Here is a 184,227-nt window from a genome sequence, read left to right on the forward strand (position 1 = left end):
TGTGGATTTAACCGGTGCCAAAGACCCGGCGAAACGCCAGATCCCGTTGCTGAAAACACTGCTGGCGGGTGTGAGCGTGCCGGTACAGATCGGCGGCGGGATCCGCACTGAGGAAGATGTTGCCGCCCTGCTTGATGCCGGTGCCGCCCGTGTGGTGGTCGGCTCCACGGCGATCAAATCCCCGGAAGAAGTAAAACGCTGGTTTGCCCGTTGGGGGGCAGAACGCATCGTGCTGGCGCTGGATGTGCGCATCGGTGCAGACGGTAAAAAACGGGTTGCGGTCAGCGGCTGGCAGGAAGATTCAGAGCAGACCATCGAAGACGTAATCCGCGATTTCGCCTCTGCCGGGCTGCGCCACGTATTATGTACCGATATCTCGAAAGACGGTACGCTGGCGGGATCCAATGTGGCGCTTTATCAGGAAATCAGTGCCGCGTTCCCGGAGATTGCTTTTCAGGCATCCGGGGGTATCGGCGGGCTGAGTGATATCGCCCCGCTGCCTGCTACCGGTGTGGCGGGCGTGATCGTCGGACGGGCACTGCTCGACGGCAAAATGACATTACCGGAGGCTATCGCATGCTGGCAAAACGTATAATTCCCTGCCTGGACGTCCGTGACGGACAGGTGGTTAAAGGGGTTCAGTTCCGTAATCACGAAATCATCGGCGACATCGTTCCCCTCGCCCGCCGCTATGCCGAAGAAGGTGCGGATGAGCTGGTATTCTATGATATCACCGCCTCCTCTGATGGCCGTGTGGTGGATAAAAGCTGGGTTGCCAAAGTAGCGGAAGTGATTGATATTCCGTTCTGTGTGGCAGGCGGGATCCGCAGTACCGAAGACGCTGCCGCGATCCTCAGTTTCGGAGCGGATAAAATCTCCGTAAACTCCCCGGCGCTGAGTGATCCGTCACTTATCTCCCGGCTGGCTGACCGCTTCGGCGTGCAGTGCATTGTCGTCGGGATCGATACCTGGCACGATGCGGAAAGCGGAAACTATCAGGTCTATCAGTTTACCGGTGATGAAAAACGCACCATCGCCACCTCCCGTAATACCCTCGATTGGGTGCAGGAAGTGCAGCAGCGCGGTGCCGGGGAGATAGTCCTGAATATGATGAACCAGGACGGTGTGCGCAACGGCTACGACCTGGAGCAGTTGAAAAAAGTGCGTGAGGTGTGTCAGGTGCCGCTGATTGCCTCAGGCGGTGCCGGTCATCCGGATCACTTCCGCGATGCATTTTTACAGGCCGGTGTGGACGGTGCGCTTGCCGCCTCTGTCTTCCACAAACAAATTATTAATATCGGCGACCTGAAACGCGGACTTGCCCGCGACGGGATCGTTGTCAGAATACAGGAGTAACACACGATGCTCACGGAACAGGAAATCGCACAACTGGACTGGCAGAAAACCGGCGGTCTGCTGCCGGTTATTGTACAGAACGCCGTCTCCGGTGATGTGCTGATGCTGGGCTACATGAACCGCGACGCACTGGACAAAACGATCAGCGAAAAACGCGTGACGTTTTATTCCCGCACAAAACAGCGGTTGTGGACCAAAGGGGAATCGTCCGGGCATTTCCTTAATCTGGAAGACCTGTTTAAAGATTGCGACAACGACACGCTGCTCGCGCTGGTCACCCCGATCGGCCCGACCTGTCATCAGGGTACCAACAGCTGTTTTGCTCCGGCACAGACGGCCCAGGGTTTCCTGTATGAACTGGAATCTGTCATAAAATCCCGCAAAACGGCGGATCCTGACAGCTCTTACACGGCCAAACTTTATGCCGCCGGGACCAAACGGATTGCGCAGAAAGTGGGCGAAGAAGGTGTGGAAACCGCACTGGCCGCCACTGTCCGCGATAAAGCGGAGCTGACGTCAGAATCCGCAGATCTGCTCTATCACCTGCTGGTACTGCTCCAGGATGCGGATCTGGATCTGGCCGCTGTTATTGAAAAACTGCGCTCCCGTCACCGTTAATCCGAAAGCCCGGGAAATCCCTTTTTGTCCGCTGTTTTTGTTGCCGTAACCTTCTATAATAGGCAGGATACTGGCAACAAATGCAGAGACTGTGAGTGAAATGAACCCGATATTTGAGAAACTGACCGCCCGGCTGGATGAACATAATGCCCGCTACCGCGTGGTGCATCATGCCTCCGCAGGGAAAACGGAAGAGGTCGCCAGAGTGCGCGGCACACACCACGGTCAGGGCGCCAAAGCACTGGTTTGTCATATCAAGGGAAACGGTATCCGTCAGTATGTCCTTGCGGTTCTGCCTTCTGATCAGCAGGCGGATTTACAGGCACTGGCAAAAAAAACCGGCGGCACCCGTGCCTCTCTCGCCAGTCCGGCAGAGACAGCCGAACTGACACAGTGTGTTTTCGGTGCTATCCCCCCGTTTAGTTTCCATCCTGATCTCCGTCTTGTTGCTGACCCGATGTTATTTGAGCGTTTCAGTGAACTGGCCTTTAATGCCGGCAGCCTGGAGTGCTCCATTATTCTGAACACAAAGGACTATCAGCGGATTGCCGATCCTGAAACAGTATCGTTTGTCCGCCGTGAACTCTGATTTTTGCTTGGGAAGGCGCTTATGCAGGACGAACTTTTAGACTCTCTTTATTATCTGCTGTTACTCAGCCTGCTGCTGTATCTGTCGCGCCACCGCTGGCGCCGCTGGTTCAAAACACAGAAATCCCGCAGGCGTTTTGTCTCCTCGCCGGAGGAAGATGAGCAATCCCTGCGGCAGCAGTTGAGTGCGCCGTATCTCAACGGCAGCCAGTTTCATAAAACCGACCACTTTTTTGCGGTCAGCGCCCTGCTTCGCGAAGTCCTGATGCATTATGAGGAAAAGCAGATCCGGCTGAATGACAGTCTGTTTACCCGGGAAGACAGTTATGAGTTTACCTGTCTCGGTACTCCGCTGCCTGCACCTGAAACCGCCACCCTGGCAGAGCGGATGGCACTGCGGGATGATTTTCAGTATACCGCCGCTGAGCGGCTCAACCGCTACTGCATTACCTCTCCGGCCGGAAAACCACTGAATCAGCAAATCGGTCTGTGGATTGATATGCTCCAGTCCCTGCTGGATACCGAGCTGGTGCTGTTGCTGGAAGAGAACAACCAGAAGGACCGGGATTGCCCGTCACTGCAGTTATCCGCTGAGCAGGTTCACCACTGGCTCGATGAAATCAACGATACCATGACACAAACCGCCTCACGGGTTCTGCAGGCACATACCCGCAGCAGTGTTGTGATGTAAAAAAGACCCGCACAATGTGCGGGTCTTTGGGTTTTTTCTCTCTGTTACTGTCAGTGCAGCGCCAGTTTCAGCGCCTCTTCTTTCAGATCCAGCTCCTGCACCAGCCGCGTGTAAGTGTGCTCACTGATATTCTTACTCTTGCGCAGCTGTTTGAGGGCATCACGCTCCGCCTGAAGCGCTGTCAGTGACATCCGTCGTTCCATGCGGATTACATTGTGCCAGTCAAACCCGGCGGTCTGGTCATCACTGTTACTGTCAAGATGACGGCCGTAGATCTCCAGCAAGTGAGTCCCCACTTCTGTGCGCAGTGTCATTTCATCAATATCTTCCAGCGGCTCCGCCATCTGCACCCGCAGATTACTCATTGCGGCTTCATTCAGGGTGAAACGGGCATTCAGCTCTTCATTATCATGCGGTAAGTCCGTATTCAGCCCTCTGGTCAGCACCGGCAGTGCAACCGCCGCAATCACCAGTGAAAACAGAATCACCCCCATGGCGAGAAAGATAGCCAGATCCCGGTGCGGGAACGGTGAGCCATCATTCATCAGCATCGGCAGTGTCAGGATACCGGCGAGGGTAATCGCCCCGCGCACACCGGCGGTTGCCATAATCGCCATCAGACGCAGATGCGGCATATCAGACTGCTTACCTTTGCGGCGCTGACGGAAAACCGTCAGTGTCATGGCAATCCATACCCAGGCAAAACGCAGCACCGCCAGGCCAAAGGTGATAATCACTACGTACAGCAGCAGCACCCACGGTGCGGAAGCCCCGGCATCTGCCGCCACCTGCGGCACTGAGCGCCACATACCCGGTAACTGTTCACCCAGCAGAATAAAGATCATCCCGTTCAGCGCGACCTGCACGGTGTCCCAGACCGCCTTGCTCTGCATGCGGGTGGCAGACTGCATACGGCCGACAATACGCTCATAGTGCATGGCGATACCGGCCGCCACTGCGGCCAGGATCCCGGACACACCCAGGTGCTCTGCCGCCAGATAAGAGACAAACGGGATCAGCAGGCTGATCATAATCTGAATCGCCGGGTCCTCTCCGGTGCGCTGCACCAGGAACTGGTTTACCTTCCCGATGAACATGGCAATCAGCAGGCCAACCATAATCCCGCCCAGCGCCACCACCATAAACTTCCCGGCAGCCGACGGCAGAGAAAACGTCCCGGTCAGTGCCGCACCTACCGCAAAACTGAAGCACACCAGGCCGCTGGCATCATTAAAGAGAGATTCCCCTTCCAGAATATGGGCCATACGGGACGGCAGCGGCGCATTGACGGTCATTGCCGCCACAGACACCGGGTCTGTCGGTGACAAAATCGCCGCCAGTGCAAAAGCAACCGCCAGAGAAACCGCCGGGATCAGCCAGTGGATAAACAACCCCATGCCGACGACGGTGAAAAACACCAGGCCGATGGCCAGCGAGAAAATCGGTTTGATATCACTGAACAGCGCTTCTTTCGGGATCCGCCAGCCATCCAGAAACAGCAACGGCGGAATAAAGAGGAACAGGAACAGATGCGGCTCAAACGCCACATCAAAACCGAAGAGTGATAGCCCCGCACCAATGGCAATCTGAATAAAAGGCAGCGGAATTTTGTCCCCCAGCAGACGGGAGATAAACACACTGGCAATCACGGCCAGCAGAAAAACAAGGATCAGTGTTACAACAGACATAGGCGGTTTTTTATCCTTACAGAAATCTGATACATAACCATAATTCAGGATTTGCAGGGTATATAATTAAAGGTAAAAATAAAGCAGATAAATCAGTATTTGTAAAATTATTGTGTATCAAAATCTGAATATCCCGCTGTCAGCCGCAAGGATCAGAAAAGCAGGGAGACAGCAGATCATTAATACTGCTCCGGAAATATGAACAAGCTGCCGATATTAATCATCATCTATAACCATAACGGATATCTTAAATGAAAAAAATACTACTGGCCGGTATGATTGCCGTCTGCTCTGCCTCTGCCTATGCTGTTCCTGATACCTGGTCAATGGGGGCTGCTCAGGGATTTACTGAATACAGTATCAGTAACGGAGCCGGCAATGCCGTCATTATCGCCTGTAACGAAGGTGCGGGGGAAGGCTACGACAACAGCGTGTCTGTTTACAGTAATGACCAGAGCCTTGACGGTGACATCTCTTTCCTGATTGATGATGAAGCCTATTATATTCCTGAAAACACGACGACCCGCAGTGGTGCTAATGCCTGGGTCAGTTTCACCTCAGCCATTACCCGGGCATCTGAATTTGAAGTGTATGTGAATAACAAACCGGCCGGGAAGTTTAAACCCCGCGCCAAAAACAGCCAGAAAATCTTTAGTGATTTTGAATGTGCCCCGGTTGAATAACCTGCACGATATGTGGTAACGCCGCCGTTTCCGGCGGCGTTATTATTTAACAGTTAATCGTCACTGTCTTCCGGATTCTCCGGCAGAGTGATTTTTACACGGTTAATACGGTGATTCTGAATTTCCAGCGGCTCAAACAGGCAGCCATCAATGTTAATCTGCTCACCGACTTTCGGCAGACGCTGCAAATGCTCCATCAGCAGACCTGCCACCGTTTCATACTCGCGTTTTTCATCGAGTGTCAGCGGAATATAGTTGATTAAATCCTCCAGCGGCATAAAGCCGTTGGTGATCCAGCTGTTATCATCCGTAAACTGAATGTCATGGCGGGCATCATTCTCAACACCACTGACCGGCAGATTACCGGCGATGGTTTCCATCACATCTGTCAGTGTCACCACCCCTTCAACATAGCCGAACTCATCGGCCACAAAGGCAAAGTGTGTCTGCGCCTGGCGGAACTGCTCCAGCGCTTTCAGTAATGACAGCTGTTCAGGGAAGACCAGCGGCTGTTTGATCAGTGCATGCAGATCCAGCGTGTCCTGTTGTAAACGCTGGTGCAGCAGGTCGATCACATGCACCACACCCAGCAGTTCATCATCATCCGCCGAGCCTTTGATTACCACACGGGTGTGCGGATTTTTAATCAGCAGCGCCGCGATTTCATCACTGGTGGCATCAATCCGCAGCATCTCCACATCATGACGCGAAGTCATAATGCTGTTGACGTTACGCTGCGACAGTCCCAGCACGCGGACAATCATCTGCCGCTCTTCCGGGTCAAAAATTTCCTGATTATCCGAAATCAGATCCGCCGTGCGGTTATCCAGCTCTGAAGATTCGCGCTTGCCGCTCAGAATACGCAGTACCGCTTCCGCCGTACGCTGGCGCAGAGAGTTTTTACCGCGCAGGAATTTACGGCGGTTAAACATTGCCACCTGATTGAGCATCTCAATCATGATGGAGAAACCGATCGCCGCGTAGAGGTAACCTTTCGGAATGTGATAGCCGAACCCTTCCGCCACCAGGCTGAAACCGATCATCAGCAGGAAGCTGAGACACAGGATAACAATGGTCGGGTGCTCATTGACAAAGCGGGTCAGCGGACGGCTGCCCCAGATCATCAGCAGCATGGCAATAATCACCGCTGTGACCATCACACCGATGTGATCCACCATCCCGACTGCCGTGATCACCGAGTCCAGCGAGAAGACGGCGTCCAGCACAATAATCTGTGCCACCACCGCCCAGAATTTTGAGGTTTTCCGCTGCTGCCCGTCGTTATGCTCACCGCCTTCCAGCCGTTCGTTCAGCTCCATTGTGGCTTTAAACAGCAGGAACAGCCCCCCGATCAGCATAATTAAGTCACGCGCACTGAACGGATGGCCGAACATCGTAAACATCGGTTTGGTCAGCGTGATAAGCCAGGAGAGGCTGAACAACAGAATAATACGCATGACCAGCGCACACAGCAGGCCGGTTATACGGGCTTTGTCACGCAGTGCAGGAGGAAGTTTATCGGCAAGAATGGCAATGAAAACAAGGTTATCAATACCAAGAACAATTTCGAGTACGATTAATGTAGCCAGGCCGGCCCAAATCGACGGATCAGCGATCCATTCCATACGGTTAGTTTTACCTTTTATTCACACAGCTTATGCTGCATCCGGAATAATGCGGATTGTGCGGCCAAATAGCAATAAAAAATTCCGCACTTTGCCGCTGTTCCTGTTGTGCGCTATGACGATACCGTTTGCATCAATCGCTACCACGCAGCCTTTACATGCGTTAAACTGTGACGAAATTAACAGTCAGCTAACGAAATCGTCGTTAGTCACGGGTCAATTCCTGAAGGAGTCTTCATGTCCAAACAACAAATTGGTGTTGTCGGTATGGCCGTTATGGGCCGTAACCTCGCACTGAATATCGAAAGCCGCGGTTATTCTGTTTCTGTTTTTAACCGCTCTTCAGATAAAACCGATGAAGTGATTGCTGAAAACCCGGGAAAAAAACTGGTTCCCAGCTACAGCATTGAAGAGTTTGTTGACTCCCTGGAAAAACCCCGCCGTATTCTGCTGATGGTCAAAGCCGGTGAAGCCACCGATAAAACCATCGCATCCCTCACCCCGCATCTCGATAAAGGCGACATTCTGATCGACGGCGGTAACACCTTCTTTCAGGACACCATCCGCCGTAACAAAGAGCTGTCCGCACAGGGTTTTAACTTTATCGGCACCGGCGTTTCCGGTGGTGAGGAAGGCGCACTGAAAGGGCCGTCCATTATGCCGGGCGGACAAAAAGAAGCTTACGAACTGGTTGCTCCGATCCTGAAACAGATCGCGGCACAGGCCGAAGGCGAGCCGTGTGTGACCTATATCGGTGCTGACGGTGCCGGTCATTATGTCAAAATGGTGCACAACGGTATCGAATACGGCGATATGCAGCTGATTGCGGAAGCTTACTCCGTTATGAAAAATGCCCTCGGCATCAGCAATGATGAACTGGCTTCAGTTTTCAGCGAGTGGAACAACGGCGAACTGAGCAGCTACCTGATTGACATCACAAAAGATATCTTCCGCAAGAAAGATGAAGACGGCAACTATCTGGTGGATGTGATCCTTGATGAAGCCGCCAACAAAGGTACCGGTAAATGGACCAGCCAGAGCGCACTCGACCTCGGCGTGCCGCTGACACTGATCACCGAATCCGTATTTGCCCGTTATATCTCATTCCTGAAAGACCAGCGCGTTGCGGCCTCCAAAGTACTGAAAGGACCGAAAGCAGCTGCATTCAGCGGTGATAAAGCAGAGTTTATTGAAAAAGTCCGCCGTGCTCTGTATCTGGGTAAAATTGTCTCTTATGCACAGGGCTTCTCACAGCTGCGCGTTGCCTCTGATGAGTACAACTGGGATCTGAACTACGGCGAAATCGCGAAAATTTTCCGCGCCGGTTGTATTATCCGTGCCCAGTTCCTGCAGAAAATCACTGACGCATATGCGGAAAACCCGGCACTGGCTAACCTGCTGCTGGCTCCTTACTTCACACAGATTGCCGATGAATATCAGCAGGCGCTGCGTGATGTGGTCTGCTACGGCGTTCAGCACGGTATCCCGACACCGACCTTCTCTGCCGCTATCGCCTATTATGACAGCTACCGCAGCGCGGTACTGCCGGCGAACCTGATCCAGGCACAGCGTGACTATTTCGGTGCACATACTTATAAACGTACTGATAAAGACGGCGTGTTCCACACCGAATGGCTGGAAAATAATTAATTCCTGCTGCTATCCGCACCAGTCAGAGCCGGGATAATTATCCCGGCTTTTTCCTGTTTACAGCCCGCCAGCCCCTCAAATAGACTTAATCAAATCAAATTATCCGCAAAATAATAATGAATAACATAAATCCCTGGGGTGATGTGGTTCTGCCTTCACGGCCGGAGTACCGGCTCTCAGCTATGCTGCTCACCTTTTTCCTCGCCCTGCTCAATACCGGCGTTTATATCTGGCAGGTGAATTATGCTTCGCCGCTGGCAGACCAGGTCTACAATATGCTGCTGGCAGGCGGCAGTGTGTATCAGTTCTCACTGACCGGTGACTGGTGGCGCTATGCAACCAGTACCCTGCTTCATTCCGACCCGCTGCATCTGGGCATCAACGTCATTGCCCTCCTGGTGTTCGGCATTAACTGTGAAGCACTGACCGGAAAAGTACGGATGCTGTTTATCTATCTGTTCACCGGTATCGCTGCGTCCTTTACCAGCGCACTCTGGCAGGCTGCTCAGAACGATATGTTTCCGCTGTCCGGTATTTCTGTGATTGTCGGTGTCGGGGCATCCGGCGCCATTATGGGGCTTGCCGGTGCCACCGTGATGTATCTTATCCGGGCCCGGAAAGATCCGTCCGTGTCTGTGGCAGACAGCCTGCGTTATAAAAACCTGCTGATCACCATGATTGTCCTGATTGTGCTGTCGGTACTCAGTGCGGTGCCGGATGATGAGGAGCCGGTGACGGATAATGTGGCCCATTTCAGCGGGCTGATTTGCGGTGCTGTTCTGGGATGGCTGTATTCCGCGGTCTCCGGTGTCCGTAACCGCAAAATGGATCGCCGTTCATGGCTGATTTCCGCCGCCGCAACCGGTCTGCTTATCCTGCTGCTGTTCACCTGCTCTTCAAGCCGTGAACAACAATTGCTCTTTGAGCGGAAAAGGATTCTGGAAGATATCGCGGTTCAGACTGATGCACTACCATCCGGACAGAAAAACAATTAAATGATTGATTCCGGTCACATTAATCAGTGACGTAAACCGCTATGGTGATTAAACGATTAATGACAGAAGCAGGTGATGATATGGATTATTGGTTTGTATCGTACAAAGTGCGTGCCCGTAACGGAGACACTTTACAGGGACATCAGATCACAGAAACCGAAGCCGGTGTGTCACCCCGGGATGCATTAGAACAAGCTACTCAGAAAATTGCCGACGAGTCTCAGGCTGACCTGCGTTCAGTCCGTATTCTTGCCTTTAACCGTGTGTAATTAACGCCCCTTACAGAATGAAAACCCCGTCAGATACGGGGTTTTTTTATATCATCAGACCGCCACTCTTTCGATATTGACCTTATCACCCGCAGCCAGCCGCCCGAGCGCGGTTTTCAGCAGGGTATCGGTGAAAAGATAAAACCCGACATGGCTGTTATCAATCGCTGCGACAGTCAGGCAGCAGCCGTTATACGACACGGAATCACCAATCGCCAGCCCCGTTAATAATTCCTCCGGAAACTGCACAATATGAATCAGATGATCATTGTTTTCTTCAATTTTTAAAATCAGCGCCGTGCCCTGCACCACACCGGTAAAAATCTTATCCAAAGCCAACCTCACACTTTCCGTACTGATACAAAAAAGCCGCAGCGGATAACCGGTGCGGCCCGTGTCGTTTTACAGTGTTACCGGCACCAGGAACTCAGTGGCGACAATCACCACCAGCAGGCCGACAAGCACCGGAACGGATGTCCGTTTCACCACTTCAAACGGTGAAATTTTCGCCATACCGGCAACCGCCACCACCACACCGGAAACCGGTGACATGGTACGGCCGAGGTTGGATGCCTGTAACATCGGGATCACCAGGTACGCCGGGTTGATACCCATCTGCTGTGCCAGGCGCGGGATCAGCTCCACAAACGCATAGAACGGCGCATTACCGGAACCGGTGGTCATCGCCGCCAGCATGGTAATAATCACCAGAGCAATCATCATGATGATAGCACCGGAACCGAAAGACTGCGCCAGGCTGATCAGACCGGAGATAAAGCCGACAGTGCTCAGACCCTGAGCAAACACACCGGCCGCAACCAGCAGCATAACCACGGTTGCAAAGGCATCCGCCATACCACGGTAGCAGACATCCAGCCCGGCATAGACTTTTTTGCCGTCAAAACCACGGACGAATTCAATGATGGCAGACAAAATAATACAGCCGACAATAATCGTGATGATGTGTAATTCAGGCAGCACGATATGGCTCAGGAAACCGATGCTGAACGGCTTACCATCAAACAGCAGTACGCCGATGATCGGCATAAACGGCAGAATGGCATAGAATTTTGGCGCATTGGTGGTGATTTCTTTGACGTCCAGGATCTCAGATTTGATATCTTCTTTACGATCAAGGAAACGCTGCCAGAAATAGTGAGCAATCGCCATAGAGACAATCGCCACGATAGAAATCGGCAGAGTCAGGCTGAACGCAAACTCTTTCAGCGGGATCATAGAGGCTTCAGCCGCAATCACCACGTCACCGGAGGTCGGTGCCAGGATAATTGCCGCCGGAGAGGCGCAGATAGCTGCCGCCGCACCACGGCTGATCCCCACGTTCACCATCACCGGGAACAGGGTTGCCATCAGTAACACACCGAGACCGGTGGCGGAGGAAACCGCCAGAGACATCAGACAGGCAATAAAGTAGGCCACAATCATCAGCAGGTACGGGGAGTTCACGACCTGTAACGGTTTGGAGACCATTTTGATGACCACGTCATTGGCACCGATGTGAGTCATATAAGCCGCAAAGCCGCACAGTACCATGATCATCATACCGAGGTCGCCGCCGCGGTTCATCAGCAGGTACTTCACATACTCAATAATGTTTGTCGGTCCCCAGCCGGTGGAGGTGGCGGCGGACGGCAGGATGTTTTTCCCCATGATGACACTGATGATCAGAAGCAGTAAGCCCCCGACCATCAGCACCCCTGTGGCTGAATACCCTTTAATAATATAGCGCCCGACGCCGACGGCGACGACAGCACCAATAAGAAGATCTAACATTTCTGCTCCTGTCTGGTATTTTTATTTATAAAAATGATTAATGCACTCTGCCGAAAACCGGGAACAGATTAAATGATATGCGTCAATGAACCTTGGTTATTGCCCGTATCATTTAAGTATTCCGGCCTCCGGCATTAAAAAAGCAGTGACAATATAAATTATCGTCACTGCTCTGTTTGTATAAATCGTCCGCGAATTTATAACCGGTTAAGCAAGGATTCCACAGCTTTGAGATCCCCCCCGGTTTTTTCGTTCAGCAGCTCTCCGGCCGCCTGTTTTACCCGCTGCTGTATCTGATTACGCAACAGGGTTTCCACTTCGAACTTATACTGAATATTATCCCAGTTACCGAACAGCACCACCGGAATACGGACAGACTGCAGCCAGGTCACCAGATCATTGGTTTTTCCCCAGCCTTTCAGGATCTGAACCCCCAGGTTCACATTCAGATTCTGTTTCACCAGATTTGTCCGGCCGCTGCCGGTGATATTAAAGGCATCGGATACCGCCAGAATTTTACTGATTTTCACTTCACCGTTATTCAGGGTACCGATAGCTTCCAGTTTTTTCGCTTCGGTCATAGTATCCATCGATTCCGGCTGTGCCACTTTATCTGTCGCCTGGGAGAGCGACTGCTGGATAAGATACGGAATATTCAGGCCGAGCAGCTTAACATCGGTGATGGTCAGTGCCACATCACCACGCCAGTTGTTTAATACCGCGTCCTGGTCATAACCGGTACCACGCAGATCGCCGTCAAAACTCAGGCGTCCGGTGAATTTTTCCGGCATTTTAAACGCCGCCAGCAACGGTTTAACATCAATATTCTGTAACAGCGGTTTAATACGAAGTTGCGCCGGAACTTTTTCGGAATAAATCGTCATCGGCAGAGAGAAACGGCCGCCGAATACGTTGCCGGTCATTTTGGAGATTTCCGTGATGCTGCCCCGGTTCTCTGCTTTTACCGTCAGCTGGCCGATTTCCATTCCCTGGTAAATCAGGGAATCCACATTCAGCGCCAGCGTGGCATTGAAGTGGTTCATAAAGGTCAGATCATATTTATCCGCATCACTGCCGGTGGTGACCACTGCCGGTTTGGTGGCAACCGGGGTTTTTTCCCCGTTTTCTGCATGTACGGCACGCTCATAACCGAGCAGGTTATCCAGATTCAGTTTTGAGGAGGTCAGCTGAATATCATAACGCGGAGTTTCACCGAGTGCCGCTTCCACTGTGCCGCTTAGCTGACTTTCGTTAGCGCTCAGTTTCAGATTTTCCAGGATCAGGGACTGCGGTGCCTGACCGACCGCTTCGTGCCAGGTATAGGTGGTCGTGCCGTTACCGTTGATGCCGTTGGCATACAGACCGGCACCGGACAGGCGGTAATTCAGACGGTTAATATTGCCGCTGACCTGCACCGGGTACTGAGAAAGATCAATATCAGAACTCAGGCTGAAAGAGAGCTCCTGCTGATTGCGCAGAATATTACTGTTCAGCGCTATCACATAGCGTTCAGGGGTATTACGCTCAAGAGAGAAGTTAATATCGCGCATGTTGATCTGCGAACCGTCTTCTGTCTGCCAGACCAGCAGGCTGTTGGCGATACGGATGCGATCGACATCAAACGACCATTTGTTTTCCTGTTCGACAGGCACCGGACGGGCTTTCTGATTACCGGGGGCAACAGGGGCGCTTTTCTTCTCTTTTGATTCGGTTTCAGGCAGGATTTTCAGCAGTGCGCCGTCAAGCATCACTTCACGGACCGATAACTGATGGGACAGCAGCGGCCAGAGTTCAACGTCGAGGCGCATATTTTCGGCAGTTACCACCGGTTCGGCGGCATCGGGGGCAGTCAGGGACATTTTACCGGTGATGATGCTCAGTTTCGGCCAGACATGCCAGCGCATATCATCTTTCATCACCAGCTCGTAACCGGTGTCTTCCTTCACCTTGTTAACGATATAGTCGCGGAAATCATTCGGGTTCACCAGCAGGATTAAGGCCGCGAGGCCCGCCGCTATCACGACAAGCAGAATAATCAGCGTGGTGAAAAATCGTTTCATAATCCCTGTTCCTTTCCCATTCTCTGTTGAACCCGCTGGCGGACAGTGCTGTCCGCCGTTTAATCTTCGCTGATACGGCTGCCTACAGCTCCCTGCTGATTTTTGTATTTTGCATCGCTGCGGCGGTTATACGGCCGGTCAGCGGAGCCGGATAACGGCTCAAAACTCAGGGCACCGATCACCATTCCCGGCCGCAGTGCCAAGGGTAACTTACCTGAGTTGTAGAATTCCAGTACGATTTGCCCGTGCCAGCCCGGATCGATCCGGTGTGCGGTCACGTGGACCATCAGCCCGAGGCGTGCCAGTGATGAACGCCCGTCCAGCCAGCCGACCAGGTTATCCGGCAGTGTGACAGATTCCAGTGTCACTGCCAGTGCCAGTTCACCCGGATGCAGGTAGAACACTTCATCTTCAGTCAGGGTGATTTCATCACTCATGACATTTTCCAGCGCCGCATTCACTTCTTCTTTCGGGCCGCTGAGATCAATATACGCGGCGGTATGGCCCCGGAAAACCCGGAACTGATGCCCGAGGCGGACATCCGCAGTCGCCCCGTTGATCCGCTCAACCGGCGGACGCGGGGAGATGGTCAGTCTGCCGTCATCGAGCCACTGAATAATGTCACGGTCACAAAGTCGCATGGTATCATCCTTATAAAACTCAGCGTTTATCACCGGCGGATAAACGCGGGTTAATCGTTGTCGGCGGCTTAATCGCAGAACTGACTGATTTTGGCTTTCAGAATATCAATCGCCACGCGGTTTTTACCGCCCCGCGGCACTATGATATCAGCATATTGTTTTGTTGGTTCAATAAATTGCAGGTACATCGGACGGACGGTTTTATTGTACTGTGCAATCACCGAATCCAGTGTGCGTCCGCGCTCATTCACATCACGGCGGATGCGGCGCATCAGGCAGATATCCAGCGGGGTGTCGACGAAAATGGAGAAGTCCATCTGCTCGCGCAGACGTTTGTCTGTCAGCAGCAGGATGCCCTCAAGAATAATCACCCGTTTCGGGCTGAACAGAACCGATTCCGGTTTGCGGGTATGCCCGGTGTAATCATATTGCGGTAACTGAATCGCCTTACCGGATTTCAGTGTTTTCAGGTGCTGTAACAGCAGTTCGTGATCCATAGAGCCCGGATGGTCATAGTTGACCTTGATGCGCTCTTCCATCGGCACATCGCTCTGATCTTTGTAGTAGCAGTCTTCCGGAATCACACCGATATTGTGATCGCCCACCTGAGCACGTAACTCGTGATAAAGCGTGTTGGCAATCAGACTTTTTCCTGACGCGGATGCGCCGGTGATGCCGATGATAGTGCACTGCTGCTGTGCTGTGTCAGCCATAATTGAAATAACCCGGTTTGAAAATAGGAGAGAAAAAAACCGAAACGGTCTGCTGCGGCCTCTTTTAATGCTTATCCGGCCGTGAGTAACAAAACGTGTCCGCCCGGCGCTGAATTATAGGGAGTAACGGCGTGAGATTCCAGCATAATCGGGCATCCGGCCTCATTATTTCGGGGTAACCGCTCTTATGGCCACCCGAAAAAAAGACCGGCACATCACTGCACCGGTCTTTTTTACTTTCCGGACGTGCCGGAGCAGAAATAAATCCCGCTTATACAGCGCGGAAAGCGATCTCTGTCGGGATTTTATCCCCTTCCCAGAACATTTCTGCCGTCACATTGACGGCGATCTCACGGTAGATATCCGCAAATTCGCCGTCCGGGTCACGCATCACCGTCGGCTGGCCGCGATCGAGGTCTTCACGCAGCGAAATATGCAGCGGCACCTGTCCCAGCAGTTTGGTGTGATAACGTTCCGCCAGTTTCTCCGCCCCGCCGGTGCCGAAAATCGGCTCGACATGGCCGCAGTTACTGCAGATGTGCGCACTCATGTTCTCCACAATCCCCAGAACCGGCACGTTCACTTTCTTGAACATGACGATACCTTTCATGGCATCCACCAGCGCGATATCCTGCGGAGTGGTTACCACCACCGCCCCGGTAACCGGGATGTTCTGTGAGAGGGTCAGCTGGATATCACCGGTACCCGGCGGCATATCGATAACCAGATAGTCCAGATCCGGCCACAGGGTATCCTGTAACATCTGCATCAGGGCTTTACTGGCCATCGGGCCGCGCCAGACCATGGCGTTATCATCTGTCACCAGATAACCGATAGAGTTGGAGGCCAGGCCGTAAGCCATAATCGGGGCCATATGCTGGCCGTCCGGTGAGGTCGGGCGCTCTTTGGTGGTGCCCAGCATGTTCGGGATGGACGGGCCGTAAATATCCGCATCGAGGATACCGACTTTCGCCCCTTCCGCCGCCAGCGCCAGCGCAAGGTTAACCGCAGTGCTGGATTTACCCACACCGCCTTTGCCGGAGCTGACCGCCAGAATATTGCGGACACCGTTAATGCCCGGCAGATCATTGGCCCGGCGCAGTGTTGCGATATCATGACGCAGTTTCCAGTCCACCGCCGCCGCACCGGTCACTTTGCGTAATTCTTTGGTTTTTGCTTCAATCAGTGCTTCAAACGGGCGCTTCCAGACAAACGGCATCACCAGCTCAACATGCAGCACATCATCCAGCATCGCGCAGTGATTCAGCGCTTTGATGGCAATCAGGTTGCGTTTGAGTGTCGGATGTTCAAATGTCGCCAGTACCTGTGCGACCTGGTCGTTCAGCAATTCAGGGTTCATCTCCCCGGGGGATTTCGCATTCATCCCGGCTCCTTAGATTTATCGTTTTTATTGCCTGTAACTATCGGCTTCAATGATAGCAGAAGCCAACTGATTAATTTAGTCATTCCGCGCAAACCCGCACAAAACAAATCCCCTGCAATGAGAAGGGTTATCGCCGGATGTTCACGGCTGAAAAAAGTCCGGAAAACCACACACAAAGCCGGATTACTGCTGGCAGGGGTGGACGGGATCGGTTAACATCAAAGACCCTTTATTATTTGAGGAAGTGAAATACTCTATGTCTCAGATCGCTAATAAAATTTTGGTAACCTGTGCGTTACCATATGCAAACGGTTCAATCCATCTCGGTCATATGCTGGAACATATCCAGGCTGATATTTGGGTCCGTTTTCAGCGAATGCGCGGCAAAGAGGTTCACTTCATCTGCGCCGACGATGCTCACGGCACCCCTATTATGCTCAAGGCACAACAGCAGGGGATCTCTCCTGAAGATATGATCGCCAACATGAGCGTCGAGCATCAGAAAGACTTTGCTGATTTCGCCATCAGCTTTGATAACTACCACTCCACGCACAGCGAGGAGAACCGGGTGTTATCCGAGAACATCTATCTGGCACTGAAAAAGAACGGCCATATTGAAACCCGGACCATTTCCCAGCTGTATGATCCGGAAAAAGGCATGTTCCTGCCGGACCGCTTTGTGAAAGGTACCTGCCCGAAATGTAAAGCGGAAGACCAGTACGGCGACAACTGCGAAGTGTGCAGCGCGACCTACAGCCCGACCGAGCTGATTAACCCGCGCTCCGTGGTTTCCGGTGCCACACCGGTGCTGCGTGAAAGTGAGCATTACTTCTTTGATCTGCCTGCATTTGCTGACATGTTACAGGCATGGACCCGCAGCGGCGCGCTCCAGGAGCAGGTTGCCAACAAAATGCAGGAGTGGTTTGATTCCGGCCTGCAGCAGTGGGATATCAGCCGTGATGCACCGTATTTCGGCTTTGAGATCCCGGACGCACCGGGCAAATACTTCTATGTCTGGCTGGATGCGCCAATCGGCTACATGGGGTCATTCAAAAACCTGTGTGATAAACGCGGTAATCTCGATTTTAACGAGTTCTGGAAGAAAGATTCTGACGCGGATCTGTACCACTTTATCGGTAAAGATATTGTGTACTTCCACAGCCTGTTCTGGCCTGCCATGCTGGAAGGCAGCGGTTACCGCAAGCCGACCAACCTGTTTGTCCACGGCTATGTGACGGTCAACGGTGCGAAGATGTCCAAATCACGCGGCACCTTTATCCAGGCCCGCACCTATCTGAATCACCTGAATGCGGACAGCCTGCGCTATTACTACGCGGCGAAACTCTCTTCACGTATTGATGATATTGACCTCAACCTGGAAGATTTCGTTCAGCGTGTTAACAGTGACATCGTTAACAAAGTGGTCAACCTGGCATCCCGTACCGCCGGATTTATCAAAAAACGCTTTAACGGCCGCCTGAGTGCAACCCTGGCTGAACCTGAGTTATATCAGCAGTTTGTTGATGCTGAAAAAACCATCAGCGAAGAGTACACCAGCCGTGAATTCGGCAAAGCTATCCGCGAAATCATGGCGCTGGCTGATGTCGCCAACCGTTATATTGATGAGAAAGCACCGTGGGTGGTGGCGAAACAGGAAGGTAAAGATGATGAGCTGCACGCCATCTGCACCATGGGTATCAACCTGTTCCGCGCACTGATGACCTATCTGAAACCGGTGATGCCGGAACTGGCGGCCCGCAGTGAAGCATTCCTTAATCAGGAACTGACACTGGACGGCATTGCCAAACCGCTGCTGGATCACCAGATCGCAGACTTCAAAGCCCTGTTCAGCCGTATTGAAATGGCGAAAGTGGAAGAGATGATTGAAGCCTCCAAAGAGGATATCAAAGCCATGTCCGCCAAACCGGTCAGCGGCCCGCTGGCAGATGATCCGATTGCGGACACCATCAGCTTTGATGATTTTGCCAAAGTCGATATGCGTATTGCACAGATCATGTCTGCCGATTTCGTGGACGGCTCTGACAAACTGCTGAAACTGGTACTGGATCTCGGCGGCGAAACCCGTCAGGTCTTCTCCGGCATCCGACAGGCGTATCCGGACCCGAAAGCGCTGGAAGGCCGCCTGACAGTGATGGTCGCCAACCTCGCACCACGCAAAATGCGTTTCGGGATCTCTGAAGGTATGGTCATGGCCGCAGGCCCGGGCGGAAACGAGATTTTCCTGCTCAGCCCGGATTCCGGTGCGCAGCCGGGTCAGCAGGTGAAGTAAGTTCTTCTCTGTACAATAAACTGAAAAAAACCTGCGCTCCGGTGCAGGTTTTTTTATGTGATCTATGGCACAAATAAAAAGTTAATTGTATGATGAATGAGTTCATCCAAGAAGGAACATTATCATGAAACCAAAACAGATAGCGGAAACCGGCTGGCGCTATCTCCGGGCATTTCTGATCCTATATCTGTGCCTGTTTGCCGGCAATATTATCGCGGTATTACTGCCGTTTTCCGTCCCGGGTAGCATCGTAGGCATGCTGCTGCTTTTTGTGCTGCTCGCACTGCAGATTGTTCCGGCGCACTGGGTTCAGCCCGGCTGCACCTTATTAATGAAAAACATGACGATGTTATTTCTGCCGATCGGTATCGGTGTGATGAACTATTACGATACCCTCAGCGCCCAGCTGCTGCCGATCCTCGTCGCCTGTGTCGTCAGTACCTTTATCGCCATGTGTGCTGTGGCGCTGAGTTCTGAATTTATTCACCGCCGCCATGTTCCGGTTCCTGAACAACAGGAAGCCGATGCCGTTGCCGCCGCAGAACACACTGAACAACAAGAGAAACGCAAATGTTAACGCATATCTGGTGGTCGCTCCCGCTTACCATCGGCGTCTATTTTCTCGCCAGAGCTATCTATATCAAATTTAAGCTGCCGGTATTAAACCCGCTGCTGATATCCATCGTAATTATCATTCCGCTGCTGATATTCACCGGAACTTCATACAACCACTATTTTGAGGGCAGCCGTATCCTCAACGATCTGCTGCAACCCGCCGTGGTGGCGCTGGCGTTCCCGCTGTATGAGCAGTTGCATCAGATCCGCGCACAGTGGAAATCCATCATCACCATCTGCTTTGCCGGGAGTGTGATTGCCATGGTCACCGGTACCGCTATTGCTTTTATGATGGGCGCGACACCGGAAATTGCCGCCTCTATCCTGCCGAAGTCAGTCACCACCCCGATAGCGATCGCGGTGTCCAATTCTATCGGCGGCGTGGCGGCAATCAGTGCCGTGTGTGTGATTTTCGTCGGGATCCTCGGTGCGATTTTCGGCCATACCCTGTTCAGACGCCTGCGGGTCACCACCAAAGCCTCACGCGGCCTGGCAATGGGTACGGCTTCTCACGCCCTCGGCACTGCCCGCTGCGCGGAAGAGGATTATGTGGAAGGTGCTTACAGCTCACTAGCATTAATGACCTGCGGGATTATTACTTCTCTGATGGCGCCGTTTATCTTCCCGGTGCTGCTGGCATTATTCGGTTGACCTGAAAATTTGAGTTCCATCTCGCAAATTCAACATTTGTTTCATTCGTTTCATAATGAACGTGATAAAAATCACGTTCATTATGTATGACTACCCGCTAGAATGATCTCATTGATAATGGAGGTCATTTTATGCAAAACCGCTTTCATGCAGCCCTGAACACGCTCCCTTCCCCGTTACAGACCCAGCTGACGGACATTGTTTGTGCTGATACTTTCCCGGGATACTTATCTGCCAAACAGGTCACTGCACTCTGCAACGCCGCAGGTACTGATGAGGATGCACTCGCGCTGGCTATGCTGCCGCTGGCCGCAGCCTGTGCCGTGACGCCGGTGTCCCGGTTTAATGTCGGCGCAGTTGCACACGGACTGAGCGGTAACCTCTATTTCGGTGCCAATATGGAATTCTGCCATGTGCCGTTACAACAGACAGTGCATGCAGAACAGAGCGCGATCACCCACGCCTGGCTGCGCGGCGAGGAAGGTTTGCGCAAAGTCACCGTCAATTACACACCGTGCGGCCACTGCCGTCAGTTTATGAATGAACTGAACAGCGGCACGGACCTGTTGATTCAGTTACCGGAACTGGCTGCCATGCCGCTGAAAACCCTGCTGCCGCATGCTTTCGGGCCGGTGGATCTGGGCATTAAAACCCGGTTATTTGACCAGGTGCATCACGGTTATCATTTCCTCGCCACCAATGCGGTGGTCGGAAAAGCGCTCGAGGCAGCCAACCGCAGCCATGCGCCGTATTCTCATTCCCACAGCGGTGTGGCTCTTCAGGACAGCCGCGGACGCATCTACAGCGGTGCGTATATTGAAAATGCCGCCTTTAACCCGGGACTGCCGCCGCTGCAGGCTGCGCTGATCTTTATGAATATGGCCGGCGGCGACCTGCACGACATCCACCGTGCCGTGCTGGTGGAAGGCAGTAACGCCATGCTGTCACAGTGGGAAAGTACCTCTGCCACACTGAGCGCTCTGGGGTGTCAGGATATCGCCCTGTTCAGCTATTAATTCTGTCTTCGCTGAGGCTGATACCCATCTGTCCCGGGTATCAGCCTTTACGTGATTATTAAATATAAATCTATCCCGCCTCTCACTTTCACACATCGGCATCACTAATTCCGTAACAATTACTGTACATATTTTTCAGATAACTTAGGATCAGTGTGTCCTGTCTTAAAAATGTCAATTGGCAAAGAGTAGTCATACATGGAACTGGAATACGAAAGCAAACGTGCATTATATATCCCGTATGCGGGCCCTATCCTGTTAGAATTTCCGCTGCTGAATAAGGGAAGCGCCTTCACCGAAGAAGAGCGCAGTAATTTCAACCTCCACGGCCTGCTGCCTGAAGCAGTGGAGACCATCGAAGAGCAGACTGAACGCGCCTATCGTCAGTATTCTGATTTTAAAAATGATACTGACAAACATATCTACCTGCGTAACATTCAGGATACGAATGAAACGTTGTTCTACCGTCTGCTCAATGCTCACCTCAAAGAAATGATGCCTATCATTTACACCCCGACCGTCGGGGCGGCCTGTGAGCATTTCTCGGACAGCTATCGTCGTGCGCGCGGGCTGTTTATCTCTTATCCGAACCGCGCTTACATTGATGACATGCTGCAGAATGCCACCAAGCAGAATGTAAAAGTCATCGTGGTAACCGACGGAGAGCGGATCCTCGGTCTGGGTGACCAGGGGATCGGCGGGATGGGGATCCCGATTGGTAAACTCTCTCTGTATACCGCCTGCGGCGGCATCAGCCCGGCGTATACCCTGCCTATCGTGCTGGATGTCGGTACCAATAACCAGCAGCGCCTGAATGACCCGCTCTATATGGGCTGGCGTCACCCGCGTATCACCGGCGAAGAGTATGATGAATTTGTTGATGAATTTATCAATGCGGTTAAGCGCCGCTGGCCGGATGTGCTGTTACAGTTTGAAGATTTCGCCCAGAAAAACGCGATGCCGCTGCTGGAACGCTACCGCGATCAGCTCTGCTGCTTCAATGATGATATTCAGGGTACCGCGTCAGTCACTCTCGGCAGCCTGATTGCCGCCAGCCGTGCCGCAGGCGGACAGCTGAAAGACCAGACTGTTGCCTTCCTGGGTGCCGGTTCAGCCGGATGTGGTATCGCCGAGCAGATTATCGCGCAGATGAAGTCTGAAGGCCTGAGTGAAGAACAGGCGCGTGCCCGTATCTTTATGGTGGACAGATTCGGCCTGCTGACGGACAAACTGCCGAACCTGCTGAATTTCCAGAGCAAACTGATCACCAAAAGTGACATTATTGCAGACTGGGATGTGCAGAATGATGCAATTTCACTGGAAGATGTGGTCCGTAACGCGAAGCCGACTGTGCTTATCGGGGTTTCCGGTCAGCCGGGGCTGTTTACGGAAGAGATTATCCGTGAAATGCACAAAAACTGTGCGCGTCCGGTCGTCATGCCGCTGTCCAACCCGACCTCCCGTGTGGAAGCCCGTCCGGAAGATATTATCGCCTGGACAGACGGTCATGCACTGGTTGCGACCGGCAGCCCGTTTAATCCGGTGATTTATAAAGATAAAACCTATCCTATCTCCCAGTGCAACAACTCCTTTATTTTCCCGGGGATTGGGCTGGGTGTGCTGGCCGCCGGTGCCAGACGTGTGACTGACGGCATGATGATGGCAGCAAGCCGCGCACTGGCGGAATGCTCACCGATGGTTGTTAACGGCGAAGGCTCACTGCTGCCGGATATCGAGGACATCAAAAAAGTCTCCCGTATCATCGCCAAACAGGTTGCCAAAGAAGCACAGATCCAGGGTGTTGCGACTGTGACCTCTGACGGTGCTCTCGATGAAGCTATCGAACGCAACTTCTGGCATCCGGAATATCGTGTTTACCGCCGGACATCTTTCTGACGAATAACCGGTATTCTGCCGCTGAAAACCCGCACTTGTGCGGGTTTTATTCTTTTTTTCACCCTTGCCAGCCTTTCCCCGCTCAAGTAATCTTAACCTTATGGTAACGATATAGTGATAAAGGTCTCAGTAATAATGGGAAAAGCCCGGATATGGAAACGGATCATTCTGTGGATGCTGACAGGTATTATTCTGGCAGCAGCAGCGGCTATTGCGGCAGATCGCTGGATTAGCTGGAAAACCGCGCCTTATATCTATGAAAATATTAATGACCTGCCGCCGAGTGAAGTCGGCATGGTACTCGGTACGGCTAAGTACTATAAAAACGGGACAATTAACCAATATTACCGGTATCGTATTCAGGGTGCCGTGAATGCATATAACAGCGGCAAGGTGAAGTATCTGCTGCTGAGCGGCGATAATGCCCAGCACAGTTACAATGAGCCCAGCACGATGCGCAAGGATCTGGTGAATGCCGGGATCCCGGCCAGTAAAATTGTGCTCGATTTTGCCGGGTTCCGTACACTGGATTCCGTGGTGCGGACCCGTAAAGTCTTTGATACCAATGGCTTTACGATTATCACCCAGCGCTTCCATTGTGAACGGGCGCTGTATATCGCGATGGAAAAAGGCATTGAGGCGCGCTGTTACGCGGTTTCCTCCCCGAAGAATATGTTTACTGTCCGGGCGCGGGAAGTGGTTGCCCGGCTGGGCGCACTGGCTGATTTATATATTCTCAACCGCGAGCCGCGTTTCCTCGGCCCGCAGGAATCGATTCCGGCACCACAAACGTTACCGGAGAATGTGCCGTCATATCCGGCAGTGACACCGGAAGAGCTGAATGTGCTTTATCCTGTGACACCGGAAAAACCGGCGGATACCACACAACCGGCACCCGCCGCGCAATAATCCGGTTTCAGCGGGCAGCCAGCTTATTGGCGGCCTGCCGCCATAACCACTCCACCGGCCCCTGAGAAAAATAACGCAGCCACAGGGTTGAGAACATGATGTTGATCAGCCACATCAGCGGCACAAATGCCAGCAGTGTCAGGCGATCAAACTGACAGAAATAACCGAAGTACTCAAACAGTATCACCCCGCACACCGATTGCAGCAGATAACTGCTCAGTGCGGTACGCCCGACCCGTTGCAGACAGGCGGCAACGGGTTTCAGCTGCGGCTGCAAACCATAGAACAGTGCGATAAGCCCGGTGGTCTGCACCGGCTGTAAAATATCCGCCAGCGGATAACCGACAGTGCCCATCCAGAAGACACTCCAGTCGTTCAGGTATTCCAGCCACATTACAACCGCCTGCAGCAGCAGTGACGGAAGAAGCAGCCACACCGCCAGCCGCCGGTAATGAGACAGAGGATATGCCCCTTTCAGCCAGCCGTTTTTCATCAGTGTTGCGCCCAGCAGCATCATTGCCAGTAACTGCCAGCCATACTGAACCACCATCATCATCAGCATGCCGCTGATGGTACTGATTCTGTCCAGCATGCCGGCAATACCACCGGTGTTGGCGATCAGTACTTCATAATCCAGCATTTCCTGCGACGGCTGCCAGTACAGCAGTTTCAGCTCACCGCCTTCCGATAACAGGAAAAACAGTAAAAACAATCCGGTCAGGATCAGCACCGGCACCAACTTCAGCCACCAGCGGGAGGAAACATTATGGATGATCCGGCAGGCGGCAACGCCGGTCAGGCTGTACATCAGCAGAATATCCCCGTTCCAGAGCAGAGCGGTATGCAGCAGCCCGATGACCCCAAGCACCAGTAACCGCGCCATATTCCAGGGCTGGCTGTAACGGCTGAGCATCATCAGAGTGGCACCGAACAGCAGTGCAAACATGCCGAGGAATTTCCCCTGAACCAGTACACTCAGTACCGCCCAGGTGGCGATATCTGTTGCAGACGCCGCCGGGGTGTACAGCGGGTTCAGGTATGCCGCAGACGGCAGCGCAAATCCGCCGATGTTCAGAATAAAAATACCGAGGATGGCCAGCCCCCGCACCATATCGAGGACATCAATACGGGCAGAGGCAGATGTGACTGAGGTATTCATCCGTTAAATATGACGGGCCGCGCGCAGGAATTCCTGGCGGGTATTCTGGCTGGATTTAAATAACCCGCCCAGTGAAGTGGTGGTGGTGGTACTGGTTGCATCACGGATACCGCGCGCTTTGACACAATAATGCACCGCATCAATGGATACCGCCACATTGGTGGTGCCGAGCAGTGTTTGCAGTGCCAGCAGAATTTGCTGTGTCAGTCGTTCCTGTACCTGCGGGCGCTGGGCAAAGAACTGCACAATGCGGTTAATTTTCGACAGCCCGATAACGGTATCTTTCGGGATATACGCGACAGTGGCTTTACCGTCGATAGTGACAAAGTGGTGTTCACAGGTGCTGGTCAGCGTGATATCACGGACCGTCACCATTTCATCCACTTTCATTTTATTTTCAATCAGGGTGATTTTCGGGAAATTGTGATAATCCAGTCCTGAAAAAATTTCATCCACATACATCTTCGCAATACGTTTCGGGGTATCTGCCAGACTGTCGTCGCTCAGGTCAAGATTGAGCAGCTTCATAATTTCTGTCATATGCGCCTCAATCTGAACCTTGCGGGTTTCCGGCGGCAGTGTCTGCTCCCGCAATGGTGTCTCCAGCCCGCGTGCGATGAGCGCGGCGTGGACAAGTTCTGCTTCCCGGCTTAATGATGACATACCTTCTCCGACTATTTTTCAGGTGACTCCCGGTGCTGTGTTGCACCCGTCGGCCGGTCAATACCCGCCGCACTGCTATTTTAGAGCAATACGCCGTTTTGTTAATCCATTTTGTGGTTTTGGTGATGAAAAGTTTGCACCGGAAATCCCTGTTAATAATACGGATATCAGCCGGAACGGAAGCAGGTAAAACATTTACCGGAAAAATACCGGATAACGGATATGTTATATAACCTCATAACGGGTACGGGAGGCATCCCGATAGTCAGCAAAAATAATCTCTTCGCGGCCACCGGTAATATCAGACATAATCACCGCAGTAATATCAAATGCAATACCGGCAAAAACGGTTCCGGCAGCGATAATCCCGGCACCTGAAACAGATAATAATTGTTCCTGATTTAGTTCTTTCATAATTAACCTCTCAATTATTCAAATATAAAGTACAGTATCTTTTTTATCAGGACATAGAATCCCACATAAATAACAGGGATGAGAAAAACATCAGTCATCACATTGTCCGGTCTGACAATGCGCAATGACGAGTGCGTTACTGCCAGAGATGTCAGTATCATGCTGATACTCATGGACCACAATCGTATATCTTTCAGATCATTGATTGCCTTCTGAAGAAAATTGTTCTTTCTCATCGGGAATAACTGCCCTGTTATATTTTAGAATAATGACTTTATGTCCTGAAAATTAAATAAAGCATAAACAGGCTAAGTTATAAAACCATTTTTTTAATTATCTATTTTTTATTTTTAATGAATAATAAAGATAACAGGATTAATAAATAATAACCCTGTTATCACTGAGATAATTATTCTTTTATATCGCTGCGATCACGGAAAACCAGCAAACCACCGATAATCAGTGCTGCAAAGGCCACCCACAGCGCCGGTTCCAGTTTACCGGTAAAATACGCGGAGACAGAAGATACCAGCGGGCCGCCAAGCTGCCCGACCGCATACCAGGTAGTCAGCAATCCGGCCATATAGCGGCCGTGCTCCGGAGCCAGTTCGCGTCCGCACTGGAATGCCAGCTGTACCGCAGCCATCAGGCCGCCGCCAACCAGAAATGCACTGACCGCCAGGCCACTGATCCCAGGCATGACTTCCGCCGCCAGAATACCCGCTGCCTGTGCCCAGAGAGTGATTGCCAGCCGCAGCTGCGGCGTGAAAAAACGCCGCGCGGCAATCGCAGCAACGATACCGGCCACGGCGGCGATCCCGAATACCGGCCAGACAAACTGAGCAAACAGACTGCCGGGGAAACGCGCCGCCGCCATCTGTGATAAAAACGTGGCAGGCAGAATATAGCCGAATCCGGCCAGCGCATAGCTCCACAATAAACGGCGGATTTTTGGTGTCATCAGCGGTTTACTGTGCGGGGAATTGCTGCTGCTCAGCTCCCCCGGGCGCGGCAGATAGCGGCTGACATACAGACTGAATACCAGTGCCGCAGCACCATAGATCCACCAGCCCTGCGAGGCGGTCAGTGATAAGCCCTGAATGCCGATAGCTGCCAGTCCGCACAGCAGAATTCCGGTGCCGGTGCCGCCGTAAACCGCGACACTCAGTGCCGGACGGTTGAGTTTTGCCAGTGCGTCATTGGTCCAGGCGGCTGCTAACACCAGTGTCCAGCCGCTCGCCCAGCCGATAAAAAAGCGCGCGATACTGTGCAGCACCGCCCCGGAAATCACCGCTGACAGCAGTGTGATAATCACCGCGCCCCATAAACCGGTCCACAGCCGCAGCTCAATACCGCGTTTTGCCCGCATGGCATCAAAGGATCCGGCCAGATAGCCGAGGTAGTTCCAGGCAGCCACAATACCGGCGGTTGTCAGGTCAAGCTGGTGCTCGTCAATCATCAGCGGCACCTGTGGGGTAAAAGCAAAGCGCCCTATTCCCATGGCCACCACCAGCGCAAGAAAACCACTGACTGCAATATGAAGCGCCGTTGTCTGACGGGCGGAGTGAGATGTCGTCATATGAAATGCAATGTGTTAATAATTTGTAAATTCGTTATACCAAAAGAAGCCTTTAAAATGCAATAATGACTTCCGGAATCAGATCTGTTGCTCACGCTTTTGTGCCACATCATTCAACTTGTGCTGTAAGTCTGCCATAATGCCCTTCTCTTTATTATCCGTTTTATCTGCGCCCAGCAGGCGCCGGGAGTGAAACAGCATCATGGCTAATCCGACAGAAAGTTACACCTCTTCGTTAATCTCTTTACAGGAAGCACTGGATAAGCTGCTCGCGACCCCGGCCGCGATCACCGGTACTGAAACGATCGCGCTGACGGATGCCGCCGGGCGGATCACTGCCTCCCCTGTTATTTCGCCTATCAATGTACCGCCATTTGATAATTCCGCAATGGATGGTTACGGCCTGCGCCTGTCCGGTTGGGACGGAAAAACCCCGCTGCCGGTTGCCGGTCGCGCACTGGCGGGTGTGCCGTTTAAAGGTGAATTACCGGCCGGACAATGTGTCCGTATTATGACCGGCGCACCGATACCAGCGGGTGTGGATACCGTGGTAATGCAGGAAGAAGCGGAAGTGTCGGATGCCGGGATTACCTTTACCGCCGGAATTACCGCCGGGCAGAATATCCGCCGTGTTGGTGAGGATATTGCGCAGCACAGTGAAGTTTTACCGGCAGGCACCAAACTGGCCGCCGCCCAGCTGCCGCTGATTGCCTCCCTCGGTCTGGCAGAGCTGTCCGTGGTGCGCAAACTGAAAGTCGCGGTGTTCTCCACCGGTGATGAATTGCAGGCTGTCGGCCAGCCGCTGGGTGACGGACAGATTTATGATACCAACCGCTTTGCGGTTCGTCTGATGCTGGAAAAACTCGGCTGTGATGTGATTGATCTCGGCGTGATTCCGGATAATCCGGACATTCTGCGCACTACCTTTGAGAAAGCAGATGCACTGGCTGATCTGGTGATCAGCAGCGGCGGCGTGTCTGTCGGCGAAGCGGATTACACCAAACAGATTCTTGATGAGATCGGCAAAATTAATTTCTGGAAACTGGCGATTAAACCGGGCAAGCCGTTTGCTTTCGGTAAACTGAATAACGCCTGGTTCTGCGGTCTGCCGGGTAACCCGGTCTCCACCACCGTTACCTTTTATGAGCTGGTGCAGCCGCTGATCACCCGCCTGTCCGGTTTCAGCCAGTGGCAGCCGCCAATGCGGTTTAAAGCCGTCACCACCACGCCACTGAAAAAATCCGCCGGTCGTCTGGATTTCCAGCGCGGTATTGCCGGGGTGAATGAATCCGGTCAGATGGTGGTAAAAACCACCGGCGACCAGGGCTCGCATATTTTCAGTTCATTCAGCCTCGCCAACTGCTTTATTGTGCTGGAGCGTGAGCGCGGTGCGGTTGCCGCCGGTGAAACTGTTGAAATCGAGTTTTTTAACCATTTACTGAAGAATGACTGATGGCGACTGAACCCGGACATATTGAGCTCAGTGATGAGGAAGCACTGCGTTATAACCGGCAGATCGTACTGCGCGGCTTTGATTTTGATGGTCAGGAAGCGCTGAAAGCCGGGCGTGTGCTGATCACCGGCCTCGGCGGACTCGGGTGTGCGGCAGCGCAGTATCTGGCGGCAGCGGGTGTGGGGCATCTCACGCTGCTGGATTTTGATACGGTGTCGCTCTCCAATCTTCAGCGTCAGATCCTGCATACCGATGCCCGCATCGGGATGGCAAAAACTGAATCCGCCGCGATAGCACTGAAAACCGTTAATCCGCATTGCCGGACTGAAACTGTCACCAAACAACTGAATGATGATGAGCTTACCGCTCTGATTCAGTCTCATCATGTGGTGCTGGACTGCACCGATAATGTCGCCGTTCGCGAACAGCTGAACCGGGCGTGTCATCAGATGAAGATCCCGCTGGTGTCCGGTGCCGCTATCCGTATGGAAGGACAGATTTCTGTCTTTACCTGGCAGGAGGGGGAACCCTGTTACCGCTGCCTGAGCCGGTTATTCGGGGAAAACAGTCTGACTTGTGTGGAAGCGGGTGTGATGGCACCGCTGGTCGGCACCATCGGCACCCTGGAGGCGATGGAGTGTATCAAACTGCTCACCGGCTACGGGCAGGTGAGCAGCGGAAAAGTGGTGCTGTTTGATGCGATGCGCATGCAGTTCCGCACCATTAACCTTAAGCCTGATCCTCAGTGCGAGGTGTGCGGCTGTAACGGATAGTCTCCGGTTTATCCAGATGGATCTGTGTGACGGCAGGCTGTGTTTCTGCTATCACACGGCCGTCACGGACAGAGTAACGCACCGGCACCTGACGGCGGACAGCATCAAACCCGTTTTCCGCCGGCAGGATCAGCAGGCTGGCGCGTTTGCCTTCCGCCACGCCGTAATCCTGTAAGTTCAGGGTACGCGCACTGTATTCCGTAATCAGTTTCAGCCCGTCATTAATCTGACCATATCCCATCAGCTGACAGACATGCAGCCCCATATGCAGCACCTGGAGCATATTGGCGGTGCCCAGCGGATACCACGGGTCAAACACGTCATCATGACCGAAGCAGACATTAATATCCGCCGCCAGCATCTCTTTGACACGGGTGATACCGCGGCGCTTCGGATAAGTATCAAAACGCCCCTGTAAGTGAATATTCACCAGCGGGTTCGCCACAAAGTTAATGCCGGACATTTTCAGCAGACGGAACAGGCGGGAAGTGTAAGCGCCGTTATAAGAGTGCATCGCCGTGGTGTGGCTGGCGGTGACACGCGCGCCCATTCCCTCGCGGTGTGCCAGCGCGGCAACGGTTTCCACGAAACGGGACTGTTCATCATCGATTTCATCACAATGCACGTCGATCAGACGATCATATTTCTGAGCCAGCGCAAAGGTTTTGTGCAGGGATTCCACGCCGTATTCGCGGGTAAACTCAAAGTGCGGGATAGCCCCCGCCACATCCGCCCCCAGGCGCAGTGCTTCTTCCAGCAGTGCTTCACCGTCCGGATAGGACATGATCCCTTCCTGCGGGAACGCAACAATCTGTAAATCCACCCACGGCGCGACTTCCTGTTTCACTTCCAGCATCGCTTTCAGTGCGGTCAGGGTGGCATCGGAGACATCAACGTGGGTGCGGACATGCTGGATGCCGTTGGCAATCTGCCATTTCAGGGTCTGCCAGGCACGGGTTTTCACATCATCGTGCGTCAGCAGCGCTTTGCGTTCCGCCCAGCGTTCAATCCCTTCAAATAAGGTACCGGACTGGTTCCACGCCGGTTCCCCGGCAGTCTGGGTGGTATCGAGGTGAATATGCGGCTCGACGAACGGCGCGGTGACCAGGCCGCCTTCGGCGTCCAGGCTCTCCGGCAGTACTTCACCCTCCGGCTGCGGTACAATCGCGGTAATGCGCTGATTATCGATGTCGATACGCCACAGGCCAGCACGATCCGGCAGACGGGCATTAAAAATATGTTTTACGGTTTGATTAAGCACGGGTCATCTCCGGGTTGGTGGTACGACGACGGTTAAGTAACGGATTGAGGACAGCATAGCTTAACGCCCCGCCGAGAACTGCGTTCACCGGCACAATCCCCGGCAGCCAGTGCCCGGCAATCACACCTGCCGCCACGGCCAGCAGCGCGCTGACATTCACATCGCGCATTTTGCTGCGGTCAAACGTTTCATAACGGTGACGGTACATCAGGTAATCGGCAATAATAATGCCCCCGATTGGCGGGATAGCGGCGGATAAGAAGGTCAGCCAGCCGACAAAATTATTGTAGAGCCACAGAGCGCACAGTGTGCCGATAAGCCCGTTGACGATAGATAAGGTTTTGCTGGAAAGCCCGGTGATATTGGCAAACCCCAGACCGGATGCATAAAGCGCGTTATCATTGGTGGTCCAGATATTCAGACCGAGAACGATAATCGCCGGTAATAACAGCCCCTGAGCAATCATCACATCAGAGATATCCGCCATACCCAGCGATGCGGCTCCGGCGGCACCGAAGATAAACATCAGTGAGTTACCGAGGAAGAAGGCGATAATCGCCACCAGCACCGCAATTTTCGGTTTGCGGCCGAAGCGGACAAAATCGGCCGTCAGCGTACCGGCACTGACAAACGAACCGACCACCATGGCGAGCGCCAGATTAAAATCAATCGGCTGTGCCGGGATCACATCGCGCAATGCACTCATGCCGCCCATACCGGTTACCGCGAGGTAAACCGAGTAACTGCCGAGAATGGCAATCGCCGGAACCGCAATCACGGACAGTACGGTCAGCGCAGAGATACCGAAGAAAACGGTAATGGTCATCAGCACCCCGGAGATACCGATCAGCCAGTTGATATCCCAGCCCGTTGCTTTGCCGACCGGAATCGCAAACATGGCCACACCGACACCGAACCAGCCGACCTGTGTGCCGCCGAGTAAGAATGAAGGGAGCCAGGAGCCTTTAATACCGAAGGAGTAACGCGCGAGAAGATGGGTTGTTAAGCCGGTTTTGGAACCAATGAAACCAAGAAAAGCGGTGTAGACACCAAGAAGAAGATTACCGATAAGAACTGCGAGGAAGAAATCATTAAAACTGAGACCGGTACCGAGAGCACCTCCGGTCCACATACTGGCGGAAAAGAAGGTCAAACCCAGCATTACAAAGGTTAATGCCAGCCCGCCTTTCCGCGCGGATATGGGCACAGGCCCATGACTGTAATTTTTATCCCCGGACACAATTGCCTCCTGTTGCTTTTCTCAGGCCAAAAAAATCTGACGAATTCTATAGCCGCAAAAAACAAAAGCAAACGATTTCGTTCACACTTTAAGAGAATTAACGCATCATTAATATCCCGGTAAAAAAATATTCTGACCAAACGAACAGGACGAAAATACGGAGAAATCGTTCCGGATTACCGTACCCGTTATTGTCAGACGGAGAGGCCACACCTGTTATCATGATATGAACATGAAGTGATTAAAATACGCTTCCCCCTGCCCGGAAATACGAAAAATTACATACAAATCAAATCATTAATATTTTAATTATTTCCTACCGCAGTAAGTGATGATAAACATTGCATGCCTGCCGGGAAATAACACCCGACCTCAGAAAATAATATTCTTCTCCCGGGAGCTCTTTTATTTCCACGGATATTCCGCCGGGGATATTGTTATTTTTTATATTTTCTTTCTGACACGAGATTACTTTATCTTTATTTATCGGTTACCCGCCGTTTTACGGCGATGAAAAGCAACAGCCCGGGACTTATCCGCCCCCTCCCGCTTCAAAAATCCCCGGGTTATTCTCTTTATGCGGCCGGATAACGAATTACGTTATGTCACGTAATGTATTGCCGGTAACACCGGCTTATTACTTAAAACAGCTATCACAATGAATTTACTTAAAAATATACCAGTCTATGTTGTTTTCGGTATGCCTGATAATAAGCCGGAAAAGCACGACCGGTAAGGATGGTTTATCCTTATTATTATCCTGTTCAACTTCTGTTGCCAAATACAGATAACTCATATATTGTACGCCGCCTGCATTTACCCCAGCGTGTGGTGATGGCCCGTTTATCACTGACGTTTCAGTAAAGTGCGCACGATGCAGACGCAAGGTGCGAGGTTTATTGAAAATAAATGCAGACTGACCGTCATCCGCTGACGGCCGGAGATATATATTGTGCCCGGATGCGATATCCGCGGCATGTTTCAGGCTATTGGGAAGGGCTGTAAAAATGCAACAGAATACTGTGCAGATGAAACGCGTCTTAAATACCCCCGCGTTGGTTTTCTTCGGGCTCGCCTATATGGTGCCCCTTGGTATCTTCACAACTTACGGACAGGTTACCGTCCTCAGTGAAGGTCATTTACCGGTTGCTTATATTATTACTCTGACAGCCGTCCTGTTTACCGCACTCAGCTATTGTAAAATGACCAGCACACTGCCGCTGGCCGGCTCTGCGTATTCCTATGTCCAGAAAATCTTCGGCGGGAATACCGGATTTCTGGTCGGCTGGGCGCAATTGCTGGATTATCTGTTTCTGCCGATTATCAACTATATCGCCATCGGTATTTTTGTGCATGAAGCCCTGCCGTCGGTGCCGATGGAGCTGATAATCGTCTCCACTATTGTGATTGTCTCTGTGCTGAATATTCTCGGGATCAAACTGGTCACCTCGATGAATATGCTGATCATTGTGATGCAGCTGATATTTATCGCGCTGTTCCTGTATCTCAGCTTCAGTTCTGCGTTCACACTGGATAAAGAGGCGCTGCTCGCCCCGCTGACGGTGATGTCTGATCAGGTGTCCGGGCTGTTTGCCGGTGCGGCGGTTCTGTGTCTCGCGTTCCTCGGGTTTGATGCCATCTCCACCATGGCGGAAGAGACCAAAGACGCCAAACGGGCGCTGCCGAAAGCAATCCTCTATACCGTGTTTATTGCCGGGACATTATTTATCATTATCTCTTACGCCGCACACCTGAGCTATCCGGCGTGGCGTGATTTCCTGCCGAACACCGATATCGCCAGTATTCAGGTGATGGAAAAAGTCGGCGGTGCACTGATGGCATCCTCCTTTATTACCGCCTATGTGATCGGCGTGTTTGCCTCCGCGATGACATCCCAGGCCAGTATTGTGCGGATTTTTTATGCCATGGGCCGTGAAGGAGTGCTGCCGCGCTCTGTGTTTGCCCGTCTGCATGCCAGATTCAACACTCCGGTACTGTCGATCCTGTTTGTCGCCCTCGCCTCACTGATGGCGCTGGTGCTCTCCCTGAGCCTGGTGGCGTCCATGATAAGCTTCGGCGCACTGATTGCGTTTACCTTTGTAAATCTGTGTGTTATCAAACACTTTATTATTGACCGGAAAGAACCGCTGACGGCTGCCGTGATCCTGCGCTGTCTGGTGGTACCGGCGATCGGGGTGCTGCTGACCCTGTGGCTGTGGACCAGCCTGGATGCGCAGGCACTGACTGTCGGTCTGATCTGGCTGGGGATCGGTGTGGTATACCTCGGTGTGATCACCCGCTTCTTTACCCGCCGTCCGCCGTCAATCACGGAAGAAGAAACTCACTTAATTATCAATTAACTCTGTTGATGAGGATTGGAGAGCATAATGAAAATGACTGCCGCTGATATTATTTATCACAACGGTTATATCTATACTGCGGATGCGGAAAACCGCGTCGCCGGGGCCATCGCCATTGCTGACGGCCGTATTCTTGCCTGTGGTGATAATGATGACATGGCAGCATTCCGTGGTGAGCATACACAGTTTATCGATCTCGACGGCAAAATGATGATGCCGGGGATTATTGATGGTCATATGCACCCGTTCTGGGGCGGTATTCAGCTGTTCGGCTGCCATCTGAATTATGAATCCCTGACCATTGATGAGATCCTCGCCCGTGTACAGGCGCATCTGGATAATGATCCGCGCACCGGCGAAAACGACTGGCTGAAAGTGACCGCCTGGCTGCGTCAGGGCATGTTACCGGCCGGTATTGATATGTACCGCGAAGATATGGACAAGCTCAATACCCGCCGCCCTGTCGTGCTGTTCTCCAATGACTGCCATACCCTGCTTGCCAACAGCCGTGCGCTGGAGCTGTTCGGCATCACCAGAGAAACCCCGGCACCGAGTGACGGTAAAATCGGCAAACACGCCAATGGTGAACTGAACGGAATTCTTGAGGATGCCCCAGCGATGCGTGCGGCAGACAGTATTCCCTCCATTCAGGCTGACCGCGCGGTGGATGTCGCCCGTCTGGTGCAGAAAGTCCTCAACGAACAGGGCGTCACCATGGTCATGGATGCCCGTGTGGCGGAATTACAGCTGGATGCGTTCCGTGCATTACAGGAGCAGGGTGAACTGACACTGCGTGTGCAGGCTGCCCGTGAAATCACGCCGGATGATGCGCCGGATGTGGCATCCGTGCCGCAGGCCGTGCAAAACGCCGTTGCCTTTGCGGAGCGCTATCATCAGCCTGAATGGGGCCCGGAACCGGGCATCGCGGTAAAAAACATTAAAATGTTTGTTGATGGTGTGCTTCAGTTCCCGACCATGACCGCCTCCCTGCTGAAACCGTACCGCATCAATCACGGCACCCCGGCACAACCGGACTGGCGTGAGACAGAAAATTACGGTGATCTCTATTTCACTTCAGAGGTGATCGATGCCCTGCTCGAACGTATCGCAGCTGCCGGGTACGATCCGCATCTGCATACTGTCGGTGAAGGTGCGGTTGATATGGTGCTCAACGGCATCGAAAAAATGCGGGCTGCACATCCGGGCAAAGATATCCGTCCGGGACTGGCTCACAATGAGCTGGTGGATGCCAAAGATTACGCACGTTTCGCCAGACTCGGCACCATTGCCTGCCTCTCCTTCCAGTGGGCGGCACCGACTGCGGAACTGGCGGAATTCACCCGCAATATGATCGGTGAAACCCGTTTTCAGCAGCTGGAGCCTATCGGTAAGTTTATTGATGCCGGTGCGGTCGTTGCGTTCGGCAGTGACTGGCCGATTGATGATTTTGATGAATGGTATGACCTGAAAGTGGCTGCCACCCGCCGTGGTCATCCGGTCAACGGCCAGCCGGCACCGCGTCTGGACACCGACCGTGACCTGACTGTCACGGAAGTGCTGCGTGCCGCCACGATTGATTCGGCTTATGCCCAGCACCGGGAAGATATTCTCGGCTCCCTGGAGCCGGGTAAACTGGCAGATATGATCGTGCTGGATCGCAATGTATTTCAGATCCCTGCGGATGATATTGCCAATGTGAAAGTGCTGCGCACCATTGTCGGCGGTAAAACCGTTCATCTGACCAACTGACGGTAATCCGCTGTCTGATAAACCAAAACCTCATCCTCCGATGAGGTTTTTTTATCTCAGTGCTTAATCGCCAGTGTGTGGATCACCGGCTGATAACCTTCACGCTCATATAAACGTATGGCACCGGTATTTTCCGGCAGCACCGACAACTCCAGATGCGTATGGCCCTGTGCCTTTGACCAGGTTTTAACAGAATCCAGTAATTTTTTACCGGTGCCCTGTCCGCGTACCGCCGGATCAACCACAATATCAAAGATATAACCGAAACGACGCGGCACCACACAGGTATAAGGTGAGGTATCCTGCGTCTGCGCAAAGGCGAACCCGGCAATATGCCCTTCCGTTTCCGCCACCAGCAGACAGAATTTTTCATCCGTCACGGCGTTTTCGATAAATCCGCGATCCTGCTCCGCCGGACGCCAGCGGTCGGGCTGATATTCCGCCATCAGAACAAATAACTGCTGATAAAGCTCAGCAATGCGATCAATGTCATTCAGTGTTGCGGGGCGGATTATCATGGTGTTCTCCGGTTAATCGTAGGTTTTGACCGCCGGCGCCTCATAATCACGGAAACGGCGGATAAGCGCGTTACCGTCAGTTTCGACTATCGCCATATGGCGGTATTTTTCCTGCATAAACTGCTCATCGGCCATTTTGCTGATCAGCGACAGCAGCGGGTCATAATAATTATTGATATTCATCAGCCCGACCGGCTTCTGATGCAACCCGATCTGGCTCCAGGTGAAAACCTCGGCAAACTCTTCCAGGGTACCGAAGCCGCCCGGCAGTGCGACAAAGCCGTCCGCCAGTTCAATCATTTTACTTTTGCGTTCATGCATGGTGCTGACGCGGTGAAGCTCAGTCAGGTTTTTATGGGCAATCTCCCGCCCTTCCAGCAATGCCGGGATCACGCCGATGGCCTTCCCGCCTTCGCGGAGTACGGTATCCGCCACCGTCCCCATGATCCCCACACTGGCACCACCGTAAACCAGGGTAATTCCCTGCTCAACCAGAATCCGGGCAAATTTCACGGCCTCAAGGCGGTAAATCTCTGATGCACCTGCAGCTGATCCGCAATAGACTGTTATTCGTTTAATATCCCGCATATCTGCCCTGTCCTTATCGTGATGAAATGAAAATCCGGCAGTCAGTATACGCAAGCGGTCTGAAGATAGCACTCGTCAGATTTTGCTATATTACCCGGCAATCTCTGTCCGGGGATTAATATCCTCTTAAATCAGTAATTGCTATCCGTCAGCAGCCCCGCTAAGATTGCAGGACGAGTTCTGCCTTTTGCATGCAATTCAACATAACTAATTGTCTCACCGCATTTTTATTGCTCCCGAGGTTCTTCATGTCCGCGTCTCCCCGCCAGCAAAATGGTTCTCCGTGGTTACCGATCGGCTTATTGCTGTTGTCGATGATCTCTATTCAGAGCGGTGCCTCACTGGCGAAAACCCTGTTCCCGGTTATTGGTGCCCCGGGTGTGACCGCCCTGCGATTACTGCTGGGTACAGCGATTCTGCTGGTGATTTTTAAACCCTGGCGGCTGCGTTTTACCCGTGAGTCTTTGCTGCCGATACTGGGATACGGCCTCTCGCTCGGAGCGATGAACTATCTGTTCTATCTGGCGCTGTCCACCATTCCGCTCGGGATTGCAGTCGCCCTGGAGTTTACCGGGCCGCTGGCGGTTGCTATGTTCGGGGCACGGAAAATAACGGATTATCTCTGGATTATTCTGGTGATCGCCGGTCTGGCCTTCCTGCTGCCGCTCGGTGAGCAGATCGGACAGATTAACCAGCTGGATCCCATGGGGATGTTATATGCCCTGGGTGCCGGGGCGGGCTGGGCACTCTATATTATCTTCGGCCAGCGGGCCGGACGCTTTTACGGCGCAGCCACGGTTTCCGTCGGCTCACTTATCGCCGCACTGATTTTTTTCCCGGTAGGGGCTTATCACAGTGATCTCAGTGTGATGTTCAGCTGGGCGGTACTGCCGGTCGGGGTGGCAGTGGCTATCTTATCAACGGCCTTCCCGTACTCGCTGGAGATGGTGGCACTGACCCGCCTGCCGACACGGACATTCGGCATACTGATGAGTCTTGAACCGGTGATTGGCGCAATGGTGGGTATTATCTTCCTGAGCGAGCATCTGTTATTCACACAATGGCTGGCGCTGAGCTGCATCGTCATCGCCTCCATGGGCGCGGCACTGACCATCAAACCAAAGTCAAAAATCAAAGCTGTTGAGTAATCACCCGCCATACTGAAACCGGCCTCGTGCCGGTTTACCTATCGATTCTATAGATTTAATCGAATTTAACTATCATCTGCGCTGCCCTATAGTAACCCCATCGAAACAAAGATGTTTAACGGAATAAATAAGGGGAACAATAATGAGCACCGCGAAATTAGTGAAAACCACAGCTTCTCACTTAGTGTACACCCGTAACGATGTCACTGATGATATTAAGCAGGAAACCATTGATGAACTGAATCATCAGGTTCTGCAGTTTATCGACCTGTCGCTGATGACCAAACAGGCGCACTGGAATCTGCGCGGCCGTAATTTCATTGCTGTACATGAAATGCTGGACGGCTTCCGTGACAGCCTGAACAGCCACCTGGATACCTTTGCCGAACGCGCTGTTCAGCTCGGCGGTGTGGCACTCGGTACTTCACAGGCTGTCAGTAAAGCCTCTGCTTTACCGGCTTATCCGACCGATATCCACACCGTGCAGGATCACCTGAAAGCACTGGCCGACCGTTATGCCATCGTCGCCAATGATATCCGCCGTGCCGTCAGCCGCGTTGAGGATGAGAATACCGCAGATATGTTTACTGCCGCCTCCCGCGACCTCGACCAGTATCTGTGGTTCATTGAAGCCAATATCGAATAATCGTCAGAAATACGGCACCGCAGCCGGCGGGTTACGGTGCTGAAATAAACATCTCATGTGTGAGTATGTGTCGCAGACAATAAAAACAGTAAGACCTAGTGAGTCAATCCTACCCTTTATACCGCCTCCGGGCGGTTTTTTTTTGCCTGCTGATTTCGTTCAAAGCGAAGAGATTTTTCTGTTATACAGAAAAACCATCCCGTTGGTTTTCCTGATAACGAGTCCGTTATCATAATGCCTGCCTTTTTCAAAAAAACACAATTAATTGATTTTATTTAAAAATTATCACAATGGTATGTTTTGATATTTTGGATTGTGGAATTTTCACCATCAGAAGCCGTGTAAAAACACGGTTTTTTTGGAAAATCTAAAACCCAAAAGGAAATTTACGATGAGTGGCGGAGACGGTAATGGTTATAACAGCGGAGCTCATGATACCGGTGGTAATATCAACGGCGGACCGACCGGTATCGGTGGTAACGGCAGTTCAACAAGTGGTGGCGCAGGTTCCGGCAGTGGTTGGGGAACAACACAACTACCGGACGGAAGAAATATTCATCATTATGACCCGGATAAATTTGGTAGTCGCCGTGATAGCAATAGTGCCAATAATGGCTATACAGATTTGAATACCCCCCCCCTGAATCTCTGAATTATATTGATATACCGGGAGCACCGAAAACAGTCTATGTTTCCGCAGATACTATCGGATTAACGTTCAGCTCTGCTCTGTCGGCATATTACGCCTCACTAAATGAGGCTCAGCTTGCTGCATTAAAAGCATTCTTAACGACTTCCGCAGTTATTGCAGGCCGGATTCTGGGAATTCCGGGATTATTCTATCCCTCTCAGATAGCACCTGACCCGAAAGTGAATATTTACGTTAAAGACTTCGATATTGATAATCCCTACAATGCTGTCATGCTACCTGCCGGAGTGGTAACTTCTGTTCCGCCGGAAGATATCCCCGAAAAGACAAATGTTCCGGCCAGCGTGATTGCACAGGCAGTGATTGATGAGCTGACTGAAACCCGGCCTGTCGCCATCACAGCGATAAACCCCACTCAGGTACCGGTTGTTAAAGCACAAAAGACAAACAAGCCGAATGTATACACCGCTCAGGTGATACCCGGCATGAAACCAATACGAATCAGTGTGAATGATACCGGGCCGGTAAAACCAAACACAGCTCCACGGAGACTGAATACCACACCGGAGATAAAACAATACCTGCCGGCGCCGGAAAAAAAAGAAAACGTTTCACATCATGCAATTATCGACTTTGGTGATGACCATGCTCCGGTTTATATTTCTGTAACAAAACAGGTAAAACCGGAAGAAGCGAAAAAACAGGCTGAACAGGCTAAAAAAGAACGTGCGGCTTTGTATCCGTTGGAAGCTGCACAGGAGCAACTGGATGTTGCGAACAGCGATCTGGCAAAAACTGCTTCTGACCTGAAAACAGCGCAGAAAAATTATGATGCGGTAAAAAATACGGATGTAAGCAAACTAAGAAATGAACTGACAAAAGCTCAAAAAGGGTTTGCGTATTTTGAAGCCAGTAATGCCACCAACGAAGCTGGTGCATATAAAGCACAGATGGGGTACATCGAAGACACTATCCAAAAATACACTCAGGCAAAAGATGCACTGGCAATAGCTGTTGAAAACAGAAAAAATACGGAAGGCAGGAAAAAAGCTGCCGAGGATAAGGTTAAAGAAGAGAAAGACAAAAAAGGAAAAACGCCTGAACTCAAATTTGATGAAAAAATTAAAGATCAGATGAATGGCCGGGGCTGGACCGAACAAGATGCCAAAGATACGGTAGCAAAAGGTCCGAAAGGGAAATCTTTTGATAAACGTAGTCCGAAAAAAACACCGCCTGATCACCTTGGGCGTAATGATACGGCTACTGTATACGGTAAACAAGGTGAATATGTTGTAGTTAACGATCGCACAGGGGAAGTAGTTCAGGTCAGTGATAAGACAGATCCTCAATGGATCGATGACTCACGAATTCAATGGGAGGGGAAATAATGGAAAAAAAATTATTTGATCACGGTGTACTATATAACAAAGGTGAGGATTTCTTTAAATTAAAAGGGAATGCTTCAATGAAATTATCACCAAAAGCAGCAATTGAGGTTTGCCAGGAAGCTGCTAAACGAAATTTATGGATTTCAGGTATAGATGGAGGCCACTGGTTTAATCCCGGTTTCAGACCTGATGGTGATGTATCGTGGACATATAATAAACCCAATGACTATAAATCAAAGCTTACTGAAAATAATAAGCTGGCAATTGAGAATATCAAAGATGATGAAGCAGCTGGGTATACCGCATTCCTGGTGACAATAAGTGACCTGAAATAACCTCGATCATCAGAGATGAAATGAATATGCCCCCCGTTACTTATGCATGAGCAGCGGGGGACGTGCACAATAACTGAGAGTGTGTGTTCGTCATATTATTATTCACAGAGGAGAATCAACATGGAACTGAAAAACAATATCAGTAATTATATGCAAAATAACTTTTTGAATTTGTTACAAGTGATTTGTAACGCGGAAGATCCCGGAGATGATACCATGTCAACAAATCAGTAAGATTGATACCTGCTTTACCGTATTTTGTATAAACAATTCCAATGAATCTATACCTTCATATTATCAATAATTCCCACCTTACTCCGTAATAAACAAAACCAAGAAAACATACGTATTTCAAAAATAAAAAAAAACGCATAAAATTAAATGAAATAAAGGAAATACGTTAATACGTAATCATGGCAGGTTATTATCTCAGTAATAATACCTGCCTGTGTATTCCTTCGTGCAAAGCGGGGAAACAAAATGAAATCATATCTGTTATTTATCGGGTGTTTTATCAGTGCCTTTGCATTCGCAGATGGTATAAGTACGAACAGCACCCGGTATATTTATCCGGAAGATGCAAAAGATATTACTGTCAGGGTTAATAATGAATCTGCCTCACCGGTATTTGTACAATACTGGCTTGATTCAGGGGATTCAGAAACACTGCCCGCGAAACTGCCGGCCACGCCGTTTGAGCTGACCCCGCCTGTTTCACGCATCAATCCCGGAGCAGAGCAGATTTTACGTATACGGCTGACAGATAAAAACAGTATGCCGTCAGACAGAGAAAGCCTGTGGTGGCTGAATGTTCTTGATATTCCGCCGGTCAGTGAAACATCATCGCTGAAGGAAAAAAACTCAGGACAACTGGCCGTCCGTTCCCGGTTTAAAGTCTTTTACCGCCCTGCCGGATTAAGTGACAGAAACACTGCCACACAGCAGGTGTCATTTCAGTCCGGCAGTCATTCAATACGGGTCAATAATACATCGCCGTACCACATTACCATTACGGAAATCACCCTGGCGGATAAAAAACAAATACTGCATAAATCCTTTATGCTGCAACCGAAAAGCAGTTCGGAAATAGCGGTAAAAAGAGCGGTTAAACGCGGTGACCATCTGACTGTCAGTAATATCAATGATCAGGGCGGCAACGTGACCTTTACCGCCACAGCAGAATAACGCTCACCCGTTTAATTATTTTTCCGGTTCAATATCCGGCCGCACAATCGGAAAGACCGGTAATGCATTAAGCAGCCTGCTGCCGTACCGTTTGGTCAACAGGCGCTGGTCATAAATCACCACATCCCCGTGACACTGGTGACTGCGGATCAGCCGTCCGACCTGCTGGATCAGGGTGAATGAGGCTCCCGGCAGGCTCTGGATTTCAAACGGGTAGCGGTTCAGGGATTTCAGCCAGTCGTTTTCCGTGATAATCACCGGGTTGGTGACCGGCGGGAACGCGATTTTGTGAATATGCACCTGAGTCAGGTAATCCCCTTTCAGATCAAGACCCTCGGCAAAAGAATGCAGGCCGATCAGTACACTGTTCTGCCCGTCCCGGATCCGCTGACAATGGGTTTCCACCAGCCGGTAACGGGGCTGATCCCCCTGCACCAGCAGTTGCAGACGTAAATCCGTCACATGGGTGAGAAACAGATCCATTGCCCGCTGGCTGTTAAACAGCACCAGCATGCCGCGGTGTTCACCGGACGCCAGCTGGGAGCGGAAATAACACGCCATTTCCCCGATATGCGCGGCTTCATCCGCCGGTGTCGGTTCATAGTGCATTTTCGGGATCACCAGCCGCCCCTGACGGCAGTGATCAAACGGGGAATCGAGTGCTACAAAACGGTCATCGGCCTTTTCACTCAGCCCGGTCATTTCCTGTAACCGGCTGAAACTGTTGAGTGAACGCAGGGTTGCCGAGGTCACCACAATATTCGGCACATTGCGCCATAACAGGTGGCCGAGCTGTTCGCTGACACGGATCCCCGCGCAGTGGAACCAGAGGTGAGACTGATTTTTTTCATAGCGGCGGCTGAGCCATTTTGAGACCGGTGCGTGAGAGATTTCCGACAGTGCCGCCAGACGCCACAGTTTAGCGCTGTTTTCCAGTGCACCGAGGAACTTTCCGGCGGTGAGGATGGCGCGGTGCAGACGGACAATATCCTGTTTTGCCGTCTGTTCGTTCAGATCACTGAGTATCCCCTCCACCATGCTGTGCAGGGCATCCGTCTGTTTTGACAACTGCTGAGCCGCCGCCGTCAGTGGCTCCGGCAGTTCCCCGAGCGGAAACAGATAGTGCGGATCCGCCGCCTGCTCCGGCAGCAGCGCCTGTGTGTACATCGCCACATCGCGGTACACATCTGACATCGCGTCCAGGTGTTTCTGCAGACGGGCGCTGTCCGCCAGTTTCGGCGGTTTTACCGGGCGGAACTGTTGCAGATACTGGGTGACAAAGCGGGAAAGGTTATCCAGCTGCGCCTGAAGGGATACCAGGGTGATATCCCCTTCCACTTCCAGGGAATCACGGGCCACATCAGCGATATGGTGCCCTTCATCCAGCACCAGCAGCAATTTTTTGCTTTCCGGCAGAACCGATTCATTTTCCATTGCCGCCATCACCAGCGCGTGGTTGGCGACCACCACATCCACACTTTCAATTTCACGCCGCGCGAGGAAAAACGGGCAGCGCGAGTAATACTGACAGTTACGGCCGAGACAGCTGAGTTTGTCAGTGCTGATTTTGCGCCACAGGCTGTCCGGAATAGAGGTTTTATGGTGATCGCGCAGGCCGTCCCAGCCGAAAGAGGTAAAATCATTCTGCAGCTTGCGCACCGTGTCGCGTTCAGAGGCCGTTGCCACATCCGCTTTATCTTCGAGCAGCAGCATCAGGTCGATCTGTTCCCCTTCCGCCGCACCAATCACCGCCATATTGCGCGGACACACATAACGCCCGCGCCCGAATGCACCGGTAAAACGCAGATCAGGGATAATTTTTGCCAGCAGCGGCAGATCCTTGCTGTAGATCTGATCCTGCAACGCGACATTGGCGGTGCTGATCACCAGCAGCTTTTGCTGTTCCCGCGCGACCGCAATGCCCGGGATCAGATAAGAGAGGGTTTTTCCCACCCCGGTCGGGGCTTCAATCACCAGATGCCGCCCTTCATCGCCCGCCATCGTCCGGGCAACTTCCGCAATCATTTCCCGCTGCGGAGCGCGCGGGACAAAGCCGTCAATCTGCTCCGGCAGGGCTTTGTACCAGGCGCTGATTTGTTGTTTGACGGTGGCGGAAAGGGGCATCTGAAAAACCTATGGATAAATAAACAGGGCGCTATTGTTTCACACTACAGAAAAAAAATCAGCATGTCCGGGCCGTTACCGCTCATTTTCTGCATACGGTTGCTTCAATAGTTTGTTACAATTAATCAACATAGCCCCCGGATTTGTCCGGAAGACAGGCTCCATCAGATAAGACCAGAATACATCTATGAAGAAATTATTGATTATTTTTATTTTTGCCTTCGGCTCCCTCGGCGGCGTTTTTCTTGCCGGAATGAATATGTATAATCGTTCGGTTGCCCCTGAGACTCCATCCACGGCGCAGGAAACGACCACCGGAGAAGCCCGGTAGCACTCTGCGTCCTGCTAACGAGGTTAATTGCGATGTACCGAGACTATTTTGTGACAGCAGACTGGCTGCACACGCACCTGAATGACGACAATCTTGTTGTGCTCGATGTCAGCAAAGCGCCACCCGGTCAGCCAGCAAATTGCCATCAGTTATGGCTTGAGCGCCATATTCCGGGCGCACACTATTTTGATCTGGATAAAGTCGCTGATCTCTCCTCGCCGCTGCCGCATATGCTGCCGTCACCGGAGGTGTTCGCACAGGCTGCCGGTGAATTCGGGATCGATAATGACACCATGGTGATTATTTATGATCAGGGTAACCTGTTCTCCGCCCCGCGCGCCTGGTGGACACTGAAAACCTTCGGTGTGAAAAATCTGCGTATTTTACAGGGCGGACTGAATGCCTGGGCCGGTGCCGGTTATACCACCGAAAGCGGCGATATCCCGCTGCCACAGGCGAAAACCTTTGTGCCGGAATTTCAGCGTCATAATGCGGTGAATAAAGATGATGTGCTGCTGGCGATTACGGACCCGGAAATTCAGATTGTCGATGCCCGTTCTGCCGATCGTTTTCAGGCGCTGGCACCGGATCCGCGTCCCGGCGTGCGTTCAGGCCATATTCCCGGCAGTTGCAATGTGCCGTGGAATACCCTGGTGGAAAACGGGATCTTCAAATCCCCGACGCAGATTCAGCAGATATTCCGTGATGCGGGTGTGGATTTAAGCAAATACCTGGTGGTGTCCTGCGGTTCCGGTATGACAGCCGCCATACTGCTGCTGGCGCTGACACTCACCGGCCATCAGAATGTCCGTCTGTATGACGGTTCCTGGGCGGAATGGGGCGGCTCAGACACCCTGCCGATTGAACCATAAAAAAATGCCGGAGCGCGTCAGCTGCTCCGGCATTTTTTAAATCTGTTATGCGGCTGTCAGCCCGCAAACTTCCCGGCGAGAAACAGCACCACCATCGCACCGATCACCGCTACCACAAAGCTGCCGAAATTAAACCCGTCGACACGCCCCTTGCCGAAGAAAACACTGATATATCCCCCGACAACAGCACCAACAACACCCAGTACAATCGTCATAATAATGCCGATACTATAGGTTCCGGGCATAATCCATTTCGCCAGCACACCGGCGATCAGGCCAAAAATAATCCAGGACAGAAAATTCATCAGTACCTCCTGCTGTATTAACGGGTTAAGAAAAAATCCGGCTCACCTGTCAATTAAAGTGCGATATGGCAAAAAAAGCAAATTTTATGCGCCCTGAGCCCGAGCAATCGCCTGTGCAATCGAGGCAGAATCTTTCAGCGGGCGGATCACGGCAAAAAGTTCATCCGCTTCCTGCGGATAGGCTTTATGCAGATAGCTGAACCACTGTTTGATACGCGCCACATGGTACAGCCCGGTATCACCCTGCTTTTCCAGCTGCGTGTAGCGGTACAGTAATGCCACCACTTCCGGCCACGGCATAAAGGGCGCGTTATATTTAACCACACAGCTCAGGTTCGGCACATTGAGCGCTCCGCGCCCGAGCATCACCGCATCACAGCCGGTCACGGCCAGGCATTGCTGCGCACTCTGCCAGTCACGGACTTCGCCGTTGGCAATCACCGGAATGGAGAGCCGCTGACGGATAGCTGCGATCGCCGGCCAGTCAATCAGATCCGCGCGATAGCCTGCTTCTTTGGTGCGCCCGTGCACCGTGATCTCGGTTGCCCCGCCCTGTGCCACCGCATCGGCGATTTCAAACTGGTGCGCATTGCTGCTCCAGCCGAGCCGCACTTTCACCGATACCGGCAGATGCACCGGTACCGCTTCACGGATAGCTTTGGTGCCCTGATAAATCAGTTCCGGGTCTTTAAGAAGGGTCGCCCCGCCGCCACTGCCGTTCACTGTTTTGGACGGGCAGCCGCAGTTGAGATCCACCCCGTGCGAGCCGAGTTCAGCCGCCCGCGCGGCATTTTCTGCCAGCCATTGCGGGAACTGTCCCAGCAGTTGGATCCTCACCGGCGTGCCGGATTCGGTCAGACCGCCGTTTTCCAGCTCCGGACAGAGACGGAAAAACAGTTTCTCCGGCAGCAGCATATCCACCACACGGACAAACTCGGTGATACAGAGATCATAATCATTCACCGCCGTCAGCAGATGACGGACGAGAGGGTCTAAGACCCCCTGCATCGGTGCTAAAAGAACACGCATGAGCCGGTTCCGTTATTTGCCCCGGTTACCCCACGGGCTGCCGGAGTCGCTGTTGCCGGAACGCGGTTTGTGCTGACGCGGACGCGGCGGACGTTTGTCACCGCCACCGCTGTTACCGCGGCCTTCGGCGCTGCGACCCTGTCCGCCCTGACGTCCGCCGCCGGAACGGCCGTTGCCGCCGCGACCCTGCTTCGCTTTCTGGATAGGTTCGGCTTTGATGGACGGATCCGGATCGTAACCCGGTTCAGCCATCCGCTCGATTTGCTTTTTCAGCAGTTTTTCAATGTCACGTAATAAGTCATGCTCATCGACACATACCAGTGATAATGCCAGGCCGGTAGCCTCCGCACGCCCGGTACGGCCGATACGGTGGACATAATCTTCCGCCACATTCGGCAGTTCATAGTTCACCACATACGGCAGCTGCTCGATATCCAGACCGCGTGCCGCGATATCCGTCGCAACCAGTGCGCGGATAGCGCCGCTTTTGAAATCCGCCAGTGCACGGGTACGTGCGCCCTGGGATTTATTACCGTGGATAGCCGCCGCTTTGATGCCGCTGTCGTTAAGGAATTCCGCCAGACGATTGGCACCGTGTTTGGTGCGGGTGAAAATCAGCACCTGCTCCCAGTTATCACGGCCAATCAGGTGCGCCAGCAGTTCTGCTTTGCGTTTTTTATCCACCAGATGAACAAACTGTGTGACCTGCTGTGAGGCACTGTTGCGCGGGGAAACTTCCACCGTCACCGGATTATTCAGAATGGTATTCGCCAGCGATTTGATACCATTGGAGAATGTCGCGGAAAACAGTAAATTCTGGCGCTTCACCGGTAATTTTTTGATAACACGGCGGATATCATGGATAAAGCCCATATCCAGCATGCGGTCAGCTTCATCCAGCACCAGAATTTCGACTTTGGATAAATCCACCGCATTCTGATGTTCCAGATCCAGCAGACGGCCCGGAGTGGCAATCAGGATATCCACGCCGCCGCGCAGTTTCATCATCTGCGGGTTGATGCTCACTCCGCCGAAGACCACCAGTGAACGGGTGCGCAGATGGCGGCTGTACTCGCGGACGTTTTCACCGATCTGAGCGGCAAGTTCGCGGGTCGGGGACAAAATCAGCGCGCGAACCGGACGCCCGCCGCCTTTGCGCGGATTATCCTGTAAATATTGCAGGATAGGTAAGGTAAAACCGGCGGTTTTTCCGGTACCGGTTTGTGCGCTGGCTAATAAGTCATGTCCGGCAAGAACCTGCGGAATGGCCTGCATCTGAATCGGGGTCGGCTGTTCGTAGCCCATCTCTGCGACGGCCTTCTGAATTTCCGGGCATAATGGTAATGATGAAAAACTCATGAATTGTTAAGACTCCGCCCCGGTCTGTTGTCTGCGGGGCCTGCTGATAATTGAATGTCGAAAATTAATCCGTCACTCCGGAAGAAATATCGATAAAATACGTCTGTGATCAATCCGTTGCTTACTGCTCATTTACAACAGATACTGATGAGCATACAGTTAATCATATGATTGATCTCTCGTTTATGCCGACACACCCATAAGGATATACGCCATGTCAGTCAATACGACTAATACGCCGCGAGGCGAACAAGCCAAACTCGCTTTACTGGAAGCCGCTATTGAGATTTTCGGACTGAACGGCCCAAATAGTGCCACTACTCGCCAGATTGCACAACGTGCGGATCAAAATATCGCAGCTATTGCTTATTATTTCGGCTCAAAAGACGGGTTGTATCTGGCCGTTGCACAGCATATTGCCGACATTATCCGTGATGAATTCCGTCCTGTCATTGAAGAAATTGATCTGTTTCTGGAAAACGGCGCTGACGAACGGGATGAAAGCCGCTGTCTGCAACTGATTGAGCTGAGTTTTCTTGCCTACAATGAGCTGGTGCTGAAGAAAAGTAATATTAATATCAGCCGGATTATGTCGCGCGAGCAGTTAATTCCGACCAAAGCTTACACGCTTATCCACGAACAGGCGCTGTCTGCGATTTTTACCCGCCAGGCCAGATTAGTTGCCCGTTATACCGGGCTGCCGGACGGACATATCAATACGCTGATCCATACACACGCTCTGATGGGTGAGATTTTATCTTTCCGTCTGGCACGGGAAAACCTGTTGCGCCAGACCGGCTGGGATAATATCGGCCCGAAAGAGTATGACATGATCAATGATGTGCTGCGGGAACATATCCGGCTGCTGCTCAGCGGATTAAAACAGCATTACCGCAACTGATACACCACTGTCTCTGATAACTCACCAGGAATCAATTCATGAAGCCAATGAAAAAAACCGGGATATTTATCATTATTCTGATCCTGCTGGCCGGTGCCGGCGGATGGTACTGGTGGGAGTCACGCCCGTCGGGGCCTGCTCTGCTGTACGGTAATGTGGATATCCGGACGGTAAATCTTGGTTTTCGTGTCGGCGGCAAACTGCAATCCCTGAATGCGGATGAAGGGGCAGCGGTTCAGCCCGGTGAGCTGCTCGGTATGCTGGATGATACACCGTACCGTCACGCCCTGCTGAAAGCGGAAGGGGTACGGGACAGCGCACAGGCGGCATTACTGATGATGGAAACCGGCTACCGGCCGGAAGAAATCGCGCAGGCAAAAGCCGATGTTGCCCGTAATACGGCAGCGGCGGAATTTGCCCGTCAGTTTTATCAGCGCCAGGCCGGGCTGATGAAAAGCCGTGCCATCTCCGCCAATGATCTGGAAAATGCCCGCAATCAGCGCAATCAGGCTGATGCGGCACTGAAAGCCTCACAGGACAAACTGAACCAGCTGGAAAACGGTTACCGCAAAGAAGAGATTGCCGAAGCACGCGGACAGCTGAAACAGGCCGAAGCCGCCGTGGAGCAGGCGCAGCTTGACCTGGCGGATACCCGTCTGACCGCACCGGCAGAAGGCACTATTCTGACCCGCGCCATCGAGCCCGGCACGATTCTGCCGGCTGGCAGCACCGTATTCACCCTGACACTGACCAATCCGGTGTGGGTACGGGCGTATGTCAGCGAAAGCGAGCTGGGACAGGCACAGCCCGGCCGTAAAGTATTACTGGAAACCGACAGCCGCCCGGGCAAACCGTATCACGGGCATGTCGGATTTGTCTCCCCGACTGCCGAGTTTACCCCGAAATCCGTTGAAACTCCGGCACTGCGGACAGATCTGGTCTACCGTCTGCGCATTGTGGTGACGGATGCCGACCCGCTGCTGCGTCAGGGGATGCCGGTCACCATCCGCTTTGATAATGAAGAGCCGCAGCCGTAAGGAGAGACGATGTCAGACATCACTATCTCCCTCAGTGCCGTCGAAAAATGCTTTCCCGGCCTTGATAATCCGGCGGTTAACCGGCTGACCACCACTATCCGGGGCGGCGGTGTCACCGGGCTTGCCGGACCGGATGGTGCCGGGAAAACCACCCTCATCCGTATGCTGGCCGGGTTACTGAAACCGGACAGCGGGGAGATCCGCGTGGCCGGGTTTGATCCGATTGAAGACAGTGTGGCTTTGCGCGCACAGCTCGGTTATATGCCGCAGAAATTCGGGCTGTATGAAGATCTGTCCGTGATGGAAAACCTCCGTTTATATGCCGAACTGCGCGGTCTGCCGCACCATGAACAGCAGGCTGTTTTTGACCGCCTGCTGACCTTTACTGACCTGACCCGTTTTACCGGCCGCATGGCGGGCAAACTCTCCGGCGGCATGAAACAGAAGCTCGGGCTGGCCTGCACATTGCTCGGGCAGCCGCAGGTGCTGCTGCTTGATGAACCGGGTGTGGGGGTCGATCCTATCGCCCGCCGCGAACTGTGGCGTATGGTGCACTCTCTCGCCGATGACGGCATGCTGATCCTCTGGAGTACCTCTTATCTGGATGAGGCAGAACAGTGCCGCGATGTGCTGCTGCTCAATCAGGGAAAAGTCATTTATGAGGGCAAACCGGCACATCTGACAGAAACGATGGAAGGCCGCTCTTTCCTGCTCTCCGCAGCCCCCGGTGAACGCCGCCGCATCTTACAGGAGGCATTGATTCAGCCACAGGTGTCTGATGGTGTTATTCAGGGACGTTATGTCCGGCTGATTGTAAAACCACAGGCCGATACCCGCACCCTGCTCAGCGCGCTGAAATGCCCGGATGCAGAGCTGCTGCCCGCTAAGCCTCGTTTTGAGGATGCATTTATTGATCTGCTCGGCGGCGGTCCTTCCCACCGCTCACAGCTGGCGCAGATTATGCCGCAGATCCCGGCGGCACCGGATGAGACCGTGATTGAAGCCGTCAGCCTGACCAAAAAATTCGGTGATTTTGCCGCGACCGATCATGTGGATTTTCAGGTCAAACGCGGGGAGATTTTCGGCCTGCTCGGCCCGAACGGTGCGGGCAAATCCACCACCTTTAAGATGATGTGCGGCCTGATGATCCCGAGCAGCGGCCGCGCTCTGGTGCTGGGGCTGGATCTGAAAACCAGCTCAGCCAAAGCCCGCAGCCGCCTGGGTTATATGGCGCAGAAGTTTTCCCTCTACGGCAATCTGACGGTCGCCCAGAACCTGAAATTTTTCTCCGGCGCTTACGGGCTGCGCGGCAAAGCGCAGCAGCAGAAAATCGATGATATGGTAAATGCTTTTAATTTCATCCCGATCCTGCGCCAGACCACCGAAGATTTGCCGCTCGGTTTCAAACAGCGGCTGGCGCTGGCCTGTGCCCTGATGCATGAACCGGATATTCTTTTCCTCGACGAACCCACCTCCGGAGTTGACCCGCTCACCCGCCGTGAATTCTGGTTGCATATTAACGGCATGGTGGATAAAGGTGTGACAGTGATGGTGACCACTCACTTTATGGATGAGGCGGAATATTGTGACCGCATCGGGCTGGTCTACCACGGCAAAATCATTGCTGCCGGTACCCCTGATGAACTGAAGGCCTCGGTGGCTGATGACACCCATCCGGACCCGTCAATGGAAGATGCCTTTATCGGGCTGGTCGAGGAGTATGACAAAGAAAGCGCACAGGAGGCTGCATCATGAGCACACCTTCCGGTTTTTCATGGCGCCGTCTGCGGGCGCTGTGCATCAAAGAGAGCAAACAGATTGTCCGCGACCCGTCGAGTGCCCTGATCGCAATTGTGATCCCGCTGATTCTGTTATTTATTTTCGGTTACGGCATCAATCTGGATTCATCAAAACTGCGCCTCGGGATTCTGGTGAATCAGCAGAGCGAACCGGCGCGGGAGCTGATCAACACCTTTACCGGCTCTCCGTTTATTGATGCCACCCTCAGTGATAACCGCCGTGAATTAATTGATAAACTCCAGGCGGGGCATATCCGCGGTATTGTGGTGATCCCGGCGGATTTGGACAAACGTCTGGCCCGTCAGGGCGATATCGCACAAATTCAGGTGATTACGGACGGCAGCGAGCCCAATACCGCCAACTTTGTGCAGGGCTATGCCAGCGGTATCTGGCAGATCTGGCAGCAGCAGCGGGCACAGGATCGGGGGATCAGCAGTGAACCGCCTATTGATGTCCGGTTGCGCTACTGGTTTAACCCGGCGGCCATCAGCCAGCATTTTATTATTCCGGGGGCTATCAGCATCATTATTACCGTGGTCGGCGCTATTCTGACCTCACTGGTGGTGGCGCGGGAATGGGAACGCGGCACCATGGAAGCCCTGCTCTCAACGCAGGTGACCAAAACGGAACTGCTGCTCTCCAAACTGCTGCCGTATCAGGTGCTCGGCAGTTTTGTCATGGTATTGTGTATGGTGGTGACCGTATATGTGCTGGATGTGCCGTACCACGGCTCGCTGTGGCTTCTGGCCCTCGTGACCTCCCTCTATCTCGCTACCGCGCTTGGTATGGGATTGCTGATTTCCACCGTGACCCGCAATCAGTTTAACGCCGCCATGATTTCACTGAATGCGGCGTTTCTGCCTGCGATTATGCTGTCCGGCTTTGTGTTTGAAATTGACAGTATGCCGGTGGCGATACAGGTGGTGACGTATGTGATCCCGGCGCGCTACTTTGTGGAAAGCCTGCAGACACTGTTCCTGGCGGGTAATATTATGCCGGTGATTATCAGTAATCTGGTGTTGCTGATCCTGTCAGCGCTTGTGTTTATCGGCCTGACCGCCCTGAAAACCCGCCGCCGGCTTGATTAAGGAGACTGCCATGTTTCACCGGATACTCACCTTAATTATCAAAGAGCTGCAATTACTTCTCCGCGAGCGGCAGACCCGTACGATCCTTATCGTACCGGTGTTATTCCAGATGATTTTGTTCCCGCTGGCGGCAACGCTGGAAGTTACCAACGCGACTATCGCGATTTACGATGAGGACAAAGGCCCCGCATCCATTGAACTGACTCAGCAGTTTGCCAAAGCCAGTGCGTTTTCTGATGTGCTGCTGATCCAGAACCGGCATGATGTACAGGATGTGATTGATAACCGCAAAGCCCTGCTGCTGGTGCATTTCCCGCAGAACTTCAGTGCTCAGCTCGCCGCACAGAAACCGGCACAGCTGCAAATCCTGCTCGACGGACGGAATTCCAACAGTGCGCAGATTGCCGCCAATTATGTTCAGCAAATCACCGCGCATTACCAGCAGGAGCGGATGCCGCAGGCGGTCACCAGTGAGCTGGTGGTGCGCAACTGGTATAACCCGAATCTGGATTACAAATGGTTTATCGTGCCGTCGCTGGTGGCGCTGATCACCACCATCGGCGTGATGATTGTCACCTCTCTCTCTGTTGCCCGTGAGCGGGAACAGGGTACGCTGGATCAGTTGCTGGTTTCGCCGCTGACCACCGGTGAAATCTTTGTTGGTAAGGCAGTTCCGGCACTGATAGTGGCCACGGTCCAGGCCAGTATTGTGCTGGTGATCGGCATTTTCGCTTACCGCATCCCCTTCTCCGGTTCACTGATCCTGTTTTATTTCACCATGATGGTGTACGGTTTGTCGCTGGTCGGGTTCGGTCTGTTAATCTCCGCACTCTCCGCCACCCAGCAGCAGGCCTTTATCGGCGTGTTTGTCTTTATGATGCCTGCCGTGCTGCTGTCCGGTTATATTGCCCCGGTGGAGAATATGCCGGTCTGGCTGCAACATATCACCTGGATCAATCCTATCCGTCATTTCAATGAAATCACCAAACAGATTTACCTCAAAGATGCGGATTTCAGTGTTATCCGCCAGAGCCTCTGGCCTCTGCTGGTGATCGCCGTGACCACCGGTTCGGCTGCCTATGCGTTGTTCCGGCGCAAGATTGCGTAAATCAGAACGCAAAAAGGCCGGTTTTCACCGGCCTTTTATTGTTACATCCTGCGCTGTCTGTGATTAGCGGCGGTCGCCCAGCAGGCGCAGCAGCATCAGGAACAGGTTGATGAAGTCCAGGTACAGCGACAGCGCACCCACAATCGCATAGCGGCGCATGGTGTCTTTGTTGTTGCTGTCAATCTGTTCACCCAGCTCACGCAGTTTCTGAGTGTCATACGCGGTCAGACCGGCAAACACAATCACACCGATATAGGTGATGATCAGTGTCATACCTTCGCTTTTCAGCCAGATATTAACCAGTGACGCGATGATAATACCAATCAGCCCCATAAACAGGAAGTTACCCATCCCGGACAGGCTGCGCTTGGTGGTGTAGCCGTAGATACTCAGCGCACCGAACATCCCTGCCGTGATAAAGAAGGTGCTGACGATAGATGCATCTGTATACACGATAAAGATACTGGAGAGCGTCAGCCCTGTCAGTGCGGAATAGAGCATAAACAGCCCGGTCGCCATGGACGCGCTCAGGCGCTCAACCATGCCGGAGATAACCCAGACCAGTGCCAGCTGAGCAATAATCAGCCCGAAGAAGGTGATTTTGCTGGAGAAAACAAAGCTCATAATCGCCATGGAGTTAGACGAATACCAGGCGACGAAGGCAGTCAGCAGCAGGCCGCACGCCATCCAGCCGTAAACCTGGGCCATATAAGCCTGAATACCGGAGCCCGCCTGTGAAACTATCGAGCCGTTAGAACGAGGAAATCGGTCCATGATGGATAACCCTTTCATCTGTATCAAATTGTTTATCGGATGATAAACGACCAAGGACTATAGATTATCACATAAAAAGGGTGTTGCCAGCAGGCAAACTGTCAGGAATTCTCCCCTTTTCTTTACAAACAGAGAATATTTTTAACCTGATGTACAGCCGCCGGAAAAAATCCGGCGATCAGGGGGTTATCAGCGGTAAATTACCAGCGATCTGCGGCTTTCTGGTCGCTTTCTCTGGCATCCACCCAGCGGGTGCCGCCTTCCGGCAATGTCTCTTTTTTCCAGAACGGCGCGCGGGTTTTTAAGTAATCCATCAGAAATTCAGCCGCTTCAAATGCCATGCCGCGATGGGCAGCACTGACACCGACAAACACAATCTCATCATTCGGGTATAAACTGCCGACCCTGTGGATCAGCGTCACCCGCTGTAATTCCCAGCGCTCACGTGCCTGTGTGACAATATCCGCCAGTGCTTTTTCGGTCATGCCCGGGTAGTGCTCCAGCGACAGAGCCGCCACATTATCACCGAGGTTATGATTACGGACTTTGCCGGTAAAGGTGACCACCGCGCCGTCATCCGCGCAACCGGCCAGCCACTGATATTCCTCACCGACACTGAAATTGTCCGTCTGAACAGCAATCCGGGTATTATTCATGACTCAGCCTCCGGTAACCGGCGGGAAGAATGCGACCTCGTCGCCGTCTGTCAGCGGGTGCGACAGCGGCACAAAAGACTGATTCACCGCACACAGCAGTTTGCCGGATTCCAGCGCCAGCGCCCAGCGCTCACCGCGCTCACATAACGCGGCCCGTAAATCTTCCGCTGTGGCGTAATCATACGGCAGAGAAAGCTCATCGGTATTCACCAGCTCGCGCACCTGCGCGAAAAACAGTACCTTAATCATGCGTCCGCCTTAAAATGTCCTGATTTCCCGCCGCTTTTTTCCAGTAACCGGACAGGGCCGATAACCATATCCTTCTGCACCGCTTTGCACATATCATAAATCGTCAGTGCAGCCACAGAAGCCGCAGTCAGGGCTTCCATTTCCACCCCGGTTTTACCGGTCAGACGGCAGCAGGATTCAATACGCACACGGGATGTGTCCGGCTCCGCGCTCAGCTGAACCTCCACTTTGCTCAGCATCAGCGGGTGACACAGCGGGATCAGATCCCAGGTCCGTTTGGCGGCCTGGATACCGGCGATACGGGCTGTCGCAAAGACATCCCCCTTGTGATGGTTGCCGTCAATAATCATCTGTAAGGTTTTGGCATCCATGGTGATAAAGGCTTCGGCGCGCGCTTCGCGGACAGTTTCCTGCTTTCCGGACACATCCACCATGTTGGCTTCGCCCGCCGCATTAATATGGGTGAGTTGAGACATGTAAACTCCTGATATGACCGGCGGATCAGCCGCCGATAACGGATAAATTCGGGGTAATACCACTGTCCCCCTGATGGAGGAAATGGGTTTCGCGTTTGTGCTGTAATGCGCGCTGAAGCCGTGCTTTCAGCTCTGCGTCGTGTCCGTCTTCCGCCAGCAGATCACGCAGTGTGATCCCCTGCTCGCCGAACAGGCACAGATGCAGATTACCGACCGCAGACACCCGCAGACGGTTACAGCTCTGACAGAAGTCTTTTTCATACGGCATAATCAGGCCGATTTCGCCCTGATAATCCGGATGACTGAACACCTGTGCCGGGCCGTCACTGCGGGCACGCGCCACCTGCTGCCAGCCTGCCTGTAACAGACGGGCGCGGATAACATTGCCGGAGATATGAAAACGGCGGAACACATCACTGCCGTCACCGGTTTCCATCAGTTCGATAAAACGCAGCTGGATCGGGCGGTCTTTAATCCAGTTCAGAAATGCAGGCAGATGGATGTCATTGACATTCTTCATCAGTACCACATTCACTTTCACCTTTTCAAAACCGGCCTCAAACGCGGCATCGATACCACTCATCACCTGCATGAATTTATCCTGCCCGGTGATAGCGTGAAACTGGCGCGGGTCGAGACTGTCAACGCTGACATTCACGGCGCTCAGCCCGGCGGCACGCCAGTCACGGATATCCCGTGCCATGCGGTAACCATTGGTGGTCACGGCAATGGTGCGGATATTCTCATTTTCGCGGATAGCGGCAACGATATCGGTAAAATCGCGGCGCATGGTCGGCTCACCGCCGGTCAGACGGATTTTTTCCGTGCCCAGCTGAGCAAACGCGCGGGTCACCCGGCGGATTTCGCCGAGAGAAAGAAAGGATTTGTGTCCGTTTGGTTTATAACCATCAGGCAGACAATAGTTGCAACGGAAATTGCAAACGTCTGTCACGGAGAGGCGCAGATAGTAAAATTTGCGCGCAAAGGGATCTGTCAGTTGTTCAGTCATAACACCTTTCCAAATACGGGAGATGCGGACATTTCTATCCTGCACCCTGGTGGCACTCGTGAGTGTCACGGCCAGCTCACCCTATTTCCGGTTCCGACCTGAAACGTAGGTGTGAAGGCTAGGAGTTAATCGTTGTCATTAATGCTGTTAATAACCACGCTAAGTGAATTGATTCTAGCGTTGCCCTGCGGGAATTACCATGATAAATACGCTATATATCTTATTATACAACGAGTTACCGGGCCTCCGGGAAAAGGAACGGATACGCCGGATAACGAAAATTTCACACAGTTTTTCAATTAATTAGCAAATCAATTATAGGCCACTGAATAAATAATAAACAGAAAACCGCCGGAAATACGGCGGTTTGACAGGAAAATTATTTACCGCTTTCTTGATCTGACACAGGTATAGCAGGCCCGGTCAGTCCAGTGTAAGGTGATAGAAAATAACAGATTTATGATTCATTCTCAGCGTCTCCTGCGGACGGAAGCCGTGACGCTCTGCCAGCCGGATGGAGGGTTTATTCTCAGGGGCAATAATACACACGCATTCATTAATACCGCGCACCTCTTTCAGCCGGGTCAGAATCGCCTTCAGCGCCTCACCGGCATAGCCTTTGCCGTGTGCCCGCGCCGCAAATACCCAGCCAGCCTCGGGGTAGCGGCTGATGTCTTTTTCCATTTCACGGTAAAAATCCGCAAAACCGATATCCCCGATATACTCTCCGGTGCTTTTCTCCCTGACCGCCCAGTAACCATAGCCCAGCAGCGGCCACAATCCGAGATAGGCCAGCATCCGCATCCAGCTGTCGCGCGGTGTGGAGATTTGTCCTGCCATAACATAATGCGTTACCATCGTATCTGACCACATATCAGCAACCGCCGCATGATCTTCTCTGCGGTGGGCACTCAGGATCAGACGGTCAGTTTCCAGCACCGGAATGGTGCACGTCAGGTCATTCATGATGTTCTTCCTGTCATTTATTGATTTTTGTTATTGATGTTTATTTGTGATGCTTTCAGTCACCGCATTCACTCATACCATGACTTCCATGCCGCTGCCACTTCTGAATCACACGTAAAAGTACGCAGCAAAAAGATAATTTATCTTTATGATTGACCGGAGTTTGATAAATCTCAGTATCGTGACGCGAAAAATTGGTTTTTATGATAGATTACCGCGCAAATAAATATGAAAACTCAGGGAATGCATAAACACTATGGGAAACCGCACACTCACGTCGCTGGAACATGTTGTTGCTTTAGGCGGAGGCCACGGGCTGGGACGGGTGATGTCCTGCCTGAACGGTCTGGGATCGCGGCTGACCGGCGTGGTCACCACCACGGATAACGGCGGTTCCACCGGCCGGATCCGCAGGGCGGAGGGCGGCATTGCCTGGGGTGATATGCGTAACTGTCTCAATCAGATGATCACGGAGCCGTCGATTGCTTCCACCATGTTTGAATACCGTTTCAGCGGTAACGGCGAACTGGCGGGACACAACCTCGGCAACCTGATGCTCAAAGCGCTGGATCATATGAGTGTGCGTCCGCTGGATGCGATCAATCTGATCCGCAATATGCTGAAAGTCAAAGCCAAATTGATCCCGATGTCGGAAACGCCGGTCGACCTGATGGCTATCGACAGTGAAGGCCATGAAGTGTACGGCGAAGTGAATGTCGATCAGCTGACCTGCCCGCCGCAGGAGTTACAGCTCTCCCCGCCGGTGAAAACCACCAAAGAGGCGCTGGATGCCATCTGCCGCGCAGAACTGATTATTATCGGGCCGGGCAGTTTTTTTACCAGCCTGATGCCGCTGATGCTGCTGCCCGATTTCACCAAAGCCATTAATTTTAATCAGGCGCCGATGATCTATATTGAGAATCTCGGCAAAGAACTGAGCCCGGCAGCGGCATCACTCAGCCTGAGTGAAAAAATCGCCGTGATTGAGAGCCGCATCGGCCGCAAACGGATAGATGCAGTAGTGTGCGCACCTCATATCAATACCGGCGACCTCGGCGACTGCCTGATTGTCAGAGAGGTCCTGGAGGCACAGGATGTACCGTACCGCCATGACCGCCGCCTGCTGCTGAGTGCGCTGGATAAAACAATCGCCCTGCTGCCCTGATCCCGTCAGGAGTTGGCAATAAACTGCTCACGCAGCCCCTGTAATTCATCCCGTACCGCTGCCGCCTGTTCAAATTCCAGATCCTGAGCGTGGCGGTACATCTGTGCTTCCAGTTCCTGAATTTTAACTTCCAGCTCTTTCGGCGACATACGCTGATAATCGCTGCTTTTCGCGGCTGCTTTTCCTTTGCCTTTATTTTTCGCCCCGGCTGATGGCTGGCCGATTTTAAGGATATCGCCAATCTTTTTATTCAGCCCTTTCGGCACAATACCGTTTGCTTCGTTAAACGCCATCTGCTTCTCTCTGCGGCGTTCGGTTTCCTCAATAGCCTTCGCCATTGAGTCAGTGATTTTATCGCCGTAGAGAATCGCTTTGCCGTGCAGGTTACGGGCGGCACGACCGATGGTCTGGATCAGGGAACGTTCGGAACGCAGGAAGCCTTCTTTATCCGCATCCAGAATCGCCACCAGCGACACTTCCGGCATATCCAGCCCCTCACGCAGCAGGTTGATGCCCACCAGCACATCAAACTCCCCGAGACGCAGATCGCGGATAATTTCCACACGTTCCACCGTATCGATATCCGAGTGCAGATAACGCACCCGCTCGCCGTGCTCTTCCAGATATTCAGTAAGATCTTCCGCCATCCGTTTGGTCAGCGTGGTGACCAGCACGCGCTCATTTTTCTGTGCGCGGATGCGGATTTCAGACAGCAGATCATCCACCTGAGTGGTCACCGGACGCACTTCCACTTCCGGATCGAGCAGCCCGGTCGGCCGGACCACCTGTTCAACCACATCAGACCCGGATTTCTCCATTTCATATTTGCCGGGTGTGGCGGACACATAGATGCTCTGCGGCGCGAGGGATTCAAACTCCTCAAAACGCAGCGGACGGTTATCCAGCGCGGACGGCAGACGGAAGCCGTACTCCACCAGCGTTTCTTTGCGCGAACGGTCACCTTTGTACATCCCGCCGATTTGCGGAATGGTAACGTGGGATTCATCAATTACCAGCAGGCCGTCCGCCGGCAGATAATCAAACAGGGTCGGCGGGGACTCGCCGGATTTGCGTCCGGAGAGATAGCGCGAGTAGTTTTCAATACCCGAGCAATAACCCAGTTCATTCATCATTTCCAAATCAAACTGGGTGCGCTGGGCGAGGCGCTGTTCTTCGACCAGTTTGTTGTTGTCGATCAGGAATTTGCGCCGCTCCGCCAGCTCGGTTTTGATCCCTTCCATCGCCTCAATGATGCGCTCACGCGGCGTCACATAGTGGGTTTTCGGGTAAACAGTAAAGCGCGGCACCTGATAATGGATATGACCGGTCAGCGGATCAAACAGCGACAAACGCTCGACCTCATCATCAAACAATTCCACGCGCAGTGCGTAATCATCAGATTCCGCAGGGAAAATATCCACCACCTCGCCGCGCACACGGAATGTACCGCGCTGAAAGGCCTGGTCATTACGGGTGTACTGGAGATCAGAAAGCCGGTGCAGGATCGAGCGCTGATCAATGATCATCCCCTCGGTGAGGTGCAGCATCATTTTCAGGTAGCTGTCCGGATCACCCAGCCCGTAGATAGCGGAAACAGACGCCACCACCACCACATCCCGCCGCTCCAGCAGGGCCTTGGTGGCAGAGAGCCGCATCTGCTCAATGTGTTCGTTTACCGAGGCATCTTTTTCGATAAAGGTGTCAGAGCTCGGCACATAGGCTTCCGGCTGATAATAGTCGTAGTAGGAGACAAAATATTCCACCGCGTTTTCCGGGAAGAAATCTTTAATCTCACTGTAAAGCTGCGCGGCAAGGGTTTTGTTAGGCGCCATGATCATGGTCGGGCGGTTCAGCGTGGCGATAACATTGGCAATGGTGAAGGTTTTCCCCGAGCCCGTTACCCCCAGCAGCGTCTGATGCGCCAGCCCGTCTTCCAGGCCCTCAACCAGTTTTGCAATGGCCTGCGGCTGGTCACCGGCCGGTTTAAAGTCAGAATGCAGTTTAAATAGTTTGCTCATGGGCCCCCCTGCGCGAATAGGGTCACTATGATACTGGATAAAAAACCAGCTTCAACCCCCGGCAGAAAAAATCCGTTATTTTGTGATTTTTTGCTTGCAAAACCGGGGAAAATTTTATTGGCTTTCCACAGTTATCCCCAAAAAAAAAGCACTTGCAATTTTAAATTATGCTGAAATCTGATGCCCCTCTGACCAATTGCTATTTTTCACGCCGGAGGACCCTTGATTTTATTTATCTAATTGTTATTTATGAATAAATCATAAAAGCCCGATTTTACAACAATGTCAGTGAAAGCCCCGTTCCTGCAAGGATAGCGTGAGTTTTCTAAAGTTAATACACAGGGTTATCCACAGGAATAGTGGATAACTTAATAAAGTCGTTTGCCGGTGCATGGTTGCGTGACATTGTGCAGTCATAAAATTGTCACTTTCAGCACAAAGAGAAAAAATAATTCAGGATTTTTTCCTGATAAAAAACACCCGGCCGGAAGATTTGCCGTGATCCCGGCACGATCCGTCCGGATGCAGGATCAGTGCGCGGAAACCGGCAGTGAAAGATAGCCGGATAGATCCTGATTCAGCGGATCCTGCAGATGCGGTAACACACCCAGGCACGGTGCCGGGATCAGGTTGTTCAGTGCCGCCAGATACTCCGGCTGACGCAAGCCCGGCGGCGTGACCTCATTCGCCACCCAGCCCGCCAGGCTCAGCCCGGCCTGCTGTATCGCCAGCACGGTCAGTAACGCGTGATTAATACAGCCGAGCTTCACCCCGACGACGAGAATCACCGGCATCCGCATTTGTGCCGCCCAGTCCGCATAGCTTTGTGTGGCCGACAGCGGCGTAAACCATCCCCCCGCCCCTTCGGTCAGCACCCAGTCCGCCAGCTGATTCAGTGCATGCAGCCCGTCAGTCATTACCGCAAATTCCAGCGGGGTTTGAGTCAGCTCGCTGACAATGTGCGGCGACGTCGGCTCAGCAAAGGTATAAGGGTTAATCTGCGCGTAACTGACCGGCGGTACCGTATGGCGCCACAGCGCCAGCGCATCACTGTTGCGCAGCCCCTCTTCTGTCATCTCACTGCCCGAGGCCACCGGCTTATACCCGGCGCAGCGGAATCCGGCGTTGCGGGCGGTCTGTAACAGGGCGCAACTGACCACGGTTTTACCGGCATCCGTATCGGTACCGGTTAAAAACCAGTTATTTTTCAACATGTATGACTCCGTACTGAATAAGATAGCTGAGCGGAAATACCCCGTCTTCGGCGGGATAATGATTCGCCAGCTGAGTGAGTTTGTTGCGTGTCATCAGCCCGGCAGCACGTCCCTGGTGGACATGCGTGGCTCCAATCCCCTTGAGGGAATGAAGCAGCGCGGGCAGAGAATCAAAGGAGAGCCGGTAACAGACTTCTGACAAAGTATGCCGGTAAGGCTGACAGGCGGCGGAAACAGCCTCACGGCTGAGAAAACCGTTGGCGTGACGGTTGCTGTCCACCCGGGCAAAAGCCTGATTCAGTTCATCCAGCGACCCGCTGAGCAGAGTGGAAAACGCCACCACACCACCTGGCCGGGTTACCCGCACCAGTCCGGCCAGCGCTGCCGCCAGTGAATCACACCACTGCACCGCCAGATTGCTGAAACAAAAATCAAACTGATTATCCGCAAAAGGCAGCTGTTCAATATCCCCCTGTACATAACGGGTCGCCCGCTGCTGCTGCCGGGCATGCACCAGCATATCAGGGGAGAGATCAAACGCCGTCACACTGCGGCAATCCGCTTTCCACTGTTCACTGAAAAACCCGGTACCGCAGCCGGCATCCAACCCGTGCAGTTCAGGCAGTAACAGCCCGGAAAGTGCCTGTGTGGTCAGTTGACGCAGATGGCGGCCGGTTTTCTGCTGGAGGTGCGCCACGGTGTCATAGTGTCCGGCGGCGCGTCCGAAAGCCGCGGCAACAGCAGCTTTATTCACCGGGGCGGTAGTGACGGCAGAATGCATCCAGCGCCTCCGTAAGCTGTGTGATATCGTCGCGGTGATGGGCGCTGGTCAGCGTGATGCGCAGACGGGCGGTATTCGGCGGCACAGTCGGCGGGCGGATCGCTTTCACCCACAGGCCGCGCTCCTGTAAATAGTGCGACAGTGCCAGGGCAGCGCGGTTATCCCCCACGATCAGCGGCTGGATCGCCGAGGCGGACGACAGTAACTGCAGCGGCAGATGCGCCACCCGCTCACGGAAGAAGCGGATATTTTCCGCCAGTGTGTCCCGTAACCCGTCACCACGACGGATTTCCTGTACCGCCGCCTGAATGGCACACGCCTGTGCCGCAGGGAAAGTAGTGCTGTAGATAAGATGACGGGCATATTGCGTCAGATAATCCGCCGTCTGTGCATCACACAGCACCGCTGCGCCGCTGACCCCCACCGCTTTGCCGAAGGTGACAATCTGAATATCAGGACGTATTCCCGCCGCATCACAGCTACCCCGTCCTTCACGGCCGCAGACACCGATACCGTGCGCATCATCCGCCATCAGCCGGGCGTTATGCTGCCGGGTGAGCGGCAGGATCGCCGCCAGCGGCGCGGCATCCCCGTCCATACTGAAGATCCCTTCAGTGACCACCAGGGTTTTGCCGGTACTGTTTTCAGTCCGGCTCAGACGGTTGCTCAGATGGGCGGTATCATTATGATGAAAACGGCTGAATTCAGCGGGTGAATGCATCGCCGCTTCCATAATGGAAGCATGAGCGAGTTTGTCGCAGATAAGGTGATCGCCGCGCTGCATCAGTGCTGTGATCACCGCCTGATTGGCACTGAAACCGGAAACAAACAGGATCGCCCGATCAAACCCGAGCCACTCCGCCAGCATCTGTTCCAGATCCCGGTGCGCCGTGGTGTAACCGGTGACATGGCCGGATCCGCCGCTGCCCACGCCGTATTGCCGGGTACCGTCACACCAGGCGCGGATCACCGCCGGGTGGCGGCTGAGGCCGAGATAATCATTACCGGAGAAATTCACGGCGCGTCTGCCGTTAATCAGAAGAGTGCGCCCGTCCGCGCGGTCATTGGCCTCGCGGCGGCGTACCGCATCCTGTTCCTGCGCCTGCTGCAGGCGCTCAGAGAGAAAAGTCTGCCACATGGTACGGCTCACAGGGCTGCGTTATAGAATTTTTCGTCATCGCTGTGGCTGATGGCATCCAGTAAAGAATCCGTCTCCTCATTGTCACCCCGGGTAACATGGATGGCTTCGCGTTTGATCCCCAGCTTTTTAAACAGGGCGATATCGGTATTTTCTTCCGGGTTGGTGGTGGTGAGCAGTTTGCAGCCGTAGAAAATAGAGTTCGCCCCTGCCATAAAGCAAAGTGCCTGGGTCTGTTCATTCATCATTTCACGACCGGCGGAGAGGCGCACATGAGACGCTGGCATCATAATACGGGCAACGGCGATGGTACGGACGAAATCAAACGGATCGACTTCCTCATTATCCTCAAACGGCGTGCCTTTGATTTTCGCCAGCATATTGATCGGCACACTTTCCGGCGCTTTCGGCAGATTCGCCAGCTGTACCAGCATCGCCGCGCGGTCGCGCACCGCCTCGCCCAAACCTAAGATCCCGCCGGAGCACACTTTGATCCCCGCGTCCCGTACATTGTCGAGGGTGTCCAGTCTGTCCTGATAGGTCCGGGTGGTGACAATCGAGCCGTAAAATTCCGGCGAGGTATCGAGGTTGTGGTTATAGTAATCCAGACCCGCTTTAGCGAGGCGCTCCGCCTGTGAGCTGTTCAGCATACCGAGTGTCATGCAGGTTTCCATACCCAGCGCCCGCACTTCTTTCACCATGGTTTCCAGGTACGGCATATCACGCTCATGAGGATTCTTCCACGCCGCGCCCATGCAGAACCGGGTCGAACCGGCGGCCCGCGCCTTACGCGCCGTTTCCACCACCTGCTGTACTTCCATCAGACGTTCTTTTTCCAGCCCGGTCTTGTACCGCGCACTCTGCGCACAGTATTTACAATCTTCCGGACACGCCCCGGTTTTGATGGATAGCAGTGTGCTGATCTGCACCTGCTGAGGGTCAAAATACTGGCGATGTATGGTCTGAGCTTCATACAACAGTTCAAAAAAAGGTTTTTCAAACAATGCATTGGCTTCTTTTAATGTCCACTGACGACCTTGACTCATAACTGTAACTCCCGATAAAAAAGTGTTGCCAGTTTAAATATCAGTATTATCATGTCAACTTTATTTGAACTAAAATGGTTTACATAATGGCTTTTTCAGGGAATATTTCAGGTCACGCCTTTTCGGCTGATGATGCGGATTTTGACCGCCGCCACATCTGGCATCCTTATACATCAATGACTCAGCCGCTGCCGGTCTATCCGGTGGTGTCGGCACACGGTGCGGTGCTGACACTCGCAGACGGCCGCGAACTGGTTGACGGTATGTCCTCCTGGTGGGCGGCTATCCACGGCTATAATCACCCGGTACTGAATGCGGCGGTGACTGAACAACTGTCACAGATGTCACATGTGATGTTCGGCGGGATCACCCATCCGTCTGCCGTTGCTCTGTGCCGCCGTCTGGTAGCTATCACACCGGAACCGCTGGAATGCGTGTTTCCGGCAGATTCCGGCTCAGTCGCGGTAGAGGTGGCGCTGAAAATGGCGCTGCAGTACTGGCAGGCACGCGGTGAAAAACGCCACCGGATAATCACCCCGCGTCACGGCTACCACGGCGATACATTCGGCGCGATGTCAGTGTGTGATCCGCAAAACTCCATGCACTCACTCTGGCAGGGCTATCTGCCGGATCATCTGTTTGCGGATGCGCCGCAGTGCGGATTTGATGAGGAATGGCGGCCGGAGGATCTTCATTCTGTGGAAAACCTGCTGGCACAGCATCATCATGAGGTCGCGGCGGTGATCCTGGAGCCGGTTGTCCAGGGTGCGGGCGGGATGCGCTTTTACCATCCTGAATATCTGAAAGGTGTAAGATCACTGTGTGATCACTACAATGTTCTGCTGATTTGCGATGAGATCGCGACCGGATTCGGACGCACCGGAAAGTTGTTTGCCTGTGAACACGCCAGTATATCTCCGGACATTATATGTCTCGGAAAAGCCATCACCGGCGGTTATATGACACTCTCCGCCACCCTCACCACCCGCCATATTGCGGACACCATCAGTCAGGGTGATGCAGGCTGCTTTATGCACGGCCCGACCTTTATGGGTAATCCGCTGGCCTGTGCCACCGCCGTGGCGAGTATTGATCTGCTGTTGTCCGGAGACTGGGCAGCGCGGGTAAAAGAGATCGAAACACAACTGAAAAGCGCCCTGCTGCCGCTGAAATCCCGCAGCGGAGTCCGCGATGCACGGGTACTCGGCACCATTGGTGTGATTGAAACGGAAGAGCCGGTCAATATGGCGGAATTACAGCGCCGCTTTGTTGACGCCGGTGTGTGGATACGGCCGTTCGGACGGCTGATTTATATTATGCCGCCATACATTATTACAGCGGCACAACTGGAAAAACTGACGCAGGCGATAGATAAGGTGACGGCATAAATCCCGGCATATTTGATCACTCCGCCGTTCAGGTTAACAGCGGGTAACGGGCGAAGGAAACGAAAAGCATGCGCGTCATGGATGACGCGCCTGAGCGCACACGGATGTGTTTACAGCGACTTTTCGTTTTTGCCCGTTACCCGCCGGGCTCCGGAGTAACAGAAAACTACCTGAGCACTGTTATTTCAGCGTCAGCACTGTCACCCACATCGGCCCTTTTCCTGCCGGATAGCGGTTTATCAGGTGCAATTCGCCGGTAATCGCATCAATCCGGGAAACCGCCACATGGTGAGAAAGCTGTCCGGTTGAGATCAGGAAACGCCCGCTGTTATCCACCGCAAAACCGCGCGGCTGAGTTTCTGTCGGATAACGCCCCGCCAGTTGCAGATGGCCGCCGTCATCCGACACCCGGTAGTGATTAATCACGCTTGATGCCCGTTCACAGGCATAGAGATGACGCCCGTCCGGCGTGATATGAATATCGGCTGCCCAGCGGCGTCCTGAATAATCATCCGCCATCATATCCACTGACTGAATTTCACGGACTTTAACCCATTCGCGGTAAACATTAATGGTCGCATTTAATTCATTCAGGCAATACGCCACATGTTTTGCCGGATGAAACGCCATATGGCGCGGCCCGGCACCGGCGGCAACCGTCAGCATATCGGCGTGGCGTTCGGTTAAGCGTCCGTCTTCCTCAATTGTGTAAGCGCGGATGTGATCTTCCCCGAGGCACGGCACAAACAGTGTGTGTCCATCCTGCGCAATATTGGCGGAATGCGGATTTTTTAATCCCTCAATCACCTGCACTGCACGGGCGGGAACGCTGTTATCGCGGATCGGCAGTACCGCCAGATTTCCCTGATGATAAGAGGCTGCGTACAGTGTACGTCCCGCTTTATCAAGGGTGATATAGGCGGCAGTGCCCGGGAGCGGCGTCAGGCCGGTTTGTGTGAGTTTGCCGTCTTCCGCGATTTTATAAGTCACCACCGCATTGCCCGGTTTTACCGCAGCATAAAGATGACGACCATCCGGCGCGGTGATCAGCGGCTGCACCTGATCAGGCGTTGATACTGTCTGTAACAGTGACATCTCACCGTGTTCATTCATCTGCCAGACATGAATCTGATGACTTTCCGTACTGGCAACATAAACCACCTGCTTCATTCGCGCTCCTTAATATCATCACTTACCCGTTTGATTTTTAACAGGTAATGTAAGCATTTCTGTATAATAATACCGCACTTAGCGTTTATCGCGAAACAATTAACATGCTATATTATCAGTTATCTCCGCCCGGAATCATTCAGGATGCCGTCAGGGTGCAATAATATTCCCTGATGCCCGCCGTTATTCCGGTTCTGACACTCATACAAGGGGCTCCCTGTTATGTCTTACCGCGTCCTCGCATTTGATCTCGATGGTACACTTCTCGATCCGGATAAACATATATTACAGGAGTCGCTGGATACCATCCGCGAAGCCCGTCGTGCCGGGGTGCAGGTACTGATTGTCACCGGCCGTCATCACGTTGCTATTCATCCGTTTTATCAGACATTGCAGTTGGATACACCGGCTATCTGCTGTAACGGTACCTATCTGTACGATTATCCGGGGAAAAAAGTGCTTTCCGCCGATCCGATGAGTGTCAGTGAATCCCGTCAGCTGCTCGAACGCCTGGCACAGACGGATATCGAGCATCTGATGTATATCTCGGATGCCATGCTTTATCACACTGACAGCAGCACCATTGAGCGGACACTGAACTGGTCAGCTTCTCTGCCGGAGCACCAGCGTCCGGTGATGCGCAAAGTGAATAATTTTCTTGATGAGGTTGACCGCGCTGACACTATCTGGAAATTCGCCACCTGCTCAGATGATCTGAACAAACTGCGCGAATTCACCGATGCCGTGGAAGCGGATATGGGACTGTCCTGCGAGTGGTCGTGGATAAACCAGGTGGATATTGCCCGCAAAGGTAACAGCAAAGGCCGCCGTTTACAGGAATGGGTGGAATCTCAGGGAATGACAATGAAAGATGTGATGGCATTTGGTGATAACCATAATGACATCAGTATGCTTTCAGCCGCCGGCCTGGGTGTGGCAATGGGTAATGCGGCAGACGAAGTCAAAGCACACGCTGACCTGATTATCCCGGATAATACCCAGCCGGGTATTGCGCAGGCGATACGCCGTCATATTCTCAGCTGATAAATACAGTGTAATAGACCATAAAAAAACGCCTTTTAATAAAGGCGTTTTTATTTATTTCCCGCTGGCCAGAGAATAAAACCTGTTACTTATACTTATCAAAACTCCAGTTATTTTTTGGTTTTTCTGCCGGGTTCTGATTCGGGAATTTTGCATTTTCGACGATCAGCAGTAATTTCGATCATCATAAGTATAGCCGCCCTCAGAATACTGATACGGGAAGCTTTCTGTTGCCACCACTTTATATCCCATACTGAGCAGATCAGGGATACGCATTCCGCCCTGCGAGCCGTCAGTGGTGCCGATGCACCAGACTTTTAAGTTTTCGATTTCAACATCTTTGACTTTTTTCAGGTAGGTGTAACACATTAGCTGATTTGCCGCCAGCGCCTGGCCGCCGGAGAAAATACCCAGTAATAAAAAGAAAAGTGCTTTTTTCATTTTATCCCTCTGACTCAGTGGTTTTTTATGCAATAACGCACGTCTTACACTTGTTTCCGTGTGCGGAGAATATTCTGTGATAATCCGGCAGGGTCAGTGATGCACCGGCGTTAATATATATCACCGGTGATTCGGAAGGGCAATCGGAATAATATGAATGCCCCTTTTATTAATGAAAAGTACGTATATTCAGATAAATTATAATTCGCGGCTCAGTGACACGCTTTTTACCTGGGCATACACCCATTGTCCGGGTTTCAGCTGCAAATCATCCCGCGCCCAGCCGGTAATACGTGCCCAGAGGAAATGATTGCCGACCGCCAGACGCACATCAGTCTGCCCGTTGTCGTCGTCATACATTTCCGTGATTTTCGCCCGTAATATATTGCGGATACTGCTGCTTTTCGGTTTTTCCAGTGCAATGGACACATCATCCGCACTGACACGCACACGTACCGGCGTGTCCCGTTCACCGGCGATACGCGGTACCCACAGCACCTGGTCACCGATAGCAGCGGCCGTCATGGCGTAGCGGTCGTGGTGCTCAAGCACAGTGACACTCAGTACACTTGAGAGACTTTCCTGCGTCAGCCACGGACGTAATGCCGCCCCTGCCCATACCTCTTCCAGCGGCCCCTGTGCCAGAATGCGGCCTTTTTCCAGGATCACCACATCTTCCGCCAGCCGCAGGATCTCATCCAGGCTGTGGCTGACATACAGGATCGGAATACTGATATCCTGTGCCATCTTTTCCAGATACGGCAGCAGTTCGCGTTTGCGCGGCAGATCCAGAGACGCCAGCGGTTCATCCATCAGCAGGATGTCCGGTGCAGTCAGCAGCGCGCGGCCAATCGCCACCCGCTGTTTCTCTCCGCCGGAGAGTGTCATCGGCAGGCGGTTCAGCAAATGCCCGATACCCAGCAGTTCCACAATACTGTCAAACTGATCTTCCATCTCCCGTGCCATACCGTAGCGCAGGTTGCCTCTTATCCGGTAATGGGGAAACAGGCGTGCATCCTGGAAGACATAGCCGATTTTGCGTTTTTCCGGCGGCAGACAGATACGTTTTTCAATATTGACGAGTGTGTGACCGTTAAGCTCAATCCGCCCTTTCTGCGGTTTTGTCAGCCCGCCGATCACATTGATAAAGGAGGTTTTCCCTGCCCCGGAGAGCCCGAAGACAGCGGTAATACGGTCACTGGCCAGTTCGGTATTGATCACCATGGATAAATCACCGAGCTGCTGTTCAAAATCAAGCACTAACATGCGGCAACCCCCAGGCGTTTGCGTCCCCAGCGGGTCAGCCATTCCGAGGCCAGCAGTGAAGCCAGTGCCAGAACAATGGCGATAATACAGAGCCGCGCTGCATCCATTTCCGCCCCCGGCGTTTCAAGCAGGGAGTACATGGCCAGCGGGATAGTCCGGGTTTCCCCCGGGATATTGGAAACAAAAGTGATTGTTGCGCCGAATTCCCCCAGCGAACGGGCAAATGCCAGCACGGTACCGACAATAATCCCCGGCAGCGACAGCGGCAGTGTGATAGTGAAAAAGACCCGCAGCGGGGAAGCACCGAGTGTCCGTGCCGCCTGCTCCAGGCGCATATCCACCGCCTCCAGTGCCAGACGGATAGCCCGCACCATCAGCGGAAAAGCCACCACAGCCGCAGCCAGCGCGGCACCGCGCCAGCTGAAGGTAAAACTGAAGCCGAACCAGTTATAGAGCCACTCACCGATAATGCCTTTGCGCCCCATGCTGATCAGCAGCAGATAACCCACTACCACCGGCGGTAACACCAGTGGTAAGTGGATAAGACTGTCCAGCAGCGACTTGCCCGGAAAACGGCAGCGCACCAGTACCCATGCCATCAGTATGCCGAACGGCAGACTGGCTGCCACGGCGACCGTTGATACTTTCAGGCTGAGGATGACCGCCTGCCATTCATACTCATTCAACATCGCTGTCTGTTAGTCCTTACTTATTACAGAGGGCTGAAACCGTAACGTTTAAAGATCTCTTTTGCTTCCGGTGTCTGCAGGTAATCATAGAAACCTTTGACATCAGCATTATTGCGATCTTTCAGGATAGCAATCGGGTATTCAACCGGTTTATGGGTATCTGCCGGGAAAATACCGACCACTTTCACTTTATCACTGGCAACCGCATCAGAGCCGTACACGATACCCAGCGGTGCTTCACCGCGTTCCACCAGCGCCATACCGCTGCGCACATTATTGGTGCGGGCCAGCATCGGATCAACGACTTTCCAGGCATCCAGATTTTCCAGGGCTTCCTGTGCATAGATACCGACCGGCACATGATCAGGATCGCCGACAGCCAGACGGCCGCCATCCAGTAATTTAACCCAGTCGGTCTGCTTATTAATATCAACTTTATCAATTTTGCTGTCTTTCGCGGCAATCAGCACCAGCTCATTACCCAGCAGGGTTTTACGGGTGTCATTGATGATCAGGTTTTTCTCCTGAGCATAATCCATCCATTTCTGGTCAGCAGAAATAAAGATATCTGCCGGAGCCCCATTTTCAATCTGACGGGCCAGGGTGGAAGAAGACGCATAAGACGCGACCACTTCGCCTTTTTTCTCCTGCTTATATTTTGCCGAGATTTCATCAACCGCATTTGTCAGTGATGCCGCAGCAAATACGGTCACTTTTTCAGCGGCCCATGCCTGACCCATGACTACAGCAGAGATAACAACACCGGCCAATAACTTACTGAACTGTTTTTTCATTTTTTCCACCAGGATAGATTAGGATTAACCCGTTGTATATAACAAGATACAGCGAAAAATGAAAGGAGGTTTATCCCACTATCGGCAGTTAAGCGGAAAACAATATAAAATGAGGGGAATTACGCAGATAATGAGCTGGAAAACAGAAACAAAGACGGATTACCCGCAGATGCAGGTAATCCTGAATACGGTATAATCAGAGCTGCTTTTCGCGGCGCTCGCCTTTTGAAATCAGGTTGAAAATTTCACCTAATCCCCAGATCAGAGCCGCCAGGCCTGTCATAACAACAGGAACCATTAACAGTGCGAAACCTAAACTTTTAACTAACTCAAACATAGCACTTAATCTCTTTATATCAGGCGAAAAGGATATTCAGCATGACTATAATAGCGTCATAATGGCCGCTATTCTATATAAATCACACCCCGGAAAGCATAGCGATTCGTGCGGTCAGCCTGCTGTCAGGTCTGCATAAAGTAAACAACCGCCACAATAGCCGCCGCCAGAATCAGAAAACCTATCACTTTTCCGGCACTGCCGGGTTTTTCCACAATACTGCTGCTGCGTGGTGAGACAGGAGCAGCCGGGGATTGTACAGGTGTTTCACCTTCATCGTCTTCGCGGTAAAGTTCCTGAATATAGAGAAACATCATTTTCATAAACTGACTGTTCAGTGGCAGGGTTTGCCCATCCTCACCGATGATGCACAGTGTGAAATCAATTTTCCTGCTCAGTCCCAGTAAAAACGCACCCGGCAGCCAGGTATATTCCCGTTCACCGGATGCCATTTCTTCCGCGACTTTTGCAGGTGCTTCATGACCACCATCATCACGCATATAAACGAGCAGCAGGGGTTCTTCATCATCTTCCCCCTGAGTGAATGCCAGACCAATTTGTCCGCCACTTTCATGATCCTGTGATTCAGCCCAGAATGGTTGTTCTGCCAGCATACGGGCAAATTCTTCTGTTTCAGCCCCTTCCGGTTCCGGGGAATCCTTGACTGCCTGATGAAGACGAAATAATACATTCTGCATGAAATAATCTCTGGCTGATAATCAATTCCTATACCATACCTGTTTTTATCCGGTTCATGAATTTTTAAGTAAACTTAAACCGCCATATTGACAGATGAAAAAAAAACGCAGTTTGCTACACTAACCGGAAAGTAAAGCCGCACCGGGCGGAGAGACTGCGCCGGTGATTCTGTCTGATTAATATACGGGGTATTTTCCGTTGGATATTTTATTAACACTGAAATCAGAAGGTCATTTATTTGCCGATCCGCGGCGGATTTCCTTACTCAAGCAGGTCAGAGCCACTGGTTCTATCAGTCAGGGGGCCAAACTGGCCGGGATCAGTTACAAAAGCGCCTGGGATGCCATCAATGAGATGAACCAGCTTGCCGAGGAAACTATTGTTGACCGGGCCACCGGCGGCAAAGGCGGCGGCGGCGCGACACTGACACGCTATGGTGAGCGCTTACTTCAGCTTTATGATCTGCTGGCACAGATCCAGCAAAAAGCCTTTGATGTTCTCAAGGATGATTCGCTGCCCCTCGACAGCCTGCTGGCGGCCATCTCCCGCTTCTCATTGCAGACCAGTGCCCGTAACCAATTCTTCGGCACAATTATGTCGCGCAACCATTCTCATGTGCAGCAGCATGTGAATGTTCTGCTGGCGGATAAAAAGACCGAACTTGCCGTTGCCCTGACGGAACAGAGCGCTAACCGGCTGGGCTTATCGGTTGGTAAAGAAGTACTTACTCTGATTAAAGCGCCGTGGGTGAAAATCAGTAAATCCGCAGAAAACAGCACGAATTATGACAACCGCCTGAGCGGACGTATCTCTTCCGTAGCCAGAGGTGCGGAAAACAGTGAGGTGATGGTGACACTGACCGGCGGGGCGCAGTTATGCTCGACCCTGGATAATCAGGATGCCGACAGCCAGCAACTGAAAGAAGGTGATTACGTCACCGCGCTGTTTAATGCGGACCAAGTGATTATTGCCACATTGTGCTGATAAAAATGATGATAAAAGCCGCCGCTGACGGCGGCTTTCGTGAGTAACTGCTTACTTCGCTGTTAAATCAACCTGATAAACCGCAAAACCCACATCATCCGTCCCGACCCGGGTCATCGGGTAATGGGCATTTTCTTTAATAAACTGTGTGGCTTTATCGCCCGGCGAGGTTTCAAAGCGGATATCTAATTTCTTATCCGTTTTCACCGGCACAAACGTCCAGTTTTGCTCAGCCTGTGCTGATACCGCACCTTTCGCTTTGGTTTCTGCCGCGATATAACCCGCCAGCACACTGCGGTTTTCATCCGGTGAGGCAAACGCAATATGTTTGTCACCGGTTCCGGCAAATTTTCCGCCGTAAGCACGGTAGTTATTGGTGGCCACCAGGAAAACGGCTTTCGGATCAATCGGTTTACCCTGATAAGTCACATTTTTGATGCGGTTGGCCTGCGGATTGACTGTCTGGCACTCCACATCATATTTTGCCGGTTGTGTCAGGTCTATCTGATAGTTGATCCCGGAAATGGTATCGAAATTATAGGTTCTGAAACCATCCCAGTTGACCAGGCTCTGCGGTGCCTCTGACTGCGGGTCAATCTGATTGAACATCCCGGCAGAACACTCCAGCCATTCGGTCACTTCCGCACCGGTTGCTTTCACGACCACCAGCGTATTCGGATAGAGATAGAGATCCGCCGCGTTGCGGAACGTCATATCCCCTTTTTCTACCTCGACGAAATCCGCCGGGGCATTTTTGCGTCCGCCCACTTTAAACGGCGCGGCGGCTGACAACACCGGTAAATCCGCCAGATCCGGATCGCCCTGGATAAAGCGGCGGGTATAATCCGTCTGCGCATTATTCACAATCTGAACCGTCGGGTCGCTCTGCAACAGCGCGAGGTAGCTGTACATATTATCCGGTGATTTACCAATCAGCTTGCCGACAAAGGTCCGGGTCGCATTGTGCTGTTCATCAATTACAGAAGCCAGCTTGTCATCCCGCGCCACCAGCGGCTTTTTATTAACTTTGTCATAAATCGGACGCGCCTGTGCTTTGGCATCCGCCACTTTCCACGCACCGTCATCATTATTCAGCACCAGATCCACCACGCCGAGGTGATCCCCCCACTGGCCCGGCATTACTGCCGGAATACCGTTAACGGTTCCCTGCTCAATATTAACGCCTTTGATATCCGCAAAATCTTTGCCCGGAAATACACCGTGCGAGTGACCGAACATAATGGCATTAATACCCGGTACTTCACTGAGATAATAAACCGAGTTCTCAGCCATCGCTTTATACGGCTCCTGAGAAAAACCGGAGTGCGGAATAGCGACAATTAAATCTACACCTTCTGCTTTCATTTGCGGCACAAATTTTTTCGCGGTTTCCGTAATATCATTGACGCGGACTTTTCCTTCCAGATTGGCTTTATCCCAGATAAGGATCTGCGGTGGTACAAAACCGATATAACCGATTTTAATTACATGCTCTTTACCGTCGCGATCTTTAACCGGGGTATCAACGATAATATAAGGCGTAAACAGATTCTTACCGGTTTTCTCATCAATAATATTGGCATTCACATACGGAAAATCCGCACCGGCAATGGCTTTTTTCAGATAATCCAGGCCAAAATTAAATTCATGGTTACCGAAGTTTCCGACAGTATAACCCATGGTATTCATCAGCTTATGTGCCGGATGAGCTTCACCGTCATTTAACCCTTTGCTGACCATATAATCCGCCAGCGGACTGCCCTGAATTAAATCCCCGTTATCCACTAATACTGCGTTGGTGACTTCACCTTTTGCCGCTTTAATTAAACCGGCTGTGCGGACCAGACCAAACTGTTCTGTCGGTTTGTCTTTGAAATAATCAAAGTCAATTAAGTTACTGTGAATATCCGAGGTTTCCATCACCCGCAGATCCACTGTCGCGGCATTGACCGTTCCGCTGATCAGTAATGCCAGCACCGAATATTTTAATCCTGTTTTCACCCTGCCCTCTCTTCCGGTTAATTTCCGTGATGCCATGATTTCTGTACAAAAAAGTATAACAAAAACAGCAGACTGAATGATGGCGTTTCTGTGAAGCAGATCTTCTTTTCATGATACAGGATGTAACACCGGTGCCACATCTTGACATCCCCGCCGGTTCCGCTTATTTCTGGGGAATAATTAAACTAATAATAAGGCTGTTCACTATGGCACATCTGCACATCACACAAGGGATCTTCCGGTTAAGCGCCGATAAACAGCTTTCAGTTCCGTCATTACAGCTGGAAAGCGGTCAGCACCACGCCTTTATCGGTACCAACGGCAGCGGAAAATCGGCCCTTGCCCGTGCGCTGATTCAGGAGCTTCCGCTGCTTTCCGGAGAGATGATCACCACTTTCAGCCGTCCGGTTCTGGTCGCGTTTGAGAAATTACAGGCGCTGATTGATGAAGAGTGGAACCGCAATAATACCGACCTGACGGACGGCGATGATACCGACAACGGCCGTACCACCGCTGAGATTATTCAGGCGGAGCATCGTGACAATGAGCGCTGCCTGCAACTGGCGGCACAGTTCGGGATTTCTGATCGACTGTCACGCCGCTTTAAATACCTTTCCACCGGTGAAACCCGCAAAACCCTGCTGTGTCAGGCGCTGATGACAGAGCCGGATTTGCTGGTGCTGGATGAGCCTTATGACGGGCTGGATACCGATTCCCGCCGTATGCTCAGTGAGATGCTGGCAGAGCTTGCAGAGGGCGGACTGACAGTTGTTCTGATCCTCAACCGCTTCAGTGATATTCCGGACTTTATCACCCGCGCCGGACTGCTGACAGACTGTGTGCTGGCACCGGCGGATACCTTATCCGCACTGTTACAGGCACAGCTAGCCCGCAGTGAGCAGACAGAGCATCTGACGCTGCCGGAGCGGGACGACCCGTCCGCAGAGCGCCTTGCGCCGGATATTCCGAGGGTGATCCTCAATCACGGCTGTGTCAGCTATAACGATAAGCCTATTCTCAATGATCTGACCTGGCAGGTGCTGCCCGGCGAGCACTGGCAAATCACCGGCGAAAACGGCGCGGGTAAATCCACACTGCTCAGTCTGATCACCGGTGACCATCCGCAGGGCTACAGCAATGACCTGACGCTGTTCGGCCGCCGCCGGGGCAGCGGTGAAACGGTGTGGGATATCAAACGCCATATCGGGTATGTCAGTAACAGCATCCATCTCAGTTACCGCGTCAATATCAGTGTGCGTAACACGCTGATTTCCGGTTATTTCGATTCTGTCGGGCTCTATCAGAAACCGTCAGACCGGCAGGTAAAACTGGCGGATGAGTGGCTGACGCTGCTCGGTCTGAAAGCGTACCGCGATGCTCCGTTCCACAGTCTGTCGTGGGGGCAGCAGCGGCTGATACTGATTGCCAGAGCACTGGTAAAACACCCGGCAATGCTGATCCTTGATGAGCCGCTACAGGGGCTGGATACACTCAACCGTCTGCTGGTGCTGCGTTTTATCGATATTATGATAAGCCGTGGTGATACCCAGTTGCTGTTTGTCAGCCATCACAGCGAAGATACCCCGGCCTGCATCAACCGGCGGCTGGCGTTTATTCCTGATAACGGTAGTTATCGTTACGAAATCAATACGTTGTAATCTTTTTATCAAACGGCTGTTTTACTTTTTTATTGCACCGGAAACAGCCGTTTTTTCCTGTGTATCACACTTTGCGTAAACATTTATAGCAGAATCGATTCAGTTTTGGTATACACTATCCGGTAAACAGGATGGAATTGATCTCTTCCGCGCAGGCCCCGGCGGAAATACCTGTGCGGAAAGTTTGCCGAAAGGCGCCGGTGACCAATATAATGGGCAATGTGCCGGGTCTGTTTCAATTCTGAAACCCCCTATCTGAAACACAACAGGAGTTTACGCTATGGCAGTAACTAAACTGGTGCTTGTACGTCACGGTGAAAGTGAGTGGAACAAAGAGAACCGCTTTACCGGCTGGACTGATGTTGAGTTATCTGAAAAAGGCCGTGCTGAAGCACAAGAGGCTGGTCAGTTACTCAAAAAAGAAGGCTTCTCTTTTGATTTCGCCTATACCTCTGTACTGAAACGCGCTATTCACACACTGTGGAATATCCTGGATCAGGTAAACCAGCAGTGGCTGCCGGTTGAGAAAAGCTGGAAACTGAACGAACGTCATTACGGCGCACTCCAGGGTCTGGATAAAGCGGAAACCGCTGCAAAATACGGTGACGAGCAGGTCAAACTGTGGCGTCGCGGCTTTGCCATCACCCCGCCGGCACTGGAAAAAAGTGATGAGCGCTTCCCGGGCCACGATCCGCGTTATGCGAAACTGGCAGAAAGCGAATTACCAGCCACTGAGAGCCTGGCGATCACTATCGACCGCGTTGTGCCTTACTGGACTGATGTTATCAAACCACGCGTTGCTTCCGGTGAGAAAGTGATCATCGCTGCACACGGTAACTCCCTGCGTGCACTGGTGAAATACCTGGATAACATGAGCGAAGATGAAATCCTCGAGCTGAACATCCCGACCGCTGTGCCGCTGGTGTATGAATTTGATGAAAACATGAAGCCGCTGCGCCGCTATTACCTGGGCGACCAGGATGCGATTGCTGCCAAAGCTGCTGCTGTTGCTAACCAGGGTAAAGCGAAGTAATCCGCTTTCTTTGGTGAAAAAAAACCCTGACACTTCAACTGTCAGGGTTTTTTATTTTCCGGGATTAATGCTTCCGGCGAAATCAGCCGCGGCGGGCTTTTACCGCATCTGCCAGCTGATGCAGCAGGGTTTCGGTATCTTCCCAGCCGATGCAGGCATCTGTCACGCTCTTGCCGTACACGAGCGGCGCATCACCTTCCAGGTTCTGGTTCCCTTCCTCAAGGTGGCTTTCCACCATCACGCCCATAATGGCTTTCTCACCACCGGCGACCTGCTGTGCCACATCAGTGCTCACGTCCATCTGACGCTTGTACTGTTTGCTGCTGTTCGCGTGGCTGAAATCGATCATGATACGCGGTGCCAGACCGGCCTGTACAAGCCCTTCTTTTACCGCACTGACATCTTCCGCGCTGTAGTTCGGTTTTTTACCACCGCGCAGAATAATATGACAATCACCGTTACCGGTGGTGTTCACGATGGCCGAATGTCCCCACTTGGTCACGGACAGAAAACAGTGCGGCGACCCGGCGGCGTTAATGGCATCAATGGCGACTTTGATGGTGCCGTCTGTGCCGTTTTTAAATCCGACCGGGCAGGACAACCCGGAGGCCAGCTCACGGTGTACCTGAGATTCCGTGGTGCGGGCACCGATAGCACCCCAGCTCATCAGGTCCGCCAGATACTGCGGTGTGATCATATCCAGAAACTCACCGGCTGCCGGTAAGCCTTTATCATTGATATCCAGCAGCAGTTTGCGGGCAATACGCAGACCATCATTGATAGCGAAAGAGTGGTCGAGGTGCGGATCGTTGATCAGCCCTTTCCAGCCGACCGTGGTGCGCGGTTTTTCAAAATAGACGCGCATGACGATTTCCAGCTCACCTTTCAGTTCTTTGCGTAATGTCAGCAGGCGATCCGCATATTCAACCGCCGCTTTCGGGTCGTGAATTGAGCATGGCCCGATAACGACCAGCAGGCGGTCATCCCGGCCTTCCAGGATTTCGTGGATTGCATGACGGGTGCGGCGAACGGTGTCTGCGGCAGTCTCAGTCGCGGGAAATGACTCTAATAACGCCACTGGCGGTAATAATTCCCGAATTTCTTTTATTTTTACATCATCGTTCTGATAATTCATAACCCGTCTCTTCCGGTGTCCCGTTTCATTATTGTCGTTATTTTAATCTAACTGCTTGTCAACAAGCTGTAAACAATTAGCTGCCGCCGGAATTGAAATTAATTTTTCACCCCGAAAATATTCAGATTAACAGGACAAATTATTATGAATCAGAAGGAAAACAGCGGCTTCATCAGCCGCTGCCCGTGAGAAGGGTATTTATGCGGCTAATCCCGCTTTAATACGCTTAACAGCGGTAATCAGCACAACAATCACCAGACCGGCGACGAGCCCGAACAATAAATTGGCAACCGGCGGGGTCATAAAGTGCAATATGCTGCCGAGTGCCGGGATCTGTACGCTCTGCTGAGCCAGATTTTCAATCAGGTTATGAATAAACGGGATGCCATGTGTCAAAATGCCGCCGCCGACCATAAACATGGCCGCTGTCCCGACGACTGATAAGGTTTTCATTAAATACGGCGTGGCGTGGATCAGCCCGTCACCCAGTTTTTTCAGCAGCGCGGCTGATTTCTTCTGCAGATAAAATCCCAGATCATCGAGTTTGACAATCCCCGCCACCAGGCCGTATACCCCGATAGTCATAATGACCGCAATCACTGACAACACCACAAGCTGATTAATAAAGGGAGACGTGGCAACAATACCGAGGGTGATAGCGATAATCTCCGCCGATAACACAAAATCGGTACGGATAGCGCCTTTGACTTTGCGTTTCTCGAATGCGGCCAACTCTTCCGGTGTCTGAATATCTTCCGCCGGTGCCGTTTCACCGGGTTCATCACCGGCTTTATGCAGAAACTTATGCGCCAGTTTTTCCGCACCCTCAAAACACAAAAACGCCCCGCCGACCATCAGAAGCGGCGTGACAGCCCAGGGGGCAAAGGCATTGATCAGCAGTGCAAGCGGCACCAGAATCAGTTTATTGAGAAAGGAACCTTTCGCCACCGCCCAGACCACCGGGATCTCCCGCTCAGCGCGGACACCGGCCACCTGCTGTGCATTCAGCGCCAGGTCATCCCCCAGTACCCCGGATGTCTTTTTGGCGGCCATTTTGGTCATCACAGAGACATCATCCAGTACAGTTGCGATATCATCGAGTAGTGCGAGTAAGCTGCCACCGGCCACAGGCGTTTCCTTTTATTGCTGATTAATGAGAATCTGATTATCATCAGACTCTCATTATAATCCCCCGGTTATTGCACTGAAAATAGTTTTACGGCTGCTTCGCTGCTTTTATCCACATCCGCGAACCGTTGAGCGCCACACCCAGCAGGATAATATATTCCAGCGACAGCGCGTACACACCCTGAAGGGCATAAATCACAATACTGATCATATTGATAACCACCCACAGCAGCCAGTTTTCCACCAGTTTGCGGGTCATCAGGATCATCGCCACCACAGACAATACCGTCATGGCTGCATCCCAGAACGGGAAAGCATCGGGCAACAATACCGGCATTGCCAGATCAGCCCCTGCGGCATTCAGTATACTGACCATGCTCTGCGCCAGCCACGTAAAGACAGGGTCGATAAAACGCGCCAGCAGTAAAATCGCCGCCAGAGAAACCGCCGCAATGACAGCTGTCTGCCGCAGCGGCATCCAGCGGATTTTCAGCTCCGCTTCCGCTTTCTCATTTTGCCGGCTCCAGGCATACCAGCCGTAAATATTGGCGGCGAAGAAGAAAATCTGTAACAGCAGATTGGCATAGAGCTGGATCTGAAAGAAAATCACCGCAAACAGCGTGACGTTAATCAGGCCAAACAGATAATTGATTGTTTTTTCCAGGCTTGCCAGCCAGATACATAACAACCCGGCGGTTGCTCCCACTGCTTCAATCCAGGACAGTGCATAAGACCCTTCTTTCCAGTAGGGGATCACCACGAGAATATTATTAATATCAAAAAATTCCATTCCGTCACCTGTGTTAAGTATATTTCCTGTCACCGGCGGCCAACCGCTGATGACAGGTTTAGTTAACTGTATCCTGCCCTGCTGTTTTCAGTAAAATCATCCCATCGTAACAGCATTTGTTTAATATGCTAAACATGATAACGTTTTTTTAACCTGAACTCTCCCGCTATTTTTGATTATGACGTACTATCAGCCCAGCTATTAATTATATGAATGAGATGTGAGATGGAATCAATTGAGCAAATTATAAACAATATAATTTCTTTTGCCCTATTAGATCCCCGTATCGATGCGGTCATTATCACCGGCTCTGTGGCACGCCAGAACCAGGCAGACCGTTTTTCGGATATTAATGCCGAGCTGATCGGCAGCAGTCATGACGATTTATTTCAGGACAGCCGCTGGCTGAGCCGGTTTGGTGTGCCGCTGATTATCCGCAAAGAGGCTTCACGAGAAAACGACAACCTCTGCTGGCCGTCTTGTCAGGTTCTGTATGAAAAAGGCCGTAAAGTTGATTTTGTTCTGGCCGGGCGCGAACGTATCACACAGATGGCCGCACACGGGCTGGACAGCATCTATCAGCGCGGTTATGCCGTTCTGCTTGATAAAACCGGTCTCACTGCCGGGTTACCGGAGTATGCCGATCCGGCTGCCGTGCTCACTCCGCCGGACCAACAGACATTCCTGGAAAACTGGCAGAATTTCTGGCTGGAAGCCTCACAGGTGCCGGTTTATTATCTGCGCAATGAACTCTGGACTGCCCGTCTGCGGGATGTTGCGATGAAACAGTGGCTGATCACCCTGCTGGAGTGGCATGTGCTGCTTCGTAGTGACGGTACACAGGATGTCTGGTATGCGGGGCGTCATCTGAGCACCTGGCTGCCTCCGGGCCTGTACGGACGTTTTATGGCGACACTGGATAACCGTGATCGTGTCCGTGCCGCACGGGCGCATATGGCGATGCTGACACTCTACCGCGATGTGGCACTCCGTGTGATTGAAGCACAGAAATTTGATATCGATATAACGCTGGCAGATAAAATTATTGCACTGGTTACTGACCGGCTGAATGCCGATGATTTACTTGCGCCGGAAAATGAATAATCACAAACGGATGATCGCCGGTGTGATGCCGGGGAGAACAAAAATCAGAGGGAAAATGGTTACGATGGTGGGTCGTACAGGATTCGAACCTGTGACCAATTGATTAAAAGTCAACTGCTCTACCAACTGAGCTAACGACCCATCGTAATACTGCTGAGGGACTCTGAAATGGTGGGTCGTACAGGATTCGAACCTGTGACCAATTGATTAAAAGTCAACTGCTCTACCAACTGAGCTAACGACCCGTTTCAGATTTCGGGCAAAAGAGAATGGTGGGTCGTACAGGATTCGAACCTGTGACCAATTGATTAAAAGTCAACTGCTCTACCAACTGAGCTAACGACCCGTACTCTCTTGCCAACGGCACGATATAATACTGATTTATCCGGCCGGTGCAACGATTTTTTCAAATTAACTTATTCAAACGCTTATAATTCACTCACTTAGCCCCTGTTGAGCAAAAAACTCTCCGGTCGGGGCTATACTCTGAGCAAAAAAATAAACCGGCGGTTATAAACCAGCCAGTTTTTTCTCAGCCAGTTTCGCACCGGAAGAGCCCGGATATTTTGCGACAACCTGCTGATAAATTGCTTTCGCTTTCGCTTTATCCCCTTTCTCCTGCATGATCAGCCCGACTTTATAGAAGGACTCTCCTGCTTTCTGGGATTTCGGCCAGTTCTTTACCACAGAAGCAAAATACGCCGCAGCGTCATCTTTTTTGCCTTTGTTGTAGTTCATCTGACCTAACCAGTAATTGGCATTAGGAAGATAACCGGATTTCGGATAGCTTTGGATAAAACTCTGAAATGCGCTGATTGCACCATCGTAATCTTTGGTGTTCATCGCCATGTTTACCGCGGCGTTATAGTCATCTTTCTCATTGCCCTTACTTGCAGCAGCAGGAGCTGAGGTTGCGGCAGTACCCGCAGAGTCCGTATTACCGGATGCCGCGGATGTATTATCTGTTGATGCGCTGCCGCCACCGGTGAGGGAATCCACCTGTGAGAAAAGTTCGCGTTGGCGTTCTGTCAACTGATTCAGCTGGTACTGACTTTCCTGGATTTGCCCGCGCAGCATGTCGATATCGCGCTGGTTGTCCATGACTTGTTGCTGAAGTTGGGTTAATAGCTGACCATGAGCGTTAGAAATACGCTCGAGCTGCGTGAGGCGGTCATCAGTGGAGCCTGAGCCGATATTGATGATGGGTGCCTGAGCAATAGCGGCCCAGGGGGCCGCTACACCTATCAATAACGACAGACTCACCATCAGGCGTCTGAAGTTACTTTTCATGTATATCTCTTAGTATACGATTACAGCACGACGGTTTTTAGCGTAGTCAGCTTCGGTGTGACCCAGAACTGCCGGCTTCTCTTTACCGTAAGAAACGATAGAGATTTGTTCGCCGTTAACGCCTTTACCCTGCAGGTACATTTTCGCTGCGTTAGCACGACGCTCGCCCAGTGCGATGTTGTACTCAGGAGTACCACGTTCGTCAGCATGACCTTCTACAGTTACTTTGTAAGAAGGGTTGTTGCGCAGGAATGCAGCGTGTGCATCCAGCATTTGCTGGAATTCAGGAGAGATATCGTATTTGTCGAAACCGAAGTATACGATATTGTTGTTCTGAAGTTCCTGCAGCTGCTGGCGTGCCAGTTCTTCCGCAGACATACCGGTGTTTGCGCCATTGTCGACAGTGCCCGCATCAGTCTGGTCGTTTTTGTTAGAACTACATGCAGCAACAGCCAGAACAGGTAAAGCTAACATCAGCCCTTTAAGCACTTTGTTAAGTTGCATCTCTTTGATCCTTTTATAATTTGCCATACATATTTTTAATGCATCACAGATACGGCGACCAGGCAGGGAATTTTACCTGTCCGTCAGTCGCCGGAAGACGCGCTTTGAAACGCCCGTCGGTCGAAACCAGCTGCAATATAGTTCCCATACCTTGTGAGGAGCTATAAATAACCATAGTGCCGTTAGGTGCGATACTTGGCGTTTCATCTAGGAACGTATCCGTTAAAATCTGGAAATTGTTCGCTACTAGATCTTGTTTGGCGATATGCTGTTTCCCGCCGCCTGAACTGACCATTACCAGGAAACTGCCGTCAGCACTGACGTCACCATTCTGGTTCTGAGTCCCATCCCACGTCAGGCGCTCAGGCGCACCGCCATTAATACCAACCTTATAGATCTGCGGACGACCAGCCTGGTCAGACGTGAACGCTAACGTCTGGCTGTCCGGGAACCATGAAGGTTCAGTGTTATTACTGCGACCATCTGTTACCTGACGCATCTGGCCTGAGCCGAGATCCATCACATACAGATTCAGACTACCGGTTTTTGATAACGCAAATGCCAGTTTGGTTCCGTCCGGTGAAAATGCCGGTGCACCGTTGTGACGCGGGAATGAAGCAACCTGACGCACCTGTCCGCTGGACAGATTCTGAATAACCAGGGCTGAACTTCCGCTCTCAAAGGTAACATACGCCAGTTTCTCGCCATCCGGTGACCATGCCGGTGACATCAGCGGCTCAGGTGAACGGTGAACGGTGAACTGGTTGTAGCCGTCATAATCAGACACGCGCAGCTCGTGACGATAGTCACCGCTGTTTTTAACCACCACATAAGCGATACGGGTACGGAATGCACCACGAATACCGGTTAATTTCTCAAATACTTCATCACTGGCAGTATGTGCCGCATAACGCAGCCACTGTTTGGTGACTTTAAACTGGTTCTGTGCAAGCACGCTGCCCGGGGAACCGGAGGTATCCACCAGTTGGTAGCTCACCAGATAGTTGCCGTCAGCACCCGGCTGAACCTGGCCGACAACAACAGCATCAATGCCTAACGCCGTCCAGGACTCAGGAACCACTTCAGAGGCGGTACCCGGTAACTGCGGCATACGGTTAGGGTCGATCGGGTTAAATTTCCCGCTGTTACGCAGGTCAGCAGCAATGATCGCGCCGACTTCTTCCGGTACAGCGCCGCCGCCGGCGACCTGGAAAGGTACAATGCCGATAGGACGTGCTGAATCAACACCCTGAGTAATCTCGATACGAACTTCAGCCTGAGCAACTGCCGCCCACAGCATCAGAAAACCGAGCATGTATTTCACTGCCTGCTTCATTCTCTCTCCCTCGTTGCGCCAATGCCCGCATCAAACCCGTATTTTAACAAACGTTCATAACCAAAACCAGATACCACAGTAAAAACTAATACCCGGATATATCTGGTTCGTCACGCTGTATTACAGCTTATTCCGGCTTAAAGTCCAGTTTGGTATTCTTAAACTGCTGCCAGACCGATTTGCTCGGCGGCGCAGGAATACGAGCCTGTTTGGCCGCCGCGAGTGCGGCCTGACATAAACCGTCATCACCACCGACCGCATTCACACTGATAAGCGTACCTTTATCAGTGATATTAATTTCCAGCGTACAGGTTTTACCGCGGTACATATCCGCATTATAGAACTTCGCCTGAATCGCTAACCGGACCTGTGCGATATAACCGTTCATATCGCCATCCGAATTTGTTCCGCTCTTCTTGCCACCGCCCTGACCGGCTGCGGATGCACCGCCGCTTTCTGTGCCCGGAGCGTTGGACGCCAGTCCGCCGAGGAGGTCATCGACTTCACTGGCCTGTTTTTTCGCTGCGGCTTTGGCTGCCTTTTCTTTAGCAGCTTTGTCTTTGGCTGCTTTTTCAGCTTTGGCGGCTTCTGCTTTGGCTGCTTCCGCTTTAGCGGCTTCGGCCTTGGCTGCTTTTTCCTGAGCCGCTTTTTCGGCTTTGGCTTTTTCTTCTTCAGCGGCTTTCTGTGCGGCAGCTTTTTCGTCAGCCTGTTTCTTCGCCAGTGCCTGCTCTTTAATCACTTTTTCTTTTTCAGCCTGAGCTTTGGCAGCGGCTTCTTCCGCCAGCTTTTGCTCTTCTTTGGCTTTCTTCACTGCTTCCTGAGCTTGTTTTTGCTGCTCTTCAGCCTGTTTTTTCTGGTCTTCAACTTGTTGTTCGGTCTTCAGGCGCTCTTCTTCAATTGCTTTTAAGCGCTCCTGCTCACGCAGTTCTTTCTGACGTAATTCTTCTTCCTGCTGCTTCGCTTTTTTCTCGCGCTGCGCCTGAGCCTGTTTTGCGTTGGCCTGCTGCTGTTGCTGCTGGTTAAAATTTTCAACCATGGCGTTCGGATCAACCATAATGGCGTCGATCACCTGACCGCCCTCACCGCCGCCGGTCAGCCCTGATTTGGTTACAAACGATCCCCAGATCACAAGCGCAATCAGCAAAAGATGCAACACCACAGAGGTGATGACAGAACGATTTAATTTATCTTTACGCTCTTTCAGCTTTCCCACGCTTAATTCCCTAACCTTCTGAGTGAAAACATCTGCATAACAAACCTTACATCGGCTTCGTCATCAGGCCCACAGATTTCACTCCGGCCTGTTTCAGAATATTCAGGCCATTAATAATCTCTTCGTAAGGCACATCTTTGGCACCGCCGACCAGGAAAATAGTCTTCGGATCTTCAGCCAGATACTGTTTTGCCGCAGCAATGATCTGCTCTTCCGGTAACAGTTCCAGGCGATCCTGCTTCACCACCAGGGTGTAGCGGCCGACACCGGAGACTTCCAGAATCACCGGCGGATTATCATTGGTGGAAACGGATTGTGAATCGGAGGCATCCGGCAGATCCACTTCCACACTCTGACTGATGATCGGCGCTGTTGCCATGAAGATCAGCAGCAACACGAGTAACACGTCCAGTAAAGGAACAATGTTAATTTCGGATTTCAGCTCCCGCCGGCGTCCGCGATGACGTGCCATGATAATCTCCTGCCTTATTTCTTATCAGCAGTAGCAAAGGCCTGACGATGTAAAATCGCCAGAAACTCTTCGCTGAAGTTGTCGTAATTCTGTTCTAATTTGTTCACGCGCTGATTAAGACGGTTGTATGCCATAACCGCAGGAATTGCCGCAAACAGACCGATTGCTGTTGCAATCAGTGCTTCCGCAATACCCGGTGCCACCATCTGTAATGTTGCCTGTTTTACCGCACCCAGTGCGATAAAGGCGTGCATGATCCCCCATACTGTACCGAACAGACCGATATACGGGCTGATAGAACCGACAGTACCAAGGAACGGGATGTGGTTTTCCAGATTTTCCATCTCACGGTTCATGGAGATGCGCATTGCACGCGCCGCACCGGTTTCCACCGCCTGCGGAGAGTGCACATTCGCCTGATGCAGGCGGGCAAATTCTTTAAAGCCGGAGTAGAAGATCTGCTCAGTACCGCTCAGTTCATCACGGCGGGCCTGGCTTTCTTTATACAGACGGGACAGTTCGATTCCTGACCAGAATTTGTCTTCAAACGCTTCTGCTTCACGGGTGGCCGCATTCAGGACTTTGGTGCGCTGAATAATAATGGCCCACGAGGCAACAGAAAAGCCCAGCAATACCAGCATGATAAATTGCACGAGGTAACTTGCTTTCAGGAATAAATCCCAGATATTCATGTCAGTCACTGCTTAAACTCCGCGACAATAGACTCAGGAAGCGCTACCGGCTTCATTAAAGAAATATTCACGCAGGCGACCAGTACCTCTGCGCGACATAAAAGAGTTCCGTTTTTATGCATAAGTGTCTGCGTAAATGTCAGAGACGCACGACGGATGTCGGTGATCTCACTGCGTACCTCTAACAGATCGTCTAACCTTGCCGGATGGTGGTAATCGATAGTTAATTTGCGGACCACAAAGCCGAGCTGCTCTTCCAGCAGACGCTGCTGATGAAAGCCCCGTTCCCGTAACATTTCGGTTCTGGCGCGCTCAAAAAATGCAAGATACTGCCCGTGGTATACTACACCACCAGCATCGGTATCTTCGTAATAAACCCGTATTGGCCAACTGAACATTGAATATCCCGCAACTTACCTATATCAGACAACATGCTTTGCAAACTATACGTGAAGAGCAAACGTATTGAAAATGCTTAGTTCGTAAAGATAAGAAAAGCCCGTTTGTCCGCGCGCTAATCATACTCGCCTTTATCCAACACGCAAGCCCCCGGAAGGGTTGAGATGAAAAAATATTTTGTTACGTATTACAACACCTTAGGGGCGTTATTTTTTGCTCTGAAAGCTATCATTAAACACTTATTAAAAGACATTTTTCCCCACGAATACACAAAAATCCGGAATTATCCGGATTTTTGTGCTACCGATTTATTTACCGCGTAATCTAACTTATTGTAATTCCATAAATTAAATCACCTTATTTTTATCTTATAAAAACAGGATTTCCGTCCGCATTTACCGGCTGAAAACGCCGCCGGCGGCATTTCAGGCAGACAGCGGTGTTTCATGTAAATAATGCCACAGCCACTTCCCGTTATCCTCCCGGCGGAGAATAACCAGCGAGCGCCGTGCTGTGGTGCTTCCGGCAAAATGCTGTGTCTCCTGATAGCGCACGGATATGGTGTTTTCTGTCAGGCTGACACACTGATACTCCGCCGTTTCAATCGGTGCTCCCTGTCTCTGACCCTGTATACGGGTAAACATCGCCGTCACCGCCGCGAGATCAATCACTGCCCCGCTGATACCGGTCATGGAAAACTCAGGAGTGAAATGGGTCAGCAATTCAGACAGTGCCGCCTGCCCTTCTGCCCCGGGGACAGTAAATGTTTTAAAAATCAGGTCATGAACATGATGGATTTCGTCACACGCCTGCTGAAATATGGTATTACTCACGGATAATCTCCTCTGCGGGTTTTAATGAAGTACGGAACTGCGGGCGGACCAGGAAAATCAGCGGGATAAGCCCGGCCAGTGCGCCTCCCAGAAATGTCAGGGCGAATGCCTGTCCCGGAACAATGGCATTCAGGGTCTGATACAGCGTCATCATGACGGCAGCACCAATACTGAACACCACCTGGCGGTTGATATTCCAGATCACACTGGCTTTGTTCAGCTGTGTTCCGTGAAAATCATATAGTGCGGTGGTTTGTGCACAGTTTGCGGCGATGCCGCCGCCGGTGCCGGTCAGCAGATAAATCAGGCCGATGAAATATAACGGTGTGTGGCTGTCTGTCAGGGCAAACAGCGCGATACCGCCGCTGTGCAGCAGCAGACTGATAATAAACAGACGCCCGGCACCGGTCTGGTTATACACCGCGCCGCTGATCAGCATAGCTGCCATCGCCCCCGCCGCATACAACAACATAAACGCACCGGTGACGGCAGTACTCAGGCCGGGAACCGTGGTCAGATAAAAGATAGCGAGGATGTTCGCCCCGGTGAATACGCCCGGTACCGCGTAATACACTGCAACCGAGAGCCACAGCCGGGTATTTTTCAGCAGCGATAAATCAATAATCGCCTGCGGAGTCTGCCGGTAATGGCGGTAATAAAGCCCTGCACTGAACAACATCAGTCCGCCGAGCGCCAGTGCGCCGGTGATATTGTGGTATTCCCCGTACAATGAGAGGGCAATCAGCAGGGATGCCAGCGTCAGGCTGACCAGAAGCAACCCTTTGAGATCCGGTGCTTCTCCGGCAGCGGTTTTCGGTTCACGGATCCAGCACCAGGCCAGCAGTGCCGTAAAAAGTGCCACCGGTGCATTGACATAAAAGACAGGCCGCCATCCGGCGAGGTCAACAATGATCCCTCCGGCCATCGGGGAAAGCGCGGGCGCTATCAGCGCGATCATCATAATAATGGTGGATATTTTGCTCCGCTCACGCCCCTGAAAATACTGAAAAGTCAGTGACTGCCCGGCCGGGATCAGTAATCCGCCTGCCACACCCTGTAAAAAACGCCAGAAAATCAGCGAAGTAAAGGATTCCGCACTGCCTGCCAGTACTGCTGCTGCGGCAAACAGCAGCATCGAGGCTGTCATCAGTTCACGGATCCCGAAACGGGCCGCCAGCCGGGGACTGAGCGGGATAATCAGTGTCAGTCCGAGAATATAGCTGTTTGCCACCCAGGTCACCGACAGGGATGACACCTGCATTGCCTCTGCAATAGCAGGCAGCGTGATGGCCGACATAAAGATATTGATACAATCAATAAAAAAGCCCAGTAAAAAAATCAGGGCGATACGGTAACGATAAGTCATGGTTTCCTCCGGCCAGCAGTGTAAAAGCAGTTGACCGCAGCCGTCTATGCATCAAAATAGACAATACTGTTTGAGAAAACGAAACAATCTTATGCTGACATCTGTTGAGAAGATCAATACCTTTATTTATGTTGTGGATACCGGTTCATTTACCCGGGCCGCCGCACGCCTGAATCTGAGCAAATCGGTGGTCAGTCTGCATATCAAAGCCCTGGAATCTGAGCTCAGCACCACATTGCTGCACCGGACCACACGGCAGTTTACGCTGACAGAATCCGGCCAGGCACTGTATCAGCAATTCAAACCGCTGTTGCAACAGTTCGACAGCGCGATGGATGCCGTCAGAACGGGGACAGCACAACCACAGGGGCCGCTGAGTTTCAGTGCCGCCGCAGAATTCGGCGGCCAATTTCTGCTGCCGCAGCTGCCTGCTTTCACCGGGCGTTATCCGCTGATCAGAGCAGATTACCGCGTCGATCACAGTCTGAGTGACTTGATTGCCCTGAAACTGGATGTGGTGTTCCGGCTGGGAACGCTGAGTGACAGCGGTCTGCGGTTCCGCAAACTCGCCGATTTTCCGGTCTGTTATGTGGCAACGCCGGCGTTTATCCGGCAACACCGTGTGACAGAAAGCAGTGATCCCGCCGCTCTGCCCTTTATCGCCAACAGCAACCTGACCGCCCGTATCAACCGGCGTCAGTATCTGCCCGCGCCGGACAACCGGGTGTTTATCTCTAATTCGATTCAGGCGATCCGTACCATGACACTTGCACATCAGGGTTACAGTCTGCTGCCGGTCTGGTATATCCGCGAACAACTGACAGAGGAGAAACTGGTTCCGGTATTCACCCGTCAGCCGGTGCCGGATCAGAGCATCAATATGGTATTTCCGCCCGCTGCGCATCTGCCGCAGAAGGTCCGGGTGTTTATTGATTATTTTGCCCGCTTTTTTGCAGATAATGCCGCATTGCTGCGCTATCCGTGAACCGGGGCAGAAACAGAAAAGAAAAAAAGCCGTTCATCAGAACGGCTTTTTAGTCATAAACGTTTATATCAGCTGAAAAAATGATAAAGGCCGTAACCCAGAATCACCACCGCCGGAAGCGGATGGAACAAAATCTTCCAGATTGCGCGCTTCGGCCGGAATGCCAGACCGAAAATTGCGCCGCTGCATACCGCCCAGATCATCAGCAGTCCCTGCCAGATCTGTAATGAACTGGTGTTTGCCGCAAAACGCGACGGATCCCAGATCACACTCAATGCCAGCCCCAACGCCATTATCAGGACAAGGGCCCGTAAGGGACCCTTATCCAGTAGTTGGTAAGACTTATCCAGCATCCGTCTTACTCGCCTGAAGCGGCTTTATCTTCGTGGTGCTCAATAGCCAGTGCTGCAATAACAGCAATACTACAGGCCAGGAGCGTTCCGAGGATCCATGCAAAATACCACATATTCATCTGCTCCTTAGTACAATGTATGTTTGTTCTCTTCGATGAAGGACTTATCAATACGCCCTGCCATCTTCACGTAACACCAGATGGTGTACAGGAGAACAAGTGGTACAAAGATAATCGCAACAACCGTCATCACCTGGAGAGTAAACAGGCTGGAGGTTGCATCCCACATGGTCAGACTGACGTTCGGGTCGATGCTTGAAGGCATAATGAACGGGAACATTGCTGTACCACAGGTCAGGATCACACCGGCAATAGTCAGCGAGGTGAACAGGAATGCCCACGCGCCTTTATCCATTGCAGTGAACATCACGACCAGCAGAGGTGATGCCAGACCAATAGCAGGCAGGATCCACAGGATTGGATAGGCATTGAAGTTTGCCATCCATGCGCCTGCTTCCTGTACCACTTCTTTATTAACCGGGTTAGACGCACCGAAATGGTCGATGTCAGAGACAACACGGAAACCATCGATACCACCCCACATCAGCCATGCACCGGCCGCTGCGAACAGAACAAATGTCAGCAGAGCAGTGATAGTGGTGGCTTTACGCACACGCACATGCAGATCACCGGTGGTACGCATCTGCAGGTAAGTTGCACCGTGCGCCACGATCATCATCAGGCTGATTAAACCGGCTAACAGACCGTACGGGTTCAGCAGACCGAAGAAGCTCCCTGCATAAGACACCTGCAGCTGGGAGTTAACCTCAACCGGTACACCCTGTAACAGGTTACCGAATGCCACACCGATCACTAATGACGGTACGAAACTGCCGATAAAGATACCCCAGTCCCACATACCGCGCCATTTTGGTGATTCCAGTTTTGAACGATAGTCAAAACCGACCGGACGGAAGAATAATGCCGCCAGGACCAAAATCATTGCGATATAGAAACCGGAGAATGCTGCCGCATAGACCATCGGCCATGCTGCGAACAGTGCACCACCCGCGGTGATAAGCCATACCTGGTTACCGTCCCAGTGCGGTGCAATCGCGTTAATCATGATACGGCGTTCAGTATCATTTCTGCCGATAACACGCAGCAGAACACCCACGCCCATATCAAAGCCATCAGTTACAGTGAAGCCAATCAGCAGTACGCCAATCAGGATCCACCATACAAACCGTAATATTTCATAATCAAACATAAGTGGGCTCCTGTTTACTTAGCGTCTTGTGCCGGGGACGTTTCGAAATGATAACGGCCGGTTTTTAAGCTGCTTGGACCAAGACGTGCAAATTTGAACATCAGGAACATTTCAGCAATCAGGAATAAGGTATACAGGCCGCAAATCAGCGCCATAGAGAACAGAATGTCTCCGGCTGCCAGATGTGACGTTGCATATGCTGTCGGTAACACTTCACCGACTGCCCATGGCTGACGGCCATATTCAGCAACGAACCAGCCTGCTTCAACACCAATCCACGGTAACGGCAGGCTGAGGAATGCAGCACGCAGCAGCCATTTGGACTTGCCGATACGATTGCGCAGTACACTCAGGAATGACAGACCCAGAACGATCAGCATCAGACCACCGGCAGCCACCATCAGGCGGAATGCCCAGAACAGCGGTGCGACACGCGGAATGGAGTCTTTGGTTGCTGCCTGAATCTGCTCTTCAGTTGCCTGACCGACGTTATCGGTATAGCGTTTCAGCAGTAAGCCGTAACCAAGGTCTTTTTTGCTCTGATTAAAGGCATCACGGACTGCCGGGTCGGTATTACCGCCACGCAGCTGCTGTAACAGATCATACGCCACCATACCGTTACGGATACGGGCTTCGTGCTGCACCATCAGGTCACGCAGGCCGAGAACCGGAGTATCAATTGAACGGGTGGTGATAAGACCCATCAGGTACGGAATCTCAATCGCAAAACTGTTTTCCATTTTTTCCTGATTAGGGAACGCAATCACGTTAAATGATGCAGGCGCAGGCTGGGTATGCCACTCACCTTCAATCGCGGCGAGTTTGGTTTTCTGTACGTCACCCATTTCATAACCGGATTCATCACCCAGCACGATAACGGATAACACAGCGGCGATACCAAAGCTTGCTGCAATCGCAAAAGAGCGTTTTGCAAATGCGAGATCACGGCCCTTCATCAGATACCACGCACTGATAGACAGTACGAAGATCGCACCGGTACAGTAGCCGGCAGCCACTGTGTGCACAAATTTAACCTGTGCAACCGGGTTGAGAACCAGTTCGGAGAAGCTCAGCATCTCCATACGCATGGTTTCAAAGTTGAAATCAGCAGCAATCGGGTTCTGCATCCAGCCGTTTGCCACCAGGATCCACAGTGCAGAGAAGTTGGAACCGAGCGCAACGAACCAGGTCACCATCAGGTGCTGTTTCTTACTGAGACGATCCCAGCCGAAGAAGAACAGACCCACGAAGGTGGATTCGAGGAAGAATGCCATCAGACCTTCGATTGCCAGAGGCGCACCGAAGATATCACCGACATAGTGAGAGTAGTATGACCAGTTTGTCCCGAACTGGAACTCCATGGTCAGACCGGTAGCAACACCCAGAGCGAAGTTAATACCAAATAACTTGCCCCAGAACTTCGTCATATCTTTATAGATTTGTTTACCGGACAGGACGTATACCGTTTCCATGATCGCTAACATGAAGGACATCCCTAATGTTAGCGGTACAAATAAGAAGTGGTACATCGCTGTTAAGGCAAACTGTAATCGCGACAGTTCGACAATATCAAACATCTTGACTCCTTGCTCCTAGCAGGAAGACACCGACATGCGGCAACCCAAGCTTTCCTGAAGAAAGAAAGCAACATAACTACCAGCAATAAATGCCTCTAAATGCAATAACAAATTAGTAACAAAAAAACACCTAAATAGACACCCTAATAATAGTACGCTTATATTTGCACACAATAAACCGCTTTTGCGTGATTCAGATTGGAATTCTGAGGATATATCAAATAATGCACAGCGTAGTCATTTTCGGCTATTTTGATCTGCCACAATTTAAACAAATCACCGAAATAATGCCAGTGCAATAGATTGATTTATGTCAATTTTTCCTCTCGGTGTTAATTAAAATCGCATATATGGTCATTGAGTTACTTTATTGTTACGGCAATGTACACACAAATACAACCTGACAGAAAAATACCAATAATATATGCGCTTTTTATTAACCTTTTATTTTCATCAGCAATTCTGGTTAATTTCATGAGCCGGATAATTCAATTATAAATAAATTATCACTAAAACTGTTATTGTCTGTTTGCATTAACGCACGACAATAATCATTTTCGGCACAAAAATTAAGTATAAATCAAGATGATAAAAAACGCCCTTTTATACCTGAGACTTTTTGCTGTGTAAACGATACAGCAGGCGTTTCAGAACAATTAAGAAAATTGCTTAAAACAACAGCAATAACAGGAAATGGTGAGTAAAAGCGTGTAATCAGGCAGAAATGGCGGAATTGTGTTCAGATCAAAAAACAGCCGGAAGCGGCATGAAACCGGCTCCGGCTGTATAATAATGGCAGGAATTATTTATTCAGAATCGCTTTTACCGCATCACCGATATCGGCCAGACTGCGGACCGTCTTCACACCGGCGGCTTCAAGGGCGGCAAATTTCTCATCTGCTGTCCCCTTCCCGCCTGCGATAATCGCCCCCGCATGACCCATACGTTTGCCTTTCGGCGCAGTCACACCCGCGATATACGCCACGACAGGTTTGGTGACATGGTCTTTGATAAAGGCAGCCGCTTCTTCTTCCGCACTGCCGCCGATTTCACCGATCATAACAATCGCTTCTGTCTGCGGGTCGTTCTGGAACATCTGCAGGATATCAATAAAGTTAGAACCCGGAATCGGGTCACCGCCGATACCCACACAAGTGGACTGCCCCAGACCGGCATCAGTCGTCTGTTTCACCGCTTCATAAGTCAGCGTACCTGAACGGGAAACGATCCCCACTTTGCCCGGCAGATGGATATGTCCCGGCATGATCCCGATTTTGCACTCACCCGGCGTGATAACACCCGGACAGTTCGGGCCGATCATCCGTACACCTGCTTCATCCAGCTTCACTTTGACGGTCAGCATATCCAGGGTCGGGATACCTTCCGTGATGGTGATAATCAGCTTGATACCTGCATCAATCGCTTCCAGAATCGAGTCTTTACAAAACGGTGCCGGTACATAAATAACAGAAGCGGTCGCACCGGTGGCTTCCACCGCGTCACGCACGGTGTTAAAGACCGGTAAACCTAAATGTGTTGTACCGCCTTTGCCCGGCGTTACACCGCCGACCATTTTGGTGCCGTACGCAATCGCCTGTTCAGAGTGGAAAGTCCCCTGGCTACCTGTGAATCCCTGACAGATAACTTTGGTGTTCTTATCGATTAAAATAGACATTATTTCGCTCCCACTGCTGCAACAACACGTTTCGCAGCATCCGTCAGGCTGGTTGCCGCAATAATATTCAGACCACTTTTCGCCAGTTTTTCCGCACCCAGTTCCGCGTTATTCCCTTCCAGGCGCACAACCACCGGCACACTGACACCAACTTCCTCAACCGCGCCGATAATCCCGTCCGCAATCAGGTCACAACGGACAATCCCGCCGAAGATATTAACGAAGACCGCTTTGACGTTTTCGTCAGACAGAATGATTTTAAAGGCTTCCGTTACGCGCTCTTTGGTTGCGCCGCCGCCGACATCCAGGAAGTTCGCCGGCTCACCGCCGTGCAGTTTGACGATATCCATGGTGCCCATTGCCAGGCCGGCACCGTTCACCATACAGCCGATATTGCCGTCCAGTGCCACATAGTTCAGTTCCCACTGTGCAGCCTGTGCTTCGCGGGCATCTTCCTGTGACGGATCATGCATTTCACGCAGTTCCGGCTGGCGGTACAGAGCGTTACCGTCAATACCTAATTTGCCGTCAAGGCAGATAAGCTCGTCCTGAGTGGTGATAACCAGCGGATTGATTTCTGCCATGGCCAGATCACGCTCCAGGAACATGGTTGCCAGTCCCATAAAGATTTTGGTGAACTGGCTGACTAATTTACCGGTTAAACCCAGTTTAAACGCCAGCTCGCGCCCCTGATACGGCATCGGGCCGGTCAGCGGGTCAATCACGGCTTTGTGGATCAGTTCCGGTGTTTCGTGAGCCACTTTCTCAATTTCGACACCACCTTCAGTGGAAGCCATAAAGACCACGCGGCGTGAACCGCGATCCACCACGGCGCCCAGATAAAGCTCTTTGGCGATATCTGTTGCGCCTTCCACCAGCACCTGATGCACAGGCTGACCCAGTGCATCTGTCTGATAGGTTACCAGACGCTTGCCTAACCATTGTTCGGCAAACGCGCGAATTTCGTCTTTGCTCTTAACCAGTTTCACACCGCCCGCTTTCCCGCGGCCCCCGGCATGAACCTGGCATTTCACGACCCACGGGCCGCTGCCGATTTTGGATGCTGCTTCTTCCGCTTCACGGGGTGTGGAGCAGGCATAGCCTGCCGGTGCAGGTAAACCATACCGGGTGAAGAGTTGTTTTGCCTGATACTCGTGTAAATTCATGATGTTCTATCCATAATTTGTCTGATGAGAGCGGACTCTCTTATTGTTGTTGCCTGGATAGCGCCGGTCTCCCGGCGCAGGGACACAGATTCACTGTCGCGAGTTCAGCCGGGCGGTTTTAGCGCGATGCCGCCCGGATGAGCCAAACTAAAAAACAAAAAGCATTACACGTCGAGCAGTAAACGTGCCGGATCTTCTAACATCTCTTTAATGGTCACGAGGAATCCGACAGATTCACGGCCATCAATCAGACGGTGGTCATAAGAGAGCGCCAGGTACATCATCGGCAGGATCACCACCTGACCATTTACCGCCATCGGACGATCTTTGATAGCATGCATCCCCAGAATCGCACTCTGCGGCGGGTTAATGATAGGTGTGGACATCAGTGAGCCGAATACCCCGCCATTGGTAATGGTAAAGTTACCGCCGGTCAGATCTTCCACTGTCAGTTTGCCTTCCTGACCTTTGACAGCCAGCTCTTTAATGCGTTTTTCGATTTCAGCCATGCTCAGCGCATCCGCATCACGCAGGACCGGGGTCACCAGACCGCGCGGTGTGGAGACCGCAATACTGATATCGAAATAGTTGTGATACACCACATCAGTACCGTCTATAGAAGCGTTCACTTCCGGATAACGTTTCAGTGCCTCAACCACCGCTTTCACATAGAACGACATGAAACCGAGGCGCACACCGTGGCGTTTTTCAAAGGATTCGCCATACTGTTTGCGCATATCCATCACCGGCTTCATGCTCACCTCGTTAAAGGTGGTCAGCATTGCGGTGTTATTTTTCGCTTCCAGCAGACGCTCTGCCACACGCTTGCGCAGACGGGTCATCGGCACGCGTTTTTCACTGCGGTGCGGTAAACCGGCCTGAGAAACCGGCTCAGCGGCGGCTTTTGCAGGTGCTTTCGGCTGCTGAGACAGATATTTCTCAACATCTTCACGGGTCAGACGACCACCGACACCACTGCCGGTAATATCTGCCGCTTTCAGGCCGTGCTCTGCGAGCAGGCGGCGCACAGCAGGGCTTACCGCATCATTGGTTTCTTCATCCAGACCGGCGTTCTGACGCTGTGCCGGTGTGGACTGTACTTTTTCTTTTATTTCTGCAGGCAGACCGGTGCTGTCGCCCAGACGGATGCGCCCGAGCAGTTGTTTAGAGAGGACGGTTGCCCCTTCTTCTTCCAGCACCGCTTCCAGAACACCGGAATCACTGGCAGGAACTTCCAGCACAACTTTGTCTGTTTCAATTTCCACCAGCACTTCATCACGTTCGACGCTGTCACCCGGTTTTTTGTGCCAGGTTGCCACGGTGGCATCGGCAACAGACTCGGGGAGATCAGGAACCAGAATTTCTATGCTACTCATTGCTTTTCCTTAATTTATTCAACGTTCAGTGCATCATTAACCAGCTCTTGTTGTTGCTGCTGGTGAACAGACGTATAACCCACGGCCGGAGAGGCGGATGCCGGACGGCCCGCATAACGCAGTGCCGCACCTGCCGGAACCGCATCACGGAAATTATGCTGGCAGCAGTACCACGCGCCCTGGTTGAGCGGCTCTTCCTGGCACCAGACAAAATCTTTCACATGGCTGAATGGTGCGAGAATCGCATGGATATCTTCATGCGGGAACGGATAGAGCTGTTCAATACGGATAATCGCCACATCCGTCTGATTATTCTTGCGGCGCTGCTCCAGTAAATCGTAGTAAACCTTACCGGAACACAGCACAACGCGCTTCACATCTGCCGGATTCAGATCATCAGCTTCACCGATAACTGCTTCAAAGCGGCCTTCGGCCAGTTCTTCCAGAGAAGAGACCGCCAGCGGGTGACGCAGCAGTGATTTCGGTGACATGACAATCAGCGGACGGCGCATACCGCGCAGTGCCTGACGGCGCAGCATATGGTAAACCTGTGCCGGCGTTGACGGGACACAGACCTGCATGTTCTGTTCCGCGCAAAGCTGGAGGTAGCGTTCCAGACGGGCGCTGGAGTGCTCCGGCCCCTGGCCTTCGTAGCCGTGCGGCAGTAACATCACCAGTCCGCACATCCGGCCCCACTTCTGTTCGCCGGAGCTGATGAACTGATCAATCACCACCTGAGCCACGTTGGCGAAGTCACCGAACTGGGCTTCCCAGATAGTCAGGCCGCGCGGATCAGTGGTTGCATAACCGTATTCAAAGGCCAGTACCGCTTCCTCAGACAGGACGGAGTCCCACACATTGAAGCGTCCCTGGGCGTTATGGACATTCATCAGCGGCACATAGCAGGAGCCGTTGCTCTGGTTATGGATAACCGCGTGACGATGGAAGAACGTACCGCGTCCCGCATCCTCACCGGACAGACGCACCGGAACACCTTCATCCACCAGTGTTGCGTAAGCCAGATTCTCAGCCGCACCCCAGTCGAGCAGTTTGTTACCTTCCGCCATTTCCGCACGGTCGGTATAGATTTTTTCGACACGCGGGTGCATATGCACTTCTTCCGGAACGGTACTGATACGGCGCGCCAGATCACCGAGGCGTTTCAGTTCCACTTTATTGGCGTAGCTGTCATTCCAGTTGTGATTCAGGTACGGTTCCCAGGTGAGCGCGGCTTTACCGATTTCACGCCACTCTTCCACCACACAGTCACCGCGATCCATCGCATCACGGTACATATTGACCATTTCAGTCACATCACCGGCAGCGACCACACCTTCGGCAATCAGTTTATCGCCGTAGATTTTGCGCGGTGTCGGGTGCTGTTTGATTTTCTGGTACATCATCGGCTGGGTTGCACTCGGCTCATCCGCCTCGTTATGGCCGTGCCGGCGGTAGCAGACCAGGTCGATCATCACATCGCGGTTAAAGGTGTTACGGAAATCCAGTGCCAGGCGGGTCACAAAGGCCACCGCTTCCGGATCATCGGCATTCACGTGGAAAATAGGCGCCTGTACCATCTTCATGATGTCAGTACAGTATTCCGTTGACCGGGTATCTTTCGGGTTGGAGGTGGTGAAACCAATCTGGTTATTGATAACAATGCGGACAGTCCCGCCCACTTCATAGCCCCGTGCCTGTGACATGTTCAGGGTTTCCTGAACAATCCCCTGGCCGGTTACTGCTGAGTCACCGTGAATGGTGATTGGCAGAACCATTTTGCTCAGGCTTTCCGGCAGACGGTCGCGGCGGGCGCGGACAGAACCGATGACCACCGGGCTGACAATCTCAAGGTGAGACGGGTTGAAGGCGAGTGCCAGATGCACCTGAGCCCCTTCCGTCACGAAATCGGACGAGAAACCCTGATGGTATTTCACGTCACCGGTACCCAGATGATCTTTGTGTTTACCGGCAAACTCATCAAACAGATCCGCCGGTTTTTTACCGAACAGGTTAACCAGAACGTTCAGACGGCCGCGGTGTGCCATACCCAGCACCACTTCGCGGGTGTCCTGCTTACCTGCATGACGGATCAGATCTTTCAGCATCGGAATGAGGGAATCGCCCCCTTCCAGTGAGAAGCGTTTTGCGCCCGGGAATTTCGCCCCGAGATAACGCTCCAGCCCTTCGGCTGCGGTCAGATCCGCCAGGAAACGCCGTTTTTCATCAGCACTGAACAGCTTACTGACGTCAACGGATTCCAGACGTTGCTGGAGCCAGCGTTTCTCTTCGGTATTGGTGATGTGCATATACTCGGCACCGATGGAGCCGCAGTAAATGCGTTTTAATGCATCAAACAACTCGCTCAGCTGCATGGTTTCGCTGCCGATGGCAAAAGAACCGACGTTAAAGGTTTCATCAAAATCGGCTTTGGTCAGATTGTGGAACGCCGGGTCCAGATCCGGAACCGGTTCCTGTTTCCACAGGCCGAGCGGGTCAAGGTTGGCATTCTGATGACCGCGGAAGCGGAATGCGTTGATAAGCTGCAGGACTTTGACCTGCTTGGAATCCATCGCCGGATCGCTGACGGAAGTGTGGTAGCGGGTTGAATCTTTGGCCAGACGACGGAAGTAGTCGCGCGTCTGTGAATGAGGTTGTTCTGTGATGTCCGCTTTTGGCAGTGAGTCGAAAATCTCCCGCCAACTTCCATCGACGGAGGACGGATCGTTCAGATAGTCTTCATAGATATCTTCTATGTAGGCCTGGTTTTCTCCAGCCAGAAAGCTGGAATCCAGCCAGTCCTTCAGTGCGCCGTTCTGCATTATGATCCCTTAAGCTTAGAGCTTCATCCCCGTTGTCTTTCCGGCTGCGGTGTACCGGCTGCGTGTCCGTCCGGAAAACAGAGTGGTTCTGTTCTGCGGATTCCCCGTCTGCCGCTGCCCTGCAACCTGAATGAGGCCGGGTTTAGTTTTCGCCGTGATAACTAATACCGCGATACATTGCGGTGCGTAAAGGATTCCCGGGTGGTGCTTGTGCATCTTATGTTCTGTGTATCCCTGAGGAACCTTTAGCAACGGAATAACCGTTGCTGAAGATCCCTGTGCTGTCTATAACCATACTTACATTTGAACCAAAAAACTCACATCTTAATCACAATTAACTACATTTATTGTCGCTTCTAACACTTACTGCGATAGATTATACCTATTGTTACGGGTTGGTAAAAGATGCCTGCCGGGCAGGCATCTTATTATTATCAATCGCTTAAGCAGAATAAAGTCAATTATGCACTGCGTTTCAGTAACATTGATTTAATATGACCAATTGCTTTTGTCGGATTCAGCCCTTTCGGACATACACTGACGCAGTTCATGATGCCGTGACAGCGGAATACGCTGAAAGCATCACTGATGTCGTCAAGACGGGATTCTGTCTCGGTATCGCGGCTGTCCGTCAGGAAGCGGTACGCGGCTAATAAACCGGCCGGGCCGATAAATTTGTCCGGGTTCCACCAGAAGGACGGGCAGGATGTCGAGCAGCAGGCACACAGGATACATTCGTACAGACCATCGAGCTTTTCACGCTGCGCCGGTGACTGTAAATGCTCACGCGCCGGCGGGTTTTTGTTGTCGTTGATCAGATACGGGCGGATCTTTTCATACTGCGCGTAGAACTGCCCCATATCCACTACCAGATCCCGCACCACCGGTAAGCCCGGCAGCGGACGGATCACCACTTTTTTACCGCCTTTCATCAGTGCCGACAACGGAGTGATACAGGCCAGACCGTTTTTGCCGTTCATATTGATACCGTCAGAACCACACACCCCTTCACGACAGGAGCGGCGGAATGACAGGCTCGGATCCTGCTCTTTCAGCAGAATCAGTGCATCCAGCACCATCATGTCCCGGCCTTCTTCCACATCCAGCTGATAGTTCTGCATGTGTGGTGCGTTATCCACATCCGGGTTATAGCGATAAACTGAAAATTCAACTTTCATAGTATTCTCTCCGCAAATGCCTCATCACCACACATCAGTAAGTACGAATCTTCGGCGGGAATGGGTCACGCAGCTTAGGCTGCATGTTCACCGCACGGCGTGTCATGGTTTCAGATTGCGGCAGGTACAGGGAATGACACAGCCAGTTCGCATCATCGCGATCCGGATAGTCAAAGCGGCTGTGCGCACCACGGCTTTCAGTACGGAAGTTGGCGGCCATTGCAGTGGAATACGCCGTTTCCATCAGGTTATCCAGCTCCAGACACTCGATGCGCTGGGTGTTGAATTCTGATGAGGTATCATCCAGACGCGCATACTGCAGACGCTCTTTAATGGCTTTCAGCTCTTCCAGTCCCTTGGCCATCGCATCCCCTTCGCGGAATACCGAGAAGTTGTGCTGCATACAGGATTGCAGAGCCTTGCGGATAGCAACCGGATCCTCACCGCTGCGGGTGTTATTCCAGCGGTTCAGACGCGCCAGTGCCGCATCGATATCCGATTCACCGGCATCACGCATTGCGCCCTGCTCCAGAATGGATTCTTTCAGATGCAGGCCGGCTGAACGGCCGAAGACCACCAGGTCAAGCAGAGAGTTACCGCCGAGGCGGTTTGCACCGTGAACAGAAACACAGGCAATTTCACCGACCGCAAACAGACCCGGAACCAGCACATCCTCGCCCTGCTCATTCATGGTCACAACCTGACCGGTGACTTTGGTCGGGATGCCGCCCATCATATAGTGGCAGGTCGGAATAACCGGAATCGGCTCTTTGACCGGGTCAACGTGGGCGAATGTCCGTGACAGTTCCAGGATACCCGGCAGACGGGATTCCAGCACTTCTTTGCCCAGATGGTCGAGTTTCAGTTTGGCATGCGGACCCCACGGGCCGTCACAACCACGGCCTTCGCGGATCTCGATCATAATGGAACGGGCAACCACGTCACGCCCGGCAAGATCTTTGGCGTTCGGTGCGTAGCGCTCCATAAAACGTTCGCCGTCTTTATTGAGCAGATAACCGCCCTCACCACGGCAGCCTTCAGTGACCAGCACCCCGGCACCGGCAATCCCGGTCGGGTGGAACTGCCACATTTCCATATCCTGCAACGGAATACCGGCACGCACCGCCATACCGACACCATCACCGGTGTTGATATGAGCGTTGGTGGTGGACTGATAGATACGCCCCGCACCACCGGTCGCCAGAATGGTGGCTTTGGCTTTGAAATAGACCACTTCACCGGTTTCGATACAGATAGCGGTGGTACCCATAATGGCGCCGTCCTGGTTTTTCACCAGATCCAGGGCATACCATTCGGAGAAAATTGTGGTGTGATTTTTCAGGTTCTGCTGATACAGCGTATGCAGGAGTGCGTGACCGGTACGGTCAGCCGCAGCGGCAGTACGTGCAGCCTGCTCGCCCCCGAAATCTTTGGATTGTCCGCCGAACGGACGCTGATAAATACTGCCGTCGTCCAGACGGGAGAACGGTAACCCCATGTGCTCCAGTTCCAGCACCGCTTCCGGGCCGGTTTTACACATGTATTCGATAGCATCCTGGTCACCGATATAATCTGACCCTTTTACGGTGTCGTACATGTGCCATTCCCAGTTATCCGGATGGGTATTCCCCAGCGCCACAGTGATACCGCCCTGGGCGGATACTGTATGAGAGCGGGTCGGGAACACTTTGGATAACAGGGCACAGGACAGGCCGGACTGAGAAATCTGAAGTGCCGCGCGCATACCTGCACCGCCTGCACCGATAACAACTGCGTCAAACTCTCTGACAGGTAAGCTCATTTAGACACCCCACACAATGATTGAACCGTAAATGACATAGGCTGCCAGCACAATAATGATAATAAATTGCAGCAGCAGGCGCAGGCTCAGGCACTTGACGTAATCCGTCAGTACCTGCCATAACCCGACCCAGGCATGGGCGAGAATGGCGATCAGTGTCAGGGTGGTGAACACCTGAGTGAATGAAGCGGTAAAGAAGCTGTACCAGACGTCATAAGTGATGTCAGAGGTAAAAGCCACAAAACCGACGAGGTAGAGTACATAAAGTGTAATCACAATGGCGCTGGCACGCAGAATTAACCAATCCTGAATCCCGTTACGGCCGAGCGTGGTCGCACTGATTTTTGAATTTTTCACCATACCAGAACCCCCGCCAACACGGCTAAAATCACAGTCAGAACCATGGAAATCTTCGCGGATGAAATACCGGCAGCCAGCGTTTCATCAACAAATCCGAAATCCATTAACATGTGACGAATGCCACCACAGATGTGGTAAGCCAATGCAGTGAGGATGCCCCAGAAGATAAACTTCGCGAAGAAACCGCTCATGATATCAGCAGCCTGCGCAAACCCTTCCGGCGAGGACAGCGACAACCCTAATAACCACAGCAGAATCGCTACAGCAATGAAGGTAATGACGCCTGAGACACGGTGTAAAATTGAAGCGATTGCAGGGATCGGAAAGTGGATCGTCTGCAAGTCTAAATTGACAGGTCGTTGTTTTTTCACAATTTTGCCCACACAGCTCTTTATTATTTTTCCTTCCTCCGGACCCGGGCGGAAATCAGACAGCGCTGGGGAAATAAGAACAATCCTTAAGTAAAATCAACATCCGTATTGTTTTACAAAAGTAATGATTCAGTTACGCTGGGTGCTCCTGCTTCAGGGAATTCCGGAGACCTTGAGGCAGTATATGGACTTCACAATATGATTACAATTCCCATACAAAATGTTTGGTCAGATTTAGCCAGAACAGTGAATAAGATCACGGTTCACACAATAAAAACGCCCATTATTATTACTTGTGACATTCTGACAACATTTGAATTACATTATGTGGTTAAATACAAAAATTAAAACGACGATTACCGGCAAGAAAGACTTCCCGTAAGTGCAAACTTATGCAAAAGTGTAACTTGCAAAAAATGCACAATATCTTGCTGTACAACATAACTTTTATCGCAACACAAAGTTTCATTAACAATCTGATAACCCACTATGCGCCGTACCGGATAACGTAACACCAGGTACGGTATCCATTCAGGTAACGTATCAGGGGTTATCACAATAAGATTGAAAAACAAATAATAAATGCGCTAAGGAGACCTACATGTCTAATACAAAGGCGGAGCTGACACTAAACGGCGTCAGGGTTACTGATCTGGATATCCTGAGCCCGACTCTCGGCCAGCCCGTAGTTGATGTCCGGACGCTCGGCGGAAAAGGCTACTACACCTTTGATCCCGGCTTCACCTCCACTGCGTCCTGTGAATCAAAAATCACGTATATCGACGGTGATCAAGGTATCCTGTTACATCGCGGCTTCCCGATTGAAGAACTGGCGATGAAATCTGATTATCTGGAAGTGTGCTATATCCTGCTGTACGGCGAAGCGCCTGATCAGAAAGAGTATGACGAATTTAAAGAAACCGTAAAACGCCACACCATGATCCACGAGCAGATCACCCGCTTATTCAACGGGTTCCGCCGTGACTCTCACCCGATGGCCGTGCTCTGCGGCGTGACCGGCGCACTGGCGGCGTTCTACCATGATTCGCTGGATGTGAATAATCCGCGCCACCGCGAAATTGCGGCCTACCGTCTGCTCTCCAAAATGCCGACCGTCGCGGCAATGTGTTACAAATATTCTGTCGGGCAGCCGTTTGTCTATCCGAAGAACAATCTTTCCTACGCCGGTAACTTCCTGCGTATGATGTTTGCCACCCCGTGTGAAGAGTATGTGGTTAATCCGGTGCTGGAACGTGCCATGGACAGAATCCTGATCCTGCACGCAGACCACGAACAAAACGCCTCCACTTCCACTGTCCGGACCGCCGGTTCTTCCGGTGCCAACCCGTTCGCCTGTATCGCAGCCGGTATTGCCTCCCTGTGGGGACCTGCTCACGGCGGCGCGAACGAAGCCTGCCTGCGTATGCTGGAAGAGATCCAGACCGTCGATCACATCCCGGCCTTTATTGAGCGCGCGAAAGATAAAAATGACTCTTTCCGTCTGATGGGCTTCGGCCACCGCGTGTACAAAAACCATGACCCGCGTGCCAAAGTAATGCGTGAAACCTGTCACGAAGTACTGAACGAACTGGGCCTGAATGACAGCCTGCTCGAAGTGGCGATGGAGCTGGAACGTATCGCGCTGAACGACCCGTACTTTATCGAGAAGAAACTCTACCCGAACGTGGATTTTTACTCCGGTATCATCCTGAAAGCGCTGGGTATCCCGTCAAATATGTTTACGGTGATCTTTGCTATCGGCCGCACCATCGGCTGGATCGCCCACTGGAGCGAAATGCACGACGACGGCCTCAAAATTGCCCGTCCGCGTCAGCTTTATACCGGTTACACTGAGCGTCCGTTTGAAACCAAAGTCACCAAACGCTGTTCATCGTGACAATACCGTATTAATCCTTATAAAACCCTCTCCGGAGGGTTTTTTTATGCATTTTTAACTCCCGGCTATTCATTTACCCATATATTCACCAGGTGTTTTCCCGGTCATCTTACGGAAGAAAGAGACAAACGCGCTGTCACTGGCAAATCCGAGCGCCTGTGCAATATCGCTGCTGCGATATTTTTTCGCCAAAAGTTCAACAGATTTTATTAATCGCCACTGCTGCCGCCATTGCTGATAGCTCATACCGGTTTCCCGCCGGAAAATCCGCGTTATCGTCTTTTCCCCGGCACCGCAGCGGGATGCCAGTTCATTAAGCGGCGGCGGCAGTATCCGGGTATCCAGGGTTTTCAGCCGCCGGTCTGACGGCAGCGGTAATTGCATATCTTCCCGCCCGGCCAGCGCCAGCTCATCCAGAAATACCGGCAGCAGATGCTGTAAGCGGGGTTGTGTCCAGTCACTGTCAAACGGCAGCCCGGCAAAGAGAAACAGGATCTCACGCAGCAGCGGCGATACGCCGAAAATTTCACAGGTTGGCGGCAGACAGGTGCTGAGTTGTGCATCCGGATACAGTGAGCGGTAGCCGACAGCCTCAAACATCTGTGCACGGTGCAGCATCTGCGGCGGGATCCACGCCACCCGCGTCGGTGGCAGAACAGAGAGCGTGTCCGTCAGGGTGATCTGAATCGCCCCCCGTTCGGTAAACAGCAATTGTCCGCGCTGATGGCAGTGAAAACCGGAATCATGCTGCGCCGCCATCTCTGCAGCGATCCCGACCAGCGGCGCAGTGTAACTGTCCGCATCAAATGCATCACTTTGCTTCAGCCACGCCATGTTGTCCCTTTTGATAAACAAAATGTCCTTATTATTATAATAAGACATCCCGCCTTTTGCTAATCTGCATCCCGTTCATTTCAGTTACAAAAAAGGGGGACAAAATGACAATACAAAAACCCGCATTAACACTTGCCGTTGCCCTGATGATGTTCCCGCAGATAGCGGAAACCATCTACAGCCCGGCGCTGACGGATATCGCACAGGGATTCGGCGTCAGTGCGGCTCAGGCAGGACAGACCCTGTCCCTGTACTTTTTCGCCTTCGCACTCGGCGTGGTCACCTGGGGACGTTTATGTGATATCGCCGGGCGCAGACGCACCATGCTGAGCGGTCTGATACTTTACGCTGCCGCCTCCTGCGGCGCGGTTATCACACAGGATTTCAGTGTGTTGCTGATCCTGCGGATGCTGTCTGCCTTCGGGGCGGCGGTCGGCTCAGTCGGCACACAAACCATCATGCGTGACTGTTACCGTGGTGATGAGCTGGCGAAAGTGTTCTCTGTCATGGGGATAGCACTGGCTGTCAGCCCGGCACTGGGCATGTTCAGCGGCGCGGCGCTGACCGGTTTCGCCGGATATCAGGGGGTCTTTACCGGGCTTGCGGTACTGGCGGTTGTTCTGCTGGCATGGACAGCACTCCGGTTACCGGAAACACGGCCGGCACATATAACGTCAGTTTCGCTGCCGGAAACAGCCGGTCGTATGCTGTGTGACCGCTTTATTCTGCGCAATGTGCTGCTGATTGCCTTTCTGAATATCAGCCTGTTCAGCTACTACCAGTTAGCACCGTTTTATTTCAGCGGGCTGGGCTTTACACAACAGGAATTCGGTTACAGCGGATTACTGCTCGCACTTGGTGTGGCCGCAGGCTCTGTGATCAACCGTACCCTGCTTAAACGCGGATGGCACAGCCATTCACTGATCCGCCTTGCTGCCGTAATCGGTATGGTCAGCGCTGCTGCGGTCTGGCTGTTGTCAGGATCGATTTTGTTTGTGCTGCCGGTAACAGGTATCGTGATTTGTTACGGGCTCGCCATTCCGAATATTCTGGCCGGTGTGTTACAGGATTACCGTGACCGCCTCGGCACTGCCGGTGCGCTGCTCGGTCTGATGTATTACCTGCTGATTGGCGGCGGGCTGGCACTGGCCGGGCTGAGCCAGAATCTTGGCCTGACGCTGTGTGTCTGTGCTGCGGGGACACTGCTCTGTGCACCGCGCAAGGCTGTACAAAGCACACAAACCGCATAATAAAAAGCCGGTCGGAAGACCGGCTTTTCCTGTTACCCGTTATGCAGGGTTCGGAATATCCACAAAAATTACATCCAGCCCGTGCGTTTTCTGCAACCATTCACCCAGAGCACGGATCCCGCCGCGCTCGGTGGCATGGTGACCGGCGGCAAAGAAGTGCATCCCGCATTCACGGGCGATATGGATTGTCTGCTCTGACACCTCACCGGTCACAAAGCCGTCAAGCCCCGCATATGCGGCTGCCTGAATAAAACCCTGACCACCGCCGGTACACCAGCCCAGTTTTTTAATCTGAGCAGGCGCATTATCCCCGCAATGCAGAATCTCCCGATCCAGCCCCTGCTGTAAACGCTGCGCCAGTTCCTCACCGCTGACCGGTTGCGCGAACTCACCGCACGGAAGCAGCGGCTCAACCTGTCCGGTGACTGTGACCCCCATCAGTTGCGCCAGTTTCGCGTTATTACCCAGCTCCGGATGCGCATCCAGCGGCAGATGATAACCATATAAATTCATATCGTTACACAACAATGTTTTGATCCGGCGCTGCTTCATGCCCCGGATACTGACCGGCTCGTTTTTCCAGAAATAGCCGTGATGCACCAGCACCGCGTCCGCATTCAGTCTCACCGCTTCATCCAGCAGGGCCTGACAGGCGGTCACGCCGGTCACCACGCGCTGAACCTGTTCACGACCTTCAACCTGCAGGCCATTCGGGGCATAATCCTGAAAATCCTGTACTGCCAGTTTTTCATTAATAATCTGTTCTAATTCAATATGATTCATACATTTTTCCTGTCCGTGCGGATAGATTTACCATACCTTCCCTGTCCGCCAATAGCAATTTGCAGACATAAAAAAACGCCCCGCGATAACATCGCCGGGCGTCTCTTTTGCTTTCCGGATGCCGGTATCAGTGCTGCTGAGTGCTGCTTACCGCATTTTCTGAACGTGCCAGCCAGACCGGTTTATCACTTGTCTTGGACCACACGCGGTACAGATAGCTCCAGAAGCGGGCGCGATCCCGGTAGAACAGCATAAACGGGAACGCCAGGATACCTAAAGATACTGCACCGGTACGGCGCAAGAGAACCTTATGCAACGGATATGCCTGAAATGTTGACATTGAGACCCTCCTTAATAACGGATTATCGCAGAACAGCAATAATCACCGAATGTATTTCGCTTTCATATTAACCCAACTGGTGAAACTTTACCACTCATCTGACCACTTGACGCCGGTATGATACGCACAAAATGCCCCTTTTAAGTAATTAAATTACATAATTGTTATTTTTTATCATTTTATTAACAATTTTATTGTTCAAAATTAAGCTACCACGCTAATGAAAATACCTTATGATATTCACATCGCTAATTGATAATGGGAATTATTTATTATGAGTACCTGGCTGATCTATGCCCTGCTGTCTGCCATCAGTGCCGCAATGGTTGCTGTCTTCGGGAAAATGGGGCTGCAGCATCTGGATGCCAATACCGCAACCGCGATCCGTGCAGTGATTATGGCGCTGTTTCTGGTCGGCGTGGTGGTGGTTCAGGGAAAACTTAATCTTATCAGTGAAATAATCGAAAACCGTAAAGCCCTGTTTTTTATCGCTCTGAGCGGGATTGCCGGGGCGCTTTCCTGGCTGTTCTATTTTATGGCAATAAAAAACGGTCAGGTTTCTCAGGTTGCCCCAATTGATAAACTGAGTGTGGTTTTTGCTGTGATTTTTGCCGTGATCCTGTTCGGTGAAAAAATTTCCCTGATTGCGGCAGGCGGCGTTGCGCTGATCACCGTTGGTGCACTGATGGTCGCGCTGGGCTGAGACAGGCAAAAAAACGCGGAGGGGAAGATCCGCTCCGCGCAGCTTTTCCGGGGAATGCGTCAGTCCGCAATCACCTGGTTGACTATTTCAATGGCTTCTTTTTCTATCTGTGCCAGATGTTCCGGACCCCGGAAACTTTCACAGTAGATTTTATAGGCATCTTCCGTACCGGAAGGACGCGCGGCAAACCATCCCTGCTCACTCATTATTTTCAGGCCGCCGATCGACGCACCGTTACCCGGAGCAGCTGTCAGACGGGCCGTGATCGGATCACCGGCCAGGGTATCCGCGATAACCATTTCCGGAGACAGTTTTGACAGCCGGGATTTCTCCGCATGACTGGCCGCTGCCTGGATCCGGCTGTAGCATGGGGAACCGAATTTTTCCGCCAGCTCATCATAATGCTGCTGCGGGTTTTTGCCGGTCACGGCGGTCAGTTCCGCAGCCAGCAGGCAGAGGATAATACCGTCTTTATCGGTTGACCACGGTGTGCCGTCAAAGCGCAGAAACGAAGCCCCCGCGCTCTCTTCGCCGCCGAAGCCCAGTGTGCCGTTATACAGCCCGTCCACAAACCACTTGAACCCGACCGGGACTTCCACCAGATCACGCTGTAAATCAGCAACCACGCGATCAATCATCGCACTGGATACCAGCGTTTTGCCGACACCGACAGAGGCCGGCCAGTCAGGACGGTGCTGAAATAAATAGTTAATCGCCACCGCCAGATAATGGTTCGGATTCATCAGCCCTTTCGGTGTCACAATCCCGTGGCGGTCGTAATCCGGGTCATTGGCGAAGGCCAGCGAGAAGCGGTCACGCATGCTGAGCAGCCCCGCCATCGCCCATTTTGAGGAGCAATCCATACGGATAACCCCGTCGTGATCCAGCGGCATAAAGCGGAATGTCTGATCCACCTGCTCATTGACCAGCTCAATATCCAGCTCATAGAAATCACGGATGCGTTTCCAGTACTCAATCCCGGCACCGCCCAGCGGATCCACGCCGATTTTGAGTTTCGCGTTACGGATAGCATCCATGTTGATCACGTCACTGAGCGAGCTGACATACGGCTCAATCAGGTTTACCGCGCTGACCAGCGGGCTGCGCAGGGCATCACACACCGGTATCTGTTTCACCTGCGCCATATTATCGGCCAGCAGCTCATTGGCGCGCTTTTCGATAACAGAGGTGAGGTCAGTATCTGCCGGGCCGCCGGTCGGCGGGTTGTATTTGATACCGCCATCTTCCGGCGGGTTGTGAGACGGCGTGATCACAATGCCGTCCGCTTTATCAGCATGGTCGCGGTTGTAAGTCAGGATGGCATGAGACACCGCCGGTGTCGGGGTGAAACCATTATTTTCCTGAATAATAACGCGGACACCATTTGCGGCCAGTACGGATAACACCGTCTGAAATGCCGCTTCAGAGAGGGCGTGGGTATCTTTGCCCACATAGCACGGGCCGGTAATACCCTGCTGCTGACGGATTTCGGCGATTGCCTGAGTAACCGCCAGAATATGTGCTTCGTTGAAACTGCCGCGCACCGCACTGCCGCGATGACCGGAAGTCCCGAATTTGACCTGCTGTGCCGGATCCGCCGCATCAGGTGCAAGGGTATAATACTGAGAGGTTAGCTGCGCCACATTGATTAAATCGGATTGTTGCGCAGGCTGACCAGCCCGCGGGTGCGTATGAGCCACTGTGTCATTCTCCCCTGATTATGCCGTCACCGGCAGATAAATACCCCTTACAGGGTATTGCAGACTTTCTCGACAGTATTTGCCGGGAAGCCCATTCCCTGCATAATCTGTTCTACCATGCTCTGCTTGCGCTGAGTATTGGTGTTGGTGATAACCCAGAACGGCGTGCCCGGAATGTGGCGCGGCTTGCTGGTTTTACCGCTGGCCAGCAGCGTGTGCTCATCACCGGCAAAATAGACACGGGTGCGGCCGTGGAGTTCATCAGTACTTTTGCTGAACCCTTGCGGATCAATATTATACAGTGCGGATAACACCAGCATAAAACGGTCGATCGTTTTCTTTTTCTCTGCATAGCTGTCGGACAGCAGCAGTTCGCGCATGACGCGGACCGGATCCTGAGAAGTGGCTTTTACCGGACGCGGGGTAACCGGCGGAGTTTTGTTATCCGCGCTGTCAGTTGCAACAGGTGCGCAGGCGGTACCCGGAGCCTGCGGCCCTAAATTGAGCATACGGCGCAAAATTTCCGATGCACTTTCACCAATGTGCTGTGTGTGGCTGGCAATATAACTGTAAAGTTCTTCATCTACATCGATTGTTTTCATTTCTACCCGGTTCTTTTATTCGTTAACGCGGAACACGTTATTATAAGATAGAAAAATGCAAAACAAAACAAGTAAAATTTCAATAACTTAAACTAAAAACCCCCGCAGTTTGCCCCGTACGGCATTTAAAAAATAAATCAGTAAGTTATCGTTTCCGGACGCACAATCAATCACAGAAACATTTACTTAACATGTTGGTTTCCGAGGGCTGCCGTGTCATCATATCCGCCTGTTTTGCTCTGCGGATCGGTTGTTAATATGAAATTACCTGCATTACTTCATCATGAAATATTCACGCCTGAAATATCACATCACACCACACCCATTGTTCTGATCCACGGTCTGTTCGGGGATCTGCATAACCTCGGGGTGCTTGGCCGTGAACTGCGGAAAACGCATACCGTGGTACAGATTGATGTCCGTAACCACGGCGATTCACCGCGCGCACAAACCATGACTTACCGGGAAATGGCGCAGGATGTACTTGATCTTATCCGCTCCCTGAACATTGAAAAAGTAATAGTGATTGGCCATTCCATGGGCGGAAAAATCGCCATGGCGCTGGCTGCACTGGCTCAGGATGTTACTGAAAAACTGATTGTTATTGATATGGCTCCCGTCGCTTACGGTGTACGTCGTCATGATGAGATTATCGCGGCACTGGAAGATGTTACTGCCGCCGGTGTCACCACACGCACTGAGGCCACCGCAATTATGGCGCGCCGCATCCGTGAGGATGGCGTTATTCCGTTCCTGCTGAAATCCTTTAAGCAGGGAGAATGGAAATTCAATCTGCCGGTTATCAAAGCACAGTATGAATCCATCATCGGCTGGGAAACCCTGCCGCCGCAACAGGTTCCGCTGCTGCTTATCCCGGGCGGTAATTCATCGTATGTGAAACCGGAATACCGCGACGCCATTATGGCGCAGTTCCCGCAGGCAACCGCCCATGTGATTGCCGGATGCGGCCACTGGGTACACGCTGAAAAACCGGACGCGGTTCTGCGCACCATCAGCCGTTTCCTGGATAAAGCCTGACAGTAGTGCCGCCGTCACGGCGGCATCATTCACTGACGGAAACTCAGTATCAGACTGTCATCGTCACTCTCCTGCCACCAGGCTACAACAGAACGCACCTGATGTCTGACATCCTGCCCCGGCAGATCAAAACAGATATCCAGCAGGCAGCAGCCGGATAAAATCAGACACAAATACTGAAGCGGACGGATAAACACCGTCAGCATCTGCTTTACTTTGCAGCCGTAGTGATACTTTTTGTGCGACATCCGCGATAATTCCGCAGATTCTGAGATACGATCCATGTGCGCGTCCTCTGTTATTCCCTTGCTGAAAATACATACTACGTAATGCCTGCCCGCAAAAACACTCCGTTATCCTGAGCTGAATACTCTTTTTTTTCTAATATATTCATAACGATAATTGCAATATTTAATTCATTGACGAAACCCATCATCCGTCCTGCAGGGCTGCCGCACAGGCGGGCAGACGGTGCGATGTTAATCAATCTGCACGAAATCCGCGGTAACAGGCCGCGAAGCGGTGGCGGTAAGCGGGATGGCGGTGTATCATTGCGCGTTTATCATTGTAATCCGCCTTTTCGTAGTAAAATTATGGCCAAAGAACAAACGGATCGTACCACGCTGGATTTGTTCGCTGACGAACGCCGGCCCGGACGACCGAAAACAAACCCGCTCTCCCGTGATGAGCAGTTGCGGATTAACAAACGCAATCAGCTGCGGCGTGACAAAGTTAACGGATTACGCCGCGTTGAGCTCAAACTGAATGCGGATATTGTCGATGCCCTGAACCAGCTGGCATACGAAGAAAACGTGAACCGGGGCGAGCTTATCGAGCAAATTCTGCTTGATTACCTTCAGCGTTCTGATTTATGCACCAAATTGTGAGACGACACACCACACAAATTTGACAGACTTCAAATACTGTTTTCGTCAGAATGGTATTTATGAAGATGAAATAGTTATAATTTCTGCTTGTTGTCGCTGCGGCGTCCTTTTGCAGGCACAGAGATTTTCGGTTGAGAGGCTTATTTATGGCAATCGCAGGTATATTTTTTGGTAGTGACACCGGTAACACAGAAAATATCGCTAAAATGATTCAGAAATTACTCGGCGATGATGTTGCTGAAGTCCGGGATGTTGCCAAGTGCAGCAAAGAGGACATCGAAGGGTTTGATTTCTTACTGCTGGGTATCCCGACCTGGTATTACGGCGAAGCACAGTGTGACTGGGATGATTTCTTCCCGACACTGGAAGAAATTGATTTTAACGGTAAAATTGTGGCTATCTTCGGTTGTGGTGACCAGGAGGATTACGCAGAGTATTTCTGTGACGCCATGGGCACCATCCGTGACATCATTGAACCGCGCGGCGCGACCATTGTGGGTCACTGGCCGACAGAAGGCTACCACTTTGAAGAGTCAAAAGGCCTGGCGGACGACAGTCACTTTATCGGCCTGGCTATTGATGAAGATCGCCAGCCGGAGCTGACTAACGAACGCGTGGCAAAATGGGTTGAGCAGATCCGCGAAGAAATGAGTCTCGACGAGATTCTGGCAATTTAAGGTTTTCCCTTAAATTGCGAATGATAATTCTGCTTATTTATGTAATGATATTATTTATCCGGTCCGGCATCGGTCAGGCGAATCGCACCTGACACCTTTTGATAGCCGGACATTGTGTTCAGCCGTTGAGCGTTTTCCCGAGTGTGCGCTCACCAGCGACAATATAGGACTAAATCCGCATGACCGATAACAATAAAGCATTGAAAAATGCAGGACTGAAAGTCACACTTCCCCGCCTGAAGATTCTGGAAGTGTTGCAGGATCCGGAGTGCCATCACGTCAGTGCGGAAGATCTCTACAAAAAACTGATCGATATCGGTGAAGAGATTGGACTCGCAACTGTCTACCGCGTTCTGAACCAGTTTGATGACGCCGGTATTGTCACCCGTCATAACTTTGAGGGCGGCAAATCCGTTTTCGAACTGACCCAGCAACACCACCACGATCATCTGATCTGCCTGGATTGCGGTAAAGTGATTGAGTTCAGTGATGAATCCATTGAATCACGTCAGAAAAATATCGCGGAACGCCACGGTATTAAACTCACCAACCACAGCCTGTACCTGTACGGCCACTGTGCGGATGGTGACTGCCGTTCTGATGAAGGTATCCACGACGAGAAAAAATAATTCTCACCGTTGACCATTTTGTATGAAAGGCGCGTATCGCGCCTTTTTTGTTGCCGTTTTTCAGGACAAATGCACACAAAAAAGCCGTTCCTGCGAACGGCTTTTTTATACCAGTAACACGGTGTTATCAGTTACTTACTTTCAATTTTTGCCCAGGTATCACGCAGGCCGACAGTCCGGTTAAAGACTAATTTATCCGCTGAGGATAATTTGGCATCAGCACAGAAATACCCTTCACGCTCAAACTGATACGGTTTGCTGCTGTCTGCAGCGACCAGTGACGGCTCCACAAAACCCTGACGGATCACCAGAGAATCCGGATTTAGCGTTGACAGGAAATCATCCTCAGCGCCCGGGTTCGGTACACTGAACAGGCGGTCATACAGACGGATTTCCGCCGGTACCGCGTGTTTCACGCTGACCCAGTGGATAACGCCCTTCACTTTACGTCCGTCAGCCGGATCTTTATTCAGGGTCTCCGGATCATAGGTGCAGTAGATAGTGGTGATATTGCCTTCGCTGTCTTTTTCCGCACGTTCTGCTTTAATCACAAACGCATTACGCAGGCGCACTTCTTTATTCAGCACCAGACGCTTGTACTGTTTGTTCGCTTCTTCACGGAAGTCTGCACGATCAATCCAGATTTCACGACTGAACGGCACTTCACGGCTGCCCATTTCCGGTTTGTTCGGATGATTCGGCATAGTCACCATCACATCGCCTTCCGGCATGTTTTCAATCACGACTTTCACCGGATCGATAACCGCCATGGCGCGTGGTGCGCTTTCGTTCAGGTCATCACGGATACAGGATTCCAGTGCCGCCATTTCGACGTTGTTATCCTGTTTGGTGACGCCGATACGGCGGCAGAACTCGCGGATAGAGGCAGCGGTATAACCACGGCGGCGCAGACCGGAAATGGTCAGCATGCGCGGGTCATCCCAGCCTTCAACAAATTTCTCTGTTACCAGCTGATTCAGTTTCCGCTTGGACATCACGGTGTATTCAAGATTCAGGCGGGAGAACTCATACTGACGCGGATGGCAGTCAATGGTGATGTTATCCAGCACCCAGTCATACAGGCGGCGGTTGTCCTGGAATTCCAGCGTACAGAGTGAATGGGTGATCCCTTCCAGCGCATCAGAAATACAGTGGGTGAAATCATACATCGGGTAGATGCACCATTTGTCACCGGACTGATGGTGGGTTGCAAACTTAATGCGGTAAATCACCGGATCACGCATCACCATAAAGGAGGATGCCATATCGATTTTGGCACGCAGACACGCTTTACCTTCCTCAAAGCCGCCGTCACGCATTTTTTCAAACAGCGCGAGGTTCTCTTCCGGGGTGCGGTCGCGGTACGGGCTGTTTCTGCCCGGCTCTTTTAAGGTACCGCGGTATTCGCGGATCTCTTCCGGACTTAATTCGCAGACATACGCCAGACCTTTGTTGATCAGCTCAACGGCGTAGTTGTACAGCGTGTCGAAATAGTCGGAGGAGTAGCATACTTTACCGCTCCACTGAAAACCGAGCCATTTGACATCGTTTTCAATGGAATTAACGTATTCCACGTCTTCTTTAACCGGGTTGGTGTCATCAAAACGCAGATTGCATTGCCCCTGATAGTCTTGTGCAATGCCGAAATTCAGGCAGATTGATTTCGCATGACCAATATGCAGGTAACCGTTCGGCTCAGGCGGGAAGCGCGTGTGAACCGTGGTATGTTTTCCGGAAGCCAGGTCTTCGTCAATAATCTGACGAATAAAGTTTGTCGGGCGGGCATCAGCCTCGTTCATTGTCATAATTCCTCAATGCAATATGCGCGTTAATAACCTCTTATCATCCGATATGATGCGCTCATATACAACCACCTGAGCACAGAAATATCAGCCGGGCAGATGCCTTCGCGCAAAAAACAGATAAAAAAACGGGAAGCAGCTGCCTCCCGTTATTATCATAACCGCAATCACTTATTTAATGACATGATACAGCTCAGATTCGTTTGCCTTAACCAGACCTTTGGCAACAATCTCCACGCGATCATAATCATCGATATTACTGATGATTACCGGGCTTATCATAGATTTGGCATGCTCATTCAGATACGCCAGATCCAGTTTCAGCACCGCATCACCGGCAGCAACCTGTGCGCCTTCTTCAATCAGGCGGGTAAAGCCGTTGCCGTTCAGATTCACAGTATCAATACCCATGTGAACAATAATTTCCGCACCATTATCGGTTTCCAGGCAGAATGCATGGTTGGTATCGAAAATTTTCACCACAGTACCTGCCGCCGGGGCATATACGGTGTCACTTTCCGGTTTGATGGCAATACCGTCACCGACAACACGGCCGGCAAATGCCTCATCCGGTACAGCGGATAAATCAACCACTTCACCGTCGAATGGTGCCACCAGCGTCAGTACCACGTTACCATTGCCCTGTGCTTTGGCTTTCACTGCTTCCGGAGCCGCAGCAGCAGCCTGAGCTGCCGCAACCGGGCCTTCTTTCAGTACGTCACGCATGGCATTGGCAATCAGCTCGGCACGGGTGCCGACAATCACCTGCACACTCTCTTTATTCAGACGGATAACGCCGGATGCACCTATTTGTTTCGCATAAGCATCATTAACCTGCGCGGAGTCTTTTACAGTCAGACGCAGGCGGGTGATACACGCATCAATACCGGTCAGGTTATCTGAACCACCGATAGCCGCGATATACTGACGCGCTTCGCTGCTGATGGATTTTTTCTCATCTTTTTTGTTATCAGTGCTGACATTCTCGCTGTAACCATCAACGGTATCGTTGGTTGCCATCGCCGCTTCACGGCCCGGGGTTAACAGGTTGAATTTGGTGATAACAAAACGGAACACCACATAGTACAGCGCGAAGAAGACCAGACCCTGCAGGATCAGCATATACCAGTGGGTTGCCAGCGGGTTGCGTGAGGACAACGCCATATCCACCAGCCCCGCACTGAAGCCGAAACCGGAAATCCACTGCATGGTTGCAGCGATAAACAGGGAGATACCGGTCAGGAAGGCGTGGATGACATACAGTACCGGTGCCACGAACATGAAGGAGAACTCAATCGGCTCGGTGATACCGGTGAAGAACGCGGCAAATGCACCAGCGATCATAATACCGGCCACTTTTGCTTTGTTTTCCGGTTTGGCACAGTGATAAATCGCCAGCGCGGCCCCCGGGATACCAAACATCATGATCGGGAAGAAACCGGCCTGATAACGGCCTGTGATACCCGGAATCGCCGTACCGGCATCAATGGATTGCTGACCGGCCAGGAAGTTAGGAATATCGTTGATATCCGCCACGTTGAACCAGAACACTGAGTTCAGCGCGTGGTGCAGACCGACAGGAATTAACAGACGGTTAAAGAAGCCGTAAATCCCCGCGCCCCACGCGCCCAGGTCTTTAATGCTCTTACCGAAGGAAACCAGTGCATCATAAATGACCGGCCAGACATACATCAGCACCGCAGCCACCAGGATCATCACAAATGACGCCAGGATAGGCACCAGACGGCGGCCGCTAAAGAATGACAATGCCATCGGCAGCTCAACACCGCTGTAACGGTTATACAGTTCGGCGGAAATAACGCCGACCAGAATACCGATAAACTGGTTGTTGATCTTACCGAACGCCGCCGGAACCGCTTCCGGAGGGATCCCCTGAATCATACCGACTGTCGCGGTGGAACACAGGGTGGTCACCACCATAAAGCTGACAAAACCGGTCAGTGCTGCCGCACCGTCTTTGTCTTTTGACATCCCGTAAGCGATACCGATAGCAAACAGCATTGACATGTTATCAATGATAGCCGCACCGGATTTGATCAGGAACGCGGCAACCACGTTGTCCGCACCCCAGCCCGTCGGGTCGATCCAGTAACCGACCCCCATCAGAATTGCCGCAGCCGGCAATGTGGCGACAGGCACCATCAGTGCCCGGCCAATCCGCTGCAGATAGTTCAGTATACCCACTCACTCCCCCTTGCCGCCCTGACGAACGGCCTTTTTTGTTTTACAGCATTATTATCACAGCCATGACCGGCTGCCTTATTGTGTACAACTGAATTTGTAACAACCGGTCTGATCACTCACCGGATTGCGTAACACTTATTTTACTGCCAACTATACGTATCAGTCTAAAAAGTTTATTTCGCTTCGCAAATTAAATAGCTGTGATTTGTGATTATTGTCACCAATATTCGTCACCGGCTGATTAAAATGCTGGCAGTCACACAAAACTTATTTTAAGATAAAAAATATCTTTTCCGGCGGCTGTATTCTCTCCCGTGACTAATAAATTCCGGGTATTCATGCTATAGATGAGACAGGAAGGATCTTCCTGAGACAGCACAGCAGATACCGGGCCGATAACCCGGTATAACTTAACGAGGTAGAATCGATATGCGTTTAATCCCTCTTGCGAAAGCGCAGGATGTCGGTCAGTGGTCCGCACAGTACATCGCTGACAAAATCAATGCGTTCCGCCCGACGGCTGAGCGACCGTTTGTTCTGGGACTGCCGACCGGCGGCACCCCGCTGGCCACCTACAAGGCGCTGATCGCCCTGCATCAGGCCGGAAAGGTCAGTTTCCGTCATGTGGTGACCTTTAATATGGATGAGTATATCGGCCTGCCGGAATCCCATCCGCAGAGTTATCACTCATTTATGCATGAGAATTTCTTTAATCACATTGATATCCCGGCGGAAAACATCAATCTGCTCAATGGTAATGCCGCGGATACCGATGCGGAATGTGAACGCTATGAAGCGAAGATGAAAGCTTACGGCGGTGTACAGCTGTTCATGGGCGGCGTCGGTAATGACGGTCACATTGCCTTTAACGAGCCGGGTTCATCCCTGACTTCGCGCACCCGTGTCAAAACGCTGACACCGGAAACCCGTATCGCCAACTCCCGTTTCTTTGATAATGACATCAATAAAGTGCCGAAATATGCGCTCACTGTGGGTGTCGGCACTCTGATGGATGCCAAAGAACTGCTGATCCTCGCCACCGGCCATAACAAGGCAATGGCGGTACAGCAGGCGGTTGAAGGCTCGGTGAATCATATGTGGACGATTACCTGTGTGCAGATCCACCCGAAAGCCATTGTGGTATGTGATGAACCGGCCACACTTGAGCTGAAAGTGAAAACCCTGAAGTATTTCTGTCACCTTGAATCTGACATTACCGAACAGTTTGCTGCTGAATAACCGATGCTGACCGCCCTTTATCCGGGCGGTTTTTGTTGTGTTGTCTTATCTTTAAATAAGTATTCTCTCCCCCAGGAGGCGTTATGTACGCATTAACCAATGCCATTATTTATACCGGTCACGATCGTCTGGAAAACCACGCGGTCATTATTGACGGCGAATTAATCCACAGTGTGTGTCCGGTCAGAGACTTACCGGACGGAATTGACACCCGTGATCTGGGCGGTGCCATCCTCTCCCCGGGATTTATTGATTTGCAGGTCAACGGCTGCGGCGGCGTACAGTTTAATGACAATGAGGACGATATCACGGTCCGCACCCTGGACATTATGCAGAAGGCCAACGAACGTACCGGCTGCACCAGCTTCCTGCCGACACTGATCACCAGCCCCGATTCGCTGATGAAACTGAGTGTCAGCACCATGCGTGATTATCTGAAAAACCATAAAAATCAGGCGCTGGGACTGCATCTGGAAGGGCCTTACATCAACCCGGTGAAAAAAGGCACACACAATCCGGACTATATCCGCAAACCGGATGCCGCGATGATTGATTTCCTGTGTGATAACGCAGATGTGATAACCAAACTCACCCTGGCACCGGAAATGGTGGAACCCTCTGTTATCCGCAAACTGACGGATGCCGGAATTGTGGTCTCCTCCGGGCACTCCAACGCGAGTTATGAAGAGTCCCGTGCCGGGTTTGAAAACGGTATCACCCTCTCCACACACCTGTTTAATGCCATGCCGTACATTTCCGGCCGCCAGCCGGGACTGATTGGCGCGATTTATGATACCTCTGAAATATATGCCGGAATTATTGCTGACGGCCTGCATGTTTCCTGGCCGAACATCCGCAACAGTAAAGCCCTCAAGCGCGACAAGCTGATCCTGGTCACCGATGCCACCGCACCGGCGGGGCTTGATCCGAAAACCAGCGGGCTGGATCATTTTATCTTTGCCGGCAAAACGATATATTATCGTGATGGTTTATGTGTGGACGAAAACGGCACACTGAGTGGTTCCTCACTCACCATGATCCGCGCAGTGGCAAACTGTGTTCAGCATGTCGGTATTCCGCTGGATGAAACCCTGCGCATGGCCACACTCTATCCGGCACGGGCAATTGGTGTTCAGGACAGACTGGGAAGTATTAAATCCGGCAGTATTGCCAACCTGACCGCCTTCACCGCTGATTTTTCTGTCTGTATGACAATCGTTAACGGGAATGTGGTCCATACATCATGAGTAAAAGACGCCGATGGGTAACGGAATTCCGCAGATAGGTAATATTGATTTAGTCAAACAGCTGAACGGGGCGGTGGTTTACCGCCTGATAGACCGTTCCGGCCCGATTTCACGCATTCAGATTGCCGAACAAAGTCAGCTGGCACCCGCCAGTGTGACCAAAATTACCCGTCAGCTTCTTGAGCGCGGCCTGATAAAAGAGGTGGATCAGCAGGCATCCACCGGCGGACGCCGCGCTATCTCCATTATTTCCGAACACCGCGCCTTTCAGACTATCGGCGTGCGTCTCGGCCGCCATGATGCCACTATCGCACTGTTTGATCTCAGCGGACGGGCGCTCGAAGAAGAGACCTGTCCCCTGGAAGCCACTTCTCAGGCAGATGCGGAAGCTAAACTCATTGCGCTGATCGACAACTTCAGACAGACACACCAGCGCCGCATCCGCGAGCTTATCGCTATTGCGGTGATACTGCCCGGACTGGTCGATCCGGATCGCGGTATTGTGCGTTATATGCCGCACATTGCTGTCAGTGACTGGCCGCTGACTGAAAATCTTCATCACCATTTTAAGCTGCCGTGCTATGCCGGGCATGATATCCGCAGCCTCGCGCTGGCCGAACACTATTTCGGAGCCACGCGCGATTGTGCGGATTCTCTGCTGGTGCGTATTCACCGGGGAGCCGGGGCGGGGATCATTATCAATAATCAGATCCTGCTCAACCGGCGCGGTAACCTCGGCGAAATCGGCCATATTCAGATAGATCCGCTCGGTGAACGCTGCCACTGCGGAAACTTCGGCTGTCTGGAAACAGTCGCATCAGATGCCGCCATTGAAACCCGGGTAAAACACCAGCTGACTCAGGGGTTTGAGAGTGAACTGACGCCGGATAACTGTTCCATCCGCGCCATCTGCCGTGCTGCTAACCGGGGGGATGCCCTTGCGGCAGAAGTGATAAAACAGGTCGGTAATTCCCTCGGAAAAGCCATTGCCATTACGATAAATCTGTTTAACCCGCAAAAAGTGGTGATTGCCGGTGAGATAACTGCCGCTGAAAATGTGCTGCTCCCTGCCCTGCAAAGCTGCATAAATACGCAGTCGCTGAAAAATTTCCGCGAGGATCTGCCGGTGGTGATTTCACAGCTGCCGCCGAACTCCGCTATCGGGGCATTTGCCCTGATAAAACGGGCGATGCTGTACGGTGAACTGCTGCTGCATGTTCTGGAAAATAAACCGGATACGGCGGAATAATCCGCCACCGGATAAATGCGTCAACTCCGTGATTTTATCCTGTTTTTTGTACTGTTTATCTTCAAAGTGATTATTATGCAGGCAAACAAACGGATTTCATCAAAATATCTGCAAAAAGCAGTTGACGCTTTTGGCTGTAATCCGCATAATGCGCCCCGCAACGCCGATGAAGGTCACGCAAAAAAAAGATGGCTACGTAGCTCAGTTGGTTAGAGCACAACACTCATAATGTTGGGGTCACAGGTTCGAATCCCGTCGTAGCCACCATCTTTTTTGCGGGAGTGGCGAAATTGGTAGACGCACCAGATTTAGGTTCTGGCGCCGCAAGGTGTGCGAGTTCAAGTCTCGCCTCCCGCACCATTTCTCGTGACATTCGTTGTTGCCCATTGTATTTCCGGATGGGGTATCGCCAAGCGGTAAGGCACCAGGTTTTGATCCTGGCATTCCCAGGTTCGAATCCTGGTACCCCAGCCATCTTCCACTGAGTGGAAAAATGAAGTATGATAGGCGTCGTTTTTCAGGTGGGGTATCGCCAAGCGGTAAGGCACCAGGTTTTGATCCTGGCATGCCCTGGTTCGAATCCAGGTACCCCAGCCATATTTCTGAGAAACGGTTTTGTCAAAGCAGTAAAAGATGGCTACGTAGCTCAGCTGGTTAGAGCACAACACTCATAATGTTGGGGTCACAGGTTCGATTCCCGTCGTAGCCACCATCTTTTGGGGTATCGCCAAGCGGTAAGGCACTGGATTCTGATTCCAGCATTCCCAGGTTCGAATCCTGGTACCCCAGCCAAATTCTGAAAGCCCGTCTCTGACGGGCTTTTTGCTTTTCTGAATCCGGATAAATATTTCATTGCGCTCAATGTGCAACGCGCGACTGCAGGCAAAATCAACGAAAAGCATGCGCGTCAGGGATGACGCGCCTGAGCGCACACGGATGTGTTTACAGCGACTTTTCGTTTTTGACTGCTGTCCGCCATCCCCGGAAGCAGAAGAGAATCTCCCGCCCTGCCTGAATCAGTAATCAGACTCCCAGCGCATATTTCAGCGCCAGCTTTTTCAGCGGTATTGCACGTTGTGCCACCGTCAGTGCCAGGTTACGCAACGGCTGTAACCCCGGCAGGGTATTACTGAAAGTGAGATAAAACGCATCCATCCCGGCCTGCATCAGCAGGTTATCCGGACGGCGGCGGCGCTCATAACGTCTGAGAACAGACTCACTGCCCCAGTCCTCACAGCACTCACGCGCCGCAATCAGGGTATTCAGCAAAGTATCCGCATCACGGTAACCCAGGTTTACTCCCTGCCCGGCCAGCGGATTAATGGTATGCGCCGCATCGCCGATCAGCGCCAGACCGTCCTGTACATAGTGAGCGGCATGATGTCGCACCAGCGGGAAAGAACCGCAGGCCAGCGGAGTCACGTCTCCGAGGCGTTCAGGGAATGATGCGCGGATTTCCGCCTGCAGTTGCGGCAGCGGCAGTTTACTGAGCTGGCGGATCCGCGCTGGTGAGTCATACCAGACCAGCGAGGCATAAGAATCAAACAGCGGCAGAAACGCACGCGGGCCGGACGGGAAAAACTGCTGCCAGGTGATATCCTGCTGCTCACGTCCGGTATCAACGGTGATCAACATACAGGACTGACGATACTGCCAGCCGCGGCTGCCGATACCGGCCAGCGTTCTGACCTGTGATTTCGCACCGTCCGCGCCGATAACCAGACGGGAACTGATTACGTCGCCGTTATCAAATGTCAGCAACCATTCACCGGATTGCTTTGTCATACTCTGCAACCGTGCCGGGCACAGACAGGTGATCAGCTCATGAGCGGTGATCATCTCCCACAATGCCCGCTGCAGTACCGGGTTTTCCACCATATACCCCAGATCAGGTAACCCCAGGCTCTCTGCGGTAAAGGTCACTTCCGACCCCGGTTCCTCATACGTTTCCAGGGTGCGGTACGGCACACAACGCATGGCACGGACACGCTCCCATACCCCGAGACTCTCCAGTAACTCAGCTGACGCGCGGCTGATGGCGGAAATCCGCACGTCAGGGCGGCTCTGAGCATCGAACGGTGCCGGTGCCTGTAACTCAGCCACAGTGACACCAAAACCGGCCTGAGCCAGTCCCAGGGCTGTGGCGGCACCAATCATTCCCCCGCCGATAACGGTGACTTCAGAATGTGTTAACGGGTTATCCATGACATACCTATTCTAATACGTTGATTTTTTGTTCAATTGCCGTAAATTCACCGGGAAAGGTGAAGATCCGTGCTGCCGGGTCTGGTCACTGGTGTGTCAAATGACTACAATATCGACCATTGGTTACATCAAAACCTGATTGAATACACACAATGCTTTTCAGTGTTGCGGGTATTGTTTCACTGAAAACAGCGGATTGAGAAAATGTCGACGAGTAAAAAACTGTACATAAAAACCTGGGGCTGTCAGATGAATGAGTACGATTCATCCAAAATGGCTGACCTGCTGGAAAGCACCCACGGCTATACTTTAACAGACAATGCCGATGAAGCCGATATTCTCCTGCTTAATACCTGTTCTATCCGTGAGAAAGCGCAGGAAAAAGTGTTCCACCAGCTCGGCCGCTGGAAAAACCTCAAGGATGTGAATCCGGACATTATTATCGGTGTCGGAGGCTGTGTGGCCTCCCAGGAAGGGGATTTTATCCGCCGCCGCGCCCCGGCTGTGGACATTGTCTTCGGCCCGCAGACACTGCACCGCCTGCCGGAGATGATCAACAAACTCAGAGGCGACCGCAGCCCGATTGTGGACATCAGCTTCCCGGAAATCGAAAAATTTGACCGCCTGCCGGAACCGCGCGCCGAAGGCCCGTCCGCCTTTGTTTCTATCATGGAAGGCTGTAATAAATACTGTACCTTCTGCGTGGTGCCTTACACCCGCGGTGAGGAAGTCAGCCGTCCGTGTGATGATGTGCTGTTTGAAATCGCACAGTTAGCCGCTCAGGGTGTGCGTGAAGTGAACCTCCTGGGTCAGAATGTGAATGCTTACCGCGGCCCGGCGTTTGACGGCAGCATCTGCAGTTTTGCCGAGCTGATCCGTCTGGTGGCCGCGATTGACGGTATCGACCGCATCCGCTTTACCACCAGCCATCCGATTGAATTCACGGATGATATTATCGCCGTATATGAAGATACCCCGGAGCTGGTCAGCTTCCTGCATCTGCCGGTACAAAGCGGCTCAGACCGTATTCTGACCCAGATGAAACGCGCCCATACCGCGCTGGAATACAAATCCATCATCCGTAAACTGCGCAAAGCACGTCCGGATATCCTGATAAGCTCTGACTTTATCGTCGGCTTCCCTGGAGAAACTAATGACGACTTCGAAAAAACCATGCAGCTTATTGCAGACGTGAATTTCGATATGAGCTTCAGTTTCATCTACTCCCCGCGTCCGGGTACCCCGGCGGCTGATCTGCCGGATGACGTGACTGAAGAAGAGAAAAAACAGCGTCTGTACCTGTTACAGCAGCGGATTAACCAGCAGGCGATGAGCTACAGCCGCCAGATGCTCGGCACCACACAGCGTATCCTGGTGGAAGGCCCGTCCCGTAAAGACGTCATGGAATTATCCGGACGCACCGAAAACAACCGCGTGGTGAACTTTGAAGGCACCCCGGACATGATCGGCAAATTTGTGGATGTTGAGATTACCGATGTTTACACCAACTCACTGCGCGGCCGCGTGATCCGGACAGAAGATCAGATGAATCTGCGTATTCACGAAACCCCGGAATCCGTGATTGCCCGCACCCGTAAAGAAGACGAACTGGGTGTCGGCATCTATCAGCCATCCGTACACTAACTAACGATCACGCGCAGAATGACCTGCGCGTGAGAATACACAGAGAGATTCAGTGACAGAGACCTATATATCACCTTCACAGGTAGCAACACAGGAAATTTTCCTCGAACCAGCCGAAAATCAGCGTCTGCAAAGCCTCTGCGGTCCCTTCGATGATAACATCAAACTGCTTGAGCGCCGTCTCGGCACCGAAATCAGCCGCCGCGACAACCGCTTCCGGCTGACCGGCAAACCGCACTGCGTCAAAGCCGCTGCGGCTATCCTGCGCCAGCTCTATGTGGAAACTGCCCCGGTGCGCGGTGTGATCCGCGATATCGACCCGGAGCAGGTTCACCTGGCCGTGGCAGAAAGCCGTGTACTGGAACAGAGTGACGAACATGTGCCGGACTACGGCAAATCCGTCAATATCAAAACCAAACGCGGTGTGGTTAAACCACGTACGCCAAACCAGGCACAGTATATCGCCCACATTCTCGACCACGATATCACCTTCGGTATCGGCCCTGCCGGAACCGGGAAAACCTATCTGGCGGTCGCCGCAGCTGTGGTTGCTCTTGAGCGTCAGGAAATCCGCCGCATCCTGCTGACCCGCCCTGCCGTTGAGGCCGGTGAGAAACTCGGCTTCCTGCCCGGAGATCTCAGCCAGAAAGTCGATCCGTATCTGCGCCCGCTGTACGATGCGCTGTTTGAAATGCTCGGCTTTGAGAAAGTGGAAAAGCTGATTGAGCGCAACGTGATTGAAGTCGCGCCGCTGGCCTATATGCGCGGCCGGACCCTGAACGATGCCTTTATTATTCTCGATGAAAGCCAGAACACCACCATCGAACAGATGAAAATGTTCCTGACCCGTATCGGCTTTAACTCCAAAGCGGTTATCACCGGGGATATCACCCAGATTGACCTGCCGAACGGCAATAAATCCGGTCTGCGCCACGCCATTGAAGTGCTGGCGGATGTACCGGAACTGAGCTTTAACTTCTTCCACAGTGAAGACGTGGTGCGTCATCCTATCGTGGCAAAAGTGGTTATTGCCTATGAAGCGTGGGAAGCCGCAGAACAGAAACGCAAACAGATGCTGAAACAGCAGCGTGATGCCGAACGCGCGCAGGCGCAGCAGGAACAATCTCATGAGTAATCCGGTTCTTGATTTACAAATCGCCTGTGAAAACACAGACAACCTGCCCTCTGAAGCTCAGTTTCAGCGCTGGATTGACGGCGTGCTGCCGATGTTTCAGGAAGAGAGTGAAGTTACCATCCGCCTGGTGGATGAAGCGGAAAGCCACGAGCTGAACCTGACTTACCGCGGCATGGATAAACCGACCAACGTGCTCTCCTTCCCGTTTGAAGTGCCGCCGGAAATTGAACTGCCGCTGCTCGGGGATTTGATTATCTGCCGTCAGGTGGTGGAGCGCGAAGCCGCCGAACAGGAAAAAACCGAAGAAGAACACTGGGCGCATATGGTTATCCACGGCTGCCTGCATCTGCTGGGTTATGACCACATCGAAGACGATGAAGCAGAAGAGATGGAAGGCCTGGAAACGGAAATCTTAAAAAAATTAGGCTATTCTGATCCGTATATCACAGAAAAAGCGTAGTCAGCGATGCCGTTTTTATGCTACATAATACGGCATCTTTCATTAAATCGGGGAATGTAAAAAAACCGCCATGAGCGACGACCATCCATCGGGTAGTGATACACCGAACCAGAAAAAGGGTTTCTTTTCTCTGCTGCGCCAGCAACTGTTCCACGGCGAGCCAAAAAGCCGTGAAGACCTCGTTGAGGTCATCCGTGATTCCGAACAAAATGCACTGATCGATCCTGACACCCGCGACATGCTCGAAGGGGTGATGGATATTTCTGATCAGCGTGTCCGCGATATCATGATCCCGCGTTCACAAATTGTGACTCTCAAGCGCAATCAGACACTCGACGAGTGCCTGGATGTCATTATTGACTCTGCCCACTCCCGCTTTCCGGTGATCAGCGAAGACAAAGATCACATTGAAGGCCTGCTGATGGCAAAAGATTTGCTGCCGTTTATGCGCAGTGATTCCGAAGAGTTCAGTATTGATAAAGTGCTGCGCCAGGCGGTTGTTGTGCCGGAAAGTAAGCGTGTTGACCGTCTGCTTAAGGAGTTCCGCTCCCAGCGCTATCATATGGCGATTGTGATCGATGAATTCGGCGGAGTCTCCGGACTTGTCACTATCGAGGATATTCTGGAGTTAATTGTCGGTGAAATTGAGGATGAATACGATGATGAGGATGACGTGGATATCCGTCAGCTCAGTCTGCACTCCTATTCTGTCCGCGCCCTCACCCAGATAGAAGATTTTAACGACGCATTCGGCACCCGCTTCAGTGATGAAGAGGTCGATACCGTCGGCGGGCTGGTGATGCAGGCCTTCGGCCATCTGCCGACCCGTGGTGAAACCATTGAGATTGACAACTACCAGTTCAAAGTTGCGATGGCAGACAGTCGTAAAATTATCCAGTTACATGTTAAGATTCCGGACGATGCTCCAATCCCGTCTTTAGATGAAGATAATCTGACATGATAAAATCACCTCATGGTTTACGCCAGTGGCCGCATCTGCTGCTGGCACTGATTTTCGGGGCCGGCGGAACGCTGGCCTTTTCGCCTTTTGATCTCTGGTATTTCTCACTGCCCGCACTGGCCGCCCTGCTGCTGCTGACTCTCAACCGGACAGGTAAACAGGCCTGTGCTATCGGTTTCGCCTGGGGGCTGGGTTTATTCGGCAGCGGCGTAAACTGGGTGTATGTCAGTATCGCGGATTTCGGCGGTATGCCGGAAATTGCCAACCTGTTCCTTGTTGTCCTGCTGGCCGCCTATCTGGCACTCTATCCGATGCTGTTTGCCGGTCTGCTGGCCAAATGCTTCCCGCACGCCACTGTCTGGCGTCTGGTGATTGCCGCCCCGGCACTCTGGCAGCTTACTGAATTTTTACGCGGCTGGGTGCTGACCGGCTTCCCGTGGCTGGAATTCGGTTATACCCAGATTGACGGCCCGATGCGTGCACTGGCGCCAATCCTGGGCGTGAATGCCATCACCTTTCTGCTGATGGTGATAAGCGGGCTGATTGCCCTTTCACTCTCGCAGCGCCGTATCCGTCCGCTGATCCCGGCGCTGGTACTGCTGTTCGCGCCGTGGCTCGCCCGCAACTACCAGTGGTATCAGATGAACAACGACCCGACTCAGGTCGCACTGGTTCAGGGAAATATCGCCCAGTCCCTGAAATGGGAACAGGGCATGCTGGATAAAACACTGGGTATCTATCTCAAAGAAAGCCGCCCGTACTTCCGCACTGATACTCTGATTATCTGGCCGGAATCCGCTATTCCGGATTTTGCCGCCAGTCAGTCTGCGTTCCTGGATCAGCTCAACGGCCTGCTGACACTCAGCGGCGCACAGCTGATCACCGGTGTGGTGGATGCAGTTCCGAAAGCGGACGGCAAAGAATATGATGTTTACAACACCCTGATTGTGCTGGGTAATAAGAGCGAATACGACAGCCGGGATAAAAACCGCTATTACAAACATCACTTAGTGCCGTTCGGGGAGTTTGTGCCGCTGGAAGATTTACTGCGTCCGCTGGCGCCGTTCTTTAACCTGCCGATGTCCGCTTTCAGCCGCGGGGGTTATATCCAGCCGCCGCTGACCGCCGGGAAAATGACACTGACTGCCGAGATTTGCTATGAAGTGATCCTCGGAGAGCAGGTGCGCCGCAATATGACCGACAAAACCGGTGTGCTGCTGACCGCCTCCAATGATGCCTGGTTCGGCCGCTCCATCGGCCCGTGGCAGCATTTCCAGATGGCACGGATGCGTGCGCTGGAACTGGGGCGTCCGCTGCTGCGCGCCACCAATAACGGTATTACCGCTATTATTGCGCCGGACGGCTCTGTCACCGCGCAATTACCGCAGTTCACACAGGCTACCCTGAGTGCCACTGTAACCTCAGCGTCCGGTTTCACGCCATATTACCGTATGGGCACCTGGCCGGTCTGGGGTGCCACCGTTATCTTCCTCGGTCTGGCGCTGATAAAACGCAGAAAGAGTACAGAACGCGGTCTGCATTTTCGCTGATAAGAAAAAATTCCGCAGATAAAAAAATCCCGCCGTGATCACTCACGGCGGGATTTTTCATTTCAGACTGGTTATTTCGCCAGCCACAACCGTGCCATCATCCCCAACTGACTGGTCCAGCCGCTGGTGTAACTAACTATCTCCCCTTTGTGATAAATCACAAAAGTCGGCGTGACATTCACACCCCAGAGCTGAGAGATACGGCCATCCGGATCATTAATCACCGGAAAATAGTAACCTTTCGCTGCCATTCCTTTCGCCAGCCGGTCATCTTCACCGGAGCGGATAGCAACCGTCACCACATTGTAGCCAGACTCAGACAGCTCGCTGACTGACGGCGAGGTCAATTTGCAGATCCCGCACCAGGATGCCCAGAAGTAGACCAGTAACGGTTTTTCCGCACTCATCTGCGCAATAGACACCGGTGTGCCGTCTGTCAGTGTCAGCGAAGGCACCGTGTTTAAATCCGGTGCCTGCGGTTTGCGCCAGTAGTCCATCGCCTGTGACGCAATAAATAAAATCACCAGCAGCAGGAGAAATTCCTTTCCCCATCTGCGCAGTAACCGCATTATTTAACCTTAGCCAGCTGTTCCTTAATGATGGCATCCAGCTGTGCTTCATCCACGGCACCCGGCAGCATCACGTCACCAATCAGCGTTGCTGGGGTTCCCTGAACACCTAATTGTTCCGCCAGCATCATATTCATACGCATGGTATTCATACTGTTATCAGTGACTTTCACATCACCCGCTTTGGCGGTTTTCAGTGCACTGTTGATATCATCCTGAGTCAGTGCGGTTTTCTTCTGCATCAGGCGGTTATGCAGCGGTGCAAATGCTTCCGGCTTGCTTTCCCAGACAGAAAGTGCGGCACGGCTGGCATTCAGGGAGCTTTCCCCTTTGAACGGCAGCAGTTTGAAGACAACCGCCACGTCAGGGTATTTTTTCACCATCGCTTCCAGCTGCGGATCAAAACGTTTGCAGTACGGGCAGTTGTAATCGGTGAAAGACACGATGGTCAGTTTCGGTGATTTTGAACCGATACGCGGTGTGTACTTATCATTAAACAGCGCGTCAGCATTGGCTTTAACGGCATCTTTCATCTGTGCGGTCTGTTTTTCGGTCTGTTTCTGCTGAAGCGCCATAATCGCTTCTTCCAGAATTTCCGGGTTTTTGACCAGCGTGTCACGAACCAATTCACGCACCTGCGCTTCCTGGTCAGCGGTAAAAGCGGCCGCATGAGCTGTGGCGGTAAAGATAAGCGGAGCAATCATTAAAGCCGCGAGTGTTTTTTTCATGGTTCAATTCCTTGTGACTGATTTAACAGATGTAAGAGTGTTTCTTTATCCAGCAATGGTGACAAGATTTCACCATCAGGTAAAGCGGGGCCGTAAATCTGATTAAACGGTACTGCCAGATGCCCGCGCTTTTGTAAAAATGCATTAATATCCGGTGACGGTTTTGTCCAGTCCCCGCGCAGTGCGACAACATCCGGTTCACGGAGTGCGTCCTGAACATCATCGCGTAATAATACATTGTATTTGTTTGCTTTGCAGGTCACGCACCATTCGGCGGTCACATCCACAAAAACCCGTTTACCCTGAGAAAGCGCGGTGTTCACCGCCTCTTCCGTCAGCGGCTGCCAGTCCACCTGATCACTGACCAGGCTCTGCTGCCGGTCATCCGTCATATTGATAGCGGCCCAGATACCACCAGCCACCAGCAGTGCCACCAGTGCCGCAGATCCGCGCTTAATACCGGTACGGCGGAAAGCCAGCAGCGCAAGTACCAGCAGCACAACTGCCACCATCACCACAGCGGTTTCCGGCCCGGTGTGCGGGATCAGCAGACTGATCAGCCACAGTGCCGTAATAAACATCATGCCGCCCAGCACCAGACGCAGACCGTTCATCCAGCGGCCCGGTTTCGGCAGGGCTCTGGCAATTCCCGGAAACGCGGCGATCAGCAGCCACGGCAGGCTCATCCCCAGCCCCAGCGCGGTAAAAATCATCCACAGCTGTGAATACGGAGCCACCAGCGCAAACGCAACGGCGGTACCGAGGAACGGCGCGGTACAGGGGGTCGCCAGCAGCGTGGCAAACATACCTTCCATAAAGTGGCCGCGCATCCCTTTGCCGCCCGCTGTCGCCAGTTTTGTGGTTGCATTACTGCTCAGGCGGATAGAAAAAACACCGAACAGATTGGCACTGAACAGTAAAGTTACCACCACCATAAAGCCGAGGAACCACGGGTTCTGGAACTGAATTCCCCAGCCGACCGCACTTTGTGTCAGACGTAACAGCGACACCAGCGCCGCGAGGATCCAGAAGGAGACCATAATACCGGAGGAGGAAACCAGGAACTGGGTGCGGATCATCCGCTGTTCGCGGTTTTCCACATACAGCACAGAGCCGAGTTTCATCGCCAGCACCGGCAGAACACACGGCATAACGTTGAGGATCAGCCCGCCCAGCAATGCAAACAGCAGCAACATGATAAAGGAGGTATCACTGCCGGATGCGGCCGCAATATCGGGTCCGCTGCCGATCACCGTGGTGAGCGCCTGCGCTGCCGGGCCGTCTGTCACAACGACCGACAGCGGTTTTCCGTTCAGATCTGACGGCATTTCCCCCCAGTCATCCGTTACTTTAACGGTGGCAGTGAGATTATCCCCGGAAATCGTAAATGACGGGGCGGCAAAAATGGTTTCTTTATCCGCATTAAAAAACAGCTGCGGATCCTGCCAGCCGCCCGGGCGGTGCAGAACCATCGTCAGCGTCCCGCCGTTTACCCGGCTGCCGCCGGTGGTGATATCACCGCCGGTCTGCGGCACCTGCTGCATCGCCATCACATACTGACGGTCAAAATCGTCCGGCGCGGGTTCTGAGGTATCCAGTGAGACCGGATAATCGGTCAGGATACAGACATTACTGCATGTGGATAAGGTCAGTGTTCCGCTGAGCGCCGGCAGTGCCTGAGCCGCCGTGACTTCCAGCGGGAACACCACACTGCCGCCGTAGCCCTGGGTGGAGAGCCCGGCGACGTCAAAACGCTGAGGTGCGGGCCAGAACCACTGTGTTCCGGCGGAGGCCTCCTGCCATGTCAGTTCAGGAGCAACGCCCCCCTCTCCCGGCGACTGCCAGTAGGTTTTCCAGCCGGGTTGTAATTCAACCGCCAGCAGCAGACGCAGTTTTCCGTCTTTCCACTGATCTGATGTGACTCTGACACGGGCGTGATCATTGTGCGGCATTTCGGTCCAGCCGGTATCAGCCGCATGCACAGTGGTCAGCGTGAACAAAAACAGCACAAACGCTGTTAATACAGAACGCATAATTTTTTTCATCTCCGAATTAAGCAAAAAACCCGACAATACACAGATTGCCGGTTGCTAATCCCTCATCACACAGAAATGGAGATGCCTGCGCAGCCGCATCGGCGGGATATGCTGACGCCACGAGCGCGAACGGTAACGGACAGGAACTATCACCGAGGTCATGACGAAGAAAAGAAGGGCAAAAAAGAGAGGTTCTGCCGGGAACTGCGGCACGGTACTCAGCGACTTGGCGCTGATATCACAGGTACCACCGGGATTGGCGCTGCCGGTTTCCGTATCACTGAGCAGCACCGTGGTAGTAAAATCCGCAGACGGGCTCAGACTGATGCGCGGCGCACCAGACATCCGTTGTGTCAGACACAACAGGATAAAGAATAATGTGAAAAACAGCAGCAGATAACCCTGCCTGCGTTGCTTCAGCATAGCCCGCTCCCCGATAGTTACCGCCTATCTTACACAGCCTGCGATTTCAGACAACCGGATAACCATAACTTTACACATTTAACCGCAATATGATGTTACCGCCGCACAGCAGAATTGTTACAACAGCGGATTATGACACAATAGCACTTCCCGGCCATAAAAGCACCGCACTAAGCAGTAAAAAGCACCATTATCAGGTTAATAAACACACCATAACCAGCATATAAAACCAAACCAATTCAAAATACCATAATTTAATGTGAACACACGTTCCGGGTGTAACTTGCACATCTTTATCGGACAGAGTGAGATGGATCTCCCGATTTAAAACAAATTAACTTCCATTTATTAACAATAGTGTTCTATTTTTAACAATACAACCACAAGAGCAACACACGTCCTTATACCGTTTCCCGAAAAGGAGTTGTTTATGCGCAAGTTAGTTTTGTCTGTACTGGTCACCGGAGCCGCGCTTGCCAGTGCGGCGGTTTCTGCTGAAGAGCTGGCCGGTACACTGAAAAAAATCAATGACAGCGGCGTGATTGTTGTCGGTCACCGCGAATCCTCCGTACCCTTCTCTTATTATGATAACCAGCAAAACGTGGTCGGCTATTCCCAGGATTACTCCAACCATATTGTTGATGCAGTGAAAAAGACCCTGAATAAGCCGGATTTACAGGTCAAACTAATTCCGGTGACCTCTCAGAACCGTATCCCGCTATTACAGAACGGCACATTCGATTTCGAGTGCGGCTCCACCACCAACAACCTGGCCCGCCAGCAGCAGGCCGCTTTCTCCAATACTATTTTTGTGGTCGGTACCCGTCTGCTGACCGGTAAAGACTCCGGTATCAAAGACTTTGCCGATCTCGCCGGGAAAAACGTGGTGGTCACATCCGGTACCACGTCTGAAATGCTGCTCAACAAACTCAATGATGAGAAGCAGATGAAGATGCGCATTATCAGCGCCAAAGATCACGGGGATGCCTTCCGCACCCTGGAATCCGGTCGTGCTGTCGCCTTTATGATGGATGATGCCCTGCTGGCCGGTGAGCGCGCCAAAGCGAAAAAACCGGATAACTGGGTGATTGTCGGCACACCGCAGTCCGAAGAAGCCTACGGCTGTATGCTGCGCAAAGATGATCCGCAGTTCAAAGCCCTGATCGATAAAACGGTTTCTGATGCACAAACCTCCGGTGAGGCTGAGAAATCCTACACCCGCTGGTTCAAACAGCCGATTCCGCCTAAGAACCTCAACCTGAACTTTGAATTATCCGATGAAATGAAAGGGCTGTTCAAAGCGCCGAATGACAAGGCCTTTGAATAACCACCACGGCGGCTGACAGCCTGACCGGCTGCGCCGTCCGGACTGAGGATATAACTAAGACCGCCGCGCCCGCGTTCACAACTGACGCGGGCGCGGACGATAAACCACAGTCCGTTGCATGCAAACACACTGTCTGTCCGGTAACCACTGGTTATCCGTCTTATACAGGGAGTTCGTTCTTTTACCGGGAGCCGCGCTATGTCAGCTAACTGGGACTGGGGCATCTTTTTTCAGCCCGCCCCCTTCGGCAACACCACTTACCTCGGCTGGATCCTGTCCGGCCTGAAGGTCACTGTGCTGCTGTCAATCTGTGCCTGGATTATCGCCTTTCTGGTGGGATCCCTGTTCGGTATTCTCCGTACGGTGCCGAATAAGTTTCTCTCCTCGCTCGGCACCATTTATGTGGAAATTTTCCGTAATGTGCCGCTGATCGTCCAGTTCTTCACCTGGTATCTGGTGATCCCGGAGTTCCTGCCGTCGTCCCTGCGCGACTGGTTTAAAATGGATCTCGACCCGAATATCCAGTTCTTTATCTCCTCCACCCTCTGTCTGGGGCTGTTTACTGCCGCCCGTATGACCGAACAGGTACGTGCCGCCATTCAGTCATTGCCGCGCGGCCAGAAAGCCGCCGGGCTGGCGATGGGACTGACACTGCCGCAGACTTACCGCTATGTGCTGCTGCCGAATGCCTACCGCGTGATTATTCCGCCGATGACATCGGAAATGCTCAATCTGGTGAAAAACTCCGCCATCGCCTCCACTATCGGGCTGGTCGATATGGCCGCGCAGGCCGGGAAGTTACTGGATTATTCCGCCAGAGCCTATGAGTCCTTTACCGCGATCACACTCGCCTATGTCGGCATCAACGTTATTATTATGCTGGCCATGCATTTACTGGAAAAACGGGTGCGTCTGCCCGGGACAGGAGGCCACTGATGTACGAATTTGACTGGAGTTCGGTGATGCCGGGCATGCCGTTCCTGTTACAGGGGCTGGTTATTACGGCGAAAATCACGGTTACAGCGATTGTTATAGGCATCCTGTGGGGCACGATACTGGCCATGATGCGCCTGTCATCCATAAAGATTGTGAGCTGGCTGGCTGCCTTCTATGTGAACGCCTTCCGCTCCGTTCCGCTGGTGATGGTGCTGTTGTGGTTCTATCTGATTGTGCCTAACTTAGTCCAAAATGTTCTTGGCATATCACCAAAAACAGATATCCGTCTGATCTCAGCTATGGTAGCGTTTTCCCTGTTTGAAGCTGCGTATTATGCTGAAATTATCCGCGCCGGGATTCAGAGTGTGTCACGGGGACAAACATCCGCCTCACTCGCCCTCGGTATGACCAAAATGCAGACCATGCGTCTGGTGGTTCTGCCGCAGGCATTCCGCGCGATGATCCCGCTGCTGCTGACCCAGGGGATTGTCCTGTTCCAGGATACCTCGCTGGTGTATGTGCTCAGCCTGACCGATTTCTTCCGCACCGCCAGTAATATCGGTGAGCGTGACGGAACACAAATCGAAATGGTGCTGTTTGCGGGTGCGGTTTATTTTGTTATCAGCTTTGGTGCGTCAATGCTGGTTAATTATCTCAAGAGAAGGACTGTGTCATGATCTCCCTGAAAAATATCTCCAAATGGTACGGTCAATTCCGTGTCTTAACCGACTGCTCGACCGAAGTCAAAAAAGGGGAAGTGGTTGTGGTGTGCGGCCCGTCCGGCTCCGGTAAATCCACGCTGATAAAAACCGTTAACGGCCTTGAGCCGGTGCAGCAGGGCGAGATTTTCGTCAATGATATTCAGGTGAATGACAAACGCACCAACCTGGCGAAACTGCGTTCCAAAGTCGGCATGGTCTTCCAGCACTTTGAGCTGTTCCCGCACCTCTCCATTGTGGAAAACCTGACCCTGGCACAGGTAAAAGTGCTGGGGCGCGATAAAGCGGCAGCAAAAGAAAAAGGACTGAAACTGCTGGAGCGTGTCGGGCTGTCTGCCCATGCGGATAAATTCCCGTCCCAGTTGTCCGGCGGGCAGCAGCAGCGTGTGGCTATCGCCCGCGCCCTGTGTATGGATCCTGTCGCCATGCTGTTTGATGAGCCGACATCCGCCCTCGACCCGGAAATGATCAACGAAGTACTGGATGTGATGGTTGAACTGGCACACGAAGGTATGACAATGATGGTGGTCACCCATGAAATGGGCTTTGCCCGTAAAGTGGCGGACCGCGTGATTTTTATGGATGAAGGCAAAATCGTCGAAGACAGCAGAAAAGACGATTTCTTTGCTAACCCGAAATCCGATCGCGCCAAAGATTTTCTTGCCAAGATTCTGCACTGATGTTCTGACCGGCCGGTCACAGACCGGCCTTTCTTCTTCACTTTATCATTCCCCCGCTTTTTTCATCCCTTTACGCCCTTAACTGTTGTTCCCTCAGGGGCATATCGGCTATGCTAACGGGTCAGAAATTAACGAAACCCAATATTTTCATGCTGTCCGCCCGGTCTGGTCGTCAGTCCGTGTCCGGCAGTTCATCACCACAGGAATACCGGTGCCATGCAAGAACAATATCGTCCCGAAGACATAGAGCAACAAGTCCAGAGTCACTGGCAGGAAAAACAAACATTTAAAGTGACTGAAGATAACAGTAAAGAGAAATACTACTGCCTGTCTATGCTGCCATACCCTTCAGGACGACTACACATGGGTCACGTGCGTAACTACACCCTGGGTGATGTGATGTCACGTTACCAGCGCATGCTGGGTAAAAACGTTTTACAGCCGATTGGCTGGGATGCGTTCGGTCTGCCTGCGGAAGGCGCGGCGGTAAAAAACAATACCGCACCGGCACCGTGGACCTATGCCAATATCGAATACATGAAACAGCAGCTTAAAAAGCTGGGTTTCGCGTACGACTGGGATCGCGAAGTCACCACCTGTACGCCGGAATATTACCGCTGGGAACAGTGGTTCTTCACCAAACTGTATGAAAAAGGTCTGGCGTATAAGAAAACTTCCGCCGTGAACTGGTGTCCGCATGACCTGACGGTTCTTGCCAACGAACAGGTTATCGACGGCTGCTGCTGGCGTTGTGATACCCCGGTTGAGCGCAAAGAGATCCCGCAGTGGTTTATCAAAATCACCGCTTATGCCGAAGAACTCCTCAATGATCTGGATACGCTGGAAGACTGGCCGGAGCAGGTCAAAACCATGCAGCGCAACTGGATCGGCCGTTCCGAAGGGGTGGAAATCACCTTTGATGTCGCGGACAGCACCGAAAAACTGAGTGTCTACACCACCCGCCCGGATACCTTTATGGGTGTCACGTATCTGGCGGTAGCGGCGGGTCATCCGCTGGCACAGCAGGCTGCGCAGAACAATCCTGAGCTGAAAACCTTTATCGACGAGTGCCGTAATACCAAAGTGGCCGAAGCTGAAATGGCCACGATGGAGAAAAAAGGCGTGGCAACCGGTATGTTTGCCATTCACCCGCTGACCGGCGAAAAAGTCGCGGTCTGGGTCGCCAACTTTGTCCTGATGGAATACGGTACCGGCGCTGTTATGGCCGTTCCGGCGCACGATCAGCGCGACTGGGAATTCGCCACCAAATACGGTTTACCAATCAAACCGGTCATTCTGGGCGAAGACGGCAATGCACCGGACATCAGTGAAGCCGCAATGACCGGCAAAAACACCCTGTTCAACTCCGGTGAGTTCGATGGTCTGGATTACACCGCCGGTTTCAATGCAATTGCGGACAAACTGGTGGCACTCGGCGTCGGCGAGCGCAAAGTCAACTACCGCCTGCGTGACTGGGGAGTTTCCCGTCAGCGTTACTGGGGCGCACCAATCCCGATGGCAACCCTGGAAGACGGCACCGTGGTTCCGGTTCCGGAAGATCAGTTACCGGTTATCCTGCCGGAAGATGTGGTCATGGACGGCATCACCAGCCCGATTAAAGCCGATCCTGAGTGGGCAAAAACCACCATCAACGGCCAGCCTGCGCTGCGTGAAACCGACACCTTCGATACCTTTATGGAATCCTCCTGGTATTATGCCCGTTACTGCTGCCCGAACTATGACAAAGGCATGCTGGACCCGGCTGCGGCTAACTACTGGCTGCCGGTCGATCAGTATATCGGTGGTATCGAACACGCGATTATGCACCTGATGTATTTCCGCTTCTTCCACAAACTGATGCGTGATGCCGGTCTGGTGAACTCAAATGAGCCGGCGAAAAACCTGCTGTGTCAGGGCATGGTGCTGGCCGATTCCTTCTATTACACCGACACTGACGGCCACCGCGTATGGGTATCTCCGGAAGAAGCCATTCTTGAGCGTGATGATAAAAACCGTATCATCAAGGCAACAGATAAAGAAGGCCGCGAGCTGGTTCACACCGGCATGAGCAAAATGTCAAAATCGAAGAACAACGGCGTTGATCCGCAGATTATGGTGGAAAAATACGGCGCGGATACCGTTCGTCTGTTTATGATGTTTGCGGCACCACCGGAACTGACCCTGGAGTGGCAGGAATCCGGCGTGGAAGGCGCGAACCGCTTTATCCGCCGTGTATGGCGTCTGGTGTATGAGCATGTTCAGAAAGGCAAAACCGCGCCGCTGGATATCAGCAGCCTGACACCGGAACAGAAAGATCTGCGCCGCTCACTGCACAAAACCATTGCCAAAGTCAGCGATGACGCCGGCCGCCGTAAGCAGTTCAACACCGCCATCGCGGCGATTATGGAACTGCTCAATGAACTGCAGCGCGCACCTCAGGAAACAGAGCAGGATCGCGCACTGATGCAGGAAGCGCTGGATGCGGTTATCCGTATGCTGTCTCCGATTATTCCGCACGCCGGTTTCACCCTGTGGAAAGCGCTGGGTCATGAAACGGATGTGGATGATGCACAGTGGCCGGTCGCCAGCGAAGAAGCGATGATTGACGATACCAAACTGATAGTTATCCAGGTCAACGGTAAAGTCCGCGGCCGTATCACCGTTGCCGCCGATGCGGAGCAGGATGCGGTCATGGCGCTGGCCTCGCAGGAAGCGAATGTGGCGAAATACCTCGAAGGTGTGAGTGTTCGCAAAGTCATTTATGTGCCGGGTAAATTACTGAACCTGGTCGTAGGTTAATTTAAGGAGATATCGTGCGACATCGCATTATCACGCTGTTGCTCGGGCTTGCGGTGCTGGTCACCGCAGGCTGCGGCTTCCATCTGCGCGGCACCACGCAAATCCCGCCTGAACTGCAGAAACTGCAAATCAGCACCGGTGATCCGTATGGCGAACAGACCCGTGCTATCCGTCAGCAACTGCTGCTGAATAACGTTCAGATTATTGAAGGTGGTGATGCCACCATCCCGGTTCTGAAGATCACCAGTTCTTCCGAAGGTTCGGAAGAGACAGTATCGATTTTCCAGGACGGTAAAGCCGCTGAGAAAGAACTGGTTTATTACCTGAATGCCCAGGTCATTATGCCGAACGGGTCGGTGTATCCGATCAACGTCCGCGTTGACCGTTCATTCTTCGATAACCCGCTGGAAGCACTCGCAAAAGATGCGGAAAAAGATATGATCCGCCAGGAAATGCGTGAGCAGGCAGCCGCCCGTCTGGTTCGTAAACTGCTGATTATCCAGCCGTCCGAACAACAGAAACAGGCTGAAAATGCTGAAGCGACTGAGATTGTCGCACCGAAGGCATGATAAAAGTTTCACCTGAGCAACTCATCACGCAGCTCCGTTCGGGGCTGCGTGAACGTTACCTCCTCTGGGGGAACGAACCGTTACTGCTTCAGGAATCCCGGGATGCTATCCGCCATGCGGCGCAGGAACAGGGATTTGACGAGCACTTCACTTTTTCACTTGAACAACATACTGACTGGGATGCGATTTTTTCTGTCTGCCGGTCACTCAGTCTGTTTGCCGGACGGCAGACACTCACCCTGTATCTGCCGGAAAACGGCCCCAATGCCGCAATGGGCGAACAGCTTCTCCGGCTGGCCGGGCAGTTACATCCGGATCTGCTGCTGATACTGCGCGGCCATAAACTGACCAAAGCCCAGGAAAACAGTGCCTGGTTTAAAGCACTGGCACAGGATGGTGTGTATATCGCCTGCATGACCCCGGAACTGAACCGGCTGCCGCAGTGGGTCGCCGCGCGGGCCGCGCTGTTACAGCTGCAACCGGATGAACAGGCAGTCCGCCTGCTCTGCTATTGCTACGAAGGCAATCTGCTGGCGCTGTCACAGACACTCTCCCGGCTGGCGCTGATCTATCCCGATGGCAAGCTCACCCTGCCCCGTGTGGAAGCAGCGGTAAATGATGCGGCACACTTTACCCCGTATCACTGGGTGGATGCTCTGCTGGCCGGAAAAAGCAAACGCGCCTGTCATATCCTGACTCAGTTGCTGGCGGAAGATAACGAGCCGGTGATCCTGCTGCGCACCGTCCAGCGGGAAGTGATGCAGTTACTGACATTACAGCGCGAAAGCCGAAACCAGCCGCTGCGCACCCTGTTTGACAAGCACCGTATCTGGCAGAACCGCCGCGGTATGATAACCGACGCACTGGATCGCCTTGATGCGCATTCCCTGCAGGTGGCGATATCCCTGATCACCCGTATTGAAATCCGCCTCAAGCAGGATTACGGACAATCCGTAAGTGATGACTTACTGACACTGACACTGCTCCTGAGCGGTAAAGCACAGACAGGACAGATCCTCTATGACGAACAACGCGGATAACCGGATTCTGGCGCTGTACGGCGGCACATTTGACCCGATCCACCAGGCGCACATCAATACCGTGAAAGCCATGGCATCGGAAGCCGGTCTGGAACAGGTGATTTTACTGCCGAACAATGTCCCGCCACACCGTCCGCAGCCAAAAGCGGATGCAAAACAGCGGCTGATGATGGTACAACTGGCTGTTAACGGTGATCCGCTGTTCCTGGTGGACGACCGCGAACTGCGCCGCGATGCCCTCTCCTATACGGTGGAAACACTGCGTCAGTACCGGGCTGAGATTGGTTCACGACGGCCGCTGGCTTTTATCATCGGTCAGGATTCCCTGCTCACGATTGATACCTGGCATGAATGGGACAAGATCCTGACTCTGTGCCATATTCTGGTCTGCAAACGGCCGGGATATTCACTCGATTTTCCGTCCGAACAGCTGGCTGACTGGTTTGTGCAGCATCTGGTCACCACGCCGGAAAGCCTGCACAAACGACCGTGCGGTTATATTTTCCTGGCTGATACCCCTCTGTTTCCGATTTCTGCCACCAATATCCGCGAACGGCTGAAAAACGGCGAGGACTGCAGCGATCAGCTGGCCCCCGCCGTTCAGGACTACATTCTGGTACAGGGACTGTACCGCTGACTCACCCTGCCTGCCGGGTTTTGGCAATTACAATCTCACGGATACACACATCCTGCGGTTGCTGATAAGCAAACTGAATACAATCCGCGATTTTTTCCGGATCCAGACCTGACTGAATCTCTTTTTTCCAGATCTGGTAATTCTGCTTAATTTCCTCATTGGTGGTATGACTTAATAACGGTGTTTCCACCACACCCGGTGCTATGGTAATTAAACGGACATTTGACGGTGCCACTTCTTCACGGATATTTTCCGTTATCGCATGAACGGCAAATTTGGTTCCGCAATAGACTGAATGGCTCGGAAATGTTTTTCGTCCGGCAATTGAACTGATATTAATAATGGTGCCTTCCTGACGCGCAACCATATCGTGCAATACAATATTAATCCCGGTCAGAACACCATTGATATTCACATCCACCATTTGCTGCCATTCTGCATAATCCTGATCATACGGATTATCCAGCAGCATAACGCCCGCACAGTTAATTAATAAATCTGTTTTACCGTACAGGCTTTCCGCTTCTGCTATGGCGGCTTTCATTGCCGCAAGATCCGTCACATCCACACTGCGGCACAAGCTGTCCGGCAGATGAAACCCTTCGGTAATCTGACTGCGGCGGGCCAGTAATAAGACCGGATGTCCGGCCTTACTCATCCGTTTTGCCACAGATTCACCGATACCGGAACTGGCGCCGGTAATAACCACTAATTTTTTCATTGCATTTACCTTGAGAATATAAATAAAGTTGCATGATTTTATGCCTTGCTTTACATATATCAAGAAGGCAGATTTATTTCACAAAGTAACCTGAAGGTAACTAATGGACGATAAAATAAAGAAAATTGTAGTGGTCAGTGAAATAGAAGTTACGCTGTCGGTTATCGGCGGGAAATATAAACCGTTAATATTAAATTTATTATCTGAAAAAACCGTTCAGCGTTTCGGGGAAATACGGGCTTATATTGTCAATATTTCACAAAAAACATTAACCAATCAATTACGCGAGATGGAAGCGGACGGCCTGCTGACCCGGACGGTCTTTGCCGAAGTGCCGCCCCGCGTGGAATACACCATTACAGACAAAGGCCGTTCCCTGATCCCGATTCTGCTGCTGATGTGTGACTGGGGCTATGAAAATATGGGCGATCGCTACACACTGCTGCGCCCGGAGTGTGACTGAGCCGGTACTACCGGCTGCAATATTGCCTGATCACACAGATAATCTGTCTGATAGTGGCGGGCAGTGGTGAGTAACAGATGCTTCGCCGCCTCAGCAGAGCCGGTTCCGGTACGGTATGCCTCAATCGCCGCACTCATCTGCTGCTTTTCTGCCGGGCTCAGCTGACGTTTGAAGTACCCCTGCATATGCATCAGTGCGTTGGTCATATTGGCGCGGGTCGCGGGCTGTGAAAATGCAGTAAGCAGCGCCTGCTGCCAGACCGCCGCCATTTCCGCCAGTTCCGCCGGGGAGAGTGTTCCCGCCTGTGACAACAGCCGGCCGCTGCTTTTATATAACTGTGGTGAATATGCCATCAGCGCGTATTTGTAACGACTGTGCAGACGGATCAGCCCGCCCGCACTGAGCGGCGGATTCAGTGCCTGAATCAGTTCCTGCCGCGCCCTCTGCCGCCACAGTGCATCCTCATCGCTACTTTCCGGTTGTCGCTGATATGTCATATTTTCCGCCTTTTTATCTGTTACGGAGTGACTATAGTACAAATCGCACTGTTTCTGTTTTCCCTGTCCGCACATTTCCTGATATTTCTTTAATCTTTACTGCTTTGTATTCACCCTGTTCGCTGTTATTCTTGCGGTGCCGGCGGCAACGCAGGGTGAGCCTCGCAAAATTGCCCTCTGTAACGTAAAATAGCGATTATCCCCCGGCACACAGCAACCCCGCGCCGGAACTGCCACGGCGGTACGACTGACGGGGATGTGTTCTGTTATCTATTTATCCGGAATATAAGGTGAACCTTTTGCAAGGCACAGAATTACTTGAGTTTATTATTGATAAACTCGAAGACTCCAAAGCACAGGACATTATTACTATTGATGTACGCGGTAAATCCAGCATTACCGACCACATGATTATCTGTACCGGCACATCCAGCCGCCATCTGGCGTCTGTGGCCGATAACCTTGTCACTGACTGCCGTCAGGCCGGTATGATGCCGCTCGGCGTGGAAGGTCAGGGCATTTCCGACTGGATTGTTGTCGATCTCGGTGAAGCTATCGTGCATGTGATGCAGGATGAAAGCCGCCGTATGTATGAATTAGAGAAACTCTGGAGCTGAGTGTTGAAGTTACAGCTCATTGCCGTCGGCACCAAAATGCCTGACTGGGTCGAAACCGGATTTCAGGATTATCTCCATCGTTTTCCGAAAGATATGCCGTTTGAACTGACCGAAATCCCGGCCGGAAAGCGGGGAAAAAACGCGGACATCAAACGGATCCTGGAAAAAGAAGGCGAGTTAATGCTGGCGGCGGCGGGTAAAGGCAACCGGATTGTCACACTGGATATTCCCGGCGCACGCTGGGATACCCCGCAACTGGCCGGGCAACTGGAACGCTGGAAGCAGGACGGACGCAACATCAGCCTGCTTATCGGCGGGCCGGAAGGTCTTTCGCCTGCCTGTAAAGCAGCCGCAGAGCAGAGCTGGTCTCTCTCCCCGCTGACCCTGCCGCACCCGCTGGTGCGTGTGCTGGTGGCGGAGAGTCTGTACCGCGCCTGGAGTATTACTGCCAATCATCCGTATCACAGGGAATAACCGCAGTGCCCGGTCTGAACGCGCCTGACGGCGATAAGAAAAAACACAAGCAACGGATGGACTTCCGCGATTACAGCGCGGAATCCGCCCTGTTTATCCGCCGTGCGGTGGTTGCATTTATCGGTATTGTTATTTTATCTGCCGTACTGGTGGTGAATCTCTATCATCTCCAGATTAACCGCCATGAAGATTATCAGACCCGTTCCAATGATAACCGGATCAAACTGGTCCCTATTCCGCCGAGCCGTGGTCTGATTTATGACCGCAAAGGTACCCTGCTGGCGGAAAACAGAACCATTTATCAGCTCGAAATCGTGCCGGAGAAAGTCACTGACCTGCCGGACGTACTGAATGAGCTGCGCGAGATTGTCGATCTGACCGATGAAGACATCGCGAATTATGAAAAAGAGCGCCGCCGTTCGCGCCGCTTTACCTCTATTCCGCTGAAAACCCCGCTCAACCAGATTCAGGTGGCGCGGTTTTCGGTAAATCAGTACCGCTTCCCGGGACTGGAAATCAAAGGCTATCAGCGCCGTTTCTATCCTTACGGCTCCGCCCTGACCCATGTTATTGGTTATGTGGCAAAAATTAACGATAAAGATGTCGAGCGCCTGGATAAAGACGGTCTGTTGCCGAACTATGCCGCCACTCATGATATCGGTAAGCTGGGTATTGAGCGCTATTATGAATCCGTCCTGCACGGCAAAACCGGCTATGAGGAAGTGGAAGTCAACAGCCGCGGCCGCGTGATCCGCCAGTTACACGAGCAGGCACCACAGGCCGGGAAAGATATCTATCTGACAATTGATCTCGAATTGCAGATGTATATCGAAAAACTGCTGACCACCAGCCGTGCAGCTGTTGTGGTGAGTGATCCGCGCAACGGCGAGATTCTGGCACTGGTGTCCAACCCGAGTTATGACCCGAACCTGTTTGTGAACGGTATTTCCGGCCCGGATTACCGGGGCCTGCTCAATAACCCGGATCGCCCGCTGATCAACCGCACCACCCAGGGGCTCTATCCGCCGGCATCCACAGTGAAACCGTTTATTTCTGTGGCAGCACTCAGCGAAAAAGTGATCACCCGTAACACCACGATTTTTGACCCCGGCTGGTGGCAGCTGCCCGGCTCAGAAAAACGTTACCGTGACTGGAAACGCTATGGTCACGGTAATCTGAACGTGGTGAAATCGATTATTGAATCGGCAGATACCTTCTTCTATCAGGTGGCGTATGACATGGGGATCGACCGCCTGTCCGCCTGGATGACCCGCTTCGGTTACGGCGAGTATTCCGGTATCGACCTGATGGAAGAGTACAACGGTGTGATGCCGACCCGTGAATGGAAACTGCGGCGCTATAAGAAACAGTGGTATCAGGGCGATACCATCCCGGTCGGGATCGGCCAGGGATACTGGACATCAACGCCGATCCAGATGTCAAAAGCCCTTAATACCCTGATTAATGACGGTGTGGTGAAAACACCGCACCTGCTGCTCGGTACCAAAGAAGGCGGCGGTATGCTGCCGTATGAACAGAAAGAATATATTGCTATCGGTGATATTCATTCCGGTTACTGGGAACTGGCCAAGTCCGGGATGTTCGGCGTGGCTAACGCACCGAACGGCACCGGCCGCAAATTCTTTGCCGGTACGCCGTACAAAGCAGCCGCCAAATCCGGTACAGCACAGGTGTTCAGCTACGAAACCTATAACGCCAGCAAACTGGCGGAACGCCTGCGCGACCATAAATTAATGATTGCCTACGCACCGTACGATAACCCGAAAGTGGCGGTGACCATTATTCTGGAAAACGGCGGTGCAGGCCCGGCAGTCGGTACTCTGGTCCGCCAAATCCTTGACCACGTCCTGCTGGGTGATAACAACACGGTACTGCCGGATGCTCCGCCATCACCGCCCGGCAGTGAAACAGAGTGATGCCCATGACTGATAATCCGCGCAAAGTATCCCTGATGACCCGCATGCACATCGACTTCCCGTTGCTGGTGCTGCTGCTGATCCTGCTGGTTTACAGTGCATTTGTGCTGTGGAGTGCCAGCGGGCTGGATCCGGAAATGATGGAGCGCCGCCTCGGGCAGATTTTCTCCGGTATCATCATTATGCTGGTTCTGGCGCAGATCCCGCCCCGCGTGTATGAGACCTGGGCACCGCACCTCTATATTGTCTGTGTCATCCTGCTGGTCTTTGTGGATGTCTTCGGGCAGATCAGTAAAGGCGCGCAGCGCTGGCTGGATCTGGGGATTGTCCGTTTTCAGCCGTCCGAGATTGCCAAAATTGCCGTTCCGCTGATGGTGGCGCGGTTTATGAACCGCGACCAGTGTCCGCCGACCCTGAAAAATACCGCCATCGCCCTGCTGCTGGTGGTGGTGCCGACCCTGCTGGTCGCCGCACAGCCTGATCTCGGGACATCCATCCTGGTGGCCGCCTCCGGTATTTTTGTGCTGTTCCTGGCCGGGATGAGCTGGCGCCTTATCGGGATAGCCCTGCTGCTGCTTGCCGCCTTTATTCCGCTGCTCTGGTTTTTCCTGATGCACGATTACCAGCGCGGCCGCGTGATGATGCTGCTCGATCCGGAAACCGACCCGCTCGGTGCCGGTTATCATATTATTCAGTCAAAAATTGCCATCGGCTCCGGCGGACTGACCGGAAAAGGCTGGATGCTGGGCACACAATCCCAGCTGGAATTCCTGCCGGAACGTCATACTGACTTTATCTTTGCTGTCCTTGCGGAAGAGCTGGGGCTGGTCGGGGTGATCTTCCTGCTGGTACTCTATCTGCTGATCATTATGCGCGGGCTGATGATTGCCGCCCGAGCCCAGAATACCTTCGGACGGGTGATGGTGGGCGGTCTGATGCTCATCTTCTTTGTCTATGTGTTTGTGAATATCGGCATGGTCAGCGGGATCCTGCCGGTGGTCGGTGTGCCGCTGCCGATGATGAGTTACGGCGGCTCCGCCCTGATTGTATTAATGGCAGGGTTTGGTATTGTCATGTCAATTCATACACACCGTAAGATGCTGTCAAAAAGCTTATAATACATTACGAGGTTTTCATGCGTTTACAATGGATTGCGGTCACAGCGATGGCCGCGTTGCTGGCAGGTTGCCCGTCAGTGCAGCCGCCGGTCAAACAGACACCGCCGCCGGGCCCGGCAAAAGAGATTCTCGGCGCCGTACCGTCCTATGAGCCGCTGCATCCGGGCGCGAATAATGATTACGTCCGTAATGGTCAGCAGTATCAGATTGTCCGTGATCCGGAAAACTTCAGTCAGCAGGGCTATGCCTGGATTTATGGCCAGGCTCAGAACGGCAACCGGACTGCTACCGGCGAAATCGTCAACAGCGCCGAACTGACCGCATCCCACCCGACGCTGCCAATCCCCGGCTATGCGCGGATCACCAATATGGCGAATAACCGCATGATGGTGGTGCGGATTAACGATCGCGGCCCGTATATGCCGGGCAAACAGATCGGGCTTTCCCGCGCTGTCGCAGATCGTCTGAACCTGCTGCCGAATACCAAAATTAAAATTGACCCGATTGTGGTTGCGGAAGACGGCTCGCTGAGCGGCTCCGGGACTGTCGGTACCGTGGTCGCCAAACAGAGCTATGCCCTGCCGGGCCGCCCTGAACTGGGCAAAACCAGTGCTCTCGGTACGCCGGTGACCAACACCACGCCGGTGGTGCCGATCAACAGTCGTCCTGTCATGGCACAGCCGCAGCCGGAATCCGCACTGATCCCAACCGTCAAACAGCCCGCAGCACCGGCAGAAACCCAAACTGAAAACACCGCCGCACCTGCGCCGCAACAGGCCGCTGTCAGCGGTTACCGTGTCCAGGTGGGTGCCGTGGCAAATGCGGAACGCGCAACACAGTGGCAGAAAGAACTCAGCGATAAACTGGGTGTGCCCGGTATGACAGAATCCTCCGGTGATATGTTCCGTGTCCAGCTGGGGCCGTTTACCAGCCGTGAACGGGCCGCCGAAGTACAGGGACGCCTTCAGCAGCAACTGAATATGAATTCATTTATCCTTGCACCTTAAAAACAGGCAGTGATAACACTACGCGCTGTCATAGCAGTTTTGCTATGATAGCGTTTCTTTTTCACCGGCATCATCAATGTTGTTTTAACACTCATGAAATACGCAACGACTTATCAACACCGCGCCGGGCGCCTGGCCGCTTTCGGTCTGACCCTGGCACTGAGCGCCGCAGCTTCTGCCGCTGATGTTCCGAATCTTAATACCACCATCCCGCCTGTTCCGGATATTGAAGCGGAATCCTATATTCTGATGGATTACCACTCCGGCAAAGTGCTGGCGGAAAAAAATGCCGATGTCCGCCGTGACCCGGCCAGTCTGACCAAAATGATGACCAGCTATGTCATCGGCCAGGCAATGAACACCGGTAAATTCACGCCGGACACCATGGTCACCATCGGGGAAAACGCCTGGGCGACCGGTAACCCGGTATTCCGCGGCTCCTCACTGATGTTCCTCAAACCGGGCGAGCGCGTCAGCGTGGCGGATCTCACACGCGGTATCAACCTGCAGTCCGGTAATGATGCCTGTGTGGCGATGGCCGAGTTTGTTGCCGGTGATCAGGACACGTTTGTCGGCCAGATGAACCAGTATGTGGCACAGCTTGGTCTGAAAAATACCCACTTTAAAACTGTTCACGGCCTGGATGCCGACGGCCAGTACAGCAGTGCGCGGGATATGGCGCTGATTGGTCAGGCGATGATCCGCGACGTGCCGAATGAATATGCTATCTATAAAGAGCGTTCATTCACCTATAATAATATTACCCAGCAAAACCGTAACGACCTGCTGGGTGATAAAAGCCTGAATGCGGACGGGATTAAAACCGGCCACACCAACGGCGCGGGTTATAACCTGGTCGCTTCCGCCACCGAAGGGGATATGCGTCTGATCTCCGTGGTGATGGGTACCAAATCTGCCAAAGCCCGTAATGCGGAAAGCAAGAAACTGCTCACCTGGGGCTTCCGTTTCTTTGAAACGGTCAGACCGATGCAGAAAGACAACCCGCTGGTGTCTGAAATCGTCTGGTTCGGGGATAAAGACAAAGTGCAGTTAGGGGTGGAAAATGATGTTTATATCACCATTCCGCGCGGCCGCCTGAAAGATCTGAAAGCCGGTTTTGTCCTGACCGAGCCCGAGCTGCATGCACCGCTGGCGAAAAACCAGGTGGTCGGCACCATTAATTTCCAGCTCGACAACCAGATCATTGAAACACGGCCGCTGGTCGTGACGGAAGCGGTACCGGAAGGGAACTTCTTCAGCCGTCTGATCGACTATATCCGCCTGCTGTTTCACCGCTGGTTCGGCTGAGACTTGAAATCAGATGAACTATCCCCATATTTAATTCATCTGAAGTTTTGCTTTATTAAGGAGCACCCATGAAAACCAAACTCAATGAACTGTTAGAGTTCCCCTGCTCATTTACCTACAAAGTGATGGGTGCCGCTGAACCGGAATTAGTGAATGATGTTCTGGAAGTGATTCAGCGCCACGCGCCGGGTGACTACAGTCCGTCAATCAAACCAAGCAGCAAAGGAACCTATCATTCCGTTTCTGTCACCATTGACGCGACACACATTGAGCAGATCGAGAATCTGTACGAAGAATTAGGCGCGTTAGAGCGCGTGAGAATGGTGCTGTAACACCATCATTTCTTCATCATTTCAGGCCGCCCGGAAAGGCGGCCTTTTTTTTATCCCTCTGAACATTTTATGCGCATCACTGGTACGCATTTGCCGTGCGCGTTATACTGCTGACTCGGCATACCGATCTGAAGATACCATTTTGCAAAATAACACCATCATTTTACGTCAGCTGGGCCTGCGGCCTTATCATCCTGTCTCTGAAGCCATGCACCAATTTACCGAACAGCGTACGGCGGAAACCGGCAACGAGCTCTGGCTGGTCGAGCATGAGCGCGTTTTTACCCAGGGTCAGGCAGGAAAAGCCGAACATGTCCTCGCCCCCGGTGATATCCCGGTTATCCAGTCCGATCGCGGCGGCCAGGTGACGTACCACGGCCCGGGACAGCAGGTCATGTATGTGATGATTGATCTCAAACGCGACAAAATCGGTGTGCGCGAACTGGTATCCGCGCTGGAAAATTCTGTGGTTGAGACCCTGAAACAGTGGAATATTGACGCTTACCCGCGCCCGGATGCCCCCGGTGTTTATGTGGCGGGTAACAAAATCTGTTCACTCGGTCTGCGGATCCGCAACGGCCGCTCATTCCACGGCCTGGCACTCAATATCAATATGGATCTCGAGCCTTTTCACCGCATTAATCCGTGTGGCTATGCCGGTCTCGCCATGACACAACTGGCTGATTTTGTTCCCGGTATTACCCTTGCGGATGTTCAGCCCGTGCTGACCGCACAATTCTGCCGGCAATTAGGATTCCAACTTGCCGCAGAATAGTGATATAATTTTTTTAACATTTTTAAAAAGATTTTTAAAAGATTGATGACTTCGTTACATTCAGCAGACAGGCCGTCACCACGGCACTCATCAATCACTATCCGATGAATCTAACCGGAAATGACATAAACATGAGTAAACCAATTCAGATGGAACGCGGTATCAAATACCGTGATGCCGATAAAATGGCGCTTATCCCGGTCAAAAACCTGGTATCAGAGACGACCGAACGATTACGCAAACCAAGCTGGATGAAAATCAAACTTCCGGCTGATTCCCATAAAATCAAAGGGATCAAAGATGCAATGCGCCGTAACGGCCTGCATTCTGTCTGTGAGGAAGCCTCCTGCCCGAACCTGAGCGAATGCTTTAACCACGGTACCGCCACGTTTATGATCCTCGGGGCTATCTGCACCCGCCGCTGCCCGTTCTGTGACGTTGCCCACGGCCGTCCGAATGCACCGGATGCCAACGAACCGCAGAAACTCGGTCAGACCATCAAAGATATGGGACTGCGTTATGTGGTGATCACCTCTGTTGACCGTGATGACCTGCGTGACGGCGGCGCACAGCACTTTGCTGACTGTATCACCGCTATCCGCGACCACAGCCCGGCGATTAAAATTGAAACCCTGGTGCCGGACTTCCGCGGCCGTATGGATAAAGCGCTGGAGATCCTGACCGCTACCCCGCCGGATGTTTTCAACCACAACCTGGAAAACGTACCGCGTATTTACCGCCAGGTGCGCCCGGGCGCTAACTATGAGTGGTCACTGAAACTGCTGGAGCGCTTTAAAGAAGCCCATCCGGAGATCCCGACCAAATCCGGCCTGATGGTCGGCTTAGGCGAAACCAATGAAGAGATCCTCGATGTGATGCGCGACCTGCGCCGTCACGGCGTGACCATGCTGACCCTGGGGCAGTATCTCCAGCCGAGCCGTCACCATCTGCCGGTTCAGCGTTATGTCAGCCCGGAAGAGTTTGAGGAAATGAAAGCCGAAGCAATGGCGATGGGCTTCACTCACGCCGCCTGCGGCCCGTTTGTCCGCTCTTCTTACCATGCTGATTTGCAGGCTAAAGGCGAAGAAGTTAAGTAATTCCCCGCCATTCTGTGAATACCTGAAACCGCCACTGAAAAACGGCGGTTTTTTTATGCCCGGGTACAGGGATGAATAGCAGGCAAAGAAATGAAAAGCGTCTGCCCGTTACCGGCGTTTTACCTGACCGGAAACCGCTCAATGATATATGTCTTTTGTGCTCTGCCCCCCTGCCGCTATTCCCACCGCAACTGATGCGGATTATGATGCGTTCCATATCACATTATTAATGAGTAAATTATGAAACGTAGTGGCGTTTTATGTCTGACAGCACTCGCTCCCGCCGTCTGGGGCAGTACCTATCTGGTGACCACCGAGATGCTGCCCGCTGGCTACCCGATGACTGTTGCTATGCTGCGCGCCTTACCCGCCGGTCTGCTGCTGATGCTGTTTATCCGGCAGTTACCGAAAGGGATCTGGTGGGGGCGGATTTTCGTGCTCGGGGCACTGAACTTCGCGGTGTTCTGGTGGTTGCTGTTTGTCTCGGCCTATCGTCTGCCGGGCGGCGTGGCCGCGACTGTCGGCGCTATTCAGCCACTGATTGTGCTGCTGCTCTCCCGGATGGTGCTGGGCAATGTACTGAAGCCGCTGGCAGTGCTCGGTGCACTGTGCGGGATAGGCGGGGTGGCGCTGCTGTTACTGACACCGCAGGCAAAACTCGACACCATCGGTATTATTGCCGGATTAGCCGGTGCGTTCTCCATGGCCGCCGGTACAGTGCTGAGCCGCCGCTGGCAGCCGGATGTCTCACCGCTGACCTTTACCACCTGGCAGCTCACCGCAGGCGGATTACTGCTGCTGCCGGTCTCTCTGCTGCTTGAACCGGCACTGCCGCCGCTGACGCTGCTCAATATCAGCGGATTATTGTATCTGGGGCTGATTGGCGCGGCGCTGACCTATCTGTTCTGGTTTCGCGGACTGGCAATCCTCGGGCCGAATTCAGTCGCATCGCTCGGTTTTCTCAGCCCGCTGACGGCGGTACTGCTGGGCTGGTTTGTGCTGGATCAGCAACTGAGCCTGTTACAGTGTGCGGGGGTTATCGTGGTGATCGGCAGTGTCTGGCTCAGCCAGGTCGCTAACCGGCGCTGATATAAAAAAACCCGTTACTATGGTGAGTAACGGGTTTTCGTCACGATAATGTCGAATTAAAATAACGGCTACGGTATAGCGTGTTACAACTTAAATCGAGACAACGTTTGCAGCAGACGGGCCTTTAGCGCCATCAACGATTTCAAATTCCACTTTCTGGCCTTCTGCCAGTGTTTTGAAACCGTCGTTCAGAATTGCAGAGAAGTGAACAAACACATCTTTGCTGCCGTCTTCCGGAGTGATAAAACCGAAACCTTTTGCTTCGTTAAACCACTTCACGTTACCTTTGCGCTTTGACATTCAAAAAAACCCTTTAACAAGTGATAGTACTTCATCAGTACCCGGCCAGTCGTTTTCAGACTGTATTGATCCTGCCGGGCAATCTGGTTCGATACTAAACTACCCGCCGGATAACAACATTGTGAGAGATATTCCGCTGATATACCAGAGGATTTGTCCTGGTTATTTCAACGGTCAGCAACATTTGCCACCTTTTTACTCAGATAATGCCCTCATGGCGCAACAGCCACTGCTTGATATCCAGGCCGCTGCTGTATCCGCCCATTGAACCGTCGTGTGCAATCACCCGGTGGCACGGAATAATCAGACAAATAGGGTTACGCCCGTTTGCCATACCGACCGCGCGGCAGTAATTGGCAGAGCCCAGCTTCAGCGCCAGATCTTTATACGACCAGGTGATCGCAAACGGAATGGTTGATAACTGCGCCCACACCCGGGTCTGGAATTCCGTACCGTGCGGATTGAGTTTTACACTGAAATCCTGCCGTTTCCCGGCGAAATATTCATCCAGTTCATGAATACACTGTCTGATATGCGGGTTATCACTGTCTGTCTGCTCCGGCGCAGTATCATCAAATCCCAGTTCAGTGATCCCCTGCTCATCCGCGCTGATAATGATATAACGGCGGGGAAATCCGGCCGGAGCCTTTATATAAGTCGTTGCCATACGTCTGCCCTTTGTGCTGGTTTTGCTATAGCAAAACCTAATTATGATAAAGAGACAAACATCATTTACGTCATTCATCTCACAACAGAGAAAATAACGAGGCAAATGAATTCATGCAAGTCAGTTCACCGGAAAATGATACCCCGGTGAACAGCTTTCTGACGAATGATAAGAGAGCGAATTATTTCAGCCAGTCGGCGACGGCTTCATAGGTGCCGCGAAAGAGGATGCGGTCAGCTTTTTTGCTCAGTTGATAGCGGTACATCGGGTCGTAATATTCTTCCAGCAGCGGACACAGCCACGAGAAATGGGCTTCGGTATTACCGCTGTGCCACTGCTCCGCGAGTGCGCTGTCGAGCAGCGCGGTCAGTTCCGCCGCACGCTGCATGCCAAGCCGCCGCCGGATAGCTGACAGCCCGTGATGCAGATACTCACTGTACGCCTCACGCCCCTTTTCTTCACCGTATGCGGCGGTGAAATCACGGGTCATGCGGTCAAAATACTCTTCTTTCAACCGTTCCAGACGGCGCTCAAACGGATCTTCCACCACCACCAGCGAAGCCTGTGCCATTTGTGCCCGCAGCGGCTCCGGCAGGCCGTTGGCACCGATGGCGCGACCTTCATCCTCCAGCACCCAGCGGGTTCCGGCATTTTCTTTTTTTATCATGGCAGCAGCGAGATAGTTTTCAAATGTTGCCTGGGCAAACTGCGCCTCCAGCGTGCGCCCGAAAGACGATCCGCGGTGATGCGCCAGTCCTTCCAGATCGATACCATCAGCCAGTTCGCCCACCAGCGTGGTTTTACCGCTGCCGGTACAGCCGCCGATCAGGATCACCGGGCGCGCCACCAGCTCTTCGGTTACCTGAATCACCGCCTGACGCAGTGCTTTGTAACCGCCGGTGATCAGCGGATATTCCGTTCCCGCATCCCGCAGCCACTGCTGCACGATATGCGAACGCTGGCCCCCCCGGGCACAACAGAGATAACCCTGCGGATAGTCCGCACAGGCCGTCAGCCAGGCTGCTATCCGCTGTTCACGGCGCTCACCGTTTACCAGCTGATACCCCAGCGCCAGTGCCTTTTCAGCGCCCTGCTGCTTATAACAGGTGCCGACAGCGGCCCGCTCCTCATCATTCATCAGCGGCAGATTGTGTGAGGCAGGCATGGCTCCCTGGCTGAATTCAACCGGCGCGCGGACATCAATCAGCGGGGTATCAGAAGCAAGGAGTGTGCGGATAGTTCGGGAAGACGGAGCTAATTCCATAATAAATGTGTGATTTCAGTTCAGATGCCAATAAATTCAGCTGTCTGCAAAAGACAGTTCAGATTTTTTTATTGTACGCCTGACGGGGACATTTGTCGCTGCGGATTTTCCCCCTCCTCATATTCACCGTGCAGACAGTTCATCATGCATTTACTCACATCCGGATTAATAATAGTGATAATCATTCAAAATACAAAAACACTATATATAGTGCGGTTGATATATTTAATATCTACATATAGCATTCAAGACACAATTAACCCACGATATCTGCTCATAACGGGCAGCGATAACCACGGGAAACCGCCATGACAGTGACTATCTACAGCAAACCCGATTGTGTGCAGTGCAATGCCACTTACCAGATGCTGACACGGAAAAATATTCCGTTCAGTGTCATTGATATCACTCAGGATGAGCAGGCGTATCAGCATGTCCGCACACTGGGATATCAGCAGGTGCCGGTGGTGATCGCCGGTCAGGATCACTGGGCCGGGTTCCGTCCCGACAAGCTTGCCGCCCTCTGAAACGCACACACCGGAGGCACCATGACCACACAGGCACTGATTTATTTCTCCACCCGTTCAGAAACCTGCCACCGTTTCACGGAAAAACTGGGGATCCCGGCCACACGACTGCCGGAAGACGGTGACCTTACCGCCACTCAGCCCTTTGTGCTGCTGGTGCCAACCTACGGCGGCGGCCATCACAGCGGCGCGGTGCCGCGTCCGGTGATCCGCTTTCTCAACCGGCCTGAGAACCGGGCACTGCTGCGTGGTGTTATTGCCGCCGGAAATACCAACTTTGGCCGCGCTTATGCCATCGCCGGTGACATTATCGCTGCCAAATGTCAGGTGCCGTTTTTATACCGTTTTGAACTGCTCGGCACACAGGCGGATGTCGATAACGTCCGCCGCGGCTTACACCAATTCTGGCAGCAGCAGGCCGCTGAGACCGCCTGCTGAGTGCTGCTTACCTGATTCCGGGATAACACGATGACCACTGAATACACGGATTACCACGCCCTGAATGCCATGCTCAACCTGTATGATGCAGAGGGCCGGCTCCAGTTTGATAAAGATGTGACGGCAGCGCACCACTACTTCCGCCAGCATGTGAATCAGAACACCGTGTTTTTCCACAATCTGCGGGAAAAGCTCGATTTTCTGATTAATGAAAACTATTACGAAGCTGACGTTATCGATCAATATGATTTTGAATTTATTAAAAATCTGTTCAGGCTGGCGTACAGCAAAAAATTCCGCTTTGCGACTTTCCTCGGTGCCCTGAAATATTACACCGGTTATACCCTGAAAACCTTTGACGGCCAGCGCTATCTGGAGCGGTTTGAAGATCGCGTCTGTATGGTGGCGCTGACACTGGCGCGGGGAGATACCACACTGGCAGAACATCTGCTGGAGGAAATTATCAGCGGACGTTTCCAGCCCGCCACCCCGACCTTCCTCAACTGCGGCAAAAAGCAGCGCGGGGAGTTTGTCTCCTGCTTCCTGCTGCGTATCGAGGACAATATGGAGTCCATCGGGCGCAGTGTGAACTCGGCGCTGCAACTCTCGAAACGCGGCGGCGGCGTGGCGTTTCTGCTGACCAACCTGCGTGAGTCAGGTGCACCGATCAAACTGATTGAAAACCAGTCCAGCGGCGTGGTGCCGGTGATGAAGATGCTGGAAGATGCCTTTTCCTACGCTAATCAGCTGGGGGCACGCCAGGGAGCCGGGGCGGTATATCTGCATGCGCACCATCCGGATATCCTCACGTTTCTCGATACCAAACGGGAAAATGCGGATGAAAAAATCCGTATCAAAACCTTGTCTCTCGGCGTGGTGATCCCGGATATCACCTTTGAGCTGGCCAAAAATAACGAGCCGATGTACCTCTTCTCCCCGTACGATGTGGCACGGATTTACGGCAAACCGATGTCAGAGCTGAGCATCTCAGAACACTATGCGGACATGGTGAATAACAAGGCTATCCGCAAACGCAAAATCAATGCCCGTGAGTTTTTCCGCATCCTGGCGGAGATCCAGTTTGAATCCGGTTATCCCTACATTATGTTTGAGGATAATGTGAACCGCGCAAACCCGGTCGCCGGTTACATTAATATGAGTAACCTCTGTTCGGAAATTCTGCAGGTCAACAGCGCCAGCGAGTACAACGACGATCTCAGTTACCGCCACACCGGGCGCGATATCAGCTGTAACCTCGGCTCGCTGAATATTGCGAAAATGATGGATTCCCCGGATTTCGCCCGCTCTGTTGAAATTGCCGTACGCGGGCTGACCTCGGTGTCAGATATGAGTCAGATCCGCAGTGTGCCGTCCATCGATCACGGCAACCGGGGCTCTCATGCTATCGGGCTCGGGCAGATGAATCTGCACGGTTATCTGGCGCGGGAACATATCCATTATGGTTCAGAAGAAGGTATTGATTTCACCAATATCTATTTCTTAACCATCGCCTATTATGCCCTGAAAGCCTCCAACCAGCTGGCAATTGAGCGGCAGCAGACATTCCGTAATTTTGAGCAGTCCGCCTATGCCAGCGGGGAATATTTCAGCAAATACATCACACAGAAATGGGAACCGGCGACAGAAAAAGTCCGTGCTCTGTTTGCTGATGCCGGAATTGCCGTCCCGTCACAGGCGGACTGGCAGCAGCTGAAAGAAAGTGTGATGGCGCATGGGCTGTACAACCAGAACTTACAGGCAGTCGCGCCGACCGGATCGATTTCCTATATTAATCACGCGACCTCCTCCATTCACCCGATTGTGGCCCGTATTGAGATCCGCAAAGAAGGCAAGCTCGGCCGTGTCTATTACCCGGCCGCCTTTATGACTAACGATAACCTTGAGTATTACCGGGATGCCTACGAAATCGGGCCGGAAAAGATTATCGATACTTACGCCGCCGCCACGCAGCATGTTGATCAGGGCTTGTCTCTCACCCTCTTTTTCAGTGATGAGGCGTCCACCCGCGATATCAACCGCGCACAGATTTATGCCTGGCGCAAAGGGATAAAAACCCTCTATTACGTGCGTCTGCGCCAGTCTGCGCTGGAAGGCACCGAAGTGGCGGGCTGTGTTTCCTGCGCCGTATAAACCGTTTATTTCAGGATATTATCATGACCACATTAAGCCGCATTTCCGCGATTAACTGGAACCGGATTGAGGATGACAAAGACCTTGAGGTCTGGAACCGTCTGACCAGCAACTTCTGGCTGCCGGAAAAAGTACCGCTCTCCAATGACATTCCGTCGTGGCAGACACTGACCCCGGCAGAGAAACAGCTGACAATCCGCGTGTTCACCGGGCTGACCCTGCTGGATACCATTCAGAATACGGTCGGTGCACCGGCGCTTATCCCGGATGCCCTGACTCCGCACGAGGAAGCTGTACTCTCCAATATCAGCTTTATGGAAGCGGTGCATGCCCGCTCTTACAGCTCGGTTTTCTCCACGCTCTGCTCCACACAGGAGATTGATGACGCCTACCGCTGGAGTGAAGAGGAACCGACGCTGCAAAATAAAGCAGCGATTATCCTCGGCTATTACCGTGACCCGCACCCGCTGAAAAAGAAAGTCGCCAGTGTGTTTCTGGAATCCTTCTTATTCTATTCCGGATTTTATTTACCGATGTACTGGTCAAGCCGCGCCAAACTGACAAATACTGCCGATCTTATCCGCCTGATTATCCGGGATGAAGCAGTTCACGGCTATTATATCGGTTATAAATTCCAGCGGTCATTACAGAATTATGACGAACAAACCCGCAAAGAAATAAAGGAATTTACGTTCAGTCTGTTATTTGATTTATACGAGAATGAAGTCAGTTATACGCGGAAATTATATGACGGTGCCGGATGGTCTGAGGATGTGATTAAATTCCTGCATTATAATGCCAATAAAGCACTGATGAACTTGGGCTATGAAGCGCTGTTTCCGGAGAGTGTGACAGATGTCAGCCCGGCAATATTATCGGCGCTGTCACCGGATGCCAACGAGAATCACGATTTCTTTTCCGGATCCGGCTCTTCTTATGTGATAGGTAAAGCGGTGAACACAGAAGATGAAGACTGGGATTTTTAAATCAATCACTTCCGTTTAAGTATCGTACTGTAAACACCGGTTTTATTAATGCACTGATATTGCAGCATATTTATATCAGTGCATTATTCGCTCATAAAACAACCTGAATCATCAATTTTTACGGGGGTATTTTCCGGTTATCAGGATGTTTTTATCGAATTGTTTTCTTACTTAAGCGAAATATCCGTTATTGCACCATTAATTACATAACATTATTAATAAATATATTTAATGTGGCGTGATTTTTTTTCCCTGTTTTCGCGATGAATATCACAACTTACTGACACCGGGATTATCCGGCAGAATATCATCATATTCCCTTTTCAGGTATTCGGGATAAAAAGCGGTTAAAACAAGTGCCTGGTTAACTTTCAGGTACTCTTCCTTTCTTATTTTACGCAGATCATTCATATATTAATGAAATAAGATATTTAGCGGATCACGGTGATTTTACGCCAAAAACATATCCGTTCTTTTTGATTAATTCTCATAAACAAGGGGTTGTCAGCATTATCTCGTATGCTAGGGTAAATAACGTTTTTTTTCAGGGAGAGGATCCACATTTACCCATTTCACATCCACGTTATTCTGAATGGATATACTGCATGGCAATAAAACTCGAAGTTAAAAATCTTTATAAAATATTCGGTGAGCACCCGAAACAGGCATTTGAATTATTAGAACAGGGCCTCGACAAAGAACATATCTTTGAAAAGACCGGTGCTACCGTCGGCGTACAGGACGCCAATCTGGCCATTGAAGAAGGCGAAATATTCGTCATCATGGGACTGAGCGGTTCAGGGAAATCCACCTTAGTTCGTCTTCTCAATCGCCTGATAGAACCGACCCGCGGCCAGGTGCTGATTGACGGCGAAGATATCGCTGTGATTTCCGATCAGGCACTGCGCGAGGTACGGCGCAAAAAAATCAGCATGGTGTTTCAGTCCTTTGCGCTGATGCCGCATATGTCGGTGATCGACAATACCGCATTCGGCCTGGAACTGGCCGGGATGAGCAAAGCGGAACGTCATGAGCGTGCACTGGATGCGCTGAAACAGGTCAACCTGGAGCAGTGGGCAAATTCCTATCCGGATGAACTGTCCGGCGGGATGCGTCAGCGGATCGGGCTTGCCCGCGCGCTGGCGAATGACCCGGATATCCTGCTGATGGATGAGGCGTTCTCCGCCCTTGACCCGCTGATCCGCACCGAGATGCAGGATGAGCTGCTGAGCCTCCAGGGCGATAAACAACGCACCATCGTCTTTATTTCCCATGACCTCGACGAGGCCATGCGTATCGGCGACCGTATTGCCATTATGCAGGGCGGTGTTGTGGTACAGGTCGGCACCCCGGATGAGATCCTCAATAATCCGGCTAATGATTATGTCCGTACCTTCTTCCGTGGTGTGGATATCAGTCATGTGTTCAGCGCCAAAGATATTGCCCGCCGCCGGGCGGATGCGCTGCTGCATGTCGCACCGGGCTTCGGTCCGCGTTCGGCACTGAAAGTTCTCAATGATGATGACCGTGAATACGGCTATCTGATTGAACGCGGACAAAAATTTGCCGGTATTGTTTCTGTTGCCTCGCTGGAGGCGGCACTGAAAGCGAAAAAACCTATCACAGACGCCATTCTGAGCGAGCCGCAGGCAGTCAGCGCCGACACGCCGCTCAATGAGCTGCTGACCGTTGTCGCGCAGTCACCGTGTGCTGTTCCGGTGGTCGGCAACAACAACCGCTATGCCGGGGTTATCTCAAAAGGGATGCTGCTGCAGGCTTTAGATAAGGAGACGCCGAATGAGCCGGAATAATCAACAGGATACAGAACTGGATCCGTGGGCGGCGACATCAGAACCGGATCCTTCATCAGCACAAACAGCCCCTGACGCCGCAGACAGCAGTGATCCGTGGGGAAGTACCGCCGATACCGGCGGTGCGGATGCCGACCCGTGGGGTGGTGCGGCGGACAGCGGCAGTGACTGGCTGGATGCCGCACCGGCAGATACCGGCCCCGCGTTTGACTGGGCAAACCCGTTTGACCACTCGCTGATCCCGTTTGACAGCTGGGTGACCGATGCCATCAACTGGATTGTGCTGCACTTCCGCCCGGTCTTTCAGGGCATCCGTGTGCCGATCGATTTTGTGCTCACGACCTTCGAACAGGGGCTGACCGCCATTCCGGCGCCGATCGCCATTCTTATCTTTGCTCTGCTCGCCTGGCAGATGAGCGGCAAAGGGCTGGGGCTTGCCACCGTGGTATCACTGACCTTTATCGGTGCCATCGGGGCATGGAATGAAGCAATGGTGACTCTGTCACTGGTTCTGACCGCCCTGATGTTCTGTATTATCATCGGGTTACCGACCGGTATTGCCCTGGCGCGCCATGAACGCGCCGCGAAATTTATCCGTCCGCTGCTTGATGCCATGCAGACAACACCGGCTTTCGTCTATCTGGTGCCGATTGTCATGCTGTTCGGTATCGGTAACGTGCCGGGTGTGGTGGTGACCATTATCTTCGCCCTGCCGCCGGTGATCCGCCTGACTATCCTCGGGATCCGTCAGGTGCCCGCCGACCTGGTCGAAGCCGCAGAATCCTTTGGTGCCAACCCGCGTCAGATGCTGTTTAAAGTACAGCTGCCGCTGGCAATGCCGACCATCATGGCCGGGATCAACCAGACGCTGATGCTGGCACTGTCCATGGTGGTTATCGCCTCCATGATCGCTGTCGGCGGTCTGGGGCAGATGGTACTGCGCGGTATCGGCCGTCTGGATATGGGGCTGGCATCTGTCGGTGGTGCAGGGATTGTCATTCTCGCCATTATTCTTGACCGCCTGACACAATCACTCGGGAAAGATTCCCGCAGCAAAGCCGGCCGCCGCTGGTATCACACCGGCCCTGCCGGGCTTATCACCCGTCCGTTCCGCCGCGCGCCGTAACACGCGGCAGGGAGCCTCCGCTCCCGCTCATTATCATCCTGCCGCTGTTATCGCGGCGGCAGGCACAACAAGAGGGAAAACGATGCGTAAGACAGCAATCGCAGCAATCGCCTTATCGGCACTCATTGGTACTCAGGCTTTCGCGGACACCGCGCAGCCGGGCAAAGGGGTCAAAGTGCTGCCTGTACAAAGCACCATTACTGAAGAAACCTTTCAGACCCTTATCGTCAACAAAGCACTGGAAGAACTCGGCTACGACGTGCAGCCGATCCAGGAAGTGGATTACAACGTGGCCTATGCGTCAATCGCCAACGGTGATGCCACCTTTATGGCTGTGAGCTGGGTACCGCTGCACAACTCCCAGTACAAAGCGGCCGGAGGTGACGATAAATTCTACCGTAAAGGGGATTATGTTGTGAACGCCGCTCAGGGGTATCTGATTGACAAGAAAACCGCTGAGAAATACCACATCACCAATATTGAACAGCTGAAAGACCCGGAAATCGCCAAACTGTTTGACAGCAACGGCAACGGTAAAGCGGATCTGACCGGCTGTAACCCGGGCTGGGGCTGTGAGGCCGCCATCAACAACCATCTGAACGCCTATAAGCTGACAGACACCGTTGAGCACAACCAGGGGAACTATGCCGCGATGATGGCAGATACCATCACCCGTTACAAAGAAGGCAAACCGGTGCTTTACTATACCTGGACACCGTACTGGATCAGTGATGTCCTGAAACCGGGACGTGATGTGGTCTGGCTGGAAGTGCCGTTCTCCTCCATGCCGGACGGCGAGAAAATTGACACCAAACTGCCGAACGGTAAAAACTACGGCTTCCCGCCAAGCACCATGCATATCGCAGCCAACAAAGCCTGGGCTAAACAAAACCCGGCTGCCGCAGAGCTGTTCGCTGTCATGAAACTGCCGGTCTCGGCCATCAACGCCCAGAACCTGCGCATGCATAACGGCGAAAACTCACAGGCTGATATTGAACGTCACGCCAACGCCTGGATTAAAGCCAATCAGGCAAAATTCGACGGCTGGATTGAACAGGCGCGCAAAGCCGCTGATAAATAACCCGATCTGAAAAAGCCTCCCGGCGGCCATAGTCATATGGCCGCTTTTTTTACCCTCAATGAAACGTGATCAACCTCACAAAATCGATACCCTTTCCGGTCTGCTTTCTATATAGTAGCGCTCCGTAGTACCCGTAATCATTTCATAATCAATCAATCTTATAATAATCATGAAAAAGAAAACCATTGATGCGGTTCTGACACCTCAGCTTATCTGCCTGATGGCAATGGCGACCGGGTTGTTAGTCGCAAGTAACTATTATGCACAGCCTTTACTGGAGACAATTGCCGCACAATTCGGCGTTACCGCCGGTATGGCCGGATTTATCGTCACCACCGCCCAGCTCAGTTATGCTGCCGGCCTGATGTTTCTGGTGCCGCTCGGGGACAAATTCGAGCGCCGTAACCTGATTGTCACCATGACACTGCTGTCGGCTATCGGGCTGGTGATTTCTGCTCTGTCACAGACCCTCTGGCAATTGCTGCTGGGCACCGCACTGGCCGGGATGTTTTCCGTGGTGGCGCAGATTCTTATTCCGCTGGCGGCGACTATCGCCAAACCGCAGCACCGCGGCAAGGCAGTCGGAATTATTATGAGCGGCCTGCTGCTCGGTATCCTGCTGGCACGGACCGTCGCCGGTGTGCTGGCGGAATTCGGCGGCTGGCGGACAGTCTACTGGGCTGCATCCGGGCTGCTGGTTCTGCTGGCGCTGATCCTGTATCTGCGTCTGCCGCAGTATAAACAGGTGTCGGAACTGAAATACGGTCAGTTGCTGGCCTCCATTGTGGTGCTGTTTGTCCGCACCCCGGTTCTGCGTGTCCGGGCGGCGCTCGGTGCCATTGTGTTTGCCGCGTTCGGCCTGCTCTGGACTTCAATGGCCTTCCTGCTGGCATCGGATCCGTTTAATTATTCCGAGAGCACTATCGGGCTGTTCGGCCTCGCCGGTGCCGCAGGTGCCCTGATGGCAGGCCCGGCCGGACGTTTTGCCGATAAAGGCAAAGGTCGTCTGACCACCAGCGCCGGTCTGCTGCTCCTGCTGCTCTCGTGGATCCCGCTGGCACTGAGCGGTTATTCTGTCGCGGCCTTTGTGGCCGGGGTGGTGGTACTGGATCTGGCGGTACAGGCGGTGCATGTCACCAATCAGAGTACCCTCTACCGGATGATGCCGGAGGCACGCAGCCGTCTGACCGCCGGTTATATGACCTGCTATTTCTGCGGCGGCGCATTCGGTTCACTGCTGTCCGGCTATGCCTACAGCCATTATGGCTGGGATGGCGTCTGTTACAGCGGCGCGGCAGTCAGTGCCCTGGGGCTGGTGATCTGGCTTGCCGGGAAGAAGTATGATGTACCGCAGTCTGATGAAACGTCTACCCGTCAGCAGCCATCACACACCTGATTCCTCCGGAAAAAGCACCTTAGGGTGCTTTTTCCACTCAAAAATCCAACAAACATCGCATAATAATCTACCACCTGTGGATTATTCCTTCGTTAAAAGTTACAAATAACACTGTTAATCAAAGAAAATAATTTTTGACCACGTAAAATAGATACCACAGCGATAATCACTGCCATAACGGCAATGAAGGTCATTTGATATTCTTCATTATCATGGTTCACTAATAAAAATTGACGTAATTTATGAAGCAAAAATTACGCATAATCAGAGTCAGCCGCCCGGTAATGAAAATGTAAGTGATTTGCTAAATAATAAGTGATATTTGTGACTAACATTCATAAAATTTATGAATCAGGTGGCATTATCAAAAGAAATGTAGTGATATTAACCTGCTATAATTGTTAAATTAATCTTTTGGCCGGTCATTTCACCGGGTCATAGCCGGGTTAACATACCAACAGAAACTAATAAGGTATCTCAATAATGGAAAGTTCATTTACACCGACAGAAGAATTGCTTAACAGCCGGATCTCACAACAGAAGAATCTGGGTGCCGATCTGCCGTATCAGGAAATTTTACTGACCCGGCTTTCAATGCACGTTCAGAGTAAATTATTAGAAAAACGCAACAATATGCTGAAATCTCAGGGCATCAATGAGACATTGTTCATGGCTCTGATGATTCTGGATACTAAAGAATCCCACAGCATTCAGCCTTCAGAACTCAGCGCCGCACTCGGTTCTTCCCGCACCAATGCGACCCGCATCGCGGATGAGCTCGAGAAAAACGGCTGGATTGAGCGCAAAGAGAGCCACAATGACCGCCGCTGTCTGCATCTGCACCTGACAGAAAAAGGCTCAGATTTTCTGCACAGTCTGCTGCCGCCTCAGCATGATGCATTGCGTCATATCTGGTCAGCACTGGCCGAAGATGAACAGAAAAACCTGGAAAAGCTGATGCGCAAACTACTTATTCAGCTCGATAAGAGCGACAACTAAATAACCTTTTATTGTTTAAGGTTAATGAATAAGAGCTTTTCTCAATAAGCAGGTGTAAAAAAACCTTTTCTGTTGGCTCGGATCCTTTATCCTTCACAGGCTGACATTTCTGCCATCAATTGATGTGCTGACCATCCGGGCTTGCGGTTGTCGTTTATCACAGTGACGACAATAGCAAGCCTGTCTTTGTTGCGGTTATGTCATGCAACACCTTAAAAAAAGAACAATATCCGGAGATAACTGATGAGTGTCAGTGAGGAAACTCAGGCTGTCCAGCCCCCTGTCCGTAACAAAAAACGACAACGCCGTAATGCGCTGATGTTACTGACATTACTGTTTGTATTACTGGGTGCGGCTTACACCGTTTACTGGTTTATGGTGCTCCGCCATCATGAATCGACCGATAACGCCTATGTCACCGGCAACCAGGTGATTGTGATGTCACAGGTTTCCGGCAGTGTTACGACTGTCAGTGTGGATAATACCGATTATGTGACCGCCGGAACACTGCTGGTGCAGCTCGATAAACGGGATGCCGGACTGGCGCTGGAAAAAGCACAGGTTGCGCTGGCAAACAGTGTCCGTCAGACACATCAGCAGATGATCAACAGCCGTCAGTTACTGGCCGGTATTGAAGTCCGCCGTTCAGAACTGACCCGCCTGCAGAATGACCTGCGCCGCCGTGAAGTACTGGGCGCACAGAATGTGATCGGCAAAGAAGAACTTCAGCACGCCCGCGAAGCCGTGGTGAGCGCCAAAGCGCAGCTGGATGTTGCCACCGAGCAGTTTAATGCCAACAAAGCCGTGATCCTCGATACCCCGCTGAGCGAACAGCCGGCAGTGAAACAGGCGGCCACTGAAGTACGTAACGCCTGGCTGGCACTGGAGCGGACCGATATCCGCAGTCCGGTGGACGGTTATGTCTCCCGGCGCAGTGTGCAGGTCGGTGCACAAATCACCCCTGCCACCCCGCTGATGGCCGTGGTTCCGGCCACCGGTATGTGGATTGACGCCAACTTTAAAGAAACCCAGCTCAGCGCCATGCGTATCGGGCAGCCGGCCAAAGTGGTTACTGATTTCTACGGCGACAAAGTGGTCTTCACCGGTACCGTTACCGGACTGGACATGGGCACCGGTAGCGCCTTCTCCCTGCTGCCTGCGCAGAATGCCAGTGGTAACTGGATCAAAGTAGTACAGCGTCTGCCGGTGCGTATCGCGCTGGATCCGGCACAGCTGGAGAAATACCCGCTGCGTATCGGTCTTTCCGGTGATGTCACCGTGGACACGCAGAATACTGACGGCCCGGTGCTGTCGAAAAGCGTGCGCACCGATCCGGCCTATCATACCAGTGCCCTGAGCATTGATATGCAACCGGCGGATCAGATGATCGCTGAGATTATCAGCCGCAATGCCGGTCAGTAAGGGGTCAGGGTTATGCAGGCGCCACTGACCGGAGCAAGACTGGCCTGGATGACTATCGCCCTGTCACTGGCGACTTTCATGCAGGTGCTCGACTCCACTATCGCCAACGTGGCGATCCCGACGATCGCCGGTAACCTGGGTTCTTCTAACTCTCAGGGAACCTGGGTGATTACCTCATTCGGGGTGGCGAATGCTATCTCCATCCCGATCACCGGCTGGCTGGCCAAGCGGATCGGCGAAGTGCGTCTGTTTATGTGGTCAACAGCGCTGTTTGCCATCTCCTCCTGGTTATGCGGTATTTCCAACAGCCTGGGCATGCTGATTTTCTTCCGCGTGATCCAGGGTCTGGTGGCCGGGCCGCTGATCCCGCTGTCGCAGAGTCTGCTGCTCAATAACTATCCTCCCGCAAAACGCACTATGGCACTGGCGCTCTGGTCAGTCACCATTGTTATCGCGCCGATCTGCGGGCCTATCCTCGGCGGCTATATCAGTGACAACTATCACTGGGGCTGGATTTTCTTCATCAACGTGCCGTTCGGGATTGTGATCATGATGCTGACCGCAAAAACCCTGGAAGGCCGGGAAACCAAAACGGAAATCCGTCCGATTGATACTGTCGGGCTGATCCTGCTGGTGGTGGGGGTTGGCTGTCTGCAGATTATGCTCGACCAGGGCAAAGAGCTGGACTGGTTTAACTCGACGGAGATTATTGTCCTGACCGTGATAGCGGTGGTGGCCATCGCCTTCCTGATCGTCTGGGAGCTGACGGATGACCACCCCGTGGTGGACTTGTCTCTGTTTAAGAGCCGCAACTTCACGATAGGCTGTCTCAGCCTCAGTCTGGCCTATATGCTCTATTTCGGCACCATTGTTCTGCTGCCGCAGCTGTTACAGGGGGTATTCGGCTACACAGCCACCTGGGCAGGGCTGGCTTCCGCGCCGGTCGGTATTCTGCCGCTGCTGATCACACCGCTTATCGGTAAATACGCCCATAAAGTGGATTACCGGATCATTGTGACATTCAGTTTCATTATGTATACCGTCTGTTTCTACTGGCGGGCCTATACATTTGAGCCGGGAATGGACTTTGCCGCCGCAGCCTGGCCGCAGTTTGTACAGGGGCTGGCAATCGCCTGTTTCTTTATGCCGCTGACCACCATTACACTTTCCGGCCTGCCGCCGGAGAAAATGGCGTCGGCATCCAGCCTGTCAAACTTTACGCGGACACTGGCCGGGGCTATCGGAACATCGATCACCACCACGATGTGGACACAGCGGGAGTCCATGCATCACGCCAATTTTGCTGAGCATATCAACCCGTTCAGCCCGGATACACAGCAGATGTATCACACGCTGGGTGAAATGGGGATGTCGCAGCAGCAATCATCAGCCTATATCGCAAAAGTGATCACCGACCAGGGGCTGATTATCTCTGCAAACGAGATTTTCTGGCTCTCTGCCGGTGTCTTCCTGGTGCTGATGCTGCTGGTCTGGTTTGCCAAGCCACCGTTTACTGCCGGTGGCGGCGGCGGTGGTGCACATTAAATAAGAAAATAAGGGCACTACGGTGCCTTTATTTTTATTGGCACATTTAATATAAAAATAAAATACATTCACCCAAAGATTAATTAAACAATAATAAAACACAAGTTTATTAACAGAATAATAACTTGCTATTAAAATCATTAAATTGCTATTCTTATTTCACCGCAGCACAGTATCATTATCAGCTGCACTATTAATATCACGGATGATTATTAATATTATATTTACAAAGGAGTGTAACCATGATTTAGCATCATTAATACTGTTTGCCATAATTTTTATTTTTAATGCACATTTTTGCACCATGCTCCGGCATGGTTTTTTTATAATATTATTATCTGTTATTAATAGCAATTATTCCTGCGCTACCGGTATGATTAGCGGGCTGACAGACGGGTGAACAAACTGCAGGATATCCATGAGCGCATTGTTAGATAAATTTATAAATCTCTGTAATATTCCGAAGTGGGATATTCACAACTATCTTCCCGGTAATCAGAGTAAAAACACTGATACAATACTGACAGATTATCATCTGACAAAAATTGCTGAACATTATTATTTTCGTCATAATATAACAAGAGACATTTATTTATGCCTGCGGGGCGACGTCTATTTTTATATTCTTTCTGAATATCTTGATCAGGTAAAATGTGTATTACCCTTATCACCAACAAATAATCTTAAGCATCATATTTCAGAAAAAACATTCATGAATATCATTAATCATAAAGGTGATATTCTGATGGCCGGAAAACTGTCCGTGGATGACGGGCGGATTAAATGCTGGCGGCCTTTTGACTGCTTTACCGGCGATCCCGGCAGATATCAGCGGGCACTGGACTCAGACGCGATAAAAAACCTGCTGACACTCCACCTTATCAATTAAAAACCCGGCGAATGCCGGGTTTTATCAGCGATAATCAATGGATATCAGCTGACTTTATTCTGCTGCCACCAGCGTGCCAGGATAATCCCGGTCGCAACGGACACGTTCAGGCTTTCCACATTACCGGTACCGCCGACTGACAGGCGCATATCTCCGCCTTCCCAGACCGCGTCACTCAGGCCGTCACTCTCTTCACCCAGAACCAGTACCATTTTTGCAGGCAGTGTGGCTTTCGCCAGGTCGGTGCTGCCTTTGTGGCTGGAGGTGGTGACGATGGCGTACCCTCTTTTGCGGAATAAATCCAGCGTATCAGTCAGGCCATCGGCATCAATCCCGACCAGATGCTCGGCACCGCCTTCCGCTGTGCGGACAGCTGCACCGGATTCCAGCACAGAGGCATCCTGAAGGATCACACCGTTGACACCGAAGTGAGCACAGCTGCGCATAATACCGCCGAGGTTATGCGGGTTACCGACGTTTTCCAGCGCCAGCACGCAATCCTGCTCACCGGCGGTTTCCAGATAGGTTTCCGCACTCACACCGCCGCGTTTTTTAATCAGGAAGCAGACACCGCCGTGGTGCTCGGTACCGGATGCTTTGGCCAGCTCTTCCTCATCCACCACATGATAGGCTTTGCGGTTTGCCGCCAGCCATTTCAGGGTATCGCGGAAACGCGGTGTCACTGACTGAACAAACCAGGCGCGCACAATACGCTCCGGACGGCTGCGGAACATGGCCTGACAGGCGTTTTCCCCGTAAATACGGGTTTCCTCCTGACGCTGACGGCGCAGCTGTGCCGGGTCGATCTGGCTTTTGCCGCTGATACCGCCGTGATCCGGGATCAGCCCCTCTCCGTCTTCTGACGGCTGACGGGACACGGTTTTCCACGGTGAACGACCGTCATCGGAATAACTTCCCTGGCCTCTGCGTTCGCCGCGATCACCACGGTCACTGCGTTCTCCGCGATTGCTGCGTTCATTGCGATCCCCGCGCGGGCCGCGGCTGTTGCGCTCTCCGCGATCTGATCCCCGGCCGCCGCGTCTGTCTGATTTTTTCTGATCGTCCTGTTTGTCCTCACTGCGGACATACATGACTTTCACTTTGCCGTTTTTACCATTTAAAGAGTCGTTCATGTGTTTCTCCCACGCCATTTCCGGGGGCGAAGATTACCCGATATCGTCCGGACCTGCCGGTTATGGTCACCGGCCGCCCCCGCCGGAGGCACTGAACTCAGGCGCCCCCGCGAAAAATCATGCTATTGTGCAGCGTTAACAGTACAATGCATACTGTTTTTTGTGAAACCAGCCGATAAAAATGAAGACCAATTCTGTTTACCAGTTACGCCAGCGGCGTCTGGCACAATCCACCCGTGTTTTCCGTGCCCGGGGATGTCGTGTAGTCCGTTGTAATTACTGCTTATTACCCGAAAAAAACTGTCTGTGTGACACCATACAGACCCGGGATGCGCGCAGTCAGTTCTGCCTGCTGATGTATGATACCGAACCGCTCAAACCCAGCAATACCGGGAAGCTTATCGCCGATGTCCTGCCGGACACACAGGCTTTTCTGTGGTCGCGTACCGAACCGGATGAGGCCCTGCTCGCTCTTCTGAAAGATGACACCCGCCAGCCGTACCTGATTTTCCCGCAGGCGTATGCCACTCCGCCGCGTCAGGTGTTCAGTGATGTGCCGGAAAATACAAAGCCGCCGCTGTTTATTCTGCTCGACGGCACCTGGCCGGAAGCACGCAAAATGTTCCGTAAAAGCCCGTATCTCGATAACATTCCGCTGCTCTCCATCAACGATCTGGCACAGAAAGATTATCTGCTGCGGGTTGCGGCGCGGGAAGATCAGCACTGTACCGCCGAAGTAGCCGCTGCAGCACTGATGATGGCGGGTGATACCGCGGCCGGAAAACAGCTTCTGGATCACTTCACCTGCTTCCGCCGTCAGTATTTGAAGGGTAAGTCACATCTTCCGGTGGCACAAATCAGAGCAGAGGAGCTGCTTTTAGGCTAAATTAAAGCACACGGGAATCCGGTCTGAGGAGAACACCATGAGTCAGCGCGGCCTTGAAGCATTACTCCGGCCTCAATCCATTGCGGTTATCGGTGCATCCGAAAAGCCTAACCGGGCGGGTTCCCGGATGATGAGCAATCTGCTCAGCGGCGGTTTTGCCGGGCCGGTTCTGCCGGTCACGCCGTCACGCCGCTCAGTGCAGGGGGTGCTGGCGTATCCGTCTGTTGCTGATCTGCCGCTGGTGCCGGATCTGGCCATTATCTGCACCCATCCCAAACGTAATATTGCCCTGCTGAATGAACTCGGTGAACTCGGCTGCCGCGCGGTGATTATTCTCTCCGCCCCGGCGTCACAGACTGCTGAGCTGAAACAGACCTGTCAGCACTATAATATCCGCCTGCTCGGCCCGAACAGTCTGGGGTTGCTTGCGCCCTGGCAGGGGCTGAATGCCAGCTTTTCCCCGGTACCGGTGCTCAAAGGCAAACTGGCGTTTATTTCCCAGTCCGCCGCCGTTTCCAACACCATTCTGGACTGGGCACAACAGCGGGAAACCGGTTTTTCCTACTTTATCGCACTCGGCAGCAGCGCGGATATTGATATCGACGATATGCTCGATTTCCTGGCCCGCGACAGCAAAACCAGCGCCATTCTGCTCTATCTCGAACATATTCATGATGCGCGGCGCTTTATGTCCGCCGCCCGCAGTGCCTCCCGCAATAAACCGATCCTGGTGGTCAAAAGCGGCCGCACGCAGCGCACACAATTACTGGTCGGTGAAACGCCGAGCCTGGATATCGCCTATGATGCGGCAATCCAGCGCGCCGGTCTGCTGCGGGTGCAGGATACCCACGAGATGTTTTCCGCCGTGGAAACCCTGACCTTTATGAAGCCGCTGCGCGGTGAACGCCTCGCCATTATGAGCAACGGCGCGGCACCGGCAGCAATGGCGCTGGACGAACTGTTCCGCCGCCGGGGGAAAATTGCCGGTCTCAGTGATGAGAGCAGCGCCGCACTCGCGGCGGTATTGCCGGATGATTTTGTGATCAATAATCCGCTGGATCTGCGCGATGACGCCACGGTGGATCGCTATATCGCCACCCTGAATATTCTGCTCGGCAGCCACGATCATGATGCCCTGCTGATCCTCCACTCCCCGAGTGCCATTGCACCGGGCAAAGAAACCGCCGCCCGGATTATTGCCGCGATCGCACAGCACCCGCGCAGCCGCTGGCTGACAATTTTCACCAACTGGAGCGGGGAATATTCCTCACAGGAAGCCCGCCGCCTGTTCGGCGAGGCGGGGATCCCCACTTACCGCACACCGGAAGGTGCTGTGACCGCTTTTATGCATATGGTGGAATTCCGCCGCAACCAGAAACAACTGGCGGAAACTCCCGCTCTATCCGAAGGACTGACCGCCAACCGGCAGCAGGCTCATCACTGCATAGACAGCGCTCTGCGCCGTCAGCACACTGTTCTGGATACCTATGAAATCGAGCCGGTGCTGGATGCTTACGGGCTGAACATTCTGCCGACCTGGATTGCCCATTCTGCGGATGATGCCGTTACCATTGCCGAAACACTGGGTTACCCGGTGGCGCTGAAACTGCGCTCACCGGATATCGCACATAAATCCGATGTGCAGGGCGTGATGCTTTATCTGCGGGATAAACAGGAAGTCGCCACCTCAGCAGCAGCGATTATTGACCGCGTGACACAAAACTTTCCTGATGCGCAGATAGACGGGCTGATTGTGCAGTCAATGGCGAACCGCGCCGGGGCACAGGAACTGCGGATTGCCGTGACCCAGGATGCGGTTTTCGGCCCGGTGATTATGCTGGGGGATGCCAGCCGCCCGTGGGATGATGAATCCCCGGCCGCCGTTGCCCTGCCGCCGCTCAATATGGCGCTTGCCCGTTATCTGGTGATTCACGCCATTAAAAATAACAAACTGGCGGCCGGCAGCGCCCTGAATCCGCTGGATATTGCGGGTCTGAGCAGAGTGCTGGTACAGGTGTCCAACCTGATAATTGACTGCCCGCAGGTGGTGACACTCGATTTGCACCCGCTGCTCGCCTCCGGTACGGAATTTACTGTCCTGGATGCCACGATGACTCTGGCAGCGGCGGCCGGTGACGGCCGTCAGCGTCTGGCTATCCGCCCGTATCCGGCAGAACTGGAGGAGAATTTTCAGTTAAAAGACGGCGCGGTTGTGCATGTCCGCCCTATCCTGCCGGAAGACGAACCCCTGCTGAAAGCCTTTATTGACCGCGTGACCAAAGAAGACCTTTATTACCGTTATTTCAGTGAGATCAGTGAATTTACCCACGACGACCTGGCAAAAATGACCCAGATTGATTATGACCGCGAAATGGCCTTTGTGGCGGTGGACAGCGGTGGTCAGATTATCGGGGTTGCCCGTGCGATGTCTGATCCGGATAACCGGGAAGCGGAATTTGCGGTGCTGGTGCGGTCAGATATGAAAGGCAATACCCTGGGTTATCAGCTGATGTACAAACTGCTCGCCTACACAAAATCACGCGGTATCCTCCTGCTGACCGCCATCACCATGCCGGAGAACCGCAATATGATCCAGCTGGCGAAAAAGCTCGGGTTTACCGTCGAAACTCAGTTTGAGGATGGCATCGTCAACCTGACACTTCACCTGAATTCTGAAATTACCGCAGTGCAATAGTCAAAAACAGACAACGTGATATATGACACAGACTTAACCGTCACTTAAGCAGAAAGTGAATTGCTGCGCACAATCAGACAAACTGGTGATATAATCCTTTGATCTGTTCATCTTTTCATTACCGGCCCGGTACCTGTTTATTCCGTAACCGCCGCCTATAACTAAAGAGATAATTCGCACTGTGATGTTGTCAAAATTCAAATCCGCGAAACACCAACAGCACCTTGCACAACTGCCGAAGTTAGCACAGTCTGCGGATGATGTTGAAACGCTGTTTCATACCCGCGACTTTAAAGGCCGTCTGCTGGCAGAAATCGCCGGTGCAAAGAAAACCGTTTATATTTCTGCGTTATATATTGAGCACGATGATGCGGGCCGGGATTTCCTTGACGCGCTGTATGCCGCCAAAAAAGCCAATCCGGAACTGGATATCAAAGTCTTTGTTGACTGGCACCGCGCACAGCGCGGGCGTATCGGTGCAGAAGCGAATGCCACCAATGCCGACTGGTATCACTCCGTCGCGGCATCTCATCCTGATCTGCTGATCCCGATCTTCGGCATACCGGTAAACACCCGCGAAGCGCTGGGTGTTCTGCATCTGAAAGGTTTTATTATTGACGATACCGTTATTTACAGCGGTGCCAGCGTCAATAATGTCTATCTGTATCAGCATGATAAATACCGTTATGACCGCTACCACTTCCTGCGTAACCCGGAACTGGCGGCGGCAATGAAACTGTTTATTGATGAAATGCTGCTGCCGGAACCGGCAGTACAGAAACTCGATACCGAAACCCGTGTGAAAACGCCGGAGATCAAAAACCTGATCCGCGATTTCCGCCTGAAACTGCGCCATGCCGCATACCACTTCACCCCGCAGGCACTGCCTGATGATCAGTTGGCCGTGACGCCGCTGATTGGTCTAGGGAAAAAGAATATGCTCAATAACACCATTGAGCACCTGATGTGTTCCGCGCAGGAAAAAGTGGTTATCTGCACGCCGTATTTCAACCTGCCCTCAACACTGGTGCGCATTATCAGCCGCCTGCTGCGGGACGGGAAACAGGTGGAAATCATTATCGGCGATAAAACTGCCAATGATTTCTATATTCCGCCGGAAGAGCCGTTCAAAATTATCGGTGGTCTGCCTTATCTGTATGAAATCAACCTGCGCCGCTTTATGCAGCGCCTGCAGCGGTTCTCCGACAGTGAGCAACTGACCATCCGCCTGTGGAAGGATGACGACAACACCTATCACCTGAAAGGGATGTGGGTGGATAATCAGTGGCAACTGATCACCGGTAATAACCTGAACCCGCGCGCCTGGGGGCTGGATCTGGAAAATGCGATCCTTATCCGTGACCCGAAACAGGAACTGCACGCACAGCGTCAGGAAGAGCTGACCAATATCCGCACCAACACAACCATTATCCGCAGCTACACTGAGCTGGATAATATCCGTGACTATCCGGTCAAGATCAAAAAACTGCTGCGCCGTCTGCGCCGTGTCCGTCTTGATCGCCTGATAAGCCGGATCCTCTGATATAAACGTCCCGGCACCCGCCGGGATTTTTTTATCTGTTTCCCGGAGAACAATTATGTCCGTAACATTAGGTACCCGTCTGACAGTCTTTTTCTGCCTGCTGCTGAGTTCCGGCTGTTCGATGCACCTTGCCAATGACAGCTGGACCGGACGGGATAAAGCCCAGCATTTTGCCTTTTCAGCCGCAACTGCGATTGCCGCTAGTGCTTATGGCGATCACCAGAACTGGCAGCACCGGCATAGTGCACAATTCGGCATCGGTTTTTCCGTTGCACTGGGAGCCGCGAAAGAGTTTTATGACAGCCGCCCGGGCGGTACCGGCTGGAGTGTGAAAGATTTCGTCTGGGATATCGCCGGCGCCGTTGCCGGTTACAGTGTGTACCAATCGCTGAAATAAAAATCCGGTGACCGGACAGTGTTAATTTTGTGAGCAATATCACATGCAAAAAAATGATTCATTCCGGTTAATTTTCCGCAATGACAACGGGCCAGGTAATTTAAATATTTAATAACTTTTCAATTTAAATAGTGCTGTTTCTCATTATTTCTTATTTAAACAACATAACTTAAAATTAATCTTACGTAAAATAAACCGGAATGAAAATGGCACTTTCATTATTAATTTGATAATAACCATAACCCAACATCCGGATAAGTAAGGATGAAAATGATATGTCTAAGTGCAAATACCCATAGTAAAAATAAAATAAGAATATATTCATGCCATTAGATACCCGCAATAGGAATCCCCTTATTTCCCGCGTAGTAAACACCCTATAATTTCCTGATAATAATAGGTATTAGGATCTTTTCCCTTTTACCTTTATTCCGAACACAGGCCACTATTATGAAATTTAAACTTTCACAAATTACCGTATTGGTAGTTAGTGCACTTTCCGTATCTGCGGGAATGGCGGCTACTATCAATGATACCGTTAATATAAACAACAACAACGCAGGTCCGATTATCACAGAGAAGTATCGTTCTGACGATACTGTTAAATATTCCGGTTCAATCAGTAACAGTCCGAATACCATCACATTTGTCGGTCGTGAGTCTGATCGGGAAGGAAATATGTATTATTCCCACAGAACGGAAAATGATGGCTCTCTTACCCGGATCGGTGTCAACTATGACTATGAATACTTTTATTCTGCTGTAGAAGTCGACACCCTGGCGATTACAGATTCCAGTGTCCGCATCAACGGTAAAGCTGATAATTTAACCGTTGACGGTAAATCAGTTGTCACTATTACCGGCAGTGATGCCTATGATAAGTATCTCGGTGCAGACTATGAGAACCCATCAAACCCTCAGTCTACACTGCCGCTATATCGTAACGGTTATGACAATAACCGCTGGGATGAAATCACTGTCAGCACCGGAAACGGCACTTACAATGATGAATCCAGATCTTTATCACTCCTTACGGACAGTTAGCGTATAACCGTATGGGCAGTAAAGATATCACCCTGAATAATGGTATGGATGCGGCAATCAGGAGCCAGACCTCATTTACCAGCGAACTGGGTGTCAATGCCGGTAAAGACTTCAGCTTTGATAACGGCCTGGTGTTCTCCCCGTATGTGAAAGCAGCGTGGAATCATCAGTATGAAGACGGTAACGAAGTTGAATTTAACCGTTACAACACTATTAACCTGGATTTATCCGGCAGTACCGGTAAATTCGGTGCCGGTTTCAATGCCCGCTATAACAACGTGAATATGTTCATGGAATTACAGCACATTGCCGGTGATGCGGTTTATTCACCAATCAACGGACAGATTGGTGTCCGTTATAACTTCTGATTTATGATCAGAGACTAAAAATCTGCATTACGGTTCATCCCGGTTATTTAAATAAAAAGGGTTTCATGTTTATCATGAAACCCTTTTTCTGTGGGGCTTTCCCACGATCCGGAATGATTAACCTCACTGTTCAGCCCCTTCTGTTGCCAGTACAAAAGATTCCGGTAATATTTCCGGCTCTTTGATGGGCGGTCAGTTGTCCGGATATACGTCACGTCACCATATCTGATCGGATAGTGTTACTGCGGACTGACGCGTAAGGTGATGTCTGTCACCCGGTCAGCTTCATCCGAAGTCTCTTTCCATGACTGATGTTATGCAGTTCCTGTACCTGACTGCGTAATATAGCCCGTCAGCCATCCGATTTGTCAGGACCGTTTTTCCAGTATTTGCAACTGCAGCGATGAACCCCGACCCCGGCAAAGTGTGACCACAGGATAATGCGTTCTGAGTTTCCCGGTTACCCGGAATTGTTCAGAAAGTCTGCATCAGGCACGCGGTGGCTTTTTTAATATTTCATTTTTGTCGCACAGTGCCCTAAAGAAGCAAAATCAGCCTGTCTTATAGCTTAAAAAAAGCACGTAGCTCGTGTCCGGAAAGGAGAGAATTTAGATTGCATTCAGAGGGATCCGGAACATTTCAGGAGAATGACAGCGATATATATAGAGTGTGATTTCTCACCATTGACTCATTATGATCTATTCAGGTGCAGAGTATTACCTGTAGTTAAACCTGAAATTACCGACTGTTAATTTTTCATCCGGTAAATGACCACACATTTCGCCATTTTTATTTTACCCCCAAAACGCAAAAAAGCCACCCAATGGGTGGCTTCTTCACTTAATAATAACCTGGCGGTTCCCTACTCTCACATGGGGAGACCCCACACTACCATCGGCGCTACGGCGTTTCACTTCTGAGTTCGGCATGGGGTCAGGTGGGACCACCGCGCTACGGCCGCCAGGCAAATTCATTTCAATCCAAAACAAGCTTTCACACTGAATGACTTCTGTCTCTTCACTGTGCTGAAAAATTCTTTCGTCTCTCAACTCAAAACACCTTCGGTGTTGTCAGGTTAAGCCTCACGGTTCATTAGTACTGGTCAGCTCAACGCATCGCTGCGCTTACACACCCAGCCTATCAACGTCTTAGTCTCAAACGTTCCTTCAGGACCCTTAAAGGGTCAGGGAAGACTCATCTCGAGGCAAGTTTCCCGCTTAGATGCTTTCAGCGGTTATCTCTTCC

At 52.3% G+C, this 184,227-nt stretch carries 176 protein-coding genes, 9 tRNA genes, 2 rRNA genes, 1 pseudogene and 1 riboswitch (1 of these 189 only partly in view); of the genes and pseudogenes, 99 read left to right on the forward strand and 89 right to left on the reverse strand.

The window, feature by feature from the left end; genetic code table 11:
• The 5 genes from hisA to ACSBQN_RS10645 all read left to right on the forward strand — a co-directional run.
• On the forward strand, window positions 1-595 hold the 3' portion of the coding sequence (gene hisA / locus ACSBQN_RS10625) for a 1-(5-phosphoribosyl)-5-[(5-phosphoribosylamino)methylideneamino]imidazole-4-carboxamide isomerase (protein ID WP_024474085.1). It extends 143 nt beyond the left edge of the window; only the last 595 of its 738 coding nucleotides appear in the window; the start codon falls outside the window, past its left edge; its stop codon occupies window positions 593-595.
• Window positions 577-1,356 carry an imidazole glycerol phosphate synthase subunit HisF gene (gene hisF, locus ACSBQN_RS10630; protein ID WP_024474086.1) on the forward strand — a complete coding sequence of 260 codons (780 nt, stop codon included), beginning with the start codon at window positions 577-579 and terminating at the stop codon, window positions 1,354-1,356. Before hisA ends, hisF begins: the two co-directional genes overlap by 19 nt.
• Before the next feature lie 6 nt (window positions 1,357-1,362).
• A complete protein-coding gene (hisIE, locus tag ACSBQN_RS10635; protein WP_354632870.1) occupies window positions 1,363-1,974 on the forward strand; it encodes a bifunctional phosphoribosyl-AMP cyclohydrolase/phosphoribosyl-ATP diphosphatase HisIE in 612 nt (203 codons plus the stop codon).
• Window positions 1,975-2,074: 100 nt separating this feature from the next.
• Window positions 2,075-2,563 carry a YbaK/prolyl-tRNA synthetase associated domain-containing protein gene (locus ACSBQN_RS10640; protein WP_036407336.1) on the forward strand — a complete coding sequence of 163 codons (489 nt, stop codon included), beginning with the start codon at window positions 2,075-2,077 and terminating at the stop codon, window positions 2,561-2,563.
• Window positions 2,564-2,584: 21 nt separating this feature from the next.
• Entirely contained in the window at window positions 2,585-3,253 is a 669-nt protein-coding gene (locus ACSBQN_RS10645) for a hypothetical protein (RefSeq protein ID WP_024474089.1), read from the forward strand.
• Between the two features lie 50 nt (window positions 3,254-3,303).
• On the opposite strand, the gene ACSBQN_RS10650 is transcribed toward ACSBQN_RS10645, so the two are convergent.
• Window positions 3,304-4,941 carry a Na+/H+ antiporter gene (locus ACSBQN_RS10650; protein ID WP_024474090.1) on the reverse strand — a complete coding sequence of 546 codons (1,638 nt, stop codon included), beginning with the start codon at window positions 4,939-4,941 and terminating at the stop codon, window positions 3,304-3,306.
• Between the two features lie 251 nt (window positions 4,942-5,192).
• Between ACSBQN_RS10650 and ACSBQN_RS10655 the strand changes: the two genes are divergently transcribed.
• Window positions 5,193-5,624 carry a hypothetical protein gene (locus tag ACSBQN_RS10655; protein WP_024474091.1) on the forward strand — a complete coding sequence of 144 codons (432 nt, stop codon included), beginning with the start codon at window positions 5,193-5,195 and terminating at the stop codon, window positions 5,622-5,624.
• A 53-nt stretch (window positions 5,625-5,677) separates the two neighbouring features.
• Here the strand turns inward: ACSBQN_RS10655 and ACSBQN_RS10660 are convergent, their stop codons facing one another.
• On the reverse strand, window positions 5,678-7,249 hold the full coding sequence (locus ACSBQN_RS10660; protein WP_024474092.1) for a TerC family protein: 1,572 nt from the start codon (window positions 7,247-7,249) through the stop codon (window positions 5,678-5,680).
• Between the two features lie 237 nt (window positions 7,250-7,486).
• Between ACSBQN_RS10660 and gndA the strand changes: the two genes are divergently transcribed.
• The 3 genes from gndA to ACSBQN_RS10675 all read left to right on the forward strand — a co-directional run bounded on the left by gndA (window position 7,487) and on the right by ACSBQN_RS10675 (window position 10,163).
• Complete coding sequence (gndA, locus tag ACSBQN_RS10665; protein ID WP_024474093.1) at window positions 7,487-8,899, forward strand: NADP-dependent phosphogluconate dehydrogenase; 1,413 nt, start codon at window positions 7,487-7,489, stop codon at window positions 8,897-8,899.
• A gap of 116 nt (window positions 8,900-9,015) precedes the next feature.
• On the forward strand, window positions 9,016-9,894 hold the full coding sequence (locus ACSBQN_RS10670) for a rhomboid family intramembrane serine protease (protein WP_024474094.1): 879 nt from the start codon (window positions 9,016-9,018) through the stop codon (window positions 9,892-9,894).
• 80 nt (window positions 9,895-9,974) lie between these two features.
• Window positions 9,975-10,163: a hypothetical protein gene (locus ACSBQN_RS10675; protein WP_029991050.1), complete on the forward strand. Its 189-nt coding sequence runs from the start codon at window positions 9,975-9,977 to the stop codon at window positions 10,161-10,163.
• A gap of 54 nt (window positions 10,164-10,217) precedes the next feature.
• Here ACSBQN_RS10675 and ACSBQN_RS10680 read toward each other — a convergent pair whose 3' ends face one another.
• The 6 genes from ACSBQN_RS10680 to apbC form a co-directional block, all read right to left on the reverse strand.
• Window positions 10,218-10,496 carry a riboflavin synthase gene (locus ACSBQN_RS10680; protein WP_004241698.1) on the reverse strand — a complete coding sequence of 93 codons (279 nt, stop codon included), beginning with the start codon at window positions 10,494-10,496 and terminating at the stop codon, window positions 10,218-10,220.
• Window positions 10,497-10,565: 69 nt separating this feature from the next.
• Window positions 10,566-11,954: an anaerobic C4-dicarboxylate transporter DcuC gene (dcuC, locus tag ACSBQN_RS10685; protein WP_024474096.1), complete on the reverse strand. Its 1,389-nt coding sequence runs from the start codon at window positions 11,952-11,954 to the stop codon at window positions 10,566-10,568.
• A 197-nt stretch (window positions 11,955-12,151) separates the two neighbouring features.
• Complete coding sequence (asmA, locus tag ACSBQN_RS10690) at window positions 12,152-14,014, reverse strand: outer membrane assembly protein AsmA (protein ID WP_354632871.1); 1,863 nt, start codon at window positions 14,012-14,014, stop codon at window positions 12,152-12,154.
• 59 nt (window positions 14,015-14,073) lie between these two features.
• Window positions 14,074-14,655 carry a dCTP deaminase gene (gene dcd, locus ACSBQN_RS10695; protein WP_004235748.1) on the reverse strand — a complete coding sequence of 194 codons (582 nt, stop codon included), beginning with the start codon at window positions 14,653-14,655 and terminating at the stop codon, window positions 14,074-14,076.
• A gap of 68 nt (window positions 14,656-14,723) precedes the next feature.
• Entirely contained in the window at window positions 14,724-15,368 is a 645-nt protein-coding gene (udk, locus tag ACSBQN_RS10700; protein ID WP_024474098.1) for a uridine kinase, read from the reverse strand.
• A 271-nt stretch (window positions 15,369-15,639) separates the two neighbouring features.
• Complete coding sequence (gene apbC, locus ACSBQN_RS10705; protein WP_004235745.1) at window positions 15,640-16,752, reverse strand: iron-sulfur cluster carrier protein ApbC; 1,113 nt, start codon at window positions 16,750-16,752, stop codon at window positions 15,640-15,642.
• A 256-nt stretch (window positions 16,753-17,008) separates the two neighbouring features.
• On the opposite strand from apbC, the gene metG reads away from it, so the two are divergent.
• The 6 genes from metG (at window position 17,009) to sanA (ending at window position 24,129) form a co-directional block, all read left to right on the forward strand.
• Window positions 17,009-19,042 carry a methionine--tRNA ligase gene (gene metG / locus ACSBQN_RS10710; protein ID WP_024474099.1) on the forward strand — a complete coding sequence of 678 codons (2,034 nt, stop codon included), beginning with the start codon at window positions 17,009-17,011 and terminating at the stop codon, window positions 19,040-19,042.
• Between the two features lie 124 nt (window positions 19,043-19,166).
• Window positions 19,167-19,619 carry a CidA/LrgA family protein gene (locus ACSBQN_RS10715; RefSeq protein ID WP_004235741.1) on the forward strand — a complete coding sequence of 151 codons (453 nt, stop codon included), beginning with the start codon at window positions 19,167-19,169 and terminating at the stop codon, window positions 19,617-19,619.
• A complete protein-coding gene (locus tag ACSBQN_RS10720; RefSeq protein WP_004241693.1) occupies window positions 19,613-20,308 on the forward strand; it encodes a CidB/LrgB family autolysis modulator in 696 nt (231 codons plus the stop codon). The genes ACSBQN_RS10715 and ACSBQN_RS10720 overlap by 7 nt, the downstream gene beginning before the upstream one ends.
• A 131-nt stretch (window positions 20,309-20,439) precedes the next feature.
• On the forward strand, window positions 20,440-21,324 hold the full coding sequence (gene cdd, locus ACSBQN_RS10725; RefSeq protein ID WP_024474100.1) for a cytidine deaminase: 885 nt from the start codon (window positions 20,440-20,442) through the stop codon (window positions 21,322-21,324).
• A 198-nt stretch (window positions 21,325-21,522) separates the two neighbouring features.
• Window positions 21,523-23,220: an NAD-dependent malic enzyme gene (locus ACSBQN_RS10730; RefSeq protein WP_024474101.1), complete on the forward strand. Its 1,698-nt coding sequence runs from the start codon at window positions 21,523-21,525 to the stop codon at window positions 23,218-23,220.
• Window positions 23,221-23,370: 150 nt separating this feature from the next.
• The gene (gene sanA, locus ACSBQN_RS10735) at window positions 23,371-24,129 is read left to right on the forward strand and encodes an outer membrane permeability protein SanA (RefSeq protein WP_024474102.1); all 759 of its coding nucleotides are present in this window, start codon (window positions 23,371-23,373) and stop codon (window positions 24,127-24,129) included.
• A gap of 7 nt (window positions 24,130-24,136) precedes the next feature.
• Here the strand turns inward: sanA and yeiB are convergent, their stop codons facing one another.
• From yeiB to ACSBQN_RS10760, 5 genes are all read right to left on the reverse strand, one after another.
• Window positions 24,137-25,288, reverse strand: coding sequence for a DUF418 domain-containing protein YeiB (gene yeiB / locus ACSBQN_RS10740; RefSeq protein ID WP_024474103.1), 1,152 nt, complete (start codon window positions 25,286-25,288; stop codon window positions 24,137-24,139).
• A 3-nt stretch (window positions 25,289-25,291) separates the two neighbouring features.
• Complete coding sequence (gene folE, locus ACSBQN_RS10745; RefSeq protein WP_004235735.1) at window positions 25,292-25,951, reverse strand: GTP cyclohydrolase I FolE; 660 nt, start codon at window positions 25,949-25,951, stop codon at window positions 25,292-25,294.
• 225 nt (window positions 25,952-26,176) lie between these two features.
• Window positions 26,177-26,365: a hypothetical protein gene (locus tag ACSBQN_RS10750; RefSeq protein WP_036407359.1), complete on the reverse strand. Its 189-nt coding sequence runs from the start codon at window positions 26,363-26,365 to the stop codon at window positions 26,177-26,179.
• 409 nt (window positions 26,366-26,774) lie between these two features.
• Window positions 26,775-27,944 (reverse strand): YbfB/YjiJ family MFS transporter, encoded by a 1,170-nt coding sequence (locus tag ACSBQN_RS10755; RefSeq protein ID WP_024474106.1) that lies wholly within the window; start codon window positions 27,942-27,944, stop codon window positions 26,775-26,777.
• A 78-nt stretch (window positions 27,945-28,022) separates the two neighbouring features.
• Window positions 28,023-28,148 carry a hypothetical protein gene (locus tag ACSBQN_RS10760; protein ID WP_004241683.1) on the reverse strand — a complete coding sequence of 42 codons (126 nt, stop codon included), beginning with the start codon at window positions 28,146-28,148 and terminating at the stop codon, window positions 28,023-28,025.
• Between ACSBQN_RS10760 and moeA the strand changes: the two genes are divergently transcribed.
• The gene (gene moeA / locus ACSBQN_RS10765) at window positions 28,147-29,397 is read left to right on the forward strand and encodes a molybdopterin molybdotransferase MoeA (protein ID WP_337137339.1); all 1,251 of its coding nucleotides are present in this window, start codon (window positions 28,147-28,149) and stop codon (window positions 29,395-29,397) included. The genes ACSBQN_RS10760 and moeA overlap by 2 nt on opposite strands.
• On the forward strand, window positions 29,397-30,170 hold the full coding sequence (gene moeB / locus ACSBQN_RS10770; protein WP_036407366.1) for a molybdopterin-synthase adenylyltransferase MoeB: 774 nt from the start codon (window positions 29,397-29,399) through the stop codon (window positions 30,168-30,170). Before moeA ends, moeB begins: the two co-directional genes overlap by 1 nt.
• Here moeB and codA read toward each other — a convergent pair.
• Both codA and codB read right to left on the reverse strand, forming a co-directional pair.
• Window positions 30,127-31,431 carry a cytosine/isoguanine deaminase gene (gene codA / locus ACSBQN_RS10775; protein WP_024474109.1) on the reverse strand — a complete coding sequence of 435 codons (1,305 nt, stop codon included), beginning with the start codon at window positions 31,429-31,431 and terminating at the stop codon, window positions 30,127-30,129. The genes moeB and codA overlap by 44 nt on opposite strands.
• Window positions 31,424-32,671: a cytosine permease gene (codB, locus tag ACSBQN_RS10780; protein ID WP_004241678.1), complete on the reverse strand. Its 1,248-nt coding sequence runs from the start codon at window positions 32,669-32,671 to the stop codon at window positions 31,424-31,426. The genes codA and codB overlap by 8 nt, the downstream gene beginning before the upstream one ends.
• Before the next feature lie 1,007 nt (window positions 32,672-33,678).
• Between codB and ACSBQN_RS10785 the strand changes: the two genes are divergently transcribed.
• Both ACSBQN_RS10785 and ACSBQN_RS10790 read left to right on the forward strand, forming a co-directional pair.
• Window positions 33,679-35,031: an APC family permease gene (locus tag ACSBQN_RS10785; RefSeq protein ID WP_036407368.1), complete on the forward strand. Its 1,353-nt coding sequence runs from the start codon at window positions 33,679-33,681 to the stop codon at window positions 35,029-35,031.
• A 27-nt stretch (window positions 35,032-35,058) separates the two neighbouring features.
• Window positions 35,059-36,780, forward strand: coding sequence for an amidohydrolase (locus ACSBQN_RS10790; protein ID WP_024474111.1), 1,722 nt, complete (start codon window positions 35,059-35,061; stop codon window positions 36,778-36,780).
• A 56-nt stretch (window positions 36,781-36,836) separates the two neighbouring features.
• Here the strand turns inward: ACSBQN_RS10790 and ACSBQN_RS10795 are convergent, their stop codons facing one another.
• Both ACSBQN_RS10795 and ACSBQN_RS10800 read right to left on the reverse strand, forming a co-directional pair.
• Window positions 36,837-37,298 (reverse strand): GNAT family N-acetyltransferase, encoded by a 462-nt coding sequence (locus ACSBQN_RS10795; protein WP_354632873.1) that lies wholly within the window; start codon window positions 37,296-37,298, stop codon window positions 36,837-36,839.
• Window positions 37,299-37,310: 12 nt separating this feature from the next.
• A complete protein-coding gene (locus ACSBQN_RS10800; RefSeq protein ID WP_152696095.1) occupies window positions 37,311-37,886 on the reverse strand; it encodes a TIGR00730 family Rossman fold protein in 576 nt (191 codons plus the stop codon).
• Between the two features lie 248 nt (window positions 37,887-38,134).
• On the opposite strand from ACSBQN_RS10800, the gene rhtA reads away from it, so the two are divergent.
• The 6 genes from rhtA (at window position 38,135) to ACSBQN_RS10830 (ending at window position 43,237) form a co-directional block, all read left to right on the forward strand.
• On the forward strand, window positions 38,135-39,034 hold the full coding sequence (rhtA, locus tag ACSBQN_RS10805) for a threonine/homoserine exporter RhtA (RefSeq protein ID WP_337137338.1): 900 nt from the start codon (window positions 38,135-38,137) through the stop codon (window positions 39,032-39,034).
• A 142-nt stretch (window positions 39,035-39,176) separates the two neighbouring features.
• Entirely contained in the window at window positions 39,177-39,680 is a 504-nt protein-coding gene (dps, locus tag ACSBQN_RS10810) for a DNA starvation/stationary phase protection protein Dps (RefSeq protein ID WP_004235719.1), read from the forward strand.
• Window positions 39,681-40,071: 391 nt separating this feature from the next.
• Window positions 40,072-40,332 carry a hypothetical protein gene (locus ACSBQN_RS10815; protein WP_354632874.1) on the forward strand — a complete coding sequence of 87 codons (261 nt, stop codon included), beginning with the start codon at window positions 40,072-40,074 and terminating at the stop codon, window positions 40,330-40,332.
• A 77-nt stretch (window positions 40,333-40,409) separates the two neighbouring features.
• Entirely contained in the window at window positions 40,410-41,717 is a 1,308-nt protein-coding gene (locus ACSBQN_RS10820) for a colicin E5-related ribonuclease (protein ID WP_354633312.1), read from the forward strand.
• The gene (locus ACSBQN_RS10825) at window positions 41,717-42,052 is read left to right on the forward strand and encodes a colicin transporter (RefSeq protein ID WP_236595569.1); all 336 of its coding nucleotides are present in this window, start codon (window positions 41,717-41,719) and stop codon (window positions 42,050-42,052) included. The genes ACSBQN_RS10820 and ACSBQN_RS10825 overlap by 1 nt, the downstream gene beginning before the upstream one ends.
• Before the next feature lie 480 nt (window positions 42,053-42,532).
• Window positions 42,533-43,237, forward strand: coding sequence for a fimbrial biogenesis chaperone (locus ACSBQN_RS10830; protein ID WP_024474117.1), 705 nt, complete (start codon window positions 42,533-42,535; stop codon window positions 43,235-43,237).
• 15 nt (window positions 43,238-43,252) lie between these two features.
• Here ACSBQN_RS10830 and dinG read toward each other — a convergent pair whose 3' ends face one another.
• The gene (gene dinG / locus ACSBQN_RS10835; protein WP_214177268.1) at window positions 43,253-45,361 is read right to left on the reverse strand and encodes an ATP-dependent DNA helicase DinG; all 2,109 of its coding nucleotides are present in this window, start codon (window positions 45,359-45,361) and stop codon (window positions 43,253-43,255) included.
• Window positions 45,362-45,548: 187 nt separating this feature from the next.
• On the opposite strand from dinG, the gene ACSBQN_RS10840 reads away from it, so the two are divergent.
• Window positions 45,549-45,692 carry a hypothetical protein gene (locus ACSBQN_RS10840; RefSeq protein ID WP_434991672.1) on the forward strand — a complete coding sequence of 48 codons (144 nt, stop codon included), beginning with the start codon at window positions 45,549-45,551 and terminating at the stop codon, window positions 45,690-45,692.
• 32 nt (window positions 45,693-45,724) lie between these two features.
• Window positions 45,725-46,564 carry a 3-mercaptopyruvate sulfurtransferase gene (gene sseA, locus ACSBQN_RS10845; RefSeq protein ID WP_024474119.1) on the forward strand — a complete coding sequence of 280 codons (840 nt, stop codon included), beginning with the start codon at window positions 45,725-45,727 and terminating at the stop codon, window positions 46,562-46,564.
• 56 nt (window positions 46,565-46,620) lie between these two features.
• Here sseA and ACSBQN_RS10850 read toward each other — a convergent pair whose 3' ends face one another.
• From ACSBQN_RS10850 to rhlE, 3 genes are all read right to left on the reverse strand, one after another.
• Entirely contained in the window at window positions 46,621-46,869 is a 249-nt protein-coding gene (locus ACSBQN_RS10850) for a GlsB/YeaQ/YmgE family stress response membrane protein (protein WP_004235708.1), read from the reverse strand.
• Window positions 46,870-46,953: 84 nt separating this feature from the next.
• Complete coding sequence (gene dusC / locus ACSBQN_RS10855) at window positions 46,954-47,898, reverse strand: tRNA dihydrouridine(16) synthase DusC (RefSeq protein ID WP_024474120.1); 945 nt, start codon at window positions 47,896-47,898, stop codon at window positions 46,954-46,956.
• A 12-nt stretch (window positions 47,899-47,910) separates the two neighbouring features.
• Entirely contained in the window at window positions 47,911-49,257 is a 1,347-nt protein-coding gene (gene rhlE, locus ACSBQN_RS10860; RefSeq protein WP_004235705.1) for an ATP-dependent RNA helicase RhlE, read from the reverse strand.
• 214 nt (window positions 49,258-49,471) lie between these two features.
• Here rhlE and cecR point away from each other — a divergent pair, with 214 nt between their 5' ends.
• Genes cecR through ACSBQN_RS10885 form a run of 5 tightly spaced genes read left to right on the forward strand, consistent with a single transcriptional unit; the run spans window position 49,472 to window position 55,191 of the window.
• A complete protein-coding gene (gene cecR, locus ACSBQN_RS10865; protein WP_004235704.1) occupies window positions 49,472-50,158 on the forward strand; it encodes a transcriptional regulator CecR in 687 nt (228 codons plus the stop codon).
• Between the two features lie 38 nt (window positions 50,159-50,196).
• Window positions 50,197-51,195 (forward strand): secretion protein HlyD, encoded by a 999-nt coding sequence (hlyD, locus tag ACSBQN_RS10870; protein ID WP_032098865.1) that lies wholly within the window; start codon window positions 50,197-50,199, stop codon window positions 51,193-51,195.
• A 9-nt stretch (window positions 51,196-51,204) separates the two neighbouring features.
• Window positions 51,205-52,950, forward strand: a complete 1,746-nt coding sequence (locus ACSBQN_RS10875; RefSeq protein ID WP_354632876.1) for an ATP-binding cassette domain-containing protein — start codon at window positions 51,205-51,207, stop codon at window positions 52,948-52,950.
• The gene (locus tag ACSBQN_RS10880) at window positions 52,947-54,083 is read left to right on the forward strand and encodes an ABC transporter permease (protein ID WP_032098863.1); all 1,137 of its coding nucleotides are present in this window, start codon (window positions 52,947-52,949) and stop codon (window positions 54,081-54,083) included. The genes ACSBQN_RS10875 and ACSBQN_RS10880 overlap by 4 nt, the downstream gene beginning before the upstream one ends.
• Before the next feature lie 10 nt (window positions 54,084-54,093).
• Window positions 54,094-55,191 carry an ABC transporter permease gene (locus tag ACSBQN_RS10885; RefSeq protein WP_024474124.1) on the forward strand — a complete coding sequence of 366 codons (1,098 nt, stop codon included), beginning with the start codon at window positions 54,094-54,096 and terminating at the stop codon, window positions 55,189-55,191.
• Window positions 55,192-55,254: 63 nt separating this feature from the next.
• Here the strand turns inward: ACSBQN_RS10885 and ACSBQN_RS10890 are convergent, their stop codons facing one another.
• The 6 genes from ACSBQN_RS10890 to ACSBQN_RS10915 all read right to left on the reverse strand — a co-directional run bounded on the left by ACSBQN_RS10890 (window position 55,255) and on the right by ACSBQN_RS10915 (window position 59,321).
• Window positions 55,255-55,965: a Bax inhibitor-1/YccA family protein gene (locus ACSBQN_RS10890; protein ID WP_024474125.1), complete on the reverse strand. Its 711-nt coding sequence runs from the start codon at window positions 55,963-55,965 to the stop codon at window positions 55,255-55,257.
• 200 nt (window positions 55,966-56,165) lie between these two features.
• Window positions 56,166-56,621 (reverse strand): molybdopterin synthase catalytic subunit MoaE, encoded by a 456-nt coding sequence (gene moaE / locus ACSBQN_RS10895; protein WP_004235696.1) that lies wholly within the window; start codon window positions 56,619-56,621, stop codon window positions 56,166-56,168.
• A 3-nt stretch (window positions 56,622-56,624) separates the two neighbouring features.
• Window positions 56,625-56,870, reverse strand: coding sequence for a molybdopterin synthase sulfur carrier subunit (gene moaD, locus ACSBQN_RS10900; protein WP_024474126.1), 246 nt, complete (start codon window positions 56,868-56,870; stop codon window positions 56,625-56,627).
• On the reverse strand, window positions 56,867-57,346 hold the full coding sequence (moaC, locus tag ACSBQN_RS10905) for a cyclic pyranopterin monophosphate synthase MoaC (RefSeq protein ID WP_004235693.1): 480 nt from the start codon (window positions 57,344-57,346) through the stop codon (window positions 56,867-56,869). The genes moaD and moaC overlap by 4 nt, the downstream gene beginning before the upstream one ends.
• A 25-nt stretch (window positions 57,347-57,371) precedes the next feature.
• Window positions 57,372-58,355 (reverse strand): GTP 3',8-cyclase MoaA, encoded by a 984-nt coding sequence (gene moaA, locus ACSBQN_RS10910; protein ID WP_004235691.1) that lies wholly within the window; start codon window positions 58,353-58,355, stop codon window positions 57,372-57,374.
• Window positions 58,343-58,492, reverse strand: a riboswitch (molybdenum cofactor riboswitch). (Overlaps the previous gene by 13 nt.)
• A 286-nt stretch (window positions 58,493-58,778) precedes the next feature.
• Entirely contained in the window at window positions 58,779-59,321 is a 543-nt protein-coding gene (locus tag ACSBQN_RS10915) for a GNAT family N-acetyltransferase (RefSeq protein ID WP_434991673.1), read from the reverse strand.
• A gap of 256 nt (window positions 59,322-59,577) precedes the next feature.
• Here ACSBQN_RS10915 and ACSBQN_RS10920 point away from each other — a divergent pair, with 256 nt between their 5' ends.
• A complete protein-coding gene (locus ACSBQN_RS10920; RefSeq protein WP_214167674.1) occupies window positions 59,578-60,486 on the forward strand; it encodes a gluconeogenesis factor YvcK family protein in 909 nt (302 codons plus the stop codon).
• A 5-nt stretch (window positions 60,487-60,491) separates the two neighbouring features.
• Here the strand turns inward: ACSBQN_RS10920 and uvrB are convergent, their stop codons facing one another.
• The 5 genes from uvrB to bioB all read right to left on the reverse strand — a co-directional run bounded on the left by uvrB (window position 60,492) and on the right by bioB (window position 66,683).
• On the reverse strand, window positions 60,492-62,504 hold the full coding sequence (gene uvrB, locus ACSBQN_RS10925; protein ID WP_024474129.1) for an excinuclease ABC subunit UvrB: 2,013 nt from the start codon (window positions 62,502-62,504) through the stop codon (window positions 60,492-60,494).
• Between the two features lie 530 nt (window positions 62,505-63,034).
• Window positions 63,035-63,718: a dethiobiotin synthase gene (gene bioD, locus ACSBQN_RS10930; RefSeq protein WP_214167673.1), complete on the reverse strand. Its 684-nt coding sequence runs from the start codon at window positions 63,716-63,718 to the stop codon at window positions 63,035-63,037.
• Window positions 63,705-64,499, reverse strand: a complete 795-nt coding sequence (gene bioC / locus ACSBQN_RS10935) for a malonyl-ACP O-methyltransferase BioC (protein WP_354632877.1) — start codon at window positions 64,497-64,499, stop codon at window positions 63,705-63,707. Before bioC ends, bioD begins: the two co-directional genes overlap by 14 nt.
• The gene (gene bioF, locus ACSBQN_RS10940) at window positions 64,465-65,637 is read right to left on the reverse strand and encodes an 8-amino-7-oxononanoate synthase (RefSeq protein WP_152696109.1); all 1,173 of its coding nucleotides are present in this window, start codon (window positions 65,635-65,637) and stop codon (window positions 64,465-64,467) included. The genes bioC and bioF overlap by 35 nt, the downstream gene beginning before the upstream one ends.
• An 8-nt stretch (window positions 65,638-65,645) precedes the next feature.
• Entirely contained in the window at window positions 65,646-66,683 is a 1,038-nt protein-coding gene (gene bioB / locus ACSBQN_RS10945) for a biotin synthase BioB (protein ID WP_354632878.1), read from the reverse strand.
• Between the two features lie 86 nt (window positions 66,684-66,769).
• Here bioB and bioA point away from each other — a divergent pair, with 86 nt between their 5' ends.
• Window positions 66,770-68,071: an adenosylmethionine--8-amino-7-oxononanoate transaminase gene (bioA, locus tag ACSBQN_RS10950; RefSeq protein WP_434991674.1), complete on the forward strand. Its 1,302-nt coding sequence runs from the start codon at window positions 66,770-66,772 to the stop codon at window positions 68,069-68,071.
• 180 nt (window positions 68,072-68,251) lie between these two features.
• Here the strand turns inward: bioA and pgl are convergent, their stop codons facing one another.
• Window positions 68,252-69,241 carry a 6-phosphogluconolactonase gene (gene pgl, locus ACSBQN_RS10955; protein WP_036407405.1) on the reverse strand — a complete coding sequence of 330 codons (990 nt, stop codon included), beginning with the start codon at window positions 69,239-69,241 and terminating at the stop codon, window positions 68,252-68,254.
• A gap of 222 nt (window positions 69,242-69,463) precedes the next feature.
• Between pgl and ACSBQN_RS10960 the strand changes: the two genes are divergently transcribed.
• Entirely contained in the window at window positions 69,464-70,285 is an 822-nt protein-coding gene (locus ACSBQN_RS10960) for a pyridoxal phosphatase (protein WP_354632880.1), read from the forward strand.
• Window positions 70,286-70,450: 165 nt separating this feature from the next.
• On the opposite strand, the gene ACSBQN_RS10965 is transcribed toward ACSBQN_RS10960, so the two are convergent.
• The 6 genes from ACSBQN_RS10965 to ACSBQN_RS10990 form a co-directional block, all read right to left on the reverse strand.
• A complete protein-coding gene (locus ACSBQN_RS10965; protein ID WP_214167671.1) occupies window positions 70,451-70,726 on the reverse strand; it encodes a hypothetical protein in 276 nt (91 codons plus the stop codon).
• A 198-nt stretch (window positions 70,727-70,924) separates the two neighbouring features.
• Window positions 70,925-71,992, reverse strand: coding sequence for a molybdenum ABC transporter ATP-binding protein ModC (gene modC, locus ACSBQN_RS10970; RefSeq protein WP_024474138.1), 1,068 nt, complete (start codon window positions 71,990-71,992; stop codon window positions 70,925-70,927).
• Entirely contained in the window at window positions 71,986-72,681 is a 696-nt protein-coding gene (gene modB, locus ACSBQN_RS10975) for a molybdate ABC transporter permease subunit (RefSeq protein ID WP_024474139.1), read from the reverse strand. The genes modC and modB overlap by 7 nt, the downstream gene beginning before the upstream one ends.
• Before the next feature lie 23 nt (window positions 72,682-72,704).
• Window positions 72,705-73,475, reverse strand: a complete 771-nt coding sequence (gene modA / locus ACSBQN_RS10980) for a molybdate ABC transporter substrate-binding protein (RefSeq protein WP_214177264.1) — start codon at window positions 73,473-73,475, stop codon at window positions 72,705-72,707.
• Window positions 73,476-73,671: 196 nt separating this feature from the next.
• Entirely contained in the window at window positions 73,672-73,812 is a 141-nt protein-coding gene (locus ACSBQN_RS10985) for an AcrZ family multidrug efflux pump-associated protein (protein WP_004235675.1), read from the reverse strand.
• A 125-nt stretch (window positions 73,813-73,937) separates the two neighbouring features.
• The gene (locus tag ACSBQN_RS10990) at window positions 73,938-74,510 is read right to left on the reverse strand and encodes a hypothetical protein (RefSeq protein WP_024474141.1); all 573 of its coding nucleotides are present in this window, start codon (window positions 74,508-74,510) and stop codon (window positions 73,938-73,940) included.
• 199 nt (window positions 74,511-74,709) lie between these two features.
• On the opposite strand from ACSBQN_RS10990, the gene modE reads away from it, so the two are divergent.
• Window positions 74,710-75,495: a molybdenum-dependent transcriptional regulator gene (gene modE, locus ACSBQN_RS10995; RefSeq protein WP_024474142.1), complete on the forward strand. Its 786-nt coding sequence runs from the start codon at window positions 74,710-74,712 to the stop codon at window positions 75,493-75,495.
• A gap of 51 nt (window positions 75,496-75,546) precedes the next feature.
• Here modE and ACSBQN_RS11000 read toward each other — a convergent pair whose 3' ends face one another.
• The gene (locus ACSBQN_RS11000; protein ID WP_434991675.1) at window positions 75,547-77,532 is read right to left on the reverse strand and encodes a bifunctional 2',3'-cyclic-nucleotide 2'-phosphodiesterase/3'-nucleotidase; all 1,986 of its coding nucleotides are present in this window, start codon (window positions 77,530-77,532) and stop codon (window positions 75,547-75,549) included.
• Window positions 77,533-77,702: 170 nt separating this feature from the next.
• On the opposite strand from ACSBQN_RS11000, the gene modF reads away from it, so the two are divergent.
• Together modF and gpmA are read left to right on the forward strand one after the other, a co-directional pair.
• The gene (modF, locus tag ACSBQN_RS11005) at window positions 77,703-79,154 is read left to right on the forward strand and encodes a molybdate ABC transporter ATP-binding protein ModF (protein WP_354632883.1); all 1,452 of its coding nucleotides are present in this window, start codon (window positions 77,703-77,705) and stop codon (window positions 79,152-79,154) included.
• Between the two features lie 280 nt (window positions 79,155-79,434).
• Window positions 79,435-80,187, forward strand: coding sequence for a 2,3-diphosphoglycerate-dependent phosphoglycerate mutase (gene gpmA / locus ACSBQN_RS11010; RefSeq protein WP_004235668.1), 753 nt, complete (start codon window positions 79,435-79,437; stop codon window positions 80,185-80,187).
• Between the two features lie 82 nt (window positions 80,188-80,269).
• Here gpmA and aroG read toward each other — a convergent pair whose 3' ends face one another.
• From aroG to pnuC, 3 genes are all read right to left on the reverse strand, one after another.
• Window positions 80,270-81,322 (reverse strand): 3-deoxy-7-phosphoheptulonate synthase AroG, encoded by a 1,053-nt coding sequence (gene aroG, locus ACSBQN_RS11015; protein ID WP_024474145.1) that lies wholly within the window; start codon window positions 81,320-81,322, stop codon window positions 80,270-80,272.
• Window positions 81,323-81,520: 198 nt separating this feature from the next.
• The gene (locus tag ACSBQN_RS11020) at window positions 81,521-82,450 is read right to left on the reverse strand and encodes a DUF808 domain-containing protein (RefSeq protein WP_201893357.1); all 930 of its coding nucleotides are present in this window, start codon (window positions 82,448-82,450) and stop codon (window positions 81,521-81,523) included.
• An 88-nt stretch (window positions 82,451-82,538) separates the two neighbouring features.
• Window positions 82,539-83,240 (reverse strand): nicotinamide riboside transporter PnuC, encoded by a 702-nt coding sequence (gene pnuC / locus ACSBQN_RS11025; protein WP_004235665.1) that lies wholly within the window; start codon window positions 83,238-83,240, stop codon window positions 82,539-82,541.
• Between the two features lie 225 nt (window positions 83,241-83,465).
• On the opposite strand from pnuC, the gene ACSBQN_RS11030 reads away from it, so the two are divergent.
• A complete protein-coding gene (locus tag ACSBQN_RS11030) occupies window positions 83,466-84,344 on the forward strand; it encodes an aminoglycoside 6-adenylyltransferase (RefSeq protein ID WP_152696122.1) in 879 nt (292 codons plus the stop codon).
• 65 nt (window positions 84,345-84,409) lie between these two features.
• Here ACSBQN_RS11030 and ACSBQN_RS11035 read toward each other — a convergent pair.
• From ACSBQN_RS11035 to ACSBQN_RS11090, 12 genes are all read right to left on the reverse strand, one after another.
• Window positions 84,410-84,485 (reverse strand) — tRNA-Lys (locus ACSBQN_RS11035).
• A 28-nt stretch (window positions 84,486-84,513) separates the two neighbouring features.
• Window positions 84,514-84,589 (reverse strand) — tRNA-Lys (locus tag ACSBQN_RS11040).
• 25 nt (window positions 84,590-84,614) lie between these two features.
• Window positions 84,615-84,690 (reverse strand) — tRNA-Lys (locus ACSBQN_RS11045).
• 164 nt (window positions 84,691-84,854) lie between these two features.
• The gene (cpoB, locus tag ACSBQN_RS11050; protein WP_015422550.1) at window positions 84,855-85,634 is read right to left on the reverse strand and encodes a cell division protein CpoB; all 780 of its coding nucleotides are present in this window, start codon (window positions 85,632-85,634) and stop codon (window positions 84,855-84,857) included.
• Window positions 85,635-85,643: 9 nt separating this feature from the next.
• Window positions 85,644-86,138, reverse strand: a complete 495-nt coding sequence (gene pal, locus ACSBQN_RS11055; protein ID WP_024474148.1) for a peptidoglycan-associated lipoprotein Pal — start codon at window positions 86,136-86,138, stop codon at window positions 85,644-85,646.
• Window positions 86,139-86,181: 43 nt separating this feature from the next.
• A complete protein-coding gene (tolB, locus tag ACSBQN_RS11060; protein WP_004235661.1) occupies window positions 86,182-87,474 on the reverse strand; it encodes a Tol-Pal system beta propeller repeat protein TolB in 1,293 nt (430 codons plus the stop codon).
• 127 nt (window positions 87,475-87,601) lie between these two features.
• A complete protein-coding gene (gene tolA / locus ACSBQN_RS11065; RefSeq protein ID WP_004241621.1) occupies window positions 87,602-88,687 on the reverse strand; it encodes a cell envelope integrity protein TolA in 1,086 nt (361 codons plus the stop codon).
• Between the two features lie 46 nt (window positions 88,688-88,733).
• The gene (gene tolR / locus ACSBQN_RS11070) at window positions 88,734-89,159 is read right to left on the reverse strand and encodes a colicin uptake protein TolR (protein ID WP_004235659.1); all 426 of its coding nucleotides are present in this window, start codon (window positions 89,157-89,159) and stop codon (window positions 88,734-88,736) included.
• 14 nt (window positions 89,160-89,173) lie between these two features.
• Window positions 89,174-89,860 (reverse strand): Tol-Pal system protein TolQ, encoded by a 687-nt coding sequence (tolQ, locus tag ACSBQN_RS11075; protein WP_004241620.1) that lies wholly within the window; start codon window positions 89,858-89,860, stop codon window positions 89,174-89,176.
• Window positions 89,857-90,249, reverse strand: coding sequence for a tol-pal system-associated acyl-CoA thioesterase (gene ybgC / locus ACSBQN_RS11080; RefSeq protein WP_004241619.1), 393 nt, complete (start codon window positions 90,247-90,249; stop codon window positions 89,857-89,859). The genes tolQ and ybgC overlap by 4 nt, the downstream gene beginning before the upstream one ends.
• Before the next feature lie 426 nt (window positions 90,250-90,675).
• Window positions 90,676-91,083, reverse strand: coding sequence for a hypothetical protein (locus ACSBQN_RS11085; protein WP_052116611.1), 408 nt, complete (start codon window positions 91,081-91,083; stop codon window positions 90,676-90,678).
• Window positions 91,076-92,449: an MFS transporter gene (locus ACSBQN_RS11090; protein ID WP_354632884.1), complete on the reverse strand. Its 1,374-nt coding sequence runs from the start codon at window positions 92,447-92,449 to the stop codon at window positions 91,076-91,078. Before ACSBQN_RS11090 ends, ACSBQN_RS11085 begins: the two co-directional genes overlap by 8 nt.
• Window positions 92,450-92,540: 91 nt before the next feature.
• On the opposite strand from ACSBQN_RS11090, the gene ACSBQN_RS11095 reads away from it, so the two are divergent.
• Window positions 92,541-93,434, forward strand: coding sequence for a LysR family transcriptional regulator (locus ACSBQN_RS11095; protein ID WP_024474152.1), 894 nt, complete (start codon window positions 92,541-92,543; stop codon window positions 93,432-93,434).
• Between the two features lie 68 nt (window positions 93,435-93,502).
• Here ACSBQN_RS11095 and ybgE read toward each other — a convergent pair whose 3' ends face one another.
• From ybgE to sdhC, 12 genes are all read right to left on the reverse strand, one after another.
• Window positions 93,503-93,787 (reverse strand): cyd operon protein YbgE, encoded by a 285-nt coding sequence (ybgE, locus tag ACSBQN_RS11100; protein WP_015422547.1) that lies wholly within the window; start codon window positions 93,785-93,787, stop codon window positions 93,503-93,505.
• Between the two features lie 5 nt (window positions 93,788-93,792).
• Window positions 93,793-93,900 carry a cytochrome bd-I oxidase subunit CydX gene (cydX, locus tag ACSBQN_RS11105; RefSeq protein WP_004235652.1) on the reverse strand — a complete coding sequence of 36 codons (108 nt, stop codon included), beginning with the start codon at window positions 93,898-93,900 and terminating at the stop codon, window positions 93,793-93,795.
• A 13-nt stretch (window positions 93,901-93,913) separates the two neighbouring features.
• Window positions 93,914-95,056 (reverse strand): cytochrome d ubiquinol oxidase subunit II, encoded by a 1,143-nt coding sequence (cydB, locus tag ACSBQN_RS11110; protein WP_004235651.1) that lies wholly within the window; start codon window positions 95,054-95,056, stop codon window positions 93,914-93,916.
• 14 nt (window positions 95,057-95,070) lie between these two features.
• Window positions 95,071-96,633 carry a cytochrome ubiquinol oxidase subunit I gene (gene cydA, locus ACSBQN_RS11115; RefSeq protein ID WP_004235650.1) on the reverse strand — a complete coding sequence of 521 codons (1,563 nt, stop codon included), beginning with the start codon at window positions 96,631-96,633 and terminating at the stop codon, window positions 95,071-95,073.
• A gap of 802 nt (window positions 96,634-97,435) precedes the next feature.
• Window positions 97,436-98,308, reverse strand: a complete 873-nt coding sequence (gene sucD, locus ACSBQN_RS11120; protein WP_036407438.1) for a succinate--CoA ligase subunit alpha — start codon at window positions 98,306-98,308, stop codon at window positions 97,436-97,438.
• Window positions 98,308-99,474: an ADP-forming succinate--CoA ligase subunit beta gene (sucC, locus tag ACSBQN_RS11125; protein WP_004235648.1), complete on the reverse strand. Its 1,167-nt coding sequence runs from the start codon at window positions 99,472-99,474 to the stop codon at window positions 98,308-98,310. The genes sucD and sucC overlap by 1 nt, the downstream gene beginning before the upstream one ends.
• 164 nt (window positions 99,475-99,638) lie before the next feature.
• The gene (odhB, locus tag ACSBQN_RS11130; protein ID WP_004241611.1) at window positions 99,639-100,850 is read right to left on the reverse strand and encodes a 2-oxoglutarate dehydrogenase complex dihydrolipoyllysine-residue succinyltransferase; all 1,212 of its coding nucleotides are present in this window, start codon (window positions 100,848-100,850) and stop codon (window positions 99,639-99,641) included.
• Window positions 100,851-100,864: 14 nt separating this feature from the next.
• Window positions 100,865-103,669 (reverse strand): 2-oxoglutarate dehydrogenase E1 component, encoded by a 2,805-nt coding sequence (gene sucA, locus ACSBQN_RS11135; protein WP_024474155.1) that lies wholly within the window; start codon window positions 103,667-103,669, stop codon window positions 100,865-100,867.
• A gap of 461 nt (window positions 103,670-104,130) precedes the next feature.
• A complete protein-coding gene (locus tag ACSBQN_RS11140; RefSeq protein WP_004235644.1) occupies window positions 104,131-104,847 on the reverse strand; it encodes a succinate dehydrogenase iron-sulfur subunit in 717 nt (238 codons plus the stop codon).
• Between the two features lie 34 nt (window positions 104,848-104,881).
• Window positions 104,882-106,648 carry a succinate dehydrogenase flavoprotein subunit gene (gene sdhA, locus ACSBQN_RS11145; RefSeq protein WP_004235643.1) on the reverse strand — a complete coding sequence of 589 codons (1,767 nt, stop codon included), beginning with the start codon at window positions 106,646-106,648 and terminating at the stop codon, window positions 104,882-104,884.
• Window positions 106,649-107,008: a succinate dehydrogenase, hydrophobic membrane anchor protein gene (sdhD, locus tag ACSBQN_RS11150; protein WP_004235642.1), complete on the reverse strand. Its 360-nt coding sequence runs from the start codon at window positions 107,006-107,008 to the stop codon at window positions 106,649-106,651.
• Window positions 107,002-107,391, reverse strand: a complete 390-nt coding sequence (gene sdhC / locus ACSBQN_RS11155; RefSeq protein ID WP_354632885.1) for a succinate dehydrogenase cytochrome b556 subunit — start codon at window positions 107,389-107,391, stop codon at window positions 107,002-107,004. The genes sdhD and sdhC overlap by 7 nt, the downstream gene beginning before the upstream one ends.
• 589 nt (window positions 107,392-107,980) lie before the next feature.
• Between sdhC and ACSBQN_RS11160 the strand changes: the two genes are divergently transcribed.
• Window positions 107,981-109,276 carry a citrate synthase gene (locus ACSBQN_RS11160; protein WP_024474157.1) on the forward strand — a complete coding sequence of 432 codons (1,296 nt, stop codon included), beginning with the start codon at window positions 107,981-107,983 and terminating at the stop codon, window positions 109,274-109,276.
• A 69-nt stretch (window positions 109,277-109,345) separates the two neighbouring features.
• Here the strand turns inward: ACSBQN_RS11160 and ACSBQN_RS11165 are convergent, their stop codons facing one another.
• Entirely contained in the window at window positions 109,346-110,110 is a 765-nt protein-coding gene (locus tag ACSBQN_RS11165; RefSeq protein ID WP_024474158.1) for an AraC family transcriptional regulator, read from the reverse strand.
• Window positions 110,111-110,214: 104 nt separating this feature from the next.
• Between ACSBQN_RS11165 and ACSBQN_RS11170 the strand changes: the two genes are divergently transcribed.
• Window positions 110,215-111,360: a multidrug effflux MFS transporter gene (locus ACSBQN_RS11170; protein ID WP_036407447.1), complete on the forward strand. Its 1,146-nt coding sequence runs from the start codon at window positions 110,215-110,217 to the stop codon at window positions 111,358-111,360.
• A 39-nt stretch (window positions 111,361-111,399) separates the two neighbouring features.
• On the opposite strand, the gene ACSBQN_RS11175 is transcribed toward ACSBQN_RS11170, so the two are convergent.
• Together ACSBQN_RS11175 and ACSBQN_RS11180 are read right to left on the reverse strand one after the other, a co-directional pair.
• Window positions 111,400-112,143 (reverse strand): type 2 GTP cyclohydrolase I, encoded by a 744-nt coding sequence (locus ACSBQN_RS11175; RefSeq protein WP_024474160.1) that lies wholly within the window; start codon window positions 112,141-112,143, stop codon window positions 111,400-111,402.
• A 127-nt stretch (window positions 112,144-112,270) separates the two neighbouring features.
• A complete protein-coding gene (locus tag ACSBQN_RS11180; protein WP_024474161.1) occupies window positions 112,271-112,483 on the reverse strand; it encodes a YbfA family protein in 213 nt (70 codons plus the stop codon).
• A gap of 274 nt (window positions 112,484-112,757) precedes the next feature.
• On the opposite strand from ACSBQN_RS11180, the gene ACSBQN_RS11185 reads away from it, so the two are divergent.
• Window positions 112,758-113,186, forward strand: a complete 429-nt coding sequence (locus ACSBQN_RS11185; protein WP_024474162.1) for an EamA family transporter — start codon at window positions 112,758-112,760, stop codon at window positions 113,184-113,186.
• Window positions 113,187-113,245: 59 nt separating this feature from the next.
• Here ACSBQN_RS11185 and pgm read toward each other — a convergent pair whose 3' ends face one another.
• The gene (pgm, locus tag ACSBQN_RS11190; protein WP_354632887.1) at window positions 113,246-114,886 is read right to left on the reverse strand and encodes a phosphoglucomutase (alpha-D-glucose-1,6-bisphosphate-dependent); all 1,641 of its coding nucleotides are present in this window, start codon (window positions 114,884-114,886) and stop codon (window positions 113,246-113,248) included.
• A gap of 47 nt (window positions 114,887-114,933) precedes the next feature.
• Entirely contained in the window at window positions 114,934-115,488 is a 555-nt protein-coding gene (gene seqA / locus ACSBQN_RS11195; protein ID WP_354632888.1) for a replication initiation negative regulator SeqA, read from the reverse strand.
• A gap of 258 nt (window positions 115,489-115,746) precedes the next feature.
• Here seqA and ACSBQN_RS11200 point away from each other — a divergent pair, with 258 nt between their 5' ends.
• Window positions 115,747-116,526 (forward strand): alpha/beta fold hydrolase, encoded by a 780-nt coding sequence (locus ACSBQN_RS11200; protein WP_032099087.1) that lies wholly within the window; start codon window positions 115,747-115,749, stop codon window positions 116,524-116,526.
• Between the two features lie 29 nt (window positions 116,527-116,555).
• Here the strand turns inward: ACSBQN_RS11200 and ACSBQN_RS11205 are convergent, their stop codons facing one another.
• The gene (locus ACSBQN_RS11205; protein ID WP_004235629.1) at window positions 116,556-116,810 is read right to left on the reverse strand and encodes a hypothetical protein; all 255 of its coding nucleotides are present in this window, start codon (window positions 116,808-116,810) and stop codon (window positions 116,556-116,558) included.
• Between the two features lie 309 nt (window positions 116,811-117,119).
• On the opposite strand from ACSBQN_RS11205, the gene ybfE reads away from it, so the two are divergent.
• The 3 genes from ybfE (at window position 117,120) to fur (ending at window position 118,719) form a co-directional block, all read left to right on the forward strand.
• Window positions 117,120-117,413, forward strand: a complete 294-nt coding sequence (ybfE, locus tag ACSBQN_RS11210) for a LexA regulated protein (protein WP_004235627.1) — start codon at window positions 117,120-117,122, stop codon at window positions 117,411-117,413.
• A 146-nt stretch (window positions 117,414-117,559) separates the two neighbouring features.
• Entirely contained in the window at window positions 117,560-118,090 is a 531-nt protein-coding gene (fldA, locus tag ACSBQN_RS11215; protein ID WP_004235625.1) for a flavodoxin FldA, read from the forward strand.
• Window positions 118,091-118,269: 179 nt separating this feature from the next.
• Window positions 118,270-118,719 carry a ferric iron uptake transcriptional regulator gene (gene fur, locus ACSBQN_RS11220; protein ID WP_004235623.1) on the forward strand — a complete coding sequence of 150 codons (450 nt, stop codon included), beginning with the start codon at window positions 118,270-118,272 and terminating at the stop codon, window positions 118,717-118,719.
• Between the two features lie 131 nt (window positions 118,720-118,850).
• Here the strand turns inward: fur and glnS are convergent, their stop codons facing one another.
• Window positions 118,851-120,518 carry a glutamine--tRNA ligase gene (gene glnS, locus ACSBQN_RS11225; RefSeq protein WP_004235622.1) on the reverse strand — a complete coding sequence of 556 codons (1,668 nt, stop codon included), beginning with the start codon at window positions 120,516-120,518 and terminating at the stop codon, window positions 118,851-118,853.
• Window positions 120,519-120,692: 174 nt separating this feature from the next.
• Complete coding sequence (gene nagE / locus ACSBQN_RS11230; RefSeq protein ID WP_186726381.1) at window positions 120,693-122,726, reverse strand: N-acetylglucosamine-specific PTS transporter subunit IIBC; 2,034 nt, start codon at window positions 122,724-122,726, stop codon at window positions 120,693-120,695.
• A gap of 429 nt (window positions 122,727-123,155) precedes the next feature.
• On the opposite strand from nagE, the gene nagB reads away from it, so the two are divergent.
• The 10 genes from nagB to ACSBQN_RS11280 all read left to right on the forward strand — a co-directional run bounded on the left by nagB (window position 123,156) and on the right by ACSBQN_RS11280 (window position 127,253).
• Window positions 123,156-123,965, forward strand: coding sequence for a glucosamine-6-phosphate deaminase (gene nagB / locus ACSBQN_RS11235; protein ID WP_024474168.1), 810 nt, complete (start codon window positions 123,156-123,158; stop codon window positions 123,963-123,965).
• Between the two features lie 83 nt (window positions 123,966-124,048).
• Window positions 124,049-125,212, forward strand: coding sequence for an N-acetylglucosamine-6-phosphate deacetylase (gene nagA, locus ACSBQN_RS11240; RefSeq protein ID WP_024474169.1), 1,164 nt, complete (start codon window positions 124,049-124,051; stop codon window positions 125,210-125,212).
• A 13-nt stretch (window positions 125,213-125,225) separates the two neighbouring features.
• Window positions 125,226-126,461, forward strand: coding sequence for a DNA-binding transcriptional regulator NagC (gene nagC, locus ACSBQN_RS11245; RefSeq protein WP_354632891.1), 1,236 nt, complete (start codon window positions 125,226-125,228; stop codon window positions 126,459-126,461).
• A 15-nt stretch (window positions 126,462-126,476) separates the two neighbouring features.
• Window positions 126,477-126,674, forward strand: a complete 198-nt coding sequence (locus ACSBQN_RS11250; protein ID WP_004235617.1) for a hypothetical protein — start codon at window positions 126,477-126,479, stop codon at window positions 126,672-126,674.
• Window positions 126,652-126,728: transfer RNA gene (locus tag ACSBQN_RS11255), tRNA-Met, on the forward strand. Before ACSBQN_RS11250 ends, ACSBQN_RS11255 begins: the two co-directional genes overlap by 23 nt.
• Window positions 126,729-126,736: 8 nt before the next feature.
• Window positions 126,737-126,821 (forward strand) — tRNA-Leu (locus ACSBQN_RS11260).
• 39 nt (window positions 126,822-126,860) lie between these two features.
• Window positions 126,861-126,935: transfer RNA gene (locus tag ACSBQN_RS11265), tRNA-Gln, on the forward strand.
• 48 nt (window positions 126,936-126,983) lie between these two features.
• Window positions 126,984-127,058 (forward strand) — tRNA-Gln (locus ACSBQN_RS11270).
• Between the two features lie 38 nt (window positions 127,059-127,096).
• Window positions 127,097-127,173, forward strand: a tRNA-Met gene (locus ACSBQN_RS11275).
• Window positions 127,174-127,178: 5 nt separating this feature from the next.
• Window positions 127,179-127,253, forward strand: a tRNA-Gln gene (locus ACSBQN_RS11280).
• A 231-nt stretch (window positions 127,254-127,484) separates the two neighbouring features.
• Here ACSBQN_RS11280 and ubiF read toward each other — a convergent pair.
• Window positions 127,485-128,666 (reverse strand): 3-demethoxyubiquinol 3-hydroxylase, encoded by a 1,182-nt coding sequence (ubiF, locus tag ACSBQN_RS11285; RefSeq protein WP_354632893.1) that lies wholly within the window; start codon window positions 128,664-128,666, stop codon window positions 127,485-127,487.
• A 204-nt stretch (window positions 128,667-128,870) separates the two neighbouring features.
• Here ubiF and miaB point away from each other — a divergent pair, with 204 nt between their 5' ends.
• The 5 genes from miaB (at window position 128,871) to lnt (ending at window position 134,416) form a co-directional block, all read left to right on the forward strand.
• Window positions 128,871-130,310 carry a tRNA (N6-isopentenyl adenosine(37)-C2)-methylthiotransferase MiaB gene (gene miaB / locus ACSBQN_RS11290; protein ID WP_024474172.1) on the forward strand — a complete coding sequence of 480 codons (1,440 nt, stop codon included), beginning with the start codon at window positions 128,871-128,873 and terminating at the stop codon, window positions 130,308-130,310.
• Between the two features lie 52 nt (window positions 130,311-130,362).
• Window positions 130,363-131,445, forward strand: a complete 1,083-nt coding sequence (locus tag ACSBQN_RS11295; RefSeq protein WP_434991676.1) for a PhoH family protein — start codon at window positions 130,363-130,365, stop codon at window positions 131,443-131,445.
• On the forward strand, window positions 131,438-131,905 hold the full coding sequence (gene ybeY, locus ACSBQN_RS11300) for an rRNA maturation RNase YbeY (protein WP_004235613.1): 468 nt from the start codon (window positions 131,438-131,440) through the stop codon (window positions 131,903-131,905). The genes ACSBQN_RS11295 and ybeY overlap by 8 nt, the downstream gene beginning before the upstream one ends.
• A gap of 70 nt (window positions 131,906-131,975) precedes the next feature.
• Window positions 131,976-132,866, forward strand: coding sequence for a CNNM family magnesium/cobalt transport protein CorC (gene corC, locus ACSBQN_RS11305; protein ID WP_004235612.1), 891 nt, complete (start codon window positions 131,976-131,978; stop codon window positions 132,864-132,866).
• A complete protein-coding gene (gene lnt / locus ACSBQN_RS11310; protein ID WP_434991677.1) occupies window positions 132,863-134,416 on the forward strand; it encodes an apolipoprotein N-acyltransferase in 1,554 nt (517 codons plus the stop codon). The genes corC and lnt overlap by 4 nt, the downstream gene beginning before the upstream one ends.
• 71 nt (window positions 134,417-134,487) lie before the next feature.
• Here lnt and ACSBQN_RS11315 read toward each other — a convergent pair whose 3' ends face one another.
• The 4 genes from ACSBQN_RS11315 to ACSBQN_RS11330 are packed head-to-tail and all read right to left on the reverse strand — an operon-like array spanning window position 134,488 to window position 138,172.
• A complete protein-coding gene (locus tag ACSBQN_RS11315) occupies window positions 134,488-134,985 on the reverse strand; it encodes a protein disulfide oxidoreductase (protein ID WP_004235610.1) in 498 nt (165 codons plus the stop codon).
• Window positions 134,985-135,713, reverse strand: coding sequence for a DsbA family protein (locus tag ACSBQN_RS11320; RefSeq protein ID WP_004235609.1), 729 nt, complete (start codon window positions 135,711-135,713; stop codon window positions 134,985-134,987). The genes ACSBQN_RS11315 and ACSBQN_RS11320 overlap by 1 nt, the downstream gene beginning before the upstream one ends.
• The gene (locus ACSBQN_RS11325; protein WP_354632895.1) at window positions 135,710-137,746 is read right to left on the reverse strand and encodes a protein-disulfide reductase DsbD family protein; all 2,037 of its coding nucleotides are present in this window, start codon (window positions 137,744-137,746) and stop codon (window positions 135,710-135,712) included. The genes ACSBQN_RS11320 and ACSBQN_RS11325 overlap by 4 nt, the downstream gene beginning before the upstream one ends.
• A 57-nt stretch (window positions 137,747-137,803) precedes the next feature.
• A complete protein-coding gene (locus ACSBQN_RS11330; protein WP_152696140.1) occupies window positions 137,804-138,172 on the reverse strand; it encodes a copper-binding protein in 369 nt (122 codons plus the stop codon).
• A gap of 424 nt (window positions 138,173-138,596) precedes the next feature.
• Between ACSBQN_RS11330 and ACSBQN_RS11335 the strand changes: the two genes are divergently transcribed.
• The 8 genes from ACSBQN_RS11335 to nadD all read left to right on the forward strand — a co-directional run bounded on the left by ACSBQN_RS11335 (window position 138,597) and on the right by nadD (window position 146,879).
• The gene (locus ACSBQN_RS11335) at window positions 138,597-139,499 is read left to right on the forward strand and encodes a glutamate/aspartate ABC transporter substrate-binding protein (RefSeq protein WP_024474175.1); all 903 of its coding nucleotides are present in this window, start codon (window positions 138,597-138,599) and stop codon (window positions 139,497-139,499) included.
• Window positions 139,500-139,697: 198 nt separating this feature from the next.
• Window positions 139,698-140,435, forward strand: coding sequence for an amino acid ABC transporter permease (locus ACSBQN_RS11340; RefSeq protein ID WP_004235603.1), 738 nt, complete (start codon window positions 139,698-139,700; stop codon window positions 140,433-140,435).
• Complete coding sequence (gltK, locus tag ACSBQN_RS11345) at window positions 140,435-141,112, forward strand: glutamate/aspartate ABC transporter permease GltK (protein ID WP_024474176.1); 678 nt, start codon at window positions 140,435-140,437, stop codon at window positions 141,110-141,112. Before ACSBQN_RS11340 ends, gltK begins: the two co-directional genes overlap by 1 nt.
• Entirely contained in the window at window positions 141,109-141,834 is a 726-nt protein-coding gene (locus tag ACSBQN_RS11350) for an amino acid ABC transporter ATP-binding protein (protein ID WP_004235601.1), read from the forward strand. Before gltK ends, ACSBQN_RS11350 begins: the two co-directional genes overlap by 4 nt.
• A gap of 216 nt (window positions 141,835-142,050) precedes the next feature.
• Window positions 142,051-144,633, forward strand: coding sequence for a leucine--tRNA ligase (leuS, locus tag ACSBQN_RS11355; protein ID WP_354632896.1), 2,583 nt, complete (start codon window positions 142,051-142,053; stop codon window positions 144,631-144,633).
• Window positions 144,634-144,647: 14 nt separating this feature from the next.
• Complete coding sequence (gene lptE, locus ACSBQN_RS11360) at window positions 144,648-145,202, forward strand: LPS assembly lipoprotein LptE (RefSeq protein ID WP_214177258.1); 555 nt, start codon at window positions 144,648-144,650, stop codon at window positions 145,200-145,202.
• Complete coding sequence (gene holA / locus ACSBQN_RS11365) at window positions 145,199-146,242, forward strand: DNA polymerase III subunit delta (RefSeq protein WP_024474179.1); 1,044 nt, start codon at window positions 145,199-145,201, stop codon at window positions 146,240-146,242. Before lptE ends, holA begins: the two co-directional genes overlap by 4 nt.
• Complete coding sequence (gene nadD / locus ACSBQN_RS11370; RefSeq protein WP_036407468.1) at window positions 146,223-146,879, forward strand: nicotinate-nucleotide adenylyltransferase; 657 nt, start codon at window positions 146,223-146,225, stop codon at window positions 146,877-146,879. The genes holA and nadD overlap by 20 nt, the downstream gene beginning before the upstream one ends.
• A gap of 1 nt (window position 146,880) precedes the next feature.
• Here the strand turns inward: nadD and ACSBQN_RS11375 are convergent, their stop codons facing one another.
• The gene (locus ACSBQN_RS11375; protein WP_024474181.1) at window positions 146,881-147,600 is read right to left on the reverse strand and encodes an SDR family oxidoreductase; all 720 of its coding nucleotides are present in this window, start codon (window positions 147,598-147,600) and stop codon (window positions 146,881-146,883) included.
• Window positions 147,601-147,703: 103 nt separating this feature from the next.
• Between ACSBQN_RS11375 and ACSBQN_RS11380 the strand changes: the two genes are divergently transcribed.
• Entirely contained in the window at window positions 147,704-148,063 is a 360-nt protein-coding gene (locus ACSBQN_RS11380; protein ID WP_004240845.1) for a winged helix-turn-helix transcriptional regulator, read from the forward strand.
• On the opposite strand, the gene ACSBQN_RS11385 is transcribed toward ACSBQN_RS11380, so the two are convergent.
• On the reverse strand, window positions 148,033-148,560 hold the full coding sequence (locus ACSBQN_RS11385) for a YbgA family protein (RefSeq protein WP_250211575.1): 528 nt from the start codon (window positions 148,558-148,560) through the stop codon (window positions 148,033-148,035). The two genes, ACSBQN_RS11380 and ACSBQN_RS11385, sit on opposite strands and share 31 nt — an antisense overlap.
• Window positions 148,561-148,850: 290 nt before the next feature.
• On the opposite strand from ACSBQN_RS11385, the gene rsfS reads away from it, so the two are divergent.
• From rsfS to ACSBQN_RS11435, 10 genes are all read left to right on the forward strand, one after another.
• A complete protein-coding gene (gene rsfS / locus ACSBQN_RS11390) occupies window positions 148,851-149,177 on the forward strand; it encodes a ribosome silencing factor (protein WP_004240847.1) in 327 nt (108 codons plus the stop codon).
• A gap of 3 nt (window positions 149,178-149,180) precedes the next feature.
• The gene (gene rlmH / locus ACSBQN_RS11395) at window positions 149,181-149,651 is read left to right on the forward strand and encodes a 23S rRNA (pseudouridine(1915)-N(3))-methyltransferase RlmH (protein ID WP_004235593.1); all 471 of its coding nucleotides are present in this window, start codon (window positions 149,181-149,183) and stop codon (window positions 149,649-149,651) included.
• Window positions 149,652-149,707: 56 nt separating this feature from the next.
• The gene (gene mrdA, locus ACSBQN_RS11400; protein ID WP_004235592.1) at window positions 149,708-151,588 is read left to right on the forward strand and encodes a peptidoglycan DD-transpeptidase MrdA; all 1,881 of its coding nucleotides are present in this window, start codon (window positions 149,708-149,710) and stop codon (window positions 151,586-151,588) included.
• Between the two features lie 5 nt (window positions 151,589-151,593).
• Entirely contained in the window at window positions 151,594-152,706 is a 1,113-nt protein-coding gene (mrdB, locus tag ACSBQN_RS11405; protein ID WP_354632897.1) for a peptidoglycan glycosyltransferase MrdB, read from the forward strand.
• Between the two features lie 17 nt (window positions 152,707-152,723).
• A complete protein-coding gene (gene rlpA / locus ACSBQN_RS11410) occupies window positions 152,724-153,713 on the forward strand; it encodes an endolytic peptidoglycan transglycosylase RlpA (RefSeq protein ID WP_354632898.1) in 990 nt (329 codons plus the stop codon).
• A gap of 93 nt (window positions 153,714-153,806) precedes the next feature.
• Window positions 153,807-155,021, forward strand: a complete 1,215-nt coding sequence (gene dacA, locus ACSBQN_RS11415) for a D-alanyl-D-alanine carboxypeptidase DacA (protein ID WP_024474185.1) — start codon at window positions 153,807-153,809, stop codon at window positions 155,019-155,021.
• Between the two features lie 68 nt (window positions 155,022-155,089).
• Entirely contained in the window at window positions 155,090-155,353 is a 264-nt protein-coding gene (ybeD, locus tag ACSBQN_RS11420; protein ID WP_004235588.1) for a DUF493 family protein YbeD, read from the forward strand.
• Window positions 155,354-155,495: 142 nt separating this feature from the next.
• Complete coding sequence (lipB, locus tag ACSBQN_RS11425; protein ID WP_337137327.1) at window positions 155,496-156,128, forward strand: lipoyl(octanoyl) transferase LipB; 633 nt, start codon at window positions 155,496-155,498, stop codon at window positions 156,126-156,128.
• Between the two features lie 131 nt (window positions 156,129-156,259).
• Window positions 156,260-157,225 carry a lipoyl synthase gene (gene lipA, locus ACSBQN_RS11430; RefSeq protein ID WP_004235585.1) on the forward strand — a complete coding sequence of 322 codons (966 nt, stop codon included), beginning with the start codon at window positions 156,260-156,262 and terminating at the stop codon, window positions 157,223-157,225.
• Window positions 157,226-157,465: 240 nt separating this feature from the next.
• Window positions 157,466-158,314, forward strand: coding sequence for an EamA family transporter (locus tag ACSBQN_RS11435; RefSeq protein ID WP_004240855.1), 849 nt, complete (start codon window positions 157,466-157,468; stop codon window positions 158,312-158,314).
• A gap of 90 nt (window positions 158,315-158,404) precedes the next feature.
• Here the strand turns inward: ACSBQN_RS11435 and cspE are convergent, their stop codons facing one another.
• From cspE to mnmH, 3 genes are all read right to left on the reverse strand, one after another.
• The gene (gene cspE, locus ACSBQN_RS11440) at window positions 158,405-158,614 is read right to left on the reverse strand and encodes a transcription antiterminator/RNA stability regulator CspE (protein ID WP_004235583.1); all 210 of its coding nucleotides are present in this window, start codon (window positions 158,612-158,614) and stop codon (window positions 158,405-158,407) included.
• A gap of 199 nt (window positions 158,615-158,813) precedes the next feature.
• Window positions 158,814-159,281: a methylated-DNA--[protein]-cysteine S-methyltransferase gene (locus ACSBQN_RS11445; protein WP_024474187.1), complete on the reverse strand. Its 468-nt coding sequence runs from the start codon at window positions 159,279-159,281 to the stop codon at window positions 158,814-158,816.
• Window positions 159,282-159,462: 181 nt separating this feature from the next.
• A complete protein-coding gene (gene mnmH, locus ACSBQN_RS11450) occupies window positions 159,463-160,545 on the reverse strand; it encodes a tRNA 2-selenouridine(34) synthase MnmH (RefSeq protein ID WP_024474188.1) in 1,083 nt (360 codons plus the stop codon).
• Window positions 160,546-160,853: 308 nt separating this feature from the next.
• On the opposite strand from mnmH, the gene nrdH reads away from it, so the two are divergent.
• From nrdH to ACSBQN_RS11510, 12 genes are all read left to right on the forward strand, one after another.
• A complete protein-coding gene (gene nrdH / locus ACSBQN_RS11455; RefSeq protein ID WP_024474189.1) occupies window positions 160,854-161,072 on the forward strand; it encodes a glutaredoxin-like protein NrdH in 219 nt (72 codons plus the stop codon).
• Window positions 161,073-161,093: 21 nt separating this feature from the next.
• Window positions 161,094-161,510 carry a class Ib ribonucleoside-diphosphate reductase assembly flavoprotein NrdI gene (gene nrdI, locus ACSBQN_RS11460; RefSeq protein WP_004240863.1) on the forward strand — a complete coding sequence of 139 codons (417 nt, stop codon included), beginning with the start codon at window positions 161,094-161,096 and terminating at the stop codon, window positions 161,508-161,510.
• 30 nt (window positions 161,511-161,540) lie between these two features.
• Window positions 161,541-163,661, forward strand: a complete 2,121-nt coding sequence (nrdE, locus tag ACSBQN_RS11465; protein ID WP_354632899.1) for a class 1b ribonucleoside-diphosphate reductase subunit alpha — start codon at window positions 161,541-161,543, stop codon at window positions 163,659-163,661.
• 23 nt (window positions 163,662-163,684) lie between these two features.
• Entirely contained in the window at window positions 163,685-164,647 is a 963-nt protein-coding gene (gene nrdF, locus ACSBQN_RS11470) for a class 1b ribonucleoside-diphosphate reductase subunit beta (protein WP_004235573.1), read from the forward strand.
• 605 nt (window positions 164,648-165,252) lie between these two features.
• Window positions 165,253-166,458, forward strand: coding sequence for a glycine betaine/L-proline ABC transporter ATP-binding protein ProV (gene proV / locus ACSBQN_RS11475; RefSeq protein WP_024474192.1), 1,206 nt, complete (start codon window positions 165,253-165,255; stop codon window positions 166,456-166,458).
• Window positions 166,445-167,584 carry a glycine betaine/L-proline ABC transporter permease ProW gene (gene proW / locus ACSBQN_RS11480; protein WP_036407479.1) on the forward strand — a complete coding sequence of 380 codons (1,140 nt, stop codon included), beginning with the start codon at window positions 166,445-166,447 and terminating at the stop codon, window positions 167,582-167,584. Before proV ends, proW begins: the two co-directional genes overlap by 14 nt.
• Window positions 167,585-167,666: 82 nt before the next feature.
• Entirely contained in the window at window positions 167,667-168,665 is a 999-nt protein-coding gene (gene proX, locus ACSBQN_RS11485; RefSeq protein WP_214177253.1) for a glycine betaine/L-proline ABC transporter substrate-binding protein ProX, read from the forward strand.
• Window positions 168,666-168,834: 169 nt separating this feature from the next.
• Window positions 168,835-170,061: an MFS transporter gene (locus ACSBQN_RS11490; RefSeq protein ID WP_024474194.1), complete on the forward strand. Its 1,227-nt coding sequence runs from the start codon at window positions 168,835-168,837 to the stop codon at window positions 170,059-170,061.
• Window positions 170,062-170,544: 483 nt separating this feature from the next.
• Window positions 170,545-171,060, forward strand: coding sequence for a transcriptional repressor MprA (mprA, locus tag ACSBQN_RS11495; protein ID WP_004235567.1), 516 nt, complete (start codon window positions 170,545-170,547; stop codon window positions 171,058-171,060).
• 243 nt (window positions 171,061-171,303) lie between these two features.
• The gene (gene emrA / locus ACSBQN_RS11500) at window positions 171,304-172,482 is read left to right on the forward strand and encodes a multidrug efflux MFS transporter periplasmic adaptor subunit EmrA (protein WP_081120218.1); all 1,179 of its coding nucleotides are present in this window, start codon (window positions 171,304-171,306) and stop codon (window positions 172,480-172,482) included.
• A gap of 12 nt (window positions 172,483-172,494) precedes the next feature.
• Entirely contained in the window at window positions 172,495-174,027 is a 1,533-nt protein-coding gene (emrB, locus tag ACSBQN_RS11505) for a multidrug efflux MFS transporter permease subunit EmrB (protein ID WP_004235564.1), read from the forward strand.
• Window positions 174,028-174,739: 712 nt separating this feature from the next.
• Entirely contained in the window at window positions 174,740-174,916 is a 177-nt protein-coding gene (locus tag ACSBQN_RS11510) for a hypothetical protein (RefSeq protein WP_172973068.1), read from the forward strand.
• 44 nt (window positions 174,917-174,960) lie between these two features.
• On the opposite strand, the gene ACSBQN_RS11515 is transcribed toward ACSBQN_RS11510, so the two are convergent.
• A complete protein-coding gene (locus ACSBQN_RS11515) occupies window positions 174,961-176,049 on the reverse strand; it encodes a tRNA/rRNA methyltransferase (RefSeq protein WP_354632900.1) in 1,089 nt (362 codons plus the stop codon).
• A gap of 181 nt (window positions 176,050-176,230) precedes the next feature.
• Between ACSBQN_RS11515 and ACSBQN_RS11520 the strand changes: the two genes are divergently transcribed.
• The 6 genes from ACSBQN_RS11520 (at window position 176,231) to ACSBQN_RS11545 (ending at window position 182,982) form a co-directional block, all read left to right on the forward strand.
• Window positions 176,231-176,935, forward strand: a complete 705-nt coding sequence (locus ACSBQN_RS11520; RefSeq protein ID WP_032099097.1) for a tRNA-uridine aminocarboxypropyltransferase — start codon at window positions 176,231-176,233, stop codon at window positions 176,933-176,935.
• Window positions 176,936-176,972: 37 nt separating this feature from the next.
• On the forward strand, window positions 176,973-179,630 hold the full coding sequence (locus ACSBQN_RS11525; RefSeq protein WP_036407494.1) for a bifunctional acetate--CoA ligase family protein/GNAT family N-acetyltransferase: 2,658 nt from the start codon (window positions 176,973-176,975) through the stop codon (window positions 179,628-179,630).
• A 184-nt stretch (window positions 179,631-179,814) separates the two neighbouring features.
• Window positions 179,815-181,173, forward strand: coding sequence for a CDP-diacylglycerol--serine O-phosphatidyltransferase (pssA, locus tag ACSBQN_RS11530; protein WP_024474201.1), 1,359 nt, complete (start codon window positions 179,815-179,817; stop codon window positions 181,171-181,173).
• Window positions 181,174-181,228: 55 nt separating this feature from the next.
• Complete coding sequence (locus tag ACSBQN_RS11535; protein WP_024474202.1) at window positions 181,229-181,570, forward strand: YfiM family lipoprotein; 342 nt, start codon at window positions 181,229-181,231, stop codon at window positions 181,568-181,570.
• A gap of 450 nt (window positions 181,571-182,020) precedes the next feature.
• Complete coding sequence (locus ACSBQN_RS11540) at window positions 182,021-182,614, forward strand: hypothetical protein (protein WP_024474203.1); 594 nt, start codon at window positions 182,021-182,023, stop codon at window positions 182,612-182,614.
• An 11-nt stretch (window positions 182,615-182,625) separates the two neighbouring features.
• Window positions 182,626-182,982: an autotransporter outer membrane beta-barrel domain-containing protein gene (locus ACSBQN_RS11545; protein WP_024474204.1), complete on the forward strand. Its 357-nt coding sequence runs from the start codon at window positions 182,626-182,628 to the stop codon at window positions 182,980-182,982.
• A 355-nt stretch (window positions 182,983-183,337) separates the two neighbouring features.
• Here the strand turns inward: ACSBQN_RS11545 and ACSBQN_RS11550 are convergent.
• The 3 genes and pseudogenes from ACSBQN_RS11550 to ACSBQN_RS11560 all read right to left on the reverse strand — a co-directional run.
• Window positions 183,338-183,467 (reverse strand): annotated as a pseudogene (locus ACSBQN_RS11550) (IS3 family transposase); the annotation flags it as partial.
• A gap of 364 nt (window positions 183,468-183,831) precedes the next feature.
• Window positions 183,832-183,947 (reverse strand): 5S ribosomal RNA (gene rrf / locus ACSBQN_RS11555).
• Window positions 183,948-184,053: 106 nt separating this feature from the next.
• Window positions 184,054-184,227 (reverse strand): 23S ribosomal RNA (locus ACSBQN_RS11560); the annotation flags it as partial.

It is taken from the genome of Morganella sp. B601 (genome assembly GCF_051172335.1).
Taxonomy (GTDB): Bacteria; Pseudomonadota; Gammaproteobacteria; order Enterobacterales; family Enterobacteriaceae; genus Morganella; species Morganella morganii.

What these genes read in the sequence shown, in the direction of transcription:
- leuS (WP_354632896.1), top strand. Translation starts at nt 142,051, where the DNA reads ATGCAAGAACAATATCGTCCCGAAGACATAGAGCAACAAGTCCAGAGT.
- bioF (WP_152696109.1), bottom strand. Translation starts at nt 65,637, where the DNA reads ATGTGGCAGACTTTTCTCTCTGAGCGCCTGCAGCAGGCGCAGGAACAG.
- bioD (WP_214167673.1), bottom strand. Translation starts at nt 63,718, where the DNA reads ATGTTGAAAAATAACTGGTTTTTAACCGGTACCGATACGGATGCCGGT.
- ACSBQN_RS11175 (WP_024474160.1), bottom strand. Translation starts at nt 112,143, where the DNA reads ATGAATCATATTGAATTAGAACAGATTATTAATGAAAAACTGGCAGTA.
- nrdH (WP_024474189.1), top strand. Translation starts at nt 160,854, where the DNA reads ATGACAGTGACTATCTACAGCAAACCCGATTGTGTGCAGTGCAATGCC.
- nagC (WP_354632891.1), top strand. Translation starts at nt 125,226, where the DNA reads ATGGGTAACGGAATTCCGCAGATAGGTAATATTGATTTAGTCAAACAG.
- ACSBQN_RS11170 (WP_036407447.1), top strand. Translation starts at nt 110,215, where the DNA reads ATGACAATACAAAAACCCGCATTAACACTTGCCGTTGCCCTGATGATG.
- odhB (WP_004241611.1), bottom strand. Translation starts at nt 100,850, where the DNA reads ATGAGTAGCATAGAAATTCTGGTTCCTGATCTCCCCGAGTCTGTTGCC.
- ACSBQN_RS11030 (WP_152696122.1), top strand. Translation starts at nt 83,466, where the DNA reads ATGGAATCAATTGAGCAAATTATAAACAATATAATTTCTTTTGCCCTA.
- ACSBQN_RS11490 (WP_024474194.1), top strand. Translation starts at nt 168,835, where the DNA reads ATGAAAAAGAAAACCATTGATGCGGTTCTGACACCTCAGCTTATCTGC.
- holA (WP_024474179.1), top strand. Translation starts at nt 145,199, where the DNA reads ATGATAAAAGTTTCACCTGAGCAACTCATCACGCAGCTCCGTTCGGGG.
- nrdE (WP_354632899.1), top strand. Translation starts at nt 161,541, where the DNA reads ATGACCACTGAATACACGGATTACCACGCCCTGAATGCCATGCTCAAC.
- rhtA (WP_337137338.1), top strand. Translation starts at nt 38,135, where the DNA reads ATGTCCGCGTCTCCCCGCCAGCAAAATGGTTCTCCGTGGTTACCGATC.
- pssA (WP_024474201.1), top strand. Translation starts at nt 179,815, where the DNA reads ATGTTGTCAAAATTCAAATCCGCGAAACACCAACAGCACCTTGCACAA.
- modB (WP_024474139.1), bottom strand. Translation starts at nt 72,681, where the DNA reads ATGTTGAATGAGTATGAATGGCAGGCGGTCATCCTCAGCCTGAAAGTA.
- ACSBQN_RS11315 (WP_004235610.1), bottom strand. Translation starts at nt 134,985, where the DNA reads ATGCGGTTACTGCGCAGATGGGGAAAGGAATTTCTCCTGCTGCTGGTG.
- modC (WP_024474138.1), bottom strand. Translation starts at nt 71,992, where the DNA reads ATGTTAGTGCTTGATTTTGAACAGCAGCTCGGTGATTTATCCATGGTG.
- cpoB (WP_015422550.1), bottom strand. Translation starts at nt 85,634, where the DNA reads ATGAAAAGTAACTTCAGACGCCTGATGGTGAGTCTGTCGTTATTGATA.
- yeiB (WP_024474103.1), bottom strand. Translation starts at nt 25,288, where the DNA reads ATGAATACCTCAGTCACATCTGCCTCTGCCCGTATTGATGTCCTCGAT.
- ACSBQN_RS10815 (WP_354632874.1), top strand. Translation starts at nt 40,072, where the DNA reads ATGAGTGGCGGAGACGGTAATGGTTATAACAGCGGAGCTCATGATACC.
- dps (WP_004235719.1), top strand. Translation starts at nt 39,177, where the DNA reads ATGAGCACCGCGAAATTAGTGAAAACCACAGCTTCTCACTTAGTGTAC.
- ACSBQN_RS11545 (WP_024474204.1), top strand. Translation starts at nt 182,626, where the DNA reads ATGGGCAGTAAAGATATCACCCTGAATAATGGTATGGATGCGGCAATC.
- ACSBQN_RS11205 (WP_004235629.1), bottom strand. Translation starts at nt 116,810, where the DNA reads ATGGATCGTATCTCAGAATCTGCGGAATTATCGCGGATGTCGCACAAA.
- ACSBQN_RS10675 (WP_029991050.1), top strand. Translation starts at nt 9,975, where the DNA reads ATGGATTATTGGTTTGTATCGTACAAAGTGCGTGCCCGTAACGGAGAC.
- ACSBQN_RS10920 (WP_214167674.1), top strand. Translation starts at nt 59,578, where the DNA reads ATGGGAAACCGCACACTCACGTCGCTGGAACATGTTGTTGCTTTAGGC.
- ACSBQN_RS11385 (WP_250211575.1), bottom strand. Translation starts at nt 148,560, where the DNA reads ATGACATATCAGCGACAACCGGAAAGTAGCGATGAGGATGCACTGTGG.
- proX (WP_214177253.1), top strand. Translation starts at nt 167,667, where the DNA reads ATGCGTAAGACAGCAATCGCAGCAATCGCCTTATCGGCACTCATTGGT.
- dusC (WP_024474120.1), bottom strand. Translation starts at nt 47,898, where the DNA reads ATGCGTGTTCTTTTAGCACCGATGCAGGGGGTCTTAGACCCTCTCGTC.
- udk (WP_024474098.1), bottom strand. Translation starts at nt 15,368, where the DNA reads ATGGCTGACACAGCACAGCAGCAGTGCACTATCATCGGCATCACCGGC.
- ACSBQN_RS11000 (WP_434991675.1), bottom strand. Translation starts at nt 77,532, where the DNA reads ATGGCATCACGGAAATTAACCGGAAGAGAGGGCAGGGTGAAAACAGGA.
- ACSBQN_RS10730 (WP_024474101.1), top strand. Translation starts at nt 21,523, where the DNA reads ATGGAACTGGAATACGAAAGCAAACGTGCATTATATATCCCGTATGCG.
- ACSBQN_RS10670 (WP_024474094.1), top strand. Translation starts at nt 9,016, where the DNA reads ATGAATAACATAAATCCCTGGGGTGATGTGGTTCTGCCTTCACGGCCG.
- pnuC (WP_004235665.1), bottom strand. Translation starts at nt 83,240, where the DNA reads ATGGAATTTTTTGATATTAATAATATTCTCGTGGTGATCCCCTACTGG.
- ybgE (WP_015422547.1), bottom strand. Translation starts at nt 93,787, where the DNA reads ATGCTGGATAAGTCTTACCAACTACTGGATAAGGGTCCCTTACGGGCC.
- sseA (WP_024474119.1), top strand. Translation starts at nt 45,725, where the DNA reads ATGTACCGAGACTATTTTGTGACAGCAGACTGGCTGCACACGCACCTG.
- ACSBQN_RS10850 (WP_004235708.1), bottom strand. Translation starts at nt 46,869, where the DNA reads ATGAATTTTCTGTCCTGGATTATTTTTGGCCTGATCGCCGGTGTGCTG.
- ACSBQN_RS10640 (WP_036407336.1), top strand. Translation starts at nt 2,075, where the DNA reads ATGAACCCGATATTTGAGAAACTGACCGCCCGGCTGGATGAACATAAT.
- hisIE (WP_354632870.1), top strand. Translation starts at nt 1,363, where the DNA reads ATGCTCACGGAACAGGAAATCGCACAACTGGACTGGCAGAAAACCGGC.
- ACSBQN_RS10830 (WP_024474117.1), top strand. Translation starts at nt 42,533, where the DNA reads ATGAAATCATATCTGTTATTTATCGGGTGTTTTATCAGTGCCTTTGCA.
- aroG (WP_024474145.1), bottom strand. Translation starts at nt 81,322, where the DNA reads ATGAATTATCAGAACGATGATGTAAAAATAAAAGAAATTCGGGAATTA.
- proW (WP_036407479.1), top strand. Translation starts at nt 166,445, where the DNA reads ATGAGCCGGAATAATCAACAGGATACAGAACTGGATCCGTGGGCGGCG.
- ACSBQN_RS10760 (WP_004241683.1), bottom strand. Translation starts at nt 28,148, where the DNA reads ATGATGCTGTTTCACTCCCGGCGCCTGCTGGGCGCAGATAAAACGGAT.
- ACSBQN_RS11250 (WP_004235617.1), top strand. Translation starts at nt 126,477, where the DNA reads ATGCGTCAACTCCGTGATTTTATCCTGTTTTTTGTACTGTTTATCTTC.
- moaA (WP_004235691.1), bottom strand. Translation starts at nt 58,355, where the DNA reads ATGACTGAACAACTGACAGATCCCTTTGCGCGCAAATTTTACTATCTG.
- ybeD (WP_004235588.1), top strand. Translation starts at nt 155,090, where the DNA reads ATGAAAACCAAACTCAATGAACTGTTAGAGTTCCCCTGCTCATTTACC.
- cydA (WP_004235650.1), bottom strand. Translation starts at nt 96,633, where the DNA reads ATGTTTGATATTGTCGAACTGTCGCGATTACAGTTTGCCTTAACAGCG.
- cdd (WP_024474100.1), top strand. Translation starts at nt 20,440, where the DNA reads ATGCAAAACCGCTTTCATGCAGCCCTGAACACGCTCCCTTCCCCGTTA.
- mrdB (WP_354632897.1), top strand. Translation starts at nt 151,594, where the DNA reads ATGACTGATAATCCGCGCAAAGTATCCCTGATGACCCGCATGCACATC.
- metG (WP_024474099.1), top strand. Translation starts at nt 17,009, where the DNA reads ATGTCTCAGATCGCTAATAAAATTTTGGTAACCTGTGCGTTACCATAT.
- ACSBQN_RS10885 (WP_024474124.1), top strand. Translation starts at nt 54,094, where the DNA reads ATGTTTCACCGGATACTCACCTTAATTATCAAAGAGCTGCAATTACTT.
- ACSBQN_RS10785 (WP_036407368.1), top strand. Translation starts at nt 33,679, where the DNA reads ATGCAACAGAATACTGTGCAGATGAAACGCGTCTTAAATACCCCCGCG.
- ybgC (WP_004241619.1), bottom strand. Translation starts at nt 90,249, where the DNA reads ATGTTCAGTTGGCCAATACGGGTTTATTACGAAGATACCGATGCTGGT.
- ACSBQN_RS11200 (WP_032099087.1), top strand. Translation starts at nt 115,747, where the DNA reads ATGAAATTACCTGCATTACTTCATCATGAAATATTCACGCCTGAAATA.
- seqA (WP_354632888.1), bottom strand. Translation starts at nt 115,488, where the DNA reads ATGAAAACAATCGATGTAGATGAAGAACTTTACAGTTATATTGCCAGC.
- ACSBQN_RS10720 (WP_004241693.1), top strand. Translation starts at nt 19,613, where the DNA reads ATGTTAACGCATATCTGGTGGTCGCTCCCGCTTACCATCGGCGTCTAT.
- moaD (WP_024474126.1), bottom strand. Translation starts at nt 56,870, where the DNA reads ATGATTAAGGTACTGTTTTTCGCGCAGGTGCGCGAGCTGGTGAATACC.
- nagA (WP_024474169.1), top strand. Translation starts at nt 124,049, where the DNA reads ATGTACGCATTAACCAATGCCATTATTTATACCGGTCACGATCGTCTG.
- ACSBQN_RS10825 (WP_236595569.1), top strand. Translation starts at nt 41,717, where the DNA reads ATGGAAAAAAAATTATTTGATCACGGTGTACTATATAACAAAGGTGAG.
- ACSBQN_RS11160 (WP_024474157.1), top strand. Translation starts at nt 107,981, where the DNA reads ATGTCTAATACAAAGGCGGAGCTGACACTAAACGGCGTCAGGGTTACT.
- dcuC (WP_024474096.1), bottom strand. Translation starts at nt 11,954, where the DNA reads ATGTTAGATCTTCTTATTGGTGCTGTCGTCGCCGTCGGCGTCGGGCGC.
- emrA (WP_081120218.1), top strand. Translation starts at nt 171,304, where the DNA reads ATGAGTGTCAGTGAGGAAACTCAGGCTGTCCAGCCCCCTGTCCGTAAC.
- ACSBQN_RS11435 (WP_004240855.1), top strand. Translation starts at nt 157,466, where the DNA reads ATGAAACGTAGTGGCGTTTTATGTCTGACAGCACTCGCTCCCGCCGTC.
- rhlE (WP_004235705.1), bottom strand. Translation starts at nt 49,257, where the DNA reads ATGAGTTTTTCATCATTACCATTATGCCCGGAAATTCAGAAGGCCGTC.
- uvrB (WP_024474129.1), bottom strand. Translation starts at nt 62,504, where the DNA reads ATGAGCAAACTATTTAAACTGCATTCTGACTTTAAACCGGCCGGTGAC.
- cecR (WP_004235704.1), top strand. Translation starts at nt 49,472, where the DNA reads ATGTCAGTCAATACGACTAATACGCCGCGAGGCGAACAAGCCAAACTC.
- ubiF (WP_354632893.1), bottom strand. Translation starts at nt 128,666, where the DNA reads ATGGATAACCCGTTAACACATTCTGAAGTCACCGTTATCGGCGGGGGA.
- cspE (WP_004235583.1), bottom strand. Translation starts at nt 158,614, where the DNA reads ATGTCAAAGCGCAAAGGTAACGTGAAGTGGTTTAACGAAGCAAAAGGT.
- bioB (WP_354632878.1), bottom strand. Translation starts at nt 66,683, where the DNA reads ATGAGTCAAGGTCGTCAGTGGACATTAAAAGAAGCCAATGCATTGTTT.
- ACSBQN_RS10650 (WP_024474090.1), bottom strand. Translation starts at nt 4,941, where the DNA reads ATGTCTGTTGTAACACTGATCCTTGTTTTTCTGCTGGCCGTGATTGCC.
- ACSBQN_RS11515 (WP_354632900.1), bottom strand. Translation starts at nt 176,049, where the DNA reads ATGAACGACTCTTTAAATGGTAAAAACGGCAAAGTGAAAGTCATGTAT.
- corC (WP_004235612.1), top strand. Translation starts at nt 131,976, where the DNA reads ATGAGCGACGACCATCCATCGGGTAGTGATACACCGAACCAGAAAAAG.
- moeA (WP_337137339.1), top strand. Translation starts at nt 28,147, where the DNA reads ATGGCTAATCCGACAGAAAGTTACACCTCTTCGTTAATCTCTTTACAG.
- proV (WP_024474192.1), top strand. Translation starts at nt 165,253, where the DNA reads ATGGCAATAAAACTCGAAGTTAAAAATCTTTATAAAATATTCGGTGAG.
- ACSBQN_RS10960 (WP_354632880.1), top strand. Translation starts at nt 69,464, where the DNA reads ATGTCTTACCGCGTCCTCGCATTTGATCTCGATGGTACACTTCTCGAT.
- ACSBQN_RS10800 (WP_152696095.1), bottom strand. Translation starts at nt 37,886, where the DNA reads ATGCGGGATATTAAACGAATAACAGTCTATTGCGGATCAGCTGCAGGT.
- ACSBQN_RS11540 (WP_024474203.1), top strand. Translation starts at nt 182,021, where the DNA reads ATGAAATTTAAACTTTCACAAATTACCGTATTGGTAGTTAGTGCACTT.
- sdhD (WP_004235642.1), bottom strand. Translation starts at nt 107,008, where the DNA reads ATGGTGAAAAATTCAAAAATCAGTGCGACCACGCTCGGCCGTAACGGG.
- moaC (WP_004235693.1), bottom strand. Translation starts at nt 57,346, where the DNA reads ATGTCTCAACTCACCCATATTAATGCGGCGGGCGAAGCCAACATGGTG.
- asmA (WP_354632871.1), bottom strand. Translation starts at nt 14,014, where the DNA reads ATGAAACGATTTTTCACCACGCTGATTATTCTGCTTGTCGTGATAGCG.
- tolR (WP_004235659.1), bottom strand. Translation starts at nt 89,159, where the DNA reads ATGGCACGTCATCGCGGACGCCGGCGGGAGCTGAAATCCGAAATTAAC.
- ACSBQN_RS10755 (WP_024474106.1), bottom strand. Translation starts at nt 27,944, where the DNA reads ATGACGACATCTCACTCCGCCCGTCAGACAACGGCGCTTCATATTGCA.
- cydB (WP_004235651.1), bottom strand. Translation starts at nt 95,056, where the DNA reads ATGTTTGATTATGAAATATTACGGTTTGTATGGTGGATCCTGATTGGC.
- ACSBQN_RS10840 (WP_434991672.1), top strand. Translation starts at nt 45,549, where the DNA reads ATGAAGAAATTATTGATTATTTTTATTTTTGCCTTCGGCTCCCTCGGC.
- ACSBQN_RS10655 (WP_024474091.1), top strand. Translation starts at nt 5,193, where the DNA reads ATGAAAAAAATACTACTGGCCGGTATGATTGCCGTCTGCTCTGCCTCT.
- ACSBQN_RS11090 (WP_354632884.1), bottom strand. Translation starts at nt 92,449, where the DNA reads ATGACTTATCGTTACCGTATCGCCCTGATTTTTTTACTGGGCTTTTTT.
- bioA (WP_434991674.1), top strand. Translation starts at nt 66,770, where the DNA reads ATGGCTTTTTCAGGGAATATTTCAGGTCACGCCTTTTCGGCTGATGAT.
- ACSBQN_RS10990 (WP_024474141.1), bottom strand. Translation starts at nt 74,510, where the DNA reads ATGCAGAATGTATTATTTCGTCTTCATCAGGCAGTCAAGGATTCCCCG.
- ybeY (WP_004235613.1), top strand. Translation starts at nt 131,438, where the DNA reads ATGAGTAATCCGGTTCTTGATTTACAAATCGCCTGTGAAAACACAGAC.
- ybfE (WP_004235627.1), top strand. Translation starts at nt 117,120, where the DNA reads ATGGCCAAAGAACAAACGGATCGTACCACGCTGGATTTGTTCGCTGAC.
- ACSBQN_RS11350 (WP_004235601.1), top strand. Translation starts at nt 141,109, where the DNA reads ATGATCTCCCTGAAAAATATCTCCAAATGGTACGGTCAATTCCGTGTC.
- ACSBQN_RS10880 (WP_032098863.1), top strand. Translation starts at nt 52,947, where the DNA reads ATGAGCACACCTTCCGGTTTTTCATGGCGCCGTCTGCGGGCGCTGTGC.
- lnt (WP_434991677.1), top strand. Translation starts at nt 132,863, where the DNA reads ATGATAAAATCACCTCATGGTTTACGCCAGTGGCCGCATCTGCTGCTG.
- sdhA (WP_004235643.1), bottom strand. Translation starts at nt 106,648, where the DNA reads ATGAGCTTACCTGTCAGAGAGTTTGACGCAGTTGTTATCGGTGCAGGC.
- ACSBQN_RS10750 (WP_036407359.1), bottom strand. Translation starts at nt 26,365, where the DNA reads ATGAAAGAACTAAATCAGGAACAATTATTATCTGTTTCAGGTGCCGGG.
- tolB (WP_004235661.1), bottom strand. Translation starts at nt 87,474, where the DNA reads ATGAAGCAGGCAGTGAAATACATGCTCGGTTTTCTGATGCTGTGGGCG.
- ACSBQN_RS10645 (WP_024474089.1), top strand. Translation starts at nt 2,585, where the DNA reads ATGCAGGACGAACTTTTAGACTCTCTTTATTATCTGCTGTTACTCAGC.
- pgl (WP_036407405.1), bottom strand. Translation starts at nt 69,241, where the DNA reads ATGAAGCAGGTGGTTTATGTTGCCAGTACGGAAAGTCATCAGATTCAT.
- dacA (WP_024474185.1), top strand. Translation starts at nt 153,807, where the DNA reads ATGAAATACGCAACGACTTATCAACACCGCGCCGGGCGCCTGGCCGCT.
- rlpA (WP_354632898.1), top strand. Translation starts at nt 152,724, where the DNA reads ATGCGTTTACAATGGATTGCGGTCACAGCGATGGCCGCGTTGCTGGCA.
- bioC (WP_354632877.1), bottom strand. Translation starts at nt 64,499, where the DNA reads ATGCATTCTGCCGTCACTACCGCCCCGGTGAATAAAGCTGCTGTTGCC.
- nrdF (WP_004235573.1), top strand. Translation starts at nt 163,685, where the DNA reads ATGACCACATTAAGCCGCATTTCCGCGATTAACTGGAACCGGATTGAG.
- ACSBQN_RS10875 (WP_354632876.1), top strand. Translation starts at nt 51,205, where the DNA reads ATGTCAGACATCACTATCTCCCTCAGTGCCGTCGAAAAATGCTTTCCC.
- dcd (WP_004235748.1), bottom strand. Translation starts at nt 14,655, where the DNA reads ATGCGACTTTGTGACCGTGACATTATTCAGTGGCTCGATGACGGCAGA.
- ACSBQN_RS10660 (WP_024474092.1), bottom strand. Translation starts at nt 7,249, where the DNA reads ATGGAATGGATCGCTGATCCGTCGATTTGGGCCGGCCTGGCTACATTA.
- ACSBQN_RS11445 (WP_024474187.1), bottom strand. Translation starts at nt 159,281, where the DNA reads ATGGCAACGACTTATATAAAGGCTCCGGCCGGATTTCCCCGCCGTTAT.
- ACSBQN_RS11535 (WP_024474202.1), top strand. Translation starts at nt 181,229, where the DNA reads ATGTCCGTAACATTAGGTACCCGTCTGACAGTCTTTTTCTGCCTGCTG.
- pal (WP_024474148.1), bottom strand. Translation starts at nt 86,138, where the DNA reads ATGCAACTTAACAAAGTGCTTAAAGGGCTGATGTTAGCTTTACCTGTT.
- lipA (WP_004235585.1), top strand. Translation starts at nt 156,260, where the DNA reads ATGAGTAAACCAATTCAGATGGAACGCGGTATCAAATACCGTGATGCC.
- sucD (WP_036407438.1), bottom strand. Translation starts at nt 98,308, where the DNA reads ATGTCTATTTTAATCGATAAGAACACCAAAGTTATCTGTCAGGGATTC.
- ACSBQN_RS11325 (WP_354632895.1), bottom strand. Translation starts at nt 137,746, where the DNA reads ATGCGTTCTGTATTAACAGCGTTTGTGCTGTTTTTGTTCACGCTGACC.
- gltK (WP_024474176.1), top strand. Translation starts at nt 140,435, where the DNA reads ATGTACGAATTTGACTGGAGTTCGGTGATGCCGGGCATGCCGTTCCTG.
- cydX (WP_004235652.1), bottom strand. Translation starts at nt 93,900, where the DNA reads ATGTGGTATTTTGCATGGATCCTCGGAACGCTCCTGGCCTGTAGTATT.
- ACSBQN_RS11185 (WP_024474162.1), top strand. Translation starts at nt 112,758, where the DNA reads ATGAGTACCTGGCTGATCTATGCCCTGCTGTCTGCCATCAGTGCCGCA.
- ACSBQN_RS11525 (WP_036407494.1), top strand. Translation starts at nt 176,973, where the DNA reads ATGAGTCAGCGCGGCCTTGAAGCATTACTCCGGCCTCAATCCATTGCG.
- ACSBQN_RS11330 (WP_152696140.1), bottom strand. Translation starts at nt 138,172, where the DNA reads ATGCTGAAGCAACGCAGGCAGGGTTATCTGCTGCTGTTTTTCACATTA.
- modA (WP_214177264.1), bottom strand. Translation starts at nt 73,475, where the DNA reads ATGAAAAAACAGTTCAGTAAGTTATTGGCCGGTGTTGTTATCTCTGCT.
- sucC (WP_004235648.1), bottom strand. Translation starts at nt 99,474, where the DNA reads ATGAATTTACACGAGTATCAGGCAAAACAACTCTTCACCCGGTATGGT.
- ACSBQN_RS10715 (WP_004235741.1), top strand. Translation starts at nt 19,167, where the DNA reads ATGAAACCAAAACAGATAGCGGAAACCGGCTGGCGCTATCTCCGGGCA.
- ACSBQN_RS11380 (WP_004240845.1), top strand. Translation starts at nt 147,704, where the DNA reads ATGGACGATAAAATAAAGAAAATTGTAGTGGTCAGTGAAATAGAAGTT.
- dinG (WP_214177268.1), bottom strand. Translation starts at nt 45,361, where the DNA reads ATGCCCCTTTCCGCCACCGTCAAACAACAAATCAGCGCCTGGTACAAA.
- ACSBQN_RS11180 (WP_024474161.1), bottom strand. Translation starts at nt 112,483, where the DNA reads ATGTCAACATTTCAGGCATATCCGTTGCATAAGGTTCTCTTGCGCCGT.
- ACSBQN_RS11165 (WP_024474158.1), bottom strand. Translation starts at nt 110,110, where the DNA reads ATGGCGTGGCTGAAGCAAAGTGATGCATTTGATGCGGACAGTTACACT.
- folE (WP_004235735.1), bottom strand. Translation starts at nt 25,951, where the DNA reads ATGTCATCATTAAGCCGGGAAGCAGAACTTGTCCACGCCGCGCTCATC.
- ACSBQN_RS10890 (WP_024474125.1), bottom strand. Translation starts at nt 55,965, where the DNA reads ATGGACCGATTTCCTCGTTCTAACGGCTCGATAGTTTCACAGGCGGGC.
- mprA (WP_004235567.1), top strand. Translation starts at nt 170,545, where the DNA reads ATGGAAAGTTCATTTACACCGACAGAAGAATTGCTTAACAGCCGGATC.
- ACSBQN_RS10790 (WP_024474111.1), top strand. Translation starts at nt 35,059, where the DNA reads ATGAAAATGACTGCCGCTGATATTATTTATCACAACGGTTATATCTAT.
- ACSBQN_RS11340 (WP_004235603.1), top strand. Translation starts at nt 139,698, where the DNA reads ATGTCAGCTAACTGGGACTGGGGCATCTTTTTTCAGCCCGCCCCCTTC.
- modF (WP_354632883.1), top strand. Translation starts at nt 77,703, where the DNA reads ATGGCACATCTGCACATCACACAAGGGATCTTCCGGTTAAGCGCCGAT.
- gndA (WP_024474093.1), top strand. Translation starts at nt 7,487, where the DNA reads ATGTCCAAACAACAAATTGGTGTTGTCGGTATGGCCGTTATGGGCCGT.
- nadD (WP_036407468.1), top strand. Translation starts at nt 146,223, where the DNA reads ATGACGAACAACGCGGATAACCGGATTCTGGCGCTGTACGGCGGCACA.
- emrB (WP_004235564.1), top strand. Translation starts at nt 172,495, where the DNA reads ATGCAGGCGCCACTGACCGGAGCAAGACTGGCCTGGATGACTATCGCC.
- nrdI (WP_004240863.1), top strand. Translation starts at nt 161,094, where the DNA reads ATGACCACACAGGCACTGATTTATTTCTCCACCCGTTCAGAAACCTGC.
- ACSBQN_RS10915 (WP_434991673.1), bottom strand. Translation starts at nt 59,321, where the DNA reads ATGAATGACCTGACGTGCACCATTCCGGTGCTGGAAACTGACCGTCTG.
- ACSBQN_RS11375 (WP_024474181.1), bottom strand. Translation starts at nt 147,600, where the DNA reads ATGAAAAAATTAGTGGTTATTACCGGCGCCAGTTCCGGTATCGGTGAA.
- moeB (WP_036407366.1), top strand. Translation starts at nt 29,397, where the DNA reads ATGGCGACTGAACCCGGACATATTGAGCTCAGTGATGAGGAAGCACTG.
- sucA (WP_024474155.1), bottom strand. Translation starts at nt 103,669, where the DNA reads ATGCAGAACGGCGCACTGAAGGACTGGCTGGATTCCAGCTTTCTGGCT.
- mnmH (WP_024474188.1), bottom strand. Translation starts at nt 160,545, where the DNA reads ATGGAATTAGCTCCGTCTTCCCGAACTATCCGCACACTCCTTGCTTCT.
- gpmA (WP_004235668.1), top strand. Translation starts at nt 79,435, where the DNA reads ATGGCAGTAACTAAACTGGTGCTTGTACGTCACGGTGAAAGTGAGTGG.
- ACSBQN_RS11510 (WP_172973068.1), top strand. Translation starts at nt 174,740, where the DNA reads ATGAATATCATTAATCATAAAGGTGATATTCTGATGGCCGGAAAACTG.
- fur (WP_004235623.1), top strand. Translation starts at nt 118,270, where the DNA reads ATGACCGATAACAATAAAGCATTGAAAAATGCAGGACTGAAAGTCACA.
- hisF (WP_024474086.1), top strand. Translation starts at nt 577, where the DNA reads ATGCTGGCAAAACGTATAATTCCCTGCCTGGACGTCCGTGACGGACAG.
- glnS (WP_004235622.1), bottom strand. Translation starts at nt 120,518, where the DNA reads ATGAACGAGGCTGATGCCCGCCCGACAAACTTTATTCGTCAGATTATT.
- hlyD (WP_032098865.1), top strand. Translation starts at nt 50,197, where the DNA reads ATGAAGCCAATGAAAAAAACCGGGATATTTATCATTATTCTGATCCTG.
- ACSBQN_RS10985 (WP_004235675.1), bottom strand. Translation starts at nt 73,812, where the DNA reads ATGTTTGAGTTAGTTAAAAGTTTAGGTTTCGCACTGTTAATGGTTCCT.
- apbC (WP_004235745.1), bottom strand. Translation starts at nt 16,752, where the DNA reads ATGAATGCGAAATCCCCCGGGGAGATGAACCCTGAATTGCTGAACGAC.
- ACSBQN_RS11095 (WP_024474152.1), top strand. Translation starts at nt 92,541, where the DNA reads ATGCTGACATCTGTTGAGAAGATCAATACCTTTATTTATGTTGTGGAT.
- ACSBQN_RS10965 (WP_214167671.1), bottom strand. Translation starts at nt 70,726, where the DNA reads ATGAAAAAAGCACTTTTCTTTTTATTACTGGGTATTTTCTCCGGCGGC.
- mrdA (WP_004235592.1), top strand. Translation starts at nt 149,708, where the DNA reads ATGGACTTCCGCGATTACAGCGCGGAATCCGCCCTGTTTATCCGCCGT.
- fldA (WP_004235625.1), top strand. Translation starts at nt 117,560, where the DNA reads ATGGCAATCGCAGGTATATTTTTTGGTAGTGACACCGGTAACACAGAA.
- moaE (WP_004235696.1), bottom strand. Translation starts at nt 56,621, where the DNA reads ATGAATAATACCCGGATTGCTGTTCAGACGGACAATTTCAGTGTCGGT.
- ACSBQN_RS10795 (WP_354632873.1), bottom strand. Translation starts at nt 37,298, where the DNA reads ATGATAATCCGCCCCGCAACACTGAATGACATTGATCGCATTGCTGAG.
- ACSBQN_RS11320 (WP_004235609.1), bottom strand. Translation starts at nt 135,713, where the DNA reads ATGAAAAAAACACTCGCGGCTTTAATGATTGCTCCGCTTATCTTTACC.
- nagB (WP_024474168.1), top strand. Translation starts at nt 123,156, where the DNA reads ATGCGTTTAATCCCTCTTGCGAAAGCGCAGGATGTCGGTCAGTGGTCC.
- ACSBQN_RS11520 (WP_032099097.1), top strand. Translation starts at nt 176,231, where the DNA reads ATGAAGACCAATTCTGTTTACCAGTTACGCCAGCGGCGTCTGGCACAA.
- ACSBQN_RS11140 (WP_004235644.1), bottom strand. Translation starts at nt 104,847, where the DNA reads ATGAAAGTTGAATTTTCAGTTTATCGCTATAACCCGGATGTGGATAAC.
- miaB (WP_024474172.1), top strand. Translation starts at nt 128,871, where the DNA reads ATGTCGACGAGTAAAAAACTGTACATAAAAACCTGGGGCTGTCAGATG.